At 43.6% G+C, this 230,686-nt stretch carries 219 protein-coding genes, 4 tRNA genes, 7 pseudogenes and 1 CRISPR repeat array (2 of these 231 only partly in view); of the genes and pseudogenes, 182 read left to right on the plus strand and 48 right to left on the minus strand.

Features of this window, described 5'->3' with window-relative positions:
• Nucleotides 1–89 carry the 5' portion of a response regulator gene (locus tag ABUE30_RS08220; RefSeq protein ID WP_408623262.1) on the minus strand. 1,567 nt of this gene lie to the left of the window's left edge, so the window shows 89 of its 1,656 coding nt (coding positions 1–89); the start codon lies at nt 87–89; the stop codon falls past the left edge of the window.
• Between the two features lie 145 nt (nt 90–234).
• Here ABUE30_RS08220 and ABUE30_RS08225 point away from each other — a divergent pair, with 145 nt between their 5' ends.
• From ABUE30_RS08225 to ABUE30_RS08235, 3 genes are all read left to right on the plus strand, one after another.
• On the plus strand, nt 235–822 hold the full coding sequence (locus ABUE30_RS08225) for a FlgO family outer membrane protein (protein ID WP_408623263.1): 588 nt from the start codon (nt 235–237) through the stop codon (nt 820–822).
• Entirely contained in the window at nt 803–1,315 is a 513-nt protein-coding gene (locus ABUE30_RS08230) for an LPP20 family lipoprotein (protein ID WP_408623265.1), read from the plus strand. Before ABUE30_RS08225 ends, ABUE30_RS08230 begins: the two co-directional genes overlap by 20 nt.
• A gap of 160 nt (nt 1,316–1,475) precedes the next feature.
• Nucleotides 1,476–2,192 (plus strand): FlgO family outer membrane protein, encoded by a 717-nt coding sequence (locus ABUE30_RS08235; protein WP_408623266.1) that lies wholly within the window; start codon nt 1,476–1,478, stop codon nt 2,190–2,192.
• Nucleotides 2,193–2,721: 529 nt separating this feature from the next.
• Here ABUE30_RS08235 and flgN read toward each other — a convergent pair.
• From flgN to flgA, 3 genes are all read right to left on the minus strand, one after another.
• Complete coding sequence (flgN, locus tag ABUE30_RS08240; protein WP_408623267.1) at nt 2,722–3,141, minus strand: flagellar export chaperone FlgN; 420 nt, start codon at nt 3,139–3,141, stop codon at nt 2,722–2,724.
• A 19-nt stretch (nt 3,142–3,160) separates the two neighbouring features.
• Entirely contained in the window at nt 3,161–3,490 is a 330-nt protein-coding gene (gene flgM, locus ABUE30_RS08245) for a flagellar biosynthesis anti-sigma factor FlgM (RefSeq protein ID WP_408623268.1), read from the minus strand.
• 86 nt (nt 3,491–3,576) lie between these two features.
• Nucleotides 3,577–4,257 (minus strand): flagellar basal body P-ring formation chaperone FlgA, encoded by a 681-nt coding sequence (gene flgA / locus ABUE30_RS08250; protein WP_408623269.1) that lies wholly within the window; start codon nt 4,255–4,257, stop codon nt 3,577–3,579.
• Nucleotides 4,258–4,433: 176 nt separating this feature from the next.
• Here flgA and ABUE30_RS08255 point away from each other — a divergent pair, with 176 nt between their 5' ends.
• The 19 genes from ABUE30_RS08255 (at nt 4,434) to ABUE30_RS08345 (ending at nt 24,358) form a co-directional block, all read left to right on the plus strand.
• Nucleotides 4,434–5,348, plus strand: coding sequence for a chemotaxis protein (locus ABUE30_RS08255; RefSeq protein WP_408623270.1), 915 nt, complete (start codon nt 4,434–4,436; stop codon nt 5,346–5,348).
• Nucleotides 5,349–5,366: 18 nt separating this feature from the next.
• A complete protein-coding gene (locus tag ABUE30_RS08260) occupies nt 5,367–6,188 on the plus strand; it encodes a CheR family methyltransferase (RefSeq protein ID WP_408623272.1) in 822 nt (273 codons plus the stop codon).
• 171 nt (nt 6,189–6,359) lie between these two features.
• Nucleotides 6,360–6,755, plus strand: coding sequence for a flagellar basal body rod protein FlgB (flgB, locus tag ABUE30_RS08265; protein ID WP_408623273.1), 396 nt, complete (start codon nt 6,360–6,362; stop codon nt 6,753–6,755).
• A 2-nt stretch (nt 6,756–6,757) separates the two neighbouring features.
• Nucleotides 6,758–7,180, plus strand: coding sequence for a flagellar basal body rod protein FlgC (gene flgC / locus ABUE30_RS08270; RefSeq protein ID WP_408623274.1), 423 nt, complete (start codon nt 6,758–6,760; stop codon nt 7,178–7,180).
• A gap of 15 nt (nt 7,181–7,195) precedes the next feature.
• A complete protein-coding gene (locus ABUE30_RS08275; RefSeq protein WP_408623275.1) occupies nt 7,196–7,915 on the plus strand; it encodes a flagellar hook assembly protein FlgD in 720 nt (239 codons plus the stop codon).
• 29 nt (nt 7,916–7,944) lie between these two features.
• On the plus strand, nt 7,945–9,213 hold the full coding sequence (gene flgE / locus ABUE30_RS08280; RefSeq protein WP_408623276.1) for a flagellar hook protein FlgE: 1,269 nt from the start codon (nt 7,945–7,947) through the stop codon (nt 9,211–9,213).
• Nucleotides 9,214–9,335: 122 nt separating this feature from the next.
• A complete protein-coding gene (flgF, locus tag ABUE30_RS08285; protein ID WP_408623277.1) occupies nt 9,336–10,085 on the plus strand; it encodes a flagellar basal-body rod protein FlgF in 750 nt (249 codons plus the stop codon).
• Between the two features lie 18 nt (nt 10,086–10,103).
• A complete protein-coding gene (gene flgG / locus ABUE30_RS08290) occupies nt 10,104–10,892 on the plus strand; it encodes a flagellar basal-body rod protein FlgG (protein ID WP_408623278.1) in 789 nt (262 codons plus the stop codon).
• Nucleotides 10,893–10,921: 29 nt separating this feature from the next.
• Nucleotides 10,922–12,025, plus strand: a complete 1,104-nt coding sequence (locus ABUE30_RS08295; protein WP_408623567.1) for a flagellar basal body P-ring protein FlgI — start codon at nt 10,922–10,924, stop codon at nt 12,023–12,025.
• A 12-nt stretch (nt 12,026–12,037) separates the two neighbouring features.
• Nucleotides 12,038–13,078, plus strand: a complete 1,041-nt coding sequence (flgJ, locus tag ABUE30_RS08300; protein WP_408623279.1) for a flagellar assembly peptidoglycan hydrolase FlgJ — start codon at nt 12,038–12,040, stop codon at nt 13,076–13,078.
• 18 nt (nt 13,079–13,096) lie between these two features.
• Entirely contained in the window at nt 13,097–15,055 is a 1,959-nt protein-coding gene (gene flgK / locus ABUE30_RS08305; protein ID WP_408623281.1) for a flagellar hook-associated protein FlgK, read from the plus strand.
• Between the two features lie 20 nt (nt 15,056–15,075).
• The gene (gene flgL, locus ABUE30_RS08310) at nt 15,076–16,263 is read left to right on the plus strand and encodes a flagellar hook-associated protein FlgL (protein ID WP_408623568.1); all 1,188 of its coding nucleotides are present in this window, start codon (nt 15,076–15,078) and stop codon (nt 16,261–16,263) included.
• 390 nt (nt 16,264–16,653) lie between these two features.
• A complete protein-coding gene (locus ABUE30_RS08315) occupies nt 16,654–17,484 on the plus strand; it encodes a flagellin N-terminal helical domain-containing protein (RefSeq protein ID WP_408623282.1) in 831 nt (276 codons plus the stop codon).
• Between the two features lie 502 nt (nt 17,485–17,986).
• Nucleotides 17,987–18,814 carry a flagellin N-terminal helical domain-containing protein gene (locus tag ABUE30_RS08320; protein WP_408623283.1) on the plus strand — a complete coding sequence of 276 codons (828 nt, stop codon included), beginning with the start codon at nt 17,987–17,989 and terminating at the stop codon, nt 18,812–18,814.
• A 38-nt stretch (nt 18,815–18,852) separates the two neighbouring features.
• A complete protein-coding gene (locus ABUE30_RS08325) occupies nt 18,853–19,242 on the plus strand; it encodes a flagellar protein FlaG (RefSeq protein ID WP_408623284.1) in 390 nt (129 codons plus the stop codon).
• Nucleotides 19,243–19,260: 18 nt separating this feature from the next.
• Complete coding sequence (gene fliD / locus ABUE30_RS08330) at nt 19,261–20,742, plus strand: flagellar filament capping protein FliD (protein ID WP_408623285.1); 1,482 nt, start codon at nt 19,261–19,263, stop codon at nt 20,740–20,742.
• A gap of 21 nt (nt 20,743–20,763) precedes the next feature.
• Nucleotides 20,764–21,189, plus strand: coding sequence for a flagellar export chaperone FliS (fliS, locus tag ABUE30_RS08335; protein WP_408623287.1), 426 nt, complete (start codon nt 20,764–20,766; stop codon nt 21,187–21,189).
• A 5-nt stretch (nt 21,190–21,194) separates the two neighbouring features.
• The gene (locus ABUE30_RS08340) at nt 21,195–21,506 is read left to right on the plus strand and encodes a hypothetical protein (RefSeq protein WP_408623289.1); all 312 of its coding nucleotides are present in this window, start codon (nt 21,195–21,197) and stop codon (nt 21,504–21,506) included.
• 17 nt (nt 21,507–21,523) lie between these two features.
• Nucleotides 21,524–24,358 carry a motility associated factor glycosyltransferase family protein gene (locus ABUE30_RS08345; protein WP_408623290.1) on the plus strand — a complete coding sequence of 945 codons (2,835 nt, stop codon included), beginning with the start codon at nt 21,524–21,526 and terminating at the stop codon, nt 24,356–24,358.
• Between the two features lie 220 nt (nt 24,359–24,578).
• On the opposite strand, the gene ABUE30_RS08350 is transcribed toward ABUE30_RS08345, so the two are convergent.
• From ABUE30_RS08350 to pseB, 3 genes are read right to left on the minus strand one after another with little or no spacing between them, the layout of a single operon-like run.
• A complete protein-coding gene (locus ABUE30_RS08350; protein WP_408623292.1) occupies nt 24,579–24,974 on the minus strand; it encodes a hypothetical protein in 396 nt (131 codons plus the stop codon).
• An 11-nt stretch (nt 24,975–24,985) separates the two neighbouring features.
• Nucleotides 24,986–26,164, minus strand: a complete 1,179-nt coding sequence (gene pseC / locus ABUE30_RS08355) for a UDP-4-amino-4,6-dideoxy-N-acetyl-beta-L-altrosamine transaminase (RefSeq protein WP_408623293.1) — start codon at nt 26,162–26,164, stop codon at nt 24,986–24,988.
• Nucleotides 26,165–26,166: 2 nt separating this feature from the next.
• Entirely contained in the window at nt 26,167–27,150 is a 984-nt protein-coding gene (pseB, locus tag ABUE30_RS08360) for a UDP-N-acetylglucosamine 4,6-dehydratase (inverting) (protein ID WP_408623294.1), read from the minus strand.
• A 528-nt stretch (nt 27,151–27,678) separates the two neighbouring features.
• Here pseB and ABUE30_RS08365 point away from each other — a divergent pair.
• The 4 genes from ABUE30_RS08365 to pseI all read left to right on the plus strand — a co-directional run bounded on the left by ABUE30_RS08365 (nt 27,679) and on the right by pseI (nt 32,816).
• A complete protein-coding gene (locus ABUE30_RS08365; RefSeq protein WP_408623295.1) occupies nt 27,679–29,127 on the plus strand; it encodes a sigma-54 dependent transcriptional regulator in 1,449 nt (482 codons plus the stop codon).
• Nucleotides 29,128–29,235: 108 nt separating this feature from the next.
• Complete coding sequence (locus ABUE30_RS08370) at nt 29,236–30,270, plus strand: sensor histidine kinase (protein WP_408623296.1); 1,035 nt, start codon at nt 29,236–29,238, stop codon at nt 30,268–30,270.
• Between the two features lie 4 nt (nt 30,271–30,274).
• Nucleotides 30,275–31,624, plus strand: a complete 1,350-nt coding sequence (locus ABUE30_RS08375; RefSeq protein WP_408623297.1) for a sigma-54-dependent transcriptional regulator — start codon at nt 30,275–30,277, stop codon at nt 31,622–31,624.
• Between the two features lie 154 nt (nt 31,625–31,778).
• Nucleotides 31,779–32,816, plus strand: a complete 1,038-nt coding sequence (gene pseI / locus ABUE30_RS08380) for a pseudaminic acid synthase (RefSeq protein WP_408623298.1) — start codon at nt 31,779–31,781, stop codon at nt 32,814–32,816.
• Between the two features lie 67 nt (nt 32,817–32,883).
• On the opposite strand, the gene yfbR is transcribed toward pseI, so the two are convergent.
• Both yfbR and ABUE30_RS08390 read right to left on the minus strand, forming a co-directional pair.
• Entirely contained in the window at nt 32,884–33,480 is a 597-nt protein-coding gene (yfbR, locus tag ABUE30_RS08385) for a 5'-deoxynucleotidase (protein WP_408623299.1), read from the minus strand.
• A gap of 5 nt (nt 33,481–33,485) precedes the next feature.
• Nucleotides 33,486–34,703 carry a pyridoxal phosphate-dependent aminotransferase gene (locus tag ABUE30_RS08390; RefSeq protein ID WP_408623300.1) on the minus strand — a complete coding sequence of 406 codons (1,218 nt, stop codon included), beginning with the start codon at nt 34,701–34,703 and terminating at the stop codon, nt 33,486–33,488.
• 174 nt (nt 34,704–34,877) lie between these two features.
• Between ABUE30_RS08390 and ABUE30_RS08395 the strand changes: the two genes are divergently transcribed.
• Nucleotides 34,878–35,825, plus strand: coding sequence for a LysR family transcriptional regulator (locus ABUE30_RS08395; RefSeq protein ID WP_408623301.1), 948 nt, complete (start codon nt 34,878–34,880; stop codon nt 35,823–35,825).
• On the opposite strand, the gene ABUE30_RS08400 is transcribed toward ABUE30_RS08395, so the two are convergent.
• The gene (locus tag ABUE30_RS08400) at nt 35,819–36,175 is read right to left on the minus strand and encodes a DUF3802 family protein (protein ID WP_408623302.1); all 357 of its coding nucleotides are present in this window, start codon (nt 36,173–36,175) and stop codon (nt 35,819–35,821) included. The two genes, ABUE30_RS08395 and ABUE30_RS08400, sit on opposite strands and share 7 nt — an antisense overlap.
• A gap of 519 nt (nt 36,176–36,694) precedes the next feature.
• On the opposite strand from ABUE30_RS08400, the gene ABUE30_RS08405 reads away from it, so the two are divergent.
• Complete coding sequence (locus ABUE30_RS08405) at nt 36,695–38,230, plus strand: methyl-accepting chemotaxis protein (RefSeq protein ID WP_408623303.1); 1,536 nt, start codon at nt 36,695–36,697, stop codon at nt 38,228–38,230.
• Nucleotides 38,231–38,263: 33 nt separating this feature from the next.
• On the opposite strand, the gene yfaE is transcribed toward ABUE30_RS08405, so the two are convergent.
• The 4 genes from yfaE to ubiG all read right to left on the minus strand — a co-directional run bounded on the left by yfaE (nt 38,264) and on the right by ubiG (nt 43,029).
• Complete coding sequence (yfaE, locus tag ABUE30_RS08410) at nt 38,264–38,539, minus strand: class I ribonucleotide reductase maintenance protein YfaE (protein WP_408623304.1); 276 nt, start codon at nt 38,537–38,539, stop codon at nt 38,264–38,266.
• Nucleotides 38,539–39,669, minus strand: coding sequence for a class Ia ribonucleoside-diphosphate reductase subunit beta (gene nrdB / locus ABUE30_RS08415; RefSeq protein WP_408623305.1), 1,131 nt, complete (start codon nt 39,667–39,669; stop codon nt 38,539–38,541). The genes yfaE and nrdB overlap by 1 nt, the downstream gene beginning before the upstream one ends.
• Nucleotides 39,670–39,685: 16 nt before the next feature.
• Nucleotides 39,686–41,959 carry a class 1a ribonucleoside-diphosphate reductase subunit alpha gene (gene nrdA, locus ABUE30_RS08420; RefSeq protein WP_408623306.1) on the minus strand — a complete coding sequence of 758 codons (2,274 nt, stop codon included), beginning with the start codon at nt 41,957–41,959 and terminating at the stop codon, nt 39,686–39,688.
• A 356-nt stretch (nt 41,960–42,315) separates the two neighbouring features.
• Entirely contained in the window at nt 42,316–43,029 is a 714-nt protein-coding gene (gene ubiG / locus ABUE30_RS08425) for a bifunctional 2-polyprenyl-6-hydroxyphenol methylase/3-demethylubiquinol 3-O-methyltransferase UbiG (RefSeq protein WP_408623307.1), read from the minus strand.
• Between the two features lie 243 nt (nt 43,030–43,272).
• On the opposite strand from ubiG, the gene gyrA reads away from it, so the two are divergent.
• From gyrA to ABUE30_RS08595, 34 genes are all read left to right on the plus strand, one after another.
• Nucleotides 43,273–46,002: a DNA topoisomerase (ATP-hydrolyzing) subunit A gene (gene gyrA / locus ABUE30_RS08430; RefSeq protein WP_408623308.1), complete on the plus strand. Its 2,730-nt coding sequence runs from the start codon at nt 43,273–43,275 to the stop codon at nt 46,000–46,002.
• A gap of 196 nt (nt 46,003–46,198) precedes the next feature.
• On the plus strand, nt 46,199–47,284 hold the full coding sequence (gene serC / locus ABUE30_RS08435) for a 3-phosphoserine/phosphohydroxythreonine transaminase (RefSeq protein ID WP_408623309.1): 1,086 nt from the start codon (nt 46,199–46,201) through the stop codon (nt 47,282–47,284).
• A 57-nt stretch (nt 47,285–47,341) separates the two neighbouring features.
• Nucleotides 47,342–48,631 (plus strand): 3-phosphoshikimate 1-carboxyvinyltransferase, encoded by a 1,290-nt coding sequence (gene aroA, locus ABUE30_RS08440; protein ID WP_408623310.1) that lies wholly within the window; start codon nt 47,342–47,344, stop codon nt 48,629–48,631.
• Nucleotides 48,632–48,803: 172 nt separating this feature from the next.
• Nucleotides 48,804–50,972 carry an EAL domain-containing protein gene (locus tag ABUE30_RS08445; protein ID WP_408623311.1) on the plus strand — a complete coding sequence of 723 codons (2,169 nt, stop codon included), beginning with the start codon at nt 48,804–48,806 and terminating at the stop codon, nt 50,970–50,972.
• Nucleotides 50,973–51,066: 94 nt separating this feature from the next.
• Nucleotides 51,067–51,564 (plus strand): cupin domain-containing protein, encoded by a 498-nt coding sequence (locus ABUE30_RS08450; protein WP_408623312.1) that lies wholly within the window; start codon nt 51,067–51,069, stop codon nt 51,562–51,564.
• 178 nt (nt 51,565–51,742) lie between these two features.
• Nucleotides 51,743–52,108 (plus strand): flagellar hook-basal body complex protein FliE, encoded by a 366-nt coding sequence (gene fliE / locus ABUE30_RS08455; protein WP_408623313.1) that lies wholly within the window; start codon nt 51,743–51,745, stop codon nt 52,106–52,108.
• Between the two features lie 46 nt (nt 52,109–52,154).
• The gene (gene fliF, locus ABUE30_RS08460; RefSeq protein WP_408623569.1) at nt 52,155–53,870 is read left to right on the plus strand and encodes a flagellar basal-body MS-ring/collar protein FliF; all 1,716 of its coding nucleotides are present in this window, start codon (nt 52,155–52,157) and stop codon (nt 53,868–53,870) included.
• Nucleotides 53,860–54,888 (plus strand): flagellar motor switch protein FliG, encoded by a 1,029-nt coding sequence (fliG, locus tag ABUE30_RS08465; protein WP_408623314.1) that lies wholly within the window; start codon nt 53,860–53,862, stop codon nt 54,886–54,888. Before fliF ends, fliG begins: the two co-directional genes overlap by 11 nt.
• 3 nt (nt 54,889–54,891) lie before the next feature.
• The gene (gene fliH, locus ABUE30_RS08470; RefSeq protein ID WP_408623315.1) at nt 54,892–55,878 is read left to right on the plus strand and encodes a flagellar assembly protein FliH; all 987 of its coding nucleotides are present in this window, start codon (nt 54,892–54,894) and stop codon (nt 55,876–55,878) included.
• Complete coding sequence (fliI, locus tag ABUE30_RS08475) at nt 55,853–57,187, plus strand: flagellar protein export ATPase FliI (protein ID WP_408623316.1); 1,335 nt, start codon at nt 55,853–55,855, stop codon at nt 57,185–57,187. The genes fliH and fliI overlap by 26 nt, the downstream gene beginning before the upstream one ends.
• Nucleotides 57,188–57,204: 17 nt before the next feature.
• Nucleotides 57,205–57,651, plus strand: a complete 447-nt coding sequence (fliJ, locus tag ABUE30_RS08480) for a flagellar export protein FliJ (protein WP_408623317.1) — start codon at nt 57,205–57,207, stop codon at nt 57,649–57,651.
• A 202-nt stretch (nt 57,652–57,853) separates the two neighbouring features.
• The gene (locus ABUE30_RS08485; protein WP_408623318.1) at nt 57,854–60,436 is read left to right on the plus strand and encodes a flagellar hook-length control protein FliK; all 2,583 of its coding nucleotides are present in this window, start codon (nt 57,854–57,856) and stop codon (nt 60,434–60,436) included.
• Between the two features lie 115 nt (nt 60,437–60,551).
• Nucleotides 60,552–61,064 carry a flagellar basal body-associated protein FliL gene (fliL, locus tag ABUE30_RS08490; protein WP_408623319.1) on the plus strand — a complete coding sequence of 171 codons (513 nt, stop codon included), beginning with the start codon at nt 60,552–60,554 and terminating at the stop codon, nt 61,062–61,064.
• 13 nt (nt 61,065–61,077) lie between these two features.
• Nucleotides 61,078–62,115, plus strand: a complete 1,038-nt coding sequence (gene fliM / locus ABUE30_RS08495) for a flagellar motor switch protein FliM (RefSeq protein ID WP_408623320.1) — start codon at nt 61,078–61,080, stop codon at nt 62,113–62,115.
• Nucleotides 62,116–62,128: 13 nt separating this feature from the next.
• Nucleotides 62,129–62,530, plus strand: a complete 402-nt coding sequence (gene fliN, locus ABUE30_RS08500) for a flagellar motor switch protein FliN (RefSeq protein ID WP_408623321.1) — start codon at nt 62,129–62,131, stop codon at nt 62,528–62,530.
• Entirely contained in the window at nt 62,527–62,928 is a 402-nt protein-coding gene (gene fliO, locus ABUE30_RS08505; RefSeq protein ID WP_408623322.1) for a flagellar biosynthetic protein FliO, read from the plus strand. Before fliN ends, fliO begins: the two co-directional genes overlap by 4 nt.
• Complete coding sequence (gene fliP / locus ABUE30_RS08510) at nt 62,918–63,661, plus strand: flagellar type III secretion system pore protein FliP (RefSeq protein WP_408623323.1); 744 nt, start codon at nt 62,918–62,920, stop codon at nt 63,659–63,661. The genes fliO and fliP overlap by 11 nt, the downstream gene beginning before the upstream one ends.
• Nucleotides 63,662–63,670: 9 nt before the next feature.
• Nucleotides 63,671–63,940: a flagellar biosynthesis protein FliQ gene (gene fliQ / locus ABUE30_RS08515; protein ID WP_408623324.1), complete on the plus strand. Its 270-nt coding sequence runs from the start codon at nt 63,671–63,673 to the stop codon at nt 63,938–63,940.
• Nucleotides 63,940–64,719 (plus strand): flagellar biosynthetic protein FliR, encoded by a 780-nt coding sequence (gene fliR / locus ABUE30_RS08520; protein ID WP_408623325.1) that lies wholly within the window; start codon nt 63,940–63,942, stop codon nt 64,717–64,719. The genes fliQ and fliR overlap by 1 nt, the downstream gene beginning before the upstream one ends.
• Nucleotides 64,720–64,740: 21 nt before the next feature.
• Nucleotides 64,741–65,865 (plus strand): flagellar biosynthesis protein FlhB, encoded by a 1,125-nt coding sequence (flhB, locus tag ABUE30_RS08525; protein WP_408623326.1) that lies wholly within the window; start codon nt 64,741–64,743, stop codon nt 65,863–65,865.
• 114 nt (nt 65,866–65,979) lie between these two features.
• The gene (gene flhA / locus ABUE30_RS08530; RefSeq protein ID WP_408623327.1) at nt 65,980–68,091 is read left to right on the plus strand and encodes a flagellar biosynthesis protein FlhA; all 2,112 of its coding nucleotides are present in this window, start codon (nt 65,980–65,982) and stop codon (nt 68,089–68,091) included.
• 16 nt (nt 68,092–68,107) lie between these two features.
• Complete coding sequence (gene flhF, locus ABUE30_RS08535) at nt 68,108–69,526, plus strand: flagellar biosynthesis protein FlhF (RefSeq protein ID WP_408623328.1); 1,419 nt, start codon at nt 68,108–68,110, stop codon at nt 69,524–69,526.
• A gap of 12 nt (nt 69,527–69,538) precedes the next feature.
• Nucleotides 69,539–70,411 carry a MinD/ParA family ATP-binding protein gene (locus ABUE30_RS08540; protein WP_408623329.1) on the plus strand — a complete coding sequence of 291 codons (873 nt, stop codon included), beginning with the start codon at nt 69,539–69,541 and terminating at the stop codon, nt 70,409–70,411.
• A 10-nt stretch (nt 70,412–70,421) separates the two neighbouring features.
• Nucleotides 70,422–71,153, plus strand: a complete 732-nt coding sequence (locus ABUE30_RS08545; RefSeq protein WP_408623330.1) for an RNA polymerase sigma factor FliA — start codon at nt 70,422–70,424, stop codon at nt 71,151–71,153.
• A gap of 126 nt (nt 71,154–71,279) precedes the next feature.
• Nucleotides 71,280–71,663: a chemotaxis response regulator CheY gene (gene cheY, locus ABUE30_RS08550; protein WP_408623331.1), complete on the plus strand. Its 384-nt coding sequence runs from the start codon at nt 71,280–71,282 to the stop codon at nt 71,661–71,663.
• 12 nt (nt 71,664–71,675) lie between these two features.
• The gene (locus ABUE30_RS08555) at nt 71,676–72,410 is read left to right on the plus strand and encodes a protein phosphatase CheZ (protein WP_408623570.1); all 735 of its coding nucleotides are present in this window, start codon (nt 71,676–71,678) and stop codon (nt 72,408–72,410) included.
• Between the two features lie 11 nt (nt 72,411–72,421).
• Entirely contained in the window at nt 72,422–74,590 is a 2,169-nt protein-coding gene (locus ABUE30_RS08560; protein ID WP_408623332.1) for a chemotaxis protein CheA, read from the plus strand.
• 23 nt (nt 74,591–74,613) lie between these two features.
• Nucleotides 74,614–75,762, plus strand: a complete 1,149-nt coding sequence (locus ABUE30_RS08565; protein WP_408623333.1) for a protein-glutamate methylesterase/protein-glutamine glutaminase — start codon at nt 74,614–74,616, stop codon at nt 75,760–75,762.
• Nucleotides 75,755–76,501: a flagellar motor protein gene (locus ABUE30_RS08570; protein ID WP_408623334.1), complete on the plus strand. Its 747-nt coding sequence runs from the start codon at nt 75,755–75,757 to the stop codon at nt 76,499–76,501. Before ABUE30_RS08565 ends, ABUE30_RS08570 begins: the two co-directional genes overlap by 8 nt.
• A gap of 2 nt (nt 76,502–76,503) precedes the next feature.
• Nucleotides 76,504–77,484 carry an OmpA family protein gene (locus tag ABUE30_RS08575; protein ID WP_408623335.1) on the plus strand — a complete coding sequence of 327 codons (981 nt, stop codon included), beginning with the start codon at nt 76,504–76,506 and terminating at the stop codon, nt 77,482–77,484.
• Nucleotides 77,481–78,263, plus strand: a complete 783-nt coding sequence (locus tag ABUE30_RS08580) for a ParA family protein (RefSeq protein ID WP_408623336.1) — start codon at nt 77,481–77,483, stop codon at nt 78,261–78,263. The genes ABUE30_RS08575 and ABUE30_RS08580 overlap by 4 nt, the downstream gene beginning before the upstream one ends.
• Nucleotides 78,260–79,180, plus strand: a complete 921-nt coding sequence (locus ABUE30_RS08585; protein ID WP_408623337.1) for a chemotaxis protein CheW — start codon at nt 78,260–78,262, stop codon at nt 79,178–79,180. The genes ABUE30_RS08580 and ABUE30_RS08585 overlap by 4 nt, the downstream gene beginning before the upstream one ends.
• Before the next feature lie 104 nt (nt 79,181–79,284).
• Nucleotides 79,285–79,773 (plus strand): chemotaxis protein CheW, encoded by a 489-nt coding sequence (locus tag ABUE30_RS08590; protein ID WP_408623338.1) that lies wholly within the window; start codon nt 79,285–79,287, stop codon nt 79,771–79,773.
• A 4-nt stretch (nt 79,774–79,777) separates the two neighbouring features.
• Nucleotides 79,778–80,200, plus strand: a complete 423-nt coding sequence (locus tag ABUE30_RS08595) for a DUF2802 domain-containing protein (protein ID WP_408623339.1) — start codon at nt 79,778–79,780, stop codon at nt 80,198–80,200.
• Between the two features lie 63 nt (nt 80,201–80,263).
• Here the strand turns inward: ABUE30_RS08595 and ABUE30_RS08600 are convergent, their stop codons facing one another.
• Nucleotides 80,264–80,569 carry an EscU/YscU/HrcU family type III secretion system export apparatus switch protein gene (locus ABUE30_RS08600; protein ID WP_408623340.1) on the minus strand — a complete coding sequence of 102 codons (306 nt, stop codon included), beginning with the start codon at nt 80,567–80,569 and terminating at the stop codon, nt 80,264–80,266.
• The gene (locus ABUE30_RS08605; RefSeq protein WP_408623341.1) at nt 80,566–81,486 is read right to left on the minus strand and encodes a hypothetical protein; all 921 of its coding nucleotides are present in this window, start codon (nt 81,484–81,486) and stop codon (nt 80,566–80,568) included. The genes ABUE30_RS08600 and ABUE30_RS08605 overlap by 4 nt, the downstream gene beginning before the upstream one ends.
• 349 nt (nt 81,487–81,835) lie before the next feature.
• Here ABUE30_RS08605 and ABUE30_RS08610 point away from each other — a divergent pair, with 349 nt between their 5' ends.
• From ABUE30_RS08610 to ABUE30_RS08645, 8 genes are all read left to right on the plus strand, one after another.
• On the plus strand, nt 81,836–82,621 hold the full coding sequence (locus ABUE30_RS08610; RefSeq protein ID WP_408623342.1) for an MlaA family lipoprotein: 786 nt from the start codon (nt 81,836–81,838) through the stop codon (nt 82,619–82,621).
• Between the two features lie 68 nt (nt 82,622–82,689).
• Nucleotides 82,690–83,670: a hypothetical protein gene (locus tag ABUE30_RS08615; RefSeq protein WP_408623344.1), complete on the plus strand. Its 981-nt coding sequence runs from the start codon at nt 82,690–82,692 to the stop codon at nt 83,668–83,670.
• 135 nt (nt 83,671–83,805) lie between these two features.
• Nucleotides 83,806–84,321: a transcription/translation regulatory transformer protein RfaH gene (gene rfaH, locus ABUE30_RS08620; RefSeq protein ID WP_408623345.1), complete on the plus strand. Its 516-nt coding sequence runs from the start codon at nt 83,806–83,808 to the stop codon at nt 84,319–84,321.
• 394 nt (nt 84,322–84,715) lie between these two features.
• Nucleotides 84,716–85,636 (plus strand): sulfate adenylyltransferase subunit CysD, encoded by a 921-nt coding sequence (cysD, locus tag ABUE30_RS08625; RefSeq protein WP_408623346.1) that lies wholly within the window; start codon nt 84,716–84,718, stop codon nt 85,634–85,636.
• A 54-nt stretch (nt 85,637–85,690) separates the two neighbouring features.
• The gene (gene cysN, locus ABUE30_RS08630) at nt 85,691–87,109 is read left to right on the plus strand and encodes a sulfate adenylyltransferase subunit CysN (protein ID WP_408623347.1); all 1,419 of its coding nucleotides are present in this window, start codon (nt 85,691–85,693) and stop codon (nt 87,107–87,109) included.
• Nucleotides 87,109–88,839, plus strand: coding sequence for an SLC13 family permease (locus tag ABUE30_RS08635; RefSeq protein WP_408623348.1), 1,731 nt, complete (start codon nt 87,109–87,111; stop codon nt 88,837–88,839). The genes cysN and ABUE30_RS08635 overlap by 1 nt, the downstream gene beginning before the upstream one ends.
• A 13-nt stretch (nt 88,840–88,852) precedes the next feature.
• Nucleotides 88,853–89,473, plus strand: a complete 621-nt coding sequence (cysC, locus tag ABUE30_RS08640; protein ID WP_408623349.1) for an adenylyl-sulfate kinase — start codon at nt 88,853–88,855, stop codon at nt 89,471–89,473.
• Nucleotides 89,470–90,453: a DHH family phosphoesterase gene (locus ABUE30_RS08645; RefSeq protein ID WP_408623350.1), complete on the plus strand. Its 984-nt coding sequence runs from the start codon at nt 89,470–89,472 to the stop codon at nt 90,451–90,453. Before cysC ends, ABUE30_RS08645 begins: the two co-directional genes overlap by 4 nt.
• A gap of 106 nt (nt 90,454–90,559) precedes the next feature.
• Here the strand turns inward: ABUE30_RS08645 and ABUE30_RS08650 are convergent, their stop codons facing one another.
• Nucleotides 90,560–90,835, minus strand: a complete 276-nt coding sequence (locus ABUE30_RS08650) for a ComEA family DNA-binding protein (RefSeq protein ID WP_408623351.1) — start codon at nt 90,833–90,835, stop codon at nt 90,560–90,562.
• Between the two features lie 174 nt (nt 90,836–91,009).
• On the opposite strand from ABUE30_RS08650, the gene ruvA reads away from it, so the two are divergent.
• The 15 genes from ruvA to ABUE30_RS08725 all read left to right on the plus strand — a co-directional run bounded on the left by ruvA (nt 91,010) and on the right by ABUE30_RS08725 (nt 102,427).
• Nucleotides 91,010–91,636, plus strand: coding sequence for a Holliday junction branch migration protein RuvA (ruvA, locus tag ABUE30_RS08655; RefSeq protein WP_408623352.1), 627 nt, complete (start codon nt 91,010–91,012; stop codon nt 91,634–91,636).
• Between the two features lie 15 nt (nt 91,637–91,651).
• Complete coding sequence (gene ruvB, locus ABUE30_RS08660; RefSeq protein WP_408623353.1) at nt 91,652–92,662, plus strand: Holliday junction branch migration DNA helicase RuvB; 1,011 nt, start codon at nt 91,652–91,654, stop codon at nt 92,660–92,662.
• An 83-nt stretch (nt 92,663–92,745) separates the two neighbouring features.
• Nucleotides 92,746–93,144 carry a YbgC/FadM family acyl-CoA thioesterase gene (locus ABUE30_RS08665; RefSeq protein WP_408623355.1) on the plus strand — a complete coding sequence of 133 codons (399 nt, stop codon included), beginning with the start codon at nt 92,746–92,748 and terminating at the stop codon, nt 93,142–93,144.
• Nucleotides 93,134–93,826: a protein TolQ gene (gene tolQ, locus ABUE30_RS08670; RefSeq protein WP_408623356.1), complete on the plus strand. Its 693-nt coding sequence runs from the start codon at nt 93,134–93,136 to the stop codon at nt 93,824–93,826. The genes ABUE30_RS08665 and tolQ overlap by 11 nt, the downstream gene beginning before the upstream one ends.
• Nucleotides 93,823–94,278 (plus strand): protein TolR, encoded by a 456-nt coding sequence (gene tolR, locus ABUE30_RS08675; RefSeq protein ID WP_408623358.1) that lies wholly within the window; start codon nt 93,823–93,825, stop codon nt 94,276–94,278. The genes tolQ and tolR overlap by 4 nt, the downstream gene beginning before the upstream one ends.
• A gap of 13 nt (nt 94,279–94,291) precedes the next feature.
• A complete protein-coding gene (gene tolA, locus ABUE30_RS08680) occupies nt 94,292–95,194 on the plus strand; it encodes a cell envelope integrity protein TolA (protein ID WP_408623359.1) in 903 nt (300 codons plus the stop codon).
• 3 nt (nt 95,195–95,197) lie between these two features.
• Nucleotides 95,198–96,556 carry a Tol-Pal system beta propeller repeat protein TolB gene (gene tolB / locus ABUE30_RS08685; protein WP_408623571.1) on the plus strand — a complete coding sequence of 453 codons (1,359 nt, stop codon included), beginning with the start codon at nt 95,198–95,200 and terminating at the stop codon, nt 96,554–96,556.
• 34 nt (nt 96,557–96,590) lie between these two features.
• Nucleotides 96,591–97,145, plus strand: a complete 555-nt coding sequence (gene pal, locus ABUE30_RS08690; protein ID WP_408623361.1) for a peptidoglycan-associated lipoprotein Pal — start codon at nt 96,591–96,593, stop codon at nt 97,143–97,145.
• 7 nt (nt 97,146–97,152) lie between these two features.
• Entirely contained in the window at nt 97,153–98,007 is an 855-nt protein-coding gene (gene ybgF, locus ABUE30_RS08695; protein WP_408623362.1) for a tol-pal system protein YbgF, read from the plus strand.
• Nucleotides 98,008–98,289: 282 nt separating this feature from the next.
• Nucleotides 98,290–98,365: transfer RNA gene (locus tag ABUE30_RS08700), tRNA-Lys, on the plus strand.
• A 28-nt stretch (nt 98,366–98,393) separates the two neighbouring features.
• A tRNA-Lys gene (locus ABUE30_RS08705) sits at nt 98,394–98,469 on the plus strand.
• A gap of 18 nt (nt 98,470–98,487) precedes the next feature.
• A tRNA-Lys gene (locus ABUE30_RS08710) sits at nt 98,488–98,563 on the plus strand.
• 6 nt (nt 98,564–98,569) lie between these two features.
• Nucleotides 98,570–98,645, plus strand: a tRNA-Lys gene (locus ABUE30_RS08715).
• 503 nt (nt 98,646–99,148) lie between these two features.
• Nucleotides 99,149–100,408: an alpha/beta fold hydrolase gene (locus ABUE30_RS08720; protein ID WP_408623572.1), complete on the plus strand. Its 1,260-nt coding sequence runs from the start codon at nt 99,149–99,151 to the stop codon at nt 100,406–100,408.
• Nucleotides 100,409–100,579: 171 nt separating this feature from the next.
• Nucleotides 100,580–102,427 (plus strand): M3 family metallopeptidase, encoded by a 1,848-nt coding sequence (locus ABUE30_RS08725; RefSeq protein ID WP_408623363.1) that lies wholly within the window; start codon nt 100,580–100,582, stop codon nt 102,425–102,427.
• A 59-nt stretch (nt 102,428–102,486) separates the two neighbouring features.
• Here ABUE30_RS08725 and pdxR read toward each other — a convergent pair whose 3' ends face one another.
• On the minus strand, nt 102,487–103,971 hold the full coding sequence (gene pdxR, locus ABUE30_RS08730; protein WP_408623364.1) for a MocR-like pyridoxine biosynthesis transcription factor PdxR: 1,485 nt from the start codon (nt 103,969–103,971) through the stop codon (nt 102,487–102,489).
• Nucleotides 103,972–104,271: 300 nt separating this feature from the next.
• On the opposite strand from pdxR, the gene ABUE30_RS08735 reads away from it, so the two are divergent.
• From ABUE30_RS08735 to ABUE30_RS08750, 4 genes are all read left to right on the plus strand, one after another.
• Nucleotides 104,272–105,117: a transporter substrate-binding domain-containing protein gene (locus ABUE30_RS08735; RefSeq protein WP_408623573.1), complete on the plus strand. Its 846-nt coding sequence runs from the start codon at nt 104,272–104,274 to the stop codon at nt 105,115–105,117.
• A gap of 75 nt (nt 105,118–105,192) precedes the next feature.
• Entirely contained in the window at nt 105,193–105,834 is a 642-nt protein-coding gene (locus tag ABUE30_RS08740) for an amino acid ABC transporter permease (RefSeq protein WP_408623365.1), read from the plus strand.
• Nucleotides 105,835–105,845: 11 nt separating this feature from the next.
• Nucleotides 105,846–106,511: an amino acid ABC transporter permease gene (locus ABUE30_RS08745; RefSeq protein WP_408623366.1), complete on the plus strand. Its 666-nt coding sequence runs from the start codon at nt 105,846–105,848 to the stop codon at nt 106,509–106,511.
• Nucleotides 106,504–107,268, plus strand: coding sequence for an amino acid ABC transporter ATP-binding protein (locus ABUE30_RS08750; protein WP_408623367.1), 765 nt, complete (start codon nt 106,504–106,506; stop codon nt 107,266–107,268). The genes ABUE30_RS08745 and ABUE30_RS08750 overlap by 8 nt, the downstream gene beginning before the upstream one ends.
• A gap of 66 nt (nt 107,269–107,334) precedes the next feature.
• Here the strand turns inward: ABUE30_RS08750 and ABUE30_RS08755 are convergent, their stop codons facing one another.
• Nucleotides 107,335–108,096: an SDR family NAD(P)-dependent oxidoreductase gene (locus ABUE30_RS08755; protein ID WP_408623368.1), complete on the minus strand. Its 762-nt coding sequence runs from the start codon at nt 108,094–108,096 to the stop codon at nt 107,335–107,337.
• 251 nt (nt 108,097–108,347) lie between these two features.
• Between ABUE30_RS08755 and ABUE30_RS08760 the strand changes: the two genes are divergently transcribed.
• The 13 genes from ABUE30_RS08760 (at nt 108,348) to ABUE30_RS08820 (ending at nt 127,608) form a co-directional block, all read left to right on the plus strand.
• A complete protein-coding gene (locus tag ABUE30_RS08760) occupies nt 108,348–109,676 on the plus strand; it encodes an aspartate aminotransferase family protein (RefSeq protein WP_408623369.1) in 1,329 nt (442 codons plus the stop codon).
• A gap of 138 nt (nt 109,677–109,814) precedes the next feature.
• Nucleotides 109,815–110,381, plus strand: a complete 567-nt coding sequence (locus ABUE30_RS08765; RefSeq protein WP_408623370.1) for a hypothetical protein — start codon at nt 109,815–109,817, stop codon at nt 110,379–110,381.
• Between the two features lie 171 nt (nt 110,382–110,552).
• Nucleotides 110,553–111,518: an SPFH domain-containing protein gene (locus ABUE30_RS08770; RefSeq protein ID WP_408623371.1), complete on the plus strand. Its 966-nt coding sequence runs from the start codon at nt 110,553–110,555 to the stop codon at nt 111,516–111,518.
• Complete coding sequence (locus ABUE30_RS08775) at nt 111,511–111,957, plus strand: NfeD family protein (RefSeq protein ID WP_408623372.1); 447 nt, start codon at nt 111,511–111,513, stop codon at nt 111,955–111,957. The genes ABUE30_RS08770 and ABUE30_RS08775 overlap by 8 nt, the downstream gene beginning before the upstream one ends.
• Before the next feature lie 681 nt (nt 111,958–112,638).
• Complete coding sequence (locus ABUE30_RS08780; RefSeq protein WP_408623373.1) at nt 112,639–113,682, plus strand: GMP reductase; 1,044 nt, start codon at nt 112,639–112,641, stop codon at nt 113,680–113,682.
• Nucleotides 113,683–114,332: 650 nt separating this feature from the next.
• Nucleotides 114,333–115,532 carry an aldose 1-epimerase family protein gene (locus ABUE30_RS08785; RefSeq protein ID WP_408623374.1) on the plus strand — a complete coding sequence of 400 codons (1,200 nt, stop codon included), beginning with the start codon at nt 114,333–114,335 and terminating at the stop codon, nt 115,530–115,532.
• Nucleotides 115,533–115,718: 186 nt separating this feature from the next.
• Complete coding sequence (locus ABUE30_RS08790; protein WP_408623375.1) at nt 115,719–116,927, plus strand: tripartite tricarboxylate transporter permease; 1,209 nt, start codon at nt 115,719–115,721, stop codon at nt 116,925–116,927.
• A gap of 1,344 nt (nt 116,928–118,271) precedes the next feature.
• On the plus strand, nt 118,272–119,861 hold the full coding sequence (locus tag ABUE30_RS08795) for a methyl-accepting chemotaxis protein (RefSeq protein WP_408623376.1): 1,590 nt from the start codon (nt 118,272–118,274) through the stop codon (nt 119,859–119,861).
• Nucleotides 119,862–120,512: 651 nt separating this feature from the next.
• The gene (locus ABUE30_RS08800; protein WP_408623377.1) at nt 120,513–121,001 is read left to right on the plus strand and encodes a GNAT family N-acetyltransferase; all 489 of its coding nucleotides are present in this window, start codon (nt 120,513–120,515) and stop codon (nt 120,999–121,001) included.
• 109 nt (nt 121,002–121,110) lie between these two features.
• On the plus strand, nt 121,111–123,126 hold the full coding sequence (locus ABUE30_RS08805; protein WP_408623378.1) for an AAA family ATPase: 2,016 nt from the start codon (nt 121,111–121,113) through the stop codon (nt 123,124–123,126).
• A 115-nt stretch (nt 123,127–123,241) separates the two neighbouring features.
• A complete protein-coding gene (locus ABUE30_RS08810) occupies nt 123,242–124,636 on the plus strand; it encodes an SIR2 family protein (RefSeq protein ID WP_408623574.1) in 1,395 nt (464 codons plus the stop codon).
• Complete coding sequence (locus ABUE30_RS08815) at nt 124,633–126,708, plus strand: ATP-binding protein (RefSeq protein WP_408623379.1); 2,076 nt, start codon at nt 124,633–124,635, stop codon at nt 126,706–126,708. Before ABUE30_RS08810 ends, ABUE30_RS08815 begins: the two co-directional genes overlap by 4 nt.
• 135 nt (nt 126,709–126,843) lie before the next feature.
• Nucleotides 126,844–127,608: a methyltransferase domain-containing protein gene (locus ABUE30_RS08820; protein ID WP_408623380.1), complete on the plus strand. Its 765-nt coding sequence runs from the start codon at nt 126,844–126,846 to the stop codon at nt 127,606–127,608.
• A 90-nt stretch (nt 127,609–127,698) separates the two neighbouring features.
• Here ABUE30_RS08820 and ABUE30_RS08825 read toward each other — a convergent pair whose 3' ends face one another.
• Complete coding sequence (locus tag ABUE30_RS08825) at nt 127,699–128,655, minus strand: AraC family transcriptional regulator (RefSeq protein WP_408623381.1); 957 nt, start codon at nt 128,653–128,655, stop codon at nt 127,699–127,701.
• A gap of 114 nt (nt 128,656–128,769) precedes the next feature.
• Between ABUE30_RS08825 and ABUE30_RS08830 the strand changes: the two genes are divergently transcribed.
• The 7 genes and pseudogenes from ABUE30_RS08830 (at nt 128,770) to ABUE30_RS08860 (ending at nt 135,019) form a co-directional block, all read left to right on the plus strand.
• Complete coding sequence (locus ABUE30_RS08830) at nt 128,770–129,603, plus strand: oxidoreductase (RefSeq protein WP_408623382.1); 834 nt, start codon at nt 128,770–128,772, stop codon at nt 129,601–129,603.
• Nucleotides 129,604–129,641: 38 nt separating this feature from the next.
• Nucleotides 129,642–129,818: pseudogene (locus ABUE30_RS08835) on the plus strand (SRPBCC family protein); the annotation flags it as partial.
• A gap of 202 nt (nt 129,819–130,020) precedes the next feature.
• On the plus strand, nt 130,021–130,329 hold the full coding sequence (locus tag ABUE30_RS08840; protein WP_408623383.1) for a transposase: 309 nt from the start codon (nt 130,021–130,023) through the stop codon (nt 130,327–130,329).
• 528 nt (nt 130,330–130,857) lie between these two features.
• Nucleotides 130,858–133,224: a DUF748 domain-containing protein gene (locus tag ABUE30_RS08845; protein ID WP_408623384.1), complete on the plus strand. Its 2,367-nt coding sequence runs from the start codon at nt 130,858–130,860 to the stop codon at nt 133,222–133,224.
• 91 nt (nt 133,225–133,315) lie between these two features.
• Nucleotides 133,316–133,630: a GNAT family N-acetyltransferase gene (locus ABUE30_RS08850; RefSeq protein WP_408623385.1), complete on the plus strand. Its 315-nt coding sequence runs from the start codon at nt 133,316–133,318 to the stop codon at nt 133,628–133,630.
• Between the two features lie 188 nt (nt 133,631–133,818).
• The gene (locus tag ABUE30_RS08855) at nt 133,819–134,550 is read left to right on the plus strand and encodes a helix-turn-helix transcriptional regulator (protein ID WP_408623386.1); all 732 of its coding nucleotides are present in this window, start codon (nt 133,819–133,821) and stop codon (nt 134,548–134,550) included.
• Between the two features lie 64 nt (nt 134,551–134,614).
• Nucleotides 134,615–135,019, plus strand: a complete 405-nt coding sequence (locus tag ABUE30_RS08860; protein WP_408623387.1) for a VOC family protein — start codon at nt 134,615–134,617, stop codon at nt 135,017–135,019.
• Nucleotides 135,020–135,097: 78 nt separating this feature from the next.
• On the opposite strand, the gene ABUE30_RS08865 is transcribed toward ABUE30_RS08860, so the two are convergent.
• On the minus strand, nt 135,098–135,253 hold the full coding sequence (locus ABUE30_RS08865) for a transposase (protein ID WP_408623388.1): 156 nt from the start codon (nt 135,251–135,253) through the stop codon (nt 135,098–135,100).
• A 63-nt stretch (nt 135,254–135,316) separates the two neighbouring features.
• Here ABUE30_RS08865 and ABUE30_RS08870 point away from each other — a divergent pair, with 63 nt between their 5' ends.
• The 16 genes and pseudogenes from ABUE30_RS08870 (at nt 135,317) to ABUE30_RS08945 (ending at nt 145,937) form a co-directional block, all read left to right on the plus strand.
• Nucleotides 135,317–135,481, plus strand: coding sequence for a hypothetical protein (locus ABUE30_RS08870; protein ID WP_408623389.1), 165 nt, complete (start codon nt 135,317–135,319; stop codon nt 135,479–135,481).
• 259 nt (nt 135,482–135,740) lie between these two features.
• A complete protein-coding gene (locus ABUE30_RS08875; RefSeq protein ID WP_408623390.1) occupies nt 135,741–136,064 on the plus strand; it encodes a helix-turn-helix transcriptional regulator in 324 nt (107 codons plus the stop codon).
• On the plus strand, nt 136,058–137,374 hold the full coding sequence (locus ABUE30_RS08880) for a type II toxin-antitoxin system HipA family toxin (protein WP_408623391.1): 1,317 nt from the start codon (nt 136,058–136,060) through the stop codon (nt 137,372–137,374). Before ABUE30_RS08875 ends, ABUE30_RS08880 begins: the two co-directional genes overlap by 7 nt.
• A gap of 179 nt (nt 137,375–137,553) precedes the next feature.
• Nucleotides 137,554–137,649 carry a transposase gene (locus ABUE30_RS08885; RefSeq protein ID WP_408623392.1) on the plus strand — a complete coding sequence of 32 codons (96 nt, stop codon included), beginning with the start codon at nt 137,554–137,556 and terminating at the stop codon, nt 137,647–137,649.
• Between the two features lie 176 nt (nt 137,650–137,825).
• Nucleotides 137,826–138,617 (plus strand): YdcF family protein, encoded by a 792-nt coding sequence (locus ABUE30_RS08890; RefSeq protein ID WP_408623393.1) that lies wholly within the window; start codon nt 137,826–137,828, stop codon nt 138,615–138,617.
• A 317-nt stretch (nt 138,618–138,934) separates the two neighbouring features.
• The gene (locus tag ABUE30_RS08895; RefSeq protein WP_408623394.1) at nt 138,935–139,912 is read left to right on the plus strand and encodes an alpha/beta hydrolase family protein; all 978 of its coding nucleotides are present in this window, start codon (nt 138,935–138,937) and stop codon (nt 139,910–139,912) included.
• Nucleotides 139,913–139,927: 15 nt separating this feature from the next.
• Entirely contained in the window at nt 139,928–140,323 is a 396-nt protein-coding gene (locus ABUE30_RS08900; protein WP_408623395.1) for a GNAT family N-acetyltransferase, read from the plus strand.
• 146 nt (nt 140,324–140,469) lie between these two features.
• A complete protein-coding gene (locus tag ABUE30_RS08905) occupies nt 140,470–141,249 on the plus strand; it encodes an alpha/beta fold hydrolase (RefSeq protein WP_408623396.1) in 780 nt (259 codons plus the stop codon).
• A gap of 131 nt (nt 141,250–141,380) precedes the next feature.
• Entirely contained in the window at nt 141,381–142,004 is a 624-nt protein-coding gene (locus ABUE30_RS08910) for an HAD family hydrolase (protein WP_408623397.1), read from the plus strand.
• 220 nt (nt 142,005–142,224) lie between these two features.
• Nucleotides 142,225–142,644, plus strand: coding sequence for a MarR family winged helix-turn-helix transcriptional regulator (locus tag ABUE30_RS08915; RefSeq protein ID WP_408623398.1), 420 nt, complete (start codon nt 142,225–142,227; stop codon nt 142,642–142,644).
• 19 nt (nt 142,645–142,663) lie between these two features.
• Entirely contained in the window at nt 142,664–143,122 is a 459-nt protein-coding gene (locus tag ABUE30_RS08920; protein WP_408623399.1) for an alpha/beta fold hydrolase, read from the plus strand.
• Nucleotides 143,119–143,508 (plus strand): alpha/beta fold hydrolase, encoded by a 390-nt coding sequence (locus tag ABUE30_RS08925; protein WP_408623400.1) that lies wholly within the window; start codon nt 143,119–143,121, stop codon nt 143,506–143,508. The genes ABUE30_RS08920 and ABUE30_RS08925 overlap by 4 nt, the downstream gene beginning before the upstream one ends.
• Nucleotides 143,502–144,305 carry an SDR family oxidoreductase gene (locus tag ABUE30_RS08930; protein ID WP_408623401.1) on the plus strand — a complete coding sequence of 268 codons (804 nt, stop codon included), beginning with the start codon at nt 143,502–143,504 and terminating at the stop codon, nt 144,303–144,305. The genes ABUE30_RS08925 and ABUE30_RS08930 overlap by 7 nt, the downstream gene beginning before the upstream one ends.
• 88 nt (nt 144,306–144,393) lie before the next feature.
• Nucleotides 144,394–144,870 carry a GNAT family N-acetyltransferase gene (locus tag ABUE30_RS08935; protein WP_408623575.1) on the plus strand — a complete coding sequence of 159 codons (477 nt, stop codon included), beginning with the start codon at nt 144,394–144,396 and terminating at the stop codon, nt 144,868–144,870.
• Nucleotides 144,871–144,924: 54 nt separating this feature from the next.
• A complete protein-coding gene (locus tag ABUE30_RS08940) occupies nt 144,925–145,197 on the plus strand; it encodes a DUF3781 domain-containing protein (RefSeq protein ID WP_408623402.1) in 273 nt (90 codons plus the stop codon).
• A 346-nt stretch (nt 145,198–145,543) separates the two neighbouring features.
• A pseudogene (locus tag ABUE30_RS08945) lies at nt 145,544–145,937 on the plus strand (cytidine deaminase).
• Nucleotides 145,938–146,314: 377 nt separating this feature from the next.
• On the opposite strand, the gene ABUE30_RS08950 reads toward ABUE30_RS08945, so the two are convergent.
• Nucleotides 146,315–146,704 carry a nuclear transport factor 2 family protein gene (locus ABUE30_RS08950; protein ID WP_408623403.1) on the minus strand — a complete coding sequence of 130 codons (390 nt, stop codon included), beginning with the start codon at nt 146,702–146,704 and terminating at the stop codon, nt 146,315–146,317.
• 107 nt (nt 146,705–146,811) lie between these two features.
• Between ABUE30_RS08950 and ABUE30_RS08955 the strand changes: the two genes are divergently transcribed.
• The 7 genes and pseudogenes from ABUE30_RS08955 (at nt 146,812) to ABUE30_RS08985 (ending at nt 152,292) form a co-directional block, all read left to right on the plus strand.
• Nucleotides 146,812–147,564, plus strand: coding sequence for an AraC family transcriptional regulator (locus tag ABUE30_RS08955; RefSeq protein WP_408623576.1), 753 nt, complete (start codon nt 146,812–146,814; stop codon nt 147,562–147,564).
• A gap of 450 nt (nt 147,565–148,014) precedes the next feature.
• Nucleotides 148,015–149,001: pseudogene (locus ABUE30_RS08960) on the plus strand (transposase).
• A 265-nt stretch (nt 149,002–149,266) separates the two neighbouring features.
• Complete coding sequence (locus tag ABUE30_RS08965) at nt 149,267–149,773, plus strand: AAA family ATPase (RefSeq protein ID WP_408623404.1); 507 nt, start codon at nt 149,267–149,269, stop codon at nt 149,771–149,773.
• Nucleotides 149,774–149,818: 45 nt separating this feature from the next.
• Nucleotides 149,819–150,322 (plus strand): 2'-5' RNA ligase family protein, encoded by a 504-nt coding sequence (locus ABUE30_RS08970; protein ID WP_408623405.1) that lies wholly within the window; start codon nt 149,819–149,821, stop codon nt 150,320–150,322.
• A 129-nt stretch (nt 150,323–150,451) separates the two neighbouring features.
• Nucleotides 150,452–151,066, plus strand: coding sequence for an RraA family protein (locus tag ABUE30_RS08975; RefSeq protein WP_408623406.1), 615 nt, complete (start codon nt 150,452–150,454; stop codon nt 151,064–151,066).
• Between the two features lie 108 nt (nt 151,067–151,174).
• On the plus strand, nt 151,175–151,762 hold the full coding sequence (locus ABUE30_RS08980; RefSeq protein ID WP_408623407.1) for an HD domain-containing protein: 588 nt from the start codon (nt 151,175–151,177) through the stop codon (nt 151,760–151,762).
• 77 nt (nt 151,763–151,839) lie between these two features.
• Nucleotides 151,840–152,292: a GNAT family N-acetyltransferase gene (locus tag ABUE30_RS08985; protein ID WP_408623409.1), complete on the plus strand. Its 453-nt coding sequence runs from the start codon at nt 151,840–151,842 to the stop codon at nt 152,290–152,292.
• Between the two features lie 476 nt (nt 152,293–152,768).
• Here the strand turns inward: ABUE30_RS08985 and ABUE30_RS08990 are convergent, their stop codons facing one another.
• A complete protein-coding gene (locus ABUE30_RS08990; protein ID WP_408623410.1) occupies nt 152,769–153,044 on the minus strand; it encodes a nitrogenase-stabilizing/protective protein NifW in 276 nt (91 codons plus the stop codon).
• 220 nt (nt 153,045–153,264) lie between these two features.
• On the opposite strand from ABUE30_RS08990, the gene ABUE30_RS08995 reads away from it, so the two are divergent.
• The 11 genes and pseudogenes from ABUE30_RS08995 to ABUE30_RS09045 all read left to right on the plus strand — a co-directional run bounded on the left by ABUE30_RS08995 (nt 153,265) and on the right by ABUE30_RS09045 (nt 161,244).
• Nucleotides 153,265–153,885, plus strand: a complete 621-nt coding sequence (locus ABUE30_RS08995) for a class I SAM-dependent DNA methyltransferase (protein WP_408623411.1) — start codon at nt 153,265–153,267, stop codon at nt 153,883–153,885.
• Nucleotides 153,886–154,750: 865 nt separating this feature from the next.
• On the plus strand, nt 154,751–154,912 hold the full coding sequence (locus tag ABUE30_RS09000; RefSeq protein WP_408623412.1) for a hypothetical protein: 162 nt from the start codon (nt 154,751–154,753) through the stop codon (nt 154,910–154,912).
• Nucleotides 154,912–155,049, plus strand: coding sequence for a hypothetical protein (locus ABUE30_RS09005; protein WP_408623413.1), 138 nt, complete (start codon nt 154,912–154,914; stop codon nt 155,047–155,049). The genes ABUE30_RS09000 and ABUE30_RS09005 overlap by 1 nt, the downstream gene beginning before the upstream one ends.
• Before the next feature lie 127 nt (nt 155,050–155,176).
• Nucleotides 155,177–155,497, plus strand: a complete 321-nt coding sequence (locus ABUE30_RS09010) for a Rha family transcriptional regulator (protein ID WP_408623577.1) — start codon at nt 155,177–155,179, stop codon at nt 155,495–155,497.
• Nucleotides 155,498–155,943: 446 nt separating this feature from the next.
• Nucleotides 155,944–157,017, plus strand: a complete 1,074-nt coding sequence (locus ABUE30_RS09015; protein WP_408623414.1) for a hypothetical protein — start codon at nt 155,944–155,946, stop codon at nt 157,015–157,017.
• 306 nt (nt 157,018–157,323) lie between these two features.
• Nucleotides 157,324–157,770 (plus strand): annotated as a pseudogene (locus tag ABUE30_RS09020) (phage tail protein).
• Between the two features lie 14 nt (nt 157,771–157,784).
• Entirely contained in the window at nt 157,785–158,567 is a 783-nt protein-coding gene (locus ABUE30_RS09025; RefSeq protein WP_408623415.1) for a methyltransferase domain-containing protein, read from the plus strand.
• 275 nt (nt 158,568–158,842) lie between these two features.
• The gene (locus tag ABUE30_RS09030; RefSeq protein WP_408623416.1) at nt 158,843–159,091 is read left to right on the plus strand and encodes a DUF3297 family protein; all 249 of its coding nucleotides are present in this window, start codon (nt 158,843–158,845) and stop codon (nt 159,089–159,091) included.
• A 150-nt stretch (nt 159,092–159,241) separates the two neighbouring features.
• Entirely contained in the window at nt 159,242–159,709 is a 468-nt protein-coding gene (locus ABUE30_RS09035) for a GNAT family N-acetyltransferase (RefSeq protein WP_408623417.1), read from the plus strand.
• 114 nt (nt 159,710–159,823) lie between these two features.
• On the plus strand, nt 159,824–160,315 hold the full coding sequence (locus ABUE30_RS09040; protein ID WP_456298928.1) for a DUF523 domain-containing protein: 492 nt from the start codon (nt 159,824–159,826) through the stop codon (nt 160,313–160,315).
• A 17-nt stretch (nt 160,316–160,332) separates the two neighbouring features.
• Nucleotides 160,333–161,244, plus strand: coding sequence for a PhzF family isomerase (locus ABUE30_RS09045; RefSeq protein ID WP_408623419.1), 912 nt, complete (start codon nt 160,333–160,335; stop codon nt 161,242–161,244).
• A gap of 431 nt (nt 161,245–161,675) precedes the next feature.
• Here the strand turns inward: ABUE30_RS09045 and ABUE30_RS09050 are convergent, their stop codons facing one another.
• The 3 genes from ABUE30_RS09050 to ABUE30_RS09060 all read right to left on the minus strand — a co-directional run bounded on the left by ABUE30_RS09050 (nt 161,676) and on the right by ABUE30_RS09060 (nt 165,145).
• On the minus strand, nt 161,676–163,280 hold the full coding sequence (locus tag ABUE30_RS09050; protein WP_408623420.1) for a bifunctional 3-(3-hydroxy-phenyl)propionate/3-hydroxycinnamic acid hydroxylase: 1,605 nt from the start codon (nt 163,278–163,280) through the stop codon (nt 161,676–161,678).
• Nucleotides 163,281–163,358: 78 nt separating this feature from the next.
• Nucleotides 163,359–164,177 (minus strand): VOC family protein, encoded by an 819-nt coding sequence (locus ABUE30_RS09055; protein WP_408623421.1) that lies wholly within the window; start codon nt 164,175–164,177, stop codon nt 163,359–163,361.
• Nucleotides 164,178–164,293: 116 nt separating this feature from the next.
• Nucleotides 164,294–165,145: a fumarylacetoacetate hydrolase family protein gene (locus tag ABUE30_RS09060; protein ID WP_408623422.1), complete on the minus strand. Its 852-nt coding sequence runs from the start codon at nt 165,143–165,145 to the stop codon at nt 164,294–164,296.
• A gap of 272 nt (nt 165,146–165,417) precedes the next feature.
• Between ABUE30_RS09060 and ABUE30_RS09065 the strand changes: the two genes are divergently transcribed.
• Nucleotides 165,418–166,224: an IclR family transcriptional regulator gene (locus tag ABUE30_RS09065; protein WP_408623423.1), complete on the plus strand. Its 807-nt coding sequence runs from the start codon at nt 165,418–165,420 to the stop codon at nt 166,222–166,224.
• 186 nt (nt 166,225–166,410) lie between these two features.
• On the opposite strand, the gene ABUE30_RS09070 is transcribed toward ABUE30_RS09065, so the two are convergent.
• Nucleotides 166,411–166,989: a TetR/AcrR family transcriptional regulator gene (locus ABUE30_RS09070; protein ID WP_408623424.1), complete on the minus strand. Its 579-nt coding sequence runs from the start codon at nt 166,987–166,989 to the stop codon at nt 166,411–166,413.
• Nucleotides 166,990–167,262: 273 nt separating this feature from the next.
• On the opposite strand from ABUE30_RS09070, the gene ABUE30_RS09075 reads away from it, so the two are divergent.
• From ABUE30_RS09075 to ABUE30_RS09090, 4 genes are all read left to right on the plus strand, one after another.
• A complete protein-coding gene (locus ABUE30_RS09075; protein ID WP_408623425.1) occupies nt 167,263–168,483 on the plus strand; it encodes an efflux RND transporter periplasmic adaptor subunit in 1,221 nt (406 codons plus the stop codon).
• A gap of 6 nt (nt 168,484–168,489) precedes the next feature.
• The gene (locus tag ABUE30_RS09080) at nt 168,490–171,603 is read left to right on the plus strand and encodes an efflux RND transporter permease subunit (protein ID WP_408623426.1); all 3,114 of its coding nucleotides are present in this window, start codon (nt 168,490–168,492) and stop codon (nt 171,601–171,603) included.
• The gene (locus tag ABUE30_RS09085) at nt 171,600–173,003 is read left to right on the plus strand and encodes an efflux transporter outer membrane subunit (RefSeq protein WP_408623427.1); all 1,404 of its coding nucleotides are present in this window, start codon (nt 171,600–171,602) and stop codon (nt 173,001–173,003) included. The genes ABUE30_RS09080 and ABUE30_RS09085 overlap by 4 nt, the downstream gene beginning before the upstream one ends.
• A gap of 687 nt (nt 173,004–173,690) precedes the next feature.
• Entirely contained in the window at nt 173,691–174,275 is a 585-nt protein-coding gene (locus ABUE30_RS09090; RefSeq protein WP_408623429.1) for a hypothetical protein, read from the plus strand.
• A gap of 324 nt (nt 174,276–174,599) precedes the next feature.
• Here ABUE30_RS09090 and ABUE30_RS09095 read toward each other — a convergent pair whose 3' ends face one another.
• Nucleotides 174,600–175,475 (minus strand): LysR substrate-binding domain-containing protein, encoded by an 876-nt coding sequence (locus ABUE30_RS09095; RefSeq protein ID WP_408623578.1) that lies wholly within the window; start codon nt 175,473–175,475, stop codon nt 174,600–174,602.
• Nucleotides 175,476–175,583: 108 nt separating this feature from the next.
• Here ABUE30_RS09095 and ABUE30_RS09100 point away from each other — a divergent pair, with 108 nt between their 5' ends.
• The 4 genes and pseudogenes from ABUE30_RS09100 to ABUE30_RS09115 form a co-directional block, all read left to right on the plus strand.
• Complete coding sequence (locus ABUE30_RS09100; protein WP_408623431.1) at nt 175,584–175,910, plus strand: carboxymuconolactone decarboxylase family protein; 327 nt, start codon at nt 175,584–175,586, stop codon at nt 175,908–175,910.
• Complete coding sequence (locus tag ABUE30_RS09105; RefSeq protein ID WP_408623432.1) at nt 175,910–176,317, plus strand: tautomerase family protein; 408 nt, start codon at nt 175,910–175,912, stop codon at nt 176,315–176,317. The genes ABUE30_RS09100 and ABUE30_RS09105 overlap by 1 nt, the downstream gene beginning before the upstream one ends.
• Nucleotides 176,314–176,832: a DUF4865 family protein gene (locus tag ABUE30_RS09110; RefSeq protein WP_408623433.1), complete on the plus strand. Its 519-nt coding sequence runs from the start codon at nt 176,314–176,316 to the stop codon at nt 176,830–176,832. Before ABUE30_RS09105 ends, ABUE30_RS09110 begins: the two co-directional genes overlap by 4 nt.
• Nucleotides 176,833–176,840: 8 nt before the next feature.
• Nucleotides 176,841–177,032, plus strand: a pseudogene (locus ABUE30_RS09115) (cysteine hydrolase); the annotation flags it as partial.
• 183 nt (nt 177,033–177,215) lie between these two features.
• On the opposite strand, the gene ABUE30_RS09120 reads toward ABUE30_RS09115, so the two are convergent.
• Nucleotides 177,216–177,911: a hypothetical protein gene (locus ABUE30_RS09120; protein WP_408623434.1), complete on the minus strand. Its 696-nt coding sequence runs from the start codon at nt 177,909–177,911 to the stop codon at nt 177,216–177,218.
• A 577-nt stretch (nt 177,912–178,488) separates the two neighbouring features.
• Here ABUE30_RS09120 and ABUE30_RS09125 point away from each other — a divergent pair.
• From ABUE30_RS09125 to arfA, 13 genes and pseudogenes are all read left to right on the plus strand, one after another.
• Nucleotides 178,489–178,878 carry a VOC family protein gene (locus tag ABUE30_RS09125; protein ID WP_408623435.1) on the plus strand — a complete coding sequence of 130 codons (390 nt, stop codon included), beginning with the start codon at nt 178,489–178,491 and terminating at the stop codon, nt 178,876–178,878.
• A 456-nt stretch (nt 178,879–179,334) separates the two neighbouring features.
• Nucleotides 179,335–180,054 carry an SIMPL domain-containing protein gene (locus ABUE30_RS09130; RefSeq protein ID WP_408623436.1) on the plus strand — a complete coding sequence of 240 codons (720 nt, stop codon included), beginning with the start codon at nt 179,335–179,337 and terminating at the stop codon, nt 180,052–180,054.
• Between the two features lie 559 nt (nt 180,055–180,613).
• Nucleotides 180,614–181,303 carry a VIT1/CCC1 transporter family protein gene (locus ABUE30_RS09135; protein WP_408623437.1) on the plus strand — a complete coding sequence of 230 codons (690 nt, stop codon included), beginning with the start codon at nt 180,614–180,616 and terminating at the stop codon, nt 181,301–181,303.
• Between the two features lie 402 nt (nt 181,304–181,705).
• Nucleotides 181,706–181,993 carry a sll1863 family stress response protein gene (locus ABUE30_RS09140; protein ID WP_408623438.1) on the plus strand — a complete coding sequence of 96 codons (288 nt, stop codon included), beginning with the start codon at nt 181,706–181,708 and terminating at the stop codon, nt 181,991–181,993.
• 98 nt (nt 181,994–182,091) lie between these two features.
• Nucleotides 182,092–182,994, plus strand: a complete 903-nt coding sequence (locus ABUE30_RS09145) for a cation diffusion facilitator family transporter (RefSeq protein WP_408623439.1) — start codon at nt 182,092–182,094, stop codon at nt 182,992–182,994.
• A 394-nt stretch (nt 182,995–183,388) separates the two neighbouring features.
• A complete protein-coding gene (locus ABUE30_RS09150) occupies nt 183,389–184,018 on the plus strand; it encodes a DedA family protein (RefSeq protein WP_408623440.1) in 630 nt (209 codons plus the stop codon).
• A gap of 1,254 nt (nt 184,019–185,272) precedes the next feature.
• Complete coding sequence (locus tag ABUE30_RS09155) at nt 185,273–186,631, plus strand: sugar porter family MFS transporter (protein ID WP_408623441.1); 1,359 nt, start codon at nt 185,273–185,275, stop codon at nt 186,629–186,631.
• A gap of 14 nt (nt 186,632–186,645) precedes the next feature.
• On the plus strand, nt 186,646–187,509 hold the full coding sequence (locus tag ABUE30_RS09160) for a carbohydrate kinase family protein (RefSeq protein WP_408623442.1): 864 nt from the start codon (nt 186,646–186,648) through the stop codon (nt 187,507–187,509).
• Nucleotides 187,510–187,981: 472 nt separating this feature from the next.
• Nucleotides 187,982–189,187: pseudogene (locus tag ABUE30_RS09165) on the plus strand (DEAD/DEAH box helicase); the annotation flags it as partial.
• A gap of 364 nt (nt 189,188–189,551) precedes the next feature.
• Nucleotides 189,552–190,808, plus strand: coding sequence for a cytosine permease (gene codB / locus ABUE30_RS09170; RefSeq protein ID WP_408623443.1), 1,257 nt, complete (start codon nt 189,552–189,554; stop codon nt 190,806–190,808).
• A gap of 3 nt (nt 190,809–190,811) precedes the next feature.
• A complete protein-coding gene (locus tag ABUE30_RS09175; RefSeq protein WP_408623444.1) occupies nt 190,812–191,984 on the plus strand; it encodes a PucR family transcriptional regulator in 1,173 nt (390 codons plus the stop codon).
• Between the two features lie 8 nt (nt 191,985–191,992).
• The gene (gene codA / locus ABUE30_RS09180) at nt 191,993–193,243 is read left to right on the plus strand and encodes a cytosine deaminase (RefSeq protein WP_408623445.1); all 1,251 of its coding nucleotides are present in this window, start codon (nt 191,993–191,995) and stop codon (nt 193,241–193,243) included.
• 455 nt (nt 193,244–193,698) lie between these two features.
• Nucleotides 193,699–195,192, plus strand: coding sequence for an arabinosylfuranosidase ArfA (gene arfA, locus ABUE30_RS09185; protein WP_408623447.1), 1,494 nt, complete (start codon nt 193,699–193,701; stop codon nt 195,190–195,192).
• Between the two features lie 316 nt (nt 195,193–195,508).
• On the opposite strand, the gene ychF is transcribed toward arfA, so the two are convergent.
• The 6 genes from ychF to lolB all read right to left on the minus strand — a co-directional run bounded on the left by ychF (nt 195,509) and on the right by lolB (nt 200,467).
• Nucleotides 195,509–196,600 carry a redox-regulated ATPase YchF gene (gene ychF, locus ABUE30_RS09190; RefSeq protein ID WP_408623448.1) on the minus strand — a complete coding sequence of 364 codons (1,092 nt, stop codon included), beginning with the start codon at nt 196,598–196,600 and terminating at the stop codon, nt 195,509–195,511.
• A gap of 14 nt (nt 196,601–196,614) precedes the next feature.
• Nucleotides 196,615–197,208, minus strand: a complete 594-nt coding sequence (pth, locus tag ABUE30_RS09195; RefSeq protein ID WP_408623449.1) for an aminoacyl-tRNA hydrolase — start codon at nt 197,206–197,208, stop codon at nt 196,615–196,617.
• Nucleotides 197,209–197,210: 2 nt separating this feature from the next.
• A complete protein-coding gene (locus tag ABUE30_RS09200; protein WP_408623450.1) occupies nt 197,211–197,873 on the minus strand; it encodes a 50S ribosomal protein L25/general stress protein Ctc in 663 nt (220 codons plus the stop codon).
• A 155-nt stretch (nt 197,874–198,028) separates the two neighbouring features.
• Complete coding sequence (locus ABUE30_RS09205; RefSeq protein ID WP_408623579.1) at nt 198,029–198,970, minus strand: ribose-phosphate pyrophosphokinase; 942 nt, start codon at nt 198,968–198,970, stop codon at nt 198,029–198,031.
• A gap of 65 nt (nt 198,971–199,035) precedes the next feature.
• Nucleotides 199,036–199,902, minus strand: a complete 867-nt coding sequence (gene ispE, locus ABUE30_RS09210; protein ID WP_408623451.1) for a 4-(cytidine 5'-diphospho)-2-C-methyl-D-erythritol kinase — start codon at nt 199,900–199,902, stop codon at nt 199,036–199,038.
• Entirely contained in the window at nt 199,880–200,467 is a 588-nt protein-coding gene (gene lolB, locus ABUE30_RS09215) for a lipoprotein insertase outer membrane protein LolB (protein WP_408623452.1), read from the minus strand. Before lolB ends, ispE begins: the two co-directional genes overlap by 23 nt.
• A gap of 132 nt (nt 200,468–200,599) precedes the next feature.
• Here lolB and hemA point away from each other — a divergent pair, with 132 nt between their 5' ends.
• From hemA to nlpI, 7 genes are all read left to right on the plus strand, one after another.
• Nucleotides 200,600–201,862: a glutamyl-tRNA reductase gene (gene hemA, locus ABUE30_RS09220; protein ID WP_408623453.1), complete on the plus strand. Its 1,263-nt coding sequence runs from the start codon at nt 200,600–200,602 to the stop codon at nt 201,860–201,862.
• A gap of 60 nt (nt 201,863–201,922) precedes the next feature.
• Nucleotides 201,923–203,011 (plus strand): peptide chain release factor 1, encoded by a 1,089-nt coding sequence (prfA, locus tag ABUE30_RS09225; protein WP_408623454.1) that lies wholly within the window; start codon nt 201,923–201,925, stop codon nt 203,009–203,011.
• Entirely contained in the window at nt 203,004–203,858 is an 855-nt protein-coding gene (prmC, locus tag ABUE30_RS09230; protein ID WP_408623455.1) for a peptide chain release factor N(5)-glutamine methyltransferase, read from the plus strand. Before prfA ends, prmC begins: the two co-directional genes overlap by 8 nt.
• Nucleotides 203,851–204,216, plus strand: coding sequence for a hypothetical protein (locus ABUE30_RS09235; protein WP_408623456.1), 366 nt, complete (start codon nt 203,851–203,853; stop codon nt 204,214–204,216). Before prmC ends, ABUE30_RS09235 begins: the two co-directional genes overlap by 8 nt.
• 15 nt (nt 204,217–204,231) lie before the next feature.
• Nucleotides 204,232–204,993 carry a SirB1 family protein gene (locus ABUE30_RS09240; RefSeq protein ID WP_408623457.1) on the plus strand — a complete coding sequence of 254 codons (762 nt, stop codon included), beginning with the start codon at nt 204,232–204,234 and terminating at the stop codon, nt 204,991–204,993.
• A gap of 66 nt (nt 204,994–205,059) precedes the next feature.
• The gene (gene kdsA / locus ABUE30_RS09245) at nt 205,060–205,917 is read left to right on the plus strand and encodes a 3-deoxy-8-phosphooctulonate synthase (protein ID WP_408623458.1); all 858 of its coding nucleotides are present in this window, start codon (nt 205,060–205,062) and stop codon (nt 205,915–205,917) included.
• A 67-nt stretch (nt 205,918–205,984) separates the two neighbouring features.
• The gene (gene nlpI / locus ABUE30_RS09250; RefSeq protein ID WP_408623459.1) at nt 205,985–206,866 is read left to right on the plus strand and encodes a lipoprotein NlpI; all 882 of its coding nucleotides are present in this window, start codon (nt 205,985–205,987) and stop codon (nt 206,864–206,866) included.
• A 21-nt stretch (nt 206,867–206,887) separates the two neighbouring features.
• Here nlpI and ABUE30_RS09255 read toward each other — a convergent pair whose 3' ends face one another.
• Nucleotides 206,888–207,754 (minus strand): U32 family peptidase, encoded by an 867-nt coding sequence (locus tag ABUE30_RS09255; RefSeq protein ID WP_408623460.1) that lies wholly within the window; start codon nt 207,752–207,754, stop codon nt 206,888–206,890.
• Nucleotides 207,755–207,765: 11 nt separating this feature from the next.
• Nucleotides 207,766–208,758, minus strand: a complete 993-nt coding sequence (gene ubiU, locus ABUE30_RS09260) for a ubiquinone anaerobic biosynthesis protein UbiU (protein ID WP_408623461.1) — start codon at nt 208,756–208,758, stop codon at nt 207,766–207,768.
• 151 nt (nt 208,759–208,909) lie between these two features.
• On the opposite strand from ubiU, the gene ubiT reads away from it, so the two are divergent.
• Nucleotides 208,910–209,410, plus strand: a complete 501-nt coding sequence (gene ubiT, locus ABUE30_RS09265; protein ID WP_408623462.1) for a ubiquinone anaerobic biosynthesis accessory factor UbiT — start codon at nt 208,910–208,912, stop codon at nt 209,408–209,410.
• On the opposite strand, the gene ABUE30_RS09270 is transcribed toward ubiT, so the two are convergent.
• Both ABUE30_RS09270 and ABUE30_RS09275 read right to left on the minus strand, forming a co-directional pair.
• A complete protein-coding gene (locus ABUE30_RS09270; RefSeq protein ID WP_408623463.1) occupies nt 209,407–210,549 on the minus strand; it encodes a YdgA family protein in 1,143 nt (380 codons plus the stop codon). The genes ubiT and ABUE30_RS09270 overlap by 4 nt on opposite strands.
• 27 nt (nt 210,550–210,576) lie before the next feature.
• On the minus strand, nt 210,577–210,837 hold the full coding sequence (locus ABUE30_RS09275; RefSeq protein ID WP_408623464.1) for a YfhL family 4Fe-4S dicluster ferredoxin: 261 nt from the start codon (nt 210,835–210,837) through the stop codon (nt 210,577–210,579).
• A 367-nt stretch (nt 210,838–211,204) separates the two neighbouring features.
• Here ABUE30_RS09275 and ABUE30_RS09280 point away from each other — a divergent pair, with 367 nt between their 5' ends.
• A complete protein-coding gene (locus ABUE30_RS09280; protein ID WP_408623465.1) occupies nt 211,205–211,402 on the plus strand; it encodes a hypothetical protein in 198 nt (65 codons plus the stop codon).
• A 150-nt stretch (nt 211,403–211,552) separates the two neighbouring features.
• Here the strand turns inward: ABUE30_RS09280 and ABUE30_RS09285 are convergent, their stop codons facing one another.
• On the minus strand, nt 211,553–211,915 hold the full coding sequence (locus ABUE30_RS09285; protein WP_408623466.1) for an aegerolysin family protein: 363 nt from the start codon (nt 211,913–211,915) through the stop codon (nt 211,553–211,555).
• A gap of 285 nt (nt 211,916–212,200) precedes the next feature.
• On the opposite strand from ABUE30_RS09285, the gene ABUE30_RS09290 reads away from it, so the two are divergent.
• Nucleotides 212,201–212,494, plus strand: a complete 294-nt coding sequence (locus tag ABUE30_RS09290) for a hypothetical protein (protein ID WP_408623467.1) — start codon at nt 212,201–212,203, stop codon at nt 212,492–212,494.
• A gap of 1,391 nt (nt 212,495–213,885) precedes the next feature.
• Nucleotides 213,886–214,395: direct repeats of the CRISPR family, unit length 30 nt; unit sequence TTTTCTAAGCTGCCTGTGCGGCAGTGAACT.
• Nucleotides 214,396–214,876: 481 nt separating this feature from the next.
• On the opposite strand, the gene ABUE30_RS09295 is transcribed toward ABUE30_RS09290, so the two are convergent.
• Both ABUE30_RS09295 and ABUE30_RS09300 read right to left on the minus strand, forming a co-directional pair.
• Nucleotides 214,877–215,020 carry a hypothetical protein gene (locus ABUE30_RS09295; RefSeq protein WP_408623468.1) on the minus strand — a complete coding sequence of 48 codons (144 nt, stop codon included), beginning with the start codon at nt 215,018–215,020 and terminating at the stop codon, nt 214,877–214,879.
• Nucleotides 215,021–215,158: 138 nt separating this feature from the next.
• On the minus strand, nt 215,159–215,923 hold the full coding sequence (locus ABUE30_RS09300) for a metallophosphoesterase family protein (RefSeq protein ID WP_408623469.1): 765 nt from the start codon (nt 215,921–215,923) through the stop codon (nt 215,159–215,161).
• A gap of 278 nt (nt 215,924–216,201) precedes the next feature.
• Here ABUE30_RS09300 and ABUE30_RS09305 point away from each other — a divergent pair.
• A pseudogene (locus ABUE30_RS09305) lies at nt 216,202–216,403 on the plus strand (IS3 family transposase); the annotation flags it as partial.
• 105 nt (nt 216,404–216,508) lie between these two features.
• Here ABUE30_RS09305 and ABUE30_RS09310 read toward each other — a convergent pair.
• Entirely contained in the window at nt 216,509–217,912 is a 1,404-nt protein-coding gene (locus ABUE30_RS09310) for an HD domain-containing phosphohydrolase (protein ID WP_408623470.1), read from the minus strand.
• Nucleotides 217,913–219,075: 1,163 nt separating this feature from the next.
• On the opposite strand from ABUE30_RS09310, the gene ABUE30_RS09315 reads away from it, so the two are divergent.
• Both ABUE30_RS09315 and ABUE30_RS09320 read left to right on the plus strand, forming a co-directional pair.
• Nucleotides 219,076–219,369 carry a HigA family addiction module antitoxin gene (locus ABUE30_RS09315; RefSeq protein ID WP_408623471.1) on the plus strand — a complete coding sequence of 98 codons (294 nt, stop codon included), beginning with the start codon at nt 219,076–219,078 and terminating at the stop codon, nt 219,367–219,369.
• A gap of 740 nt (nt 219,370–220,109) precedes the next feature.
• Nucleotides 220,110–220,838: a YebC/PmpR family DNA-binding transcriptional regulator gene (locus ABUE30_RS09320; protein ID WP_408623472.1), complete on the plus strand. Its 729-nt coding sequence runs from the start codon at nt 220,110–220,112 to the stop codon at nt 220,836–220,838.
• 51 nt (nt 220,839–220,889) lie between these two features.
• Here ABUE30_RS09320 and glgC read toward each other — a convergent pair whose 3' ends face one another.
• From glgC to ABUE30_RS09340, 4 genes are all read right to left on the minus strand, one after another.
• Nucleotides 220,890–222,107 carry a glucose-1-phosphate adenylyltransferase gene (glgC, locus tag ABUE30_RS09325; protein ID WP_408623473.1) on the minus strand — a complete coding sequence of 406 codons (1,218 nt, stop codon included), beginning with the start codon at nt 222,105–222,107 and terminating at the stop codon, nt 220,890–220,892.
• A 251-nt stretch (nt 222,108–222,358) separates the two neighbouring features.
• On the minus strand, nt 222,359–223,702 hold the full coding sequence (gene trhP / locus ABUE30_RS09330; protein ID WP_408623474.1) for a prephenate-dependent tRNA uridine(34) hydroxylase TrhP: 1,344 nt from the start codon (nt 223,700–223,702) through the stop codon (nt 222,359–222,361).
• Between the two features lie 132 nt (nt 223,703–223,834).
• On the minus strand, nt 223,835–224,746 hold the full coding sequence (rdgC, locus tag ABUE30_RS09335; RefSeq protein ID WP_408623475.1) for a recombination-associated protein RdgC: 912 nt from the start codon (nt 224,744–224,746) through the stop codon (nt 223,835–223,837).
• 70 nt (nt 224,747–224,816) lie between these two features.
• Nucleotides 224,817–226,517, minus strand: a complete 1,701-nt coding sequence (locus tag ABUE30_RS09340; RefSeq protein ID WP_408623476.1) for a sensor domain-containing diguanylate cyclase — start codon at nt 226,515–226,517, stop codon at nt 224,817–224,819.
• Nucleotides 226,518–226,865: 348 nt separating this feature from the next.
• On the opposite strand from ABUE30_RS09340, the gene ABUE30_RS09345 reads away from it, so the two are divergent.
• On the plus strand, nt 226,866–227,816 hold the full coding sequence (locus ABUE30_RS09345) for an aldo/keto reductase (protein ID WP_408623477.1): 951 nt from the start codon (nt 226,866–226,868) through the stop codon (nt 227,814–227,816).
• A gap of 409 nt (nt 227,817–228,225) precedes the next feature.
• On the plus strand, nt 228,226–229,122 hold the full coding sequence (locus tag ABUE30_RS09350) for a cupredoxin domain-containing protein (RefSeq protein ID WP_408623478.1): 897 nt from the start codon (nt 228,226–228,228) through the stop codon (nt 229,120–229,122).
• 65 nt (nt 229,123–229,187) lie between these two features.
• Here the strand turns inward: ABUE30_RS09350 and ABUE30_RS09355 are convergent, their stop codons facing one another.
• The gene (locus ABUE30_RS09355) at nt 229,188–229,739 is read right to left on the minus strand and encodes a flavodoxin family protein (protein ID WP_408623479.1); all 552 of its coding nucleotides are present in this window, start codon (nt 229,737–229,739) and stop codon (nt 229,188–229,190) included.
• 163 nt (nt 229,740–229,902) lie between these two features.
• Between ABUE30_RS09355 and ABUE30_RS09360 the strand changes: the two genes are divergently transcribed.
• Nucleotides 229,903–230,148, plus strand: coding sequence for a winged helix-turn-helix transcriptional regulator (locus tag ABUE30_RS09360; RefSeq protein WP_408623480.1), 246 nt, complete (start codon nt 229,903–229,905; stop codon nt 230,146–230,148).
• Nucleotides 230,149–230,396: 248 nt separating this feature from the next.
• Nucleotides 230,397–230,686, plus strand: partial view of a multidrug efflux MFS transporter gene (locus ABUE30_RS09365; RefSeq protein ID WP_408623481.1) — the start only. It continues 922 nt past the right edge of the window; the window shows 290 of its 1,212 coding nt (coding positions 1–290); the start codon lies at nt 230,397–230,399; the stop codon falls past the right edge of the window.

The following is a 230,686-nucleotide window of genomic DNA, read 5'->3' on the forward strand; positions in this document are numbered from 1 at the left end:
TGTAGCATCGATTTGAGCATGACTTGAAAGGCTCGTTGGTCATCGATGATCAATATTTTTTTTCCAAAATAGCTATAGTCTGCTGTCATATCATCCTGACCCCAAAAGAAAGGTGGGGATATTATCATAAATCATAGTAGTGACGGATAGCACTAAAGCCTTTGGGCCATCTTATTATCCGTAAAGATGGAATAATAATTGCTAGTATTTACGCATTGTAACAAGGAGTCAAAGATGCGTTACTGCTGGGTTGTGTTAATAACTATACTACTTTCTGGCTGCAATATGATTACCGACCATCGTATTGAGTATACTTATGTTCCACCTAAAGAGAGTAAAGATAGCCAATTTTATAGTGTTGTGCTGCGATTAACCGATCGATTGCTAGCCCGCATGCCCAAAGTTAGAGACGACCAAACATTGGCCATTAGCTCGATTGTGAATTTGGACAAATTTGGGAGTACTGATGGGTTTGGTCGGCAATTATCAGAGTCGATGTTTGCTGCTTTTGATGCAAGAGGAGTGCGTTTAGTTGAACCTCGAGTGACCGGGCGATTGGTCACGGTTCCTGAATCGGGTGAATTTGCGCTTAGTCGAAATGCCAAAACGTTGGCGAAAAAGATAAATATTACTTATATGTTGGTGGGTAGCTATCAGCCTAGTCATTCAGGCCTGAATGTGAATGTTCGCATTATCCGTCTGTCTGATCGAGTCGTTGTCAGTGCTGTGTATGAGTTTTTCCCTGCTGATGTAACCCCAGTGGTGCCATCTGTGCGATCCGTAAACGGAGGATTTGTTCGCAATGATATTCAGCCGCAATAAGTGGTGTCTCGTCTTAATCGTTCTACTGTTGTCGGGGTGTAGTTCACTTAGAGGTCTGAAACTGCCAACCCTGCATAAAGAAGATGTGTATCGCAAGACGCCACCGCAGTCATTTGCTGTCATTCGAGCGGTTGGATATGCGCCGATTGACGAGCAGATGGGTAAAACCGACACGATGCGTCAGTTACAAGCGATGCGCGCTTCTAAACTGGATGCTTATCGTGAATTATCTGAGCGAGTGTATGGTCAAAAAGTCGCCAGTAATGTCACTGTTCAGGATATGGTGCTGGGAAATCAGTCATTGGAAGCCTCGGTATATGGTGTCATTCGTGGCGCTAGAGTATTAAAATCATATCGAGTTAAAGATACTTATGTTACTGAATTAGAACTTGATTTTCGTGAAGTGTATCGAGTAGCTATGTCGATGCAGCCAACTCTCGACTCAGATATGTTCAATTCCAATAATGATTATTTGGGTTCGCCAAATCCTTAACTGCGAGTGACGTATTTGGGATGAAAGCTTTTTAAAGTTCAGTGATGTTTGGCCGATAGAGCTTAGAGATTCATATTATTTTGATACCGATTGTAGATGACTTATCGGCATTCAAGTTTCGGTCGTTTGATGTGGCTGAATGAAAAAAGGAAACAATGTAATGAAAGCAATTGTGGTAGGGGTCATTGTTGCCGTGTCTTTAACGGGCTGTGCCCAGTCTGGGCCTACGAACCCTGCACCTGTGAAACAGAGTGAAACACGCTATCAGCCTATCGATTTGAATCCTAAACCGAAGGCAAAACCTAGCTTTTGGGATCAGTTGTTTTCTTCTAAAGCACCCAGTAGTGATACACCCGTGACTCAGCCGCCGATCATGCGTCAACCATCATCGACGCTCGCGAATTATGTGGCCCAGATGTCAACCCAGATGTTAAATAGCGCGCGTTATGTGAACCCAACCACACCCATTGGTGTTGCTTCATTTGTTTCCTTAGAACATTTAAACCGTACTAATCCTTTTGGAATGCAGCTTGCTGAAAGCTTTGTGTTTGAAATGCAGCAACATGGCCTCTCTGTCATTGATTATAAAGCCACAGGCTTTATTCGTATTACCCCAACGGGCGACTTTGTCTATAGCCGTAATACGCAAGAGCTGCCAAAAGTGCAACCGATTGAATATCTATTAATCGGCACCTATTCACGCACGATGCAAGGGATCATGGTAAATGCCCGCATTGTTGGGGCTAAATCAAAAGTTGTGGTTGCCTCTGCCCAGCAGTTGATTCCAAAAGCCGTGTATAACAATGTGATGGATATTGATCCCAACAGTTACAAACCGAAGATGCAAGATGGTGTACTGCTGATTGAGTCGCCATAATGACACTCCCTTAATGAAGCCGAGCAATGCTCGGCTTTTTTTGTCACTCAGAGTATCCTCGATAATTCGATCAACCAAGTGATATCCCCTCCCAAAAACCCAATAATTATTGACTGCATCAATAAATCAGAGCGCTAGCCAAACTGGGCGTCACTAGGCTCTCGTTTAATCATAAAATTAGAAGGTGGAAAAGTATGGCTTTGTATGCTGATGTCACGACCACATTGGCGGTTGGCATTGCACTAGAGTGTTGACGTTTCAGGAGGATTTTTGCAGCGTTTGGCGAGTGTTTATGCAAGGTAGAGCCAAAATAGCCGATTGATAATAAAAGATCTAAGTGTTTCTCGAAGGGGCCTTAACCAAGCTCTCATTGTGCTACTGTTCACATATTTAGAATGACTCAGCGTCGTAGCGCATCTTGCGAGCAAAAATTACTCAAAGCTAACAAAAGCTAATTTTGTAACGTCAACACGGCCTAGCTCGATTGGATTATTTTTTAGAATGATTGTCATGATGGGTGGAAAACGGATTATGCTTTAAAACTTTTACCATGGCGACTAGCGGTATGTTGGCGGCCGGCCTTGTCATAAGTCATTGAGTTTTTTTGTAAGAGTTGGTTCATTTGATGAGCGAGGCGTTCAATTTCGTCACTGCTCGCTTTGATGATATGGCCATTGAGCGTATTGGCTTGCTGACATTGTACTAACAACGCTTGTAGATGTTGACGTTGTTTGATTAATACCGGCGTGGTTTTGAGCTTGTCTCGGTCTGGATGCTCAGCGATGATAAGGTCATTTTCATTGATCTGTTTTAATAGCACATTTTTTTGTTGGGCTATCTGATTAATCGCATCGATATCACGAGCCGCAAGAATCTGGTTTTCTTGTTCAAGCGCGCTCATCAGCTGTTCAAGAAGCAGCCGCTGATGGGTTAAGAGAGCGTCTAACATATTATTCAACTATATCAACCTAGCGATAAAGTGAGTTGACTTGTTCTTCCATTGTCCCCATTTTCTGGGCAACTCGCGGCGCATTTACTTGGTAGCTGCCATCAGCAACGGCCTGTTTGAGCGCTGCAACTTTTTTGCTGTTGTCATAATCTTGACCATCTCCTTGTTTGAGACCTTTCTCTATCTGATTCAATTGACGAGCTTTGTCGGTTAACACAACAGAATCCTGTGGTGCCGAGGTTTTGGTTGTGCTCGGATCGCTCTGAGTTGTTCGCTGAGTATCCGGTTTACGGTTACTATCTACCGCATTGTTCCGGTTACCGTTTATATTATTGATATTCATAGCCATGTGAGCCATCCCGTAATTATTGGTTCAACTTAATGTATTAAAGTTATAGATACTATCGGCAAGTCGACATGAAACTTTAACTTGATTTACATGCGAATCATTACTTGACCGACCGATTTAATCAGCGCCGTGATGACACGCTGGGATTGGTTATTCCTTACCCTAATCGTATCACCAACGAGACCATCCGCCAATGCTGTTCCACCGGCGCTAATATAGAAACCTTTGCCTGAAGCGACAATTTTTACTGTATCGCCTCGACAAACTATGCAAATATCATACCCAGTTAATGGACTATTTCGATTGACTCGTCTTTTTAGTTTCGCTCCAAGCAGCGAATTAATATCACTATAGTAAGAACCAAAGATCTGAGTTTGATCGATGTAGCTAACCGTGAGATCACTACTATCGAGCATATCTCCAGAGTTAGCCGTGTTTTTCATCGTGACGACCGGAATCAGCGTTTTGACTTTAACCGGAACATAGAGCCGAAAATTGTTACTCTCATCACAAGTGACACGTACCGTGTTGTCTTTTCGGATCTCATTGTTGGTCAAGTAGTAATGAAAGGTTTTGCATTGCTGAAAATTTGTCCTAGGGTCGATATTAGCCGCAACCACTTGTGCGCGTTGAAATGGCTTCAGTGAAACCTGATTTTTTACGAAAGCAGTTGCTTGCTGGCGGATTGTCGCCGCTGTTTTATTGGCTGCTAATGTGTTAAAACTTAAGCATAATAGTATAATTGGGCATAAAATATGTTTAATCATTTTAAATTTCAGTCGATATATCACGGAGAATGTTTAAGCTTTTGTCTATGCTTTAATAGATGTTCACTTTTCGGCAACGGTATAGCTGTCAATATTATGACTTTTTTGCGTTGCATCTGACGTTTTAATGATAGCACGCAAAAGTTGTGCCTTTTGTTCAAGGAGAGATAAATAGCATGGCGGGAATTCTTGATTCGGTAAACCAACGGACTCAGTTGGTCGGACAAAACCGGTTAGAGTTATTATTGTTTCGCTTAAATGGCTCCCAGCGTTACGGTATTAATGTGTTTAAAGTCAAAGAAGTGTTGCAATGTCCGCCGTTAACGGTGTTGCCGAAGTTAAACTCGGTCGTTCGGGGCGTGGCACATATTCGAGGGCAAACGATTTCAATTATTGATTTGAGCCGAGCAACTGGAGGTGCGGCTATTCAAGACTTGACTAAGGCTTTTGTTATTATTGCTGAATATAATCGCTCTGTGCAGGGGTTCTTGGTCGGTTCGGTTGAACGAATCATCAATATGAACTGGGAGAATATTTTACCGCCACCTAAAGGGGCAGGTAAATTCAACTATTTGACTGCTGTCACTGAGGTTGAAAAAGAGTTGGTTTCCATTCTTGATGTAGAGAAAATCTTAGATGAAATTTCTCCATTTCCAACGGATGTAAGTGCCAGTATTATTGATGCGGCGCCAGCATCTATCCATGATAAAAAAATCTTGGTTGCTGATGATTCCTCGGTAGCACGTAATCAGGTCAAGCGTGCTGTGACTTCGTTGGGCATTGAAGTGGATCTTTGTAAAGATGGTAAGGAAGCGTTGAACTTACTTAAAGAGACGGTTAAAACCCGGCCCATTGAGGAGGTTTATTCATTGGTTATCTCTGATATTGAGATGCCTGAGATGGATGGCTACACATTGACGGCTGCAATTCGTTCTGATCCTGCACTGCGGGGATTAAAAGTGATTTTGCATACATCCTTAAGTGGGGTCTTTAACCAAGCGATGGTTGATAAAGTGGGAGCAAATGCTTTTATTGCCAAGTTTAACCCTGATGAATTAGCTTCGGCTGTTCGTGAATCCATTGAAAATTAGAGAGTAGGTATTTAGCGAGTGAAAGAGCTTTCGGACGAATTGTATCTTCAATTTAGCAGCTTCTTAGAGCAGCAATGCGGTATCGTCTTAGGAAATAACAAACAATATTTGGTCAAAAGTCGCCTCTCGCCATTGGTTTCGAAATTCCAATCTGGCAGTTTGAGTGAATTGATCAAGCAAGCCATGAGTTTGCGCGAGCGTAATATTCGCGCCGAGGTCGTGGATGCGATGACCACCAATGAAACGCTCTGGTTTCGTGATAGTTATCCGTTTCAGTTGCTTGGTGATCGTTTGTTGCCTGAGTTGGTCGAGGCGCGCCGGGGAATTAAGATCTGGTCTGCGGCTTGTTCTTCGGGCCAAGAGCCATATTCTATTTCGATGATCGTGCAAGAGTTCCAACGTCGTCGTCCTGGTGCGCTCAGTAGTGTTCAGATTACGGGGACTGATATTTCACCATCGATGCTTGAACATTGTAAAAAAGGTGAGTATGACGCTCTCGCCTTAGCGCGGGGCTTATCACCTGAGCGCAAACGGCAATTTTTTGAGGATGTTGGACATGGGCGTTTTCGTATCAATGAGCAGGTGCGTCGCTGTGTGAATTTTCGACCACTTAATTTGTTGGATAGCTACGCATCATTAGGTAAATTTGACATTATATTTTGCCGAAATGTGCTGATCTATTTTTCAGCAGAGCTGAAATCGAAAATTCTTAACCAGTTTGCAGGGGCGTTGAATCCGAAAGGCTACTTGCTTTTGGGGGCCTCTGAATCACTCACTGGATTAACCGACCGATTTGAAATGGTACGTTGTAATCCAGGGATTATTTATCGACTGAAATAAATTCATTGTTGTTGGCGGATGTGGCAAGGCGGAAAGTTTTGCCGCTTTGCTGTCCCTTTTTTGCCGCTTCCTCTATACCCAATCATATTCAAGATGTTTTCCCCCTAACGTCAACTTTTTGTAATGGCATGTTAGTTGCATTTTCCTTCCCGACATCTCTGGAGGATATTTATGGGTATATCATTTGACAAAGCGTTTGGGGTTCACCAGTACACACTGGGGGTGAGAGAGCGTCGCGCTGAAGTTTTAGCCAGTAATATTGCCAATGCTGATACGCCAAATTACAAGGCTCGAGACATTAATTTTAAAAAAGCTTTGGAAAATGCGATGAGTGGGCACGATTTTCGCTTGTCTAGAACAAACGAACGGCATATTGCCGGTGTCGGGAGTCTAGATCCAACACTTGAGTATCGGATCCCTGACCAACCAGACACAGGTGATGGCAATACGGTTGACATGCAGACGGAAAAAGCGATGTATATGGAAAACGGTATACGTTATGAGGCCAGCTTAAATTTCTTAAACAGTAAAATAAGCAGTCTTAAGAAAGTAATTACAGGACAATAATCATGGGTTTATTTAATGTATTTGACGTTTCCGCTTCTGGCTTAAAAGCACAGTCAATCCGCCTGAATACGACCGCGAGTAACTTGGCAAATGCCGATAGTGTCAGTTCAAATTTTAATGATACTTATCGGGCACGTAAGCCAGTTTTTGCCGCAGCATTAGATCAGGCAATGGGCAGTCAAAACCCGTCTGCTGTGAAAGTAGAAGTCCGAGGGATTGTGGAAAGTAATGCGCCATTACGGCGAGAATACGCACCCAACAATCCAATGGCTGATAAAGATGGGTATGTTTACAAGCCGAATGTGAATGTGATGGAAGAGATGGCAGATATGATCAGTGCTTCTCGTTCTTATCAAACGAATGTTCAGGTTGCTGATGCCGCCAAACAAATGCTGAATTCGACATTAAATTTGGGTAAAGGCTAGTCGGAGATTGGGTAAATGGCACAAATAAAAGGGCTAGATAGCAATGTCTATTGGCCGGATAAATCAAAACAGCAACAGGCAAAAAAGCTTGATAAGCCTGAACAATCGGCTGTGTCGGCTCCGGCTGATAATAAAAAGCTGGATCAGAAGGATTTCTTTTCACTTCTAACGCAGCAATTGGCCTATCAGGATCCGTCTAAGCCCGTTGATAACGCCCATATGATCTCACAGATGTCTTCATTTCAGACATCGGATGGGATCGCCAAACTCACTGAAGAGTTTAAGGGCCTAAATAATATCATGAACTCATCTAAGGCATTGCAAGCGTCAACGCTGGTGGGCCGCTCTGTATTAGTTCCCCTCAATCATGGCATGAATGAAGGCAAGGGTTTTTCCGGTGTCGCCATGGCGGGTAAAGGAGCTAGTGATGTGAAAGTGCATATCGAAAATTCCGCGGGTGAATTGGTGAAGAGCATCGATTTAGGGAATGGTGATGGCAATATGCAATTCACCTGGGATGGGACAGATAAAACTGGGGTAAAAGCGCCAGCAGGTAAATACAAAGTTGAAATTGTAGGTAAGCAAGGTGCAAAAAATGTTGAGTTATCTGCCGCGACTTTTGGTCATGTCAGCAGCGTTAGCTTATCGCATAAAGGTGCAAAAGAGATCAAATTAAATCTAGCTGGATTAGGTGGATTTGATATGAAAGACGTGCTCGAAGTCGGTGAAGGCTAGTACGTTTAAGTGATATAGGAGATTGAGAGATGTCATTTGGTATCGCCCTAAGCGGGATTAACGCTTCACAAAAGGATTTGGATACAACGTCCAACAACATTGCTAACGTCGATACAACGGGGTTTAAAAAATCTCGTGCCGAGTTTGCGGATGTGTATGCCAATTCACTGTTTTCTAACGCCAAAACATCTACTGGTAATGGTGCTAAGACAACACAAGTTGCCCAGCAATTCCAGCAGGGTTCACTTAAATTTACTCAAAACTCACTTGATTTAGCTGTGACCGGGGAGGGCTTTTTTGTCACCTCTGAAAGTAAAACGGGGTTAAATCATCAATATACTCGAGCGGGGGCGTTTAAGCTCGACGCCAATAACTATATTGTGAATTCTCAAGGTGATTATCTGCAAGGGTATCAAGTGAATTCAGATGGGACACCTTCCGCTGTGAGTATGGCTTCTACATCACCTGTTCAGCTTAACAGTGAAGTTGGTTCACCGACGATGTCCTCTAATGTTGATATGTCATTCAATTTACCTAACTCAGCGCCTAGTAAAGATCCAGCGTTGTTTAACCCCAATGATAGTTCGACCTACACGTCCTCAACATCTGCTACTGTGTATGACTCTCTAGGTGGGTCTCATGTGGCACAATCTTACTTTTTGAAAGTACAAGGGCAACCCAATACCTGGCAACAACGGATCTATGTGGATGGCAAAGAGCTTGGTACCCCACAAACGTTGAAATTTGATAATACTGGGTCATTGGTGACACCCGCAGCACCGGCTGAGTTTACTTCGCCGCAGCTAAGCACACTTGGTGGCGTATGGGATCCAACCAATGGTTCGGTGGATCCGACTCAAACCTTGACCTTTAAAATTGGTGGATCAACCCAGTTCTCTTCTCCGTTTGAAGTCAACGCACTCAAACAAGATGGTTCGACAGTCGGTAAACTGACCGGAATCGATATTGGTGCCGACGGTTTGGTGAAAGCATCTTATAGTAATGGGGTGACGCGGTTTGTTTCCAAAGTGGCATTAGCGAAGTTCAATAATGCGCAAGGCTTGAGTCAAATCGGTGATACTTCATGGCAGCAAACTCAAGCATCAGGGGAAGCTATTGCAGGGGAACCCAATAAAGGAACCTTTGGTAAAATCAATTCGTCAGCGTTGGAGCAGTCGAACGTTAACTTGACCAATCAGCTGGTCAATCTGATTTCGGCACAGCGTAACTTCCAAGCTAACTCACGGGCATTAGAAGTCGATAGTTCCTTGCAGCAAACCATTATCCAAATTCGTTAATATCCTCCTCTTAAAAAGCCTGCATTAGCAGGCTTTTTTGATCATAAACTATTTTTCTCAGGTTATGGCATCCCTTTTGCAAACAGTCTTATCGAGTCGGCCATTTGACGTAGGATAAGGCAATGGATAAATTTCTTTACATCTCGATGACTGGGGCCGCCCAGGGTATGGATGCATTGGCTGTACGCGCCAATAACCTTGCCAATGCGAATACCACAGGATTTAAAAGCGATTTTGAACAAGCGCGGGCTATGCAAGCTTACGGCGAAGGATTTCCCAGCCGAGTGTTTGCTATGCGTGAAAATCCAGGGCAAAACTTTGACCCAGGACCACTTAAAACGACTGGACGTGATTTAGATATTGCAGTGGCTAATCAAGGCTGGATTTCTATTCAAGACAATCAAGGCAAAGAAGCGTTGACGCGTGACGGAAATCTGACAGTTTCAGCGACAGGGGTGTTACAAACAATGACAGGACACCCTGTCTTGGGCAATAACAATCAGCCGATTATCTTGCCGTTACCCGTGTCAAAAATCAATATCAATCGAGATGGTACTATCGAGGTTCGCCCACAAGGTGCCCCGCCTGATGGGCTTGAAGAGATCAACCGAATTAAACTTGCTAATCCGGCAACCAAATCGCTACGTAAAGGGACCGACGGGTTATTTCGTCTGGCTGGTAATCAGCCGATTCAAGCTGATGCGAATGTTCGGGTGATTAAAGACGCGTTGGAAGGAAGTAATGTCAATCCGATTGAGGAGATGACACAGTTAATAAACATACAACACAACTATGACATGCAGGTCAAAATGATGCGAACCGCTGAAGATGATGATCGCTCAGTGACCCGCCTGCTGAATTTACATGGCTAATGAGGGAGATGACATACAATGAACCCAGCATTATGGATTAGTAAAACCGGGCTCGATGCGCAACAAACAAACGTTTCGGTGATCTCTAACAACTTAGCTAACGCCAGTACGGTTGGTTTTAAAAAAGGGCGAGGTGTGTTTGAAGATTTACTCTATCAAACGGTGAATCAGCCTGGTGGACGGTCATCACAAAATACCCTCACACCCACCGGTTTGATGCTGGGCGCTGGGGCAAAAGTGGTCGCTACGCAAAAAGACTTCTCACAAGGGAATGTAAAAACGACCAATAATTCCTTTGATATGATGATTAACGGTAAAGGTTTCTTTGAAGTTCAAATGCCAGATGGGACCACTGCCTACACGCGAAATGGTCAGTTTTCCTTAAACCAAAACGGGGTGTTAGTCACACCTGGTGCTGGTTACCCGATTCAACCACAAATCCAAATTCCAGCTAATGCACAAAGTATGACGGTTTCTGAAGATGGGCAGGTCAGTGTGGTGTTACCCGGTCAGCAACAACCGCAAGTGGTTGGGCAGATTACCTTAGCTGATTTTGTCAATCCATCAGGTTTAGAACCTAAAGGGCAAAATCTCTATGCGGCCACTGCCGCAAGTGGCAATGCACAAGAAGGGGTCGCTACCCAAGATGGGTTGGGTTCGATTCAGCAAGGCGCACTGGAAACCTCAAATGTGAACGTTACCTCTGAGTTAGTGGACTTGATTGAAGCGCAGCGGGTTTATGAGATGAACTCGAAAGTAATTTCTAGTGTCGATCAGATGCTCAACTATGCGACGCAGCAGCTTTAGTGTGCGTTGAGGATAATAAAGTCATGGCTATGATCAACAAACTATTCCAGTTGTTAGCTGCATCGTGCTTTTTAGTTGGGATGGGCTGTGCCCAAGCGACTCGAATTAAAGATGTCGCAGACATTGCGGGCGTGCGTAATAACCAATTAATTGGTTATGGCTTGGTGGTGGGGTTGCCTGGAACAGGAGAGTCCGGTAACTCGTTCGCCGATCAATCTTTTTCGACGATGATGCGCAATTTTGGGATTAAGATCCCTTCCAATACGACTTTGAAGATTAAAAATACGGCGGCAGTTATCGTGCAAGCCACGTTGCCGCCATTTGCTAAACCTGGACAATCAATTGATGTGACCGTTTCTGCAATTGGCCAAGCGAAAAGTCTACGAGGCGGAAGTTTAGTACAGACCTTTTTGAAAGGGGCGAATGGTAAAGTGTATGCACTTGCTCAAGGAAGCCTCATTGTGGGTGGTTTTGGGGCACAAGGTGCCGATGGCTCAAAAATCATCGCCAACACGCCAACGGTAGGGCGTATCCCCAATGGGGCGATTGTTGAACAATCCATCAAGTCGCCTTTTGATCAAGGTGACTTCATTACCTTTAACTTAAAACAACCTGATTTTACCTCGGCCAAGCGATTAGCTGATGCGATTAATAAAATGGTCGGGCCGCACACGGCTGAACCTATCGATGCAACGTCAGTTAAAGTCTATGCTCCGCGTGATCCAGCGCAGCGCGTTGATTACCTTTCGACCTTAGAAAATATTGAATTTAAACCAGCGAGTGAGTCAGCCAAAATTATTGTGAATTCACGCACGGGTACGATAGTTATCGGTAAAGATGTGAAATTGCTTCCAGCTGCCATCACCTCCGGCGGGTTAACCGTTAAAATTACTGAAAATCCACAAGTTTCTCAGCCTAATGCGCTTGCTGGCGGTAACACTCAGGTAACGCAAAATTCTAATATTCAGGTGAATAAAGGTGACGGACGGATGTTTAAGTTCCAGTCAGGCGCTTCATTGGATGATTTGGTACAGGCGGTGAATCGGGTAGGGGTTGCGCCAGGGGATCTTGTTTCAATTCTTGAAGCGCTCAAGCAAGCCGGTGCCATTCAAGGCGATCTCATTATTATTTAAGGGAATTTTCAGATGGAATTACAAAATCCACTGTTGATGCAAAATGCGATCAGCCAACAGCAAAGCTATAATGATCTCAATCAGCTTGATACTTTGCGCCGCGAAGCGAAAACCCATCCACATAAAGCATTGGAAGCGGTTGCTCATCAGTTTGAAGCGCTGTTTATGCAACGATTGTTAGAAGAGATGCGTAAATCTAATAGTCAATTTTCCAGCTCAGACTCCATCAATAACAATCGCTATGTGAAAAACTATCAGCAGATGTATGACAAGCAACTATCGCTGGATTTATCACAAAATGGCTCGTTAGGTTTGGCACAATTAATCGTTCAACAATTAGATCCCGATAGTGCGCATATTGTACCGGCCAATCAGCTGCGAGCCGCCGGTTCAATAGAAGACAAAATAAAAATGGGCCACATGGTTCAGTTAAATAAATTGGCAGATAAGTCAGTACCCGCAGAAGTTGGCAAGAAAGTTGCTCATAAACCTATAATGTCGATGCAAGCACGGCGGTTCTATGGTGAGAATCCCGTTCAACAACCCGCAACGAAAGTGCAAGCGGCAACCGAACGGCAGCAGTTTGCCTCTGAACATGAGTTTGTGCAATCAGTATTGCCTTTGGCGCGCCAGATTGCAGGGCCTGCAGGGATTTCGCCGTTAGCTGTGGTGGCTCAAGCCGCATTAGAAACAGGCTGGGGCAAACGCGTAATGACTAGTGAAAAAGGCTCAAGTAGTCATAATTTATTTGGTATTAAGGCGGGTAAAAGTTGGCAAGGTTCCAAAGTTCGGGTCAACACGTTGGAATTTCAACATGGTGTCGCCGAGCCCAAACGGGCAAACTTTAGAGCCTATTCGTCCTTTGCCGACAGTGTTAAAGATTATGTGTCGCTGCTACAAAAGCCACGTTATCAACAAGCGTTGGCGCATGGGGATAATCCTGCACAGTTTGCAGAGCAATTGCAGCAAGCAGGTTATGCAACTGACCCAAATTATGCAGTGAAAATGAAAAAGATACTCGATAGCGAGGTGCTAGCGCAGTATCAACCGTGATAATGGAGATAGAATTGTATGCCGGATTTATTAAATATTGCAGGCTCTGGCGTGTTGGCTCATCAGCGTTTGCTGGTGACAACAGGCAATAATATCTCCAATGTCAATACGCCAGGTTATTCGGTGCAACGCACAGAATTTCAGCCTGAATCAACCGGTGGTGTGGGTCGTGGTTATACCAATCGTGTTGTTAATCAGTTTGCCCAGCATGCGGTATGGCGAAATACGGCTGAACACTCACAAAAACAAGCCTATCTGGATAAACTGACTGAAATCGATAAGGTTTTAAGTGATGACTCACTCTCTTTAAATCCAACCTTAGATAAAACTTTTTCGCACATTCACGCGATGAACGATACCCCGTTATCGACATCGACACGCTCGCTGACCTTAGATGGGTTTAATGGCTTGCTGCGTCGCTTTCGCTTGCTGAATGGGCAATTTGCCAACCAACAAAAACATATCAATGGTGAATTGAAAGAAAAAGTTTCTACAGCGAATAAACTGATCAAAAGTTTGCAGGATATGAATGTTCAGATCATGAGCTATAGTGGCTCATCTGAACAGAGTGGGCTAAGTACGCTAGAAGACAAACGAGATAAAGCGGTTCATGACCTCTCCAAAATCTTAAAAATTCATACGGTCGCACAATCCAACGGTGCACTACTGGTGTTCATGGGTAATGGGAATTCGTTGGTGACTGAAAAAAACCACGCAGAATTAGATTTACGTCCAGGGAATCCCGATCCGACCCAAGATGACTTGTATCTGAATTGGACAAGGACAGAAGCGAAGATGACCCCCTCTCATGTGGGTGGAGCATTGGGTGGGCTGCTGGTCTATCGGGATGCTGTGTTTAATCCAAGTCGCAATAAACTGGGTCAAGTTGCCATCTCATTGGCGGATGCATTTAACCGACAAAACCGCTTAGGTATGGATCAAGAAGGCAAACTGGGTGGTGATATATTTTCTTTGCCCAAGTTTGATGGGCTGGCATTTAAAGGGAATACTGGTAATGGCAAAATCGCCGCTCATATCATCCCAGGGAAAGCCAGTGATACCACTCCTTATGACTATTTAGTGAAATTTCAAAGTGGCAGTAATTTTACTATTCAGCGAATGGATGGAAGTAAACCCATTGGGGGTGCTGTGCCAGGCAGTACATCAGCTGATTACCAAATTGATGGCTTGAGTCTTGATTTTTCTTCAGGCGGTTTTGCTAGTGGCGACAGCTTTATGATGCGTCCTACCTTGGAAGGGGCTCAACAAGTGCAGCTAACAATGACTCAGCCTGAAAAACTGGCACTTGCCGCGCCAGTTCGAGTCGATCAAGAGTTGGATAATTTAAGTAATGCTAAAATTTCGTTATCCAGTGTCAGCAATACCGGTGCTGGTTCGGGATTTACTTCCCCCAGTGGTTTAGATATCCACGCACCGCAGAAAATTGAGGTGAATCAAAGTGGGGGCTATGACATCTTTGATGGTGACGGCCACAAACTGGCTTCCTTACCACCTAGTACTAATGGTCGCAATATCTTAAGCCAAGCCAAATTGTCTCCTGGTTATGATGTGTCAATTAGTGGTCAGGCTAAACCGGGCGATGTGTTTACGATCAAGTACAACACGGAAGGGTATGCAGATAACTTTAATGGCTTGAAAATGGCTGACTTGCAGCAAAAAGCGACGGTTCGAAAAGGGCTCACTAATCAGGCCGATAGCGATAAGATGACGTTTAATGATGCATACTCTGCGGCGGTTAGCTTTGTTGGTGGAAATGCTTCAGAAGCTCGGCTTGATCTAGCGGCTTCGAAGTCACTTTTGACGCAGAGTGAAAATTGGCAACAATCAGTGTCGGGGGTCAATATGGATGAAGAGGCATCAAATATGGTGCGCTTCCAGCAAGCCTATGCGGCTTCAGCACAAGTCATCGGGACTGCTCAAAAAACCTTTGAATCGATTCTTAATGCCTTGAGGTAGTTACAATGCGTGTTGCAACCATGAATCTTTATAACACCTCATTAAATGGGATTTTACAAGCTCAGCAGCAGGTGGAAAAATCGAATCATCAATTAGTGACCAATAAACGTTTGTTGGAATCTGCAGATGGTCCAGCTGATATGTCGCAAAAGATGGCTATTGATACTGATATTAATCAGAATTCTCAATATAAGAAAAATGGCATTTCGCTAGCTAACTCCTTAAGCTTTCAAGAGAACATTTTAAATAGTATGCATGATTCAGCGCTGCGCGCTCGCGTACTTGGGGTGCAATCGGGTGATGGCTTAAATGGTATGACTGAGCGGCGTTCGATGGCGAATGAATTAACTCAGATCCGTAACCAAATGGCCGATCTTGTCAATACGAGAGATGCCAACGGGAACTATGTGTTTGCTGGGTTTCAATCACAAATTCAGCCGTATGTTTTTGATGGACAGCGTTATCACTATGTGGGTGATAATGGCAAGACAAGTTTGAAAGTAGGTGCATCTGTTTATATTCAAAGCAATACAACGGGTCAAGAAGCATTTGAAGATGTTCCATTAAGACGTCATGTTAAAGGTAACTCAAGTGGTATTTATGTTGATGTCGATGAACAAAAAACATTCGATACATTTTATAAAAATACTTATAACGATCTTAATCCACAGGATAATACATATACTGTATCAACTTCTGCAGGAACACCGAATCATTACACAATTTTAAATAATAATGGTGATCAGTTAGCCAGTGGTAACTATGAAAAAGGGAAACCTTTTTTGTTTCAAGGTCTAAAAATAAAACTAGATTCAGCACCAGGGACAACCGAATCATTCTCTTTAAAGAAACCGCAAAAAGGTAATATTCTAAATATACTTGGGCAATTTATTGATCAACTTAAAGATCCTAATGTGATTGGTAATGATTATGATCAGGCGCAAGAAGATTTCTTAGTCGGGATCGATCATTCTACCGAAAAGCTGAATTTGACCATGGGCTCACTAGGGGCCAGAGAAAATGGTTTAGATTCGCTGGAAAATGCACAGTCGGCCATTGATATAATTAATAAAAAATCAAGGGCATCACTTGGAGAAGTTGACTTTTCTAAAGCGGTGACTAATCTATCCAAGGCTGAATTGGCGTTGAATACTTCATATTCAGCCTATAGTAAAATTAGTAAAATGACGCTGTTTAACTATATTTAAAGCTTTATTGTGAAATATCTGAAAGAGGGCTTATGATAGCCCTTTTCTTTTTCCTCTGATTTAATCAGAGGCATCTGTCTCTTGCTGTTAATTATTTGTTAGCCTTTCTTGATGATATTCTCTTTTATTCCTTTTGCCATCATCTCTCATCTCTTCCTGTATTTATTTTGCTAAAACAGAGAAAAAAACTTAATGTTTTAAGCCTCACGCCGATAGTTTAACTATCTCTGATATAGAGGTATTTGCTGAGTTGTTCGGTTTCTGTAAAAGGCAAAAAAGTCCTAAAGGAATCGATATCTCAGCCGTTAAATAAGGTAAGTCAGCGAGATATAAGCTGTCCCCCATAAAAGCCGATAAAAGCGGATCAGATTGTAGATAGGAGATATAACTATGGCACTTTATGTCAACACGAACGTATCATCGTTAGATGCACAGCGGCAATTAAGTCGTTCTAGTTCGGCGCTGAATACCTCGTTTGAACGTTTAAGCTCAGGTAAGCGTATTAATTCGGCTAAAGACGATGCAGCCGGTTTACAGATTTCAAACCGAATGACTTCACAAATTCAAGGTCTCAACCGAGCAACTTTGAATGCGCAAGATGGGATTTCAATCTCGCAAACTGCTGAAGGTGCGATGGATGAAATCACCAGTTCCTTGCAACGTATTCGAACACTTGCAATTCAATCTCAAGATGGTGTGAATACCAGTGATGATCGCAATGCATTGCAAAGTGAAGTATCACAGCTAAAAACTGAGATGAGTCGTGTGGCACAAACCACACAGTTTGGTGGTGTGAATATTCTTGATGGTAAGTTCTCAGCGAAGTTTTTAGTTGGGGCCAATGCTGGTGAGCAACAAAACATCAGCGTCAATATTCAAAATTCAGGTGGTTGGGGAACAAGTGGTTTAAGTTTAGGAGCACTCAGTGTTAATAGCGTGCCATTAGCTTCTGCTGCTGTAGCGCAAGTTGATGAAGCGATTAAAAAAGTGGATTCACAGCGTGCGAAGTTAGGTGCGGTGCAGAATAGGTTTCAATCGACTATTCGTAACTTGTCAAATATTTCAACGAATGTGACAGAAGCTCGTTCTCGAATTCGGGATACAGACTATGCGAAAGAGACCGCTAATCTGACCAAAAATAAAATTATTCAGCAAACTGCGACCACTATTTTGGCTCAAGCCAATCAGCGTCCACAAGCTGCACTGTCTCTACTAGGATAAAAAAAAGGACGGTGGGGTTCAATCCACCGTCCATAGGAGGTTTTACTGCGCAGTAAGACTCTTAGGAGGCTCAATTCCTAGAATTATATATCGGCGCATTTTTGTTTCGCTCTCAATCTCCTATCGTATCGAGCGATTAGGCCAGGTGTTCACCCTGGCCTTTTTTTTTGCAGCTGTTCAGACTGCAATAAATTTAAAGCATCTATTGTGCCAACTTGTTAAATCAAAAGATTGACGCCTCTTATACTTATTAAAGTAGTCTATCCTCTTAGTGTCATGATCAATTTCACAGTTAGGCGGCAAATTAATTCCTCTTTTTAACCAAATAACTCTAAAGTTTGCCGCAACGGTGCCGTTATCCTTAACGAAGAGTAAATCTTCAGCGAAGGAATGGTTGGCTAATCAGAGCAGTTCACTCAGATTAGAGTTCACCAGCCATTCCAGATTATAGACTGTCTCGACCAGTTCAATCGAGATAGTGATATCTTAGGAGGCTCAAATTATGGCATTAGTAGTCAATACCAACGTGTCATCTCTCGATGCACAACGTTATCTGTCGCGTTCTAGCAGTCAGCTAGATACCGCCTATCAACGCTTGAGCTCAGGGAAACGAATCAACTCGGCCAAAGATGATGCAGCAGGTCTGCAGATTTCAAACCGGATGACATCGCAAATCCAAGGTCTGAATCGTGCCGTGATGAACGGACAAGATGGCATTTCTGTAGCTCAAACAGCAGAAGGTGCAATGGATGAGTTAACCACTATGATGCAACGGATGCGGACATTGGCCGTTCAGTCGCAAGATGGTGTTAACAACTCCGATGACCGAAACGCTTTGCAAGCTGAAGTTTCATCGTTGAAATCTGAAATGAGCCGTGTTTCTCAAACGACTCAGTTTGGGGGAGTTAACGTATTAAATGGTTCATTCTCTGCTAAGTTCCTTGTTGGGGCGAATGCGGGTGCTAACCAGAATATCAGCGTCAATATTAGCCGGAGTAATGGTTGGGGCGCTAAAGGATTGGGATTAACTAGTTTATCGGTTCAAACGGTCGGTCAATCCAGTGCTGCTATCGCAAGTTTGGATACAGCAATTAAATCAGTAGATAGCCAACGCGCTAAACTTGGTGCGATTCAAAACCGATTTGATTCAACAATTCGAAACTTAACTAACGTATCTGAAAACGTCACATCTGCCCGTTCTCGAATTCGCGATACTGACTTTGCAAAAGAGACTGCTCGATTAACGCAATCGAAAATTCTACAACAAACCAGTACTTCGATTTTGGCTCAAGCGAATCAACGTCCACAGGCTGCGCTAGCTCTGATCTAAGCGTGTTCTGGTGTTTTGCCAGTTCAGGAGGCTGACATATGTCAAATGATATTGACTCAGTCATGACAAGTAGCAGACCTTCACCAGCGCAGCAACGCTCGGTGGAACCTAGCAAAATCGCGAAACACCAAGATAGTTCGGCGCGGAATTTGCAAGGTCCATCGAGTCAGGCGCCGAAGGAAATGTCAGCGGAGGAGGTTGGCCAAGTTGTTGACGCCGTCAACCAAGTCCTCCAGACTCAATCAACTGCGGTGCGTTTTAAAGTGGATAAAAAAGATGGGCAGTTAGTAACGTCCATCTATAATACCGATACCCATGAAGTGATCCGTGAGATCCCTTCACGGGAACTTCGGGAAATATCCGCTAGACTTAAAGAGTATCAAAGTGCAACTGATCAGGCTGGACTACTTGTTGATCAGTTAGTTTAACGAAAGGTAGGAGCAATTATGGCTGGAATGACAGCTGCAGGTATTGGTAGCGGACTCGATCTGGAGTCACTCATGAAGGCTTCCATTAATGCTGAACGCCAGCCACAAGAGCAAAGACTACAACAGCGTAGACAGACGCTCGATGTAACTTTGTCTGCTGTTGGTAGTGTCAAATCAGCGTTGAGTGGTTTTCGCAATATCTTAGATAAAGCGCTAGATCCTCAGCGTTTTCTTCCTCGTCAAGCGTTGATCGACGGTCAGAAAGTCGGCGGTTCAGTAACACCCAGTAAAGATAGTTCGGCATCGGATAAAAGTACCGCCACAACGACGCCAGTGGATAACTTAGCACAACCTTATTCAGTTTCACTGTCGCAAAAAGCTGTTAATGGTACTTATGATATTGAAGTCCTTCAGTTGGCCAAAGGATCGCGGCTAACGTCCAATGCTGTTTACAAATCTGGTAAAGAAGTTATTACCAAACAGGCAGGGCAAATTACCCTAGAAGCTGGAAAGGGAAAAGATAAAAAATCGTTTAACGTCGATATTTCTGCCGGAATGACTATTGATCAGCTACGAAAAGCAATCAATGAGAATAGTAACAATTTTGGGGTAACGGCGAATTTAATTAACTCAGAAAGTGGCACCCATTTGGTTCTGGATAGTTCCAAATCAGGTCTAGATGATGATGGGGATCCTTCTAATGGTAACCCCAATGACTTGATTGTTACTACTGAAAATAAGCAGCTAAGCGGATTTGTGTCTCATCTACAAGACACTAAAACTGCTGCTGGGGCAAAAGTTCGAATTAATGGACTTGAAGCAACCAGTGAGACCAATCAATTTAAGGATTTGATCTCAGGGGTGAATTTAACCGTCAATCACCTCACATCTTCAGCCAGCCACCTAAAAGTGGAACCTGACATAGATGGAGCAGTGAAGAACGTCCATCAGTTTGTCGATGCTTACAATAAAGTGATCACGCAAATTGATAAATACAGTAAATCAGAGAAGGTGCAAAAAGGCGGCGATAATAGTAATCGTAAGCCGTTAAGTGGGGATGCGATGTTGCGAACCATGCGTTTTGCTCTGGGTAAAATTTCGAGTAGTGGGTTTAGAGATCCTGAGCAAACCAATCGGGTTCAAACGCTCTATGGTGTCGGTATCAAAATGGATCGTGATGGTAAATTATCCGTTGATGACGATAAACTTAAAGAGCAATTGCAGGGTGATATGAACCAAGTTGGCCGATTTTTTGCATCTAAATCCGGTGTGGCCGATCGATTTTCCCGATTTGTCAAAAGCTATGAACAAGTGGGCGGTATTTTATCTCACCGTGAACAAACGGTTCAGACTCAGCTAAAAGGCGTTCGTGAAGGACAAACTCAGTTGGATGATCGGATGGCTCAGTATGAAAAAACGTTACGAGAGAAATATACGTCATTTGATCAGTCAATGGCTGGATTGAAAGAACAGATGAATTATGTTCAAAGTCACCTTTAATTACAGTTGAGAGATGTCGTTATGTATAAGAAAGGGATTAACCAATATCGCCAAGTGGGCATCAAAGACCAAGTGGCCACAGCTGATCCTCATAAGATCACTCAGTTATTGATGCAGTCTGCATTAGAAAATTTGGCGATTGCGAAAGGTTGTATGACTCGCAAAGATCTGGCCAATAAGGCCAAACCTATTGCTAAGGCGACGGCGATTATTACTTCTTTACGTAATACGTTGAATTATGAAGCGGGTGGTGAAATTTCAGAGAGCTTAAGTGATCTGTATATATTTATGCTGGAGAAACTGTCCGAGGCCTCGATTACTAACAATCCTCAGCAGATCGCAGATGTTATTGAGATCATGCTACCGATTAAATCAGCTTGGGATCAGATACCAGAGTCGGCCAAGCAAGAAGCATATCAGCAGCAACGTAGTGTCAATGCTGTGTAGTCCTAATGACTAAGTCTGAGAGCCTTTTAGAGCAATTAGAGCAGCGCTCTGATGAACTACTGGCATTGATTGTCACTCAGTTAAACCATAGCGACGAAGCTGAGCGATTGACTCAATTATTAGATGATCATCAACTCATTTTGGAACAAATTGTTGAGGTTGGTGGTCACGACCATCGTTCCGTTTTAGCTGAACGTCTTACCCGATTACAGCAGGTGTTCGATGAGTTTGCCAAGGGTCAACAATTGATTGAACAACAGCTTGGCGCGCTAAGACAGACTAAACGCTTGGCTAAGACCTATAATCCGCAACGTTAAATCATAATAAGCAACCTATGCTGAATGCTATCGATTATCAACTCTGTTCTGATGAAGCCCGCCAACAGGCTAATGAAGCACAACTTGCCCCTGTGTTATTAAAGCGCCAGCAGCTCAATCTTGCGGCTCTTGCTCAAGTGGATGAGGCGTTGGCGGAAAAAATTAAGCAGCACCTTGCCGTGGCATTCGCGCCATTTGTGACACGTAAGAAGTATATTAACGTAATGCATGTTAGCCGAGCTCGGGCGTTATACCCTGTTGTCCCTCCTGAGTACGTTGCTCGTCAAGTCGCTGATTTTTGCCGCCATGCACTATGTATTGATAAACGCCAAGATTATAGCCAGATTACACCGCAGCGTGAAAATGCTCAGAACGTGCGTGACATATTCCCAGGTATTGAACAGCGTTATGTGTCCTTAGATGTAACACCCGGAGAGGCTCTGGTGGTGCTTGGTTGTGGGTTGGGTCATCACTTATTGGCACTGGCTCAGAGTAGCCAATGGCAATCGATAGTGATCGTGGAGCCACAGTTTGATTTATTAAAAGCATCAATGATAAGTGGGCCATGGCATACATTTTTACACTACTGCCAGTTTCATCATATTGATTTGACGATTATTGCCGGTCACGAAGGTAGCGATAATTTGCCTCAGTTACAGCAGTGGTTGATAGACCAACCTGCGCAGAGTTTTCACGTATTTCGTCACTATCAATACCCACTGTTTTGTCGGATTGAGATGGATTTGGCCTTGGGGCGAGTCCATTGGCAAAAATTGACCTCGTTAGCATCACGGGATTCGAAGCAGGATCGTTATTATGAGTTTTCATTTTCACTCAACCATTATTTAGATGTCACTAGAGCGCCTTGTAATAGTGGCTATTTTGATGCGAATTGTCGCGCTTTCCGGCAATTTTTACCGGAGATTGCCGATTCGTTTGCCTCCTATCAAGCTAAACGCTGGGTATTATTTCAAAGTGGAGAAACCAGCTGGAATGTGATTGATATAGAGCAGGGGAATAGTTTATTTTTAGATGATGCTGAGCAGGAGAGTTTGGAGTATTTACGTCATTATGGAAAACATCCAAGATTAGATGCACTGGATGCTCGAAATGGCGCGCGTAAAAGTAGCCCTTATTTGCACTATGACTATTCAGACAAGCTCAAAGCGCTGGTGCAAGAACTCCCCCAGGAAAGTTTTCAGCAACTGCCGCGCAAGCTTCCATCATTTTTGATGTATGGCTGTGCGTTAGGGTATCAACTACAAGCGCTTGTAAACGACCATGAAGTAGATAATTTAATTATCTACGAACCCAATAGTGATTATTTTTACGCGAGTTTGATACTCATCGATTGGCAACGTATTCTCACATCACTTGATGAACGCCAAGCTAATCTTTATCTGAATATTGGTGATAATGGCGAGAATATGGTGGATGATATTTTAACTCGTCTGAGCTATAGCGGTATCCATATTCTCTCGTATACATTTTTTTATGTTAGCTACTATCAAAGCGAGTTTGATCAGCATATTCGCCAGACTCGAGAGCACTTTAAAATTCTGCTCAATATTAGCGAATATTATGATCATGCTTTTTATAATTTAACCCATACACGTGAATCTTTTGCGCAAAATCGCCCTTATTTACGTACCCAACGAGATCATAGGTTTCAGCAAGAACTTGCACAGATACCTGTTTTCATTGTCGGTAATGGTCCATCTTTAGATGGTGCGGTTGAGGCATTGCGAGAATATCAAGATCGCGCCATTATTATCTCGTGTGGTACTAGTTTAAAAGCGCTGTACCAGTATGGTATTCGCCCGGATTTTCACGCTGAGGTTGAGCAAACCCGCTCTACCTATCATTGGATCTGCCAAGTGCCCGATAAGCAGTGGCTGAAACAGATTGATTTGTTAACCGTTAATGGTGTCCATCCTGATGTTTCAGACTTGTTCCGCCAGACATTATTGTGCTTTAAGCGTGGTGAAGCTGCAACGCTCGCACATCTGTTAGCTAATAGTGAAGGGAGCAGTTATCAGGATATTCTCTATTCTTATCCAACCGTCTCTAATTGTGCAGTTGCTTATACGTTAGCGCTAGGTTTTAAGCAGATTTATCTGTTCGGTGTTGATTTAGGTTTTAAAGATCCTCGCTATCACCATAGCCAACAGTCTGCTTATTTTAAAGAGCAAGATGGCTCAGAGATCTATGACTATGCGCAGCATGGCGTTGGTCTGCGAGTTCCTGGCAACTTTGATGATTATGTGTTTACTAAGTATGAATTTAGGTATTCAGCCGAAATCATCGAAAAAACGTTGGCAGAATATGTGGGGGTAGATTGTTATAACACCAGTGATGGTTCATTGATTCAGGGCACTACACCGCTACGGCTTGACCAGTTATTAATTCTCAATGAGCCTTTAGACAAGGCCCATTTTCGCCAGCAACTGTTAGCGACAGCGTATGATACCCAAACTAACCAGATCGCGACTTGTCTGAATGACTGGTTTAGTGACAGTCAGTTTGACTCATACATTGATAGCCTATTGGATATACTTGAGCAACCTTGTGCTAGCTGGCAAGCTGTGTTAGCTCAGCTTACTCAGCAGATGGCGGTATTAGGTTCAGCGGCTAGTAACTACCATTCACTATTTTTTGTACTGATGCGCGGTTCAATGAATTCTTGCTTAACTTATCTTACCCGCTTGGCTTTCTCAGGTGAAGACCAACAGTTATGCATGCATCGCTATGAGCAAGGCAAAGTTATCTGGCAAGATTATTTGCGGGCAATTCGCCAGCACTATACTGTGCATCAAGGCTCGTTTGACCAAACACCTGGGCTTGATTTTTAAGCATGCAGCGTAAATGTAAGTTCTGCATTTATGCAATGTAGGCGGCGTATTTCAGGACGCTTTAATGCGCTAATGACATTTCAGTGCAAAGGTAAAATGGCTCAGAGCGTATGGTTAGTGATGAAAAATAAGGCAGTGACATATTTTAAGATAACGATGCGACTTGCCATGAACAGGCATGGCAAGGATGACGAATGCTTAAAAAAGGATCTTATATTGCTTAACTATATTGCTGATGGATCTTCTGAAAATAGTCGACCAGTGAATATTGTTCGTTATTGATCAAATACTGATAGACAATTCCCGGAAAGGCATAGCTGTATGGATCACGGATCACAAAGGTTTGCGGTGGTTCACCGCCTTGCTCTTCTTGATGAAACCAGTGCCCACCATAATTTTGGATAAATATTTCTCCCATATAAGCACCGAACATATATGACAATGTAAACAACATTTTGTCATTGATAGAGTCGGATCGAAGGGGTATGAGTAACAACTCCACGTCAGCAAGACTTGAGATGCTATAGTCAAGCGTCGTGATCTGTTGTTCCTCGGCAAAGTGAACAGCATCTGCAGCAGATGCCCGCATTAATTCGGAAATATTGGCAGGATCCATAGTGTCCTCAATTAGTTGGTCAGTTGCAGATGGGTATCAAGCACCATACAAACTATAGTTATGATACGTTGCTGGTCGGCAGTACTCAAGGTTGGATAAATCGGTAATGACAGAGCATGTAGATAATGCTCTTCCGCGCCAGGATAATCAGCGTAATTGTTTGCATTGAGTGCTTGATAATAGGGCTGTCGATAGATAGGGATATAGTGAAATTGACAAAATATGTGTTGTGCAGCCAGCGCCTGGTAAATCGCGCTACGCACGTTTGTATTTGGGCAGCGGATCAAAGCTAAATGGTAGGCCGATTGACTGTTTGGAATGAGTGTTTGCATGGGAAGATACGAGCTAAACGCTTGCTGATATCGCGCCGCTATCTGCTGCCGAGCATCAATAAATTGGTTTAAACGCTGAAGTTGTGACAGACCTAAAGCGGCTTGCAAGTCAGATAAACGGTAATTGTAACCAAGTAGTTGTTGTTCATAATACCATGGCGCCGCTGTTTTTTGCTGCCATTGCGTATTATCTTTGGTGATCCCATGGCTTGCGAATAAGCGTATTCTTAACGCTAATTGTTGATCATTGCAGGTGAGCATCCCACCTTCCGCGGTTGTAATTGATTTAACCGGATGGAAGCTAAATACGCAGCAGTCGCTGTATTGACAACTTCCAATGGGTTGACCTTGGTAGGTGCTTCCCAGTGCATGGCAACTATCTTCGATGATGGCTATGTCATGTGGTTGGCATAACCTAGCAACTGTACGCATATCACAGCTATTGCCCCCCAAATGCACGACAATAATCGCTTTTGGGAGTTTTTGCTGTTGCTCAGCTTGAGCCAACATATTGGCAAGTGCTGAGGTAGCAATGTTACCAGTGGCAGGGTCAATATCAATAAACTTTACATCAGCACCGCAGTAGCGAGCACAGTTAGCTGTGGCAACGAAACTCACCGCAGAAACCCACACCGTATCGCCAGCCGTAATACCTAATCCTAAACAAGCTAAATGCAGCGCCGTGGTGCCATTACTGCAAGCAACGGCATATTGGGCTTGAACGCATTGGGCTAAGGCTTTCTCAAAGTTTTCAACCGCGGACCCCTGTGTTAGGCGATCGCTGTGTAAAACATCGCTAACCGCGCTAATATCCTCTGCGGTAATCGTTTGTTTGCCGTAATAAATTGCATGCTTCATGATTAGTAATTATGGATTTCATCAACTGTTAAATAATGCGGATTATCTAACGAATTATAAGAAAAGCCGATATCCACCTGACGGCCTTGTTGCTGACAGGCATTGGTTTCAAAATTATTTTGACGGCTATTAAAAGAGATACTTGGGGCAATCACAAAGTGATCATCAAACTCGTAGCTGTGATATGAATCGTCAGCGGGGACCATCACCTCATGCAGTTTTTCGCCGGGGCGAATGCCAATAATATGAGTGCTCAGTTCAGGCGCTAGGGCTTTAGCCAGATCAATGATACGTACGGAAGGAATTTTGGGCACAAAGATTTCGCCACCATGCATCCGTTTAAAATTATCAACGACAAACTGAACGCCTTGCTCAAGAGTGATCCAAAAGCGTGTCATATCAGCATGGGTGATTGGCAGTGATGTTTCACCTCGTTCGATGAGTTTCTTAAAAAACGGAACAACTGAACCACGAGAACCGACTACATTGCCATAGCGTACCACACTAAAACTCGTTTGAATTGCGCCGACCATATTGTTTGCTGCCACAAATAACTTATCGCTGGCAAGCTTGGTTGCTCCATATAAATTAATCGGATTGGCAGCTTTGTCGGTCGATAACGCGATAACTTTATGAACTTGATTGGCTAACGCGGCATGAATGACATTTTCGGCGCCGTTAATGTTGGTTTTTATGCATTCCATGGGGTTGTATTCAGCGGCAGGAACTTGTTTTAACGCCGCGGCATGGATGACATAATCGATGCCGCGCATTGCCTGTGTTAGACGCTCGCGATCACGTACATCCCCAATAAAATAACGCATGCAACTTTGTCCAAACAGCTGTTGCATCTCATATTGTTTGAGCTCGTCGCGTGAATAGATCACGACACGCTTGGGTTGATAATCGGCTAGCAGCTTCTTAACAAATTTCTGGCCAAATGAACCGGTTCCTCCGGTAATTAAAATCTGTTTTCCATTAAACATGTTAGCTGTCCTAAACTCTATAGATGGCTCGATACAGCAAAATGACAATTCTAGCATTATTTAATGCTGATAGGGGTAGCCGAATGCATCGCAGCGAGTCGTATTTGAATGGATATAATAAGCAGATATTATGCCTATTTTTGTAAATATATTAGATATTGATGTAATAATTAGATAAAAAGTGCCAGAACATCGTTTTGTCTCAGTGTTTTGTGCGTATTTTAACCACTATTTGAAAAGTGATGAGGTAACAGCAAGCAATCTTTAGCATACTTGGGCTTAGTAATCCTACTCGAAGTCCTCGTCTGCCTCTTTCCCCATGCTGCGATCAAATTTTTTGGTGGCATGATAGTTTCGTTAGTTGTGTTATATATTATATTGTTGACTCTTTACTTAATAGTGGGCGGGGTGTCAGTATTTTGTCACCATTGTCTTTAGAGGCTTGCTATATTTTGACGCATGACTAAAATTTGGTGTCCTAAAAGGACTAACAATAATTGATTAGTTATTTTCGATCAGAGGCATGGAATGGATTTAAGTTCGACCATCTTAGTTTGCGATGACAACAAACAACGAGCGGAAGCACTAGTGACTGTGCTCAATTTTATCGGAAAGCAAAGCCGTTGCTGCGAGCAACATGAATTATCTGATATCGTTTTATCGACCACCAATCCGATATTGATAGCTAATGGCCAGCTAAATCTATTAGAGCACATTGCGCAGAATTTTCCATTATTGCCATTAATGACGATTGGACACATTGATCAAGAGAATCCAGGGACTGACTATGGCAATTTTTTAGGTTCGCTCAATGAGCCATTTAGCTATGATCAGTTGACCCAATTATTGCATCGTGCGCAGACCTATTTGAGTCAACTGCATCACGATGCACAGACTATCCCGCGTCTATCAGCAGACTTGATAGGTAAATGTGTAGCGATCCAAGATATCCGTCATTTGATCGATCAGGTTGCACATACTCGTGCTAATGTATTGATCTTAGGTGAATCAGGAACAGGTAAAGAGGTGGTTGCTCGAGCCGTTCATGAACAATCTGATCGCAAAGAAGGGCCCTTTGTGCCGATTAATTGCGGCGCTATTCCCGCTGAGTTATTGGAGAGCGAACTCTTTGGCCATGAAAAGGGAGCATTTACTGGTGCTTTTGCTGCGCGTAAAGGTCGTTTCGAGTTAGCCGAAAGTGGCACCTTATTTTTAGATGAGATCGGTGATATGCCGATGCCGATGCAAGTAAAATTGTTACGGGTGATCCAAGAGCGGGTGTTCGAGCGTGTTGGAGGAAACCGTGTGTTACAGGCCAATGTGCGCATTATTGCTGCAACACATCGCAATTTAGAAACAATGATTGCTGATGGTAAATTTCGAGAAGATTTGTTCTATCGCCTGAATGTTTTTCCTATTGAAGTGCCATCATTGCGCGATCGTAGTGATGATATTCCATTGTTATTGCAAGAGTTGGTGACGCGACATCAGCAACAACATGGCGCAGTAATTCGATTCACTCAGCGTAGTGTGGAATCATTAATGTTGCATCGCTGGCCCGGTAATATTCGCGAACTGTCGAATTTGGTGGAACGATTAATCATTTTGCACCCCAATAAAATTATTGATGTGCGGGATCTTCCACCGAAATATCGACATGTTGAAGGTGATGATTTCATGCCCAACATTCAAGATTGTTTATCCGAGCGGGATGCGTTGTTGGCCATCTTTAACGATGAGATTGACGAAAAAGCTGCAGCAGCTGAGCCGCCAGCAGCAGATGCCAGTAATTTAGCCTCTAAACTACCCGATGACGGACTCAACCTTAAAGAAGTACTCAGCGAAATTGAAGTCGATTTAATTCGTCAGGCATTGGAACAGCAAGATGGCGTGGTAGCTCGCGCAGCGGAGCAACTCCACATGCGGCGAACAACTTTAGTGGAAAAAATGAAAAAGTATCAATTAAGTAAAGATTAATTATTTATTTTTCATTAAGTTATGGTTGTTTGATGGTTACAAGATAACTTGGCACACAATTTGATTGTTCTCTGTCAAAGAACAGATTTTTGACACAGGACAGCCATCGTGACCAGAGCATTGATTCGTCAGTCATTTTCAGAACATCAACTCGCACAAGTGTTTGATGTGTTGCCATCTGGGCTGATTCTGTTAGATCAGCGTGGGTTTATTGCTAAAGCAAATCCTGCTGCTGAAACACTTCTCGGCGGAGAATTAGAAGGCGTGCGTTGGTCAAATATTGCACTGGAGCGGTTTGTCCCTAAGGCCGATGATGGTCATGAGCTTTCTTTGCCTGATGGTCGTTTAGTTCAATTGACGCTAGCGACACTTGTTGAATCGGATCGCCAGTTGATTATGTTGACCGATGTGACAGCAACACGTCAACTTCAAGCCAGCCTAGCACGGCTTGAAAAGTTATCTGCGCTAGGGCGAATGGTCGCCTCATTGGCTCATCAAATTCGTACTCCATTATCTGCAGCAATGCTATATGGGTCTAATCTAGCTAATCAAAATTTACCCATTTCATCACGGCAACGTTTTCAAAGTAAAATGATGGCGCGGCTGGTTGATTTAGAAAACCAAGTCAATGATATGTTGCTATTTGCTCGTAATGGCGAACAACCTCTCGCTGAAAAAGTGTCGGTGGTCGCATTATTGAGCCAAATGCAAAGTGCTATGGATGCCAAAATTTTACAGCGACAGCTGCACTTGGAAATTGACTACTGTGAACCGGATGTCTTGATTATGGCTAATACCAACAGTTTGGTATCAGCATTATCTAACTTGCTGGATAATGCCGTACACGCCAGTTGTAAAGATGCCACTATTGGTTTGTACGCACGAACTGACGGTCAATATGTTCAAATTTCAGTCGTTGATGATGGCCCTGGGCTCGATGATGACGTGCGTGAGCATCTGTTTGAACCGTTTGTCACAACCAAGCAAAATGGCACCGGTCTTGGGCTGGCGGTGGTCAAATCAGTAGTGCAGGCGCATAACGGCTCGATTGCCGTTGATTCTCGGCCGGGACAGGGTTGCTGCTTTACAGTGAGTCTTCCTGTGTATCAAGTATGTACTCAATTTCAAGCAGTAGGAGGCTAAGTTAATGAGTCAATCACGAATTTTAGTAGTCGAAGATGATTCAGGTTTACGCGAGGCTCTCATTGATACATTAATGATGGCCGGTTATCAGTGTGAAGAAGCGCAAAGCGGTGAACAAGCGCTGCTGTTACTCGCTGAGCAAGCCATCGATTTGGTCATCAGTGATGTTCAAATGGATGGTATTAGCGGTCTGGATTTGTTGCAAAGTATTAAGGTGAAGTATCCTAAATTGCCAGTGCTATTAATGACCGCTTATGCGCGAATTGATTCAGCTGTTCAAGCCATGCGTCAAGGCGCTATCGATTATATTGCCAAGCCATTTTCCCCTGAAGTACTGCTCAATCAGGTTGGCCGCTATGCGCCTGCCCAAAAAGTGGAAACTTGCCAGCCAGTCTTTGGCGATCCCAGTACTGAAAAACTATTACGCTTGGCCGATAAAGTCGCACAAACAGAAGCCTCAGTGATGATTTGTGGGCCAAGTGGCGCGGGTAAAGAGGTACTCGCTCGTTATATCCATGATAATTCACCACGTTGTGATGAGCCCTTTGTGGCGATCAATTGTGCGGCCATTCCGGAAAATATGCTTGAAGCGACCTTGTTCGGCTATGAAAAAGGCGCATTTACTGGAGCGGTGCAAGGGTGTCCCGGCAAATTTGAACAAGCCCAAAATGGCACGATTTTACTCGATGAAATCAGTGAAATGGAGCTTGCGCTACAAGCAAAATTATTACGAGTATTGCAAGAGCGGGAAGTGGAGCGCTTGGGTAGTCGTAAAATGATTAAACTCAATGTCCGAGTCTTGGCCACCAGTAACCGCAATTTGAAGCAGTATGTTGCGAATGGTGAGTTTCGTGAAGATCTATATTATCGTTTGAATGTTTTCCCATTGACTTGGAAGCCTCTCACGCAGCGTCCCGGTGATATTTTACCATTAGCCAATCATCTATTGAGCAAACATGGGCAATTAGCCGGGCGAGCCGACGTGAGATTAACGTTGGCTGCGCAGCAAAAGCTATTAAGTTATAGTTGGCCGGGTAATGTGCGAGAGCTCGACAATGTGATCCAACGAGCGATTATTCTTGCCGTTGATGAGGTCGATGATAGTCACCTGTTGATTGAAGGTGAACTGACCAGTTCGTCTATCGACGCTGCGACATCAATAGACGTTGTTGAGTCAACTCCGCCGGTACTCGGCAGCGAACTCAAGCAACAGGAAAATCAGATCATCATTGAAATGCTCAAAAACTGTCGTGGCAAACGTAAGGAAGTCGCTGAGCGACTCGGAATTAGTCCCCGGACTCTGCGCTACAAATTAGCGCGAATGCGCGAAGATGGGATTAAATTACCCGCTTAGGTTTAGCATGCGATCAGACTGCATTGGATCAGTCATCTTTTAAAGACAGCAATGTCTGTTCTGGGACTTGAGCCAAGTTACGTGTTTTTGGGGTTTACGATCGCGTGTCAATTTGTGAGTCAGGTAAAAATAGTGATATGAGATTAGGATGACGATGAACTCACGCAAATGCTCATTTGCACTCGATAGTAAGATGATTGGTCAGGGCCACCCCGTATATATTGTCGCTGAGATGTCGACCAATCATGGGGGGGAACTTAGTCGGGCCAAAGAGATTATTCATGCAGCCGCTGAGGCCGGGGCGGATGCGGTGAAGTTGCAGACCTATACCGCTGATACTCTGACCTTTGATTGCAGCGACGAGCACTTTCAGCTTAAAGATGGGCTGTGGGCTGGACAATCCCTTTATGAATTGTATCAACAGGTTGCCATGCCTTGGCAGTGGCATGAACCGCTATTTGTCGAAGCTCAAAAGGTTGGGATTACCCTATTTTCTTCACCGTTTGATTTAAGCGCCGTTGAGCTTCTTGAATCGCTTGATTATCCAGCTTATAAAATTGCTTCTGCAGAGATCATCGATGTTGCATTACTACACGCGGTGGCTGCAACGGGAAAACCAGTCATTATCTCAACGGGAGGGGCCGCACTAGATGACATTCAGCGGGCCGTCACGATCATGGCCGAGCACCATAACTCCAATCTTTGCTTGCTTAAGTGCACGAGCGCGTATCCGGCTCCTTATGAGTCGATGAATTTAAAAACTATCACACATTTAGCCGACTGGGTGGGCTGTCCCGTTGGGTTGTCTGATCATAGCTTAGGTATCAGTGTTCCGGTTGCGGCAGTCGCACTCGGGGCTTGTTTTATCGAAAAGCACTTTATGTTAGATAAATCACTGCCAACAGCTGATCGCGCTTTTTCGCTGGACCCCAGTGAGTTTACTGCGATGGTTCAAGCGGTTCGTCAAACTGAGCAAGCGTTAGGGCAGGTGAGTTATCCACAGCAAACCCAAGCGCAGCGGGCTCTTTATGCAATCGAAGATTTAGCGCAAGGCACAGTGCTAGAGGCCAAGCACCTACGCAGTGCTCGGCCTGGCGGTGGCATTGCCCCTCGGCATCTACCTCACTTGCTTGGTCGCCCATTACGCAGTGCGCTAAGACGTGCTCACCCCCTCCAATGGTCGATGCTTTAAATCATTGGAAGATGGGGCATACTGACATTCTTTATCTTTTGACAAAGTCTTATCATAATCGTAGCGATTAGCTAAGCTCGTCTAGAGAGAGTCGCATGCTGTGTAAGAAGGTCTGAATGAAGTAATTTAACGGTGCGCGCGCTCGCTCTTGAAGCGTTTGTTCGAGTTTCGCTTTGGCCTGTATAAACTCTTGATTTCCTGCAGATAACTCTTCTAAGCATTTTATATAAGCGCACAACACATCAGCATCTTTGACAATATGTTCATAATGCGCATCTTTTTTATGGCTCAGTAGAAATGCATCAAAGTCAACTTGCAACGCTTTTGGCAACAGAGCCAGTAGCCGCTGCTCGGCTTGCGCTTCGAGATCCTTATAGGCATCACGCAGCGCAGTACTTGCATATTTGACTGGGGTTGGCAGATCGCCTGTAAACACCTCGCTGCTGTCGTGATAGAGAGCCATCAAGACAGCATGACCGCTATCGAGTGAGCCATGGAAAAGCCGATTTTCAATAGAAACCAATAAATGCGTTACCATGGCGACCATCAAGCTGTGTTCTGCAACATTTTCACGAAACTGACTGCGCATTAATGGCCAACGTTCAATCAGCTTCATGCGTGCTAGCTGAGCTAAAAAGTGGCTATTTAAAGGCAAGTCAGTCATTGTTTTTAGGCCTGACGATAGCTTGATAAAAAGTGCTCTAAGCGGTCAATCGCATCTTTTAAATCGCGTTGACGCGGCAAAAAGACGACACGGAAGTGATCCGGTTGCGGCCAGTTAAATCCAGTACCTTGGACAATTAATATTTTTTCTTTCATCAACAGATCTAAGGCAAATTGTTGATCGTCATGAATGTTGAATTTTTTTACATCTAATTTAGGGAAGAGGTACATCGCCCCTTGAGGTTTGACACAACTGACACCGGGAATATCGTTGAGCATCTGATAAGCCAGTTCTCGTTGTTCATACAAACGCCCGCCAGGAGCAACTAGATCGTCAATGGTTTGATATCCCCCAAGTGCGGTTTGAATCGCATGTTGCACCGGAACATTGGCGCATAAGCGCATGGATGCCAAAATATCTAAACCAGCAATGAAATCTTTGGCGGCTTGTTTGGCACCACTGACCATCATCCAGCCCGAGCGAAAACCACAGATCCGATAGGCTTTCGATAACCCATTGAATGTCAGTGTTAATAGATCGTCACTTAAGGTCGCCAGTGGAACATGATTCACTTCGTCATAGATGATTTTTGAGTAAATTTCATCAGCAAAAATCACCAAGTTATGTTGGCGAGCGACTTCGACGATTTGCATCAATAACTCGCGGCTGTAAACTGCCCCAGTTGGATTATTGGGGTTAATCACCACAATTCCTTTCGTGCGGGAGGATACTTTCGCTTTGATATCATCAATATCAGGAAACCAACCCGCTTGTTCGTCACAAGTATAATGCACAGCTTTGCCACCGGCTAACGTGACTGCTGCGGTCCAAAGTGGATAATCAGGAGCCGGAACCAGCATTTCATCGCCATTATTGAGGAGCCCTTGGACTGACATCACAATCATTTCACTGACGCCATTGCCAAGATAGATGTCATCGACAGTGACACTGCGTAATCCCATGGCTTGATAATGCTGCATCACTGCTTTTCGAGCTGAATACAGACCCTTTGAATCACTATAGCCTTGTGCTGTCGGAAGATTACGGATCACATCGATGAGGATCTCTTCGGGTGCTTCAAACCCAAATGGGGCTGGATTACCGATGTTTAATTTGAGGATCCGTTGCCCTTCATCTTCTAACCGCTTGGCTTGTTCAAGGACTGGACCGCGGATATCGTAGCAGACGGAATCTAGTTTTGTTGATTTTTCAATTAGCTGCATGATTGTTTCAAATGGTAATATAACTAAACAGGTGAACCCTATTAAGGCGCGATTTAAGGATGCTTGCAAGTCCTTGTCTGAGCTTTAGTAGGAAATCCTAAGTTTGCAGCATAGTTATATAATTATTCGATATATTTAGCATAAAATAATGTATCCATAAGGATTTTTGATTCAATGATAGAACTTAAGCATTTAAAGACGTTACGTTATTTAAGAGAATCTGAAACCTTAGTTGATGCTGCTACGCGGTTATGTTTAACCCAATCGGCCTTGTCTCATCAGCTGAAATCATTAGAGCAGCAGATCGGGGCTCAGCTATTTATTCGTAAAAGCAAGCCGCTGCGTTTTACGATTGCAGGCTTGCGGTTGTTGGAGCTAGCGGATTGCGTATTGCCTGAATTTGAACACGCTGAACGCGATTTAACTCGGTTGGTTTCAGGGCAATCTGGGCGGTTACATTTAGCGATTGAATGCCATAGCTGTTTTAATTGGTTGATGCCGGCAATTGATATCTATCGAGGCTTGTGGCCTGATGTGGCGCTTGATTTTTCATCGGGATTTAGTTTTGAGCCACTGCCTGAACTTGCCCAAGGAAAGCTTGATTTGGTGGTGACCTCAGATCCGCTACCTGAAGTTGGAATTTGTTATCAAGCATTGTTCGCTTATCAGCCGATGCTGGCTGTGGCACCAGAACATCCATTGGCAAGCAAAGATAAAATTGAGCCTGAAGATTTTGCGACGCAAACGCTCATAAGCTATCCGGTTGAAAGTCAGCGGTTGGATCTATTTAATTTGTTTTTGCAACCGGCAGGTGTTCAACCTAGAGCGATTCGACAGGTGGATATGACCATGATGATGATGCAACTGGTCGCGAGTGGTTTAGGTGTGGCTGTGCTGCCAAACTGGGCACTGCATGAATATGTACAAAAAGGTTATGTTGTCGCACGGCATCTTGGGGATGGTCTATTGTGGCAAAATCTTTATTTAGCCATGCGTGAAGAAGAGCAAAACGCCAGCCATTTGCGGGCGTTTATGCAAATTGCTCAGCAAAGCTGTTTTGAGTCTTTAACGGGTATCAAAGCCCCTGAGACTCAGTCCGATATTTTTCCTATGCGTCAATGATTGGCGGCGTTGATGGTATAAATCGCAGAGTCGAAGAGGTTTTTAATCAAGCTGATAAATTCATCTAAAAACTCACACTGCTGCAAAGAGGGGTGTGTGTTCCAAACGCTTGATAAGACCTCTTGTAGATCATTGACGACTGAGTCGCTTTCTCGGATGATGCAAAAGCGAGATTCACTGCTTAATTGCGGATGTTGCTGACAAACCGCCATGACGCTTTGGGCGACTTTATCGGTTGTGTATTCACCAGTAGAAATTTCAACATGGGCAGGACCAGCTTGTTCAAATACTGACAGATTTTCTGTTAGGTATTGAATAAGTTGATTATATCCTTCGCCGTTGGTAACCATGCTCATGCTCCTCATTAATGTCTTTGAGCGCTTTGTCGTTCATTATACTGAAGTAACCTTAATTTACATAATGGCCTATTGTACATCCATCGATGAAACATGATAGCCGTGTTGCAGCTAAGCGATAGTTTACGATCCCTATTCGATTCTCAGTGCTTACCACAATCATGTGTCAGTAGATTGCCCAACCCTTAATGACTAGTCTAATGGATATAGAGTGATCTACAGAACCTTTTTTATGACAAATAGTTGCTATATTTTCAAATAGATCCCTGACGTATCTTCGATCGTTTTTAGGGTCTTTGTGCGTAGTTTGGATTTCAACGCAGTGGGCTAGGCTTAATGAGATGAGTCGCAATTGTGTGAGTACGGCGTCATATGCTCTAATGATTATTAATTTAAACAAAAGCAGACGATTAGAGAATAACTGTCTAAACTCTTAACTAGAAAAAATTGTAACTAGAAAAAATTGGTCGCAGTTACTTTAATGATGGATGAACATAAGTGAGGCGGGTAGATATGGGACGTACAAGTCAAACCGTTATCGATGAAGAAGTTAGTTTCAGTGACGATGAGGAACTAGTTTCAACGACAGATTTGCGTGGTGTAATTACCTATGCCAATGACGCATTTTGCCGAGTAGCCGGTTATAGTTATGAAGAATTGGTTGGTAAAAACCATAATCTTGTTCGCCATCCAGATATGCCTAAAGCGGCATTTAAAGATCTATGGGAAAAGTTAAAAGATGGGCGGCATTGGCGAGGCGCTGTAAAAAATCGTTGCAAAGACGGTCGTTACTACTGGGTGGATGCATTTGTCACACCGATCTACGAAAATAAGCAGCTGGTGGGTTATCAGTCTGTTCGCACGCAGTTACTTCCCGAATATCGTCACCAAGCTGAAACTGTCTACGATAAACTCAATCATAATCGTTCTATTGAAAAGTGGTATGAAGGTGCAATTTTTCGACATATTCTATTTGTTTTATTCTCCATTGGTTTTCTAGTTGCCGCTGCTGAGCATTATTTATTTGCGATCGGTGAGATTGTTTTACCATTTGTAGTTTATTTCCCAGAATTGGTCACTTTACCTCGATATTTTCGTGGATTGCGAGAACGTTATGATAGCCCATCACGCTGGGTTTATTGTGGTAACACGGTTCAAAGTATTAGTGAATTTCATACGTTGATTTATAAAGGAAGATTGCGTACGGCTATTGGCCGCGTGTTAGACAGTGCTCGGCCACTTCATCAAGCAAGTCAAACTTTACTTAGAACGGTTGGGCAGGCTCGAGAGGCTGTTTCTGATCAAAATCAAGAAATGCATCAAGTGTCCACTGCAATGGAAGAGATGGTACAAACCATCCATGATATTGCTGACAATACGCAAAATACCACCGTACAGGTCGATCTCGTCAATCAATTATGTACCGATGCAAGCGAAGGGATGAGCAAAGCTTCAACGCAGATCCAAGCGTTAGCTGATGAGGTATCACGATCGGCTGAAGCGGCCGATGAACTCACCCGTGAGACAGAAAGTATCAGTCATATCATGCAAGAGATCCAAGGCATTGCTGATCAGACGAACTTGCTAGCCTTAAATGCAGCCATTGAGGCGGCGCGTGCCGGTGATCAAGGGCGTGGCTTTGCTGTGGTGGCTGATGAGGTCAGAGCGCTATCGCAACGAACCCACAAAGCCACCGAGCAAATTGAAGTGTCAATTCAGCAGATGAAACACATGGTGCAATCATGGACGCAAAAGATGCGCCAGAGTCAGTCATCGGCAACTGGTTGTGTCAGTTACACACAAGATACCGATGAAGCTGTGCGCGTTGTGGCGGAGCGAGTCCGTCAAATCTCGGATTTGGCGGCGCAAATATCGACCGCTGCAGAGCAACAAAATGTCGTTGCCAAAGAGGTGAATCGTAACATTTCCAATATTAACCAATCTGCTGAGATCAATTTGGCGCAAATTGAGCGTGTGGATCAGATTAGTAATGATGTAGATGAACGTTCTGATAAATTAGCGGCTTTAGCGATGACCTTTGGTGATTAGCGATCAAACTGGGAGGTGAAATACGGTATTGGCTTAAGGCAACTTTTCTGTCTGCTCAATTAAGCTGATGCTTGCTTCGTCGTGTTCATCAAGATAGGCACAGCATAGCAGCACTTCATTTTCATCACAGTATGCGAGTGGTGGCGTAGGGTAGTTAACTTTGCCACTCGTCAGGCGCTTGCGACAAGCGCCGCAAAAGCCGTTTCGACATTGATATTCCACATTGATTCCAACCTGTTCCGCTGCTTCCAACAATGATTGGCCGCAGCGCACAGCGATTGTTCGTTGATTAATTTTTAAAGTAGCCATTAAAGCTCGAAGTCACCTAAATCATCATTGTCGAGCGATGAGTCAATTTGACCGACTAAATAAGAGCTAATTTCGGCCTCTTGTGGAGCAACTTGCACATTATCGGAGACCAGCCAAGTATTAATCCATGGAATAGGGTTCGATTTGGTTGAAAAGATGTTTGGTAAACCTAATGCTTGCATCCGAATATTACTGATGTATTCCACATACTGACAGAGAATATCTTTGTTAAGACCGATCATCGACCCATCTTGGAATAGATATTCTGCCCAAGCTTTCTCTTGTTCCGCTGCTTTTTTAAACAGGGCAAATGAGTCATCCTGACACTCTTTGGCAATCTCTGCCATTTCGGGGTCATCTTTGCCGTCACGCATTAAATTGAGCATGTGCTGCGTACCGGTCAAATGGAGCGCTTCATCCCGCGCAATTAAGCGGATGATTTTAGCATTACCTTCCATTAATTCGCGTTCGGCAAAGGCAAAAGAGCAAGCAAAACTGACATAAAAGCGGATCGCTTCCAGCGCATTGACAGCCATTAGGCAAAGATAGAGTTTTTTCTTCAAAGCCCGTAGGCTCACAGTAACCGACTTTCCTTGCAGCACATGGGTGCCTTCACCATAGAGATTATAGCGTTGGGTGCTTTCAATCAGGTCATCATAGTAACAAGCAATGTCTTCAGCACGCTCTAAGATCCGCCTATTCACCATAATGTCATCGAAAACAACGCCCGGATCTTTAACCACATTGCGAATAATATGGGTATAAGAGCGCGAATGAATGGTTTCACTGAACGACCATGTTTCGATCCATGTTTCTAATTCTGGAATCGAGACCAGTGGTAACAAGGCTACGTTGGGTGAGCGGCCTTGGATACTATCTAGTAGCGTTTGATACTTCAGGTTGCTTAGAAAAATATGCTGTTCGTGAGCTGGCAATTTTTGAAAATCGATGCGATCTCGCGAGACATCCACCTCTTCAGGGCGCCAGAAAAATGAGAGTTGCTTCTCTATCAAACGCTCAAAAATAGGGTGACGCTGTTGATCGTAGCGAGCCACGTTGACGGGCTCGCCAAAAAACATATTTTGTTTAGTCGCATCTAACTGATGCTGTGGAAAAATAGAATAGCTCATTGGGTGTTATCCTAGCTTAAATCTTACATGCCCCACCGGCACAATCATCGTCGCTGATATCTTGTTGTTCATCGGCTGCGCCGTCACGAGTGTTGTGATAGTAAAGCGTTTTGACACCGAATTTGTATGCGGTGAGCAAGTCTTTTAATAAAACTTTCATAGGAACTCGGTTCCCCTCAAAGCGAGACGGGTCATAGTTGGTATTAGCCGAAATAGATTGATCGATAAATTTCTGCATAATGCCCACCAAATGTAAGTAACCGTCATTTGATGGGAGATCCCATAGTAACTCATACTGCCCTTTGAGATTGATTAAATCCGGAACAACTTGTTTAAGGATCCCATCTTTACTGGCTTTAACACTGACATAGCCTCGGGGGGGTTCAATGCCGTTGGTGGCATTGGAGATTTGGCTTGATGTTTCTGATGGCATCAATGCTGATAATGTTGAGTTACGAAGACCATGCGTTTTGATCTCTTCACGTAGTGTTTCCCAATCGTAGTGCAGCTGTTCTTGGCAAATGCTGTCTAAATCACGCTTATAGGTATCAATGGGTAAAATCCCTTGGGCGTAAGTGGTCTCACTAAATGCTGGGCACGCACCGCGTTCTTTCGCTAGATTAAGCGATGCTTTGAGTAACCAATATTGCATGGCTTCAAAGGTTTTGTGAGTTAATGTATTGGCACTGCCATCTGAGTAGCGGACCCCATGTTTGGCCAGGTAGTAGGCGTAGTTAATCACGCCGATGCCTAACGTACGACGATTCATACTGCCTTTTTTCGCTGCCGGTAGCGGGTAGTCTTGATAATCAAGTAAGCTATCGAGAGCTCGCACTGCCAAATCAGCTAATTCTTCAAACTCATCGAGATTTTCAATGGCCCCTAAGTTAAAAGCGGATAGCGTACACAGAGCAATCTCACCATCATCATCATTAACATGCCGCATTGGTTTGGTCGGCAGGGCAATTTCTAAACACAGGTTTGATTGACGAACCGGTGCTTGTTTGGGATCAAATGGGCTGTGTGTATTACAATGATCGACATTTTGAATATAGATCCGCCCTGTTGATGCGCGCTCTTGCATTAGCAATGAAAATAGCTCAGAGGCCTTGATCGTTTTACGACGAATCGATGTATCTTGCTCATATTGAGTATACAAACGCTCAAATTGTTCTTGATCGGCGAAAAACGCATCATACAGTCCAGGGACATCGCTCGGTGAAAACAGCGATAAGTTTTCACCTTTAATCAAACGCTGGTACATCAACTTATTGATTTGCACCCCATAGTCAATATGGCGAACACGGTTTTCTTCGACCCCTCGGTTATTTTTGAGGACCAATAATGACTCGACTTCAAGATGCCAAAATGGGTAGAACAACGTCGCCGCGCCGCCGCGCACACCGCCCTGAGAGCAACATTTGACGGCGGTTTGGAAATGTTTATAAAAAGGAATACATCCCGTATGGAATGCTTCACCATTTCGAATGGTGCTGCCCAACGCCCGAATTCGACCTGCATTGATGCCGATTCCTGCACGTTGTGATACATAGGTGACAATGCTTGATGCGGTGGCATTGATTGACTCGAGGCTATCATCACACTCAATTAATACGCATGAGCTAAACTGGCGCGTAGGCGTACGCACCCCTGACATGATAGGCGTTGGTAATGAAATTTTGAATGTCGATATCGCATCATAGAAACGTTTGATGTAACTCATCCGCTGTGTTTTGTCATAGTGCGAGAACAAGCTGGCTGCGACCAGAATATATAAAAATTGCGCACTTTCGAAAATTTCACCCGTCACTCGGTTTTGTACTAAATACTTGCCTTCTAGCTGTTTGACCGCGGCATAGGAAAAATTCATATCACGCCAGTGGTCAATTATCTCATCCATCTGTGCAAATTCTTCGGCGCTATAGTCACTCAGCAAATGGCTATCATAGTGGCCTAATTCACATTGTTTTTTCACATGATCATATAGTTTGGGTGGCTCAAACTGACCATATGCTTGTTTGCGCAGATGAAAAATAGCTAATCGTGCGGCCAGATATTGGTAGTCAGGGCTCTCTGTGCTAATTAAATCAGCTGCGGCTTTGATGATCGTTTCGTGGATATCATCAGTACGAATGCCATCATAAAACTGGATGTGTGAACGCAGCTCAACCTGTGACACCGACACGTTATCAAGGCCTTCAGCAGCCCAGGTAATAACACGATGTATTTTATCGAGGTTAATAGGCTCCTTAATACCGCTGCGTTTGGTTACCAGAAGATTGGTATTCATAGTTGTAAACCACCTTGTTGGGAATAAGAAAACGGAATGCTTGCACAAGCAATGAACACTATATGTAGTGTTCATTGATGGAAGTAATACAAGATAGTGAGTTTCTTTCAAATATGCAAGGTATGGAGTAGGGGATAGACTGTGGATAAAAGATGTGTGTTAGTGGTTACTGACTTAGTCTCCCTTGTGTGACGTTATCTCTTTTTGCAAACAGCCGTACAAGAAAAAAAATGAAAGAAATTTGTTGCCAAATTGCAATCATTTTGGATCGTTTGAGCTTTATACAAGTTCAGCAGAAATTAACCTATATTAGCTGCGCGCACGTCTCGGCCAGCATCGATATCAATGACATCAATCTATGCGATGAGCGGCTTGGTCAGATGAACCATATAGTTGACGGACACATCTGGGCTGAGGGTATAACTATCAATAAACGGCCAGACTTTTACACCGACTAGATGCTGTGTTTGTAAACCGATAACATCGCACCACCCCAGTAGTTCTGATGGTTTAATAAACTTCTCATGTTGATGGGTGCCGTTGGGTAATAATCGCAGTAACTTCTCGGCCGCGATAATCATCAGTGCATATGATTTAACCGTGCGATTAACTGTGGATAAAAATAGTTGGCCGCCTGGTTTGAGCATATGATAAAGGGCATTTAGTACTTGAGCTGGCTCAGGAACATGTTCGAGCATCTCCATACAAGTAATAACATCGAATGATTGGGCATGGTTCTGTGCAAACGATTCAGCCGACGCGACTTGATAGTTGATAGATAGTTGTGATTCAAGCGCATGTAATTTAGCAACATCAATCTGTGCTTGACCCATATCAAGCCCGGTAACCGTCGCTCCGCGCAGCGCCATACTCTCAGATAAAATCCCGCCCCCACAGCCGACATCTAATACTTGTTTTTCAAATAGCCCTTGGCTGTGGCTTTCAATAAACTCTAATCGAAGAGGGTTGATCTGATGTAATGTCTTGAAATCACCATCTTTATCCCACCACTGGGGAGCCTGAGCGGCAAATTTTTCGATTTCGCGGTGGTCAACATTCTCTTGAGTCATGATATCTCTTATGCGATGAGGAATAGCTCTAGTATAAAGTTCCATGAAACCGTTGACGAATTTTTTCTTACAATTACATCTTCGTAACAAGGTTGGTTAAATTTTATCCAGGTTAAGCTGGATTCTCGCCTTGGTGTAACAATATGCCGTGTTTTGTTTTCCGGCAGTATCGAGTTTGTGGTAAAATTCGCTCTTCGCTGCAGTGTTGCAGATAAGCGTTAAAAAATAGGGATTCTTTCTTCTATGAGCGATCTTGCCAAAGAGATTACGCCGGTAAATATCGAAGATGAGCTAAAAACCTCTTATCTCGATTATGCCATGAGCGTAATTGTCGGCCGGGCATTACCAGATGTCCGTGACGGCTTGAAGCCAGTACATCGACGCGTATTGTTCGCGATGAGCGTACTGGGTAACGATTGGAATAAATCATATAAAAAATCGGCCCGTGTCGTTGGTGATGTGATTGGTAAATATCATCCTCATGGGGACACGGCTGTATACGACACCATTGTTCGAATGGCTCAGCCTTTTTCATTGCGCTATACCTTGGTGGATGGTCAGGGGAACTTCGGATCAGTCGATGGCGACTCCGCTGCGGCGATGCGTTATACCGAGATCCGAATGGCGAAAATTGCTCATTCATTATTAGCTGATCTTGATAAAGAAACGGTCGACTTTGTTCCTAACTACGATGATACCGAGCAGATCCCTGAAGTTCTGCCGACTCGTATCCCAAACTTATTAGTCAATGGATCTTCCGGTATTGCTGTTGGGATGGCAACGAACATCCCACCACACAATTTAACTGAGGTCGTCAACGGCTGCTTGGCGATGATTGACAATCCTGATATTGATGTCGATCAGTTAATGGAGTATATCCCTGGCCCTGATTTTCCGACCTCGGGGATTATTAATGGTCGCGCGGGAATTATTCAGGCTTATCGCACCGGTCGAGGGAAGGTCTCTATCCGTGCTCGCGCGGATATTGATGTTGACTCGCATGGCCGTGAAACCATTATTGTCCATGAGATTCCCTATCAGGTGAATAAAGCGCGCTTGATTGAAAAGATCGCTGAATTAGTTAAAGACAAAAAACTTGAAGGTATTTCCGCATTACGTGATGAATCCGATAAAGATGGAATGCGCATTGTTATCGAGCTCAAACGGGATGCCGTTGGTGAAGTAGTTTTAAACAACCTGTATTCTTTGACACAGATGCAAGTGTCGTTCGGTATGAATATGGTGGCGCTGGATCATTGTCAGCCGCGTCTGTTTAACTTACGGGATATGATCGACTGTTTTATTCGTCATCGCCGTGAAGTGGTGACTCGCAGAACTGTCTATGAACTTCGTAAAGCACGTGACCGGGCCCATGTATTGGAAGGGCTGGCTATTGCGCTTGCTAATATTGACGAAATTATCACCTTGATTCGTCAGTCACCAACTGCCGCGGAAGCGAAAGCTGCATTGATTGCACAGGGTTGGGAACTTGGGGTTGTTGCCGCGATGCTTGAACGTGCCGGTGACGACGGAGCTGCGCGTCCTGAAGGGCTAGATGTTCAGTTTGGTGTGTGTGATGGACTATATCATTTAACGGATGTTCAGGCACAAGCGATTTTGGACTTGCGTCTGCATCGTTTAACGGGCCTTGAACATGACAAGATCTTAGAAGAGTACAAAAATCTGCTCGATCAGATTGCAGAATTGTTATTTATTTTAAGTAATCCAACACGGTTGATGGAAGTTATTCGTGATGAGTTTATTGAAATTCGTGAACAATTTGGGGATGAACGGAAAACTCAAATAAATGCGAATAGTGCTGATTTGAGCATCGAAGATCTGATTAATGAAGAAGATGTGGTTGTCACTTTATCCAATAGTGGTTATGTGAAATATCAACCGCTGACCGACTATGAAGCGCAGCACCGTGGTGGTAAAGGTAAAGCGGCCACGCGGATGAAAGATGAAGATTTCATTGACCAATTATTGATTGCTAATACCCATGATACAGTGTTGTGTTTCTCGAGTGTAGGCAAGGTCTATTGGCTCAAAGTTTACCAACTCCCTCAGGCGAGTCGACAAGCTCGTGGTAAACCGATTGTTAACCTGTTGCCATTGGATGGCAATGAGCGTGTAACGGCTATTTTGCCAGTGCGTGAATATGAAGAAGACAAGTTTATCTTCTTTGCTACCGCGGCAGGGACAGTGAAGAAAACGGCGCTGTCAGCCTTTAAACGCCCTCTATCTAGCGGGATTAAAGCGATCAATCTGAATGATGATGATGCCCTGATTGGTGTCGCATTAACAGATGGTAGCAACGAGATCATGCTCTTTTCTGACGCGGGTAAAGTTGTTCGCTTTAAAGAAGCTGAAGAGTTCCCAGTATTAGATGAGGATGGTCAGCCAGTATTAGATGAGGATGGCCAGGCGCAAGTGACATTCAAAGGCGTTCGCTCGATGGGACGTACCGCGGCAGGTGTGCGAGGGATTAATTTAGAGCACGGACAAAAAGTTGTCTCATTGATTATTCCTCAGGAAAATGCCGATATCTTAACGGCAACCGCGAATGGTTATGGTAAACGCACAGCTCAAAGCGAATATCCAACTAAAGGTCGCGCAACCAAAGGGGTTGTTTCGATAAAAGTCAACGAGCGAAACGGTGCAGTGGTTGGTGCAGTTCAAGTGAAAGTGGATAGCGATCAAAGTGATCCTGAAACTGGCAAACAACTGGTGGCTAAAGGTGATCAGGTGATGCTGATTACCAATGGCGGAACATTGGTGCGCATTCGCGCGAGTGATGTCTCTCGGGTGGGTCGTAATACGCAAGGCGTTCGCTTGATTCGAACCGCTGATGGTGAACAAGTTGTTGCACTACAGCGTATTGACGAAGTCGAAGAAGATGAGCAAGATAGTCCTCTAGATGACGCGATTGTTGTTCCACCTCCGGCAGATGAGCTGCCAGACGGTGAATAAACGATAAAATCGAGCGGCTTCGCGCCGCTCGATTTATTTGTAGCGCTAAGCGAACATACTCTGCAAGAGTCGCGACATTTTCTCGATTGACCATTTCTTAGGGCAAACCATTTGATGAATGGTCCTAACCGCTTCGGTGCGGTAAAGATATCTTCAATTCTAATAAGAACTTATGCGGTTAACGAAGGAACAAGACATGAAGCAAGTTTATAATTTTTGTTCAGGTCCGGCGATGCTACCAGCCGAAGTCATGGCAAAAGCACAACAGGAGTTTACTAATTGGCATGGCCTTGGTGTTTCAGTGATGGAGATTAGTCATCGTAGCAGTGACTATGTTGCAATGGCTAAAGAAGCTGAACAGGATCTTCGGGACTTACTCACTATTCCCGATAATTACAAAGTCCTGTTTTGTCATGGTGGCGGTCGGGGTCAGTTTGCTGGTGTTCCGATGAATTTACTGGGCGATAAAAAACTGGCCAGTTATGTTACCACTGGGCACTGGTCACGTTCAGCGGTAACTGAAGGTGAAAAATTTGCTTCAGCTGACATTTTTGATGCGTTACTGCGTGATGATGACGGCAACGTGTCAGTGCGCCCAGTGAATGAATGGCGTTACAGTCAAGATTCTGCTTATTTGCATTATTGTCCGAATGAAACAATTGAAGGCATTGCCGTCCATCAAATTCCGCATGTGGATATCCCTTTAGTCGGTGATTTTTCTTCGACTATTTTGTCAGAGCCTCTCGATGTAAATCGTTTTGGTGTTATTTATGCTGGGGCACAGAAAAATATTGGGCCATCTGGGTTAACGTTAGTGATCGTGCGTGATGATTTGCTCGACCGAGCTATGGCTCACACCCCGAGTATCCTCAATTATGCTGTGACGGCGAAGCATGATTCAATGTTTAATACACCGCCGACCTATGCTTGGTACCTCTCTGGTTTAGTTTTCAAATGGGCCAAAGCGCAAGGCGGGTTAAGTGCCCTGGCTAAATTAAATAGTGATAAAGCTAAATTACTTTATGAGTGTATCGACAATAGTGATTTTTATAAAAATCAAGTGGATATAGCATATCGCTCCAAAATGAATGTCCCGTTTTTCTTAGCAGATGAGACCTTAAATGAAGTCTTTTTATCTGAGGCTGCAGAACATGGCCTGATGACGCTGAAAGGGCATCGAGTGATGGGGGGAATGCGTGCCAGCATTTACAATGCGATGCCAATGAGCGGCGTGCAAACTCTTGTTGAATTTATGCGTGAATTTGAAAAACATCACGGTTAAAAATAGAGGGCTCACATCTGTGAGCCTTATCCAATTAGATAAGATGTTGAGGATTGAATGAGCGAGCAATTGACCTTGCAGCCGATTGACTCTGTAACAGGTGTTGTGCATCTACCAGGGTCAAAGAGTATTTCCAACCGTGCGTTGCTACTCGCCGCAATGGCGAAAGGGACCACGACCCTGACGAACCTACTCGACAGTGATGATATTCGGCATATGCTAGCGGCACTCCAGCAGGTAGGGGTGAGTGTGCGCTTGAGTGCGGATAAAACCTGCTGTGATATTGATGGCTTAGCTGGGCCACTTCGAGGTGGATCTGAGTGCGTGAAGTTATTTTTAGGTAACGCAGGCACCGCGATGCGACCACTATGCGCGGCGTTAACCTTAACACAAGGCATGTATCAACTGACTGGTGAACCGCGGATGGAAGAGCGTCCAATCGGTCCATTAGTGGATGCGTTGCGCCAGAGTGGCGCGCAGATTGACTACCTTAAAAATGACGGCTACCCGCCTGTTAAAATCATTGGCAGTGGTTTAAGCGGCGGCACGGTAACCATCGATGGCTCTGTATCCAGTCAATTTTTAACCGCATTTTTAATGGCCGCCCCGTTAGCCGCCCGGCCTACAACTATCGAGATCAACGGTGAGCTTGTTTCTAAGCCTTATATTGATATAACGCTTAAAATGATGGCACGTTTCGGGGTTGACGTTGAGAATCATGACTATCAACGTTTTGTTGTTCCCACGGGTATAGGATATCAAAGCCCAGGACAATTTTTGGTTGAAGGTGATGCCTCTTCAGCGTCCTATTTTTTAGCGGCTGGCGCGATGAAAGGTGATGTGACGGTGCAAGGTGTTGGTCGGTTATCGATGCAAGGTGATGTTGTCTTTGCTGATGTATTAGCCCAAATGGGAGCTGATATTGAATGGGGCGATGACTATATTCGAGCTCGTCACGTGAAACCTTTGCAAGCGGTTGATTTGGATTTGAATGCCATTCCTGATGCCGCAATGACACTTGCTACGGTAGCCTTAGTGGCTCAAGGTACAACAGCTATTCGCAATGTCTATAATTGGCGCGTCAAGGAGACTGATCGACTCGCAGCGATGGCCTGCGAACTACGTAAATTAGGGGCAGTTGTTGAAGAAGGACAGGATTATCTGCTAGTTACCCCTGTTACGAAACTACAACATGCGGCAATCAATACATATAATGATCATCGTATTGCGATGTGTTTTTCATTGGTTGCTTTAACTGGCACGGCTGTGACGATTAACGATCCTGGCTGCACTTCGAAGACTTTCCCTGACTATTTTCAGCAGTTCGCTAGAATTACTAACGATTAAATCCTATTGATAAGAATATAAATCCACTCAACTTGTATTACTTAGTGGATTTATTATTAATTTAACATTATCACAGTATGATTAACCTTGAAATTAATTGAATTATCGACTACTTAACAGAATGCTTTTTTGGTAGGATACGATCAATTCATCCAAGTAGAAATGGAATCTTTTGAATCGTTTTCGCGCGATATATTTGGCTACTTTAGGTATTATTGTGTTTGCCTTGGTCAAACCAGCATTCTCACGAGATGCTGTGACGTTGAGTCATCCTTCTGTGCGCATTGGTTTTTTAAGTAATGATCCACCAATGAGCTATCGTGACGGCCAGCAAGCGCAAGGATTTTTGATCCAACATATCAAACAAGCCCTGCAACAGAATTTTTCCCTCACTTGGATACCATTTACCTCTCGAAAACAGGGGCGGAAGGCGCTAACCAATCAGAAAATTGATTTGTGGCTTACCAACCAGACACATAAAGATTGGCAAGTGACTCGAGGGTTGTATCAAGAACGTTGGATGCTCGCTTCTGTTCCCGGACATCTTTCCAATAGCCGCGTGGTGAACGCTGGAAATTTAACGTTGGCAGCTCGGCAATTGCCACAAATTTATCGGCAATCTTCTCAACTACGCCAGCATATTGTTCCAGTCAACTCGTGGCTAAAAGCGATGAGTCTGTTGCAATCTAATCAGGTTGATGGATTATTGCTAACCAATCATCAAATCTATCAATTGCCAGAGCAAGGTGCGTCGCTAGAACTGCGGCCATTGACATTGTGGCAACGTTATTATTTGGCAGCGCGAGTGGCTTCGCCAGCGGCAAGCTTACTTCCGCTCATTAATCAGCAAATCAATAACAGCTTTCAAGAAAACTCTTTGGTGAATCAGTCTGCAGCACAAGGGCACTCATCTGTATGGCATTGGGAAATATTAACACCAGCCTTTTTATCATTAGTTCTCGCTGGCGCATTGGTGCTATTACTCACGCGCTATTATCGTTTGCGGCTGCGATTTGAACACTATCGACAATATCGGAATAGCAGTATTACTGGATTGCCTCAGGATCTTGAATTGCGTCAACAACTTGATGAATGGTTAACAAGTTTGGATCCTTTTGGGGTGTTCATGTTCGATTTTTCAAGACAATCAGAGATTTATGAAAGCTTTGGACTTGCGGTCGGCAATCATATGCGCCGTGCGTTTGCGCAGCGTTGCCGCAAAAAATTGTTAGAGGCTTTTCCAAAAGGTGAGTTGTACCATTGGCGTGATCACTATTTTGTGTTGCTATATCCTATGTTAACGCCACCGCTTCAAGGCAGTGATATCGCTCAGCGTATTGCTGCGCTTTGTCGTGGTTGGTTGAAGCTTGACGGCTTAAAAATTCGTTTGCGCAGCCATGTTGGATGGACAAATGTCCAAGAAAAAGTGGATTTACTCTATGGTGAAGCGCTACTCAGTCAAGCCTATTTAGCACTTAATCATGCGATCGATAAGCAACATCGTGTTTGCCAATATCTACCTAATCAACAAGCGGATTCAAAAGCACGTCTAAGTCTTGAAGCTCGTTTGCGCCGGGCCATTGATAGCGAACAGTTGTTCTTGTATTTTCAGCCGCAGTTTACTTTAGCCGATAGACGCTTAGTGGGCGCTGAAGTGCTGGTGCGCTGGCGTGATCAAGATGGCAATATGATTTCACCTGGTGAATTTATTCCTCTGGCTGAACAAACGGGATTAATAGCACGCCTTGATCATTGGGTCTTTGAACGAGCGATTGAAATGCTTGCAGGGTGGCAGTCGCATTTACCCAAAGATTTTCGTTTGTCCGTGAATTTTTCAGCTGTCTCTGTTTCTCGTGGTCTCTGCGAGCTGTGGGTTATGGAGTTAACAGAAAAATGGAAAGTTGATCCGCACTATATTTGTTTGGAGATCACCGAGTCTTCTATTATGAGTTCTCCAGAGCAAGCCAAACAGAGCATTGAGCGACTTCGTAGCTGTGGATTTGATATTGCTATTGATGACTTTGGTACGGGTTATAGCTCGATGGCCTATTTAAAACATCTACCCGTCACTCATATTAAAATTGATCAAGCATTTACCGCAGGATTAGAACATGGAAAGGCTGATCAACAAATTGTTCGGGCTATTGTGACCATCGGTAAGAGCTTTGGTCATCGAATATTGATTGAAGGGGTGGAAGGTGCAGGTCAAGCTAAGCTTGCTGAGGAGCTCGGGTGTCAGTATGTGCAAGGTTATCATTTTGCCAAGCCGATGGGTGGTGCTGATTTTATCGAGCAATATCTTAAGCCGGCAGCCAATGAACTGATTTACCAGCTAGCTTGATACGCGTTTAAAATTAACCTAAAACTGAATGAGATTCAGTTGATTTGCATTATCAATAAGATAATCCATGGTGACGACTCAGGGAGCGAATAGTATGGCTGATAGCAACGTTGAACAGTTGTTTGTCATCAACAATTTCAATGACATTGAACTCGATCATGTGCAGCGTGCAGCGCTTTATGAGTCAATGGGCGCATCACTAACCAGAGCAACTCAGGCTGACAAACTAGGGGCTTCGGTTGATTGTATTCCGCCTGGGAAACGAGCTGTCCCTTATCATTTTCATCATGCGCAAGAAGAGATGTTTATTATTCTAAATGGTAGCGGAACTCTGCGTATTGCAGATCAGATGCGTCCGATAAAAGAAGGCGATGTGATTTGTATTCCCGCTGGTGGGCAGTATCCCCATCAGATCATTAACACCTCTGATCAGTTACTTCGTTACATTTCCATTAGTACCACGGATAGTCCGGAAATCTGTGAGTATCCCGATTCAAATAAATATCTTGCTAAATCAACCCATAACGGCAGTTCATTTCGCGCTATCAATAGTCTGATTGAGAATGTCGATTATTGGGACAACGAACCTTAAAGACGACTAACCAACTGGTTTTTAAAACAATAAGAGCAATTCAATATCTGGAATATTCAATTTCATATAGTAACCATTTGATTATAAATGAATTTATAAATCTTAAAAGATGGCCCAACTATTGCTTTATTCTTCTTAAGAATGAAATTGTCAGGATTTTGGCAGGAAGGATAAAATGATGAAATTGGATGCAGCTCCCCTTATTCAACAAATGAATTCAATGTCTCAACAAGCCAGCGGTTTATCGCCGCAACAAGCGATTCAGGCCGATAAAATTGGCATTTCTCCCGCTCAAGGAGCGAGTCAAGGTAACGCTGCAAGTGGTAATTTCGGGCAGCTGTTATCTGATGCGATTAACCATGTGAATTCGCTACAAGGTCAGACCAATGATTTACGGACTCAATTTGATCTAGGAGATAAAAATGTCAGTTTGTCGGATGTGATGATCGCTGCTCAAAAATCCTCGATTGCATTGGATGCCACGATTGAAGTGCGCAATAAAGTGGTCGAAGCCTATAAACAGGTTATGGCAATGCCGATCTAATTGATGAGAGGAAACGTTTGTGGCTGGCGAAGGAACAGATATCCCAATGAATGATGACACCGCTCTGTTGACAGGGCCAGATAATGCATCGGTTGATCTTGATGAGAATGAACAGCAAAGCAGTTCACGATTAGGATTTTTACAAAATGGCGATGTTCTACGTCAGATTATTATGATCTTGGCGCTAGCAATCTGTTTGGCGTTAGCTGTCTTTTTGCTGGTTTGGGCTAAGCAACCAGAGATGCGGCCGATTGGGACATACACTGCACCACAGCTAGTCAAGACATTAGATTTCTTTGATCAAAATAGCATTGTTTACAAAGTTGAAGATAAAACGGTGTTTGTGCGCGCTGACCAATATCAAGCGATTCGCTTAAAAATGTTACGCGGTGGCGTCAGTCCAACAACAGCACAATCCGATGGCGATGATATCTTGCTTAAAGATATGAGCTTTGGTGTTAGCCAGAGATTAGAACAAGAACGTTTAAAATTGAGTCGGGAAAGGCAATTAGAGAGCGCTATTGAACAAATTCAAGCTATTTCTAGTGCTAAGGTATTGCTTGCCATTCCGCGTTATAGTGTGTTTGCCAGAGACTCGCAAAAACCTTCAGCAACGGTTGTCATCACCCTTAAAAATGTGAATTTGGGACTTCGACAAAACGAGGTTGATTCGATTGTTGATATGGTTGCCTCTGCCGTGCAAAATTTGACACCTTCACGAGTCACTGTAACCGATCAAAATGGTCAATTGCTGAATTCTGGCAGCGCAAGCCCTGCAGCATTGCAAAGCCGCTATGAGTTTCAGGTTGAACGAAACCGTGAACAACAATATAAAAATAAAATTGATTCGATTTTAATTCCTGTTCTTGGCGTGGGCAATTATACCGCGCAAGTCGATGTTACCATGGATTTTACCGCTGTTGAGCAAACGCAAAAAAGTTATAACCCAGATTTGCCAGCGATTCGTAGCGAAATGACTGTCCAAGATAATAGTTCAGGCCAAAATCCATTGGGTATTCCTGGGGCTTTGTCTAATCAACCGCCGGCCAAATCGAATATCCCTGAGACGGCCAAAGACGCGCAAGCAAGCCAAACTACAGTCAATGGTCGTAGCCATAAAGAAGAAACCCGTAACTATGAACTAGATACAACGGTTAGTCATACCCGTCAACAAGTTGGCGTTGTGCGACGTTTGAGTGTGTCAGTGGCAGTTGACTATACCTCCAAGACTGGCGCTGATGGCAAGGTAACTCGTGTGGCGCGCAGTCCTCAGGAAATAGCCGATATCCGTCAGTTATTACAAGGGGGAATTGGTTTTGATGTCAGTCGCGGGGATAATTTAGATGTAGTGAGTATGCCGTTTACTCGCCCAGCCGTTGTCAGTGATCAATCTCTCCCAATTTGGGAGCAAGATTGGTTTTGGCGGGCGATGCGAATTGCTGGTGCGGTGTTGGTTTTGGTCGTATTAATTCTGGCAGTCGTGCGTCCTATGCTGAATCGCCTACTTAGTAATAGTGATCAAGAGCATACTGATGATACAGATCTGGAAACAGCCATGTCGGCATACGATACAAGTGATGATGCTGAATTACTTTCTTCAGATATTAACGGTGCTGATTTCGGTATTCATAATGGTCGTCTAACATTACCAGATATGCATCGCGATGAAGATATTCTTAAAGCTGTTCGGGCGTTAGTTTCAAATGAGCCCGACTTGGCTGCGATGGTCATTAAAGATTGGGTGATTAACGATGGCAGATGAAGACAAAAAATTCGATCTGAGTAATACGAGTGGCACCGATATGGCCGCTATTTTAATGTTGAGTCTTAATGAAGAAGATGCGGCGACAATTTTCCGCCACCTTGAGCCCAAACAGGTGCAGCGATTAGGGATGGCGATGGCTTCGATGGAAGATTTTAGCCATGACCGTGTGGTCGCCGTGCATCAGCGTTTTATCGAAGATATTCAAAAATATACGAATATTGGGATTGGTAGCCAAGACTTTGTCCGTAATGCGTTAAATGCTGCATTAGGAGAAGATAAAGCGGCGAATTTGGTCGATCAGATCATTATGGGCAGTGGTTCTAAAGGACTAGACTCGCTCAAATGGATGGATGCACGTCAAGTCGCTAATATTATTCAAAACGAACATCCTCAAATTCAAACCATTGTATTGTCATACCTGGAGTCCGAGCAATCAGCGGAAATTTTATCTCAGTTTCCTGAGCGAGTGCGTTTAGACTTGATGATGCGTATTGCTAATCTGGAAGAGGTGCAACCAGCGGCATTAACTGAGCTCAATGAGATCATGGAAAAACAGTTTGCCGGTCAAGCGGGTGCTCAAGCAGCCAAGATGGGCGGCTTAAAAGCAGCGGCCAATATTATGAACTATCTGGATACCAATATGGAAGGTATGTTGATGGACTCCATTCGCGAAAGCGACGAAGAGATGGCGCAGCAGATCCAAGATTTAATGTTTGTCTTCGAAAACCTCATCGATGTCGACGACCGGGGTATTCAAACATTGCTGCGTGATATTCAGCAAGATGTTCTGCTCAAAGCAATGAAAGGAACCGACGACCAGCTTAAAGAGAAATTGCTGCGTAACATGTCCAAACGTGCCGCTGAAATGCTTCAAGACGATCTTGAAGCGATGGGGCCTGTACGGGTGAGTGAAGTTGAAGCGGCGCAAAAAGAGATTTTATCAACTGCACGGCGACTTTCTGATGCGGGTGAGTTGATGCTCAGTGGTGCTGGTGGCGGTGAGGAGTTCTTATAAGCGATGGTTGATCACATTAAAGATGACGATATTGCCAAACTGCGTGATGTGTCCGCTGAAGACTATGATCTTCCTGACTTTGGTAAGCCTATCCATAAAGCTGCAACCAATGCCTTAAATCGTCCATTTGATTGGTATCAAGATGAGAGTGAGCCACAAAATCGGATGAAAGAGGAAGAGGTTAGGCCTTTGACCATTGACGATATTGAATCTATTCGTCAGGTCGCTTATGACGAAGGTGTAACTGAAGGCCGAGCTGTGGGAACAGCCCAAGGGATTGAAGAAGGTCGAGAAAAAGGGCAGGCAGAAGGCTATGAACACGGCTTTCAGCAAGGTTTAAAAGAGGGATTATCACAAGGTCAGCAGCAGATTGACACCTTAAGTGGTTATTGGCTCAAATTACTCGATGAGCTGGTTGTCCCTGTCCAACAGGTGACCGCTCAAGTTCAATTACAGCTTGTTGATCTGATTTGTGATGTCGCCAGAGCGGTTATTCAAAGTGAATTAACCACTAATAAGCAGGTGATTATACATACCGTTAAAGAAGCGGTGCAGGCTATGCCTGTAACAAACCAAACACTATTGATCCACTTGCATCCTGATGACCTGATGATCATTGAAAGTGTTTATCCCAAACAAACCCAACAGAAAAAAAACTGGCAGTTGCTTGAAGATGGCAGTCTCCCGCGGGGAGATTGCATGATTGAAGCTGAAAACTCGACCATTGACTATTCGATGCAGAACGTGATTGAGCAAGCTCTGAAACGTTTTAAAGCCGAGAATAATGAACATGCCCGCCAAGTTGCGCCAACCGAGTTGCCTGAATTTGAATCATCAACGTCAACGTCGCAGCAAAGTGAGTCTGACAGTGTAGCAGATGACGCGGTTGAACGTGTCGAACCTAACGCCGATGAGCATGATGATGCGTCTCATCTTAATCAACAACATAACATCGGAGATGACGATGGAGTTGAGTCAGACCCTCAGTAAGTTCATTCTACCTCCTTTGCGTCTTGCGCCTACTGTTGCTGGAAAACTAACTCGAGTTGTAGGATTAACATTAGAAGCGGTCGGGTGCCGGGCTTCTGTCGGTTCGCTTTGCCGAGTGGAGACGCTGACCGGTGATTTAGAAGCTGAAGTGGTGGGCTTTTCCGGTGATAAACTATTTTTAATGCCTAGTGAACAATTGACGGGCGTGCTTCCGGGTGCGCGCGTAACGCCACTCAATGAGGAACATGGAATCCCTGTTGGGCCTGAGCTGTTGGGACGAGTGATTGATGGCTTGGGACAACCTTTGGACGGCTTAGGTGATATTATGACCCGTCACAGCGCCCAGCTTAGCAGCGAGCGCATTAATCCGATGTTGCGCCAAACCATTCGCGATCCTCTTGATGTGGGAGTGCGAGCTATCAACAGCGTACTTACGGTCGGACAAGGTCAACGTATGGGATTATTTGCCGGCTCTGGGGTGGGTAAAAGTGTGCTGATGGGAATGATGACTCGAGGCACAAGTGCTGACGTGGTCGTCGTTGGACTGATTGGGGAACGTGGCCGAGAAGTAAAAGAATTTATTGACGATATTTTAGGCGAGAAAGGCCGTGCCAGATCGGTGGTGGTGGCTGCGCCAGCCGATGCATCCCCATTGATGCGAATGAAGGGGTGTGACACGACGTTAACGATCGCTGAATATTTTCGCGATCAAGGGTTTAATGTATTGCTGTTGATGGATTCATTGACTCGTTATGCGCAAGCGCAGCGTGAGATTGCACTGGCAATCGGTGAACCACCTGCAACAAAAGGGTATCCGCCATCAGTCTTTGCCAAACTGCCACGGTTAGTGGAGCGAGCAGGTAATGGCCAAGCGGGGCAAGGGTCGATTACTGCATTTTTTACGGTATTGACTGAAGGCGACGATCTTCAGGATCCGATCGCTGATGCGGCTCGAGCAATTCTTGATGGTCATATTGTGTTATCACGAGATTTAGCTGATAGTGGTCATTATCCAGCCATTGATATTGAAAAGTCGATTAGCCGAGTAATGCCAGCAGTGACAAGCGATGAACATCAGCAATTGGCGCGGGGCATAAAAATGCTCTATGCCCAATATCAGCAAAATCGCGATTTGATTAATTTAGGGGCTTACCAGCGAGGTTCGGATCCGCGTATTGATTTGGCGATTAATTTAAAACCTAATATGGATCAATTTTTGCAACAAACAATGAAAGAGATCGTGAGCTTTGACGAAAGTTTGGCGCAATTGCAGCGATTGATGCAGATGGCCCAGTTAAATCAGTATTAACGGAGTAAATTGTCGCTATGGCAAGTCAAGCGTTAACCATATTACGTGATCAATTACATCGAAAAGAGCAACAAGCCGTCGCTGAATTTACCCAAGCGCGTCAGCAACTGCTCTCTTTTGAGCATCAACTTACGCAATTAGAGACCTATCGTCGTAGTTATATGGAGCAATCTCTCGCTCGCGGCGCAGACGGTATCCTTGCGTCTGGGTTTCATCAGTATCAGGCTTTTATACAAACCATTGAAAAGGCCGAATCTGATCAACAGCAAAGTGTTGGACGGTTGCGAACGAATGTACAACAAAAACGCCAACAGTGGCTCGAGTTACAAACTCGGCGTAAAGCAATAGAACAATTGCAACAGCGCCAGTTGCAAAAGGTGGCGCATAAGATGGCTCGAGATGAGCAAAAGCTCCTCGATGAGTACGCGACCTTACGGTTTGCTCGTCAGCATAACCCCTTATAATCTGCATAGATAATCCATTGTTTGATCGGCTATGAATGACTTCTTGGATGTTGTTATGGCGCGATTTATGGCGCTGATATCGTTTACTTGATGTGCTTTGATTTAATTGGTTTAGATCTTGCTTAACTATTCTTGAATGTTGCTGTTTGCCGTGTGGCACAGCGTAGGAATAAAGTCTTGTTAGGCAAGGAATGGATCGTCTATGGCAACGGTGAACATCGCAAATATCAGCCAGCTAGCTCCCTCAAGAAATGAAACTACTTCAGTGGGGGTCGTAACTCAGCCTTCTCATGCGCATTCCTTTAATGATGCATTCGGTCAAGCTCGTCAACAACAACATTGGCCAACGCGAAAAAGCGGCAATATTCTGCCGAGTCATGCCTCGCGAGTGAACTCGTCTCGCGCTGAGTCGACTCAAGATCGGATCTCACAGCAAACAATGAACTCAGCACCCTTGTCGCGCACAGATGCTCGTTCATCATCGTCAACTGCTCAGCAAAATGCTCGACCGACTAAGCATTCAGTGACCAAATTGGATACTGATTATGATGAAAAAAAACCAGTGAAAGATGCGCAGCAGTTACTCAACCAAGTGCAGCAGGCACAATCGGTAAGTACGCAAGTTAAGGACGGTGATCCTAAGCTATCTGCCAATATGAAACTAGCGCAACAAGTTCTTGCAACAGCGCAAAAACTGGTGGCTTCGAATAAAGATCAATCAAATTCTGAGGGACTAGATGTTACGCCACTTGAGTTGGCATTACTTGCTTTACAAAAAGTGCAGCATGACGCAGGTGTGACGGATACACAAAGTACGGATCCAACAGATGAACTACATGCAGCACTTGAGGCGCTACAACAGTTGAGTGGCAAGCTATCGCTTGCAAGCCCACCGACTGATGTCAACACGCAAATCGCAGTAGCGATTAAAGCGTTGCAAAAGAACTTAAATTCTGATGATCAAGTCGGAGGTGGCAAAGCCGCCACGGAAGTCAAAAATCTAAGCGACAAGCTTGCCGCAGTGCTTAACACATTGCAACAGAGCCAAAATTCAAAGAATCAGATGGGTGGTAAAGAGGCGGGTACGGTCAGCTTTGATGCTCATAACTTGAGTGAAAAACTGGCCGCAGCGCTTAAGGCGTTGCAACAAAGTCAAAGTTCAAGCGATCAGATGGATGGTAAAGAGGCGAGTACGGTCAGTTTTGATGCTCATAACTTGAGCGAAAAACTTGCCGCAGCGCTTAAGGCGTTGCAACAAAGCCAAAGTTCAAGCGATCAGATGGATGGTAAAGAGGCGAGTACGGTCAGTTTTGATGCTCATAACTTGAGCGAAAAACTTGCTGCAGCGCTTAACACATTGCAACAAAGCCAAAATGCAAGCGATCAGAGCAATGGTGACGAGACTGGTCGAGCAAGTTCTGAGGCTAAAAACTTGATCGATAAGCTCACCGCTGCCCTTAAAGCACTGCATCAAGATAAAGTTCACGCAGGTGATCACGAAGAGCAAGTTAGCGTAGATTCACTGGATCTGACAACTGCCGCGTTATTGGTGATGGCTCAGTTAAAACTGGATCAATCTGTTGATAAATCGCAGGCCGCTTCTGGATCAGAAACTGCCATGGCTCCATCGGCGTCAAAAATTATGCTGAGTTCTCAGATGCAAGCGGCGCTCAAACAAGTGATGCAGTCCAAGGAACAAACTGAACATGCAAAGGGTGATGCCAAAGAGGCTGCAGGAACATCGAATAATGCCAGTACCTTGCTACAACAACTACAATCTGGACATAAATTAGCGGCCTCACAGTTACCATCAAGTGATCCTCAAGATAAATCATCGCTTAGTGCCAGTCATGAAAGCGTGAAGGGCGCAACGGGTGAAGTGGCTCAAGGTACGGATGGCACGCAGGGTAAAAAGCTTACCGACCAAGGAAAAATGTTGCCGACTCAGTTAGCGCAGTCCACCTTGCAGAGCGGACAAAATGTGCAATCGAGCAAGCCACTGGATGTGACACAGGCTATGCAATCAGCTAATGACACAGCAGCGAGCAGTCAGTCTGTAAACACTGCGGCTAATTCTAGCCATTCAGCTTTACAGGCTGCCGTCCATCAAGCCGTTAAAGCAGGCTCTGCCTCTCAGCATGAGGAACCATCCCCATCGAGTGCGACAGTGACCAATCTGGCTGCTCAAGCTCATCATGCGTTGTCCAATGATGCCTCTGGTCTGGGGGGGCAAGGTCAACAGCAAGGTAGCGGACAATCAAATATGATGAATCATTCGGCTGCATCAGCGAATCAAAAAGCGGATAGCTCATTTGCCAGCCAACTGTCGATGAACAATAACACTCATCTGTCTAGTGAATTGAATGAACGCGTCAATTATATGGTTTCGAATAAATTGCAAACTGCAGAAATTCGCTTAGATCCCGGTCATCTTGGTTCAATGAATATTCGCTTGAGCTTACACCACGATCAAGCACAAGTGCAGATCCAAGTGCATAATCCACAAGCGCGCGACATGTTAGAGCAAACAATGCCTAAGCTTAAAGAGATGTTAGCTCAGCAGGGGATCCAATTGGGGCAGAGCCAAATTAGCCAACAAAACTCAGGCGGTCAAGGCCAAGCTCAGCAGCAAGCATTTGCTCAAACGGGCGGTGATGGTCGAGGTCATTTACCCGCTGGAATGCGCTCATCAACACTGGGGGGGGATTCTGAATTCGACGAAATCGCAGCGCCTGTGCGCCATCAGCGACCTTCGGCAAAAGATGGCATTGACTATTATGCGTAGTCGAATGCGGCATGCGGTAAGATGGTCAATGAGATGGGTAAATTGAATTGTCATAAGTTCGTTGAAATGTGCCATAATTGCGCGTAAACCAAAGGATTTTATTTGAGGTAGTAAAATGGCAGATGAGGGCGAATTAAAAGTTGAAGAATCCGGTGGTGGCAAGAAAAAACTAATTATTATCATTGTGATTGCATTAGTCGTGCTAGTGGGCGGTGGCGCTGCTGCTTACTTTTTGTTTATTAAAGGCGATAATGCGAAAACGGCTGATAACCCAAAGCAAGTCCAAATTGCACCGGCTCCAGCGAAAGAGCCTGCCTTGTATGTTGGGATGCCACGACCCTTTGTATTTAACGTCAACGGCAATAATCGTGACCGTCTGGTACAGATCAAAGTGCAATTGATGGTACGTGGTAGTGCGAATGAAGATCTCGCCAAGAAAAATATTCCGTTGATTGAAGGAACATTATTAAATATCTTTTCAGCGGCAACGGTTGATACACTTTCAACACCTCAGGGAAAAGAACAGTTGCGTATCTTAGCATTGAATGCAACGCGTAAAGCGCTCAAGGACTTAACGGGTAAATCGGTCGTTGAGAAGGTACTGTTTACTGGATTTGTCATGCAATAAGTAAAGAGAGATTGTGACTGATTTATTAAGCCAAGATGAGATCGACGCGCTCCTACATGGTGTCGATGACGTTGAAGATGATGATTCGCCCATTGCCGAAAGTGGTGAGGTGGTTGAGTTTGATTTTTCTTCGCAAGACCGCATTGTTCGTGGCCGAATGCCGACATTGGAGCTGGTTAATGAACGTTTTGCTCGGCATCTGCGGATCAGCTTGTTCAATATGATGCGCCGTACTGCAGAGGTGTCCATTAATGGCGTACAGATGCTTAAGTTTGGTGAGTATGTACATACTCTATTTGTCCCAACCAGCTTAAACATGGTGCGGTTTCGTCCGCTTAAGGGAACGGCGCTGATTACCATGGAAGCCCGCTTGGTGTTTATTTTGGTCGAAAACTTTTTTGGTGGAGATGGTCGTTATCACGCTAAAATTGAAGGCCGAGAATTTACCCCAACTGAACGCCGCATTATTCAAATGTTGCTTAAAATTGTTTTCGAAGATTATCGAGAGGCGTGGGCACCCGTGATGGATGTCGAGTTTGAGTATCTCGATTCTGAAGTAAACCCCGCAATGGCCAACATTGTCAGTCCCAGTGAAGTGATTGTGGTGAGTTCTTTTCATATTGAGCTCGATGGCGGCGGCGGTGATTTTCATATTTCCATGCCGTACTCGATGGTAGAGCCTATTCGTGAGCTGCTTGATGCTGGCGTACAAAGCGATAATGAGGACACTGATCAGCGTTGGAGTAGTGCGCTGCGTGAAGAGATTATGGACGTGCCGGTTGGGATATCTGCTCGATTGCTACAAGTTGAGGTGTCTTTGCGCGCATTGCTCAATATGCAAGTTGGTGATGTGATCCCTATTGACATGCCAGAGAATGCGCTGGTTTTTGTTGAGGATTTACCGAGTTATCATGCCAAGTTAGGGCGTCGAGGCGAGAATTTAGCGTTAAAAATTAGTGACAAGTTGAAACGTCCAGATTCTGTAAAAAGCGATATTGAAATGGTGGTGGCACGCAATCGGCGTCGCACCGATGAAGAAATGGGATATTAATAAGGTCAGAATTATGAGTGACGAATCACAAGATCAAAATGATATGGCTGATGAATGGGCCGCCGCGATGGCTGAGTCGATGGGGGCAGAAAAGGTTGAATTAGAAGATTTTGCTGATGATCCTAAAGCTGGTTCACCTCTCTCTGATGAGGAACAGCAAAAATTAGACGCAATTTTAGATATTCCAGTGACTATTTCAATGGAAGTCGGTCGTACCAGTATTAATATTCGCAACTTACTGCAACTTAATCAAGGCTCGGTCGTGGAGCTTGATCGCGTTGCAGGTGAACCACTTGATGTAATGGTTAATGGTACTTTGGTGGCTCATGGAGAAGTTGTCGTGGTCAACGATAAGTTTGGGATACGCCTTACTGACGTCATTAGTCAGACAGAACGAATTAAGAAACTCAAATGAAGCAGTTAGTTGTCATTATTTTGACTTTTTGGCCCGTTTTAGCGCAGGCCAAAGAGACAGTTGGTGTGACCAATCAACCTCTCGATACCGGCGATTGGCTCTCTTGGTCATTGTCGATGATTTTGGTTTTGATGGCGATTGGGATCTGTGCGTGGCTTGCTAAGAAGTCTCGTTTTAGTGGGTTTGGCCATGGTCAGATGCGTGTTGTCGCCAGCCTAACGTTAGGAACACGTGAACGTATTCTTGTTGTACAAGTGGGGTCGCAGCAGTATTTACTGGGGGTGACTCACCAACACATTGAACTTCTCGATAAACTGGCAGAACCTTTGCAAGGGACTCCCCAGACGTCAAATTTTTCCCAGCAACTGAATCGGATTCTCAAAGGAAATGCTCGTTAATCGTAAATGGTTACTGCTGATATTGTTGTTGATTGCAATACCAGTCAGTGCGAAGGATAACTTTTTACCCGCCCTTACTGTAACCACTAATCCTGACGGTAGTCAGGAGTATTCAGTGACCCTACAAATCTTGGCGATGATGACAGCACTGAGCTTTCTGCCAGCTGTGTTGATTATGATGACATCGTTTACACGAATTGTGGTGGTACTGGCGATTTTGCGCCAAGCGTTAGGGTTACAGCAAACACCATCAAATCAGGTCATTGTTGGGATTGCATTGTTTTTGACCTTTTTTATTATGTCGCCAGTATTAAATAAAATTAATGATACGGCGCTACAACCCTATATTAATAATAAATTGACGTCGATCCAGGCTTTTCATGAAGCGGAAAAGCCCATGCGTAAATTTATGTTGGGACAAACGCGTTTGACTGATCTGCAGACCTTTGTCGAGATTGCTCACCTTAAAATTAAAGATCCTCAGCAAGTTCCGATGCAGGTGTTAATTCCCTCATTTATTACATCAGAGCTCAAAACAGCCTTCCAAATCGGGTTTATGTTGTTTATTCCGTTTTTGGTGATCGATTTGGTCGTTGCATCTATTTTGATGGCAATGGGGATGATGATGTTGTCACCGATGATTGTTTCACTACCATTTAAACTGATGCTATTTGTGCTCGTTGATGGTTGGGGATTAGTGATGGGAACATTAGCTAAAAGTTTCGGTTTATAGGAGGCCATTATGCAACCTGAAGTTTTTGTGGATGTTTTCCGTCATGCACTGAGTCAGGTGGTGATTTTGGTCTCTGTGGCAATTATACCGAGTTTGATTGTGGGGTTGATTGTTTCGGTGTTTCAGGCCGCAACCTCCATTAATGAACAAACCTTAAGCTTTCTACCTCGATTGATTGTGACACTATTGGTATTGATGGCATTCGGTCATTGGTTTACTCGTATGCTGATGGATCTATTTATTAGCATGGTGAATATGATTCCACAGGTAATTAGCTGATGCAGTTTCCTGCCGATATTGTACTGAACTGGCTAAGCCTATACCTGTGGTCGTTCATGCGTATTGGGGGCTTACTGATGGTTATGATCCCTTTTGGGGGGCGAGCGGTTCCGGCGAGGGTGCGGTTATTACTGGCGTTCGCTATTTCGTTCACGGTAGTGCCGCTGCTTCCTCCAGTGCATGGCATTGAACTATTTTCATTGCGCTCTTTTTTAGTCGTTATTCAACAATTACTGATAGGGTTTGCGATTGGATTTATCACACATTTAGTGATGCAAACATTTGTGCTAGCCGGTCAAGTGATTGCGATGCAGACCAGCTTAGGGTTTGCTTCAATGGTCGATCCGACTAATGGCCAGAATAGTCCAGTGATTGGTCAGTTTTATTTATTGCTGGGGACACTGGTTTTTTTGTCATTGGATGGTCATTTACAGTTAATTCGACTGATTACCATGAGTTTTCAGACGTTACCTATCGGTGAATCGGGTTTATCTAGCCTCGACTTTGAACAAATTGCTGCTTGGTATTCACAGTTATTTTACGCGGCCTTGGCGATGACTATCTCAGCAATTGTATCCATGTTACTGATTAATATTGCCTTTGGTGTAATGACACGCGCAGCCCCACAGCTGAATATTTTTTCCATTGGATTTGCGGTGAGCATGTTATTTGGATTGTTTATTTTATGGTTGACCATCGGGAACTTTTTAACTCACTTTGAACATCAATGGTGGTCGGCTCGCTCCCTTGCCTGCGGACTGTTGAAGATCAATTGTTAGTGCTATCAGCGAGGGCCTCGCATGGCTGAGACAGATCAAGAACGCACCGAAGAACCCACAGCCAAACGGCTTAGTGATGCACGAGCGAAGGGACAGATTGCCCGTTCCAAAGAGCTCGCAACCGCATTGGTACTCATAGGATCTGCTGTAGCGCTAATGTTAGTTGGTAAGCAGTTAGGCATGGCTATTGCGACCATCATGAAAAATGCATTTTCATTGCAACGGGAACAGGTGTTTGATCCACATCTGATGTTTCATAGTATTGGCAGTATGCTGGTGGTGTTAGTCAAACCGATGGCATGGCTGATGGTTATTATTGTGGTTGCTGGGGTGCTTGGCAATACGCTGCTTGGAGGCATCGCCTTTAGTTGGGAAGCGGCCGCTCCAAAATGGAGTCGGATGTCGCCACTGGCTGGAATGAAACGGATGTTTGGCATTCAAGCGTTGGTGGAATTGGTCAAAGGCATTGCTAAAGTGACTGTGATTGGGCTAGTTGTATGGTGGCTGTTTAGTTGGAAGTTCGACGAGATGCTATCACTGTCAATGCAAACACTTCCTCAAGCCATTGCTAGCGCGTTGAGTATGTTGCAATGGTTATTTTTATTGATGACTTTAAGCCTGTTATTAATCGCCGCCATTGATGTGCCATTTCAGCGTTGGAATCATACTAAGCAGCTGAAGATGACGAAACAGGAAGTCAAAGATGAGCATAAAAATTCAGAAGGTAATCCTGAGATTAAGAGCCGTATTCGCCGTCTGCAAATGGAGATGACCAATCGACGAATGATGGCCGATGTCCCGCAAGCCGATGTAGTGATTACCAACCCAACACATTACTCGGTGGCGCTCAAATATGATACTGATAAATCTGGCGCACCGATTGTATTAGCGAAGGGGGTTGATGAAATTGCTTTCAAGATCCGCGAAATTGCCCAGTACTATGATATTCCTGTGTTAGAGTCACCAGCCGTTACGCGTTCGTTATACCATACCACCAAAATTGGCCAACAAATTCCCGATGGACTCTTTATCGCAGTTGCACAAATTCTTGCCTATGTATTTCAATTGGAACAGTTCCGTAAAGGCCGAGCCCGTCGTCCCCACCAACCAAATAATATTGATGTTCCAGATGAACTGAAATACTAATCGTTACTTTTATTGCTGTTTGCCTGCGTTTTACTCAATCGACTTGTTTATTCGGCATGGTTTTTGCGAGCATAAAGTTATCTACCCGTAGTTATGTCGGAAAACCGCCGCCTTATGGAATTGCTTAACTCAATACAACGTTTTCGCTTGCAAGATTTAAAAAAACTGCGCGCTAAAACTTTCCAAGGAATTGGCACCCCTTTACTGGTGCTTTCGGCATTGGCCATGGTGGTGTTGCCTATACCCCCCGTCCTGCTGGATATGCTGTTTTCATTTAATATCGCCTTGTCGATGGTGGTCTTGCTGGTATCCGTGTACACCAAGCGTCCCCTTGATTTTGCTGCTTTTCCAACGGTATTGCTGATAGCGACATTGCTACGCCTTGCTTTAAACGTGGCTTCGACTCGCGTCGTTTTATTGGAAGGGCATAATGGTCCTGGTGCCGCTGGACACGTTATTGAAGCATTTGGATCAGTTGTGATCGGTGGTAACTATGCGGTTGGTTTAGTGGTCTTTATGATTTTGATGATCATCAACTTTGTGGTGGTTACCAAAGGGGCTGGTCGTATCTCAGAGGTAAGCGCTCGTTTTACTTTGGATGCGATGCCCGGTAAACAGATGGCTATTGATGCTGATTTAAATGCAGGTTTAATTGACCAAGAACAAGCCAAAATACGTCGTCAGGACGTGACCTCAGAAGCTGACTTTTACGGTTCAATGGATGGTGCGAGTAAGTTTGTGAAAGGGGATGCAGTAGCCGGGATTTTGATTTTGATGATCAATGTCATCGGTGGTTTTATCATTGGCGTCGCGCAGCATAATCTGTCATTTTCTGAAGCGGCTCAAGTCTATACGTTGTTGACCATCGGGGATGGATTAGTCGCACAAATACCATCGTTGTTATTGTCAATTGCCGCTGCAATCATTGTGACTCGGCAAAATACAGAACAAGATATGGGTGAAGCGGTACAAACACAGATGCTGCAAAACCCACGTGTGTTGGTTATTGCTGCGGCTATTATGTTAATCATGGGTATTGTTCCTGGGATGCCTCACATCGCCTTTTTAAGCTTTGCTCTGTTGTGTGCTGGTGGTGGATATTGGCGCTATGGTGTCATCCGCAAGCAGGTTCAGGATGAGGATAAAGCGACCCGTGATAGTGAAAATAGACCATCAACTGAACCCAAAGAGTTAGGCTGGGATGATGTTCAACCTGTTGATGTGATTGGCTTAGAAGTCGGTTACCGGTTGATCCCTTTGGTGGATAAAAGCCAAGGGGGCGAACTATTGTCACGAATTAAAGGGGTGCGTAAAAAACTTTCGCAAGAGCTGGGCTTTTTAGTTCCTGCGGTGCATATTCGTGACAACCTTGATTTGGGCCCCAATCAGTATCGCATTTCTTTGATGGGAATTACCTTTGGCGAAGCTGAAGTGTTTCATGATAAGGAAATGGCAATCAATCCCGGCCAAGTATTTGGCGATGTAGAGGGAATACCGACCCAAGATCCGGCCTTTGGCTTGGAAGCTAAGTGGATCTCTAATGATCTTAGAGAGCATGCGCAAACGCTGGGTTATACCGTTGTCGATTCAGCGACGGTTGTTGCCACACATCTAAGTCAGCTGTTGACGAATCAATCATCGCAACTATTGGGTCATGAAGAGGTGCAAAATTTACTGGATATGTTAGCTAAATCATATCCTAAATTAGTTGAAGGGTTAATTCCTGACACCTTGACGCTTTCAGTGGTGGTCAAAGTGATGCAAAACTTACTGCAAGAAGGTGTTCCTGTGCGTGATATTCGTACGGTTATTCAGACATTAGTGGAGTATGGATCACGCAGCCAAGATCCCGAAGTACTAACTGCAGCGTGCCGTATCGCGCTTAAACGTATGATCGTTCAAGAATTGATCGGTCCTGAACAAGAGTTACCGGTAATTACCCTGTCTCCAGATTTGGAACAGATATTGCATCAGTCTATGCAGGCAGCTGGCAACGAAGGTGCTGGGATTGAACCAGGACTTGCAGAAAAACTGCAAGGGTCACTATCGGAAGCCGCTCAAAATCAGGAATTAGTCGGTCAGCCAGCTATATTACTGACATCTGGTATTTTAAGAGCTAGCTTGTCACGGTTTGTAAAAAATGCGATCCCTGGGTTGCGGGTACTTTCTTATCAGGAAGTACCTGAAGAGAAACAAATACGGATCGTCAGCTCGGTTGGGCAATAGGCGGGAGAATTAGTCAGTGAAAATGAAGCGATTTTTTGCCAAAGATATGCGCAGCGCGCTGCTTGAAGTTAAAGAGGCATTGGGCAGTGACGCGGTGATCATGTCAAATAAAAAGGTAACTGGAGGCATTGAAATCGTTGCAGCGGTTGATTATGGAACCGATAACGAATCACTTGCTAATGCTCGCGAACTAGCTGAAGATAGTGTCAATATTTCGTCTGCAGTGTCTAAGAAAGCAGCGCCACAACCTAAGGTTAAAGCTCAGAAAAATGACGTTTTACGGAATTTTGACGATTCAGCCAGTTTAAAAGATAATTTGGCTGATTTTCTCCGTCGTCAACAACGCAATTTGCAAGATGTTGGGGCTAAATCACTACCACCGACTAGCGCTTCATCACAAGGTCATCTAAATAGTACTCGGCCCAAGACAATCGCCGAACAACAGCAGTGGAAAGCTAGTCGAGCTCAAGAAAAAAAATCTGCACCATTGCGTCGTCAGCCGACGAATAACAAAGATGAACAAACACAGGCCATTGATTCGCTTCGCTCTGAAATGGCTGAGATGCGTAAGTTGCTAGAACACCAAGTTTCAGGGTTGATGTTTCAAGAAGTCGAGCGAGAAGAACCCGTTCGCGCCATGATGATTAAGGAATTACAGCGGCTAGGCTTTGCCGATATTTTGGCCGATCAGCTCGCGAGTCTAGTCCCTGAAAGTTGTTCATCGAGTGAAGCGTGGCAGCATGTCCATGAGCTGCTAGCCGCTCAATTAGAAACTGGGGACGATGATGTCCTCCTTGATGGCGGAGCTATTGCGTTATTGGGCCCAACGGGCGTTGGCAAGACCACGACGATTGCTAAACTTGCAGCCCGCTTTGCCAAACGTTATGGGGCAGAACAGGTGGCGATGATTACTACGGATACCTATCGCATTGGCGCACACGAACAGTTATCGACTTATGGTAAGATCATGGGGTGTCCGGTTCGAGTGGCCAAAGATGAGAATGAACTTTCTGAGTTACTCTACCAATTCCGTGAAAAACGATTGGTACTTATTGACACTGCGGGGATGAGCCAGCGTGATCTGCGTTTAAACGAACAACTTGATGCACTGGTTAAAAATAGCCGTGTAAATATTCGTAGTTATTTGGTGATGTCAGCGAATGCACAGCGACGAGTAATCGAGGAAACTGTTCAGCATTTCAGTCGGATCCCATTAGCAGGGGCCATTTTAACTAAGCTGGATGAGAGTTTGTCTTTGGCAGAAGTCTTAAATGTAGCATTAACCAATGCACTGCCTATTAGTTATATCACCAATGGGCAACGAGTACCGGAAGATATTGCGGTTGCCGATCCTTACGAATTAGTCGCGCAGGCGTTAGCGTCGGGACAAGATAATAGTTCCTATTATTGGCCTCTTGATAATCGGCAAGGATAGAGGACTAACAATATGCAAGGTAATAATTTAACTCAGTTTAATCAGGCTAGTGGCTTAAGAATGATGCAAAAGAACAGAAAAGTAAAAGTCATAGCGGTCACGGGTGGTAAAGGAGGCGTTGGTAAAACGAATGTCACCTTGAACCTCGCTGTCGCTATGGCGGCACAAGGTAAGCGTGTTTTAGTTCTCGATGCAGACTTAGGACTGGCTAATGTCGACATCATGTTAGGTCTGCGTGTAACCCGTAATTTATCGCATGTGTTAAGTGGTGAATGTTCGCTCGAGGATATTCTTGTTGAAGGGCCTAATGGAATTTTGATTGCACCTGCGACTTCAGGGACACAGTCGATGGTTGAATTGTCACCGGTTGAACATGCTGGACTGATTCGAGCATTTAGTGAGCTTCGAACCCCAATCGATGTGTTATTAGTTGATACCGCAGCCGGTATTTCTGATATGGTGCTAAGCTTCTCTCGTGCAGCGCAAGATATTTTGATGGTAGTGTGTGATGAACCTACATCGATTACTGATGCTTATGCATTAATAAAAATCCTTTCAACTGAGCATGGATGTTATAAATTTAAGATAGTCGCCAATATGGTGAGGAGTCTTCGAGAAGGGCAAGATCTCTATACTAAATTGACGCGTGTCACTGATCGTTTCTTGGATGCTACGTTAGAATTGGTTGCGTGTATCCCATATGACAATAATGTGCGCCAATCTGTACGTAAACAGAAAGTGATTGTGGAAGGTTTTCCGAAGTCCCCTGCAGCATTGGCCTTTCGTGCTTTGGCGAGTAAAGCTGTGACCTGGCCTATTCCTGAACAGGCTGGAGGACACTTGGAATTTTTCATTGAAAGCCTGCTGAATTCGAAAAGTAGTTAGAGAGGGTGCCGTGAACAAAGCATATGCCTATCGCAGTATGAGTATGGCCGCAGATGATACGGAAACACTGGTTACGCGCCATAGTTTATTAGTCAAGCGAATTGCCTACCATTTGATGGCTCGCCTGCCTGCCAGTGTGATCGCCGAAGATCTCATTCAGTCTGGTATGATAGGTCTTATTGAAGCTGCGCGAAACTTTGATGGTAGTAAAGGGGCGAGCTTTGAGACATATGCTGGCATTCGGATCCGTGGGGCGATGCTTGATGAAATTCGCCGGGGTGATTGGGTTCCTCGTTCAGTCCATAAAAATAGTCGCTTGATTAACGAAGCAATTACTGCTGTTGAGAAAAAATATGGCCGAGATGCCAAAGATAGCGAAGTCGCAGTATACTTAAACGTATCAATTGATGAATATCATGCCATGCTTAGTGATGTCAGCTGTGGCAAAATTATTGGAATGGATGATTTAGGGGTGAGTGAAGATGCCTTAAGCAATGAAGAATCTCGCTCTAAAAACCGTCCCTATGAAGGGTTTGCTAATGAGCGTTTTCAACAAGCTTTAAGCGAATGCATCAGCCATCTCCCTGAGAGAGAGGCTTTGGTATTGTCACTTTACTATGATGAAGAACTCAACCTTAAAGAGATTGGTGAAGTTTTGGGCGTTTCTGAGTCACGCGTGAGTCAAATTCATAGCCAAGCCTTAGCACGACTAAAAGTTCGTATGCAAGATTGGACACAATAGTGAGTTATAAGCTAATAATTATGGGTTAGGTCTACTAAGATAGTGTTGGGTAGGGCATAATTAACCCCATAGTATCAGTTCGTTAGCATCAAATGATGCCTTGTATGTCCTTGTGGGAGGGATACTTTGGATAAAAACATGAAAATTCTCATTGTTGATGATTTTTCAACGATGAGAAGGATTATCAAAAACTTGCTTCGAGACCTCGGGTTTAATAACACGCATGAAGCAGATGATGGGAATACCGCGCTACCTTTACTGAAAGGTGGCGATTTCGAATTTGTCGTCACTGACTGGAATATGCCTGGTATGCAGGGAATTGATCTACTTAGAAATATTCGAGCTGATGAAGGACTTAAGCATTTACCTGTCCTGATGGTAACAGCCGAAGCTAAGCGCGAGCAGATTATGGAAGCCGCTCATGCCGGTGTGAATGGTTATATCGTGAAGCCGTTTACTGCTGCAACTTTAAAAGAGAAACTCGACAAAATATTCGAGCGTCTCCAGTAACAGGGAAGGGTTATTGTGACGACTGAATTACCTCTTATTTCCCTTGATGAGGCTAAGCTGCTAGTTGCTTGCTTAGAGCAAGGAGATACTGCGCACGCTAATGAAATTATCACCAGAACTTGTGCGGCAAATTCAGATTTGCTGTTCAAACGGATTGGGGAGTTAACTCGGGAACTTCATGACTCACTCAACGAGTTTAAATTTAATATCCGAATCAACGAAATTGCCAGCCATGAAATCCCTGATGCTCGTGACCGGCTCAACTATGTCATTGAAATGACTGATAATGCAGCCAATAAAACGATGGATGCAGTTGAAGCTAGCCTCCCACTTGCGGACCATCTGAATGACCAAATTTCAAATGTGATGCCATCTTGGCGCAATTTGATGGAACGTAATCTAAGCTTAGGGGAGTTCAAAAAACTTTGCCATCAGATAGATGCGTTCCTCTATAGCTCTGCAGTTGATGCTGATAAGCTTAGAGAGATGCTAACAGAAATATTAATGGCGCAGGATTTTCAAGATTTGACTGGACAGATGATACGTAAAGTTATTGTTTTGGTACAGGAAGTTGAAGATCGGCTAGTGGAAATGCTAACCCTATTTGGGGATACATTTAAAGATCCTGCTAAACCAAAAAAATCGGGTATTGAAGCAGAAGGTCCGATTCATAATAAGGATGTGCGAGACGATGTGGTTCAATCCCAAGATGATGTGGATGACTTATTGTCTAGCTTAGGATTTTAACGGAGTGGTTCATGAGCTTTGAAGTCGATGAAGAGATTTTGCAGGACTTTCTGATTGAAGCATCGGAAATTCTCGAGCAATTGTCTGAGCAATTGGTTCAATTAGAAAATTCGCCAGATGATCGCGATTTGTTGAATGCAATATTCCGAGGCTTTCACACGGTTAAAGGTGGTGCAGGGTTCTTAGCACTCCATGAATTAGTCGATGCTTGTCATGGGGCTGAGAATGTTTTTGATAATTTGCGAAATGGCGGACGAGCGGTTTCTTCTGAATTAATGGATGTGATCCTGGAAGCGCTTGATGCGATTAACGCAATGTTTGCAGCTGTGCAAGCGCGTGAGCAACCGCAACCCGCTACCCCAGAGTTATTGGAACGTTTGCATAAGCTGAGTGAACCGGCTGGCGCTGAGCCTGAAGTTGACGAAGATGAACCTGTCACGCAGCAAGACGAAGAGTTTGAATCTGAGTCACTTGTTGATGAGCCTGTCGCTCATTCAAACGGGAATATTGATGATATTACCGATGATGAATTTGAACAGCTCTTGAACGAACTACATGGTGGGGCCGAGAATAGTCTGGAGTCGAAGGCGGCAACCGAGCCACCTAAAGTAACTATTCCAGCCAATAATGGTGCCAGTGGTGATGAAATTACTGATGACGAGTTTGAACGTTTGCTTGACGAGCTTCATGGTAATAAAGGATCCTCACAAAGTAAGCCATCAACATCGGCCAACGCTCCGATTGAGCCCAAGACTTCGCCGTCTTCGAGCCAATCAGGTGCAGCAGATGAAATTGGTGATGATGAGTTTGAAAAGTTACTTGATGAGCTTCATGGTGCTGGCAAAGCACCCACGTTGACAGCACCTCCTGCCGCTCCGAGTCCTGCCAAGCCTGCAGCAAAAGCTCCAGTGGCAAAAGCAGCTGCGAGCGTAAAACCCGAAGTTAAACCCGCACCAGCACATGTTGAGCCTGCTGAAGTCAAAGAGCATCAAAAAGCTGCTGTGGCTCAGGGTGAGACAACCGTTCGTGTAGATACCCGCACCCTTGATGAGATCATGAATATGGTCGGTGAGTTGGTATTAGTCCGGAATCGGTTGGTAAGCTTAGGGCTTAATAGTAATGATGAGGCAGTCTCTAAAGCAACTGCAAATTTAGATGTTGTCACGGCCGACATACAAGGCGCGGTGATGAAAACACGAATGCAGCCAATTAAAAAAGTGTTCGGTCGATTCCCTCGCGTTGTTCGCGATTTGGCGCGCAGCCTCAAAAAAGACATCAAGTTAGAAATGATCGGTGAAGAAACTGATTTGGATAAAAACTTGGTTGAAGCGTTAGCCGATCCGCTGGTTCATTTGGTTCGAAATTCTGTTGACCATGGTATCGAAATGCCAGATGTGCGTGAAGCTGCGGGTAAGCCTCGCACCGGCGCTATTACCTTATCTGCTTCCCAAGAAGGTGACCATATTCTTTTACAGATCGCAGATGATGGCGCAGGGATGGATCCTGAGAAGTTAAAGTTAATTGCGATTGATCGTGGGGTTATGGATACCGATGCGGCAGCCCGAATGAGCGATAAGGAAGCCTATAATCTGATTTTTGCTCCTGGGTTCTCCACCAAAAAAGTGATTTCTGATATCTCTGGTCGCGGTGTGGGTATGGATGTAGTGAAGACCAGTATCACCAAACTCAACGGTCAAGTTGATATTGATTCTAAACAAGGAGTTGGAACGACTTTACGAATTAAGGTTCCCTTAACCTTGGCTATTTTACCGACGTTGATGGTTTCTGTGGGCAATCAAATTTTTGCGTTCCCATTAACAAGTGTGAATGAGATTTTCCACCTAGATTTAACAAAAACCAATGTGGTTGATGGTCAAGAAACTGTAATTGTACGCAATAAGCCGATTCCCTTGTTTTATCTGCAAAATTGGTTGATCCGTAATCATCCCCAAGGTAGTCGTTCCAAAGATGGCCATGTGGTTGTCGTTCAAGTGAATACGAAGCAGGTCGGCTTTGTCGTTGATAGCCTCATTGGTCAAGAAGAAGTGGTGATCAAAGCGTTAGATCAAATGTTACATGGAACACCAGGCATGGCTGGTGCGACGATTACCAGTGATGGTCGTATTGCTTTGATTTTAGATATTCCAAGTTTATTAAAGCATTATGCTCGGCGAAGTTAATATAAACAGATAAGTGAGATTGAATGTCAGTTAAGGTTTTAGTTGTTGATGATTCGAGTTTTTTCCGGCGACGGGTTAGCGAAATTTTAAATGCTGAACCTTCGCTTGAGGTGATTGGAGCGGCGAAGGATGGCCAAGAGGCCATTGATATGGTCATTCAACTGAAACCGGATGTCGTCACGATGGATGTTGAAATGCCGGTGCTAGATGGTATTTCAGCAGTGCGTGAAATCATGCGACAGTCCCCCACGCCTATTTTAATGTTTTCTTCATTAACTCATGAAGGTGCTAAGGCGACTTTAGATGCGCTAGATGCAGGAGCGCTTGATTTTATCCCTAAGAATTTTGAGGATATTGCGCGCAATCGCGAAGAAGCGATCTCGCTATTGCAACAGCGGGTCAAAGCGATTGCTCGACATCGGTTCTTGATGCGTCGTCCTAGTAGCAGTGCTAGTTCGCCTTTTTCGAGTCGGATCTCGACAGCGCCTTCTACTCATACACATCGTACTGAATCAACGGTGCATCGTCCGCCTTCTCGTGAACCTGTCGTTGCTGAGCGTAGCATAACACCTGTTGTGGTAAAACGTTCAGGTAAAGCCTATCGGATTGTTGCAATTGGAACCTCAACAGGTGGACCCGTTGCGCTGCAAAAAATATTAACCGCACTACCGGAAAATTTCCCTCACCCGATATTATTGGTGCAGCACATGCCCTCTACGTTCACAGCAGCCTTCGCTGCCCGACTTAACTCACTTTGTCAGATTAGTGTAAAAGAAGCTGCTGATGGTGATGTTCTTAAACCCGGGTGTGCCTATCTAGCGCCAGGTGGCAAGCAGATGTTGGTCGATAGTCATGGTGGTGGGCGAATCAAAATCGTTGAATCTGATGATCCTAAGATCAACTACAAACCTTGTGTCGACATTACCTTTGCATCTGTTGCTAAGGCTTACCATGATAAGGTCTTGGCTATTGTGTTGACAGGGATGGGAGCGGATGGCCGCGATGGTGCCCGAATGCTCAGTGCACAAGGCGCGACTATATGGGCTCAAGATGAACAAAGCTGTGTTGTGTACGGCATGCCCCAGGCTATTGCTAAAGCAGGACTCGCTAAAATTCAGCTGCCTATTGAGCGATTCGCCCAAGCGATTGTCACGGAAGCTGGTAATGGATAAGCTGGCTATATCAGGCCTGCTAATTACATTTGGTTCTCTGATTATTGGGCAGTGGTTAGGTGGAGGGAGTTTAACTTTATTACTCAATGCCCATGCTCTGTTGATTGTCCTAGGGGGAACACTTGGCGCTGTGATGTTGCAGACCCCATGGCCGATTTTTAGGGGAGCGTTTCAGCATCTGCATTGGGTCTTTGTCCCTCCGCGTTATGATTATCGGTTGCTTGCTCAAAAGCTTTATCAGCTGGGAAATTTGGTTCGTAAAGAAGGTTTTTTGAGTTTAGAAGCACAAAGTAGTGATGAAGAAGACCGCTTATGTCGTCAAGGGTTGACGTTATTAATTGACGGCATTGAGCCGCAGATTCTGCGAGAAGTACTAGAACAACAAATGGATATGGAACAGGAGCAGTTAGAACGTTATGCCAGTATCTACGAGTCTATGGGCGGCTACAGCCCGACAATTGGGATTTTGGGTGCAGTACTTGGCTTGATACAAGCAATGTCTTTTTTGGCAACCCCTGATCAATTGGGCAATGGCATTGCGGTAGCATTTGTAGCGACCATCTATGGGGTGGGATTTGCGAACCTTATTTTTTTACCAATAGCCAATCGGTTACGGCAGTTGTTCTATCAATATTCAATATATCAGGAGATGATTATTGTCGGTTTGGCATCCATTGCAATCGGCGAAAGTAGTCTGACTCTTGCACGACGTCTGAATATTTTCATCCCGGAGAGTTAGTCATGCGTCGAAGACGTCGAATACGTGTCGAAAATCATAATGATACTCACCGTTGGTTGGTTTCATATGCCGATTACATGACGCTAATGTTTGCATTCTTTGTGCTGTTGTACGCTATGGCGGTGGCTAATAAATCGCACTATCCCATTTTTATAGACCGATTAAATCAGGCGGTTGAGCACCTTACCCAAAAATCACAACATATAAAAGACGATGCATTGTTGCAATACCCACGATCGAGTTTGATATCGAGTGGTTTAGGTCCAAATGCCATTGGTAAGTTGCCGCATGCTGATGGTGCGATTGTGGCACCGATGCTTCAATCACCGCCTGAGCGGGATGCTTCTGAATTGAGTGATGTTGCCAAGCGCACGTCAGGGCAGTCATTAGTTCAGATCAAAACACAACTAGATGAAGCATTACAAAGCCTTGAGCATCACAATATGGTTGAGATCGATCTGAATGACCAATGGCTAACGATTACACTGAATAATCAAATGCTGTTTGCTAGCGGCAGCGCAACATTGTTAGACCCTGCTAAACAGGTTTTAACTCGCCTTAGTCGCATATTAGACAAGTTTAATAACTACATTCGAGTTCGAGGTTATACTGATGATGAGATGGTTCGAAGTGAGCTGTTTCGTTCAAACTGGGAGTTGTCAGCGATCCGAGCGACTAATGTATTGCATCAATTGGTTGCTTTAGGTGTGGCACCGCAGCGGTTGGCTGTTGAAGGGTTTGGTCAATACTCGCCAAAGGTGGCTAATAATAATTCAGCGAATCGTCGTGAAAATCGCCGAGTTGTGATTGCATTGTCACGCTTTGCATGGCAACCGCCAGCGGCGGTGGGTTCAACTGACAAAGAGTCTCAACCAATTAAAAATACTCAAGAAAATCATCCTAAGGGCGATAGCAAGAATATATTAACGGTGCCTTTGCCTGGCGGCGGGGTACGTTTTACCACAAGGCAGGATAACCAGTGATTGTTTGGACTGTTGCAAATCAAAAAGGTGGCGTAGGGAAAACGACGACAGTCGTTACGCTTGCTGGTCTTTTAGCACAAAGTGGCAAACGAGTACTGCTGATTGATACTGATCCGCATGCGTCATTGACTAGCTATTTGGACTATGATTCTGATACTCAAGCTCTTAGCTTGTATGAACTATTTCGTAGCCGTGAGGGACGTAGCCGTGAGCAGGTAAAACAAGCGATTATTCATACTCAATTTGAACACTTAGATCTGATTAGCGCCAGTATGGCGTTAGCAACATTGGATAAAACCTTAGGGCAAAGTGAGGGAATGGGGTTGATCTTGCGGCGTATCCTTAACCAAGTTGAAGAGTTTTATGATTATGCATTGATCGATTGTCCCCCCGTACTTGGAGTGATGATGGTCAATGCATTAGCTGCTAGCGATCGAGTGTTAGTGCCAGTGCAAACTGAATTTTTAGCGTTAAAAGGCTTGGAGCGCATGATTCGTACATTCGATTTGATGCAACGCTCTTGTCCAAATCCCATCCAATATACCATAGTACCGACTATGTATGATAAACGGACTCGTGCATCATTGTCAGCTTTAAAAGAATTACAAGAAAATTACCCTAACCACGTGTGGAATTCTGTGATTCCTATTGATACAAAGTTTAGAGATGCAAGTGTTCGACGGATGCCACCTTCGTACTATATGAAAAAATGTCGTGGCGTATTTGCCTATGAAACATTACTTCGCTATCTAGTTCGATTAGCGAAGGGGGCTGTATGAGTCAATGGATAGAAAAAGCGCTTAATGACTATTTTTCATCGTTGTTAATTGATATACCGGAAGACGGTAATGATACGTTAATAATTAAAGAAAATGAATCGCCCGCCTTATCGCTGCAATCCCTGGCAAAAGCGCAAGCACCTGTCCCGCTACAATTTTCAGCTTCTAAAGTGTTGCCCGATTTATCGCGTCGGGCCAAGCCAATTGCTAAGCTGCTTGAACAGGCTAAGATTGAACATAAACCTTTCGCAGAGCCAGACTTATCCGATGTATTGCCGATATTGCCCCAGGTCATTACGCCACCACTAGAGGTATTTAGTGAGCCGGACGTTGTCGAAACGCCAATTGCATCAGAACCTGAACTCGTTGATGCGCCAGAAGAACAGGTCGATGAACTAAGTAGTACTGAAATTGAAACGGCCTCAGAGGCTGAATTGCAGGTTGAACCTGAGCATGATGAACCACAATGGCGTAATATTGAGGTAGCCGCATCGTTTCAAGCTCTTTTTTTTGAGGTGGCTGGGATCACTTATGCTGTGCCCCTAAGCGAACTCGGTGGTATTCATCAAATCACGGAGATTAATTCATTATTTGGTAAACCAAAGTGGTTTGCAGGGATGATGATGCAGCGTGAAAATAAATTTAATGCCGTCGATATGGCCAAATGGGTGATGCCAGATAAGGCTATCGAGGTAAACTATCGATACTTGGTCATTCTTGAAGATAGTGTATGGGGATTGTGCTGCGAGCGTTTAATAGGGACTGAATGGCTCAGTGAAGAGGATGTTAAATGGCGGCAGTCTCCAGGTAAACGGCCTTGGTTGGCAGGGATGATCAAAAAACGCATGTGTGCGTTGTTACATGTTGATGAATTACTCGAATTATTAAATCGAGGCGTTGATGTTGATGGTCGTTAATAAAATTATTTAAACGGATCACTGGGAATATTATCGAATTCGTTTTATAACTTATTTAATGGCATTATTTTGTATCTTAAGGCGTAGAGAAAAGGATTGAACCGATGAGCGAACAAAGAAACGTCGCTGAAACCATTGCGGGTGATGAAGTCTTACAGTGGGTTACATTTCAATTGGAAAATGAAACCTACGGTATCAACGTAATGCAAGTGCAGGAGGTACTTCGTTATAATGACATAGCACCTGTTCCTGGTGCTCCAGATTATGTCCTCGGAATTATCAATTTGCGGGGGAATGTCGTTACTGTGATCGATACGCGTTCTCGTTTCGGTTTAGCATCAGCTGAAGTAACCGATAACACGCGGATTGTGATTATTGAGGCAGAAAAGCAAGTGATTGGCATTCTCGTTGATAGCGTGGCCGAGGTGGTTTATCTGCGTGGTAGTGAGATAGATACGGCACCCAATGTCGGTACAGAAGAAAGTGCAAAATTCATCCAAGGTGTCAGTAATCGTGATGGACAGTTGTTAATTTTGGTAGATCTCAATAAACTGCTCTCAGATGATGAGTGGGATGAACTGAGTTCACTGTAACTGAATGAATTGGATTGAATGGATTGCACCAGCAGTAGCCATAATCTGCGTAGTTGCACTGTTGGTGTTGATACGCAGACATCGGCGTGGATTTGTCGAGCAGCAGCAAAAGCTAACTAGCTTTGAGTTGTTGATTAAGCAAACTGTTAAAGGGCATAAGCGTATACAAAAGCAGTTGGTAGAAATCCATGCTGCTAACCATGCTATGGTGACACGAATTGCTGAATTAGAACATTTAGTTGAGCAAACGGCGATTCGGCAAAATGAGATTGTGACTCAGGATCCCGATAGTAAGCTCTATTCGCGTGCGGTGAAAATGGTCGAACTGGGTGCGGATATTGATGAAGTGATGCGAGAGTGTGAGTTGCCTCGTGCCGAAGCTGAGTTGCTTTATACTTTGCATGGTAAGCCGATGGCGAGTCACTAAAGTGAACTAATTAGTCATTTTAGATGGTATGCTGATTTATTTTTACACGCAGTTTTCTTTAAGTTATACGTTATCATCGATTCGCTGATGGTGGTTGTCCCAGTGTTCAGGGAATTTTCCTTGTAATAGATAGGAAAAGCTGATTAATTCAGCGATGATAACGTAGAGTACTTCGGGGATTTGTTCATCTAGACTCAACTGTTCAAGTATGGCTAACAGCTGCTGATCTTCATAAATCATGATCCCAGCCTCTTTAGCCGCCGCAATGATTTCATCGGCGAGCTCATTATATCCTTTACTAACCACTTTAGGAGCATCTTTACCGTCATAACGTAGTGCAACAGCGGCTTTGCCTTTGTTCTCTTTCATACTTTGATATCCAATTGCCCTTTGTGCTTAGGTAATAAGGTCGTAGGAATGTGTCCCAATTGGCTATTTAATTGCAGTGGTGGGATCCCCAACTCGGCTAGACGCTGTTGTAGCGCTTGTGTGTGGTGTTGGACTTGGCTCAACCAGTAGTGGTCTGGGCAGTAGAACTGAATTTGTGCGGGTTGCTCAAATTCTAGTCGAATATCCGCTAAAACATGTGTGTTTTCACCAACAGGTAGTAGCATTTTTAAATGCCAACAATCACGCGATGTTTCATTATGATGAGATTCTTTACTGATGCGTGCTTCAACCCGACGTAGTTGTTGATCGATGGGTATGGGCAGATGAATAAATAGAGGCACGTTAAGCTGCTGTTTGCCATCGTGTGAGGCCAGTTGTGCGGCGAGGGTCTGACCATTGAGGTGTTTGAGAAGTTCACCGACTGCTTTGTGTTGAACAGAACCTGGTGCCAACTCTTTGATAAGTGCATCTTGCAGTTTAAACTGCGCTTTGAGCTGCTCGGCGGCTTTAGGGGAGAGCCTAGCGGCTATGAAAGCGCTCAATAGTTGGTTTAAAGGTGTGGCTAGGGGTGTTGGTTGTGTTTGATCAAGCGGTTTAAATTGCAGAAATTGATTTAGTAGCGTTTTAATTTGTGGTGCTGAGAGTTGTTTTTCCCATGTTTTAAACAAATTAAGCAATTGCTGTACGATCCCTGCGCTAAGCGGGGCTTGTTGTGTGTTAGATAGTGTCGTTAGTGAAATGGATTGATCTAAAAACGTGCTGAGTAGTGATATTATTGAGAGTGAGTTGTTTTGGCTCGATGGATTGGCTACATCAGGTAGTGTGCCCGCTTTAGTCATCGGTGGAACCGTTGCAATGGGCGGTGCTGGTGGCGTCACTGCTGGTGTGATTTTCATCCGTTAGCTCCCAAATGATGACAAGTTGCGGCTTTAATACTGTTATCCTCATTGTAGGAAGATTGTTTCAACATCTATGTTAAATAGCAAGCGTGTTGATACGATGTGTTTTGTTTCGAAGGGGTCGCTATAGGTTAGCAAAATCATATATAATGTACCCTTTGTATATATATGATTAGAGCGCGGCATATTGCTTTGACGCTATCTATTTCTCATAACATTAACAGGCAATGAGGGCGCAAGTGGTTATGGCTTAGGCGGCCAGTCGCTGCGTAGTATCTTTTTGCGAATAAGGGTAGTAATGGTGACAAGGAAAATAGAAATATATTTAGGGCTAATGATTTGCTTGGTGTTAGCTTTATCAGGTTGTGCCAGCCATTCCTCACAGATGCCTGACACAAAATCCCAGCCGGCCCCTAAGTTGACGCAGCAAACTAATCAACAACCTCAAAATAACATCGAGCCAGAATCAAAAGGCGATCCGCTTGAGTCCTTTAACCGAGCTATGTGGAATTTTGATTATAATTATCTGGATAAACCGATTTATCGTCCCATTGTGCACCGTTATGTTAAATCAATCCCTTCGGGCGGTCGCCACAGTATTAATAACTTTATGCGCAATTTAGAAGAACCTGCCAGTATGTTTGATAATTTATTGCAGTTTAAATTTCAAGCGGCTGTTCATAATTTAACGCGATTTATATTCAATACAACACTTGGGATGTTTGGTTTTATCGATGTGATGGGACGTGCTGGTGTTGATCGTAATCTCAGCGATTTTAGTGATGTCTTGGGTCACTATGGGGTGGGCGATGGACCATTTTTGATGTTGCCAGTGGCAGGACCCTCAACGCCTCGACAACTTACCGGTGATGTTGTGGACCAATTCTATTTTCCTATGGCACAAATGAATTTGATTGAAAAAGCAGTGCGTTGGACCTTAGATGGTGTTAATCGCCGAGCTTCTGTAGTTGATCAAGAAGGGTTAGTTGATAGTGCATTAGACCCCTATACTTTTGTTAAAAATGCTTATTTGCAGTATCGACGCTATCGCTATTATGATGGCCATCCGCCTGCGCAAAAAAGTCAAAATATAGACATGAGTAAGTATCTTAATGAAATTGAGCCAAATTAAGCGTTTGTTCGTGATCACTTGAGAGTATCCATTATGGCGACAGTTAAAATTAACTATGATAATGATCGATGTTAGATAGTGTTCGTGTCTTAGTCATTGATAGTGATAATGTTTTTGGACGACAGTTAGAAACATTTCTATCGCGCCAAAGTGCGTCTGTATTGTTAATAACAGACGGATATCAAGTTGATAATGCGTGTATACATTTTCACCCAGACGTCGTTTTTGCTGCGATTGGTGCAAATGGTGATGGCCTTGATATGTTAATCCGATTGGGGCAAGGGCCATGGGCTTGTATTGCCTTAGTGCCTTATGGCTCTATGGATATTATTCGCCAAGCGCTACGTTTAGGCGCCAGTGATTGCATTATTAAGACTGGCTGTGAGTTCAATTCTTTTATTGATATTATACTAAGTAATATCCAGCAGCAACCTCTTATTGAAGAGGATTGCCAGCGCGCTGAATTACGCCAGCATTTTGAATTTCTGCGCGAAAATGACATTGCAGCCAGCCAACTAATGGCTCAGATGCTTCCCGATTCTGGTACTTTGGTTGGCAATTATCTTTATATCTATCAGCTCACCGGTAAGACTATTTTGCCAATGGTGAGCGCACTCGATGATGAACATATTGCAGTTGCTGTCATTGATTTTGGTCTATTGGGGCGCGAGATATCAATTGCTGCAGTCATCTTACATTCATTGTTGCAAGAGGCTTGGCGTAGTTATACACAAGATGGAGACTCGCTATCCATAGACCCAGAACAATTGGTGGCACAGCTTAACCAAATGATTATCGATGCAGGGTTGAAGTTCCCTATTGGTATGTTTTACGGCATATTGGGCCAGCAAACCGTGCATGTGGTGAATGCAGGCTTACTGAATATTGGAGAGCCGTTTAACGATGTGGGGATTGGTTTGGGCGTGTTGACTGGAGCGGGCTACTCGCAGCGTATTTTACCATTAGAACCTCAAGGTCTTTATTTGTCCTTTTCGAATCCAACCGGCGATCGTTTGAGCTTAAAACTCCTGCCTTTGATGGTCCCATAAATATCCATTCTCTATGATAAATGACAATAAACTCATCAATTTGGTGTCGATTGCTCTATCATAAAGCAGGCGGGTGTTGACTTTGTACAGTTGGTTCTCTATAAAAGGGCGATAAGTTTTTTTTACAGGGTTATTATGAGTCAGTCTTCTCCTTGGCATCTGGTTTATTGTAAAGCGAGAAATGAGCAGCGAGCATTAACTCATTTAGCCAATCAAAATGTTGTGAGTTTTTTCCCGCTTTTTTCATATGAGAAAATAGTGCGAGGTAAACGTACTATTCTGACAGAGCCTGTTTTCCCCAATTATTTGTTTGTCGAAAAAAAGTCTCATGTGAGCTATACCACTATCCGCTCAACTCGTGGGATATCTGATTTTGTGCGGATGGGAAATCAGCCTGTTCAAGTGCCCAAAGAATTGGTCTTTGAATTAATGGCGCTCTCGGATACGCCTGAACTGAATCAGTTTGCTAGCGAAAAGGTTTGTCATCTCCCTCTTTGTGGCGATAAAGTCGCGATCACAGAAGGGCCCTATCAAGGGCTTGAAGCTATCTATCAAAAAGCGGATGGGTTAGAGCGTTCGATGTTGCTGATTACATTGATTCAAAAAGAGCCTATTGCTGTCTCTTTTGCTAATAAAGCATTCCAGTTCTGAATGTCTGTGTGCTCTTCAATATTGTTAGTAAACACCAATTAGTTGCCAGCCGAATAGGCCTTATCTGGCTACTCCTGCTTGACTTTCTTTTATCATCTTTGGATTTTGGCTCATAAGCTATTCATAGATGTCTAGTTTTCAAATATCCCTACTAAATGCTATAAAAATTCTTTTACTAAAATATGCCTAATTGTTCTAAGCATAGGCAATTAGCTAGCCGCATAGGAATAACGATTCCTGTATACTTTTTTCACACAGAGCATTAATAGGGCGATGTTGATGGTTCGTTCTCGTTGATAGAGAACGCTATCTAAGTTGTCCAATAATGAGCATATAATTATTGTATGCCGAAAACGGATGAGCATGATCCGTTGCAGGAGTGAGAGGAGCGAATATGGGCAGTCCCTTGGTGCCAGATGAACATCTGACACACTTAAAAACATTAGAAGCTGAAAGCATTCACATTATTCGAGAAGTTGCGGCTGAGTTTGATAATCCGGTTATGCTCTATTCCATTGGCAAAGATTCAGCGGTGATGTTGCATCTTGCGCGTAAAGCTTTTTATCCTGGGAAAATCCCATTTCCGTTGTTGCATGTCGATACCAACTGGAAGTTTAAAGAGATGATTGAATTTCGCGACCGGATGGCGAAAGAGCTCGGATTTAAGTTGCTGGTGTATAAAAATCCTGAAGGCATAGCAATGGGAATGAATCCCTTTACCTTTGGCAGTGCAAAGCATACAGATGTTATGAAGACACAAGCTCTTAAACAGGCACTAGATAAATATCAATTTGACGCCGCATTTGGTGGAGCTCGTCGCGATGAGGAAAAATCACGGGCCAAGGAACGCGTTTATTCATTTCGGGATAAGAATCATCGCTGGGATCCCAAAAATCAGCGTCCAGAACTTTGGAATACCTACAATGCTCGCGTTAATCGCGGCGAAAGCATTCGAGTTTTCCCATTATCTAACTGGACTGAGCTCGATATCTGGCAATACATCTATTTAGAAAATATTGAGATTGTTCCCTTATACAAAGCTGCTGTACGCCCTGTTGTCGAACGTGATGGCTCTCTTATTATGGTTGATGATGACCGAATGCCAGTTGAGCCTGATGAAATCCAATATAAGATGGTACGTTTTCGAACCCTTGGTTGTTACCCGTTAACGGGGGCTGTTGAATCATCCGCCATAACGCTACCTGACATAATTCAAGAGATGCTACTCACTAAAACATCCGAGCGTCAAGGACGAGTCATTGATCGCGATAGCACAGGTTCCATGGAAAAAAAGAAGATGGAAGGCTATTTCTAATATCTTAAATTTTGAAATCTGTGTAGTGAATGGTTTTTACAAGAGGGGATGATTATGGTGCATCAATCGGCATTGATCGACGATGATATTGAAAGCTATTTAAAACAACATGAACAAAAACAGTTATTGCGTTTTTTAACCTGTGGCAGTGTTGATGATGGTAAAAGTACCTTAATTGGTCGTCTGTTACATGATTCTAAGATGATTTTTGAGGATCAACTTGCTGCAATTAAGCAGGATTCAAAACGATTTAATACCACTGATGGCGAATTTGATTTAGCCCTATTAGTTGATGGACTACAGTCAGAGCGCGAACAGGGAATTACTATTGATGTTGCATATCGCTATTTTTCTACCGATAAGCGTAAATTTATCATTGCCGATACCCCAGGACATGAACAATATACGCGCAATATGGCAACCGGCGCTTCTAACTGTGAGCTTGCTGTAGTTATGATTGATGCCCGCTATGGGGTGCAAGTACAAACGCGTCGTCATAGTTTTATTGTCTCGGAGTTAGGCATTAAGCAAGTGATTGTCGCAGTGAACAAAATGGATCTTGTTGGCTTTGATAAGCTTCGTTATCAGGATATTGAAGCAAATTACCGCGAATTTGCCAAAAAACTAAAAATTGAAACGATTCAATTTGTGCCAATTTCAGCGTTAAATGGCGATAATGTGGTGAATGTTAGTGAGCGGATGCCTTGGTATCAAGGCCAAACGTTAATGACACTGTTAGAAAGTACGCCCATTGCAGCAACTAATGCTCGAGCTGATTTTCGCTTTCCGGTGCAATATGTGAATCGTCCTAATCTAGATTTCCGTGGATTTTCTGGCACGATTACCAGTGGTCGGATTGCGATAGGTGATCCGATTTGCGTGTTACCTTCAGGACAACAGGCAACGGTGAAGCAAATTGTAACATTTGATGGCGATCTGGCTGTCGCTTTTGCCCCGATGGCTGTGACCCTAACGCTTGATAAAGAGATTGATGTTAGTCGCGGTGATATGCTTGTGCATCCTGATGCGCTAGCTGAGATTGGTGATAGCATCGTGGCTCATGTTGTCTGGATGGATGAAACAGCGCTAGTTGCAGGAAAAGTCTACGATTTTAAACTCGCAAGCAAGACAACATCGGGACGCATCAGTGAGATTGTATCGCGTATCGATGTCAACACGCTTGAACAGCAATCTGCTGACAAGTTAGCGCTCAATGAAATAGGTCAGGTGAGTGTTCAATTTGATCAGAGCGTGGTGTTTGACCATTATGATATAGCTCGTGATACTGGCTCGTTTATTATCATTGATCGATTGAGTAATGCCACCGTTGGTGCTGGCATGATCCAAGGGAAAGGGTTATCGAAGCAACAAACATCTACAGGAGAGTTTAGTGCCTTTGAAATAGAGCTCAATGCGCTTATTCGTAAACATTTTCCGCATTGGCAAGCGGTTGACCTGTCGAGTCTAAAATAATGCACCTTTCATGGGCGGCGATAACGGTACTCGTGATTTTTGCTACTACCTTGACTGCACTTATTTGCTACCAACGCCGTCCTGCCGCTGTTTTTGCTGTTGTTCTATTAGTTCTATATGCGGCTAATTTAGTCAGCACGCAACAGTTATTGGCGAGTCTAAGTAATCCTGGTCTTATCACCTTGATGCTATTGGTATTGTGCTCATTGGCATTAGAAAAAACACGATTGCTTAGAGTCTTGGCGACGTTTATTCTACGACCTTCGTTTGGGACCAGCAGTTTCCGTCTGTATGTCCTCGTGGCCAGCGCTTCAGCATTTTTAAATAACACAGCTGTGGTTGCATCACTTTTAGCTCCTGTGCGTAACAACCCCTACCATGCGCCAAGTAAGCTACTGCTACCTTTGTCATATGCCGCCATATTAGGTGGAACCTTAACATTAGTGGGCACCTCGACCAATCTTATTGTCAGTAGTATGTATCGCAGTGTGGGCGGGGCAGGTTTACATTTTTTTGATTTCACCTTGATAGGAACGGTTTTAGTTTTCACTTGTGGTGTCACACTCTGGTTGTCGATGCGCTGGTTACCCGCGCGCGCCAGTGAGCCTGAATTGTATAAGCATTATTTAATTGATACGCAAGTCGAAACACATTCACCTTTGGTTGGTAAAACGATTGAAGCCAATGGCTTGCGACACTTAGAGTCGCTTTTTGTTGCAGAATTGGTGCGTGAGAAACGCTTGGTGAGCCCCGTGCACCCCAGTCAAATTATTGAGGCGGGTGATCGCTTAATTTTCAGTGGTGATGTGGCCAAAGTTAGCCAGCTCCAACAGTTCTCAGGGCTGAATACCTTTGCTGATAGCAATGGTTTGTTAGGTTCAAATTTGACTGAGGTAGTCATCCGCCCAGACAGTATTCTGATTGGTAAAACACTGAAATCAATTCAATTTCGTTCTCGATTTGATGCCGCTGTAGTAGCTATTCGCCGCGATGGGGCGCCTGTTTCAGGAAAACTTGGAGATGTCATTTTACAAAGCGGCGATTTTTTGGTTCTGGCTGTTGGTCCTGATTTTGCGTTGCGTGATAATCTAGCAAAAAATTTTATTCATCTCAGTGGGGTGGCTATTTCACGCCATCTCAGTGGTCGGCGCGAATGGTTAGCCGTTGGTGGTTTTGTATTAGCAATTGCGCTATCCGCGACAGGCGTATTGCCTTTATTAAAAGGGATGTTATTGCTACTGGGGTTATTAGTTTTTAGTGGCTGTTTGACCGTTAATGAATTGATTCGGCGTTTTCCACGAGAATTATGGTTGATTGTTGCCGCCGCTTTATTGTTATCGCAAGCGCTAGAAAATAGTGGATTAGCGACCCAATTGATCCATCTACTCATTCCCTTGGCAAAAGGAGGATATGGAATTTTTTTGATCGCAATGTTGTATGGTATTACGTGGCTTCTCACTGAATTAGTCACCAATAATGCTGCCGCGGCGCTAGTTTTTCCGCTGGCTTGGGGCGTCGCCCAAGCGGCTGGTGTCAATCCAATCGGGCCACTTATGGTGGTCGCTTATGCCGCTAGTGCTAGCTTTATCAGCCCCTATGGTTATCAAACTAATTTAATGGTCTACAATGCTGGGCAATATCGGTTGTCTGATTTTATGAAGGTGGGAGGGCCGTTGGCAGTTGTTTATGCTACGGTGGTGATTACGTTAGTTCCAGTGGTATTTCAGTAAAGGGGTTAGCAAGGTGCAACAAGTCAGTCAAGATGTAGTTTGGCATCAGTGCGCAGTGAGTCAACCGGAGCGTAATGAATTAAATGGCCATCAAAGCGTATTGCTCTGGTATACCGGGTTAAGCGGTTCTGGCAAATCAACTATTGCCAATGCCGTTGATCGCAAGCTTTATGAGCTTGGCATACACAGCTATGTGCTAGATGGTGATAATGTGCGCCATGGTTTAAACGGTGATCTAGAATTTAGCGATCAAGATCGCGTTGAAAATATTCGCCGGATCAGCGAAGTTGCAAAACTGATGGTTGATGCTGGGCTTGTGGTTAGCACCGCGTTTATAAGTCCTTTTATGACTGACAGGGCACAGGCCAAACAGCTGGTTGGTGAAACGCGATTTATTGAAATTTTCATCGATACGCCATTAGCTGTGTGTGAGGCTCGCGATCCAAAGGGATTATATCGTAAGGCACGGGCCGGTGAAATTAAGCATTTCACCGGGATTGATTCAACGTACCAAGCGCCAATTGATGCCGATATCCACCTAGCGACAGAGCAATTATCAGTAGAACAATGTACTAATCAAGTCATTCAGACATTGTTTAAGCGAAAAATCATAACGTCTATGAGCTGCTTATGAGGAATATTGATGTCTTCAATGGGGATGCTGATGGGATCATTGCCTTATTACAACTTCGCTTAGCTAAGCCTTGTGACAGTCAGTTAATCACTGGCGTCAAACGAGACATTCAATTGCTGGAACGAGTTTTGGTAAAGCCGGGCGATCGAGTGACAGTATTAGATATCTCGCTCCAGCGTAATCATGACGCTTTAGTTCGGATGCTTGAGCAAGGTGCCAGCGTTTTTTATGTTGATCATCACCAAAGCGGCTCAATCCCGCAACATCCTAACTTGGTGACTCGTATCGATCAAGTTGCAACGCAATGCACTAGTACGCTAATGGACAGCTATCTTGAAGGTGCTTTTCGCACTTGGGCGATTGCGGCTGCCTTTGGTGACAATCTTACTGAAACTGCATTGCAATTAGCCAGTCAGCAAGGCCTGAGTGATGCGCAAATAGGGCAGCTGCGTGAACTGGGTATTTTACTCAATTACAACGGTTATGGTCAGCATCTTGATGATCTGCATATTCATCCGGCGCTCTTATTTCGTCAGCTGCTCAATTTTCGTGATCCATTTGAGCTAATGATGCGATCAGAATCGATATTCACTCAACTGCAGCGAACTTATCATGAAGATATGAATAAAACGCAGATGATTCAGCCGCATTATCAAAGTGAATATGCGGCATTATATCAACTTCCTGCGGAGCGTTGGAGTCGGCGAGTGAGTGGTGTCTATAGTAATGAGCTGGCAAATAGCGTAGTTGGTCGGGCGCATGCGGTAGTCACTGATAATGGTGATGGTACTTGTACGATTAGCGTGCGAGCACCGGTCAATAATCGCCAAGGGGCTGATGTGATCTGTAGTCAATTCCCGAACGGAGGGGGACGTTCAGCAGCAGCTGGTATCAATCAATTGCCACTTGCCGATATTGGTCAGTTTTGGCAAAAATTGAATCAATTTTATCAATCAATGGCCCAATCACAAACTCACTAAGCGTTGAGAATGACATGAGTGACAGCTTGCAGTTACCTTAAGGTTATGAGTAAGTTGCCACTCATACTTCACTGAATCTATTTTAAAAATCTAAGTCTAGATTAAGCTATTTGACCCGAATCTGATCTTGATCATGTTCAATTAGTTTCGGTCCAATGCCTTTAACTTGAGTTAATTCAGCAACGTTTTTAAATGCGCCATGTGATTTCCGATAAGCAATAATCGCTTTCGCTTTAGCCGGGCCAACGCCTGAAAGCTGAGTCAGTTCAGTCGCATTCGCTTGGTTAATATTGATTGGCGTTGCTGCTTGTGCCGGTATTACATTTAAGCTGAATGCTAGAGCGATAGCACTAAATGTGTTAAGAATAGTTTTAAGTTTCATAACTACGAGTCCTTGTGGATAGATGTGAATAAATCGTCTTAATTTTTATTAATAAATCTATCATTAATAAAAGGCGATGACAACTTCCAAAGAGAAAGCTCTGCGAATTACTGGATATTAATCCAGTGTCCGTTTAAGCTACTCACTTCAGTTGAGTTAGAACGAGTCAAGAACGTGATAGGAAGACTGCGCGGCATCTTAGAAGAAAAACAACCTCCTTTTGTATTGGTTGATGTAGCCGGGGTGGGGTATGAACTCCAGTTACCAATGAGCTGCTTTTATCAATTGCCTGAAATTGGTCAAACAGTCACTTTGATCACCCATTTTGTGGTGCGAGAAGATGCCCAATTACTGTATGGTTTTCATGATGATGCATCGCGTCGCTTGTTTCGTGAACTGATCAAAGTGAATGGGATTGGCCCAAAAGTCGCTTTGGCAATTCTTTCTGGACTAAATACCCATGAATTTATTCAAGCGATCACTCAAGACGATATTTCACGGTTAACCAAAGTGCCGGGTGTTGGCAAAAAAACGGCAGAGCGGCTTTTGGTCGAGATGAAAGACCGACTTAAGGCATGGACGGTGAATGAACCGAACCATTTGCTTACTGAATCAGCATTACTCAATCCCGATTATGGGCAAATCCCTGAGACAACTGATCCTAAAGAAGAAGCCATTGCGGCGTTAGTTTCTCTTGGTTATAAACAGTTAATGGCTGAGAAAATCATCAGTAAACTAGCAACCGATGGCCAAAGCAGCGAAGCACTTATTCGAGCTGCGCTTAAAAGTATGGTTGCTTAAAAGGAGCGCCTGAGGATGATTGAATCAGACCGACTGATTAGTGCGACGGCCCAAAATGAAGATGAGCAAGTCGACCGAGCGATGCGCCCCAAAACACTTGCAGATTACACTGGGCAACAGGTTGTCTGCGAACAGTTGGAAATTTTTATTGAGGCAGCTCGCCGGCGCAGTGATGCACTGGATCATCTGCTGATATTTGGCCCTCCAGGACTAGGTAAAACCACGCTGGCGAATATTGTGGCCAACGAAATGGGCGTGAACATTAAAACCACTTCAGGGCCAGTGCTTGAAAAGGCAGGGGATTTGGCTGCGCTATTGACCAATCTCGAACCCGGTGATGTATTGTTTATCGATGAAATTCATCGTTTAAGTGCCGTTGTAGAAGAGATCTTGTATCCAGCGATGGAAGATTATCAGTTGGATATCATGATCGGTGAGGGGCCGGCTGCGCGTTCGATTAAACTTGATTTACCTCCCTTTACTTTGATTGGCGCAACGACCCGAGCAGGCATGTTAACATCACCGCTTCGCGATCGATTTGGTATTGTTCAGCGACTCGAATTTTATAATACCGAGGACTTAACCCAAATCGTGACACGTAGTGCTTATTATTTAAATATGTCGATGAGTGATGATGGTGCTCATGAGATCGCGCGCCGTTCGCGAGGTACACCAAGGATTGCCAATCGTTTGCTGCGCCGAGTCCGGGATTTTGCCGATGTCCGATCGGATGGCCACGTGAATAGTGACATTGCGTCGCAAGCATTAGCGATGTTAAATGTTGATGAAGCGGGGTTTGACTATATGGACAGCAAGCTGTTAATTGCTATGATAGAGCGGTTTGACGGTGGGCCGGTTGGGTTAGATAACTTAGCGGCAGCAATTGGTGAAGATAAAGAGACGATTGAGGATGTGCTTGAGCCTTTTTTGATCCAACAAGGATACTTACAACGCACCCCGCGAGGACGAATGGCGACAGATCGTGCATTTATGCATTTTGGCAAAGTGAAACCTGATTTAAAATAAGTACTTTCCCTATCCTTACAAAAAACACTGATTCAGTTATAGTATGGCCTTATGTTTGTCGTGAAAGGTATTTGTGTAATCAGATGGCACAGATTAAGGTAAGAATCTACTACGAAGATACAGATGCTGGTGGCATTGTCTACCATACTAACCATTTGAAATATATGGAGCGTGGTCGCAGCGAACTGCTCAGAGACTATGGTTTTGAACAAGATGAATTGATGCTGCAAGGGGTGTCGTTCGTCGCATCTGAGTTGACGATTAAGTATCATCACCCAGCGCGTTTTAATGAAATCTTGACGGTTACTACTGAGATTGAGTCGTTGCGACGAGTAGGATTTTCTTTTGATCAAAAAATTCATAATCAAAATGGGTGCCTCATTGCCAGTGCCCATGTCATGATTGCAGCCATTGATCCAACCACCATGAAACCTAAAGCCATTCCTAATTCAATCAAAGAGGTTTTCCAGCGTGCACTCTGAAATTTCAATCATCGCTTTATTCGTACAAGCCAGCATTTTGGTTAAGCTTGTGATGCTGATATTGTTGTCAATGTCGGTGATGTCATGGGCAATGATGCTCAATCGCAGAAAAGTGCTCAACAATTCGCAGGCATCCGCTAAACGTTTCGAAAATCGCTTTTGGTCAGGCGGTGATCTGAATAAACTCTATCAGGAATGTGGCGCGCGCTCTGAATCACTAGTGGGCATGGAACTTATTTTTCATAGCGGTTTTAAGGAATATGTGCGCATGCTGAAAGGCAATCAGCGTACTCCTGACGCCGTGATGGAGAGCACCTATCGGTCAATGCGTGTGACACTATCACGAGAGCTTGAGGTGCTTGAAAATCAATTACCCATGCTTGCGACCATTGGATCAATTAGCCCTTATATTGGATTGTTCGGTACAGTGTGGGGGATTATGAGTGCTTTTGTCGCACTAGGTGATGTACAGCAAGCCACTCTTTCGATGGTGGCTCCTGGGATCGCTGAGGCTCTTATTGCGACAGCGATGGGGTTGTTTGCCGCTATTCCCGCAGTGATTGCTTACAACCGGTTTAGTACTAAGATCACTAAGTTAGAAAACCTTTACGCTAATTTCATGGATGAGTTTTACGGCATTTTACATCGTCAAGTGTATAACCAAACTCGGAGTGAATCGTGAGAACAGCCATCCCCGATCATCGTCGTCCACGGCGCAAGCTTGTCGCTGAAATTAACGTCGTGCCCTACATTGATGTAATGCTTGTGTTACTCATCATCTTCATGGTGACAGCGCCTCTCATTACCCAAGGTGTGAAGGTTGATCTACCCCAGGCTTCATCACAACCACTACCTAAAGATAGTCTCCCGCCTTTAGTGGCGACGGTTAATGCCCAAGGACAATACTTTTTGGATGATGGTTCGGGTAACGCGAACTCGCATAGTGAGCTAAGCGCGCAGCAAATGGTTGTGCGAATTCGAGCCGAATTACAGTTGAATAAAAATCGACCTGTTGTAGTGCGTGGTGATAAACACGTCCAATACAACCAAGTAATTGCTTTGCTTCAACTTTTGAGTAAGCAAGCAGGCGTTCCATCTGTAGGGTTGATGACTCAGCCCTCTGAGAATCAGTAACAGGATCAGCAGTTTGAAATCGTCAAATCGGTTATACATTATTGTGTCGATTATTTTACATGCGCTACTTATTGCTGCGCTATCGTTGTCATTTTCATTCCAACACACGCCGCAACAAGCGGCATCTGAGCAACCAGTGATTCAAGCCCAAGCGGTTTCCGCCGAGCAAGTTGAACAGCAAGTTGCCCAGATAAAGGAACAGCGGCGCAAAACACAGCAAGCGCAAGAGCAACGTTTGGCAGCGATAAAGCAGCAACAAGAGCAAGCTCGCAGAGCACAGCTAGCGGAACAAAAACGCTTGAAGCAACTCGAGCTAAAACGTCAGCAAGAGGAAGCGGCCAACAAAAAAGCGCAGTTAGAGCGTAAATTGGCGCAAGAGCAGGCTAAAGCTGCTGAAAAAGCACGACAAAAAGCGCAAGCCGAACAAAAGGCAGCGCAAGAAGCTGCCCAAAAAGCCGAAAAACAGCGTCAGGTTCAGGAAGCTGCTACCCGCAAGGCACAAGCGGAACGAAAAGCGCAACAAGAAGCGGCGCGAAAAGCGCAGGAAAAAGCCGCTGCGCTTAAGCGTAAGCAACAAGCCGAACAGCAACTGCTCAATGATATGGAAGCAGAACAAAGTGCGCGTCGGAAAAAAGAAATTATGTCTGAGATCCAAAAATATCAAGCGATGATCACCTCAGCAATTCAGCAAAATGTGATCACAGATAGCTCGTTAAAAGGGAAAACTTGTAATTTGACCGTGACGTTGGCCAGTAATGGCTTTATTGTAAATGTCAGTCATGTTAGCGGGGCTCCTGATGCGTGTCGAGCAGCAAAATCGGCTGTGTATAAAACGCAGCAGGTCCCTGTTTCGGCGGAGCCTGATGTATTTGCCAAAATGAAAGTTTTAAATATTACTCTTAAACCCGGTGGTTAAATGATGAAATTAAGATCGTTACTGGTGTTAGGTTTATGGCTACTGATGAGTAGTCGTAGCTTCGCTGCCCTAGATATTTTGATTACTCAGGGCGTTGATTCGGCTCGCCCAGTTGCGGTGGTCCCTTTTCAATGGAAAGGGCCTGGCAAATTACCAACCGATGTTAGTCAAGTCATTGCTGATGATTTACGTCGTAGTGGTAAATTCAATCCCATCAAAGTAGCGAGTATGCCGCAAACGCCTTATCAAGCTAGTCAAGTTAAATACGAAGCTTGGGCTGCAATGGGGGTTGAAGGAGTGCTGGTGGGATCGATTAGTGAATCATCGCCAGGTCAATATCAAATTAACTATCAGTTGGTTGATGTTCTTCAAGGGAAAATGGGTGAGTCAACAACATTACAAAATGGCCAACTGGTTCAAAATGATCAACACTTACTGTTAAGTCGCACTGGGACTGTGACTACCCAACAACTGCGTCAATATGCGCATCTGATCTCTGATCATGTTTATAAAGCATTGACGGGGGAACGTGGCGCATTTTTAACACGTATTGCTTATGTCGTCTATAATCCGAAAGCGAAGTACCCTTTCCAGTTGCGTATTGCTGACTACGATGGCTTTAATGAACGTGTTCTGCTGCGCTCGCATGAGCCTATTCTATCACCGACGTGGTCGCCAGATGGTAAACAGCTTGCCTATGTCAGTATGGAAAACCGTACACCGAATATTTATATTCAGGATCTTTATTCACATAATGGTCTGCCACCGAAACGAACGCATTTGCCACATTATCCGGGACTTAATAGTGCACCATCGTGGTCACCTGATGGCAAGAACATGGCGTTAGTGCTCTCCAAAGACGGTCAACCAGAAATCTATATTGAAAATATTGCCTCAGGTCATCTGACCCGTGTCACGCATAGCCCACGCATCGATACGGAACCCACATGGTCACACGATGGTAAATATATATATTTTAGCTCTGAGCGAGGTGGTAATCCGCAGATCTATCGTTATGATTTAGCAAGCAAGCAAGTCACGCGGATTACTTGGGAAGGGGATATGAATCTCAGTGCTGAAGTGACCCCTGATGATCAATCAATTGTGCTGGTCAACCGTACCAACGGGCAGTATCGTATTGCACGACAGGATCTCAAAACTGGGTATATGCAGATTTTGACTGACACCTCGTTAGATAAGTCTCCCAGTATTGCACCTAATGGCAGTATGATCATTTACAGTACAGTGGTTCATAATCGTCAGGTATTAGCACTGGTATCGATGGATGGCCGCTTTAAAGCTACGTTACCCGCGAAAGATGGCGATGTTCGCTCACCTGCGTGGTCACCTTTTTTAAATTAATCATTAATAATATGAATCATAAAAGGAAATCTCAATGCAACTAAATACTTACTGTAAAGCTATCGTGATCGCGCTTACCTTAGGAGCGTTGACTGCATGTAGCGCCAATCATAGTGGCACATCAGCAAGTGGGAGCCAAACAGCCGGTACGGCTAACGGTGTGAATGGACAAAATGGTGATGGGCAGACTGGCGTTCAAGTGGGCGCTGCTGATCAAGTGTTGACCCCTCAGGAGCAACAACAAAAACAGTTGGCTGAGCTTCGACAGAATCAAACCATCTACTTTGATTTTGATAAAACGACCATTAAAAGTCAGTTTATTAAGTTACTCGAAGAGCATGCTGCATTTTTGCGTAACCATCCGTCAATACATGTGTTAATTGAAGGGAATACTGATGAACGTGGTACCCCAGCATACAATATTGCTTTGGGTGAGCGCCGTGCTAAAGCAGTTGCGCAGTACTTAGAAAGTTTAGGCGTGTCATCTGATCAGATTTCAACCATCAGCTATGGTGAAGAAAAACCAGTTGATAATACACATACTGCAGCGGGTATGGCTAAAAATCGCCGTGCTGTATTAGTTTATTGAGAGCATGATGAAACCGATTAAACTATCAGCGGCTGCAATTGTAGCCGCATTATTGCCGAACCTGAGCTATGCAGATGTCCCAGTGACCAATTTAAGTACTCAATCAACGGTCACCAGTATTACCGCACCCTCATCTGCAGATAATTCTTCAGCTTCTCAAGCGAAGTCGGATGCTTTGACGGTTGCAAGTTTTGAAACCAATAGTAATTTGACCCCAGAGCAACGAGTCAAACGCTTGGAACAGATGTTTATTGCTCGCGGGCAATCGCAGATCAAACTGCGTCAACAGGTCAATCAGTTGTCTGACCAGGTTGCACAACTGAATGGTACGATTGAACAGCAACAACATCAGATTGATCAAATGACCCAGCGTGAGCGCGATATTTATCAAGAGATGGACAGACGATTTGCTCAGTTAAAAGCGTCGCAAGCGAGTGATAGTAGCCAAGCGAGTAATGCTAACAGTGGGCCAGTGACAAGTGGTAAAGGGGAAGCCGATTATGAGAAAGCTGTGCAATTAGTTTTGCAAGATCGAAAATTTGATCAAGCGATTAGTGCATTTGGGCTATTTCTCAAGCAGTATCCTCAATCACCGTATGTACCTAATGCACATTATTGGTTAGGTCAGTTGCAATATACACAAGGGCAACAAGATCAAGCCATTCAAGAATTTTCAGTGGTCGTTAATCAGTACCCTAAATCGAATAAAGTGCCTGAATCATTGTTGAAATTGGGACAAATTGCATTACAGAAAAATCAAAATGCTAAAGCGACGGACTATTTTAATCAGGTGGTTAAAAATTATCCACAAAGCAGTGCGGCCGATTTAGCTAAAGCGCAACTGAAAACAGTGAAAAAATAGTTTGATAGGCCTCAATGGTGATCAGAAAGTATATTTTTCAATCAAGTTCTAAATCAAATAAATTTTAATTTTTAAAGTCTTATTTGATGTTATCTTGTTTACACTGATCACTGTTGAGGTTCTTGATTTTAGCTAATTAAGATAATAGATGGCTTATTGTGACTAAAATGTAGCCAGAAGCTAATCACTTGCTTATTTGCTAAGCAAACAATCGAAAATATTTAAATTTTTATTGCACATCATCGTGAAATCCGTATTATAGGCCGCCGTTGAGACATGAACGGGTCGTTAGCTCAGTTGGTAGAGCAGTTGACTTTTAATCAATTGGTCGCAGGTTCGAATCCCGCACGACCCACCATTGCTTAACTATCGGTTGATCCCTATGAGGGTCGTTAGCTCAGTTGGTAGAGCAGTTGACTTTTAATCAATTGGTCGCAGGTTCGAATCCCGCACGACCCACCATTACCGATATCTTAGTTAGGGCTGTTAGCTCAGTTGGTAGAGCAGTTGACTTTTAATCAATTGGTCGCAGGTTCGAATCCCGCACAGCCCACCACGACTAGGGTCGTTAGCTCAGTTGGTAGAGCAGTTGACTTTTAATCAATTGGTCGCAGGTTCGAATCCCGCACGACCCACCATTTTCTCACACGACCCACCATTTTCTCATTAGCAAGTTGCGTTTCCCAAACTTTTAGCTAAGTGAGCTCGGCTAGTTATACCTTCCTTTTTAATTTCAAAAAACTACCCGTTATTTTAGCCTAATTCTTGCTTCTCATCTCTGCTCCGAAGTTTTTATTGTATGTCTTGATGGCCTCGAATGCTTTACGCCATTGCGCTCTGTTGCTGATGCATAAGCTAGATGATCTCAGAACGTCCTTTAAGTCACAGTCCTCGAAACATGATCACGAAATAGCCGTTGAGTCACCTGATGATCAGTATTTGGCTTGTTCATCGTTTCAATTACCTACGCAGCACCTATTCACACAATGACCTTTCTTTTTGTGTATTTTTCTACGCCCACGACATCACAAGCTTATGATATAGGTGATCCTCGAAGCCACGAAAATATGCTATGTTGCCTGTTCGATGAACTTCATCTTGCTATAGGGGCCAAGCTGTGCAGCAATATACATTACAGGGAATGCAGATAAGTGACTATTACTTAGATGTACCATTAGATTGGCAACATCCTGAATTTAGCGCTCCAATCCAAGTGTTTATCCGTGAAGTGGTCGATGCCAATCGGGCCAATGAATCCCTTCCGCTACTGTTATTCTTACAGGGCGGGCCCGGTGGTAAATCGCCAAGACCGCAGCTCGGTTCTCCTTGCTGGCTTGCACAAGCGCTAAAAACACATCGGGTGATCCTACTGGATCAACGCGGTACCGGACGGAGTAGCCGAATTGATGCTAATCTGATGCGACAAATGAGTGCTGAGCAAGGGTGTGCGTATCTGTTAGAATTTCGCGCTGATAGTATCGTGGCAGATTGCGAGTGGCTACGCACCACGCGGTTCGCCGGACAGAAATTTGAAACGCTTGGACAAAGTTATGGTGGTTTTATCACCTTGACCTATTTGTCACAGGCCCCGCAAGGTTTGGCTGCTTGTTATGTCACAGGCGGTTTGGCCGGGATAAGCGCCAGTATTGATGAGATCTATACGCAGACCTATCAGAGTGTGGCCGATAAAACGCAGCAATATTATCAGCGTTATCCTGATGATATGGTGCAAATGGCACGCATTGCTGACCGACTGCAGGCTGAACCCGTTTACCTTCCGGATGGTGATACGCTCACCATCGAGCGTTTTCAATCACTCGGGATCTTATTCGGTATGGGGTCGGGGTTTGAACAACTGCATTGGTTAGTCGAAGAGGCTTTTGCAAGCAGTGATCGTGAACAGTTAAGCGATACTTTTTTGTTGCAGGTGATGATGCTTACCGGATTTTATGGCAATCCTCTGTATGCAGCGTTGCATGAAAGTATTTATGGGCAAGGGGCGAACGCTACCAATTGGGCTGCGCAGCGCGTTCGTGATGGTTTGAGGGGATTTGATAGCCATATCCGGCCGCTACCCGTGACGGGTGAGATGATCTACCCTTGGATGTTTGACGAGATCTGCTCGCTGAGAGCATTTGCACCTGCGGCACGTGCCATAGCCGCATATGGCCAGTATCGGCCTTTATATGATGTTGAGCGTTTAGCTTGCAATGAAGTACCTGTGGTGGCGGCGGTGTATGCCAATGATATGTATGTTCCTCGAGCCTTGTCTTTGCAAACGGCTCAGCAGGTGGGGCATCTTAAAACGTGGGTCACTGATGAGTTTGAACATGATGGTGTGCGCCAATCACCCGAAGTGTTTATTCACTTACAACAAATGCTAGCTGATAAAAACGAATGAGTATTCATATGATAGGGTTTTTATAGACACGGCATTAACTGGACAGTGATTGACAAGTTGTTTACGGATGCAAACTTGCTTGCCTTGTCATTTTACATTGGCGAGAATTTATTCGCATTTTAGAATGGGCATGTATAATGGTTTGTCTTATCGATATAAAAAGGACGTGACATGACTGCGACCGAGTACTTGAATGAGTTGAATCAACGTTATTTAGCGATTCACCGAACCAAAGAAGATCTGTTCTGGGAGACCTACATGGGAACCAGTGATGATCATCAAGGTGCTTCTCAAGCCTTGTCCGATTGGACATCGTTTCTCAGTGATATGACTCATTTGACTGAGGTGAAAATCCAACTTGAAGCGGCTCAATCGATTGTTGATGAAACTGAACGACAAGCCACTTGCCAAGGGTTAGTGGGCTGGCAGGCCATGTTTGAAGCCCATGCGATAGAGTCACATCGGGCCAAAACACTCAAAGATGAGCTGATTCAATTTGAAGCGCAGTTATTTGAGAAAAAACAGAACCACATCATGACCTATACTGATGCCGAAGGGCAAGCGGTTGAGGCTTCTTTGCCGCTGCTACGTAGCGTGATGAACACTAATGAAAATGAAGCGGTGCGCCAAAGTGCCCATCAGGCTTTATTAGATCTCGAGCAATGGCTCTTACACAATGGCTTTTTAGAGCTGGTTAAACATCGCAACACCTTTGCTCAGTCACTCGGATATGCGAATTATTTTGACTATTCGGTAGAGAAAACCGAACACATGAGTAGCGAGCAGCTCTTTACTATTTTAGATGATTTTCAGATACGTACCCGTCAAGCTAACCAGAGCAGCTTAGATGCATTAGCGCAACACAAAGGCTCTCAAGCATTGCTTGCGCATAACTTCATCTATTCGTATGCTGGCGATGTGATGAGTGATTTGGACCCGTATGTACCATTTTCTAAATCGTTGCGTCGCTGGGTTGAGTCGTTTGGTCGGTTAGGGATTGATTATAGCCAAGCACAATTGACCCTTGATTTGCTCGATCGAAAAGGAAAATATCAAAATGGCTTCTGCCATGGACCTGTTCCATCTTTTTATGACCAAGGCCAATGGATTGCTGGGCAAGTCAATTTCACTAGTAACGCCAAACCGGATCAAGTAGGGAGTGGCTATTCAGGGATCAATACTCTGTTTCATGAAGGCGGGCATGCCGCGCATTTCGCCAATGTTAAAATGAATGCTCCTTGTTTTTCCCAAGAATTTGCACCGACCTCGATGGCTTATGCCGAAACACAATCCATGTTTTGTGATAGCTTATTGAGTGATGCTGATTGGTTAACGTTGTATGCCAAAGATGCGCAAGGCAATGCAGTGCCTGAGCACTTGATCCAAGCAATGACCCAAGCAGTTCAACCATTTAAAGCTTATGAAGAGCGCAGTATTTTGGTGGTGCCCTATTTTGAGCGTGCCTTATACTCACTCAGTGATGACCAGCTCGTGCCTGAGCAGGTCAGTCAGTTAGCGCGTGATACCGAACAACAGATTTTAGGCCTTTCATGTAGTCCAAGACCGTTGCTGGCGATCCCTCATTTGCTTTCTGATGAGTCAGCGTGCTCCTACCAAGGGTACTTGCTAGCACATATGGCTGTTTACCAAACGCGCGATTATTTTACTCGCCGATTTGGCTATTTAACCGATAATCCTAAAATTGGCCCACTGTTAGCTAAACACTATTGGCATGCGGGCAATAGTGTCTCGTTAACGGATTGTATTCAAAGTCTATGTGGTGAAGGATTTAATGCAAAATACTTGGCCGATACGTGTAATCTTTCAGCTGAGCAAGCTTGGGAAATTGAGCTACAAAAAATCGCAGCATTGAGCTCGCGTGAGCAAGTCTCTCCGGCACCTTTAAATGCGCAAATTCGCATTGTCGATGGCTTCCGAGAGCTAGCGACTAATGATGAATCAAATGAGCAGATGTGCGCGCAGTTTGAAGCCTATATTAGTGATACTTACGGGTGTTAATCCAAATGCTAACAAGGAGACGTAATGTCTCCTTGTTGGTCACCTATCTGAACATACCCTCATTTTTTCTGATTATTGAGCACATCGTTAAATATTTTCGATAGTTTTTGGATCCCCGGTTCAATAGCCTCGGGCGCAATGGCATGAAAGCCTAAACGAAAGTAGCACTTAGGCTGATGTGTGCCAATAAAGTAGTTCGAGCCAGGTTCAATCAAAATACTATTATGGGCAGCGCGCCAAGCTAACAGCTCGGTATTGATCTGTTCTGGGGCTTGTAGCCAGAATGCCGTAGCTTTGGTGTTTGCATAGCGACATTGCGGTAGATAGCGATCGAGAGCCCCTTTGAGAAGGCTCCAGCGGTAGGCTGAATTTTCTCGATAGTGGCGTAAAAATGTTTCGTAGTAGCCTTGTGATAAAAAATAAGCCATCTGATATTGAATATACGATGGTGGATGGCGATATGTGATTCTTCGCAGTGAGCGTAACTCGTCAATGAGTTCTGTTGAAGCCACGATATAACCTAACCGAAGACCCGGCGCGAGTGCTTTAGATAAGCTACTCATGTAAATCACACGACCACAGTTATCATGTGCTTTGAGTGCTGGGCGTGGCCGCTGTTCAATATTGGTGTCTGAATCAAAGTCATCTTCTAGGATGATTTGATTATGATCAATTGCTTGCTGAAGTAGCGCTTTGCGCCGTGCATTGCTCATACTCACGCCCGTTGGCGCTTGATGACTAGGCGTCACATAAAAAAAGTCGCAATCTGCCGACGGTTCGTTAAGAATAATTCCTTGTTCATCCACCTCATGCGGAATAATCCGCTGCGTACGTAAGCGAAAAGTATTGACTGCCTCTAAATAAACGGGGGACTCAACACCCACGGTTGTTTGCTGATCAAATAAAAGTTGCGACACCAGACTTAACGCATTTTGGGTGCCGAGAGTGATTAGTATTTCACTGTCTTGCGCAATAATTCCCCGTTTAGGGAGAACATGATGGCGTAGCTGTGTTAATAGCGAGGCGGCGTCTTGGTCGACTAAATCATGTACCCAATCATGGGCATGCATATTCCCGGTAATTTTTCGTGCTGCTTCTCGCCATTTCTCCATCGGAAACAAATTGGCGTCAGGTTGACCATACAAAAATGGATATTCGAACTTGGCCCAATTGGACGGTTTATGAATGGTTGGGTATTGACTTGGACTATTTTTGAACAAATTGTCCCAATTAGGTGCATGGGCAATATCTTGGGTGAGTTCTACGGGGGCCTCTTGACTAAGGTAATCGGGGTCATATTGCGGCGCGATGTAGTACCCGCTACGCGGGCGACTGATCAGATACCCATCATCGCATAAGCTTTCATACACCAAGGATACGGTGTTGCGAGAGATCTTTAATTGCTCACTCAAAGCGCGGCATGAGGGCAATGACTCATCACGAATGAATCGTCCGGCTAAGATGGATGTGACCAACACCTCGCGCAGTTGTTCTTGTAATCCGCGGTCTTTGGCAAAACTAATTTGTAAGCAACATTCGATCATCCATTATCCCTCCGCACTCACTGATGATTAGACTAAGCAACCTTTGTGCCTAATTGCACTAGCTGGCTGTTATGTCGATCTAGTCATTTCGATTACCGAGTGTTTGGGGTGTCGTATTAGGAGCGAGCGGTGGCATCTGACTCATATTTTCACTGACGTTGGCCCTATCTAACATTGGATGAACACGTTATTAGTGAAAAGAGAGCTTATTGCGATGAGCTTAAAAATATCGTGATGAGTGAATTTGATGGACGACATACTACAGTGGAGAGGTAATAAATGGAGCTTAATATTTCACGAATGCTTAAAGGATTAACGGCAGCAACACTGTTAACTATGGGATTGAATAGTTTAAGTCAGGCCGCTGATCTTCCCGCCATTGAGAAAAGTGGGGTGCTCAAAGTTGTGACAGAAGATAACTATGCACCATTTAATTTTATCACAAATGGTAAACCCGATGGCTTTAATAAAGATGTGCTCGTTGAGCTAAAAAAATATACCCATAAATTTAAAATTAAACAAAGTATCTTACCTTGGACTGGATTATTAGCTGCTGTTTCGTCAGGACAATATGATGTTGCCATTACCGGCGCACTCATTACTGATGATCGTCTGAAGGCATTAAATTTTGTTGCACCGCTTGCCTCAGCACAAGATTTTTATGTTAAGCGAGCTGGGGATAATCGCATCAAGAGTGTTGCGGATTTAAGTGGTAAAACATTAGGGGTGCAAGCGGGTAGTGCCTTATTAGCACGCCTTCCAGAGCTTGTAGTCATGCTAGCTAAAACCGGAGGCAAGCTTGGTAAAGTCGTTCAATATCAATCGTATCCTGAAGCGTATGCAGACTTGGCCAACGGTCGACTGGACTATGTAATCAATGCAGTGATTTCAGTGAACGATGTGGTGAAAAAACATCCAAATATCTTTGCCAAAGGGCAGGCTGTCTCAGGGCACGGATTTGTGGCTTGGCCGGTTCCTAAAAGTAGTCCGAAATTACTCGCTTTTCTGGACGGATTCGTCAAACATTTAAAAGACACCGGCAAGCTAAAAGAGCTGCAACTTAAGTGGTTTGGCCAAGCGTTTGATAATTTACCTGATCAACCTATTACCAATGTTGAAGAGTTTCATCGACTAGCTGGTATTTAAATCATCATGTTAAAGGGCTAGTACAGCGTTCTAGCTAGTCCTTTATTTTGTGTGTGGTTATGTTGGGGGCACTGCATGGATCTGAATGCTTGGATTTTATTATTAGAAGGGGCTTGGACCACCCTTTGGATCTCCGGGGTGGCGATTATTATTGGTGTCAGTGCAGGGCTTCTTATTGCTCTGATTCGCCAGAAAAAAATCCCCATTATTGAGCAATTATTAACGCTATACATTAGCTTAGTTCGCTCAACTCCACTGATTACCTTAGTGTTGTTTTTATTTTTATCCCTACCTGCGCTTGGGATCCATTTAGAAAAACATATTGCGGCGATTTTATCATTAGCGATTAACACAGCAGCGTTTAACGCTGAAATATGGCGTTCAGCGATTAGAAATTTTTCCAAAGACCAACATGAAGCAGCAATGTCGGTGGGGATGACGCATTGGGTTTTCTTTCGACACATTATGCTGCCGCAAATGATTGCGGTGAGTTTACCGCCGCTAGTCAATGAGATGTCGTTTTTAATTAAAGGCAGCCCTGCGATTGCCATTATTGGTATTGTTGACTTAACCCGAGTAACTAACCGTATCTCGGCGGTGACTTATCAGCCGCTTTATCCCATTTTAGGCGCAGGATTGATCTACATGATCATTGTAGGTGTATTGGTCAAATTGCAATATGTTGCTGAGAAGAAAGCACATCGACTTGCCATGTAGGAGGATAGACTATGCAGCAGTGGTCAGCCATTTGGGGCGCGAGAGACATCTACATCGATGGTTTTTTTACCACGGTTTATTTGTTTGTTACCTCCTCAATATTAGCTTTTTTATTAGGGTGCGTGTTTTTGTATATTCATGAGGGCGGAAAACACTTAACCAATCGTTTATTGATGAGTTTTGTGAGTGTTATGCGCACATTGCCATTTTTGATTTTAGCTTATTTGATGTACTACGGTCTCCCTCAAGTAGGGATCCGCTTTGAGGCAGGAACGGCCGGATTATTGGCCTTATGGATCTACCATGGAGCCTATTTTTTCGAAATTTTTCGGGGACAACGCATTGTCATGCCCAAGGGGCTGATTGAAGCGGCCGTCGCCCATGGTTTTCGCCGGCATCAAGTTTTTATTCATATTGTATTGCCATACGTCACGATGAGTTCTCTGCCATTATTGGGTAATCAGCTGATTATCTGTCTTAAAGACACCGCCTTTTTATGCATCATTACGGTGCAAGAGATCACAGCCGCTGCTAACAGTGTGCAGGCAACCTACTTTATTCCGATGAAAGCGTTTGTCGTGGCGATTGCATTGTATTGGATCGTTGGGTTGGGATTGGAATTTGGGATCCGCAAAATGCAGTTGTTTAGCCGAAAAAGAGGATTTATGCATGTCTGATGATGCCGCAATTAGAGTTGTCAAATTATCCAAGCAGTTTGATGGTGTTGAAGTATTACGAGATATCAATTTAACGGTTGAAAAAGGTGAGGTCGTCAGCATTTTAGGTTCTTCTGGATCAGGCAAATCAACCTTGTTGCGCTGCATGAACTGGCTAGAACAACCTGAGCGAGGAAAAATTTTCTTAGGTCATGAACGTATTGGGGTAGATGAGCACACGCAACATCCCATGACCAATAAGCAATTGTCGAGGATCCGTGAACGAGTTGGCATGGTGTTTCAAAGCTTTAACTTATGGCCGCACTTGAATGTGCTACAAAATGTAATTGTGTCACTCGTATACGTAAAAAAAATGGCTAAATCTGACGCTCATCAGCTCGCTTTGCGTCAGCTCGAAAAAGTGGGCATGTTGGATAAAAAAGATAACTACCCGATCACTTTATCTGGTGGGCAAAAGCAGCGTGTGGCCATCGCTCGCTCCTTAGCGATGAGTCCAGAAGTATTACTTTTTGATGAGCCAACGTCGGCCCTCGATCCAGAACGAGTCGGTGAAGTTTTAGCGGTGATGAAGCAACTTTCCCTAGAAGGCTACACGATGGTTGTGGTGACCCATGAAATGGAATTTGCGAGGATGGTGTCAGATAAAGTGGTGTTTCTAGAGCAAGGCAAGTTGATTGAACAATCAGATCCTGAGTCGTTCTTTAATCATCCCAAATCGGAACGTGTGCAACAATTTTTGAAAACATTGGGCAGTTAAGCAATAAAATAGTGCCTATTGGGTTTCAATAGGCACTATTTTTACGATTTATTGCGCTTACAGGATTTAAGCATCTCGATCAATAGCGAATGCTGACCAGGCTTGGCGAGTCGGCATCACCTCGACCCGGTTGATACAAATATGTGCGGGGAGTGTTGCAATATAAAACATCTGCTCGGCAATATCATCCGCGCTAAGTGCCGTTGTGCCTTGGTACAACTTGTCAGAAGCGGCTTGATCGCCTTTGGTGCGCACCAACGTGAATTCCGTTTCAGCGATGCCTGGCGCAAGATCGGTGACACGAATTCCTGTCCCTAACAAATCACATCGCAAGTTATAACTAAACTGCTTCACAAAAGCTTTAGATGCACCATAGACATGGCTACCTGGGTAGGGCCACTGGCCCGCGATTGAGCCAACATTAATAATTGATGCCCCTTTATCCGCTTTCAGTAATTGCGGTAATACGTAATGGGTCACATTGACTAAACCGGTCACATTGGTATCAATCATAGTGTGCCAGTCCTCAAGGGCGACATCTTGAGCAGAAAGTGGGCTTAATGCCAGCCCTGCGTTATTGATGAGCGAGTGGATCGGTTGAAATGCTTCAGGAAGCGATTCAATGGCCTTTGCGACGGCTGTCGCATCGCGCACATCCAATTGAACGTAATGCACAGGTCCGAACTCACCGAGCTCTTGAGCAAGCTTTTGTAGCCGTTCTAAGCGCCGTCCGGTAATAATGACAGACCAACCAGCTTTGGCAAATCGATAGGCCGCCGCTTGTCCGAACCCTGATGTTGCCCCTGTGATCAATACCACATTTGTCATGTTGCGACTCCTATTAAGTAAGACTTGAAATTTGAAAAATATGCTGTGGATAATCGAGAAACTCTATGTAATCAAGTTCTACGGCGGTAGGGCCAGATAATACTGGCGTATAGGACACGTTATCTGACTCATCGCGCTCTAATGACTGGCTCTATTAGCATCATTAATTTGTTTCTACTCTGGGATCATCTGCCGCGATAGGGCAATGCATTCGATGATGAAGTTCACCTACATCGTTATATGTCATCGAGATGAATCATCAGGGGAACAAGGAGAGAATAGTGACAAATGACGAAGTCTACCAAATGGATCGTGATCATGTATTTCATTCATGGTCGGTTCAGGGGCAGCTCAACCCACTTGTAATTGAAGGTGCCAAGGGATGTAAGCTTTGGGATTATCAAGGCAAAGAATATCTCGATTTTTCCAGTCAACTGGTGAATATCAACATTGGTTATCAGCATCCCAAAGTGGTTGCCGCTATTCATCAGCAAGTGGATAAGCTGGCAATGATTGCCCCATCTACAGCTAATTTAGCCCGTGGTGAAGCAGCTCAGCGTATATTGGCGCATGCGCCAGATGTGTTCAAAAAAGTATTTTTCACGAATGCGGGTGCTGACGCTAATGAGAATGCGATGCGCTTAGCGCGTCTTTTTACCGGGCGAACAAAAATTCTTTCAGGTTACCGCTCATACCATGGCAATACGGGCAGCGCAATTGTTGCCACGGGCGATCCGCGCCGAATTCCTAACGAATACGCGCAGGGGCATGCCCATTTTTTTCAACCGTATCTGTATCGCAGTGAATTTTTTGCAGACGATGAGTCGCAAGAGTGTCAGCGTGCGCTAACCCATTTACGTCATCTGATCAGTGCTGAAGGGCCTCAGTCGATTGCGGCTATTTTGTTAGAAACCATTCCTGGAACGGCTGGTATTTTGGTGCCACCAGAGGGTTATCTGCAAGGGGTTCGACAGTTATGTGATGAATTTGGCATTGTGCTGATTTTAGATGAAGTGATGGCAGGGTTTGGTCGTACAGGGAGCTGGTTCGCGTTTGAACAATTTGGCATTGTGCCTGATTTAGTGACTTTTGCTAAAGGTGTGAACTCTGGTTATGTCCCGGCAGGCGGTGTATTGATTAGCGAAGCTATCGCTGCATACTTTAATGATCATTATTTCCCTGGTGGGTTGACCTATTCGGGGCATCCCTTAGCCATGGCGGCGATTGTGGCAACGCTCGATGCGATGGATGAAGAAAAGGTTGTTGAACATGCAGCTATGATCGGTCGCGAAATTCTAGCGCCGCAGCTTCACCAATTAGCCACTCGTCATGAGATGATTGGGGATGTTCGTGGCTGTGGTGTTTTCTGGGCTATTGAACTGGTCAGTGATAAGAACCTGCGTACTCCGTTGGCCGATGATCAGATGGCGGCGATCAAAGCGGATTTACTCAGTGCTGGCCTATTGCCATTTATAGCTGGAAACCGTATTCACATTGTGCCACCTTGTGTCATTACCCCAGATGAGGTCGAGGCTGGTTTGAGTATTCTGGATGCGGTACTCACCAAACATGCTCTTTAATCGGTTAAAGTGCTAAGTTGTCGCGTTAAAGTGGTCCGTTACACTCACCGCTCTTTAAGAGCGGGGAGTGTAACGGCTTGCATCTTTTGTGGATAAACGTAATGATCCAACGTTTAAGACAGTCACAAATGGAAGACAATGGCCACACCAACGCGGAAAAATCTATTTAAACTCATTGAACAGCGTGTCATCGCAGGCGAACGAAAAGCGGATATTTATGCTCCGTATGCAAAGCTTTCTGAAGCCAAACGTGTTGCGCGGGTCCTAGCGCAAGTACCCACGCCGCATCGGCGAGCTCAATTTAAGCGATTAAATCAATTACTGATGATGGTGGTAGCGCTGCTTGCTCTAATCAAAGCACTTAGCGTGCTTCTTATCGTGCGTAAAGCGGCGATCGCTGATGGCGCGCTATTGATTTTACTTGCCCCCGTACTGAATATCATTTTAATTTGGGTCATCGGCCAGTTTCGTGGTGTGGGTTATACGTTAACAGTGGTTCTTGGCTTCACTGCTTTATCTCACATCATGCAAGGGTTTACTCAAGGGGCCAATGGCTACATGCTCAGTATGAATGTGATCAATCTATTTGGTGTGTTGAGCTCAATGGTTTTAGCATTTATTTTGCTGAAAAATTTATTGCCATATACGAGCTTTTTTCTATCACCCAAAAAGGGCCCATCTGGTGAGCCGATTTTTGAGGATTAACTGATACGCTAAGCGCATGCTTAGTGTTAAGCTGGACCCGAGCAAGTATCAACGGATCACGATAAGCACTGTCTTTAATTGAGAGGTGTTAAAATTGATTGCAGTGATGCGAAATAGCTTTTAATATCAATAATATTATTGATATTTTTCTTAACATAAGAGTCTAACGTCATGTTTATCGATAGCACCTCGATTATTACCATCGTCATTGCTCTGCTGGTGGTCGTTACCGCTGCTAAAGCGGTGCGAATTGTTCCTCAAGCGCAATTGTGTGTGATTGAGCGACTAGGCCGTTTCCATATGGTTTTACACGGCGGACTTCACTTTATTGTCCCTTTTGTTGATCGCGTCCGGGTGACCTTTACTACCCAAGAGCAATTAATTAATCTGCGACCACAGAGCGTGATCACTAGAGATAACGTGAGTATTACTATTGATGGGCTGGTTTATCTTCGCGTGAGTGACGGAGAAAAGGCAGCCTACGAGATCACCGATATACGTGATGCGATAGCCCAACTTGCACAAACAACCTTGCGTTCTGAAATTGGTAAAATGGAGCTTGATGAAACTCTTTCTAGTCGCGAAGAGATGAATCAAGCATTGCAGATTGCCTTAGATGCTGCATCTGCGGGGTGGGGCGCGAAGGTGACCCGTGTTGAAATCAGTGATATTTCGGTACCCGACGATGTGCAATCGGCGATGGAGCTGCAACTACGAGCATCTCGTGAACGGCGAGCGATTGAAACGCAAGCAGCGGCCAATAAAAATCGCGTGATTGCAGAAGCAGAAGGCGCACGCCAACGTGCATACCTTGAGGCTGAGGCAAAAGAACGAATGGCCGAAGCAGATAAAAAAACTCAGATTTTGTTAGCTGAAGCTGAAAGTCAGCAGCGAATCCTTTCCGCTGAAGGACAACGACAGGGGATTGAATTGATTGCTCAGGCGCTAAAAGAGAATAAGTTTGCTGGTGAATACATCTTGGCACAAGAGCGTATTAAGGCATGGAATGGTATTGCGGCCAGTGATTCGAGTAATAAAATTGTGGTGCCATATGAAGCGAGTGAGCTTATTGGTAGTTTGTCGGTTCTTTCTAATATTTTAAAAAGTCCTGTGTCGACTGAGTTAAAAAATGACTAGCCTCGGGTGGTGGTTACTAGTGGTTATCGGTGTATTACTGATGATCTCTGAAGTTCTCATTACAGCTTTTGTTTTTTTGTGGTTTGGAATAGGGTTTGTAGTCGCAGGTATAGTGACCTACTTTATTCCATCGCTGAATTGGGGTGTTCAGTTACTCATTGCGGCGTTGGTTGGTTGCATCACCCTTTTTATCGGCCGGCGCTATTGTACGCAATCTGATAATGCTGAAAAGGTAACGCTTTATACCTTTGATGGTGGAGTGGGCCAGCTTGTGATCCGTGATGACCATGGAACATCCATGGTGAGTGTCTTGTGCCATGGAACCTATTGGTCTGTCGCCAATCCGCAGGTGATGGTTGAGTTTCCTCAACTGGTCAATGGAAGTTCGGTGCGGGTTAAGCAAGTGATCGACAACAAAGTGGAGATTGAACCACTGTAGTTCCTTTGCTAACAATATAGCGATGATGTTGCTCTGGTAATAGAGTAACGTCATTAAGGCATGATGATAATTTATCTGCGTTTAGTTATTCTTATTTCTTTCTGATTCATTTATATATTTAATTCTTGTGACTTTGATTTTATCAAATATGGATGACATCCATCAGAATTCAGTGTGCCAATGCGTTCAAAAGCGTTAGCCTGATTATATCTACTTAATAAAGTTAAAGTTACTAATAATGGCACTATTGGAATTCTTAATTAATCGAATGTTCCATATCGGCTCATTTTAATCGATAGTCGTGTATCATACGATGCATCGGTGCTGCCTGGTGACAGTGTTTGCCTTCAGTTGACTAATAGTAGGAAATGCGAATTATGAATCGTAATAGTGAGTTTTGCTTAGAGTCAGTTCATTCAAGCGGGCTTGCTTAATTCAATAGACATGAATAGCAAAGGTTAAAAAATTAGTAATTAAACAGGAACTATTAATCACTGATCAACAAAGGTGTATGTACTGATACAAATATATATTGTAGCCGTGGTTAATATCAGCGAAGCGTATCAAATATCATAGGATACATATCCTGATCTACAAACTTGCGACAAATGACTATCCGATTAGAAATAAATGCGATAGGATTGCAAGGTTTGTGTGTTCAAAATAGCTAAGAGGTAATATATGCGAATAGAATCAGACTTGAAATTGGGATTCAAAGACGTATTGATTCGACCAAAACGTTCAACATTAAAGAGTCGATCTCAGGTTGAAGTTATTAGAAATTATACGTTTAAGCATTCACAATGTCAATGGTCTGGCGTGCCAATTGTAGCCGCTAATATGGATACGGTTGGAACATTCAGTCTTGCCAAGGTGCTGGCGACTCATCAGATGATGACCGCAGTGCATAAGCATTACGATATCAAACAATGGCAGCAGTTTTTAAATCAATTACCGAAAGACCAACACCGATTTTTAATGGTTAGCACTGGGACCGGTGAGCAAGATTTTGTTAAAACGCGGCAAATTATGCAACTTAGCGACCAATTAAATTTTATTTGTATTGATGTTGCTAATGGCTATGCTGAGCATTTTGTTGATTATGTTGCCAAAGTTCGAGAAGAATTTCCCAATAAAGTTATTGTTGCTGGCAATGTAGTAACTGGCGAAATGGTCGAGGAACTGATTATCAGTGGCGCAGATATTATTAAAGTGGGGATCGGCCCAGGAAGCGTATGTACCACGCGGGTAAAAACTGGGGTGGGGTATCCGCAACTTTCAGCGATTATTGAATGTGCTGATGCGGCCCATGGTTTAAGCGGGCATATTATTGCCGATGGTGGGTGTACCTGCCCAGGCGATGTTGCGAAAGCATTTGGCGGTGGTGCCGATTTTGTAATGCTTGGAGGGATGCTTGCGGCCCATAATGAATGCGGGGGAGACATTATTGAACGTGATGGACAACAATATATGCGCTTTTATGGCATGAGTTCTCAGAGAGCCATGGATAAACACGCTGGTGGTGTTGCTGAATATCGCGCAGCAGAAGGAAAAACCGTCGAACTGCCGCTGCGAGGAAGTGTCGAGAATACCGTTCAAGATATTTTAGGTGGCGTGCGTTCGGCTTGCACGTATGTTGGTGCTAGTAAACTCAAAGAGCTGAGTAAACGAACCACATTTGTGCGGGTACTCGAGCAAGAAAACAACACCTATGGTAAAGAATAATCCATTAGGTGGCGACGGAATATGTAAATCCGTCTGTACATAGATTTGTAGCATTAAGTTGATATTGCCTCTTTGCCTATCCTAATTTTTGTCAGTGTACGACATAGGTGAAAGAGGCAATCATAAAAGGTTAGAATTAGAACTTATTTTTTATCTTATTGATTTAATTAATTTTATGTAATCTGAAGCTTTATAAGCGTCTAACCTAAAAATTAAATCAATACAGATTCATCATCTCATTTCAAATAACTCAGCCAAAATGTCCACACATTTTGATTAAGTGGAAGGCTGTCTACCCGTGAAATACTGTAAACGGTAGTGCAGAAAAGATATTTTATCCAGATAAATATGTTAAATTCCTTGATGTCCTAGAAGCATAAAATTTATTTTTATGTAAATAAATTGAGTTATACCTTGTCAGAAAACGTGAGTGACATCTCTTTAAAATATCACTATTAATAATAAATTTATAATTATAGGCAGTGATCACATTCTTTACCCCGTTCATCAACTAGTTTAATCAGGTAGTTGTTAATTCATTCGTATATTATTTTTTGTAACGATGTTTATTGAGAGTAATCAAGGATATTTTTTAACCTTTTTGCTGAATCGTTTCAGCAAAAAAATAGATAATAAATAGGGAGAATTTCATGAGAAAAATTCAATTAACGGTACTTGCTGCGGCAGTTGGGTTGCTGTGTACATCGGTAGGTGTGAATGCTAAAAGTTATAACATTACAAATAAAGGTCAATGGCTGCTCACAAATGCCGATTTACATATCAAAACACCATTTAAAATAAAACAGGTGGTTTTGCATGGTGGTAAACAGGATGGTACAAAATTACTGACCATCGATAATGGTGTCATGAGAATAACTCTTATCCCTACACGTGGTATGGATATCTATAAAGTCAAAACATCCCAAGTAACTTTGGGGTGGAATTCACCTGTCAAGCAGATTGTTAATCCTAAATTCATCAACTTACAAAGCCGAAATGGATTAGGCTGGCTTGAAGGATTTAATGAAATGATGGTGCGCTGTGGATATGAATGGACAGGCCATCCTGGTGTTGATAAAGGCGAGTTACTTAGTCTACATGGTAGAGCGGGAAATACCCCAGCCACTGAAGTTCTTGTTTCAGTAGATGAAAAAGCGCCGTATGCTATCCATATTCGTGGTGAATTATTAGAGCAGTTATTTAAACAAGTTAATTTTAAAACTTGGACTGAGATGACCATTATTCCAGGTCAAAAATCATTTTCTATTCATGATAAGTTAACTAACCAAGGCGATTATCCGCACGAATATCAAATTATCTATCATAGTAATTTTGCTCAACCATTGCTTGAAAAAGGTTCGAAAGTTGCGGTTCCTGTTAAACAAATTTCACCATTTAATGAGTACGCCAAAAAAGGTCTAAAAAACTGGGACACATATTTAGGGCCAACTAAAGACTATGATGAAACTGTCTATAACATCTATCCATATGCAGATAGCCAAGGTAAAACTTTAGCGGTATTACATAATGCTAAAGCAACTTTAGGGGTTGCGATCCACTATAACGTTCATCAACTACCTGTATTTGGTTTGTGGAAAAATACCGATACCTTAAAACAAGGCTATGTAACGGGGTTAGAACCGGGCACTAGTTTCTCTTTCAATCGAAAATTTCAACGTAAATTAGGATTAGTTCCCACGATTAATCCTGGTGAGACGAAGCATTTTGATGTGACTTATCAGATCTTAGACAATCATAAAGCCGTAGAAAAACAGCTAGATCAAGTGAAATCGATTCAAGGTGATCACCCAATTGACTATCGGGAAGATCCCTTAGTTGTAGGGGGGTAACCACTCGATAAGTCATTAACTAATAAAAACATGGTGATCAACTGCCAACATGATCACCATGTGATTAATGTGGTATGGTTGGTAGTGTTGTTTAAAACATTTTTTCCTATTATTTATTTTTTAGGATAGGTGTTTAATTTATTGATTCATCCATCCATATTTTTCTAGTCTTAGGCCAAGTTTCTTATGGCGTTTCTTGCTGAGCATTTTTGTGTGGCCAAAGAGATAGGTGGTCTGATTGGTGCTCTGATCCTAATGTTAGCCGCGCCAATGTTAGCTAGGTTTGCCTTGAATTTTAGTTCTTATGAATATATGTGGTTGTCGTTACTCGGGTTGACTTGTGCTACTTTGGTGTTCGGTAACCAACCGCTAAAAGGCATGGTGACTTTGTGTTTAGGTTTACTGATGTCATGTGTCGGCTATGATCAGTTCAGTGGCGTGCCACGATTTACTTTTGGCCAAGTCAGTATGTTGCAGGGAATTAACTTTATTCCTGCCATGATCGGGCTATTTGCAATATCGGGCGCGATTGAATATTACGCAGGGAAAGTCACATCGCAAAAACAAGATGTCATACCTACTCAATCCAATTTCAACTTGTTTAAGGGTCTGTCACGCACATTGTGGCGTTACAAATTTAATATTTGCCGCAGTAGTATTTTGGGGACATTAATTGGTGCTTTACCGGGTGCAGGTGCTGATATTGCGGCTTGGATTGCTTATGCAATATCACAGAAGTTTTCAAAACATCCTGAAGGTTATGGTAAAGGATCCGAAGAGGCTATTATCGATTCATCGTCGAGTAACAATGCCAGTTTAGCGGGTAGTTGGATTCCATCACTCGTGTTTGGTATTCCAGGCGATTCAGCATCAGCCATTATTATTGGTGTGTTGTATATGAAAGATATGAACCCTGGGCCGACTTTATTCCTCTTTCACCCAGACAAATTGTATGCGGTATTTATTTTGTTCTTTATTGCCAACTTGATGTTGCTTCCTTTAGCAACGTTGGTGGTCAACTTTATCAAGCGGGTCATTTTCATTGATAAAGCTATATTGTATCCAATAATTATATTATTCAGTGCGGTAGGGTCGTTTGCTATTAATAACTCATTATCATCGATCGTAGTCATGTTGGGAATGGGGGTAATCGGATACTTACTGCAGCGGGGTAACTATCCGATATCTCCAATTATTTTGGGGATGATTTTAGGGCCAATGTTGGAAAAAAATCTGCTGTCGTCATTGATTATGGCCAATGGCCATGCATTAGCATTTTTTGTTCGACCAGTCTCTATGGTGCTAGCATCCTTTTTTGCCATCGTTGTATTGTTACAAATACGGACAATTATACGGTCCTTTACAAGTAATAAAGATATAAAATTGCCACATTAATATTTTTAATGAAAAGTAAAAAACAGCGAAGATTAGAGAATAACGGGTTTGGACACCCCATCATTGCTAAGTGAAACGAAGGTCCTAGTTTATGTCTAGGATCTTTCATTTACTGGGTGATAACCATCATTATTTTGAAATTTAATGGTTGGTTACTGAACTCACATTAGTTCGAGAGGAAAGAACAGTATTACTATAAAAATGGTAGTAATTTCAGATAATCGTTGCATACTTTATTTTTAATTGGACTCGCCAACTATATCATTGATGTTATTTAATGCCATTCCTACTATAAATGTTTGTGTTTCATTTTTTAATGCAAGAATCCATTAAGTATATGCACCAGCATAATTGAATGCATTGTGAATATCGGAATACTGTCAGGTAAATGAATAGGCACTTGTCACTGCCTTGGCTTGCATCTAAAGATGTCCATGCTGGGCACCCTCACCAACGGTGTGATTGGTAAGTGTCTTTCGAGCACTTTCATACCCTTATAGACATCTATAAAATATTCTTATCTATCATTGAATTCCATTTTTCTGAGTATCTTGCTGCCTTGCGCTTGAATGGGCTCAATAAGTCGCTTTGACAGAAATATGGCAAATAGGGAAGATGAAAACATCAAAATTGCAGACGATGAGTGTTTGCATCGTAGATGAATAGGGTATTCTCTCTAATTTAGACACCTCGTCTGAGGCCGCTTAACTCACCAATTCAACAGGCTATTCACGTGTTGTGTTCTTTAAATCAAGTCGTTAGCAAGTAAGTTTAATCGCGTTAGGAGCTTTGAAGCGTAAGAGTGTTGATCATTTGTCAATGTCTTTTAGAAGGTGAATGCTAGTGAATTTTTTGCCAATTTATTTCATTTATTTAAGAAAGGTACGCACAAGCTCCTAGTTTAGATGTGGATAACTGAAAAGCGTGCGGGAAACTCAAGGTATCGTAAAAAGGTTAAAACGGATCTTGGAATGTGATGCGCAAGAGCCAGAACAAAAATTAACCGTGATTCTGGCGTAAATGAGCAGAGTAAAACGTGTGTTACTAACCGATTTTACTTTGAATTATTCTATCAGATGTTTTAAAGCATGAGCTATTCGATAGAAACCATATCAATTAATTGATAACATTATTCTTTTCATTGTGTTAAAGAATTAAAAAAAATAAATTTATCTGTTAAATAAATGATTCATTCGATATTGAAAAGTGAAAATTTTGCATAAGTTTATGCGGTTCTTCACACATTACGAATATTAACGAAAAAATTATAGCCTTTTGTTATAGGGTTTTGAACATCGGGCGATATGTATACAGAGACAACGAATTGGTTTAGGGATTAGTTAAATGAAATTATCGAAACAACTGATATTACTAGTTGTTATTGTAATATTGGGACTGACATCACTGGGTTTTTACGGTTTACACTCATTAAGAAATAGCCTGATTGATGGCCGCAAACATGAGCTTCAAACAGTATTGACTTTTGCTAAAAAGCAGGTTGTTAGTGTCATCCAAGAAGAAGATCAAGGGAAGATTGATCACGCTACTGCTGAAAAGAAAGCCATTGCAATTCTATCACAATTTCGTCAAGGGTCATCGTATATTTGGTCAAATGACAACCATGGCATAGCTCGAGTACATATTAAAAAGGAAAAGATAGGGCAATTTCAATCTTCTTATGCTGGAGATATCAAAGATCTTGCTAACAAAGACTTCATTTTTCATGTGCAACAAAATTTTAAACCCGGCTCTACCACGTCAGTGATGAAAGTCAATGCAGTGACTAAAATTCCACAGTGGAATTGGGTCATGGGAATAGGCGTTTACATGGACGACGTGGATGCAACATACTGGAATTTTGCGTTGCGTTTTGCCTTGATTGCAGGCTTGATTACTCTTGTGATTGGTGTATCAGTATTGTATATCAGCCGCTCAATATTGCGTAAACTTGGTGGCGATCCTGATTATGCCGTTGCGTTAACTAAGCGAATTGCTGCTGGGCACTTAAATGAAGAAATAGATAGTACCATTGCTGAAGAAAGCCTGTTGGGTGCAATCAGAAAAATGCAATATTCACTTAAGCAAATGGTTGAAAATATTCAGAAAGCAGCGCTGCGGCTGTCTGATTCGACGGTGAATTTAACATCAGAGTTTTCGGCAATTAGTCATTCATCAAAAAGTTCATCGGATGCTTCCATTTCTACATCTGCTGCGATTCAAGAGTTATCTCATTGCATTCAAGAGATCTCTGCTAGCGCTAAGTCGACAGAAGAAAGTTCCCGCCAATCTCATCAAATTAGTGAGACAGGAGGCGATTTAGTGAGTCAGTCGAATGTGATCATTGGTCAAATGTCGAGTAAAGTCGAGTCATCAGTTAACAACTTTAAATCGCTACAAGAAAAAACCAGTCGAATTGGCAATATTGTGAAAGTCATTAGTGATATTGCTGAACAAACTAACTTGTTGGCTTTAAATGCTGCCATTGAAGCTGCCCGTGCTGGTGAGCAGGGAAGAGGGTTTGCTGTGGTCGCCGATGAAGTGCGCACTTTAGCATCTAGAACAGCCACTGCGACAGCTGAAATTACTGATACTATCTTAATTATTCAAAAAGATACCGACAGTGTCGCTGAAGACATTTCTTCATTCCTACCCATTGTGGAAGAAAATGTGAAAATTTCTCAATCGGTTAGTGAAGTCTTTAGCCAAATTAGTGTCGGATCAAATAATACTTTGAGTATGATTGGCGAAGTCTCGCATTCAACCCACGAACAAGAGCAGGCTTCTAATGAGTTAGCACAACACGTAGAGTTAATATCACAAATGGTTAGAGAGACGGCTAATTCGGTTGTTGAATGTAATCAAACGGTGAGTGAGCTCGATATGTTGGCCAAAGATCTCAAAGAAAGTGTAAGCTTTTTCAGTACAGAGAGTTAATATATTACTTAATAGGGGGACTACTCAGCTGTTTCCCCCATAGATTATACAGTATGACTGATTCCATATGTAAATTGAGCCGTTGCTAAAATCTCGCAGCTATGGGGAATATCTATCAGTTCATGATAAGAATCGTCCTTTGGTTTGATATTTTAGCATCGAGCGGCAGCGATGCAATGATATGAGAAGCAGCTGTAAACGCTGTGCGAATACGAACTGTACAATATACAGATTGTACCAGTGGCGGTAGCGTGGCCTGAACCCACTGAATAAGCAATTTGAGTTAAGTCTTTTATACCTCGTTAGCCTTATTATCGTGGTGCAGAGGGCGAGTTGTTTATTCACTTAAAACTGTATAAATACACAGTATTATCTATTTTTGAGTAGCTGTTTGCGCATGTTCGTTATCGTGAGTGCCCATATTTTTCAGATTCTTATTTTTAAAATAGATATAAATCAATATATTAAACATTCGAGAAAGTGGGATATTGCGCAAGATAGAGTGAGAAAATGCGCATGCGCATTTATCGCGCTAACATATTTTGCCAAACAAGACTTAACTGCATGATAGTCAGGTAAAAACAGCTTGCTCACTTTGCCCCAAAAGGGGGAGAATTTGAGCATGCTCAATATAAAAATGTTAAGGAAATCATGAGCATTACATTAGTGCCAGCTGAAAGTTTTGAGTATGTACAAAATCTTTTTCAGTACTACATATACGATATGTCTGAATACACTGGTTGGCCACCTTATGGCGATGGAACATTTGAGGTACATGATTCAGTAACTGGCTTAAGTGATTATTGGACTAAACCAAATCACTTTCCTTATTTGATTAAAGTGGATGGTGAAATTGCAGGTTTTTCCTTGGTTAGAAAATACCCGGAAGACGATGAGTGCTTCGATATGGGACAATTCTTTGTGCTACGAAAGTACAAACGTAAAGGTATTGGAGAACAGGCTTTCAAACTATCTGTATCGAAGCACCCAGGAAAGTGGATTACTAGAGTGCTTCCAAGCAACACCGGTGCTAAAGAGTTTTGGTTAAAAGCTATCAAAGCTATCGCCAGTACAAAAATAGTTATCGAAACTGAACTATATAAAAATACGGAAATGGAATTTATTCGTTATGGCGTCTGAATTCCTTAACAAACGCAGGCAGTTGACGCGAAAAAGCCCGCGCAACTGCTGCAAACGTTATGTGTCCAAATAAGCCGTTGAACCAGTTAGCCAGAATAAGGAATTATCTATGAGACTTATCAAAGCAAGGGTGGCAAATTATCGCAGTATTATTGATTCTGGCGAGTTTGATATCGAGCGATTAAAAACAATCCTAGTTGGCCCGAATGAGGCCGGTAAGACGGTATTACTTAGAGCGCTTCAACAGTTGAATAAACCAGAAGACGTTGAGGGGTTTGATGCTCTTAGAGACTATCCAAGGTCTAAATATAATGAAATTACAACAGGCCAAGTAGATCCGGATAAAGTCAAAGTAGTTACAGGCTGCTTTGAATTAGAGGAAAGTGATAAAGCACTGGTTCCCTCTGAGTATCATGAGTGTCAATATCAATTTACTCGAATGTTAAACAACTCGGCGTCTCACACATTAATTAATGCACCCGATAAGAAAAAATTAGGTGATATTCGTAAGAGCCTAGCTAGAATGGCTGCGCATATGGACAAGCAGCACGCAAAATTATCAGACTCAGAGCCCGACACTTCCCCCTCTAAAAAACTTAATGGGGTTATGTCTAGTTGGCATGACGGTAGTTACATTTCAGACGAAATGGCAAACTTACTAAAAAAATGGCTCGACAATTTTTATGAATTTGTCGAGGAGAACAATGAACAAGAAGAAAAAAGACACGCAGATCTACTTGAAATAATTAAATTTAATAAAAGCAGGGACGACGTGCTAGCAGTCCTCTGTAAAAGAATCCCCGTATTTATTCTTTTTAATAATTATTTCAATGTAAAACCGTCAATCCATTTGGATCATTTAGCGCAAAGGGTTGATGGAAACCTCTTAGATGATAAATATTATGATTATGGTAATCTTTGTTTGTTGAAGTTACTAGGGTTCACCGCCAGAGAACTAGCCACTCTAGGAGCAACACCAAGTCCAAATATTAATGATCCAGCCGCTCTTAAATCTTATCGAGACAAGCTTGATACCAGGTCATATCAGCTTAATGCGGCAAGTGTAAGATTAACTAAAGAGATTAGATCTGTATGGATGCCAAATCCAGAGAGGCCTGAAGCAGATAAGCTAAAAGTCACTGCTGATGGGCAATATCTAAAAGTGGTAGTTGAGGATGATCTTGGCGTTGACGTAGAACTTGATCAAAGGTCAGAAGGATTTCAATGGCTTGTATCTTTTTTTGTCGTGTTTTTCTCCGAAGCTATGGATAAACACAAAAATGCGATTTTGTTACTAGATGAGCCGGGAATGAGTTTGCATGCTCTGAAACAGCGGGACTTTAGAGAAACTATATCTCGACTTTCTGAGGGAAACCAAACGTTGTTTTCAACTCATTCGCCTTTTCTTGTTGGTCCCGATGAGCTCGATATAGTTCGGGTTGTAGAAATGAAAAGTAGAGAGCAGGGGACAGTTGTTCACACCACGTTATCTTCAGAGGATCCTGCTGGAATGCTGCCTCTTCAAGAGGCGCTTGGTTACGATCTTGCCAGTAGTTTATTTTCTCAGCAAAGAAACTTGATTCTAGAGGGGATAACTGACTATTGGTATATCGAAGCAACCGCTGGACTGTTAAAAGAGTCTGGGAAAATAGCGATAAACGATAAGATTGCACTCGTATTTGCAAATACAGCTGGGAAAGTTGTGTACTACGCAACGATCCTACATGCCCATAAACTTAAAGTGGCCGCCTTGTTAGATTCCGACAGCGCAGGTGATCAAGCGGCACAACAGGAAAACCTTGTACATGCCGTAGGCAATAAAAATATCCTGAGAACAAAAGATTATTGTGATGTTGGTAAGGCAGAGATAGAAGATTTGTTAAGGAGTACATTGGTAAGCATCGTTAAGTCTGAATACGGAGTTGATTTATTAGAAAAATCGGAGCATCAGGCAGAAAGGCCTATTGTAGAGCTTTTCTCAAAAGAGGTTGATGGATTTTCTAAATATAAACTGGCGAAGGCATATATACGATGGACGAGAAATCACACATTAGAGGATCTTAATGCCAATGAGATTTCTCAGTGGGAAAAACTTATTGAAGCTATTAATAAGTCTTTAAAGTAATACTCCCAATGAAAGCACATAACAAAAACAGTCAAGGCGACGCCAAAAAGCGGCGCGCTTGCTGTTGGCATTAGCTTTAATTCAGGTGTCACCATTTAATAAGGATGTATATAACTTGACTCAATATCTAAAATTAGGCGATGACCAATCTCCAGTACAATTGGACGCGCATGGTGATAATGGAGCTTTTAAAGTTGTTGGCGACTGTGTTTGGGCAAAATCTGAAGATGAAATTACCCCAGATTTTTTACGCTCAAGAATAGAGCCTTGGCTAACTGCACTCTTTCAATCAGAGCACCTTAATTTGCTTGTCGGTGCAGGACTTAGTACTGCTGTTCAACAATCTGCAATAGGGGAAATTCCGCAAGGTATGGGTTGGATAGAAGACCTAAAAGTTTGTAAATTAGAAATAGATGCTTATGTAGACAAAACAGCAAAAGCGGCAGGTAGAAGCAAGGGGAATATTGAAGACCAGATTCGTTCAATTAATGAACTAATCAAGGGTTTAGAAATACTTGTCGCGTTAAATCCAGCTCCAATTGTTCCACCTCCACCACCAAACCCACCTTATAGATATTTTCCGACAGAGTTGAATCAGCTAAGAGAAGAACTTTCACGGTGTTTAAAATTGTTTGCTCAATCTGTTAGCAATGGCGAAAAATCAATCCGCGATGCAGTGCCCGAACAAAAAACTGAAACATTTAATTATTTAGTTAATTTCTTGATGAGTTTTTCAAGCCGAACGGCTACACGTGATAGGTTGCATATATTCACTACTAATTATGATCGGATAATTGAAACGGGTGCTGAATTAGCAGGTCTTAGATTAGTCGATCGATTTGTCGGTAGTATTGCGCCAATCTTCAGATCATCACGCTTAGAGGTTGATTATCATTACAATCCACCTGGTATACGTGGCGAACCAAGATATTTAGAAGGTGTAGCTCGTTTTACTAAACTTCACGGTTCATTAGACTGGTATGCAAACGAGGGGGCTATAAGGCGGTTTGGACTACCTTTTGGTGCGGCTTCTGTCGAGCCATTTTTACAAGTCGAAGGTTCTGGTACTGCTAACTACCAACAGTTGATGATTTATCCAAATTCAGTTAAAGATCGTGAAACATCAGAATACCCCTATGTAGAATTGTTTAGAGATTTAGCATCTGCAACATGCCGTCCGAATAGCACACTTGTAACCTATGGCTATAGTTTCGGTGATGAACATATAAATCGAGTTCTTACGGATATGCTAACAATACCCTCGACGCATATCGTGATTATTGCCTATGGAGATCCACTTGAAAGAATCATGAGTTTTATAAAGGATAGTGGGCGTCAGGCTCAAATATCATTATTACTTGGTGATCATTTCGGAGACCTAAAAATACTAGTCGATTATTACCTTCCTAAAGCTGCAATAGATCGAACGTCAATTCGTATGGCTGAGCTTTTGAAGTCAAGAGGCTTATATCCAGCAGCAATTCAAAGCATAATTGGTGGTGAAGAATGAGTTCGCTACCTGTTGAGCAAGGAGAGCAGTTAAGAGTTGGTACTGTAGATTTCGTGTCGCCAAATGAAATTAGAGCAGTGCTTGATATTGATTCACCCGATTCTGTTGCCTTGAATGCTGGAACACCAAGAAATTTCCCAAGAGTAAATAGTTATGTCTTGGTCGCTTGTGATAATGGTTATTTGGTTGGGCAAATTGAATGGCTTGCTGTTGAGCGTTCGCCTTATCCTAAACAAAGAGATATCCAAGACTTTGGTTTAGTTAATCTACCTTTTCCACAGAAAAAAATTAGTTTAAACCCAGTCGGGACTCTCAATCGATTCTCAAAAAAGGGTGTTGATTCTTTCAAGTTTCAACGAGGCTCAGAATCATTTCCTTCAATTGGTTCTGCTATCTTGTTGCCGACAGATTTACAGCTTAGATCTATTGTTGAATCTGGCAATAATCGTAGAGTTATCATTGGACAAAGTCCGCTTGCCAATAACGCAAACGTCGCAGTAGATCCAGATCGATTATTTGGTAGACATATTGCAGTACTTGGCAATACGGGTAGTGGTAAATCCTGTTCAGTTGCAGGGCTTATTCAATGGTCGTTAGAAGCAGCAATGGCGTCAGAAACTAGACCAAATGCTAGATTTATTGTACTTGATCCAAATGGTGAATATACACGTGCATTAGGGCCAGAGACTAAATTCAAAGGTCGAGTATTTAAAGTGGAAGCAGGGCAAGGTGAAAACCAACTACAAGTACCTTCTTGGTTTTGGAACAGTGCTGAATGGGCATCTTTCACGCAAGCAAGTCCTAAAGCACAACTACCATTGCTAAAGCGTGCTTTAAGAGCAATGCGAAATGAAGACTTTAAACTTGAAACAGATTCAAATATTGAGATAAAACGATTTCTAGGTAATGTATTAGTAACTTTAAAACATGATAAAAGCTCAGGGAAACCATTTGGTGGATATGGCCCTGCTATTGGATTTTGGGAGCTACTAAAAAAGTGGAAAGCAAGCTTAGAGCATTATCGCGACCTTACTGGTGCTACACAATTAAGTAATCCAATATTAAATATGCAGTCATATATAGATGAGAGGACTAAGACTGAGACCAAAAAAAATGTGACCATGCAAGCCAGTGTTCCAGAAATTGATTTATTAATTCAATCTATTAAATTGGCTTTCGAATTTTTCGGAGGAAATGCAGCTGATTTATTTCCCAAAAGCGAAGATATACCAGTTCCCTTTGAAGGTGAGAATTTAGTTTCCTATTTAGAAGCATTGGCGCAAGAAAATGGAAGTGAGCAATATGTTGAGTATTTGGTAGCTCGAATACGTACAATGCTATCTGATACAAGAATGAAGCCTATCACTAATGATGGAGAGCTGAGAGTCGATTTAGCTGAGTGGTTAGAAAATTATATAGGTAAGGATGGAACCGGTGAAAACTATAGTTGTGTTTCAATTATTGATCTTTCTCTAGTGCCAAATGAAATTACCCACCTTGTAACTGCTGTGATTTCAAGGATTATATTTGAATCATTACAGCGCTATAGACGACTAAATAATAAGTCCTTACCGACAGTTCTTGTGGCTGAAGAAGCACATACGTTTATTAAGCGTTATCGTGATGATTCAGAAAATCAGGATGTTGCTGCTGTTTGTTGCCAAGTATTTGAGAAGATCGCACGTGAAGGTCGAAAGTTTGGTCTTGGTATGGTGATTTCATCGCAACGTCCATCGGAGTTATCGCCCACAGTTTTATCCCAATGTAATACTTTTTTACTACATAGAATTAGTAACGATAAAGACCAAGAACAAGTCCATAAAATGGTGCCAGACAACTTACGTGGAGTACTCCGAGAGTTGCCCTCTTTGCCATCTCAACATGCAATACTCATGGGCTGGGCATCTGAGCTTCCTGTTTTGGTTAAAATGAAGAGTTTAACAAAAGAGCAGCAACCACATTCAGACGATCCTGACTTCTGGGATGTTTGGACAAGAAAAGATGAAGATGGGAAGGCAGTTGAGCGAAATTCTGATTGGGATGAAGTTGTTAAGAAGTGGCAGCAGAGCTAACAAAGCGCTGCACGCCGACGCCCAAAGTGAAGCTGTTTTTGTGTGTTTCGCTGCGCTTCACTTTAACACAAAAACAGCTTCACTTTGGGCGCGGGTGAGCCCGGCGTTAGATTAGAAAATTACACGGAGACGTTGGTGAACCTTTTTCAGGAATATGAAAAACAACAGAAATGGAGAGAATGGGAACGTTATCTTCAGGTTATACCGATGAATCAGAATGACTCGGTTGTTGAACTTGGCTGCTCAGTTGGTAATGTGTCCCGACTTTTTTCGCTCCGTGTTAAAGACGTCTTAGGATTAGATACCAATCAGGAATTCATTGATTTCTGTGAGTCGAACAAAAGTTGCAATGAAACGTTCATATGCACTGATTTTCTAAATCTTAGCAGCCTGCCAGTGAAATCGGTAAATGGAATTTGGAGTAGTTTTTCTCTTTCATATCTTCGCAACCCACTCGATTTTTTAATCACTGCAAGTTCGTTGATGGATCAAGCTGGTTGGATTGCATTGCTTGATGTTTCCTGCTTTATCTCCGGAAATCTTGAAAAGAATAGTAAGTACTACGAAAGAGTAAGGCGCTTTGAACTTGAATCATATAAATCGGGCATTTATGACTTCAATTTTGGTGCAAAAATGCCAGGCTTGTTGCAAAGTGCTGGATTCGAAATAGTCCATGTAGATAATGATGTTACTGACCCTGAGCTAAATTTTTCTGGCGCAGCACCTAAGGAAATTATCGAAGGTTGGTCGGCAAGACTCAGCAGAATGCAAAGATTAAAAGAAGAGTTAGGAGCAGAATACGCTGAATTTTGCCAAGAGCTACTTTCTGACCTTGGCTCTGAGCAACACGAAAAGCGAGGGAATGTAAGATTCGTCGTAGCTAAAAAATCTAACAAATAAATTCAGCCGACCGCTAACGCGTCGGCTGATTGAAGCGTTAAGAGGCCAGGCTGCATAAGCTAAGTGGTGCGCCTAAACTCAGATCACAGTTCAATGTGACGAGACGTAATCCGACTTGGCAAAAGCTGGCGGTAAAGCGAAATTCTCCCGCATCCGCTTCGTTTCGGAAGCTGGCGTCAAGCCGAAAAGCCGTTTGAATTCCCGATTGAATTGCGAAGGACTTTGGTATCCTACAGCATGGCAGGCGGCCTCTGTCGTCATGCCCTGACGAGCCATCAGCAGTCGCGCTTGATGCAGTCGCGTGGATTTAACGTACTGCATTGGTGAGGTGTGCGTAATGGCTTTGAAGTGATTAAGGAACGTCGGAACGCTCATGCCGGCCTCGCTGGCCAGTTGCGATAGGTTAAGGGGTTGAGCATAGGTCGCGTGGATGTGTCGTAAAGCCTTACTGATTTTCCCGAACTGCCCCTGCATTGCCAGCGCTGCACGCATGGCATTACCCTGCGCACCTGTCAGCACGCGAAAGTACAGTTCTCTAACCAACGCAGGGCCTAGAATCTCCGCCTCAAGCGGCTGACTCATTGCTTCGAGAAAACGTGTCACGGACACCCGAAAAGTAGCATCCATAGGGCTGGACATTAGACTCTGAGCCGCACTTTTCTGGGCAGGAAACTGATGGTGGTCGATTTGGATCATCAGTTCCGCGGCGAGCTGAAAATTCAGATGCAAGTAAATGGCTAAAAGTGGGTGTTGTGGCGTCGCCTCGGTTTCCATCGTGAAGGGCACCGGTACCGCGACTGCCAAATAGTGCTGCTCATCGTAAAGATAAACCTGATCGCCGAAATAACCCCGCTTTCGCCCCTGGCAAACTATCACGATACCGGGGTCGTATAGAACTGGGGTACGCGACAAGGGACGATCCGAACGCAGAATGCGTACGTCAGGCAGAGCCGTGAGGTTGTATCCTTCTTCCGGCGCCAGCACCTGGAGCAACGTCACCATGTCCCGCTGTTTAGCAGTCTGCGAAGAGGGAAAAGCCTTTTCCATGCGATACCAACTGAAATTATTAGAATAGGCAATAATATAAGAATATTGCGCCTAAAATAAGGCAGTACAACAGCGTAATGTGCATTTTCTACTAATACACAGGAGCTATATGTAATGTCTAACAACAAACTCTTACTTATCACCGGCGTGAGCAGCGGATTTGGCCGTGTGCTGGCTCACGAAGCAATTGCTAGCGGCTATCACGTGGTCGGCACGGTCCGCAGCGAACGGGCTAGGCAAGCGTTCGAAGAACTTGATCCCGCGAAGGCAGTGGGACGTTTACTTGATGTGACCGACTTTGATGCCATTGATGGTGTCGTAGCCGAAATTGAGGCGAACATTGGAGCGATCGACGTTCTCGTTAACAATGCTGGTTACGGCCACGAAGGTATTATTGAAGAATCCCCGCTAGCCGAGATGCGTCGTCAGTTCGATGTGAATGTATTCGGCGCGGTCGCCGTGACGAAAGCTGTGTTGCCATATATGCGCACACGTCGGAGTGGCCACATCCTTAACATCACGTCGATGGGTGGTTTCATCACGATGCCGGGCATTGCCTATTACTGTGGCAGTAAATTTGCGCTGGAAGGTATTTCAGAGGTGCTTGGCAAAGAAGTTAAACCCTTCAACGTTTACGTCACCGCGGTAGCGCCCGGCTCGTTTCGCACTGACTGGGCTGGCCGTTCGATGGCCCGAACGCCACGCTCAATCTCTGACTACGACGCGCAGTTCGATCCAATCCGCAACGCCCGCGAGGAGAAAAGCGGTCAGCAATTGGGTGATCCTCAAAAAGCCGCACGCGCGATGCTGGCTGCAATAGCCAGCGACACGCCACCGGAGCATCTGTTGCTGGGAAGTGATGCGCTGGAGTTGGTGCGCAGAAAATTGTCGGCGCTTACCGACGAAATCAGTGAATGGGAAGCGCTAACACGCTCAACCGATGGCTGAAGGTTCAGCACAAATGTGCTCCCCGCACATAGACTCGCATGGATCGTGATGTTGAACTTGATTCAGGCTTGGTAGTTCACAACCCGATGCGGGTCGTACTGAACGGTGATGGAGGCTAATTCATATTCACTTTATTACGGCAACCTGGGATGTCCGAAGATCAATTCGCGGACGATGAGCAAGCCGTTAACAAAGACCTCCGAACGTTAAAATAGCTTCTAGAAGGAGAAGTTCCTGAATGAAGCTCAGTGCTTTACTCAAAGAGCTCCTAACAATGCCAAGCAAGGCGACAGATTTTTCGTTGTGGCTTCGCCTTCACTACAAAGCTGCGCGTGTTGGCGGTGTTATGCAACCGAGTTGCCCACGAACAGTAGACACCGTCTATGTTAGGGAATCCCCTAGCATGGAGGTGCTCGGATGAGTCGCAAGAAGACCCAGGTGTATACCGAAGAGTTTCGTCGGGAAGCCGTCCACAGAGCCGATGAACCTGGTAATACAGCCGCGTCTGTTGCCCTTGAGCTGGGCATACATCCCGGCCAGATTTATAGCTGGCGTCGTCAGTTTACTCGCCTCTCTGACAAGCAGTTCAATAGCGTTGATGGCGTCGATTACTCCAAGGCTGGGTGCGAAGCCATGCGCAAGCTCAAGCGAGAGATGGAGACCTTGAAGAAAGAGAACGAGTTCCTTAAAAAGGTGTCTGTGTACTTCGCGAAGTTCCAAGCGTGAAGTCCGTGCTGATGGGTGCGTTTCGTCAGTCGTATGCCGTTCGGTTGATGTGTCGGGTGCTAGAGGTTTCCGCCAGTGGTTACTACCGCTGGAGGCAGCGCCCAGTCAGTCCGAGAGCGCAGAGCGGTCACGGAAGCGGCCGGGGGAAGACCTAGGCCAGTTTTAAAGCTCACTATGGCGCTCTCCAGATAGCCCAGAAGCTGAGCGCAACCGGTGTTCGATGCTCCGTGAACTATGTGGCCGGGATCATGCGGGAGAAGGCTACTCAAGCCCGCAACGGCAAGGCCTTTAAATACAGTCGCACTTCAGCGACGGTATAGCCTTGCTTCAGTACTTGCTGAACCGCTTCGTCTTTGAATTCTGCTGGATAATGTTGGCTGCTCATGACAATTCCTCCTATGCTCTAATCCTAAGCTAAGATTGTCTATTTCACCGGGGTAAGTTTAATGCGCATAACCGAGTGTCTATTTTTCGTGTGTAGGGCTAGAGAACAATATGTTAGCTTGGTCCGGGTCATGTTGCCTCGCCATGAGTAGACGATTCCTGTCGCGCCTGTGGGGGGGCCTGCGCCACCGTTGGATCAACGTGCACCATGTTCGTTTCTGGGTGCTGGTGGCCGTCGCGTTCTACACGCTCGCGGGTTTTTTCCTGGTGCCGTGGCTCGCCGGTTGGATCGCGGAAGACAAGGTGCGAGAGGATCTTGGTCGCGAGCTTCGCATCGGCGATATCGATTTCAATCCCTACACGTTCACCCTTCAGGTGACCGATTTCGCCCTCGTGGATCCCGACGGCCACGAGCTCGCCGCTTTCGACCGGCTATCCGTCAACTTTGCGCTGCTCAGCGTTATCAACCAGGCGTGGACCTTCCAGCAGGTACGCCTCGAAGGCCCAGTGGTTCAGGAGGAACGCTTCGCCTCGGGCGAGACGCGCTTCGCCCGGCTGAAGGATGACGCCGCAGGCGAGCCGGAAGCGACTGGCGAAGGCGGGATGCCGGCGATGGTGATCCGTCATCTGGATGTTGTGGGAGGAACGATCCGCTTCACGAATCACCTGACCACCGCGTCCGCCCCGTCAGGCACGACCGCCACTGTCGTGGTGCAAGAATTTTCCCTGTCGCTGGATGATGCCGCCCTGCACGAGAACACCTGGTTTCCAGTCCAATTCGCTGGGCAGCTCAAGGCGGGCGGTGCCTTCTCGTTCGATGGCGAAATGCGGGTGTCGCCGGCATTCGAGATCAACGGTAGACTGCGCGCGGAGGCGCTGGCCCTGAGTCCGGCCGAGCCTTACCTGCAACAACTCGCGAGGCTGGCGATCGAGGGCGGGAACCTGAGCCTCAACGGACGACTGTCCGTCAGCGACGATGAGCCCCTGGCCTATCGCGGCAGTGCCGGCGTGGACGGGCTCAGTCTCGCGCTCCTGGTCCCCGGCGACACCGAGCCGGTGGTGGGCTGGCAAGCCATGGCGATCGAGCAGCTCGACCTGAGCCTGGCGCAGCGTAGCATTGAAGCCTCTCGCGTGTCCATCGAGGGCGGCTCCGGCCGGGTCATCATCCACGAGGATAGGACCACGAATTTCAATCGCCTGCTCGTGGCGCACGCTGAGGGAGATGACCCCGCTCCCGAAGGGGACGACGGCGAAGACGCCGCCCCATTTCGCGTCAGCATCGCCGGCATCATCCTGGCCGACAGTCGTCTCCACTTCACGGATCAGTCGTTGCCGCTGCCCTTCTCGACGCGCATCCGCAAGCTGAACGGCGAGGTCTCCACACTGGCGTCGGACACAGAGACTCCGGCCGACGTACAGCTCGAAGGTCAGGTGGGTGAGAATGGCATGGCGCGCATCGAGGGCTCGATTCACGCCTGGCAGCCGACACGTGACACGAACGTCACGCTGACGTTCCGTAACCTGATGGTGCCGGACTACTCGCCGTACACAGTCGCCTTCGCCGGTCGCCGGATCGCGGAAGGCCGTATGGACCTCGATCTCGGCTATCGCCTTGCGGACGGCAAGCTCAAGGGCAGTAATGCGATAGTGTTGCACGATCTGGAACTGGGTGAGAGGGTCGAGAGCCCGGGCGCGATGGACCTGCCGCTCAGCCTCGCCGTCGCGCTGCTGAAGGACAGAGAAGGCGTGATCCAGATGGATATCCCGGTCACGGGAGATCTCGGCGATCCGCACTTCGAGCTAGGCGGCGCGGTTCGCAGCGCCATCGGTGACGCGATCAGCAACATCGTCACCGCGCCGTTCCGCTTCCTGGCGGGGCTGATCGGGGCTGGCGATGAGGACCTGCAACGGATCGCGTACCCGGCGGGCCGCAGCGACCTGACACCGCCGCAGCGCCAGCGCGTCGGGCTGCTCCGCAAGGCTCTCGTAAAGCGTCCGGAACTGACGCTGGAGCTCGCCGGTCCCTTCGATCCGGATGTGGACGGCCCGGCACTGAAGCGCCAACGCGCCGTCGAGCTGCTCGCCGAGTGGTTGCGCGAGCAGGGACGCAAGGTTTCGTCCCCGGACCTGACCGCGGAATCGACGCAAGACGCGATGGAGGCGATTTTCTCAAGCGCCTACCCGGAAACCAGCCTGGACGAGGTCCGTGCGCGGTTTACGCGCAAGCCGGATGAGAACCCGGAGGGCCGCTCGGCGTTCGACGCTGTCGCCTACCGAGCCCATCTCGCCGAGGCGGTGATCGCGGCGCAACCCGTCGCCGATGCCGATCTCGTGGCACTCGGCCAGGCACGGGCTGCCGCCGTGCGGGAGCGCCTGCTGGCGGATTCATCCGACGGCCCGGAAGAAGGCGGCGCGGTCGAGCCCGAGCAGGTTATCCTGGCGGAGCCCAGGAAAGTCCAGTCCGAGAACCATGAGCAGGTCGTGATGGAAGTCGGTCTAGCCGTGGACTAAAAAATACTGCGTATTGATCCTGGTTTTCAGCCGTCTTGTTTGGCGGCTGAACAAATAAGGTCAAACTGATGATTTCCAAGAAAGTCTGCATTTGCATGAGTGGAGAAAGATTCTTCCCAATGTAGTTGAATACATGGGTAGTCGAGTGGGTTTCTTTTCAATTGAGCAAGAGGATGAAAAGCACTTTTTTAGACGATTCTTCGTCTCAAGTGAATATCGTAATTTAGGAATAGGAAGTGCCGTCATTTGTAAACTAATCAAAGGATATCAGAGTGTTAATAAGCAACTTTGGTTATCGGTATTTATAGGAAACCCGGCTAAGAATCTTTATCTCAGACACGGATTCGAAGTTATGCGAACTACAGAACAATATGAATATATGCGTTGGTCGCCAGAACATATGTAACAAGGTAATGTTTGGGAAGTCCAGTTGGCCTGTCCCTGCAACCGCTTTGCGGCGGGCCATAGACTCGCTTACGCTTGTCCCAAATTGTGGTGTTATATTCAGCAATTGGTGTGGTAATTGGTGTTATTTTTGACATATCACCCTTCAGTTTAACTTTATTAATGTATCAAGCTTAAAATGGCAAAAATATGAATGGTAACAATATAGCTCGCCTTTCAAGGTTGACGGCTATTATCACACTGCTACAGACAAAACGGATTCTCACAGCGACAAACCTTGCAGAGAAATTTAACGTAAGTATCAGAACAATTTACCGAGATATTAAATCCTTGGAACAATCAGGAATTCCACTTTTCACCGAAGAGGGGAAGGGTTACTCCTTAGTTGAGGGATACACAGTGCCTCCGGTCATGTTTACCGAACATGAGGCAAATGCCTTGATCACCGTGGAACAATTGATGTTAAAGAGTCAGGACTCTTCATTAAGTAGAGAGTTCGTATCAGCTATAAACAAAGTAAAAGCGGTTTTACAATGTTCAGCAAAAAATAGAGCAGAGTTGTTATCTAAACGTATTGCCATGAGCCCAATGATCCGGACTTCAAATCCAAGTGAATCGCTCATGGTAATCCAGAGTGCTCTTATTTCTTTCCATGTTTTAGAAATAGTTTATCGCTCGCAGAGCGGTGATGAAGAAACCATGAGACAAGTTGAACCATTTGCCTTGTATTACAGCCATGAGGAAAACTGGTTGCTGATCGCATACTGTCGATTAAGAAAAGATTTTAGGATGTTCAGACTCGATAGAATCCTAACAATTAAATTACTCCAACTCAGTTTTGCACCGCACGATCTTAATCTTACAAGTTATTTAGCAAGTAAAGAAAAAAACTTCACTACCCCTGACATACCCTTGTCCTAGGCTTCTTATATATTCATAGCAGATAAGAGGTTTCACATAAAAAGCTAAAATTTAAGGGGATACTATGAATCTAATCTCAATCAGGTTTATTACAGATGATGTGCAAAAACTGACCGAATTTTATGAAAAAGTTATCGGAATAAAAGCGACATTTTATACTAAAGACTTTGCTGAATTGAAATTTGAAACAGCAACTTTAGCGATTGGTAGCTCAAGAACATTAGCATTTTTTGGCGGTAATGAAATACTAACAGCGGCTCAAAACCGTTCAGCTATTATCGAATTTCAAGTGGCTGATGTTGACAAAAGTTACGCAGATCTGGCTGTTTTTTTGAAAGAAATCATCATACAGAAGCCAACGACTATGCCATGGGGGAACCGTTCACTTTTGTTTTGTGACCCTGATGGTAATTTAATTAATTTTTTCACACCTGTAACGTCAGAGGCAATGCAAAAATTTGCGAGGTAAAATAATAAAAAAACCGAAGTTAAAAAGTACTTCTGTCATAACTATCAGCATCATTATAAAAATGGCTGTTTATTTAAGTCACATCATCATTTTAGCTTCTTTTATCCAACGACTAAGGATCTGAGCACTCACTTCTAAGTTTCTAGCCGATTCAGAAATGCTGTAATTCTGATCTCTTACTAGTGCAATGGCATCAGGTTTGAATTCTTTTGAATAGATTTTACGTTTTGTCATTTCAATCTCCAGTTAAATCAATTATGTCTTAACTGGGTTAGTGGAATCAATTAGACCACGTCAATGGACACACTTTGGTTATCCAATGTCCTTAGCAATAAACAACGTGTCGATGGTAACTACGCTTGGCAACAGTGCATTATTAAGCTTGCTCATCGCATTATTGATATTGAAGTTCGAGTAGGGAAATTGGCACAAACTAAAGGTAAGGATGCTGAAGTCGAGTAGGCTGTTCCTGCAACAGATGAAGAAATGACTGAAGAAGACTCAGACAATCCCGCCAACTAGCCGAATTGGCTCCCATCCCTCAGCCTCTATCAAGGGGGGTATAATATCCTTATTTAGTTACTTTAAAGCCATTAAAGCAGTTTAATGTAACTATTTTAGCATATTAATAGCATTAATTGACAAATTACCTATAAGGTTCTAAATTAAGGATATTAAGCCATTAAATTGGCTTTAGTGTAACTGTTTTAGGACTTTAAAAATGAAAAGAATGACCTCCACAGCATTAGCAGAAGAGATCGGTGAGAGATTGAAGCAAGCTCGCCTGAATCGGGACTTCACTCAATCAGAAGTTGCAGCACTTGCTGGCGTAGCACGTAAAACGGTTCTAAATGCTGAAAAAGGCAAAGTGCAACTCGATATAATGATCGCAATTATGATGGCATTAGACTTAACAGAACAGCTAGACCTATTTCTTCCTAAACAAGAAATTTCTCCGTTACAACTGGCGAAATTGCAAGGTAAGAAAAGGCAGAGAGCCTCAGGCCAACGCAGCGACAAAAATGAGGAAACCCCCGAATGGTAATGGAAGTCATTAAAATCGTTTATCAAGGCGATGAGGTTGGTGCAGTTAGCTTTGACACAGAAAAAGGCATAGGCGCATTTGAGTATGACCCTAGCTTCGTAAAAAAGGGTGTCGAACTGTCTCCAATCAAAATGCCACTATCTCAGCGGATTTATAGCTTTCCTGAACTAGATTTCAATACGTTCAAGGGGCTACCTGGATTAATTGCAGATTCATTGCCTGATGATTTTGGTAATGCTGTTCTCAATGCATGGGTTGCAGGACAGGGGCGCTCACCGAATGACATCACACCACTCCAACGTCTTCAATATACGGGAAAACGAGGCATGGGAGCACTGGAATATGCGCCAGCAACACAATTACGAAGCCTAAATGCTTCACAACAAGTAGAAATCCAGTCGCTAGTTTCAATCGCGCAAGAAATACTAGACTCACGAGGTCATTTTGAAGTTGAATTAAAACAAAATGGTCAAGAAGACCGACAAGCAATGATGTCTTTATTGTCTGTAGGTATGAGCGCTGGAGGAGCAAGACCTAAAGCTGTCTTAGCATTCAATGGGGATTTTACCCAAGTTCGTTCTGGCCAAGCCACCGTTCCTACAGGTTTTACTCATTACCTGATGAAATTTGATGGCGTAAGTGAATATAACAAAAACCAAGAGACCTTTGGTGATCCTCTTGGCTATGGCGCTATGGAGTTTGTCTATCACCTGATAGCTAAAAAGTGCGATGTCGATATGATGCCCAGTCGTTTACTTCAAGAAGGCAATCGAAGACACTTTATAACCAAGCGATTTGACCGGATAAAAAACAAAAAGGTACACGTACAAACGCTTAATGGTCTAGCACACGTTGACTATAAAAAGCCTGGTTCATTCTCTTATGCCGAATTATTTGGCATAGCCAGAGAGTTGAAGCTTTCAGCGCTTGAAGCTGAACAGCTTCTCAAACGCATGACATTCAACATTATTGCGCGAAATCATGACGACCATTCAAAGAACTTTGCCTTTATCCTGAAGAATGACAAATGGTCTCTCGCTCCGGCTTATGATTTAGCCTACAGCTACAAGCCAGGCAGTAAATGGGTTAATAGTCATTGGATGAGTCTAAACGGTAAAAGAGACAATTTTACGCGTAATGATTTCTATAGCTTAGAAAAACTAAGTCCGATCTTTAGCAAAAGAAAGATTGACGACATCATTGATGAAACAATCGAGCATGTATCCAGCTGGCGTCAACTTGCAGAAGAATGGGATGTGCCAAAAACACTAATAGATGAAATACACGCAAATTTATGTCTCAATATTTGATTTATCATTTCAATATTTCAACACAATCGCTAAGCAGATGGCCTTACGCATCAAAGCCATCTGAAATGGTAAGTACAAATAAGATTATTTAACCTGAATTTTGTTTAACTTGTTCCAAGATCTGATCTTCCTCTAAATCAGTAGACACTTTTTACTTAGAAACCGAAGTAAGGTAAAACGTGCTAAGGATAAAAAAATATCCCGAAGAATTTAAACAAGAAGCCATTCGTCAAGTGGCTGAAAAAGGTTACTCAGTACCTGATGTGTCTAAGTGATTGGGTATCTCGGATTATTGGGTAAGCAAAGCTAACGTGCCCACTAGTCAATCGGCAGCACAAGACGAAATCCGCCAAATTAAGGCTGAAGTTAAATGCCTGTTCGAAGAGCGAACCCTTCTAAAGGTTTGTTGGCCGGATTCGCCGCATATTTATGATAAGAAAAGGAGAACACTGTGGACCAAAAGGTAGCTGAATATATAAATATATTAGGTAATTATCTTGGAAAAAGAGATATAAAAGAGATTACGAGTGCCGCAATTACAAAAAAAATTGGAATAGAGAAAGCTGATATAATGGTTTTATTTGGAGGTTCAATACTTGCAGGTGGTGATGTTCTTGCTGAAGGAATGAAAAATAAAGTTGCAAAAAAATATATTATAGTTGGCGGAGCCGGACATACAACAGAGACACTTCGTCAAAAAATGAAAATTGAGTTCCCTGATATGGAAACAGATGAAAAATCGGAAGCTGAATTATTTTCAAAATATATAGAAAAGAAATATAGGTTACAACCTGATTATATAGAGAAAGAATCAACGAATTGTGGAAATAACATTACGTATATGTTGAATCTAATTAGAAAGAATAGAATAGATTCGAACACTATGATATTTACACAGGATGCCACAATGCAACGAAGAATGGAGGCTACAATAAATAAAGAATCACCAGATAAGAAGATAATAAATTATGCCTCTTACCATGCGACTGTTGTTGTAAATAATGGTAAGTTGGAATATAAAGATGTTATCTCAGGAATGTGGACTATGGAAAGATACATTACACTGCTTATGGGAGAAATACCTCGCTTGACAGATAATAAAGATGGTTATGGACCAAATGGGAAGAATTATCTGCCTCATATAGATATTCCAGAAAATGTAATGAAAGCATTTGACGAAATGAAAAAGAAATATGGTTCATTGATTCGTGTAGCAAATCCTTTGTATGCATCGAAAAAATAGAAGACAACCAACAAAAGTTAAACGCCGATAACTTTTTCGTCACACTTTCTGCTAGTCGCTGTGCTTCTTACATAGAAAATTCGCCAATCGGCTGTGCCGGATAGCATTGTAGTTTAACTTAATGTTGTATTAAGGGATAAAAATGTTACAAAATGGAGAAGATGGCTCACATGCAGAACTTTCAAAAAAATCCTGACTATTTAATACGTTTGTATATTCCTGGACTAGAAGCTTTAATTGAAAGAACAATATAATTGAAAAGCGTTAATGTATTTGAAAATATAAAAATATTTGGAGAGGAATATTAGGGTTGCAAAATGAATATTCGAGTTATATCTGTATTTCTGCTTTTTTTAACACTTACAGTGAATGCGAGAAGTGTGAGTACGCATACTACGAGAAGGGCCGATGGTTCTGATATATCTTATTACCTTTTCCCCCAATTGCGTCACTCTCTAAATGATACGTTATTGCTGATCCTTCAAGGCTCTGATTGCAACAGTGTTTTACAAATAGCATCAATATTTACCGATTATAAAAATATCTGGCCGGAAGCCGATATCCTTCTAGTTGAAAAATACGGTATTGACAAAAGACTAAGTTTTAGTCCAGATGTAGAACGTGTAGACTGCCCCATTCAATATCTTCAAAATGATAGCCCTGAGCAGCGTGTAGCTGATATTCAAGCTGTTCTTGATATTTTAAGAAAAGACGATAAATACCAAAAATTTATAATACTTGGCGGAAGTGAGGGTGCTGTTATCGCTAACTTAGTTACAGAAAAAGTTGACTATAAAAATGCGACTATTTCGTTCAATGGTGGTGGACGCAAGTTCATTGATGATGTTTTACATAGTATTGTGTCAGGCTATGCAAATAGCGATGAAGCAGAAGAAAGCGTTAAGAGCTTTAGAAGTTTTTCAAATCATATTCTTAATAGTAAACCAGCTGAGTTTAAAGTAAGCGGGCATGGTTACAATTGGTGGCATCAAATGCTATCTATTGATCAACTTGAAGTCCTTAAAAAAATTAATACGCCTTTGCTTATTATACAGGGAGGCAGAGATTTATTTGTATCGCCTCAAAAAGTAGATGAAATGGTGCTGGCTCTTAAGAGATCTGGAAAAGAAAATATTGAATATCGACGATACAAAGAACTTGATCATAGGCTGAATAATATAGAGGGAGAAAGTAAGCGTAAAGAGGTCGTCAGTGATATAAACGGATGGCTAAAGTCGAAGCTTGGTAACCCTAACAAATCAATGCAGCCCACTGCTGATGGGGCGGCTGATTGAGGTAAGGACTCAATTATGCGAATTGATTATCTTGAAGATGTTCCGAAGTTTATCCCGTTACTTGCGCGTGAAATGGCGGAGCACTGGAGAAGTATCATTCCTGGAGAAAGCTATGGGCCGCGGTATGAGAAGCTAATTTCTCACCAGAATCGCGATCAGCTTTCACTCGCATGGGTAGCGCATGAAAATGGCGTTCCGGTGGGTACGAGTGCTTTGCGAGTTTGTGATTTGGAGGGGCGAGATGACTTACCCCCTTGGCTTGCAGAAATTTTTGTCATGCCCGATTACACAGAGCGTGGAATCGCAGCTAGGCTTTGCGAAGTGGCAGAAAGGAAGGCATGGGAATGGGAAATCACGAGTTTATATTTGCACACTCTTGATCAGCAAGGGCTCTATCGAAAACTGGAGTAGCATAGTTTAGAGCTTGAAAATTGAAATGGTGTTCAGACAGAAATTATGTTCAAAGACCGCGAAGCCTAGCAAGTCGAATCAGTTTGTGGCCTTCGGCTACTCGCGCCGCTTAACTCTGTGTTAGCCCTTTTATTAGGAAATTCTCAATGAAATATTTTCAAAAAGGTAGTGGGGAATATTTAGTATTAGTGCATGGAGCCCTAACTGACTGTTCTATGTGGTTCCCTCATCTAAAGCAACTAGAAGTGTATTTTGACGTAATCGCTGTCACCTTAAGTCACTTTGAAAAAACTGAAGATTGTAATTTTGGTTTAAATTCCCATGCCGAAGAACTAGCTGAACTTGTGAAAAAGTTAGGTTCGGATAAACCTATGAATATTGTTGGTTGGTCTTACGGTGCTGATGTGGTGCTCAACATGCTGGCAAAAGAAGCGCTATCTGTATCCAACGTTTTTCTTTATGAGCCTGGATATCCGGGTTGTATCCAAGAGAAGGACATGAATGCTTGGGTTGCTGATGCAAAATCGATGTTTGGACAAGTAGTTGAGCATGTAAAACAGGGAAATTTAGACTTAGCGGTTGAGTCGCTGATTGACGGTTCTGGAAACAGTCAGGGCTATTTTGAAACGCAGAGAGAAGAGGTTAGACGCTTGCAGTTAGCAAAAGCGTACACATTACCTTTACAACTGAATCAGCAAGAACATCCGTCGATTAATGCTCTCAACGTATCAAAGATCAAAGCGCCGCTAGTTTTTGGGTACGGTGAAAAATCCAGAGACTTGTTTAGGTTGGCAACGTTGAGTGGAGCTGGTTCATCAAAGCTTTCGACTTTGATTACTGTTGAAAATGAAACGCATATGCTCCCTCAAGAGAATCCAGAGAAATTTGGCGGGCTTATCATTGATTTGTTTGGCCAAAAGGGCTAACACAAATACTTCAAAAGGGATTGTCAACACGTGGTACTTTCAGTTCAAATAGATAGACTACGACTGTTGTGCTTGAGTTCAGTGGTTTACATTGTCTGTCCTTTAAGCGGGTGTTATGTGATAGGGATACTATGAAGCTAGTCATTTTCGATTGTGACGGGACGCTAGTAGATAGCGAGTTTTTATGTAATTTAGCGCTGGAACACCAACTTGCTGAACTCGGTGTCAAATGTGATGCAAAAGAGCTGCTTTCAAAATATCGAGGTGGGAAGTTAACTACAATAATTGCGAGCCTAGAAACTGATTATTCAATTTCTTTACCTGAGTCGTTTGAATCTGAATACCGCCTTAAGGTGGACAACTTGTTTGATGAACATCTTGAGGCAATCGATGGCGTAAAGGAAGTATTGGAGTCATTAACTATTCGGTTTTGTATCGCTTCATCTGCTCCTAGGTCAAAAATTGAACGTGCATTGAATATTACTGGCTTGGCTAAATTCTTCGATAATAATATTTTCAGTTCATATGAGGTTGGTTCTTGGAAACCTGAACCTGAGTTATTTCTACATGCGGCGAAGACCATGAATGTGGAACCTCGAAATTGTTATGTTGTGGAAGACAGCTTGCTTGGATTGCAGGCTGCGAATTGCGCTCAAATGAAAAGTATCTACTATGCGCCAGGAGTGAGTGAACGGAATCATCTTGGCTCCGTTCAAATCGAGCATATGTCAGAGTTGGTCGAATTTATCACATAGCAAACATTCAAGAGGAGCTGCCAACGCGTGGCGGTTTTTGTTCAAATCAGCATTTGTGATGACGGTCATTATATTCGAGTTCAGTGGTTTTGCGTTGTCAGCCCCTTAACCGAGCGTCTAGGCAAGTAGCCTTTCACTTCAAATGATTGAGATATAGTTGACATCACAACTATGTTGATTATATATTTGTTAGCTCAAATACTTCGCAAATGAATCAAACATGTCAAAAAATATAGAAAGTGGGTTAGTGGTCAATGTCATCAGTATCCATAACAAAATCCAGAAACGGATTGGTGGTGCACTATCTGCACATGGGATTGGTTTAACTGAATATCTCGTTCTAAATCAATTATATGCTACCCCAACGCAGAAAATGCGTCGCAGCGATCTTGCCGAGCGGATCGGCTTGAGTCCGTCAGGCGTAACCCGTCTTATAAACCCTATGGAAAAAATTGGTCTAGTCGCAAAGGAAGATAATCCACGCGACGCCAGAGTCAGTCTGGTGACGCTTTCTGCTGCCGGCAAGCAGGTTTATGAAGAAGCGAAGGTTACATTTGCGCATGCTTCAGTAGCACTATTTGAACCCTTTGAGACTAACCAGCTAAGCGTATTTTCTGAATTGTTAAAAATCGTTTCGTAAACTTTCTAGAGAAATAAACATGAACACCTATAGAGAAGCTCTAATAGAAAGTACCAAGGTTCCTGTCACACAATCCAATGTATTGGTCGACTCAATTAATACAGCTTACTTATCTGCCGGCTCTGGTTATCCTGTAGTTATTCTACATGGGGGTGGAGCAGGTGCTGTTACATGGTATCCATCCATTGGTCCACTAGCAAAAAAATTCCACGTTATAGCTCCAGATATTGTCGGTTATGGGGAGTCTGATAAACCTGATGCCGCATATGATAAAAATTACTTCGTTGCCTGGCTTAAAAAGTTTTTACTGAAGCTGGAAATTTCTAAAGTACATATTCTTGGATTATCTCAAGGCGGAGCAATAGCTCTTCAATTCACCCTTGATTATCCAAAAATGGTAGACAAATTCGTCCTTGTCGATTCAGGAGGGCTGGGTTCAACGTCCCCTTGTTATCCATTATCGGAATGGTTTGGTTGAATCTCTTCCCATCGGCTCTGGCGAATAGATTTTTTTCTAATTATTTATTGTTCAAACCTCAAAACAGGGATCCCAATCACGGCTTATATTCCATTGAGGTGCTGAAGCGCAAAGGCGGAAGAAATGCGTTTATGCGAGGTCAGGGTTCAGTTGTTTCAGCTGTACCTGAATCTGCGCTTCGCAAAATATCAAATAAGACATTGGTCATTTGGGGAGAAAACGATCGATTATTCCCGGTTGCATATGGCGTCAATGCAGCTGCAATAATCCCCAACGCTGTATTATGTAAAATTAAAGACGCGGGGCATCTACCATTAATGGATCAGCCGGAAATTTTCAATAAGGCTGTTATCGATTTTCTTAATGATATTGAGGTTGTATGTTAAGGCTTAAAAATAAAACTGTATTAATAACCGGTGCAGCTAGAGGGATAGGGGAAGCCATTGCCAAACTATTTTCTGAAGAAGGTGCGAATGTTGTCGTTACTGATATCAACGATGAATCAGGTAAAGAAGTGGCTGTTGGAATGGGTGAACCATCTTGTTACCTTCACCTTGATGTGAGAAAAGAGGGCGATTGGATCGCAGCGAGCAAGTTTGTTAAAAAGAAATATGGCGGCCTGGATATTGTGGTGAATAATGCGGGGATAGCTGGTATTCTTGAAACGTCTGGCCCACATGACCCTGAAAATCTGGACATTGAAAGTTGGCACAAAGTTCATGAGACGAATCTTGATGGTGTTGCTCTTGGATGTAAATACGGTATTCAGCTTATAAAGGACTCTTTGTCCGGAAGTATTGTAAACATATCTTCAAGATCAGGAATTATTGGAATTCCTTTTGCTGCTGCATACGCTTCTAGCAAAGCAGCTGTTCGCAATCATACGAAATCCGTTGCTCTTTACTGTGCTGAAAAGAAATACCCCATTAGATGCAACTCTATTCACCCAGGTGCCATATACACACCTATATGGGATGTGATGCTTGGAGAAGGAGATCAAAGAGATAATGCGATTAAAGCAATCTCTTCTGATATTCCTCTTGGAGTTATGGGGGAGCCTAAAGACGTTGCATATGCCGCTTTATTCCTTGCATCTGATGAGTCTAAATATATAACGGGCATTGAGATTAATGTTGATGGCGGAATTCTAGCTGGTAGTACCGCATCACCACCAAGCAAATAATTATTAACAAGTGCAGGCAGGGCGTTGCTCCTTCGTCACAATGCCAAAACTGCGCCTGCTGCGGGCGTTATAACCTTTGGAGGAAAATATGGGGCTTCGAGCATTTGAAAAGTCAGACTATGGGACACTGATTCATTGGATTGACTCGGATAAATTGAATTATCAATGGGGTGGTCCTAACTTTGAGTTCCCTTTAGATTGTACTCAAATCAGTAAGCATTGTGCTCAATCAGAGGTATTTCCCTTCATTTTTGTCATCAATGAGGAAAACGCGGGATACGTGGAATTGTTTAAAGTATCTGAGTCGCATTTCCGTATTTGCCGTGTTTTTGTATCAAACGATTTTCGTGGCAAGGGTGTTGCCAAGCAAATGTTAAACCAATTAATCGAGTTATCAGAAACACAATTCAATGTTCGTGAGCTGTCTTTAGCTGTTTTTGAACGAAATAAAATTGCAAAAAACTGCTATGAATCGCTAGGTTTTGTTGTAACAGCGTTTGAACAGGGTACACGGTCGTTTGACGATGCCGCATGGGACCTTTTGCGTATGGAAAAACGGTTATAACAAGCTGTTAACAGGGTGTTATATATCCGTAATGCGCAGCCAGGGAAAGCGAAAATGAATGAAAATATAAAATCGAATATAGTTAACCAATTTAAGACTACAGAACTGGGATTTTTACGAATAAATAAAAATCTTAATATTGTTGATTTTTCAGATAAAGAGACGGAAGAGTATTTAAGGAAAATTCTACTTAGCACACCACTAGAAAATATAGAAACTAGAGGAAAAAACCATTATTTTGAATGTTTCGAATACAATGCAATATTGACTGTAAATATATACTCATTAACTGTAATTACAGCAAAATTAATAAATAATTGGCGCTAGTAAAATGTATTTCATAATAATGTGTTGCACTTAGATTCGATACGGTTTCCGAGGTTTTTCCTAAAATAAAAAACAGTAGCCACATATTTACTGGTAAATATAGCGCGGGTATGATCCCCTTCGTCAAACAGAAATTAATAACCCCAGCCTAACTATTTAAACCTGTTTTTACGCTTCTTTCTCAAGTAAATTGAGTTAATGTAATAGATAAAGCAAGTCAATTTTTTGGTTGTCATACTGATATCTGTGGACCGCTTATAGTGGCTAATTTTTATTGACAAATACACCGAGTGTTATACTAATGATTGAATGGACAATAGAGCGTTAAAAAAATGGAATCAGTGGAATGAAAAAAGTTGAGCAAGGTCTTTATGACGCAGTAATTCAACTTATTGAAACGCGTTATCCAGCTGGTTGGGGTGGTGTTGCAGTCAGAGCGGTTTTCGGAAAAATTTTAACGAGTGTTGCCCCATACGTAAAAAATGATGCATTATCACTATGTATGGAAGTTGGGACATATTTGTAGGCACACAAATTATATGACATCGTTATGCACTCATTGTGCCTCTGCCGAAAAGGTGAAAATAGTGAATTTTTGATTTTATCACCGTGTAATAGTTGCTAAGAGCGTTTAGTTCACTGGGGCGGCCTCAAAGCAGCGATAACAACTAAATGAATTAGTTTTTAAAACTAGAGCTGATACCCATCATTGGTCTTTGGAAAATGGAGACGCGCTATAACAAAAAGCCCAATTGGGACAGCTAGTGAGTCAGTAATTATTCACGTCGCCTGGCATCAGGCAGCCGTTTAACGCGAATGATGCTATCACTAAAGATCGGATACTGCCATCCCGCACGTTTTGATCTGTGTGGGTCTAAGTCATGGGGAACTTTAGAATGCTTAAAGTGGGTGTCTAGTTAAGGCTCATCTGGTCGCCTTGTTTTTATAGCGGTGACTTTCATTATTACTACTAAGTTGATATATGAAAACATGCCTCCTGTATGGTTTATATAACAGTGAGATGCTCAACTTATCAACGATGACTCAAATTGACAGACTTTATGGAAGCGATGTGAGCAGCTTAAGCTGAGTTTATACTTGAGCTGCACACATAACATTAGTGCCGATGACCAAGATCTTGATCGCTATCGGTGCCTTGTATCACACGCGTCAATTCCTCACAGCGAACTATCTTACTATTCGATACGGTAAAATTGGCAAGCACTTCAAATAAGGTTAACTCGCCATCTTCTTTCTCTACCACCACGTTGTGATGGGTAAAAACCGTATCGCCTTCGGCCGCCGAAGCAATCACAGTAAGTGTCATATTTTTAGTTTCTGTTTTTAGTCGTTCTACATGCTTTATAAATCCATCGAAATCCAGCAGGTTCCCATTCACGACCTGTTTATAATCTGAAGAAAAATAATGCGTTAGCTTATTTTTATCATATAAAGGACTTTCTATTATTTCTTTAAATGCATTGAGAACGAGTGTGTTTGTATTCATCTGTCTTCACCTTTTCAATAATCGATAGTGAGAATATACACAAACATATCTGAGTAGTATTATTGATATTTGGACTGTTAATACGGTTAATCGGCCATTTTATGTATATGGAAACCTTGGACCATGATTCCAACCATGAAACACCTTGGCATGTTCACCTATCAGGCCAGTTATATTGGTTGAAGCGCGGGATAATTTTAATTGAAACCGAAAATGCCCAGTGGCCGATAACTCCTGGTTCTGTCGGATGGATTCCAGCGAAACTGGCTCACAAGGCGAAAGTTTTAGCGGCAGTACACGGACATATCCTTCATTTTGACAGCTCTGATAATATGGTCTTGCCAGAAGCGCCGAAAATTTTCCGGATGGATTCTTTGGTGCAATCCCTTTTACAAAGAGCCACTTGCTTAGATGGTAACCATTACCCTGCCAGTTATGTCACACAATTGATCGGGATACTGGGTTATGAAATACAAAGCATGGAAGAATTGCCTGTTAGTTTGCCTTTACCTGTTGATAGACGCGCCCGTCACATCGCGGATGAATTGCTCAGATGCCCTTCAACGGGGATGACTCAGGCGCAATTAGCAAATCGTTGGGGAGTTAGTGTGCGAACTCTGAGCCGAATTTTTATCAATCAGACGGGCCTAACCTTTAGTCAATGGCGACAACAGTCTAAAATTCTTATCTCGCTCCAGTGGGTTTTAGATGGATTCACGATCAGCGAAGTTGCTGAGCGGAGTGGTTACAGTAATGTTAGTGCCTACATTGAGGCTTTTCGTCAGCGTTTTGGTGAATCCCCGGGTAAATTTCAAGCTAAAATGAGTGGAATAGACAGAACGCATAATAGTCAAGAATGAGTATAGCGAGAGCTGATCATAGGATATTCTGTCTAAAATCGATTTTCGCTTCATCTCAATCTTTCCTTTTTAAGCAGGAAAAACGCTAATTACATTTTATCGGCAGTATTCATTGGAGATGATTTGGGAGAAGTTGTGAGATGGTATTAATTGCTTAATAAATGAATAAAATTTGCATTTTTATTCATTTATTAAGCAATTAGGTGATTATCATTCTTGGAATGCTACTCTGTTAGTTAGTATACGTGGCTATTGAAAATTACGGGTGAATCTTGTTGTGAGTTACAAAGTAGCGTGGCTAACTGAACTAATGGCTTATGAATTTGGACAAGTCGAAGGGGACATCGATAAATTAGATGAACGCGCGTTAGGGACAGCCATTCTAAAGGTTGACTGACCTGAAAATTACTGGTTGAATAACCAGTGAATATTCAGACAAGGTTCTTACTCATTCCTAAGCTAAGGAATGCTCAGGTCTCCATAGCCGCAACCCCTTATTATCACTGTGTTTCGCGCTGTGTGCGACGCGCTTTTTATGCGGAAAAGATGCGCAAATCGGCATCGATTACGAGCATCGGCGAGGTTGGATCGAAAAACGCATTCTCAAACTCGGGCAAGTCTTCTGTATTGACGTGTGTGCATACGCGGTTATGTCCAATCATTATCATATTGTTTTGCACCTGAATGTTTTAGAACAAAAATCACTTTCCATGAATGAAGTCCTTACCCGTTGGCAGTCGCTATATGGCGGTAATCAGCTCGTTACTCGGCATTTACGTGAAGAACCGATGTGTGATGCCGAGTTGTAAACCGTTAAAGAAATGAGCGACCAATGGCGGGAACGATTAGCCGATTTAAGTTGGTTTATGCGTGCATTAAATGAAAGTATTGCGCGTGAAGCGAATTTTGAAGACCGCTGTACAGGCCGATTCTGGGAAGAAAGGTTCAAGTCGCAAGCCTTGCTTGATGAACAAGCACTAGCCGACTGTATGGCTTATGTTGACCTAAATCCTATCCGAGCCAGCATGGCCCAAACCCCGGAACAGTCAGAGCATACATCCGCTAAAAAACGGATAAAGGATGTTCAGAAAACACCAACTGAATCCACAACACCTTACCAACCAACAACACTATTCCCATTTGTTGGTAACCCTCGTGAACCCATGCCACAAGGCTTACCTTTTAAACTCAGTGATTATTTGGAGTTGCTCGACTGGACAGGGCGAATCATTCGCATTGATAATGCGTGAATCGCTACCTGACAACACACCTAAAATACTAAGCTGCCTGAATATCGAAACTAAGAACTGGCTTCACAGCGCTCAACACTTCGAGCGTTCCTTTAAACAATTTGCTGGAAAAATAGATTCCGTCAAAACAGCCTGCCAAAACTTAGGCTACCAACGGATTCCGAACGTCGGCGCACTTCTTACTTAAATTACTTCCAAAAAGCAAAAATTGACCATTCAGCAAGACTGAAAAAACGTCGTGTAATGATAAGCAAAATCATCGAGTTAAAGACGATTTTAGTTCTGCCAGCGAATAATTGAGAGAGAATAGTGACATTCAAACTCGGTATTGTTTAGTTTTGTCAGGTTCACTAAACTGGGTGTCTAATTAATCCGTCATCTCGCACGTTTTGATCTGTGTGGGTTTAAGTCATGGGGAACTTTAGCGCGATTATGCAAGGGACGGAGGTCAATTGAGTATTCCTACTTTATACATATTTTCAGGTTTACCTGCATCTGGAAAATCAACACTGGCTAAGCTACTTGCACTTCAAACTGGCTCAATATATGTCCGAATCGACACGGTAGAGCAGGGACTTCGAGACCTATGCAACTTTAAAGTTGAAAGTGAAGGGTACAGGTTAAGCTATCGGATTATACGAGATAATTTAGCACTTGGTGTGAGCTCAATTTCTGATTCTTGTAATCCAATCAAGCTTACACGACACGAATGGCAGGAAGTTGCTGAAAGTGTCGGTGCCAAATTCGTAAATATTGAGGTCAGGTGCTCAGATTGTAAAGAATATGAATACAGGGTTAATCGCCGAGAGTGTGACGTGTTAAATTTAGACCTCCCTAATTGGCAACAGGTGCAGAATCGCCACTATGAACCGTGGGAATCCGATGTCATTGAAATCGACACAGCGGGTCAAACTATTGAAGCATCATTTGCAGAATTAGTAGAAAAGCTCGGTGTGTAAAATTGCACATAGCAATCGACTGCAACCAACTGTTAAGGATTTTGTATGAAAATATATATCGCCTTTCTAGTCGAAGGGTTAACTGAAATTGAAGCTGCTAGAAGAAAGTACGATTACTTAAGTGGTAAAGTCCCCCTTCATCTAACTCTCGTATTCCCTCTTGATGTTGATAACTACGAAGAAGATGCTTTGACCGAGTTTTTTTCTAGGTATACAGCCGAAAAGGTATCACTTTCGGGCGTGACGGGTTCTTTAGATAATCTAGTGTTTTTAACGTTAACTCGCGGAAATGACTTTGTCATTGAAATCCACAATAGGCTTTATAATGAATTTTTCAGCCGTTCATTTGATACGAGTCACACCTTCTTTCCACATCTTACGGTCGGTCGGTGTAATAATAGGCGTGAGATGTTAGACGCAATTAACGATATCGGCCAAATAACTTTAGACTCAATTAATCTTAATACTCTGGCTGTTATTCAAATTTGCGAAGGTGGTGAAAGGAAAATCCTAAGTAAATTTAAACTATGTACAGTAGCCAATGCTTAATCAGCCCGTATTGGTTATACCCGCATACGATAGTGCGGCGGCTATTGGACGCGTTTTCTCTGGTGCTCATTCATTCTGAACCAGACGGATTCGGTTTGATATGGGTTCGACGTGATTGAGGGAGTGAATATGAAGTACGATTTTTCCGAATTGGCGACAACTGACTATGGTAATGTATTAGGCCGCGAACAGTTCTTTGATCTTTCAATTAATGCACTCTGGCACAAAACACCACAGATTTCTGGTCCTGCATATACGGTTCAATTAGCATCAGGGGACAACTTGATGCTGCACTCGGCAATCTACAATGCACCACAAGGCTCTATTGTGGTCGTGGATGGTGTTGATTGTGATTATGCGGTTGCTGGCGGTAATGTCTGTGCGGTTGCTAAAAAACACGGTATTAAAGGCTTTATTATTGATGGAGTCATTCGTGATTTAGGTGAAATAATCGACATGAACTTCCCCGTTTATGCAAAGGGTGTATTCCCTGTTCCTGGTCAGAAGAAGCAATTTTTTGAATTAGGCACGCCGATAGTTTGTGGTGGCGTACATGTTTGTACAGGTGACATTATAGTTGCTGATAGGGAAGGGATCGTTTCAATTCCTCAAGCCACGGCTGTGGATGTGTATCAAAAGGCGAAAGCGAGGTGGCAAGACGAAAGCGAGATGCAGTTATCTGACTGGGAAGCGAATCATCAAATGAAAATTCGTCATGCCATTGACGCGGCTAAAAAATCTTAACAAAACACCCAGTAAGATAGTCAAAGCTGCACACTTTATGCGGTGGATTCGCCATGATAGCGCAACGCTGCCGTACGTTATTTGGCCATTAGTTCGATGGAGAATTGAGTGGAAGAAATCGAAAAAGTCCTCAGTTTCATTATTGAGATAGAGAAGCTCAAAGATGTTCACCGCAAGACAAAGCCTGTTGGTTTGGAACGCTTTGAAAATTCGGCGGAACATAGTTGGCATGTGTGTCTGTCTGCAATGATGTTAAAAGACTTTGCCAACGAACCGATAAACATTGATCGTGTTATCAAAATGCTGTTAATTCATGATCTTGGCGAAATTGACGTTGGAGATACAATTATATACGCGAGTGAAACCGAGCAACTGAAATCAGCAGAGGCTGAAGGGATCGCGCGCATCCTTTCTATTCTACCTTCCGGAAAAAGTGATGAGTTTGTGGAACTTTGGTGTGAATTTGAAGCGGGTGAAACGTCGGATGCACGTTATGCCAAGGCTATAGACCGTGTCCCACCGCTACTTCACAATTTACATGGTAATGGCCACAGTTGGCGTACTCATGGTGTCACTCAGGAACAAGTATTGGGCCTTAATTCTCGGATTGAGCAGGGAAGTAGCGAGCTATGGCAAGTCATCCGAAAACAACTGGAAGCTGCATTCGAACAAGGTATTCTCAACAAAGATCTTTAATAAAAGCGCCAATCACAACTGTTGACAGTTTACGCTCCAAACCAGTTTATTATGTGGGCTATAATTTTGAGGACTAGATGGAATTTCGAGACGCAAATCAAGCAGATATAGAACAATTATCAACGTTGTTTCATTCTTATAGACAGCTTTCGGTGAGCTTAGATAATTCAGCGCCAGAAAGCGATTCAGTGAAGTGGATAAAGTCTAGATTAGCCGATGGGAGCGCTGTATTTTTAGTTGCACATAAAAATGGGAAACTGTTTGGGTTTGTCACGTTGTATCAAGGTTTTAGTTCTGTGTCTTTGAGTAAGTATTGGGTTCTTAACGATTTATATGTTACACATGAAGCCCGCGGTCTAGGGGTTGGTCGCTCTTTGATGGAACAAGCAGAGCTTTACGCTAAAGCATCCAAATCAAAAGGAATCGAACTAGAAACGTCATTGGATAACCATGTTGCACAATCTTTGTATGAGGATCTAGGTTACGTAGAGAATACGCAATATAAGCATTACTTCAAAAAAATCATATAGCTATCAAAAATAGATCAATTGGACAGTCAACGCTGTTCGATTTATGCACGGGTTACGTCATTTTTACGTAATGCTCGCACTTTGTCTGCCTATTCGCTTTATGCGCACGATATGATCGATACCACGGTATGGCAAATACTAAATGGGCATATCGAGCTGATGACAAATTAGCGAGCCATGAAAGGGTGTTGATGCTCTGTTAGAGGATGAACCTGTGGCAACATGTCTGCGAATGGTGCTTTCATCATTTCTGGTATCTGGGCCTAGAATCGCCGATATGTGGAACAACATATGAACGACGCGGCGAGGGGCAGAGCGCATGTTATTTACGAGTTTCATGCGTGCTAACACTCTGCTACAACTGATTGTTATTTGGCGTGGCCGAAAGAATATTCTGTGCCTTTTCTCATTGCTTTGTCAGCGTTAAGGAGGACGACTGCGGTTGAGCAAGGGGCATTATAGGGCGATTCAGAGCCCTAGCGACGCTGACAAGTTGTACATCCACGGCACGCCTGCCTAGTTTTTTGGGTCAATCGTGAACGTTGCACTCTACAGTATGCATTTTTTAGAGCTTTACGTGCACAGAACCAGTCGTCCGGTTTTTCTAAAATTAGGTAGCCGTTAAACCGCTTAACTAGTTCAAGGCGATACTCTTGGATAAACTGATTGTCATAATCAATTTCAAAGAAATCAAGAGCTTGTTCAATTGATGTGAAGCTATCGATTATTTCGCTAATTGTCGGTTTACTCATTTGATATTATGGATAAGCATTGAATTTATGTAAGCTAACATAAACGTTTGAAGTGAAGTTTGATGTGCGTTCAAAAGTAGTTCTAATATAAATATTTATACCAAAACGCGAGTTTGGGGCAGCCAGCTTGGATATATGCGCTAGCTTTGCCAGAGTGGCGTAACATTGGCACTCCATGTTATGTTTGCCAGCAAATGCAAATATATGCAAGGGAAAGGTTATGAGTAGTTATTTTGATAGAATGGCTAATGATTGGGATAAAAATAGACTAAAAGTTGAACGCGCCAAGATAACAGCCCATAAAATCAAAGAAATTGATTTTAATTCATACAACAGTTGTATTGATTTTGGTAGTGGCACGGGTTTACTTGGTGTCCAGCTAAAAGATACTTTTACAAAAATTCACCTTGCTGATTCATCAACTGAAATGCTCAATGTGGCTCGTCGCAAATTAGCTGAGTCTAAGATAGCGAACGTTGAAACTCATCACGTGAATCGGCTCTCTGATCTAACTTCGAAGCACTCAGCGATCGTTACCCTTATGGCACTGCATCATATTGACAATGTGAAAGACTTTTTTGTTGAAGCGTATGGTCTATTGGAGCAAAAAGGGACTTTGATCATCGCTGACTTATATGAAGAAGATGGGTCTTTTCATAAACATGATCTTTCATTCAAAGGTCACAATGGCTTTGATGTACAGGTATTATCGAATGTCGCTGAAAGTGCGGGGTTTAAGGTGGAAAAATTAGAGCAATATTATGAAATATGGAAGGAAAACTTTGATGGTAAAAAAGTGTCTTATCCATTATTTATGTTTGTAGCAAAACGGTTTGAATAAACACGTCACTAAACACGAAAAGCCGCCCTATTCGCCCTCATACAGTCACTCATTGACGCAGAGATCGCTTGATATGCGGATAGACAGATAAACAGATATATCGATCACTTCTTTGCCTCGAGTCACTGTTGATATGCATTGAATTGACGATGCAACATTACTCGGACTTTATTTAAGCCGCCCCAGATAGAAGCCTGATGGCTCAGCCGCGTTACGAGAAATTTGGTTTTGTCGTTGTTGAACGGCACTATTTCGCGCGTCTCGGAGTTATTATTCCAAACGCTCTTATGAGGCGCATTGAGCCTGATACCTAACCTGTCGCCTGACGCTTGATACATGAAGCTGTTTTTCAAAACCACGCCAGTTGGTTTGCCAGTGGTTAGCTGCTTATTGGATCTACTTTTGAGCTGTCATTAAAAGCGGGGGATATTGCTGTCATGCCACCCCCGCAGCTTGCATTCACTATAAAATGTCACAAATTTCGTGGGTCATTTCATACCGTCATCATACCAGTGAACGTTGTTTGGTATTCTTGTTGTCACTTAGCTTCAATAAAATAATATTATCTTTGACTTCAACCTTACTTGAGGTTTTAGGCTTTACTTTAACTGAGGATAAGTAGAGTTGATTATGCAAAATAATTATGTCAGAGAACTATCGATCAAAAGCTATCAAGAAGAACCGACAAAAAATGTTAACCGCCCGAAGAGAAGGGTGTTTCACCTACCTAGTTTTATAGTCGGTATAGTGCTGTCGGTGGCACTAATGAGCCTTTTTTAAGTAGACTGATTTATTGCTGAGCCGCGAAAAGCAATGATGCGGATAAATCGCATAAAAATATAGTGCCTTGAAGGAGACGTAAATTATGTTCATAGCTGTATATGAATTTGAAATTAAAGAGGGAACAGAAATGGTGTTTCGTGAGGCTTGGTTAAACGTTATAAAAGCGATTTATCAGTTTTGTGGCAGTTTTGGTTCTCGTCTTCATGTTTCTGACAAACCCACTATCTGGGTTGGATATGCATAATGGCCAAGCCGTGGGCAGTGGGAAAAGACCACGAACTAACCGATACTTTGTATCTCGTTTCTCGTTTGATGCTGGCGATCGTTGAGCGGGCAAGCCCTGTGACTGGTATGCCAACCTGTATGGCTTGCCCACCTTAATTGGCATTGAGGTGGTCTTAATAAGGCAAATCACAGGAGGCCAAACACGGATACGGACATTATCTCAAGCAATGACGCACCCGTTGTACAAATCATCAATGACCAAATCAGCACCACTTCGATTGATATTACCAAGAGCTTTGGTAAGCATCATAGAAACGTTTTACGCAAAATAGAAAGCCTTGAATGCAGTGCAGAATTCCATGCGCTCAATTTTGAGGTTATGGAGAATGAAGTAGAAATAGGGTTAGGCAAAACACGTCAAGAAAAAGCGTATCGCATCATCCGCGACGGCTTCGTCTTCTTGGCCATGGGCTTCACCGACACCAAAGCCGCCCAATTCAAAGAAGCCTACATCAACGCGTTTAACCAGATGGAAAAGCAACTCAACGAGCAAAAACAACTTATCGGCACCTCGATACTGGAAATCGAGAGCTATTCCCTTTAAGGAAAGTAGCTGATCAACAGCATCGTCACCTCCATGAAACTCACCAGCAACCCCGTCGTCCTCCCCGCCAGCGACCTAAACGACATGGTACAAGCCATCCGCACTTTCCCAGAAAAATAAGCAAACCCAAATCGCACAGCTACGCACACCGGACTGGGTAAACGACAACGGCGACCACATCAAGGAATACGCCAACCGCACCTTCCTAGACGACTGGCCAATGCCCAAGCATAAGTCACAAAAATAAAAAGCCCACCGAGCGTGGGCTTTCGTTGTTACATCGAAATCTTCCTGAAAAATGCCGAAAAAGTCACAATTTATACCTAGTCGTATCAAGTAAGAATGACTACTATCAAAATTAACGATATAAAACTGGCCAACCCCACAGTGAACGAAACAGCGCTAACCTGAATTGTGACTCTTTAACGGCATAAAAGGATTGAGTTATGTATGAACAAGTTGAGAAACCGAAAGAGAATAAAAGTAGCGCTGTTGCAAATTCTGTTGCCCAGAAAAAGGGTAGTGTGAAGCAAGGTTTTGGGCTTGTGGATAATCGGCCTGAATCCGTTATTCAAAGAAGAGTGCAGACACTTGCAATCGACTCTATCTCTCAATCCTTTCAGAAAAGGGTAAATAATGAAGCTTTGGATTCATCTACAACCGAAAAAGAGGTGTTTCAAAGGAAGGTTATAGTAAATGATACTGAAAAAGATATAGATGCGATCCTTGATGATGTGGTGGCGAAGACCCAAGGACGCATACAAGGATGGCTGGTGAGTTATATGACTGCTGTTAAGGCGACCAAGTATCTAAATGATAACCTTCGCGGTCATATATCTTCTTTACTTGTGAAATACGATACTGAAAACAGATCTTTCGAAGATGGTAGTCATCTTGATTCTCAGGTGATTCAGGATGTTAAATTGGTGATTTTAAGGTTGGATAACATAGTTGGGATAGATCATCACGACGGTCAATTTTCTCGGACAAATACAAGTGGCGGTGGAAAGGCCTTAAGAATCTATCGAACCACAACACGAACCGATTGGAACACGTACTTGCAGACTGGTAGCGTTGCGGGGCTCCTTCACGGGCATGGAGGGGCATTGGGGCAAGCACTTGATTATTTCTATAAGTCTAAGAATAAGGGTGTTAATGGCCCCTTATATGATAACGTGATCTTTGAAATTAAATTTACAAAGCAAGCTTTGAATGCAATTGATTATAATGAAATCTCTTCAGGTGGTGAGGGTGGAGGGCCAAAAGGAGGGAAGTTAACGGGCAAAAGAGAGCAGAACGATATCCTTGGAGAGGAAAATAGTTTTAGTGTGAATTTAAGAGCATGTAGTGATCTTATTATGTCAATGAATCCGACAATTAGACGGGTTGATGAAATGAAAGGTGAGGATTCTCAGTATAGTAAACGTTTGTTGGAGCTTGCACTGAAGCATGGTGAATACCCTCCTCAGAGCCTCACTGATGAAGAACGTGTTGAATTGGAAGGGTTAAGAGATCTTTAAGTAAAAAAACAGCAGCTGAGACTAAGCTTAGATAAGATTATTGAAATCCCATAACAAAACCTAAAAGCCATTGAAAACGTCTTTTAGCCCGATTGTTATAGGCAATGAAGAAGGCCTATAACAATCGCTAAAGTCCAAAATTAAATGAATTTGGGGTCAGATAAAAAAACACCGATAAAAAACACCGATAAAAAACACCCCTTAACCTCGTTAATCCCAAACCAACACCCCCAAGCCCATCCTTCCGATGGGCTTTTTCGTTTCTGTTTTTCCATTTTTATCTAAGGAGTAATCATGCGTCAGATGATGTCGCTCGGTGGTTTTGTGTTTTCGCTGAGCGAAGGCACGCCATACGAGGGTTTGCAGCGCACTAGCGACGGCGGTTGGGTCGCGGTGGCGCGATACGGTCAAAAGCCGATGAGCCAAAACACCGGCCAACAGTTGGAAAACATCACCGTCACAGGCACGTGGTTTTAAGGCGATAGCATGGCGAATCTCAACGCCTTACGCGCCTTACAAAACCAGCGAGCGCCGTTGGTGCTGGCCGATGGCTACGGCAATAACTTAGGCCAATGGACGATCAAACGCTTGCAAGAGAAGCAAGACAAGATCATCGACAAAGGCCAGTTCAAAATCACCCGTATCGTCCCGAAATTGTTTCCGCCCAGCGTCACCATCGTTGCCACCGCCGCGCCGTTTCAGGTAGAATACGAGGCGCTGGTGTTACGTCGACCCAAAGTCAAAACAGTCTAATAAGGTGTTAATTTGTGGATGATTTTTACTTAGAACAAAAAATGTTAGCTGCTTACTTTGAAATGCAATGGCTCGATAAGTTGCGTGATGATGGCATAGATGAACGGCTAAAAAGCGAATCCAAGTTTGTTCCTGACTCATTTATCACATCTGATTATCCTCAGAATATCGCTGAGTTTATTAAGCGCGCCGCTGCGGATGGGTCTATTGCACCGCGCACTGTTCTTGAAGTGGGCGCAGCCCTTGGCAGAAATTGCTATGAGTTAGCTAAAAATTTCTCAGCGATAGAAGCGATAACGGTGGTTGAACCATCACATCGATTATTGTCAAATTTTAAGCGCATCCTTATTGATGGTAAGGATTGTGAATTCCCCTATATTAAGGGCCTCACAGAGCGAGAGAGTTTTCATTTTCAAACGGCGGCTATCACACAAGTATGTAGTCATATTAATTTTTCGTTGATCGAAGCGCCTTTTGTGCAAGGTGTTGTCGATGGGCAATTTGATCTATCGATTTGCCTAAATGTGTTAGATCAATGTGATTCGCCTCAGGCTATCGTTGATGCGCTCAAAGCGGCAACGGCTCTCAATGGTATTTTGGTTTTATCCTGCTCCTATCAGTGGCAAAAAAAGCATCTTAAAAATATGGATGAAGCGGTCGACGATATCAATACGTATTTTGGTGATGGTTGGCTGGCACTTGCTGAGGATGACCATGAATATAAAATCAGAATGAATGAAAGATTTAGTTTGATGTTTCTCACGCATGTGGTTGCCTATAAAAAGGTTGCGATATAATTTTAGCCTTGCGGTGTATCATAAAACGCTTAATTGGGGGAGCCAAAGCTGCGGGGGCATTACGCTGGTTTCGCGCAGTATAGCGCGATGTGACCTCACTTTGCCTGACCATTGGCCCCGTGTTATATGTAAAGTCAGCTTTGTGTCTAAAATTGACGACTGGACGACTGGACGACTGGACGACTGATTGTGCTTATAACTCTTATTACAGTTCTTGAGCGTAAAGTTCGCATTGTCTACAATGGCTTACTTTTTATATACATCAGGTCATAAATATGAGCGACATTAACTCAAAGCCAACTTTACCCGATCATCTTTCGGGTAATCCCCGTAACCCTCATCATGTGGCAGAATGTTTTGAACACGAAATTGGCATTCGACTTAATGGCAAAGAGCGTACTGATGTTGAGGAATATTGCATTAGTGAAGGTTGGGTCAAAATCCCATCACCTAAAGCGTTAGACCGTCGTGGTCAGCCTATTTTGATTAAGCTAAAAGGCACTGTTGAGGCCTACTATATCTAAGCCCATTTTTATCAACACATAGAGCCATATAGACTTTATGTGTTGTGTGCAGCGTATTTATTCACTGATATACAAACGCAGCAAAAGCCATGCGGGTCTTTCGCACGATTTATGTGGGTACATGTTCTAAGTGGAACGAGGAAGTTGCAATTGGATTTTATTTTTCTTGCAGATAAACAAGAAATGAAGCCTGTCGTGGCAAAGTGGTATTTCGACAAGTGGGGCCATCTGAATGAAGGTGCTTCGGTTGCCTCATTTGATAATAAGTTAAATGATTATCTTAACCGAGATAGTCTTCCACTCATGATTATGGCAGTGGAGGATGATTATATCTTGGGCGTTGCGCAGTTACGCTATCACGAGATGTCGATCTATCCTGAAAAAGAACATTGGCTGGGAGGCGTTTACGTTGATGCGAAGCACCGTGGTAAACATGTTGCCTCTGCAATCGTTAACAAAATTGAGCAGATCGCCCTTACTTTAGGGGTAAGTGAGATACACTTGCAGACAGAAAGCTTGAATGGTGGGTTATATGCGCGTTTAGGTTGGCAGCCTGTAGAGCAAGTTAACTATCATGGTGTTGACGTTCAGGTAATGTCTAAAATCATAACGGCATGACGAAGCTATCCAAACGATGCCACGACGGCCTATTTTGGGTGAAAGCATCTGCAAAACGGAGTATCTAGCTCTGTAATTGATGATGGCGTTATATATTTTGGGACATGAATGGTTGTGGAAAAAGTTCTTATAAGTGCCTGCCTGTTAGGTAAACAAGTTCGATATGACGGTAATGCGCTATCTGTATCGACAAATATTCTTGATCAGTGGATAGCTTCAGGGCGAGTTATTTCAATTTGCCCCGAAGTTGATGTAGGGATGCGTATACCTAGGCCACCTGCAGAAATTTCACAAGGAGACGGTTATGGTGTTTGGGCGGGTACTGCGTCAGTTGTTGAGAGTGCTGGTTTGGATGTGACTGCATATTTCAAAAACGGCGCCCGTATGGCTTTGGCATTATGCAGAAAGTACGCTATTAATGTGGCGGTATTGACCGATTATAGTCCTTCATGCGCAAGTTCCGCGATATACGATGGCAGTTTTACGGGCAGCAAAATTGATGGGGTTGGAGTGACGGCGGCGCTACTTAAAAAGAGTGGTGTCGAAGTTTTTAACCAGCACAACATTGAAGAGGCTAACCAAGTATTGCAACGGATGAGTCGTTAGATGTTGCAGGAGACTATATGAAACGAGTGGTCTATCAGATTGATGCATTCACAAGCACTCGGTTTACCGGAAACCCAGCAGGTGTGGTTATAAACGCGGAAGCGCTGTCAAAGCATCAGATGCAAGCTTTGGCCAGAGAACTTAATAATTCAGAAACAGCTTTTATCAGTCGGGCCCAAAGTTTAGACCATGATGTTTGGATCCGTTACTTTACACCCACGGCAGAAGTTCCAGTCTGTGGCCACGCGACGATTGCTTCTGGATACGCAATATGGCGAGAACAATTGAATTACCCGAACCCGCTGCGAATAAAAACAGGGGCCGGTATTTTGTCTTTGTCTTTAGAAGTAGATGAGAAATCTGACTCCTGTAAAGTCAGTATGATCCAGGGAAAAATTCAGATTAGTGCCCCCGTTAGTGTTGATCTTCGAACTCAGATACTTGAAGCTCTAGGCATTGCTAATTGCGACCTAGAAGAAAGCTGCCCCATTGAGATGGCATCAACAGGTCACTCAAAAATTATGATAGGGATTCATTCAAAATCAAAACTTGATTCACTGGCACCCAATATGGATTTACTCAGATCCATAAGCAAAAAAATCGAATGTAACGGATTTTATGTGTTTACGTTTGATTCTGGTGAAAGTGGTGTACTTGTGTCCGGTCGAATGTTTGCGCCGGCGATAGGGATAAATGAAGATCCGGTGACCGGGAATGCGAATGGCCCTTTAGGTGCTTACCTCATATCAAATCGAATTTTTGCGGCCTCTGAAAATGGGACATTCAGTTTTGTAGGCAAGCAGGGAGAGGCTATAGGGCGAACAGGGTATGTTGGTGTTGTCGTTGATACCGACGAGAATGGGATGCCTACTGAAGTTACCATTTCCGGTGAGGCAGTGGTGGTATTTCGCTGCGAAATTGATATATAAATTAATTGCCAGCTAAGAATATGTGACGCAAATTATGGCTAAACTTGGCGTGATGTATTGGGTCGATTTAGGGCGTAAATTGAATCAATTAACTGAGAAATTTATAGCATGTCTTTGCTGTAGTGAGATGATGAACGTTCTAATTGATCCGGTTGACTTGGAACAGTCGTGTTCAGGTCAACCCAAATGGGATACTTTCATTTGAGAATTTTCAGATTCTGTTGATGACTGGTCACAATTGGTAGCATGAAGCCACTCTAAGTTGTATCAGTCGTATTAGTTCAGTCTCAAAAAAGAGAATTTTTTCATTTCAATTACCTTTTTTGTTATTATAAATTTTGGATGTATATCTAAAACTAACTGTAGTATTTCTACTAATGAGAAAATTTAACTAGTACTCATCTGGTTATTTTAGAAACAATCTATAAGATTTAAGAAGGAACATAGCTCGGTAGTGTTTCCGCCATATAAGCTAAATTTTTTGGTGTTATCTCCGCGACAATATATCGATCAGGTCTTAACAAAAATATAGACGATGATGAGCGATTAAAAATCCATTTTTGCGCTTCGTCTTTGTAATCTCGAACAACCGTTGTATCTTGAGCTGCTACAGGGTTCCATGTTCGAGGTGTAATACAGACGCGATGAATTTTGTTGTTATAAATCGCACTATAAGGTTTAAGCATCTCGAATGCGGATCCCGGACAATCTGAATAGGCAAGCAAACAAAACCCTCGCTGCAGAACATCATCTAATAATACGTGCTCTCGCTCATGCGTTTCTAAACAGGGTTGTGCAACCATCAAACCAGCAGGTGAGTTTTTATCAGATGCATCTTTAACAAACCAACCACTTGGAAAGCGAGGTTTCGGTTTGTAGCGCATTTGAGTCACATAATCACGGGCAGGTTTATAAAGACTAAGTAAACGAAGAAAACCTTGAATCAAGGTTGCTCTAAGCATCGTTTTAGGCATCATTATCCGACCGAGCATTTCTGCCATTTCGATCAACTGCCAAGAGTGGGGCATACGCTCTTCTTGATAAGTATCTAAAATGTGTTTTGGCATACCGTGTTTAATCACCCATGCGAGTTTCCAAGCTAAATTGGCCGAGTCCCGCAATCCACTATTCATACCTTGACCAGCAAAAGGTGGTGTTAAATGCGCAGCGTCACCTAATAAGAAGATGCGTCCTACTTTCCATTGCACAGATTTACGGGCATGAAATGCATAGACCTGTTTTCTAACAATAAAAGCATCTCGGTCTGGACCATATTGACCCATTAGTTCTCTAACAAATTGTTCTTCTACAACCTTCTCATCGGTTTCACCAGGCAGAAGCATAAATTCAAATCGACGAGTGCCATTTGGACCCGGCAAATTAATACCTGGCCTTTTGGTATTGCAATACACTCGAGTTTGGCGGAACGTGTCTTTCGTATCTTTAATATCAATTATTAGCCACTTTTGAGAATAAGTTAAACCCTCCAAAGGAATCTTTAACGATGTTCTCGTGAAGCTTCTTCCGCCATCGGCAGCCGCAAGATAATCAGCCCTAACTTCATAAATTTTCCCTTCAGCCAGAACGGTAATAAACACTTCATTGTCGTCTTGTGTAAAATGAGTAACGGCATGACCAAAACGAACATCAACATGTGCATATCTCGTTGCTCCTTTTCGCAGAGTTGCCTCTAAATCAGGTTGGGAAAAGGCATTACGACGAGGGTAACCATACTCGCTTGCATTAGGTTCAATTTTAGCAAAAGGCTTCGAATCCACACCGTAATAAACAGACCCATAGTCCAATGCACAGAAAGAAACAACCTCTTTATGCAGTCCAATAGCCTGCATCGTTCTTAATGATTCATCATCAATTGATACTGCTCTTGGTTCCAATACTGTGTGTTTATTTTGCTCAAGAACAAGCGTTTTAATACCATATTTCCCAAGTAGATTAGCAAGCGTCATCCCACTAGGCCCACCGCCAATCACAATGACTTCAAACTTTTCGCTTGAGACCTTTTCACTTATATTCATTCATTGCTCCAGCCGCACGACTAAATTTCCATCATGCCTATTATTATTTTATTGATATGCCAGATTAAAAAACCGCTTTTAATTTCTTAAAAACGCTTGTCCCCAATAATTCAAAGTTTTAGATTCGTGAATCCATTCTCCTGTTGGAGCATCAGCTGAAATAGTTTGTAGTTCTGCTGATATTTCTAACCAATTACCATCAGGATCATGAATAAAAATAAACAAGTTATTACCTGGACCATGACGCCCAGGCCCCCATTGAAGTGGAATATCAAAAGTTGACAAATGGTCAGCCCAATCGCGAATCGCATTCCAGTTAGATGACTCATAACAATGATGGTCAAACCATTTTTCTTTGGCTTGAAAGATGGCTAACGCGTGATGTTCGTGATCACTTCTCAAGAACGTGGTTGTTAATTTTTGATGTTCATCAAATACATTATCACTGACCAAATAACCAATCGTGTTTTGATAGAAATCAAGCATTCTCTCAATGTTGGTTGTGGCAAAGGCACAGTGTTGTATACGAGCAGGCAGATCAGTTTGAGGATTATTTTTTTCTTCAACACCAAATGTTAACCAGTTACCATCGGGGTCTTGAAGCGCAAATGCTTTATCATCAAAAAGAGGGGATGGAGAAGGACTTAATGGAATGTGTTTTATCAACAAGGCTTCTCGCAAAGCGTCTAGATCTTTCTGCGACATTCCCATGGCAAAATATTTCAGCTCTTTCGCACCACCAGAAGTGAATAACAGTTTTCTGCCCGGCCCAGAAGAAATGAAACCTTGATCAATTTCTTCAGTGGTATTTCCCATGGTATTTTCGTAAAACGTTGCCATTGCTAATGGGGCAGGACTGCCAAGCGCCAAATGGCTTAAATGGGCATTAAGTGTCATATCAACTCTCCTTTTGAAAAGTGAGAATAAAAACGCTTTATTATTGTTAAGGAGCCAAAGTGACCTTCTGATCGTTCTTTAATGCAAATCAGAAAGATCAATAAAAAGGCACAAGGCTATTTTTGTTCTTCGTCTGCAATGGTATTTCTTAGGACGCCTATTTCAGAGATTTCCACTTCAACCACATCGCCTGGTTTCATCCAAACAGGTGGCTGACGAAATGCCCCAACACCACCAGTTGTACCCGAAACAATCACATCGCCAGGAGCGAGTTCGGTAAAGGTAGAGCAGTATTCAATCAACTTCTCAACAGAAAAAATCATGTCGTCTGTATCGGTATCCTGCATAACCTCACCATTTAAACGAGTCGTTAGATGAAGTTTCTGTGGATCAGCAATGTCAGTAACAAGGAAAGGTCCAAAACCGCCGGTGCTAGGAAAGTTTTTCCCCGGAATAAACTGAATGGTATGTTTTTGCCAATCACGAACACTGCCATCGTTATAGCAAGAGTAACCAGCCACATAATTTAGGGCGTCTTTCGCCTCGACATGACGCGCTGTTTTACCGATAACCACAGCAAGCTCACCTTCAAAATCTAGCTTGTGAGAGACGTGTGGTCGGATGATGGCTTGCTCATGTGCCACTTGTGTATCTGCAAAACGTGTAAAAATCATCGGATATACAGGTATATCACGACCCGTCTCTTTGACATGAGTGGCGTAGTTAATGCCAATACAAAGTGTTTTGCTTGGGTTGGCAATAACAGGTAAATAACGAATGTTATCCAATGCAATTTCCGGCATCTTCGATAAATCGAGTTGCTCTATTTTTGTCAAATTACCATTTTGCAAAACCTGCTGAAGATCCTCCCCTAACTGAGACTTCATTGACTCGAGGTCTTTCACTTTGTGATCGACAACCACACCATAAGAACTACGATTCTGGAACTCAAAAGACACTAATTTCATTTTTCCTCCTCAGGACACCCTCACGACGGTGCGGTATGCCAGATATTTCTGACTGTCAGCTGTTTGTGATGATTAAACTATAATTTCAAATTAAAGAAAAATCAACAAATCCTATAATATGAGATTATTTAATTATTTTAAAAAGAGTAAGGATCGACTACATTACTCAGAAGAGGGCAAATCCTAGAAGGCTGATTTCATTGCAGTACAATTCAGCTAGAAATGGATGCACCAAGGTATTGCACTTAGCGGGTGGATCAGTATCGTTAAATATGACTAAATTAAATGGGTTTACAAAATTGGAAGATACGAAAGCAGAAAATCATAATAAAGAAGTAAAACGTAGTAGTTTGGAGCGTATGCTGCGCATTTTAGACTTGTTTACCCAAGAAAAACCGAATTGGTCTGTGGATGATATCTGTACTGAATTTGACTACACTCGCTCTACCGGATACCGATACACCAAAGAACTAGCGGATGCCGGATTGCTATTCCAAACAGGAAAAAGCAATTACAGTCTTGGCTCGCGCATTATTCAATGGGATCGTCAGTTACGTTTATCGGATCCTCTCGTGAAATTGTCTAAAGAAATTGAAGAGCTGCCGTACGAGCTGGAAGGTAAACAAGCTTGGTTGGTTTGCCGGCTATTTAAAGATCAGGTCGTCTGTGTTTATCATTTTGGAAATCTAGAAACCAGCCTGAGTTATTCACGAGGTATCCCAAGACCCTTGTTTAGTGGAGCAACGTCTAAAGCCATTTTAGCGTTTTTGCCAAATACTCAACATATGCGTCTATTTGTTGAAAATCCGAATGAAATAGAAAAATCCCATTTAGGTACAAACTGGAAAGATTTTAGAGCGAATCTGCAAAAGATCAGGAATGATGGCTATGCGTTATCGATATCAGAAGTAGACAAAACAGTATTCGGTTTAGCTGTGCCTATTTTCAGCCAAGATGGAAAAATTCAAGCAAGCATAAGTTGTGTACGTTCTGTCAAAAACTACGAACCAAACAAAATCGAGGCCGATGTTAATCTGTTAAAAAGACATGCCATGAAACTGAGCAATGGCCTGATTTAATCATAAAATATGGGTTTCATTCTGAAGAATGATGACGCTTATCACCCGTTACCAGCTGATATCTCATCTCGATGTATCCATGCATACTTAAGACCTTTGCTCGCGACATCGTGCAAAGGCCTCTACCTAAAAAATCATAGCCACTGAAGCATACAAACAGCTAATAGCCGTATGACCAAAGACAGATTAAGACATAAAGACCTTAGTCACATCACCTAAAGCCGACCACGACTTTTCAAAAGCTAACTCCAGCTCAACCGATTCATTCAGCCAAAGCAAAACGCTAGTCCACGAACTATAGAGCAGAATTTCCGCCAAAATATTCAAGGCCAAAGGCGAACTGTCTGGATACTTCTGAGCTAGTACCTGACCAAGCTCTTCACGCATTTTGGCCATCCCTACTAGCTGTAATTGACTTACTTTTGGGTGATCATTAATGATCTCCTGCATCGTCAATAGCACCGTACGATGAGGTTCAATATCCAAGGTGTTTTCAAGCATGAGTTGTTTCAAACTTTGATTTGATTGATCTGAGTTGGCTAAAAAACGTGCTATTGCTTCTTCCGGAATTTTAGGTCCCAGGCCAATTAATGCCGATTCTTTATTTGCATAATAGTTAAAGAAGGTCCTATGGCTAATCCCCAAATGGCGGCTAATTGCTCCTGTTGTCACTTGATCAAATCCATGTTTTTGGATTAATTCTATGGTTGTCTGCTGAATTTCTCGAGCTGTTTCAAGACGTCTTCGCTCTCTAAGATTAGACACACTACCCTCTCTTTTAATAGATGTAATTTTTAAAAAGCGTTCACAATAAATTATTTTTGTCAATAGTAAATATGCTCATTTTCAAAGATAACAATCTAAGAAAAGGAATAAATCTAAATTTTATAATATTTGTATTTTTTACAATATGTTACATAATATGTAAAAATTGCACATTGTGCAATCTTGTTTACTTGAGTACTATCATCAAAATTCAAGACGACATTTTTAATCTAGAATTTAAACAATTACAGCTGCGTTAACAAAGGAAAGTTTATGAAACCGATTATACGTCTATGGATTTGGATAAGCGTATCGGCACTATTAGCCCTTACATCAAATGTTATGGCTCAAGATGCCCCCCTCAAAAATAAACCACCTAGTCAAAGGGTGGGTGTTGTCACCATGAAGCTCCAGAGCGTTCCAATTACAGCCGAGTTACCTGGCAGAGCAGTTGCCTATGAGAAAGCCGATATTCGACCTCGAGTAAACGGCATTATTATGGAAAAACTATATCAAGCGGGTGCAGAACTGAAAAAAGGCGACCCTCTGTTTAGATTGGATGATTCAAGTTATCAGGCAACAGTGGCATCTGATGAGGCGACATTAGTAGAGGCTCAAGCTAATCTACCCGTTAAACAGTCTGCTTATAATCGAGCAAAAAAACTCGAGGGCTCAGGTTATACCACTGCCGATGTCGATTCGGCAAAATATAATCTAGCTTCAGCAAAAGCCACGCTACTTTCAGCCGAAGCGGCTTTAAAATATGCAAAAATTCAATTGGGCTGGACGACGATTGTGTCGCCAATTGAGGGAGTTGCTGATGTTTCCAGTGTCTCTATTGGCGATCTAGTTTCTTCAGGGCAGAGTGATTCCCTGACCACCGTCACAACGCTAGATCCTATTTTTATTGATATGGTCGCTCCAATAGAAGATATGCTGAACTTTCGTAACCAAATAAAACAAGGTTCTATTCAACCGGGCAAAAAAGTTTCCGCTCAACTGCAGCTTGATGATGGAGATACATTCGAAGGCTCTGGGGCGCTTGTTACCTATTCCCCAACTGTTTCCACTTCTACTGGATCGGTAACTGTTCGTTTTAAATTTGATAATCCAGACCACATCATTTTACCTGGGATGTTTGTGCGCGGTACGCTAATGCTCGGTAGCCAACAAGCCTTTCTTATCCCACAGCGAGCAGGCTCTCATGAAGCGGATGGCTCCTTATCGATTTTCGTTATCGGCAGTGACGGTAAATCCAAAAAAGTGAGTCTAAAAACCTATGGTAGTTATCAGAACAACTGGATTGTACGTTCAGGAGTTTCTGCTAATGAACAGGTAATTGTAGATGGGCAAAAAAACTTATCAGAAGGTGTTCCAGTAACCCCTGTAGAAGTGACCATTAATAGCAATGGGACAACTCAAGATACTGCGCCATCGCAGCCGAACGGCATGACAAAAATCTCTAACGATCCACAAACTTCCCTGTCGGAGTAATACCCTATGACACAGTTTTTTATACATCGTCCGGTGTTTGCTTGGGTGCTTGCGATTGCTCTGATGATTGGCGGTGCTTATGGTCTAAAAAGCTTGGCAATTTCGCAGTACCCTGAAATTGCCCCTACTACGATTCGTATTAGTGCTACATACACAGGCGCATCAGCACAAATTGTTGCCAATTCTGTTACGTCCGTTATTGAAGATGGCATGACCGATTTGGACGGATTTCTTTATATGACGTCCACATCAAGTGAAGGTAGCTCTAGTATCTCCCTTACTTTTGACAGCAGTATTGATCCGAATACAGCTCAAGTACAGGTACAAAACAAACTAAAAGTCGTAGAAAGTTCTTTGCCTTCCGTTGTTACTCAAACAGGCGTCACCGTCTCCCGCTCTACCAGCTCAATCCTATTAGTCGGTAGCTTAGTCTCTGAAAATGGAAAGTATTCAGGCGTCGAATTAGGCGATTTATTTTCTCAGCAAATGAAAAAGAAACTTCAACGCATCGATGGCGTTGGCCAAATCAATATGTTTGGCTCAGAATACGCGATGCGCATTTGGCTTGACCCTAAAAAACTCTATAAATACTCATTAACACCCAGTGATGTAACAAGTGCAATCTCTGCACAAAACACCAATGTCACCGTTGGATCACTCGGTGCAGTTCCAAATGCAAAGGGTCAACAAATAAAAATTCTTCTAAAGGCACAGTCGCAGCTTGCTTCCGTTGACGATTTTCGCAAGATAGTGATCTCCACCAATAGCGATGGTTCATCTGTGTTTCTTGCAGATGTCGCGCGCATAGAGTTAAACAGTGACGACTACTCAGTATTCTCAAAGTATAATGGAAAAAATGCAGTTGGCTTTAGTGTTAACCTAGCCACTGGTGCCAATGCCATACAAACATCCACTCTAATCCATGCCGCCCTTGACGCTCAGGCTAAATTACTTCCAAAAGGGGTAAAAGTTGTCTATCCCTATGACACGACGCCCTTTATTCAGGAGTCGATAACACAAATTTTCCACACGTTACTTGAAGCCATTGCGCTGGTTTTTATTGTTATATTGGTCTTTCTACAAAGCTGGCGAGCTACTCTTATACCAACGATCGTCGTACCTATTGTACTTCTTGGTACCTTTGGCGTTTTAGCCATAACGGGGTTTTCATTAAACACACTCACCATGTTTGCCTTAGTCCTTGCCATTGGTTTACTCGTGGACGATGCAATTGTCGTTGTTGAGAACGTAGAAAGGGTCATGGAAGAAGAAGGCCTCAGCCCAATGGAAGCCACAGAGAAAAGCATGAAGGAAATATCTTCTGCTTTGATTGGTATTGTCGTTGTCTTGACATCCGTTTTCTTACCCATGGCATTCATGAGCGGTTCAACTGGGATCATCTATAGGCAGTTCTCCATCACGATTGTTTCTGCGATGGTATTGTCCCTTTTTGTTGCCTTGATATTAACCCCCGCCATGTGTGCGTCACTATTGAAACCCTCCAAAGGTCAATCCAATGCTTGGCCTGCTCGCAAGTTTAACGAAGGCTTGGATAAGTTAAACTCGGGCTACATTGGCACAGTTAGCAGGCTGGTACGTCGGCCTTTTCGAATGATTATCGTGGTCGTGGCGGTTTGTGTCGCTATTGTCTTTGTATATGAACGCCTCCCTTCGAGCTTTGTACCAACAGAAGATCAAGGCATATTAATGGCATCGATTTCTCTTCCTGATAATGCTACACGCGTTCAGACAGAAAAATCCGTCACCGCAATAGATAATTATCTGCTTAAAGACCAAGGCAAGTATGTTAACAGTGCCTTTGCTGCTATTGGCTATGGTTTTGGCGGATCAGGCCAAAATACGGCCATGATGTTTATCAGTTTAAAAAACCTAGCCGAACGAAAAGGGGTGTCTGCAGAACAGATTGCAACCCAAGCCAGTATGCACTTCTTCGGCGGGCGATATGGTCAGATATTCTTCCTACAGCCCCCTGCTATACAAGGTTTGGGGACATCGAACGGCTTTGATATGTATTTAACAGATTCTAGTGGGAAGGGACTCTCCGAGCTACAAAAGCAAGCTCAAAAACTGGCCATGTCCGCCCAACAGACTGGCAAGGTTACCTCCGTTCGGGGTTATGAAGCCAATACCCAAACTCAGCTTTCTATCAATATCGACTCACAAAAAGCGCAGGCAACCGGACTCACGTTATCAGACATTAACAGTAATCTATCGACCATCTTCGCAGGTGACTATGTCAATGATTTCATACTGAATGGTAAATTACATGACGTTCGCGTAATGGGCGACGAGCCTTATCGTATGCAACCATCAGATATTAACGATTGGTACATGCGCAATAACAAAGGTGACATGGTGCCGATGGCCGCATTTAGCACACAAGTATGGGAGAAAGCATTCACCTCTATTACCCATTATGACGGTGAAAATGCCATTGAGCTACAAGGCGCTGCAGCAGAAGGTGTAAGCTCAGGGGATGCCATGAGTGTGATGGAAAACCAAGTTAAATCACTTGGCGGAAATTACGGTCTCGCTTGGACAGGACTTTCCTACCAGGAAAAGCTTTCTGGAAACCAAGAGCTGATGATGTATCTCCTATCTGCCGTTGTGGTCTTCCTTGCACTTGCCGCACTTTATGAGAGCTGGACTGTGCCCTTTGCCGTTATGCTAGCGGTCCCCATTAGTTTACTCGGTGCGCTGTTAACTGCATGGGTATTCGGCCAATCAAATGATGTGTATTTTAAAGTCGGCATGCTAACGACCATTGGTCTTGCCGCTCGAAACGCCATACTGATTGTAGAATTTGCAGAAAGCTTAAGAAAGCAAGGAAAAGACCTGATCGAATCAGTTGTTGCTGCAGCCAAAATGCGTCTTCGCCCTATTCTGATGACAACCTTTGCCTTTGCGTTAGGTGTGCTGCCATTAGCCATAGCCAGTGGAACCGGCGCTAATGCGCAAAACTCGATCGGCACAGGCATGCTTGGCGGTATCGCTTTCTCAGCTATATTTGGAATATTAATGGTACCGGTTTTATATGTTGCTGTATTAAAAGCTGTTCAGCTGATTAAAAAACTGAGCCGCAAGGAGATCTCTGAATGATAAAATTATTAAAGATGGTACCTTTTTTATTATTAACAGGGTGCGCAGCCGTAGGACCTGATTGGAAAGCTCCAACGACGCCTCTTTCGGTTAAATTTACGGATGGCGGTTCTACTAGCATTAACAATGTCGCTTATCGAGCTTGGTGGCGAGACTTTAACGACCCTCTTTTAACTAAACTCGTGGAACAAGGCTTTGATCAAAGTCTCGACATTCTTAAAGCAAAAGAACAAATTCGGGAAGCCGAGGCAAAGCTTAGACAAACAGGTGTTAACTCTGCATTAAGTGGCTCAGCGAGTTTTGACCGACTACGTTCTGGCACTGAAGGACAAGGCGTGTCCATGAGTTCAGAAAGCAGCTTGAACGCGAATTTCGTTATTGATTTATTCGGTGGCATTCGACGCGAACGTGAGGCGGCCGCTTCATACCTTGCAGCTGCGCAAGCGAACGTTGGAACAGAACGGCTAGCCTGGCTCGCGGAATTAATTGCAGACTACTCTAATGCTCGTTATTACCAACAAGCCTTAGCGTTAACCCGCAATACCATTGCAACACGTAAAGAAACACTTGCCATTACCCAAAGGGAACTGGCTGTGGGCTCCGCTACCCAGTATGAGTTAGCGGAAGCGGAAGCGGCATTACAATCAGCACAGGCTGAGCTACCAAGCTATTTGGCTCAATTCAGAGCTTCTGTCTTCTCTATTGCCACTTTAATTGATAAACCAGCCGGTCCATTAATGGTTGAAATGCAGCAAACTTCCAATCAATTACTTATTCCTAACAGCTTTAATACTGGTTTACCTGCCGATTTGTTACGAAACCGTCCTGATATTCGTTATTATGAAGCCATTCTCCATCAACAGGTTGCGACTGTAGGCGAAGATGAATCTTCACTTTACCCATCAATCACCCTTACCGGTTCCATTTCAAACACCGACTCAGTCAACAGCTGGAGTTTTGGCCCATCAATCTCCTTAGGGATATTTAATCGCGGCGCACTTCATGCAAAACGGGATGCTCAAATATCGGCAGCGAAGCAAGCTGAAATAGACTGGCGTTCTACCGTTAAAAGCGCGGTTGAGGATGTGCAAGTTGCTCAGTCAAATTTATCTTTATATCAAGAACAGGCTAAGCTACTAAACAAAGCTGCGGCTTCTTACGGGAAGGCCTTAAAGCTGGGTCGTAATAACTACCGTAACGGCGCCATGACACTTCTCGACTTGCTAGACACGGTGCGCTCGGAAGCGTCAGCACAAATCAGTGCCGCATCAGCTCATAATTCAGAGGTTAAAGAATGGGCTACTCTACAAATTTCCATTGGGGCGGGTGCGGGTTATTCGGATACAAAAGCATCTGAAAACGCCGACCAAAAAGAGTACAAAACAGTCTCAATGGAATAATGTGCTCAGAATAGAAGCGGCTGTCTTGCTCTAAAAATACCTGATCGGCGCATAAGAAAATGAACTAAATGCTCAAGTCGCGATCTGATCGTTTGACTAAAACCATCAATCGTATAATGGCTTGGGCATGAATAACTTAGACGCTGTTTTCGTGGAGCGACTTGTGTCAGGCTTTCCTGTCTGAATGGGAAAAGCATCACCTTGGTATTAGCTCATGGATATAGGTAGGTCGATGAATGAGTTGAATGAACCTATTCCCGACAAGTGGTTTATGTTGATCTAATTACAGTATAATGTGAGAGGGCGAACGTGGAGGGATAGATATCTCGTTGTTGACGATATTGTAATCATGAACTGCCACATACTGCATACAGTGATTTTACATTTACACCAATCAGCTATAAAAATTGCAAAGTCAGGTGTCTGGTTGTGCTGACCCAAGTACTGTTTGAAGGTATTGGTAAACCAGTGTTATAAAGGAGACTTAGCAGGCCTCTGGTTTTGTCGTAGCAGTCATTTTATCAATACGATAGAGATCCTACTGTTACGACATTGCGTATTGGTATCATGACTCACTAAGCCGCCGTAAGTGACTATTAACGTGTGTGAGCTGCACAGCCCTTTGTTGTGTGGGTCCCCCAGATTTTTTGTTGCTGCAGGTGGGCGTTCCTAAGGAGGCGTCTATACATGGATTTAGTATTACAAATTTGGGGTGGTTTATTTTACCTTACCAATAAAATATTGTTTGCACTTGCCGAGGGAAAACCCAAACAGACAAAAAAGCATATTAAAATTAAGGGTTGGGTTATCTATATCCTAGGTGTGCCGGCATGGGTCGTAATATTAATTAGCCATCAGGATTGGATTGCAGCGTCCGTTGAAGCCGGTGGCATTCCAGCAATGTTATTAGGGCTATACAATACGTATCATGAGCATCAAAAAGATAATAAGTGGTTTAACAAGATTGTTGCCTTGTGCACTTATTCATCGCTGATAGTTGGACTTCTATATAGCGTGATCGAACACCGCGGCATTGTCTCTATATCGCAAGTCTTAGAAATAGGCGTGATGTTAGGATTTTTATTAGGTAGTTATGCCATTGCTAAAAATAACCCCGCCGGTTGGTTCTTTTTCATGCTCATGAATTTGAGTATGGCGGCATTGATGCTGTTGCAAGATAAGTTAGTGCTTATGACACAGCAATTCGTTTCACTATATTTTGTCGTCTACGGACTCAGAAGATCTCGGACTCCTTCATGTCAAGAGCCTTAACAAGTGAGTTTATTACAAAGATAACGGCGGCACTGAGACCCTGTTTTGTCACAGATATCGCTTTAGAGAGTCTCTGTAATCGGTTAGATGTCATCGCGTCGGGTATACGGGGATCAGGCGTCAATGCTTTATGCGGACAACCATACAGCAAGATGGAACTGAGTCATTCAACGGAGGCTGCAAGATGTTTCCAATTGTGCTTTTTGCCGTTTGCAGGGGCCTGTTACGCAATGCTTCGGACAGATTAGCAGCGCCCGATTGCACGGTGATTGAGGTACGCTAAATTAAGCTACTTTGTTAGATATGATTAGCTATTGCGCAAATTTAAGTTAAATAAGCAAGGTGCTGCAAAAGTTGCTGTTTTAACATATCGTATAGCGGCTGCTGTACTTCGTTTAGCGCATATTGACTGCGGTTCAGGCACACTCTTAGGCGACCGAGTTTTGGCAACTCAGTCAGTGAAGTAACGCTACTCGGTTGACCAAAAGAAGAGCGAACCGTAACACCTAAACCCGCTTCAACCGCTCGCCATAAGCTACTAAGGCTGCGCCCTACAAAGCTGATTTTCCAAGGAATACCTGCGCGATCTAATGCTTCAGTGGCTTGCTGGCGAATTAAGCAAGTACTATCGAACATGACTAAAGGTAAAGGATAAGCACGCAGAATGGCTTCTCTCAGATGTGTATCAGTAGGGGCATACCAATGAAGAGGTAATTCAGCCAAAGATTCACTATAACTTGCTGCTTCTGGCCCTTCCCACCCAAGAGAGAAATCCAACTCGGCAGATTGAATGCCATTGAACAGTTCCTTATGACGGCCAACCAGTGATTGTAATTGCAGTTGTGGATGGGCGCGGGAAAACATTCCCAAAATATGCGGTAGTAACACCTCACTAAAATCTTCCTGTAAACCGAACGCCACTTGTCCCGATAGCGTATTGTTCGTCAATGTTAACTGAGCTTCATCATTTAATTGCAGCATGCGACGGGCGTAGCCAAGCACGATTTCTCCCGCATCAGTCGCTTGTAGATGTCTTCCTACCTTGGTAACGAGTGGCGTTTGACACTGCTGTTCGAGCTTCTTTAACTGCGCACTAGCGGCAGAGGGCGATCGGTTAAGCCGTTCGGCGGCAAGGGCAAAACTGCCTAGTTCAATACCTAAGACAAAACATCGTAACGCATCTAGGTCGAAGCTTCTCATCATTATTAATCCTGAAAATCAAAACTATTCATTCCAATAGTTTTGATTTTTTTAACTAAAAGATCAACCTATCATCATGATGTAAGTTAAATGATCGAAGGAAGAACCATGACCCCTCAAGAAGAAAACCTATTAGCCTTGCTTGCCAACATCGCGCCGCATTTTCATCAATTAACCCAAGAGGTGCTGTTTGGACAAGTGTGGACTGAACAAAGTTTAAGCCCACGAGATCGCAGTTTAATTACCGTGGCCACCCTTATTGCCTTAAATCGTATGGAACAATTGCCAGGACATTTAGAACGCGCCTTCGATAACGGCCTAAGTGTAGAAGAGCTGAGTGCAGTCATGACGCACCTTGCATTTTATTCGGGCTGGCCAACCACCGCATCGGCATTAGAGCGCTTGGATGATGTAAACAAAAGGAGGAACTGCTAATGCCGTTTACTCGAATATCCATCTCTCGTGAATCTTTTGATGATCAACGACAGGCCGTTTCCGAGATTTTACAGCAATGTTTGGAAACACATTTTGACGTTCCACCCGGAGATTGTTTCCAAATGTTTGAGGCCTATAGCCCACAACAAAAAGTATTTGATAACGACTACCCCAACCTGAGTAAAGCGCGTAGCAATGCAGGCTTACTGTTCCATATTTTCGCGGGAAAACCACGTAACCACAGCCAAAAACGGGCATTTTTTCAGGCACTTTGCCAGAATCTGGAGCAGAAAATCGCCGTTCGCCCAGAAGATGTCATGGTGATTATTCAATTTAACGACGCAGAAGATTGGTCTTTTTCCTCTGGCCTTTCTATGAAAGATATGATGATAGGAGATATGCAATGATTGCGATGCAATATTCTTTTGAGTTTCCAGCCGACTACGATATGGACATTATTCGCCGTCGAATTAGTGACAATGGGCATTTGTTGAATGGCTTCCCAGACTTATTAGCCAAGCTGTATTTATTTGCTAGGCGTGATGACCCTGAGTGTCAAAGCGCCAAAAACATCTATGCTCCCTTTTATATTTGGCGACAAACCCAAGGCATGCAAGACTTTCTAGCGAGTAAGGGTTTTGAAGCGTTGTGTGAACATTTCGGTCGACCACACGTGAACTTGTGGTTACCGAACAATACGGTGAATCTTGAGTTATTGACACAACAAAAAACACTGAGCATCAGCCAACAAACTCTACATCATGGTTTGCCTACTCAAGTATCCAGTGATGAAATATTGCTGAGTGGTTATTCACCATTTGCTGGCGAAAACTGGGAGACTTTGAAAATTAGTGCTCATAAAAAAACGGACATGATGTGGCAAAATTATAGAGTGGGTTACGTCGCAACGAATGAAAAATAAACCAGAGTGTTGATACCACGATTAGACAGGCTGCGGGGTTAGGATATTCAGTAGACCTTGTGGCCGATACGCACACCACTCACGATAAACTGCATCTATCAGGTGAACAAATTCGAGCACACCATAATGCGACATTACCCAATATCTCAAGTTTTGGCGTAAAAATAACGTCTGTTTCTACGCAAGCATTAATCTCATAGAGCTAATTTTTGCCAGCAATGGGCACAATTTCACATCAACCTAATGGTAGGGGCGTTGTATTCGATTCGATCAGTACCGTATAAAGTAAGTGAGAAATAGGGTGGTGGCTGCGACCACTGAATACACAAACTCAAGAACTCACGTATTGATAATCGCTCTTGAATGATTAATGGTCGATGAAATTAATGGGGGACTGAACATTGAGCGAGCGCCTTAGTGACTGCTAAATTTTGATACCAATTATTAAATACCAGCTCAAAACTATGGAACTCAATGTGGCCAAAATCGTAGTCTCGATATTGTTGGCAAAGTGCGAGAAGCTGATGGCGGTTTTGTAACGGTGAACTGAAACGAATGACCGAACTATGCGCTGTCACCAACTTATAACGAGCATCGATACTTGATTGAAGCCCGGAGCGTTTAAAGCGATGCCTTAAGTTATTACGGAGCCTCTCCAAATTTGAATCGATAGGAAAACCTTGAATCACAATGCAATTGGGTGAGGCTGTCACACCGCGATAGTGAATAGTTATGGGGTCACTCTCAGCCATCACTTGATTAAAAATATCAATGTATTGACCTATATTAATATCCGTTAGTTTAAACCCATCAAAACAGGAAATAATTGACAATACAGTCAAGTGAAGTTCATCAGCTGGATGGTAATACTGGTGGGGCTCGAGATGGCGGACGTGTTTTTGAAAACATGAAATTTCATGGCAAACTTTTTGATTATTGAGACCTAGGTATGCCAAAGCGGTTATCCCGCGACGATCATCATTATTGCCATCAAGAAGATAGGGATCAAGTGCATATTGATTTTGAGTCATCGCAACACTGAATTTGTCCCACATTTCATCATAAATACTTTGAATCATTTTACCTCCAAGTTAGAGCACCTCACCCAACGGACACATTGAGCTCCCGCATTACTAGTTTCTGATATATAGCTTTATTGTTATACCTTATTTGATTAGAGATGCGATATTGTTCGTATTTTTACTCGGTTCGTGACGACAGAGGTGAAAACATCTGTGGCTATTCATAAGCTTGTTCCCATGAAAACTATGAATGTCACCTAGATTATGCAACGCTATGCCGATTGTCTATAACTTGAAGCATTCTTCCATGATCTAGCGATCATGGTATCGTCTACAGTACACTCGCATGCGCTTAACGAAGTCATTGTATTTGTTTTTTTATCGTGATGGTTGCGGAAGTATTCATAGAGTTCACAGAGTTATGGCTAACCAAGTTCGTGGTTTGCTCACGACAGGTGAACATGATTAGAACCGCGCTCTCTAAATTTGGTTGTGGGATAGGAAACCATCGAAGAGAACAACAATAGGTGTGAATACCAATGCCTGACATATTATTTAGCCGTCGCTAAATGATGAGGTTTACACAGTTCAGTTCATCAACAATGTTTTACCAAAAGATAAGGGAGTTTAGGTTATGCCTCAATTATTAAAAATTGATCATGTTCATATTTATGCTCCAAATCGCTTGGTCGCGGAGCAGTGGTACAAAAAAGTATTGGGTTTTAAACGTGTTAAGACACTCGAGTGTTGGTTCGATGTCGGCGGCCCATTAACCATTGAAAATGGGGGTGTTCACATCGCGTTATTTGAGTCGAATGAATTGACAAGTACAACGGTTGCTTTTGCAGTAGATGCTTCAAACTACATAGATTGGAAGGCACATTTGAGCACCTTTGGTGTTATCTTTAGCGAGAGCGATCATGAGCTGTCGTGGTCAATCTACTTTCGAGATCCATATGGTAATCCTTTTGAGATCACCAGTTATGATTATGAACTCATTAAGCAATCTCAACCTCTGGCATAACGGAGTGTGAGGCTGCTTTAAAGTATTTCATTTCACATTTGTTTCTAGCAAGGCGTGAACGGGCTCGATGCGAATAAGAAGAGATGATGGACAATGAGATAGGTTATGCAATTGTTGGATTGCTTGCGTTCTCGGCTATGTTACTTGGAAAATAAAGTGGAACTGCTAAGCGGTGAAACCTGAGCGAGTTGATGACAAGCGTGCGTAAGCTAAATCGTTCCTATTTGTTGTTATCAGCCGCACAGAACCTTAACGCTGAAAATAAAATCGAAAAGCGCCCATTGCCAGCTTTATTTCTTCGTCTAATTAACATGGTGGGTATGGTTGTTATAACAGCTTAAGATGTCTTCGGCTAAGCTATACAAATAGCTTTGATACGACGATTTTGGGCAACAGGACAGCCCAAAGTGCACGGTTCACAATGTAGTTCATTGGGTCACTCTAAAGGAGAAAGATATGGCGACCATTGACAAAAGTAGTTCAATTATTCTGGGTGTTTGTTTGATTATTGGACTGTCATCCCTTGGCTATCTGCTTGGCAATGCAGCGCTTAAGTATAAGGCATTTGAGCGTACAGTGACGGTAAAAGGGCTTTCTGAACGCGAGTTCAAGGCAGATATCGTGATCTGGCCGATTCAATTCAGTGTTGCTAGTAATGATCTGACCCAAATGTATCAATCCATGGATCGTAGTACTCAGAAAATTAAGTCGTTTCTTGAACATGCGGGAATTGGGGCTGATGAAATATCGTACTCATCACCTGCTATTACGGATAAATCAGCACAACAATATGGCAATCAAGCCAAACCTGAATTTCGCTATACCGCTTCGCAAACTGTCACCGTGTATTCTAAAAAAATTCAAGTCGTACGCAATGCGATGGGAAACCTGTCCGAGCTAGGAAAACAAGGGATTGTTTTTACGGGCAACAATTATCAATCACAAACGGACTATATTTTTACTCGTCTTAATGAGGTCAAACCTGGAATGATTGAGGAGGCAACTCGGCAAGCTCGCGAAGTTGCTGAAAAGTTTGCATCTGATTCAAAGAGCTTATTAGGAAAGATAAAAACAGCGTCGCAAGGACAATTTAGTATCCGAGAAAGGGATAAAAACCATCCATATATCAAGAAAGTGAGAGTGGTTTCAACGGTGACTTATTATCTTTCAGACTAATAAGAGATTCCACAAAAGCCCCGACAAGAGGCTTGAACAAGGGTGTGTTGACGTGCGCCTTAGCTGAATGGTAATGGATAGACCAAAATATTGGTTGCCATGGAACATTGTGGAGAGTGACTCTTCTTTTGTGCTGGGCGTAATGTCTAACGGTGATCCTGATATATTTGTGGGTGTGGCCCTGCTTTATTTGAACAACCTGCCTGTGAAGTACAGCTATTGGGGGTTCGTGAGAAATCAAATACGTTGCGAACGCTAAAACTTTGTATGTTTGAATTAGGGTATGTGATTGTTGCAACTGGGTCAAAGTTTAAGGATTTGTGAGTTTCCCGAAATAAGCTGGGTAAGGGATAGCGCGTTGCAGGTTCAATATATACACTCAAGCAATCCTGTGCAGGGGCAGGGGTATCCCATCATGTATATCGTGATGCTAAATCCAAGTTTATAGTGTATGTTTTTCAACAGGAATAACGCATGTAAGCAGCCATATTATTGTCTGTTGCTGCTCAAATTGCTTACTGCTTTGGATGCGATAGCAGTAAGCCTATCGAGGTAATATATGTCTCACCATGAGATACATCGATCACATCGCGTAGGTTGGCTGCGTGCCGCTGTTTTAGGCGCAAATGATGGGATTGTGTCTACAGCCAGTCTTATTATCGGGGTTGCGGCTGCAAGTACCACATCGGCGAACATTTTTCTTGCTGGCAGTGCGGGGTTGGTCGCTGGGGCAATGTCTATGGCAGCGGGTGAGTATGTATCTGTCAGTTCTCAGTCTGATACAGAGAATGCGGATATTGCGCTTGAAAAAATATCGTTAGAAAACGACATAGAATTTGAAAAAGATGAGCTCGCCAAAATATATCAAGATAGGGGGCTGGATCCTAGTTTAGCCTTGCAAGTTGCTGAGCAACTTATGGCTCATGACGCGTTAGGGGCGCATGCTCGCGATGAAATCGGTATATCAGAGAGTGGTAATGCACGGCCAGTTCAAGCGGCTTTTTCTTCAAGCGTTACATTTACAATCGGTGCTGCACTTCCTTTAATCGTGGCATGGCTGACACCATATAATTATTTAATGCCAGCAGTCGCTATTTCGTCGCTACTATTTTTGGCGTTACTAGGAGGGGTTGCTGCACATGCTGGTGGCGCATCAAGAATGATAGGTGCGCTGAGAGTGACGTTTTGGGGAGCGCTGGCTATGGGGTTAACTGCCGTTGTTGGGCATCTATTTGGGGTCGCCGCATGATGCTATCCTTGTTCATCATGTAAAAGTATTAATTTACTAACAAACTAAAATCAGTCGATATACAAAGACTTTTGGCTGATTTGCAAGGTTGATGACCTTTTTAAGTACGCTGTATCAGGCTTTTACTTTTCACTCTTTTGGATATCTGTTACGGCGTATAAGCGTTATTTTGTTAATTCTTTTGTATCACGAAAAGTTGTTCCCTCGCTGGGCTATTTAAAAGTCCAAATGTGGCAAAGTCAATTCCACTGATTTGTGAGGTATTCATGGACTTTGGTAACCTAACTATACTTGTTGTGAAAACAACTGTATTAATGCGCGGCTTTGACCCAGCAGGGCGAAATTGTCCATTTTCGTCGACGCGGCGGTGCACAATCAAAATTTTATCAAAAGGCGCAGGTTATGAATGATAAAGAACTATACCAGCAGAAGAAGCTGGCTCTGTTGAATCAGTGGCAGGCAGAGGTGGATAAACTCAAAGCGCAAGCTTCAAGGAAGAGTGCCGATACCCAACTGGAAATGAATAAGCAAATCAAAATGATGGAAAGTGAGATCGAAGTCGGCAAGGCGAAGCTATCGCAGCTTGCTGAGGCGGGTGAAGATACTTGGGCATTGAGTCAGGACCACATTGAGTCTACTTGGAATTCTTTAAAATCGCAGGTTAGCGATGCGGTCGCAAAATACAAATAATGGCGAAGCCTTAGTAATCGATAAACTGGGTGGATCACCGCGGATGAGAATGCGTGAGTCTATGCATGCAATGGCCTGCGACACTATAAGGAAAAGAGATGAGTCACAACCACAGCCATGAGATAACAAGTCATAATCGTTCTTTTGCTATTGGTATTGCACTCAATGTTATTTTCGTTGTTATTGAATTTGGCTATGGGATATTGGCTGACTCACTCGCGCTCATGGCCGATGCTGGGCATAATTTAAGTGATGTGGTCGGTTTATTGCTGGCTTGGGGGGCTGCGGTGCTTGCCACAAAAGCGGCGACAGAAAAACGAACCTATGGTTTTCGAAAAGCGACTATCATCGCTTCTTTAGCAAGTGCAATACTGTTATTTGTTGCACTTGGCGGCATTGCATGGGAAGCCATCGGGCGTTTTGCTCATCCCAAACCTGTTGAAGGAATGACGGTTATTGTCGTTGCGGCTATTGGCGTTGTGATTAATACCCTGACGGCATTGCTATTTGCTAAAGGACAAAAAGATGATTTAAATATTCGAGGGGCTTTCTTGCATATGAGCGCTGATGCAGGCATCTCTTTAGGTGTGGTTGTCGCTGGTATATTGATGATGGTTAATGGTTGGTTATGGATTGATCCGATTGTCAGTCTGGCTATTGTTGCTATTATTTTTATTGGGACATGGGGGTTACTCCAGGATTCCTTTAATTATGCCATTGATGCTGTCCCTAAGCGCATCGATATTGGTGAAATCAGCCAATACATGCTGAGCTTTGATTGTGTGGATCACATTCATGATTTGCATGTATGGCCGTTGAGCACAACCGAAGTCGCACTGACGGTTCATTTAGTCGTGAATAGCCATTCGTTAGACAACCGTTTTCTTTGGACACTTCAACACCATTTACACGATCAGTTTGGGATAGAACATGCGACCATTCAGGTAGAAAATTCAATGGGTGAGAACAACTGTATGCTCGACCAATATAAATGCAGTTAAAATAGGTTTCTCCGATTAGGTATTGAATCATGGCGATTCGGTTATCAAAAGTTATTAAATAGGGAATAATTAGAGACACCTACCTAGTTAATCGCTACAGAAGACTTGTTTGACATTCCGTCTGTTTATTATTGATATGAGTATCTTATTTGTTTTTGCTGGCGGTTATTTGCTCTGTAACGGGGGATCGTTTTAAAATTGGTAGCGAGACGTCGTGGCCTTGTTATGTCCTTAGTGCTGGGATATTGGATGGGAACAGAAGAACTATTTAATGCGCATGATTAAAAAGGATCCGCATCGTATGACAATTTTTCCACTCGCGCTGCGCTTTAATCAATGCATCATCCCTGACTCGATTAGGGTTCATTTACTGCTGTATTGAGAATTCATTGTCATGCATTTCGCTGAGCTAATTCATTGGTTAACCCATCCTGATGGTTTATATACGCTTCTTGAACAAAACTGGTTGTTAGGATTGGCAATTGTCGCTGTTATTTTGTTTTTTGAAACAGGTGTTGTCATTTTTCCATTTCTACCGGGTGATTCACTACTATTTGCTACGGGGGCTTTTTTTGGCGCGTCAGGGCATAGTATTGTTCTGGCTATTAGCTTTGCCACTGCCGGGGCATTTTTGGGCGATATGGCGAATTATTCGATTGGCCGCTCACGCATAGGTCAAAGCTTGTTGCATTCGCGATGGGTGAAGCCACACCATATTCAGCTTACGCATGAGTGGTTTGCTAGATATGGCGGAATGACTATTGTGATTGGGCGGTTTATCCCGATTGTTCGTACCTTTGCACCTTTTGTTGCGGGGATGTCCGAGATGAATAAACGTCGATTTGTGGCATTTAATCTGCTAGGGGCCGTGCTATGGAGCAGCCTGATATTGATGGTTGGATATTTATTGGGAGCGAACACCTGGGTGAAAGGGCATTTTGAGTGGGTTTCGCTGATTATTATTGTGATCTCTTTAATTCCAGTGATAGCGAATCTACCCAAGTTATGGTGTAAGCGTCCTTAAGTCGACTTATCTGCATCATATAACTATAGGGTTATATAACATCGAACATGTTTGGTTTTTTTGATCAATCAATCAGGGCTTTGTTCTGTCGCCGTGTTTCCCTTGATATGGGAAATGCGAACAGAATCATCAAGGCATTTCTTATCATTAAATAACTGATGGTAATCCGCGATGTATTTATTGGTGCATACATGCTAGAAAGTCAATTTGGTAAACAATGGTTAGTTGAATGCCACTTATTATGCAATGGTAGCTCCTAATTTTGGAAAATTTGTGCGTGTGATGCTATTCATGCTCAGTTGGTCTTCATCGGTTGATCATTCAATTATTATTTATAGATGCATCCAAAGTAGGGTAATTACACGCATGTTCATTTTTTGAGCGTAATCTTTGGTTTACTAGGAGCAACAATTCAGATCGCCTAGAGATGATTGCTTTTACGTCAACCGATATTTGCCTAATGCGCATAAATTGATTGAAAAATGTTCATATATTTTTTGGCGTCCAAAGGCTTTATCCGTTCAAATGCTCTAAGGTTTCTTGCTCAATGTTGTGCTCTAGGTCGTTTTAAAGCGATCCCCCTTATTATTACACGTTATTAGTCAGGTAAGATTTCATCTTTATTAGTGAACAATGGGGCCCTTTAATAAGCAAGGTGGCTTGTTTACTGCTGACGGTCTAATTGGGCACGTAAGCATAATAGGTACGTGTTTATTCGTACAAAAGTTAATCACTCTCGGGCTCATATATTCTATTTAGCACCATTCTAAAATTACTTCGAATGATATAAATGTATAGATTACAATTAACAATGATTGCTGTCAGATGGGTAGATTTACGGCAGATTTATAAATAGAGAGTCAATTGACTGGCTGGTGAATCATTGCCGACAAAAATATTAACTGTCAATTGCGGCTTGATTTATCAATCTAATATGGATGCTGTATTCGTTTTGGTTTGAAAATTTGCGCTTTACCCGGCTAGCTATTGAACAGTCGTATTGACTGGCTAATGACGCTAGCTGGTTTTTGTACTTAACATGAATATGATGGCTATATAAATTAATTTTATTATTATTTTCAATGAGTTATATAATTTTTATGAATACTGTGAATGAACGTATATCTTTTTCGCAATTTACCGAATAGTCTTTTTTAATTGACTCAATATACGATTACTGTTTTATTGTCTGCCTTTCTTCATGCTGCGCGGACTTGCAGCAATGAAGTATAAGTAACCTAATAAGTAGCTCTGATGAATAATAATCAATTTTCACAACAAAAATATCTCTGGTGGATCACATTTGTCGCAATTAATGGTGGTTTACTTTTTGGGCTGAATATGGCGGGAATCTCTGGTGCTGTTGAGATGCTTAAAAGTGAATTTTCACTGACAGATAGTGGATTGGGCACCGTTGCTGCATTATTGACTTTTGGCTGCTTACTGGGTGCTTGGTTTACGGGCGGTTTGACTGAAAAATATGGCCGTAAAAAAGTCATGTTAATGACAGCATTATTGTATGTCGTCTCGTCATTAGGGTGTGCTTTTTCTCATAATGAAGACGTTTTGATCCTTTTTCGCGTGATGTCTGGTCTTGCCGTGGGAACCACTTCGGTGATAGGCCCCATGTATGTCTCTGAAATTTCTCCTGCACACAACCGTGGCCGTTTGGTCTCTATGAATCAATTTGCGATCACTATTGGCATTGTTTTGGCTTATATCTTCGATTATTTTCTGATCGACTTGGGGAGTGACAGTTGGCGGTATATGTTGGCTGTGCCAGCTATATTTGGCGCTTTGTATTTTCTATTTTTAATGAGTGGCTTCCCAGAGAGCCCTCGCTGGTTATTGGCTAATGGGCGCCGTGAGGAGGCGATGGCTGTGATGTTGAAAATCGGTGGCCATCAATTAGTCGATAGTGAGTTACCACAAATGGAGAAATTAATCTCTGTTGAAGAAAATCGCGATAAAGTAGCATTTGCTGAATTATTTCAAGGCGTTAATAAAAAGATTGTCATGATCGGTACGACGATTGCCATTTTGCAGCAAATTACGGGTATCAATGCAGTGATTATGTTTGCGCCTGATATATTTCAAGCAGCTGGGTCTGCGAAGAGCGATGCGATGCTACTGTCCATGATTGTCGGCTTGGTAAACTTTTTGATGACAATAGTTGCTTTATGGTTAGTTGACAAAAAAGGCCGTAAAACATTATTGCTGTGGGGCTCGGTAGGGATGTCCATAGGGCTTGCTTATTTAACTTGGGCTTATGCACAACCGGTTCAAAATGGATTAGGGGTTCTGATTGCACTGCTGGTGTATATTTCCTTTTTTGCAGCCTCTTTCGCGCCCGTCATGTGGGTGATTATCTCTGAAATATATCCTAACCATATCAAAGGTATGGCGATGTCATTTTCTACCGCCGTGAGTTGGTTGTTTACTTTTATTACTATTTATTTCTCCCCTATCATCAAGGGTTCTCTAGGACTTAGCTATCTGTTCGCTATCTTTGGCTTCTTCTCTGTCGTAGCATTTGTATTTGTGAAGACATGTATTCCAGAAACCAAAGGCAAATCTCTGGAACAAATTGAACGAGAAATGGGACTGCGTTAAGGGGTATTGAGGTAATGAAAACGAAAGCATTAGTGATTGGTATCGGTGAAGTGTTATGGGATGTCTTTGCTGACCATAAATCGATGGGTGGCGCGCCGGTCAATTTCGCCTATCATGTGGCTCGATTAGGTGTGGACAGCTTAGCTATTAGTGCTGTCGGTCATGATCCCTTAGGTGATGAGCTGTGTCAGATCCTCGAAGAACGAGGCCTTGATTTTGAACTGCAACGTGTTGATGAACCGACCGGTACAGTTGAAGTTAGTCTTAATGGCGAAGGGGTTCCTCAATATCTTTTCTCTCAGCCTGTCGCTTGGGATCGGTTAGTCATGAAAGACAGTTATCGTGATATAGCGCGGCATGCAAAGGCGGTAAGTTTTGGCTCGCTAGCACAACGTGACCTGATTACGCACGATACTATTCATACCTTTTTGTCGTTAGTCCCCGATAGTGCTTATAAGCTATTTGATGTGAATCTTCGACAAGATTTCTATACGAAAACTATTATTGAATCCTCGCTAGAGCGTTGTAATCTTCTCAAGATTAATGATGAAGAAATTGTGGTTGTGGCTGACATGTTTGGCCTTGATGGTTCTGATGTTGAGAACTGTCAGAGACTAATGGAGCGCTTTGATCTTAGCTTAGTGGCACTTACCTGTGGGACGGAGGGCAGTTATTTGATTACTGCCGATGATGTTAACTTTATGGCTACCCCGAAGGTTGTTGTAGCCGATACAGTGGGTGCTGGTGATTCGTTTTCAGCGGCAATGCTGGTGGGGTTACTGGAAGGGAAAGCACTTCAAGAGATCCATCATGATGCGGTGACATTATCAGCCTTTGTTTGTACGCAACAAGGCGCTATGCCCGCTGCTCTGAACTAACGCACAGAACAGTGAGTCGCCATAGAATTTGATCATATAATCTGCTGTAAATCGATATGTAGCCAGAAGATTGACGACAATGACTCGTTTATTGATGGCTACATGGTTGCTCTAATTTAAGTTTTTTCTCTTTATTGCTATTGCTACTGCTACTGCCAGTATGATGGTGCCACTTTGGCAGATTCGTATTCCTTCATGTGTTTTCTAAGTTGCCTCTGATATAAGGTGACCCTCAATCAGATTGAGATGATAATGGCCTTCAAAAGCGTTTTTGTATGAATAGAAAGTCTTTTTCCTTTTGTTTAAAATAGTTTGAATCGATGCGTTCTATGCTATGTTTTTGCTAGATGGTTTGCTTGCCAAATAGGGCAGTTATTAGTTGCTATGCCATGATGAAAGCCGCAAAATATCGCCCTTTCGCTGACAAAGTGTTTAGCGAATCATTTATATCAATATTGATTGAGAGTCCACTATGGGTTTTACCTCGTTAGGCCTTAGCGCGCCAATTCTTAAAGCGATCCAAGAGAAGGGGTATAAAGAGCCTTCGGCGATTCAGTTGCAGGCGATCCCCGCGGTACTCGCTGGGCGCGATGTCATGGCTGCTGCGCAAACGGGAACAGGTAAAACCGCCAGCTTTGCCTTACCTATTTTAGAGCGACTTATTCATGGGCCCCGCGTGCAAGCGAATCAAGTTCGCGCTTTGATCTTAACGCCAACGCGTGAGTTAGCCGCTCAGATCCAAGAAAACATCGTCACATATGGCCGTTATCTGCCGTTAAGAAGCGCGGTGGTTTTCGGTGGGGTAAAAATTAATCCGCAGATGCTTAACATGCGCAAAGGTGCGGATATTTTAGTCGCGACTCCAGGGCGGGTACTCGACCTTTATCGACAAAATGCGCTTCGATTTAATCAGTTGGAAATATTGGTATTCGATGAAGCGGATCGTATGCTGGATATGGGCTTTATCGATGAAATTCGCCACATTCTTAATCGCTTGCCCGTTAAACGTCAAAACTTGCTATTTTCAGCCACGTTTTCTGATGAGATCCGTGCACTGGCACAAACGATCGTAAGCAATCCGGTTGAAATATCGGTGAGTCCAGCTAATTCGGCTGCAATCACCATTGAACAGTGTATTTATCCGGCGGATGTCAAACAGAAAGCGCCGATGCTGGTTAAGCTCATCAATGATGGGAATTGGCAGCAGGTGCTGGTTTTTACGCGCACTAAGCAAAGTGCCAATCGGTTAGTAACCTATCTCACTCAGCAAGGTTTCAGTGCAAGTGCAATTCATGGTGATAAAAGCCAAGGGGCTCGCACTCAAGCTTTAGCCGATTTTAAATCTGGGACGGTTCGGCTGTTAGTGGCCACTGATCTGGCCGCGCGGGGCTTGGATATTCCTCAATTGCCGCAAGTGGTGAACTTTGAGCTACCTAAAGTCGCGCAAGATTATATTCACCGCATTGGTCGAACAGGGCGCGCAGGGGAGGCAGGACATGCAATTTCATTAGTCAGTGCCATCGAAGCGCCAGAGCTGTTTGCCATTGAACGTTTGATTCAACAATTGCTACCTCGTTTACAGCTCCCCAGTTACCTGCCCACCAATGAATTAGCAGAATCGAAGCTTGATACGCGTCCGATTAAACCGAAAAAGCCAAAAAAGCCCAAAAAAGCTAAGGTGCCAAACAGCTCACCACTTTGCTGAATCATTGCTCACATCAAATATCGCGAGGGTGTCCATTTAACGGATGGGTATCCACTCGTGGCATTTATACCACCCGTTACACATTGTAGACAATCCGGCTCGTTCATAACATATCGTTAATGGACTGTTCTGTCTGTTTAACCGTTAGTCGTTTGCGTTATTTTAGGGCGATAAATCACTTTATTCGTGCAACTTGTTTGTTATGCATTCAAAGTGGTAGGCATTATGTATATATGTAAATTTAGTCTGTGTACCAAATGGTACATATGGTTGATACGGTCTGTTGGCACAATACTTGTTTAATCATTGCTTAACTCATCTTCAAAGGAATGGCGCGATGCAAGAAAACAATGATTATCCATTAAGCGAAGTACCCCCCAATAGCCGCAAAGGCTTCATTTCGATGGTAGCGGTTTTACTGGGATTTACCTTCTTTACCTCAACCATGTGGGCTGGTGGGCAATTAGGAAGCGCCTTCGCGATCGATCAATTGCTGACGGTTCTTTTCGTCGGAAATCTCATTTTAGGCGTGTACGCGGCTGCATTGGCTTATATTGCCTACAAAACTGGGCTCAATACGGTATTACTAGGGCGTTACTGTTTTGGTGAATATGGCAGTAAGTTATCTGATTTTGTTTTAGGGTTCACCCAGATTGGTTGGTATGCCTGGGGCGTGGCGACCATTGCCATCGTCTTGATCAAACTGTGTCATATCAGTGAAGCGTGGCAAGTCCCGCTGGTGATTATTTTTGGTTTTGGTTTTTGTATCTCGGCATCGATTGGTTATCGCGCTATGGAGCTTCTATCTAAAATATCGGTCCCCGCGATGTTGGTTTTTATTGGGATCTGTTTTTATCAAGGATTGGTTCATATTGGTGGTGTAACAGAGCTATTGCATATCGAACCTAAGCAAACGATGGGGTTTAGTGCGGCCATTACGGTAGTGATTGGGACATTTATTAGTGGGGGAACTCAGGCAACGAACTGGAGCCGTTTTTCAAAAACGGGCAAGATTGCAGTCATTTCGACATTGTTGGCATTTTTTATCGGCAATGGCTTAATGGTTTTTGTGGGGGCTTTCGGGGCGATGATCTATCAACAGGCTGATATTGTTGATGTACTGGCCGCACAAGGGTTCATCTTGCTTGCCGTATTGATGCTGTTCGCAAATATTTGGACCACGCAAGATAACACGATTTATAACTTTGCTGCAGCTGGTTGTAACTTATTTCGTACTGATAAACGCCGCACAATTACAGTGATTGGTGCGGCAATTGGAACAGTTCTAGCGCTATTTGGCATGTATAACTACTTGATCCCGTTCTTGGTTTTATTAGGCACCTTTATCCCGCCCATTGGCGCTATTATTATGGCGAACTTTTGGGTGATCCACCGTGCTAATCCCCCCCAATTATCGGATATTGAGCTGCCAGATTTTGATTTTCAAGGATTGGCAGCCTATGGCCTTGGTTCACTTGCTGCTTACTTATCGCCTTGGATGCCACCTGTCGTGGGCATGCTGGTCGCGAGTATTAGTTATGTCCTGCTGGTCATGCTTTTCTCGCTGCGCCAACGCGTTGTCAAAATAGGGTAATCGATGCTGACTGTGCGAGATATTCCCAGCATTCAAGGGTTGCAATCCATTCAAATCCGAGCTGGTATGGTAGGAATCGATAAGGCCATTCGTTGGCCTTATATTGCAGAAGATCATGAATTAGCCCCATGGCTGGTCGGTGGCGAAGTGATCTTTATTACCGGCATCAATCGTAGCTGGTCCAATAGTAGTTTTCAGCGGTTGCTTCAAGTCACCCAAGCGAAGAATGTTGCAGCCATTGTGGTTTTAACCGGCTCTCGTCATATTCCAAGCTTAAGCCCTGAGTGGATGGCGTTGGCCAATCAATTTCAAATCCCATTGTTGGAGCAGCCTTACTCTTTGGCGATGGTAACCGTCACTGAACGATTATCCAATGCCATTGTTCAAGAGTCATTTGCTCAGCGTTCCAAGCAATGGTTTTTGTTGCAGCTTATCGAAAATCCATCTCTGCCAGAAGCGATAACCTTAGAACAAGCTAAAGGAATTGGCTTGCCAATCAACAGTTTGTTGAGTGTAGCGATGGTCTTACCAAATGCGAGTGTAAGCGATCATATTGATTTTTGGTCATTTACCTTGCGTGAATTTTTAGTCGCCGAACATAGCCCATTTCCATTAATTGAATATCGAACCGGCTGGCTCCTTATCTTGCCTCTAGTTGATGAGTGCCATACGCAAGATGTGATGCCGATTTGGCAACAACTCCATCACACGCTAAAGAGGCGACAGCTTCCCTCAACGATTGGAGTCAGCCATGGTCAATCGCTAAAACAGCTGAATTTACTGATCCGACAAGCGAGGCAGTGTAGTGAATTTATTTATCGCCACCATCGTGGCCAGCTTTTTCATCACAAGACATTTGCGTTGCAGCAACTCTTTACTGCCGTTGATGATGTACCACTTTTGCAGCATTTCTGTCGTCGTATGCTCGGAGCGCTTTATCAGACAAGTGATCGCGAGCTATTATTCATCAAACAGACACTTGCTAACTATTTTGCCTCTTTATGTTCAGTGCGACGTACGGCTCAGCAGATGGGCATTCATCGCAATACCGTTAGCGCCAGATTACAAAAATTTGAACAATTGACTCATCTTTCTTTAGCCGATGCGGGCCATCGCCTCGCGGTGCAAAATGCACTGCAAATCGACGCCTTTATTTTGCCGCCCGATGAATCTTAGGGACTTTTATGAAAATTATTAATGCTCGATTACGCCATCAAGACGCTCTTTTTAGTATTGATTGCCAAAATGGCCGTTTCAGTGAGATCACCGCGCAAGCAGGGCTGATTGATGCACCTTGTGATATCAATGCTAACGCGCAGCTTCTCTGTGCGCCTTTTGTTGAACCGCATATTCATCTCGATGCTGTGCTGACCGCTGGTGAGCCACATTGGAATAACAGCGGAACATTATTTGAGGGTATTGAGTGCTGGGCAAAGCGCAAAGAACTGCTCACTCTCAGCGATGTTCAAAAGCGGGTATATAAAACAGCTGAGTTGTTAATCAGCCACGGAGTGCAATATATCCGTACCCATATTGATGTTACCGATCCAGCGCTGACGGCGCTTCAAGCGATTATTCCCTTAAAAGAAAAACTTGCGCCGTATCTTGATCTGCAAATTGTTGCTTTCCCTCAAGAAGGGATCTTGTCGTTTCCCAACGGTAAGGCGTTGATGACAAAGGCATTAGAGTTAGGGGCCGATGTGGTCGGTGGTATTCCGCATTTTGAATTTACCCGAGAATATGGGGTTGAGTCGATGCGTTGGGTGATCGATTTAGCCAAACAACATAACGCCTTAGTCGACGTTCATTGCGATGAGATTGACGATGAAAATTCACGTTTCTTAGAAGTGCTGGCAACGGCAGCCCTAGAAAGTGGTATGGCGGATAGGGTGACGGCAAGCCACACCGTTGCGATGCACTCGTACAATAATGCCTACTGCTCAAAATTGTTCCGATTATTGAAAAAGTCTGGGATCAATTTTGTTTCCTGCCCCACCGAAAATACCCATCTGCAGGGGCGCTTTGATACTTTCCCTAAACGTCGCGGGATCACGCGGGTCAAAGAGCTGCGTGACGCCGGAATGACCGTCGCCCTTGCGCAAGATTCGATTCAAGATCCTTGGTACAGCTTAGGCAATGGTAAGTTACTGCGACAGGTTGATTTTGCGCTGCATGCTTGTCATATGATGGGATATGACGACTTTAAAAATGCCCTCGATTTTATTACCGATAATGGCGCTAAAGTGATGCATATTGGTGATCGCTACGGGATTGAAGTTGGCAAACCCGCCAATTTTATTATTCTTGAAGGTTGTGATGATGTGTCGGTGATCCGTCAACAAGGCGATGTTTTGTGGTCTGTTCGAGAGTCGAAGGTATTGGTGGAGCGCCAACCCTCAGTATTAAAACAGTCCCCGGCATTGCTGCGCGAATAAACGGGTCAATCACTTTTATCCGTTGCATGACAGGTCACTGCGAGGCTTGTTATGCATTGATTAAAAACTATATCAGACAATATAGGGTAATTTATTTTTACAGATATGCTCTAACCTGTTCATTGTTGGTTTGTCCATCCATCAGTAATTTCAACCCACATTATTTCGGACACCGTCTAAATTTGATGATTCGCCATCCTAGCGTGTGCCATTTGGCGATAAAACATCGTAATAACCGATTGCGAGCACAAATTTTAGATCATGCACTGATTATGCAGCTGATTAGCGTTTCTCTACATAGCGATGTTATTTCTCGGTTCTTTATAATGCTTGTCTAAGCAATGGCCCATCCTAGTTGGTCTATGGGGGATCGGATTCATTTGATATTTCACCTCTCATATTTCATTTCAAGATGAAGCCAACGGGTTGATGCGTTTTCTAAAAGGGGCCGATAGATGAAACAAGCCAAATGTATTGTGAATAAGCATTTTAAAATTGCCGATATTGATCGCCGAATTTATGGTTCGTTTATCGAGCATATGGGGCGAGCTGTTTATACTGGAATTTATGAACCTGAGCATGCAATGGCTGATGAACAGGGGTTTCGTCAGGATGTGCTCAAGGCGGTCAGGGATTTAAACGTTCCCATCGTTCGCTATCCTGGCGGAAATTTTGTGTCCGGTTATGATTGGAAAGATGGCATTGGCCCTAAGACTGACAGACCTAAGCGACTTGATTATGCGTGGCTTGCGATAGAAACCAATCAGTTTGGTATCAATGAGTTTGCTGATTGGGTAAAAAAAGCTCATAGCGAAGGGATGATTGCCGTTAATCTTGGCACTGGGACACCTCAAGAAGCGGGCTACCTTGCGGAATATTGCAATGTTCCAAGTGGGACATACTGGAGTGATAAACGTCGTGAACATGGCTATGAACAACCGCATTGTTTTCAAGTTTGGTGCTTGGGTAATGAGATGGATGGGTCATGGCAAACGGGGGGCTTGTCAGCCGAAGATTACGCGAAAAAGGCACGAGAAACAGCGAAGATCTTAAAATGGGTTGATCCCAGTGTTGAACTGGTGGCATGCGGTAGTTCCTCGAAAGAGATGGCTACATTTCCTGATTGGGATCGCACCGTGTTAGAAACTTGCTACCCTTATATCGATTATATATCGCTGCATCGCTATTACGAATATGAAGGGAATACAGCTAATTTTTTAGCGGCATTTTATGATTTAGACAATTTGATCCATACCCTTAAAGCGACCGCAGATTATGTCAAAGCAAAGCATCGTAGTGACAAGGTGATGATGTTAAGCCTTGATGAGTGGAATGTTTGGTATATCAAGCACATGGATATAAAGCGTTGGCAATGGGCCCCAGCGATTGCTGAAGATGTCTATTCGCTGATGGATGCGCTGGTTGTTGGCGGATTGCTGACCACGATTGTTAATAATGCAGATCGAGTAAAAATGGCCTGTCTAGCACAATTAGTCAATGCACTTGCCCCCATTCATACGGCAGTAGATGGCGGTGTATTAAAACATACAACCTATTATCCGTTTCAGCAGGTCAGTCGTTATGCGCGAGGCGGTGTGTTTAAAAGCATGTTGCTGTGTGATGACATTGATACGCCAAAATACGGTCGCGTTCCAGGATTAGCCACACTTAGCACGTTTGATGAAGTGAATCGGACGTTCGCTTTTTTTGTTCTGAATACGAATTTAGATGATGAAGTAGAACTTGTATTGCAACTTGAGCAGTTTGGCGATTTACAGATGTTAGAGCAGCAAGTGCTGATGGGGGATGAGTTGTTGGCGGTGAATAGCTTCGACGCTCCTGAACAAGTGATACCAAGGGCTAAAATGGTTAGTGGGGAAATCGGGCAGGAGTTTACCATCACTTTAGCAAAAGCCTCGTGGACGATGATTCGTTTTGAGCAAGTATAGCGGCGACATCGATTCGGATCTTTGTTGATTAGGTGTGCTCAAGTCTAAAGAAGTTTCTGTTTAGTCGTGAAATGGTGGTGCCCAGAATTATATGTGATTGGCTAAGCGGCTCGTTGATAATACAAGGTGGGAGGCATGGCGGCGCAATAAGGCTAACAAACAAACCTAGTTGAATGTTTCAATCAATGACGCGGTGGAGCATTTTAGCCCAATGGGTTAATTTTGCCTGCGACGATGATGAGTGTCTAACGTTGCCGAGGTAGATGATAAAAAACCGCCACAACTGGCGGTTTAGATGCATTATTAATCGTCAATATTACACGTTGAATAGGAAATGGACGACATCTCCGTCGACAACTTTGTAAGTCTTGCCTTCTTGGCGCCATTTACCTGCTTCTTTAGCACCGTTCTCACCATTATATTGAATAAAATCATCATAGGCGATCACTTCAGCGCGAATAAAGCCTCGTTCAAAGTCGGTATGGATCACCGCTGCGGCTTGCGGCGCAGTGGCGCCAACGCGAACGGTCCAAGCCCGCACTTCTTTTACCCCAGCAGTAAAGTAAGTTTGCAGGTTAAGCAATTTGTAGCCAGCTCGAATAACGCGGTTTAAGCCTGGCTCTGTCAGACCCATTTCAGCCATGAATTCAGCTTTTTCATCAGCTTCTAACTCGGCAATTTCACTTTCAATTTCGGCGCAAACGGGTACAACTACAGCATTTTCTTTTTCGGCGATTGCGCGCACGATATTCAAATACGCATTATCTTCAAAACCGTCGTCATTGACATTAGCGATGTACATCGTTGGCTTAAGTGTTAAAAAGTTCATGTAACCAATCGCTTTAAGCTCATCGTCATCCAGACCAAGGCTGCGGATCATCTCGCCTTCTTCAAGATGAGCTAAGGCTTTTTGTAACACGGGCAGTTCAAATTTTGCGTCTTTATCACCGCCTTTGGCCTTTTTAGTAACTCGGAAAATAGCTTTTTCACAGCTTTCTAAGTCGGACAGCGCCAATTCAGTATTAATGGTGTCGATATCGGCAGCGGGGTCGACTTTTCCTGAGACATGGATAATGTTGTCATTTTCAAAACAACGTACAACATGACCAATCGCATCTGTTTCGCGAATGTTGGCTAGGAATTTATTGCCGAGACCTTCCCCTTTAGATGCTCCCGCAACAAGACCCGCAATATCAACAAACTCCATTGTTGTTGGCAAGATACGTTGTGGGTTGACAATTTTAGCCAACGCATCTAAACGTGGGTCCGGCATAGGAACCACACCGGTATTGGGTTCAATGGTACAAAATGGAAAGTTAGCCGCTTCAATACCGGCTTGAGTCAACGCATTGAATAGTGTCGATTTGCCCACATTAGGTAAGCCGACAATCCCACATTTAAATCCCATGACAATAATACCTTTTATGGATTTGCTTGGAAATTGTGTAGGCGATTTTGCGCCTTAACCAAGCCATCTTTAAATAAAATGTCCAGACAGCGCACTGCTTCATCAATGGCATCTTCGATTTGCTGTTGTTGTGTTTTGGGCGGTTTGCCTAAAACGTAACCTGTTACTTGAGATTTGTCACCTGGATGACCAATCCCGATACGCAAACGATAGAAATCACGATTATTCCCCAATTTAGCTATCGTGTCTTTGAGGCCATTATGCCCGCCATGACCACCGCCTTTTTTTAACCGAGCAACACCAGGGCTAAGATCCATTTCATCGTGAGCAACGAGTATTTGCTCAGGCTCAATGCGATAAAAATTAGCGATAGCAGCAATGGCTTGACCACTGAGGTTCATAAAGGTGGTGGGAACGATTAGCCTGACGTCCTCATTGACAATGTTCAGCCGAGTTGAGTAGCCAAAAAATTTGGGCGTTGCTTGTAGCGTAGCTTGGTAATGTCGAGTTAGTTCATCGATGAACCAAACGCCGGCATTGTGTCGTGTCTGGGTATATTCGGGGCCTGGATTTCCCAGGCCCACGATTAAGCGAATAGAATTCGCCATAATTACTCTGCTTTTGGTGTTTCTGCGCTGTCATCGCTTGCAGCAGCTGCTGCCGCTGCATCTGCAGCTTCATCATCAGCAATTAAGCTACCGCGTTCTGTCGCAGCAGATACCAAGACGAGGTCATGGTCAGTCCCTTTATGGGAACCTGACGCAGTAACCCCTGCAGGTAATGCAACTTCAGACAAGTGAATAGAAGCGCCGTTTTCCAATTTCGCCACGTCAACTTCGATGTGTGAAGGCAAATCTTTTGGTAAACAAGTGATTTCAATTTCGTTGGCATGATGGTGGATAATCGCACCTTCAGAAACCGCAACACTGTTTTCTTCGTTGATATAGTGAACTGGTACAGTCGTTGTAACTGTTTCAGTTGCGCTAACACGCAGAAAGTCAACATGGTTGATTTTTGGTTTGAATGGGTGGCGCTGCATGTCTTTTACCAAAACATCAACACTTTCGTTGCCGATTTTCAGCTCTAAAACTTGTGAATAGAAGCTTTCTACTTGTTGTGCACGTAATAGTTTGTCATGAACTAAAGCGATTGATACGGCTTCTTTGTTGGCACCATAAACAATGGCAGGGACTTTGTCTTCACGGCGTAGGCGGCGGCTCGCACCTTTCCCCAGATCACTGCGAAGTTCTGCATTCAGTACAATTTTAGACATTGATAGTTTCTCCAAAAATTAAATGTGGCACCCGTTCGCGACCAAACGATCTGCCCGTACCCTACATAAAAGGGCGCGCTATGTTACCACTGGCATGATTATATTGCTAATAAAAAACGCCCCAATTGGGGCGTTTTTTATCAGACAACGACGCACTAGAACATGGCTGAAATTGATTCTTCATTACTGACACGGCGAATTGCCTCAGCCAATAATGGTGCTAAAGAAAGCTGGCGAACTTTCCCAAGTTTTTTAATTTCAGGACTCAATGGGATAGAGTCGGTGATGACAAATTCATCGATGACTGAGTTAGCAATATTTTCAGCAGCTTTGCCTGAAAAGACTGGGTGAGTGGCATAGGCGAAAACACGCTTAGCCCCTTTTTCTTTAAGCGCTAACGCACCTTGGCATAATGTGCCACCCGTATCGATCATATCATCGACTAAAATACAGTCACGACCATTAACATCTCCAATGATGTTCATCACCTGCGCCACATTGGCGCGAGGACGACGTTTATCGATAATGGCTAAATCGGCGTCATTCACCATTTTAGCAATTGCCCGAGCTCGAACAACACCACCAATATCAGGTGATACAACCACAGGTTGTTGAAGTTTACGTTCAAGGATATCGTCCAACAGGACTGGGCTACCAAAGACGTTATCGACCGGAACGTCAAAGAAGCCTTGGATCTGTTCAGCATGTAGATCGACTGTTAAAACACGGTCAACGCCAACACTGGATAGAAAGTCTGCAACAACTTTGGCCGTAATAGGTACGCGTGCGCTGCGCGGTCGGCGGTCTTGTCTTGCATAGCCAAAGTAAGGCATCACGGCTGTAATTCGGCCCGCAGATGCACGGCGCATGGCATCAACCATGACGATTAATTCCATCAAATTGTCATTGGTTGGGGCGCAAGTTGATTGAATGATGAAAATATCCCCGCCACGTACGTTTTCTTTGATCTCCACGCTAATCTCACCATCGCTAAAGCGACCTACTGAGACATCTCCAGGTTTAGTGTAAAGACGATCAGCGATACTGTGAGCAAGTTCAGGAATGGCGTTACCTGCAAAAATTTTCATATCGGGCACGGTAAAAATACCTCGGTTGTGTTGCCGTTGATGGGTTGAAGGGTCGATATTGCTTGAATGATAAATCATATTCCAAGCCTTGCGATCTGTTCGTGCAGTGGTGATTGGTTGAGTCCACGGCAGACGAGCGGCGCAAATTCTGGTGGGCAGCGCATAGCGACAGTGCGCGCTTGGCGTTCAGTTGTAAATGGTGCAAAGACACAGCTACCGGTCCCAGTCATTCTTGCTGGCGCGTATTCTACCAACCAGTCTAAAGCCTGTGCAACCTCGGGATAGTGTTGTGTCACAATTGTTTGGCAATCATTGCGTGTTTTTTTAAAGTTGTATTGCGCTGGCGCAAATTTTGGTGTGTTTCTTGGCAGGTCGGGTGAGGCGAAAATACGCGCCGTTGACACACTCACTGGTGGCGTTAGTAATACATACCAGCAGCACTCGGGCTCAGCAGGAGTGAACTGTTCACCTATGCCTTCAGCAAAGGCTGCATGGCCGTGGGTAAAAATAGGGACATCGGCCCCTAACGCGCATCCTAGCGTTGCCAGTTCAGTGGTTGTTAGGTGGAGCTGCCATAAGCGGTTCAGAACCACCAGAGTAGTGGCTGCATCCGATGAGCCCCCGCCAATTCCAGCTCCCATAGGCAGGCGCTTATTTAATTCAATGATAGCCCCTTGCTTGGTTTGGCCATGTGCTTGGAGTAATTTGGCTGCGCGAACAATGAGATTATCTTCGCTGTTGACACCTGCAAGGACCGCTCGCAATTCAATCTGAGGTTCTTTGGTGGGCAAAATAGTAAGTTCATCGGCTAAGTCGATAAATTGAAACAGAGTTTGTAGTTCATGATAGCCGTCATCACGGCGGCCATTAATGTGTAAAAAAAGGTTTAATTTTGCTGGCGCTAAGTAGCGGATATCGTTATTCATGAGGGGGATCCACATGCCATTGGTCAATAATAATTTTTATTCGGGCCGTACCATGTTTAGCTTCTAACTGCTGAGGTAGTACGTATTGACCAACTTGTTGATAATTTTTATAGGTGATCTGCCAGCCATCGAGACTTTTAATTGATCCAATACGCTGGTGTGTATTTAGTTGGTAAGGTGCGCCATCTGCGAGCCCAACCAACCAAAAGGGTAGGCGATTCAGAGGAAGATGCCATCCTGTCAGCTGCGAAATTAATTGGTTTGAATCAGGGCCTTGATATGTTTTGTCATTAACGACGACGACTGTTCGCTGCGGCGTAATCGTCGCGCTGAGCAGTTGCTTACCAAATGGACCATTCAACAATAGGTTATCACTGCTGCGCTGGTGTTGCCAATAGAGGCTAGCACTATGGCGCTCTTTAGGCGTTATCAGCGCTATTTGCCCGTTGATTTGCCAACTCTTTATTTTGGCCAATTGTGCTTGTTGCGTTTGCCAAGGCACTTGAGCCTTTGGCGGCTGAACGCTCGCGCAACCTGCTAGAACTATCAGTGCAGCAGCAATGAATAGATATCGAAACAAAGTAACCTCTATTGGGCGAATGGATTGTTGGCGATCACGGATGACCGAGCGTCTTCCTTTCTTTTAGTCAGGCTTTCCCGTACAATCTAAGCTCCATATCATATCGTGTGTTAGAGCTAGAAACCATAGTCAATGAGCTTGTTGGCATTAGGAATGAATCATAAGACAGCTTCCGTTGAGTTTCGCGAGAAAGCTGCGATTAGTGCTGAGCATATAAGCCGAGCGCTGACTGAGTTACAAGACAATTGCCAGAGTCATTCAGTGATTGTATCAACCTGCAATCGAACTGAGTTGTACGTTAGTTCAAATGACGAGAATCCTGAACCGATCATCCAGTGGTTGGCCAAGTTTCAGCATCTGGACGAACAGCAATTGCGTGATTCGCTGTATATTCATCGTGGGCCTGAAGCGATCCGGCATTTAATTCGGGTCTCTGCGGGACTCGATTCCATGATTTTAGGCGAACCTCAAATTCTTGGTCAGGTTAAGCAAGCCTATGCTGAGGCCCGTGAAGTCGGGGTTATCGGTCCAATATTAGAGCGTTGTTTTCAACGAGGCTTTGCTGCGGCCAAACAAGTGCGAACGCAAACTGAAATCGGTCAAAATGCGGTTTCGGTAGCATTTGCCGCAGTCAGTTTAGCAAAACGCATTTTTGCTGATATAAGTCGTGCTCAGGTGATGCTGATCGGTGCCGGTGAAACGATAGAGTTAGTTGCCAAACATTTGCTCGACCAAGGTGTCGCAAATATTATGGTTGCTAACCGTACTGTTGCGCGCGCGCAAAATCTAGCTGGGCAATTTAACGGTAAAGCGATTACCCTCAATGAGCTGCCTGATTATCTTCCCATGGCGGATATTGTCATCGGTTCTACTGCTAGTCCTTTACCGATTATTGGCAAAGGAATGATGGAAGAGGTCATGCGCAAGCGCCGTCATCAGCCTGTGTTTATGGTTGATATTGCAGTGCCTCGTGACATTGAAGCGCAAGTGGGCGATCTGCGTGATGTCTATCTATATAGCGTTGATGATCTGCAAGGAATTATCGAACAGAACATGGCCCATCGACGTGAAGCCGCCACCGTTGCCGAAGATATTATCGATGAGCAAGTCGATGAGTTTATGGCTTGGTTGCGCTCGCTGGAAACGGTCGATAGTATTCGACATTTTCGCCAGCACTGTTTTCATATGCGAGATGAGCAAGTTCACAAAGCGCTTGAAGCGCTCGAGCATGGCGAATCAGCGGAAGATGTTCTCAGTGAACTTGCATTTAAATTAACCAATAAATTAATCCATGCCCCGACACAAGCCTTGAATAAGGCTGGTCGAGAAGGGCGATTTGATCAGTTGGAAGTGATTCGCCAAGCACTAGGTTGCCCAGCTAAATCGCGTTTTTAGCAAGCAAAGTTGAGCCCTGTGTAATGGGTTATCCCAATTGAGCATTGTTTAGAGAACTACATGAAACCATCGATATTGTCGAAATTAGAAACGCTTAAAGAGCGTTATGAAGAAGTGCAAGCGCTCTTAGGTGAGCCGGATGTGATTAGTGATCAGGATCGCTTTCGGGGACTGACCAAAGAATATTCACAACTGGAAGGTGTGGTGCAATGTTTTGATCGATATCAGCAAGCTGAAGCCGATTTAGCTGCTGGTGAAGAGATGCAGAATGACAGCGACCCGATGATGCGGGAGATGGCGGCCGAAGAGATTACCGACGCTAAGCACACCCTCGAGCACCTTGAAAGTGAATTACAGATTTTATTACTGCCTAAAGACCCCAACGATGAGCGTAATGTCTTTTTAGAAATACGCGCTGGCGCTGGTGGTGATGAAGCCGCGATTTTTGCGGGCGATCTGTTTCGTATGTACAGCCGCTATTCAGAAAATCGTGGATGGAAAGTTGAAGTTATTTCATGTAATGACGGGGAACATGGTGGTTATAAAGAGCTTATCGCTAAAATTAGTGGTGACCATGTCTATGGCGTGATGAAATTTGAATCAGGGGGGCATCGTGTTCAGCGCGTCCCTGAAACTGAATCGCAAGGGCGTATTCATACCTCTGCGTGTACAGTTGTGATTATGCCAGAAGTCCCAGAAGCTGAAGCGGTTTCAATTAACTCGGCCGATTTGCGCGTCGATACCTTCCGCGCGTCAGGGGCAGGGGGGCAGCATATTAACAAAACCGATTCGGCGGTACGTATCACCCATATCCCAACGGGTGTGGTTGTTGAATGTCAAGATGAGCGTTCGCAGCATAAAAACCGAGCTAAAGCCATGTCTGTTTTGGCAGCACGCTTGCAAGCTGCTGAAGATGAAAAACACCGTGCTCAAGAAACGAGTATGCGCCGCGAGCTGGTTGCCAGTGGTGATCGTAGTGAACGGATCCGCACCTATAATTATCCGCAAGGGCGAGTGAGCGATCATCGTATCAACTTGACTTTGTATCGTCTGAATGAAGTGATTGCAGGGGATTTGGCAGCATTGATTGACCCCATCATGCAAGAGTATCACGCCGATCAACTGGCTGCATTGGCTGACAATGACTGAGCCACTGCCATCGATAGCCCAAGCACTTACGCAAGGCTATCAGCAGTTAACAATGAGCGATTCAGCCAAATTGGACGCTCGAGTATTGCTCAGTTTCGCCTTGGGTCAGTCTCTCACTTATTTATTGACTTGGCCGCAGCGACGACTCAATGCTGAGCAGTTTGACTGCTATGCCCAGTTATTGGCACGGCGCGTTCAAGGTGAGCCGGTTGCTTATTTGGTTGGTGAGCGAGAGTTTTGGTCGTTACCGTTTAAGGTATCGGCATCGACTTTAATCCCCCGTCCGGATACCGAAGTATTAGTCGAGCACGCATTAACGCACTTAAGCGACAATGCGTCGCTGCTTGATTTAGGTACCGGCACTGGGGCAATTGCTATTGCGATCGCTCATGAACGGCCTTCTGTTAACGTGAGCGCGGTTGATATTCGTGAAGATGCGCTGCAATTAGCCAAGCATAATGCTGAGTTGAATCAGGTGAACGTTAACTTTCGTTTGTCATCATGGTTTAATGAGCTCGCTGGCGAAAAATTTGATGTGATTGTTAGTAATCCGCCATACATTGATGCTGAGGACCCTCATCTTCAGCAAGGTGATGTTCGCTTTGAGCCTAGTTCTGCTTTGATCGCCGAGCAGCATGGTTTAGCTGATATCATTGAAATTATTAAAAATGCTCCCCAATATTTACATGCTCAGGGTTGGTTACTTATAGAACATGGTTACCAGCAAGGAGATGCGCTCGCCCGGTTATTGCACGAGGCAGGCTTTAGTCAGATCGCTACGCATTGTGATTACGGCGGTCAGCCGCGGGTGACGCAGGGACAATATCGGAGTCATGATCATGACTAATTTATTGAACGGTTTGCAGGTTGCCTGTTTGGTGCTATTGATGGCGCAGTGGTGGCTGAGGATCCTCAAGCCTACCTTGACGCTGCCTTTTGCAAGCTGGAAGAAAATTGAAGCGGCGTTTATTTTAGCCATTATTATCTTTAGTGCTTGGAGCGCGTTGTTAGCGGGTATGCGCCCTTGGTTCGAATTGTGGTACGCTGAGCAAATAGCCTCGGTGATGGTGGGTGCTGCATTAATTCGGATCTGTTTTGAACATTTTCGCCGCATGTTATTGCGGATTGTTATAGGGTTGGGTATCTGTGGTTGGCTCGCAATGGCGGCCCAAGCAGGTATTCATCATCAGCCTATTTGGTTTTAATCAGGAGAATCTACGTTGTTATTTGAAGCCCTTGCGTTAAATGAAGAGTTATCTGGCCGTGAGTCTCAACGTAGCCGTCATCAATTATTTAATTGGTGGCGTAATTGGTTGTTGCAGCACACCCCCGCGACTGATGCGAACGAGCGATTACTGCAGCTTATCGATCTGGTTTATCACGAGTTAGCTTTTTCTGGCAATTGGAAAGATTTTTTTAACAGCCAGAATGTTTATCTTGATACGATGATTGAACAGCGCTTAGGCACGTCGGCATCGCTGGCATTATTGGTGAGCTATTTTGCTCATAAGCTGGATCTACCGTGTGACGTGATTAATCTCCCCGGTTGCTTTGTACTGCGTTTTATTCTAGATGATGATTGTTACTTTGACCCGTTTACTGGCGAGCAATTGACGCTGCGTGAAGTTGAACTCAAACTCCGTGGTTATAAAGGCGATTTAGCGCGCTTAACTGGGGACCACTTACGTGCACTGGAACAACCAGAGGTAATGGTTCGTTGGTTGTCTGCTTTGAAAAGTGCGTTGATCCGCGAAGATCAATTTGAAGGCGCGCTGCGAGTATCTGAGACATTATTACAGTTTAATCCCGATGACCCACATGAGATGCGTGATCGTGGTTTTTTGTTTCAGCAACTTGATTGTGCCAATGTTGCCATCCATGATTATGAGTATTTTATTGAAAAATGCCCGCGTGATCCGGTGGCCGATCTATTAAAAATTCAGATCCGTAGCCTAGAACAAGAGCCATCGACGCTCCACTAGCTGATCCTAAGATCATGCAAAAAATAGTTACGGTTGCATTTTATTTAATTATTTAGAGTAGTGTTTATGACATCACAACATGTAGAAGTAGCTGGATTAACGATTGCCAATGATCGCCCTTTTACCTTATTGGCTGGAATGAACGTATTAGAGTCACGGGACATGGCATTGCGTGTTGCCGAACACTATGTCACCGTCACTGAGAAATTGGGTATCCCATACGTATTTAAAGCCTCATTTGATAAAGCTAATCGTTCATCGATTCATTCATATCGAGGCCCCGGTTTAGAAGAGGGGCTGAAAATATTTGAAGCAATTAAAGCACAGTTCAACGTTCCGGTGATCACCGATGTCCATGAAATACATCAAGCCGCTCCGGTTGCCGAAGTGGTTGATATCTTGCAATTGCCAGCATTTTTAGCTCGACAAACTGACTTAGTTGAAGCGATGGCACGAACTGGTGCGGCCATTAATATTAAAAAGCCACAATTTTTAAGCCCTTCACAAATGAAAAATGTAGTCGATAAATTTGTTGAGTGCGGTAACGAGCGGCTGATTTTATGTGATCGAGGGACTAATTTTGGCTACGATAACTTGGTTGTCGATATGTTGGGCTTTGGGGTGATGAAACAAAGCTGCCATGAACGTCCGGTGATTTTTGATGTAACACATGCATTGCAATGCCGTAGTGCCTTTGGTGAAGCATCTGGTGGGCGCCGTGAACAGGTGCTTGAATTGGCTCGCGCGGGGATGGCAACCGGTATCGCAGGACTCTTTTTAGAAGCGCATCCCGATCCTGAACATGCACCTTGTGATGGCCCAAGTGCCTTACCACTGACGAAATTAGAACCCTTTTTGGCGCAGATTAAGGCGCTTGACGATTTAGTTAAATCATTTGCACCAGTGGATACATCGCGTGCGTAGTTGCTATCCTGATAAAGACTTGCGTGCGAATAGCTGGAACTGATGGAAGACAACCGAAAGGATTTTTATGACTAAACCATTATGGTTGGTGCTTGTCACAGCATTGTTATTGGGAGGCTGTGCTAATCATAAGGATACCCAGCCTCTGTCGATGGTGTTAGCTCAGCCATTGCAAGTTGATTATCTCAGCGAGGCACAGTTCGTGCGCTTGGGACAGCTGATTGATTCAGGTAAATTCCAAGATGATAAACTCTCTCAATTATATTACGAGCGAGGCTTGGTATTAAGCAAAATGGGTTTAGGTGCGATGGCTCGGCTCGATTTTAGTCGTGCCATTCACGTTACTCCTGATTATGCGCCTGCTTATAACTTCCTTGGGTTATATTATCTGCAAAATCAAGATTTAGATAATGCCTATGAAGCGTTTGATTCGGTTATTGAACTGGACCCTAATTATGACTATGCTTATTTTTCGCGAGCATTAGCGCTTTATTATGGGCATAAGTATCAACTTTCTGAGAAAGATATTCAGCGCTATCAAATACAAACCCCTAATGACCCTTATCGAGTACTGTGGCAATATTTAATAAGCGTTAAAATTAACCCTAAAGCGGCGCACACAGCCTTGATCAAAGCATACCATCGCTCACAGAATAGTTATGAATGGGGGTGGCAGTTAGTTGCGCTATTCGCTGATGAATTAACGCCTTCGCAGTTGCTCGCAAAAGTGCAACCTACTCAAGATAATAAGTTGAAGGCTGAACAGTTATGTGAAGCTTATTTCTATTTGGGTAAGCAGGCGCAGTTAACCCATCAATCAGAGCTGGCACAAAATGATTTTAAACTATCATTGGCTAACAACGTTTATGATTATGTTGAACATGGTTTAGCACTGTTAGAGCTTAAAATTTATCGTCAGAAACTACATATGCAAGAGCGTGAGCTGTAAGTTCACGCTCTAAAGCCTGAGTTAGTTAACGACTTCAAGCCCAGCTAACTGGTGCCAATATCCGTTCACATCCTCTCCAAGCGGTTGGCGTTGTCCTAGCGCCGCTTGGTTAAATTGCTCCAGCACCGCATTGGTGCGTTGATAACTAGGGCTGATGCGCAGAATGTCGACTAACCCTGTCATACTTTCTTGATCATTACATAAGTTATAGCATTGCCCCGATTGAGTTTGGATGCCGTTTAATACAAAAACAGACTGGCCTTCTTGGCTAAAAACTTTTCGACCACTAGGGTAATCTTGGCAACACTCTTGACAGTCATCTTTACTGCGATTGAGCGAGCGTGCGGTAAAGCAGCGCGCCGAGTAGGCCAGTGGCAAATGCCCATAGCCAAAGACTTCTACTTCAAATTGACTGCGACTATCACTTGGTAGTTCAGCTAACAATTGACTTAACCAATCACGAGAGAGTTCAACAGGCATCACCCAGCGCACCATACCTTGACGCAGTAGCAGCTTCAAAGATGCAGCATTATAGATATTAATGGCACTGCCACAGACGAATGGAAGCTTGCGTTCATGTAAAAGATCAATCGCGCCAATGTCATTTGCTTCGACTAAAAACTCGCCATTGTCGCAATATTGCTTAAGCACTTTAATTTCCGATGGCGCTTGCAATAGTGCTTGTGTTGACAACACCACTTGTTTACCGCAAGCGGCTAACGTTTGGGCAATATCAAGCCAGTCATTTGGTTTCATATCACGGCGCTTGTTGCAGACCGTTTCACCCAAATAGACAATGGGGGCGGAGCTTTGTTGGATCTGCTGATAAAACTGCTCTAGTTCAGTTTTTGGCCAATAGTAGAGGACAGGGCCAATCGCATATTGCATTATAGTTATCCTTACTGCCAAGCGCGATGATAAGCGCCAAGGGTTGTTTGACGACCTTCACTTAAATGATTGAGCACGGCCTCACCAGCGGGTTGATAGCGGGAAGGATCGGCTAAATAGCTGTCGATGGCTTGTCGCCAAACCCGAGTAACTTGCTCCACATAGGCTGGACTGCGTTGACGACCTTCAATTTTAACCGATGCAATGCCGGCATCGAAAAGCTCTGGCAACACGGAAAGAGTATTGAGACTAGTTGGCTCTTCTAATACGTGGTAGCAGTGTTCATCAACGTTAAAGCGGCCTTTACAAAGCGTTGGATATCCAGCTGATTCGCCTTCTTTATAGTTGTCGATCAGAACTTCGTTGAGTCTTGATTCCAGCCCGTTGTCGGTTTGCTGCCAGCGTACATAATTAGCTGGTGAACAGGCGCCCACTGTATTTGGGGACTCACCCGTTAGGTAGGACGAGAGGTAACAGCGTCCCTCAGCCATAATACATAGACTACCGAATGCGAATACTTCAAATTCAACTTCAGGGCGCAGTTTTGCTAACTGTTTAACTTGATGAATAGACAATACTCGCGGTAAAACGACACGCTGAATTGCAAAATTCTTTTTATAAAAATCGATAGCGGCCGTATTGGTTGCCGAAGCTTGGACCGAAAGATGGATCTCTAAATTAGGATGGCGGTTGGCTGTGTATTCGAGTAGGCCAATATCTGCCATGATCACTGCATCTGCGCCAAGCTCAGCGGCTTGGTCGATCGCTTTTTCCCACACCTGTTGTTGGCCCGGATGAGCGAAGGTATTAATCGCAATATGCAGTTTGCGGTGATGGTCTTTAATGTATTGAACGGCTTGTTCGAGCCGCTTTCCGGAAAAGTTAAGCCCTGCAAAATGGCGGGCATTGGTTGCATCTTTAAAACCAATATAGACGGCATCCGCCCCTTCATTAATCGCTGCTTTTACGGCGGGTAGACTCCCAGCCGGACAAAGTAGTTCCATAGTTGATTTTATCCTTATAAATAATAGATGTAGTTTACCCAAGGATATTTATCGAGGTTTTGACTCAGCACAGTTTTTTGCCAAGCGTGCCACGCTAGACTAGTACCGAGATCTATTTAGCCAAATTAGAGCGTTATCAAAGGAGAGTACAGTGGCTTTGCTTCAAACACTGAAACACCATGTTGTTAGTCAAGGTCCGCGGCTGGCGAGTATTCCAATTAAGTGGGTGCCGTTTGTACTGCAACGACCAGTGTTAGAATTAGCGCTGAATCAATTATTTAGTGAAGCGATACACGAAGGTGAACTCGACTTTTTGCAGGAGCGCAGGGTCACTCTACAAGTGCAAGATATTGCCGGGAACTGGATGATTACCTATCGAAATGGCAAGCTGTGTGTCGCTGAAAAAGGCCAAGCGAGCGATGTATGTTTTTCGGGTCACTTGAACGACTTTATTGTGATGATGGGGCGGCGTGAAGACCCAGATACCTTATTTTTTCAGCGGCGCTTGGTGATTGAAGGCGATACCCAACTCGGATTAGAAATAAAAAATCTGTTGGATAATATCGATTATGATGAACTGCCCAAACCTGTCCATCAACTGATAGCGCTAGCATCGGGTTGGGTGATGCAGCAGCAAGCAGCGCTTATCTAACTTGGGTTTGGATCCGGTTTTTGTTTTAACTCGCCGCGTTGATAGATCCAGTTCGCTGTCAATATATTGCCTTGTTGTTTAATTAAGCCATTGGCAATAGCTCGCTCGGTAAATGCCAACCAAGCGTCGGGGAGTAGATTATCAATAAACTGCGTGTTAGTTTTGGCATGCAGTTCAAGACTGGCGTTTTGTAATAAGAGTGAGCCATCTAGTGACGAATGGCTGAGCGTCGTCGGGGCAATGGCTAACGATGCAGTCAGTTCCATTTTTCCTTGGTGGCTATGCATGACCAGGGGATTAAAGCGAATATGCAACCCATTGGCTATTAATGGCGCTAGCTGTTCTTGCCAACGAGTGCTCAGTTGCAAGGTGTTGAGGTTTGCAATCGCTTGCCTAGACGCTTGCATCGTAATCTGTGTGTTCACGTGTTCCAAATCAATGGGTAGCGCGCCTCTGCGCCAATGCAACAGGGCAAATTGTAAGTCGCTTTTATAATGACTAAGCGGATTAGCTGGGTCAATTTGGGTTTGCATCTGCAATCCCTTGAGTTGAAACTGCAACGCTTGAGAGTCAATCGATAAATTGTCAAGTTTCAGCTGGTAGTGCCATGTTGTGTGTTGTGCTGATAAGATCTTAAAGCGAGGATAACTTGCTTGCGTGTCGAATTGAAATTGTGAGACTTTCAATGCACCATCTTGTTGAGCAAAGTGCTGTTGATAATGTGCAAGCCTGACTTTATGGGTTAGTCGAGTCGGCGAGATTTGAGTTGTTATCGTCAATTGGCGAAATAGAGGATTGCTCCCCACATAGTGATGTTGCCCTGTGATTGACAACGAACCAAGATGCCAGCGCCATTGACTGGTCAATAATTCACGCTGATTGATAAAGATCACCGCTTTAGGGCCCAATCCCCAATACTGACAGTTGATCCGTACCTGTTCACGGTGGTGGTTATTGGCTAGCTGATATGTTTCTTGCCCGGTTAAATAGCCCCAGCGATATTGATGGCTTAGAACCTTCATCCCTAATTGGGGGACTAATTGTGTGGCAAGTCGGTGGGCAACCCAACCGTTAACTAATGGCATGCTGGCAACAAAGACCAGCGCAACGGCCAAAGGCCAAATAAGACGTCGTAACATAGACCTATTTCCCTACGGTCAGCTGCTTTATTGGGACAGAATGTCCCCATGCAATATGACAAATTTTTCTAGTAATTGTTCTTCACTTTCTTGATGATCAGGATCGATGATAATGCAATCAATTGGACACACTTTCATACAAGTTGGCTCGGGGTAATGCCCCTGACATTCGGTGCAGCGGTTTGGATCAATGCGTGTTTTACCGCTTGTATAGCTAATTGCCTGGTTAGGGCATTCGGGTTCACACATGTCGCAGTCGATGCAGTTATCTTTAATAAGTAGTGCCATATCAATTAGCTATCTCAAATAACTTATAAAATTCAATAAATTATAAAATTCCTTTTGATTACCTTCTATTCTTTTAGATCGTCAAAATAACCAGAAATTTCGTCTATTTTCGCGTATTCATACCACAACCCCAAAGTTGTGGTACTGTTGCTAAAGTTGCTCTCGATCATACAGGGCAACGTCGCTTAGAGAAATATGAAACAAGTAGTTTTTTGTGAATAGTTTTTAGCCCCACTGGATTAATCATCTTCTATATCCGTCACTGTGTATGCACCATCGAAGCAAAGACCGCGATCCAATGTTCAAACACTTAATTTTTATGATGGGATCACAGATGAAAGGAGAGAACTGAAACGCACCGCGTTTGATGCGTATTGCCAATGAACAAGCGAAATACGGCCAGTTTGTGACTGATTTGCTTTATCAGCAATTGGATGATGATATGGACGCTGCGTTCTACGAACTTAACCCACAAATTCGTGTGGCCATCTTTCCCCAATCAATGACCGTCACATTACCCGATGTGGCCAGTGTGCAGAAACAGACTACGGTGACGAGGAATTGATATAAGTATAATACTAAATTGACTACTGTCTAACTGAGGGCAAAAATAGCCCTCAGTTAGCTAATGATTAATTTAGAATAGAACATCGATATTTCATCAGTATTAGATTAAATTCTATTATTGATTGGAGTCTAATTGTTATTTTTGAACCTAATTTCCGCCATTAGTTAGGGTGAATGTGACCGTCGCATTATCACCGCCACCTGTACCTGATTCTTGATGGATAGTATAGGTATTATCTGAACTAGAACATGAATATGAGTTATCACCAACAAATGGATTGTCCCAATTTATTGTAATAGTAATATTCGACTCGTTATAACTGGCTGTTCCTTCAGTACCTGTCATAAACCCATCTGATTCAGATTCCCACGTTACAGTTGAATTTGCTTCCACGGTCTCAGGAGGGTACATATTGCTTGACCATACTCCATGAGGTAACTCTGCATTTGACCGTGTGAGAGTTAAGTCAGTCTCATTTTGAAATTTAACAACAGTGCTTCGAGATGCCATTTTAGCTTCCTTATTACAATTTAAAAATTAGCGGTACTATCGATACATTACATATTAAATGTATATCAAAAAAAAATATTTTCAATAAATATTATCATTTTGATATTTTAATTTAACATAAAAAATATTATTGATATTTATAGTAATAATAAATAATTAGTCATTTAATATAAATTCAATTGAATCAATAATGTAGATTTAAATTTTATTAAATATGGTTTTTATATTAAATAATATTTCTCTTTGTCTACCAAAATATAGCTTTTTCATTTCTGAGATCCCACCATGTTGTTCAAACTAACCGGAAAAAATGCCGATCTAATGATGGATCGGCTTCAGTCGTGGCACCTAAAAGATGGCAACGGCACCGAGGGCGATTCGCTCTCACTCACGATTGGCTCATCGGATATCGATGGTATTCCACCGAAAGGCGAGCAATACACCGTGTATCTGGATGATATCAAGCGCGATGTCTTTCAAATCACCCAATGCACGGCAACCACGCAGCCGCGAACCGTACAATTGGTGTTAACGGTCGCGCCGTTCCTTGCTGACCAAAGCGAGTTTTTAAAGCGATAATCGGCCAGCTGCTTCCCTGGCACAGATATTCTCGGACGTTGTCACCCCGTTTGGCTACGATATTTTTGTCCATCTTCGATTACAAAAAATTGAAATCGAGCACGATAATCGCACCGATGAAAGCGCGCCGGCTTTTCTCAAGCGGCTCGCCAAGCAGTTCGATGCGGTGGCCAAACCTGCCGAGCGGTTATACATCTTTGTGCCCATTGGCGAGTCACAAAGTGCCAGCGGCAAACAGATTGAAACCATTACGCTTACCAAACCCGCAATCAATCGCTGTTTAAACAGTTGGGCAAAGATAAAGTGACAGTGAAGCGAAACAAGCGGTTGCCACAGAACTGCGTCGGCTAAAACGTCAAGGGTGAAAGGTGACGATCGAAGCCATCTAAAAGTTAGGCGAGTAATCTGATGCGTCAGTTATATGAAAAAAGATACCTAAATAGGATTGGCAATTGTCGAGGATGTGGGGGAATTGAATACGATTACTATTCGTCTATTTCTAGTCAATGACAAAAGCATAGATTATTAAAATCTACCTCAAATGGGTGATTGATTACTAATGATATAACTATTAATATAGCTCCTGCTTGTTACACTTTTGCTTGTCGTCTGATGATGACCCACCCGGTATCTTTACCGGGTTTTTTTTGCGTTTAGATTTTAACTAATTGATAAAAATACATAAATTTTGAATGAATGCTTATCTGGTACGGGTCCTTCTGAGGCCTAAAAAACGTCATACGCGGCATCCATGGAGCGGCTCACATCGGTCATCCATGACCTCATTTCCTCAGCCTGCGAAACGATGTTTCGGTCCGTCGTCACCTAAGCTGCCTGCTGTAGCCCGGTAGTAGCGTAGCGGATGCCGGGAGATGAAATAAGTATGTGCTAACAATCCTTCCCTGGAGCGGCTCACATCGGTCATCCATGACCTCATTTCCTCAGCCTGCGAAACCATGTTTCGGTCCTTCGTCACCTAAGCTGCCTGTTGTAGCCCGGTAGTAGCGCAGCGAATGCCGGGAGATAAAATAAGTGTGTGCTAACAATCCGTCCATGGAGCGGCTCACATCGGTCATCCATGACCTCACTTCCTCAGCCTGCGAAACGATGTTTCGGTCCTTCGTCACCTAAGCTGCCTGTGCGGCAGTGAACGGTGGTTTAGTGAAGTGTGTGCTAACAATCCATCCATGGAGCGGCTCACATCGGTCATCCATGACCTCACTTCCTCAGCCTGCGAAACGATGTTTCGGTCCTTCGTCACCTAAGCTGCCTGTGCGGCAGTGAACGGTGGTTTAGTGAAGTGTGTGCTAACAATCCATCCATGGAGCGGCTCACATCGGTCATCCATGACCTCACTTCCTCAGCCTGCGAAACGATGTTTCGGTCCTTCGTCACCTAAGCTGCCTGTGCGGCAGTGAACATTTGGGCTGAACTCGGCGTGGATTACATCGTTTTCTAAGCTGCCTGTGCGGCAGTGAACTAGCCTGCATCACCGCGTGATCTGGCGTGTTCTTTCTAAGCTGCCTGTGCGGCAGTGAACTGAACTGATGATCCGAATTAAAGATACTTATCTTTCTAAGCTGCCTGTGCGGCAGTGAACCAGCTACAATCTCAGTATCCACGCCTAATGTTTTTCTAAGCTGCCTGTGCGGCAGTGAACTTAACATTCGCAGATAAGAAAGGTGATCAAATTTTCTAAGCTGCCTGTGCGGCAGTGAACTGAAGGAAATGAAGACTAAATATGTTGCCGTTTTTCTAAGCTGCCTGTGCGGCAGTGAACTTTTTGATGGAATGGACGTTTCAAAAGGTCTATTTCTAAGCTGCCTGTGCGGCAGTGAACTTACTTATCATTTATTTTAGATTAAATTGATATTTCTAAGCTGCCTGTGCGGCAGTGAACAAGATTATATTAGCGGTAATTCCTTGTCTATGAAAGGAATTCGGGCAAATTTCTTAAAATACCCTTTATTTTTCGTCTTATTTTTTACATATAAAAATCAATATGTTATAAATCATAGAAAAAAAAGGGTATAAAAGGGTATAAAGGTTAATGAATCCGCATGACCTATTGAAAATCACTGACCTGATTAGAATCTTCAAGCAATCGTTGATTCCGGATCATCAATCAGCTACCGTTTTCAGTAACGCGGCGTAGAAACTTCCCCAAAGCGGCTTACACAACCAGTCCCGTCAGTGTTGGCTTTTTTGTGCCTATTTTTTGTGATCGAGTTGTTTGATCACACCCGATTTATGTTGGGAGGGCGACGAATACAATACCTATATGGGGAATAAGTCCGCGGTCTTGTTTGTACAGTTTCGCACTTATGGCCTATCGCTAGCACTTAGAAATGAAAGAGCAGAAACTAGAGAACCTGGCCAAACTTACCCGAGACTACACCCGTCAAGCCCTGCATTACCCCGGCCGGCACTAAACCGGCCGTAGAACGCGTTGTATCCATCCCAGAGTGGCCGCCAGTTAGCGTAGTCTTGGCGAGTAATGGAGCAGATATTGAACGATGGTTTCATGACGTACTGGTTCCCAATGGTCTATGTCTTGCTCACCGGCGAGTAAGTTGGTGCCTTTCTGCTACTTTGCTTTTAGTAAAAACCAAGATAATTGTATTGAATCCAAGTGCAAGGTAGTGTTCAAATGAATACCTTTTATCAGGCTTCTAATACGGTTTGATTTCGCTCCATTTGGCTGAATACTTCAAGGGCTTCTTCTTCAGAAGGGGTATTTAATACATTATTCATAACAAATTCTTCTGCTTGAGGGTAGTTGGTTTTTCGGATCAGCTCAGCAGCTTTGCTTATGTCATAATCTGTATGCATAAAATGTATTTCATCATCGAGAAGTAACCACTCGGCGCCTGTTCGACTATATGGCATGCCCACACTGCCGGCATTTATTATGCTAATACTTCCAGATGTTATCTTAAATTGCATATGAGTGTGTCCACATACAACCATTGACGTCGATATATGACCAAATATAGAAGCCAATTTTTTTCCCGGCGTTAGGCGAGTGAATATTTCAGTATTACTACGGGGGGATCCATGGCAAAAAAGCACTTGGCCCCACGTATCGGTCTGAATTTCTAATGTAGGTATCCAGCTGGATAGAAACTGTTTGTGTTCGGTTGTCATCTGTTTTGCTAGCCAATGAGTCACTTCATCAGCTGTTTCGGTGAGCTCCTCGACGTCTTTTCCCGCAATGTGTTTTAATAGCTCGGATTCAGCATTACCAAGAATAAAATCTATCGGAATGGTTATATTTCGCAAAAGCGTTAATGTTTCTAATGGTGAAGGGCCCGCGACAACATCGCCACCCACAACGATTCGATCTACCTTGCGTTTTTTAATCTCATCAATGACGGCTTCAAGAGCTGTTGAATTTGCATGAATGTCATAAATAGCGGCAATCCGCATAATGCAATCTCCATTCGGAATTTTATTTTCACCAAGCTAATGTTAGTTAGACTATCTCAAATCTCGACCAATATTATTATTGGACCCAAACTCAGGGCGAGAGCTTGAACGTTTTTTGAATAGTCAAATTTGATATTATTGATCAAAAAATAGACAAGAAGATGAGTTTTTAACTGATACAGAATAGGTGTATTCAGACTTGAGATGTAATTTTCGTCATAAAACATCTAGTTAGATTAAAATTCAAGCAGTATAGCTGGTTATAAAGTATTCACGCTCTTGCCCTGGACCCAAACTATTCCGTAGTGCAAGCTGTTCAGACGATGAATGTGGGCAAGTCACTATGAACAAGTGGTGGCGACAATTAAAAGAGGAACGTCAAGGTAACACGCTGCCCCTATGATGGCTGAGAAAATTGAAATTCGTGAATTGAAAAGGAAACTAGTTCACCTTGAATCGTACAACGAAATCCTCAAAAGGCCAACAGCGCTGTTGATTTCAGATTCACTGGCCAATCTTCGAACAATGAGAAACTCTTAGCCGCGCTATAGCTCGAAATCTTGCATGGTGTGTTGAGGTGCAAGGTTACAAATCTGGATGTAAATTTCTTATCGAGACAAATTCATCGATATTGTCTAGAAATAACGTCACTAAAGTAGGGTCAAATTGTGTGCCTTTATTTTTTTGAAAATACTCTATGACTTTGTCGAGAGGCCAAGCTTCTTTATAACAGCGCTTACTTTTCAAGGCATCGAACACATCAGTAACGGTGGTAATGCGAGCATAAATGTGGATATTTTCACCCATTTTTTTATATGGATAACCTTGCCCATTCCAATATTCATGATGTTCTAGAGCGACAATGCCGGCTAAGGCGATCATGTCGCCATCATCGTTATGGAGTAACTGGTGGCCTATTTGTGTATGGGTTTCCATTAATTCTCTTTCGGCATCAGTCAGTCGCCCAGGTTTATTTAAAATGGCTTCTGGAATACCGATTTTCCCTACATCATGCATCGGACTGATAATTTCTAGAACTTCACACTCTCTGGCGGATAGTCCAGCTAGTTTTCCCAAATAGGCCGAAAGTTGAGCGACTCGCTTCACATGGTTTCCGGTTTCGCCTGAGCGGGTTTCAATCGAGTTACCCAGTACATGGATGAGTTTCTTTTGGATCTGTAGGGTTTGACTTTGTAAGCTAACAATTTTCTTGTCTTTCTCACTCATTTCTTGTTTTCGTTTTAACCGATAAAATTGGAAAACAATGATGATGATAAGCATAGAAATGATACTACCAAAGATGGACAACAGCAGATAATGGTTCGCCAAGAATGAGACGGGTTGACCCATTATTACGGCGTTTGCTGGTAACAACGATTCATCAATATGGTATTTTTTTAAGCTATGGTATTGAAAAACAGGTTCGCGAAAGGGTTTTACTTCAAGATTAATTTGCACAGGGTCAGAGAGTTGGCGGCCTAAAAGATCGACCATCTGTACGCCTTGTCGATAAGAGCCATTAACATAGCCACCCAGCACATCGCCTTTTAGATAAAAATTCCAAAGTACAACTATGGGGGCTTTGCTTACTGTCGATAGATCAATCGCAGTTTTGCTATAGCCATAATAGATATTCTGGTTCACCTCAGTATTAAAGTGGGTTAATAACACGGCGTCATCGGAAGATATATGGGCTAAGATCTGGCGGGTTTGTTGAAGGGTTTTATGCCTAATTTCTACCAGTTTTATGTTGGGGTAGTTTTTCATGGCGGCTAAGATCTGGGGTCTTAATAGTTCCGAGGAAATTCCAGTATCCGAAAGGTAATAAAGTTGTTTTAAGTGCGGCCTTATTTTTTTTATTAGATCTAAATTTTCTTTGATGCTATCAATCTCAAAAAGGATGATCCCTTTGTTGGTTATAGGTCTTAGCGTCGCATTTAAATCACTGATACCTGCGGCAACTGTGGGGAGATTTTGTAAATTGGGCATATCTAAGCGCTTGAAAAAGCGTAGCGCATTATCATCGGTGAGAAGAACGCCATCGAAGTGGTAATTTCGGTACTTTATTGCCAGATATTCTTTGAGTTTTTGATAATACTCTGGCGTGTTGTATAGGCGTTTACTGTCAATATACTCGATTGACAACTTAATGGGGTGTGACGCTGAGTCGGTAGCGTCTCTGATACCTTTTTGAAATTCTCGGGTCCATTCATAATCTGGGTCATATGAATGCAATACTAAAACGTTTTGCTGCCCATCTGCGGCACAGCAGATTTGGCTGGTTAGAGCGATGAAAAATAGTAAGTAGTAGCGCAGAAGTCCTTTCACTTAACTTTTCCTTATTGCCTCATGCTTCAAATGAAAGACGCAATAACTCCTTATACAAGATCGATATTCGTTACACTTTACTTTCCTAACGCTCGAACGTCATCAAAATAAGGAGGTTAACCGTTCACAAACATCGCTGACAAAGCTACTTTATAATGTCACTCGAATAAGTGTCCTGAGTTCTCTTTGAATATGATTGAAAGTCGACAAAAGATCAACTCTCTGTTGGTTAGGACAACCGCATGGATGCCTAAATTTCAATCGCGTCGTTAAAAACTGCCGATAATACACTCACTAACACGAATGCATAGATAAGTACTTTAGTGTTCCAATACTGCTTATTGTTCGTCAACTCCGAGCTTACCATGCTTCATCCCATATGATACAAACAAGAAAATGCTCGTCCCATGAACAGATGTCTTTGTTCATCCTGATATTCGGCCTTCAGTACAGATTGTAAGCCACTGTTTTCGTAGCGCAGCAGGCGCTTAGGCAACGTTTGGAACTTAAGGCTTACTGATGCTCTTTCGAGCGAACTCATCCAGACCTTTCTTTCGAAAGGACGTTGCCATCTAACGCCTTGTCGCGAGTATTCACATTATCTAGATTCGATATGACCTTAGCTTTTAAATATCATCTTTGCAGTCGCGCTCGCTTGCTGGCCGCTGATGTTATTATTTGTCCAAGAGCGTATTGCGAAATATGTCATCACGCACTATGCTCGATAATGATTGTATATCCATGATTCAGACAGTGTGCTGAGTCTGTTGGGTTTTGTCTGTTTTTGGCAAAGCGTTTATTTCTTATAATGAGATCCAGCACAAATGACAATGAGCAATCCACCTCATCCTGGAGAGTTTATCGAGTCGGTGTATATGACTCCCCATAATATTAGCTGCCGAATGTTAGCTACTCATTTGGGTGTGTCGCCATCAACATTGAACCGAGTGATCAATGGCAAAAGTGGTATTTCTCCAAGAATGGCGTTACGACTATCCAAAACGTTAGGTCGCAGCCCTGAAAGTTGGATGACAATACAAGATAATTATGACCTTTGGTGTGCCAAACAAGCTTTGAATTTAAATCACGTGCAACCCATTGCATTAGACTTAGTATAATGAAAGTGGTCCATAAAAAGAGCGTAGCGACCATCAATTAAGCATTCTGCCTAGGCCTGTTTGTATCTGTGTGCCATGAACTAAGGGTTAAAAAAAGGTGCGAACAATTCGTCCTTTCATCAATCAATGAAGTGTTTTACATCAGTCGTCCATGACCTGATTTTCTCAAACTTCAGATTTTAAGTGAGTTGGATGAGGTAGCTTTCCCAGATTCCACGTTCGTTACATCCGAGGGACGGCTGGTTTCATTTCAACCTAAAACGCCTAATGTAGCCCGACAGTAGCGCAGCGAGTGCCGTGGAATGTAGGCCGTTCATCCGCAATGGCACAGATTTCCAGAGATTTTATGAGGTGGTGGATCTCCCCGATTTCACGTTTGCTACGGCTGGTTTCAATTTCAACCTAAAGCACCTGATGTCGCTCGGCAGCAGCACAGCGGATGCCGGGAATGGTTTCATTTAAATCTAAGATTTTAGGTGGGAGTTTAACGTATTGTTTTATAGCTATTTTTTAAAAGAGCGAAATCAAAATCTCCTATCAAAGGGGAATTGAGTATTTTGGCGCTCGAATGTGGATTGTTCCTTATCCGACGTCCAAGTCAATATATCGGTCTGTAAGTATACTATCGGATAGTGGCATGAATACCGATCAATGAACAAGCCTTTGATCGGGGTACTAGTGCAAATGAGAAGCTGTGGTAAAATCCCCTCACGATTAATGTTTGTTTAGAGTTAGAATCAATGGGAAGAGCCTACGAAGTCCGTAAAATGTCGATGGCTAAAACTGCGGGCGCTAAAACAAAAGTATATTCAAAATATGGCAAAGAGATCTATGTGAGCGCTAAAAAAGGCGGCGCTGATCCAGATACTAATTTGTCATTGCGGCGGTTGCTGGAAAAAGCTAAAAAAGATCAGGTGCCATCGCATGTGCTTGATCGCGCAATAGAGCGAGCCACTGGTGGTGCGACTGAAGATTATGAAGCAACCCGATATGAAGGCTTCGGTCCTGGTGGTTGCATGGTTATCGTCGATTGTTTGACCGATAACAATAGCCGAACTTTCGCAGCTGTTCGCCAAGCTTTTATCAAAAACGATGCGAAAATTGGTAGTCCAGGTGCAGTTGGGCATATGTTTGAGCATCAGGCGATTTTTGGTTTTGCCCATGATGATGAAGATGTCATTTTAGAACTTTTGATGGAAGCTGATGTTGATGTCAGTGAGATTGAAAGTGATGAGGGGATGATCACAGTATTTGCCCCTTATACTGAATATGACAAAGCGCGTAGTGCATTGTTAGCCGCGATGCCTGATGTGAACTTTGATGTTGAAGAGATCTCATTTGTGCCGCAAACCAGCACTGAACTTGGTGGTGATGATGTCGCTACATTCCAGCGTTTCTTAGATGTGTTGAATGATGATGATGACGTTCAAAACGTTTATCACAATGCGATATTGCCTGATGAAGGTTAGCTCTGCGAGGCGCCGATTGGCGCCTTATCATGTGCTTTTTTAGTCAGGTGATTAAAATTGGTATCCTTTGGGGACCACAACAATGCCATTGTCAGAGAGGGTAAAACGCTGTTGGTCAAGGTGCCGGTTTAGGCCAATCTCTGTATTGGGCGGTAGTTTGACGCCTTTATCGATAATGCAATGGTGTAGTTGGCAACGCGGACCGACTTCGACATCATCAAATAAAATACTACTTTCGACCACAGCTTCATCAAGGACATGGACGTTTTGAAAGAGAATGGAGTTTTGTACACACCCGCCTGAAACAATGGTCCCGCCACTGACAATTGAGTTAATAGCAATTCCCTCTGTTCCTGAAGCCCCTGAAACCATTTTAGCGGGCGCGACTTGTTTTTGGTAACTGCGAATAGACCAGTCTTGTTGATACAAGTTAATCGGCGGCATGGGTTGGAGCAGATCCATATTAGCTTGATAATAGGAATCTAACGTGCCGACATCGCGCCAGTATTGGTCGCGACTCACGCGGCCACTTGCCCCGCCAAATAAGTAGGCGAAAACCTTAGCGGACGGGATCAATTGTGGAATGATATCACCACCAAAATCATGTCCTGTGTCAGTCATATTATGGTTTTCACTCAAGCCTTGTCCCAGATAATCCACTGAGAAAATATAGACTCCCATTGAGGCGAGTGCGCGACCGGGTTGTTCGGGGAGTGTTTGCGGATGGGTCGGTTTTTCTTCAAAGCCAGTGACTTGCAGTTCGTTGTCAATGCTGACAATGCCAAATTGATCAGATTGTCGGGCATCAATTTCCATGCAAGCTATAGTGAGCCCCGCGCCCTTTTCAATATGTTGGCGGAGCATGGGTTCATAGTCCATTCGGTAAATATGGTCACCCGAAAGTACCACCACGTATTTCGCTTGACTACGCTCGATCAGATGTAAATTTTGATACACCGCATTGGCCGTCCCTTGATAGCCACCGATCTCTTGAGTCATTTGTGGCGGAATCGCAGTGATAAATTCGCCTAATTCTGGATTGAATATTGACCATCCATCACGCAGATGCTTATGCAATGAATGGGATTGGTATTGGGTCAGTACGAGTATTTGCCGAAGACCTGAATGTAAGCAGTTGGCGAGGGTAAAATCGATAATTCGATATTTGCCTCCAAAGGGAACAGCTGGCTTAGCGCGATCGATGGTTAGAGGATGTAGTCGAGAGCCTTTGCCTCCGGCTAAAATCACCGTGATTGCTTGCTCTAACATAGTTTAACTCCTTATGGCATTTAGATCGGCGAATATATTGGTAAGGATTGCGAACTGATCATACTGACCTTGACATTCTAGTGGATACTACAAATTGTATGCCAATAATCGCTATTGATTTATCCAGTCTGTGGTTTTTTCATAAAACTGCGTGAAGAGGATATTATCAATTACAGATTTGTCGATTTTATCTAAGAAAGGCTGTGTATCGAGCAGGCTTACCTAGTCAGGCAAGCCTGGGTTTATGTTGATTAAGCGCTTTTTTGGTGCGGATTGCGGGTATCGGTGCCCTGTTTTAAGTTGCGCATAATGAGTGCATGCTCAAGAGCAATATTGTCAGGTACTGGCAGATAAACTGTATGACCACTGCCAAGTGCCGCTTCAAGTGCTTCGCCTTTAGCGTTTTCGAGTTGCTCAAGGGTGAAGGTGATATTTCCTTGCGGGGTCATCAGTTCCAGTGAATCACCGAGTAAAAATTTATTTTTAACGGCAACTTCAGCCAGACCATTACTGGCGCGGCCGGTGATTTCGCCGACAAATTGCTGGCTGTCACTGACTGAGTAACCATACTCATAATTTTGGTGCTCATCGTGAGTATGACGACGCAAAAAACCTTCGGTATAACCGCGATGAGCAAGACCTTCTAAAGTCGATAGTAGACTTGGATCAAATGGACGGCCTGCCGCCGCATCATCAATCGCTTTGCGATAAACTTGAGCAGTGCGTGCACAATAATAGAACGATTTGGTACGTCCTTCGATTTTCAGTGAATGCACACCTATTTTAGTTAAGCGTTCAACATGCTGGACAGCGCGCAGATCTTTAGAATTCATGATATATGTCCCATGCTCATCTTCAAAAGCGGGCATATACTCGTTGGGGCGGCCTTTTTCCTGTAACAGCACGACGTCGTCAATCGGTTGGCCAATACCAAGCGCTGGCTCAACGGCAACTACTTCGCCTGTTTCGTTTTCTTTGGCTTGGTGAACATTGTACTGCCAGCGGCAGGAATTGGTGCAAGTGCCCTGATTCGGATCGCGTTTGTTAATATAGCCGGACAGCAGACAACGGCCTGAGTAAGCCATACATAAGGCGCCGTGAACAAATACTTCAAGTTCGATATCCGGCACGCGAAATCGGATCTCTTCAATCTCATCAAGTGATAGTTCGCGAGATAAAATGACGCGTTCAACCCCTTGTTGATGCCAAAATTTAACCGTTGCCCAGTTGATGGCATTGGCTTGTACTGATAGATGAATGGTCTGCTCTGGGAAGGCTTCTCGTACCATCATGATTAATCCTGGATCTGACATAATCAGAGCATCCGGATTCATATCAATGACAGGTTTAATATCATCAATATAGGACTTTAATTTGCCATTATGGGGCGAGATGTTGGACACCACGTAGATTTTTTTGTCTTGCGCATGCGCTTCGTCGATGCCGATTTTAAGGTTTTCTAAATTAAATTCGTTATTGCGCACTCGCAATGAATAACGAGGTTGACCAGCATAAACTGCATCAGCGCCATAGGCGAATGCATAGCGCATATTTTTGAGCGTCCCTGCGGGGGACAATAACTCAGGTGTAAACATATCTGACTCCTACCTAGAGAGTACCAATTTGGTCGCGAATATTACCCGCTGTTGAGATATGTTGCAATTGTTAACAGCTCATCAAGTGGGAGGCGTGCGGTAGTGCACAGAGTACCACCGCAGTGAACAGGGTTATTCGGTGACTTGCTCACCGCCCAATGCTTCGATAAGGGCTGGGATAAATTGGCGTAATTCTGCGCATAACAGCGTAAAGTCAGCGTCAAAGCGCGCCAGTGGATCATCACTGGTGATATCATCATTTTCTTCGAGTAATTCATCGGCAAATTTGAGGCGCTTGAGAGCGAGATCATCCCCTAGGACGAAGGATAGGTTATCTGCATAATTTAGGGCTAGTTTAGTCACCATTTTGTCGGCGGCAAGATGGGCGGCAATTTCGTCGCTGAGTAAGTCTTGTTCTTTACAACGAATAATCCCCCCATGTTCTAGCGCACTTCGCAGCTCGGCTTCATCGCCTAATTCAAACCCTTTAGGAAGATCGCCTTGGTTTAACCAGTCGGTCATGGTGACATCAGCTGGGGTACTTAAGTTTAATGGGACAACGGGCAGTGACCCTAACGATTTGCGCAGTAGTCCTAATAGTTCTTCAGCTTTACGGCTACTGGCCGCATCCACTGCGATAAAATTGCCATCAGGGCTGACCCAAGCGAAGGTAAATGCGTGACGAGTAAAGGCGCGGGGCAGCAGTTGTTGCACGATATCGTCTTTGAGCGCTTGTTTTTCCGCTTTTTTTAATGCCCGTTGTTGTTCGCTTTCTTGATGTTCAACTTTTTCTTGCAAAGCGTCACGAACAACCGTTGCTGGGAGAATTTTTTCCTCTTTTTTTACACAGATCAACAGCTCGTTGTTCGCACTATGTGATAGGGTCTGCCCTTGCTTGCCCAATGGTGAAACCCAACCTAGTTGACTTAAATCTTGGCTACCACAAGGTTTAAAGGAAAAAGCTTGTAGAGCATTTTCAAGTTGCTCTTGAGTATGAGAGAAAGGCTTGGTGAGTCGATAGACCAAAAGGTTTTTAAACCACATGAAGGATCCTATGATGCGTTTAAACGAAAAAAGCATTCTACCAGAGCCATCCAATGCGGCGATAGCCTATTTAGGATGATTTATAGTTTGCCTGTTTCTCCAGTTTATTCTGAACAAAGGGGGTTGAGCAAATTTCCAAGCGGTTACGACCTTGCTGCTTGGCGTGATATAAGGCCTGATCAGCACCACTTAAACAGGCATCAACTAACGCGCCTCCACCATCTACAGAACACATACCTATGCTACAGGTGATCGCAATCGATAGCCCTTGATAACTAATGGGTGTGCTGGTAGTGCTGCTTCTAATTCGTTCACAGATAGCCTTTAGCTCATCGTAGTCAGAGGCCTCAGCAATAACAACAAATTCATCACCGCCATAGCGATACAGGCGGTCATGATGACGTAAGCAATTTTGAATCCTGCGGGTAAATGATTGCAGAATGACGTCACCGGCTCGATGACCATACTGATCATTGATCGACTTAAAATGGTCAACATCGATCATTGCTATGGCAAATGGCTGCCCCTGATTGAGGCCAAATCCACGCAAGGTTTGTAGTTCTTGCTCTAATGCTCGACGATTATGAGCGTGCGTCAATGAGTCTATATTGATGTCGCGATTGAGCCGCTGAATGTGGTCAATGAGTCGCTGAGCATCTAATACCAGAGCACCATAAACCCATTGTTGATTGAATGTGTGTCGGGTGACCGAGACTAACACCGCCAGCTCATCACCATTTTCACATTTGGCAAATAACCATAGCGATGAGTTATCTCGGTCCGGTGTTTCATGGCGACGAAAATGAACAATGGCTCTTAAAACGGTCCACTTAAAGCGATTGGGAATTAACTCCCAAACCGTCATCTTTTCCAATTCCGACTGGCTCCATCCAAGTATATTCGATGCGCCTCGGGTCACCGACAGTATTCGTCCAAAGTCAGAAAACAGAATGAGGGCTCCAGCCGCAGAGTCAAGAAATACGGTTAACTTGAGTTGTTTTTGTAAATTATCTTCACTGATGGCATTTAGATCAGCGAATAATTTATTGTAACGAAATGCATTGTAAATAAGAGCTGCGAGGTTAATCGCAATAAAACTGGCCGCAAATAAGGCTAATGCAAAATCAACCTGTAAGATGTTTCCAACCACGAGCGATTTATAGATTAAGCCAATGAGTAATGGCAGGGCAAAAGTTGGTATGAGCAACCTGCGAAACTGCCTTGAGCCGGGCATTTGGGAGAAGAGTAAATAATTGATGCGGCTGCGTCGATTCGCAATGGGTAGAGTGATAAAAAACAATATAAACCCTAATGAAGTATGCAGTGCCATTGAAGAAAAAACAGGAACTTTGAATATTCCAACAGGGTTATAAATATACCCGAGTAATCCGACCAAAGGGCAGAGCAGCCCCACAATTCCTAATATATCTAGACGAGTCGGATGGTTCAACCACGGCCTGTAGAGTAAGAGCAATAAGCCTGCGACAATAAAGCAAAATGTTGTCACAATGGAAGGACGACCAGGATACGTACTGCTCCATGGGTCCTTAAAGAGCCACTCATCAATTTTAAACTGACTATCGAGCCAGTATTCAAGTAACGTTAAGGTGAAAAATATAACTAATATGAAGCCGAAGAACATCATCATCTTGTGATGCGAATGCTTGGAGATGGGGAGCAATGCTAACCCACAGATTAAAAATCCCAATGCAGTGTTTGGTTTCATGGAAGGAAATGAAATGGAGAGTTGTGTCAATGCTTGATTCTGCATTGTCCATCCCCATAAAACAGTGAGACCTCCTAAGATCAATACCATTGAGGTAAGTAAAGTGATCGATCTGCGTATTGATTCTGGAATCGTGGCCTTATTATCCATCTTTTGTTCTACCAGCCTTGTTAACCCGAAAGTTATCTAATGTTTTGTTTAAATATAGTGGCTAATACATTGTCATGATGTTTTTTCGTAACAGATTATGCTGTTAATTTAGCCAACAATTGACTTTTCGCCTTATTAGCGGTTGCATGGTGGTGGTGTACATGCCTAGGGTTTTTGAAAAACTATCGATTCACCATTAGGTTAGGTTCATTATTCATTCTATTAAGCAAAGGAGTTAGGGTTATGCAATGTATTCCGTTAGGTCAGAGTGGGTTGTCTATTCCACCGATTGTTTTTGGAGGGAATGTGTTTGGGTGGACACTAGACAAAGCGCAATCGTTTCGCATGTTAGATCAACTTTATGAGGCGGGACTGCGCAGCATTGATACTGCTGACGTTTACTCTAGCTGGGTAGATGGCAATCAAGGCGGCGAGTCAGAAACAATTATAGGGGAATGGCTGCATGCTCGCCCTGGTTATCGTGATAATATCGTGTTGATGACCAAAGTGGGCGCCGACTTAGGCAATGACCACGGTGGGTTGAGTGAGCAATGGGTGTCGCAGGCATTAGAGGATTCGTTAAAGCGGCTGCAAACGGATTATATTGACTTATATCAATCGCATTGGCCTGATGAACATACACCACATGAAGAAACTTTGGGGACGTATCAGCGGCTGCTTGATGCTGGTAAAATTCGTGCAATTGGTGCCTCAAATTACAATTTATCGCAAATGGAACAAGCAGCTAGTGCTGCAAAAAATCACGGATTAACAGCGTATCAAAGTTTACAGCCTGAGTTTAATCTTTATGATCGTGAGGGCTTTGCTAAGCCATTGCAACAGTGGGTGCAAGCGCATTCAGTGGGAGTGATCCCCTATTTTAGTTTGGCCAGTGGATTTTTATCGGGTAAATACCGCAATCGAGCTGATTTGGAAGGACAGCCTCGGGCTAATAGGGTGGAAAAATATGCGAATGAAAAAGGCTTTAAGCTGATTGGTCAACTCATTCATATGGCCCAAGATTATCAAGCCGAGCCTGCTGAAGTGGCACTCGCGTGGTTGATTGCTCACCCCGCTGTCACTGCTCCGATCGCTAGTGCGACCAAATCAAGTCATATTAATAGCCTATTAAAGGCGATGGAACTTACATTATCTGATAGTGATTGGCAGCAGCTTGATCACATGATGGACTAACTGATTGCAGCGCTACGTTGAAGGGCGTCGTTAATATAGCGGCCGAGCTAGGTTTGACTAACTACGTGGCTTATCTTTGCCTGCTGTTGATGCATTGTTTTTAAAGCGTTGATGGATGATTTGATTGATATCAATCACTGATTTTTTGGGTGTTTTGGCTGATTTTTAAATGGGCCTAGGATGATTCAAACATTCTGTCTGAGCAAGTAAGAGGTGGGCGAACCTCTACAAATGCATTAGGTCTGCTTGATGACACGCGTATCGAGGCCTGTGTGATTCAGACCTCTTTATTCGTTGATAGCAAACCAGCTTTCAGTTTCTGTTTCAGCTAATGTAGTCATGTCGTGATATGCTAAGAGGTAATAAAGAGTTTTATTCCGCCATACCATGGTATCGATGAGGTATATGTATGGATCGTTGCAACTGGCTGTGCGCTGCGGCTATTTCTTTTTTAATTGCGCCATTAGGGCACGCCGGAGAAGTGCTGCCTCAGGTAAATGTTACGTTGACTCAGCATTGTTTGTTGCAAGCATTACAAACGTCTGCTGGCAAAGTGCAATTTGTCATCACTAATCAAAGTCATCATCCCATGGGATGGGCAATTTTTGATAATAAGCAACTTGTTGATCTGCAAGATGATATTGCAAGTGGTCAAACTCAGAGCATGATTGTCGATTTAGAGCCTGGGCATTATACTACCCGCTGCCTGCTTCCCACTGAAAAACAGGGACAACTGACCGCGCAAGCTGTTGCTAAAGTGACGCAATATCAGTTGAGTGTTCATGACATTGAAAAAATGGTAACAGATTATCAAGCCTATTTGGTTTCTCAGGGGCAACAAGCGGAACAGCTTGCTAGCCAATGGCAAGGCGGTGATGTGGCGCTTAACTTTGCTGTTAGTTATTACTCGCTATTGCCTTTTGCCACAGCATTTAACGCATTGCCAAGTGAGGATCGGTTAGGCGGCAAAGCGGATGATATTGGTGCACTACGTGCCCAGATCAACCAGTTCAAAACGGTGACGACGACGCAACAACTCCCTTTATCGGTGTTGATTATGCAGTTACAGAAAAATTTAACGCAGCCCGCACAAGGTGGCGCTCGTTGGTTGGGATTGATGCAAGACACACGCAAATTAGTCGATATTGTCACCCCTGTTGTTGCAAAGCTTAGTCAAAGCACAGTGGCGGCTGCAGAGTCAAATTTAGCGACTTGGAAAAAAGGTGACAATCCCGATATTCGCCAACAAATTCGCGCCGATCTCGCGCACATTGCTAATCAACTGAAGTTGGCTGATACCAATTAGCTTGATAGTCGCTCTAAGCGTTGAGACAAAATATCAGGGGGCATCCCCCCTGATATGTTTCGTTGTTAGGCCCATTTAGCGGCCAATTCATTGATACGCTTACCAAAGGCTTCGGCCGTTTTTAGATCGCCTGTTGGAATAGCCTCCGCATCTGCATCGCTAGGTGCTTGAACCAATAAACCCGCTGATCCCCCTAGATTGTTCAGGTCATCACGGGTAGCAGCTAGTGTGTTTGCAGGGAGAATATCGAGACTTATCCATAACCCGCCGTGTTGCGCAGCCAAGGTTTGTAGGTAAGATAATGTCATTTGTTTGTCACCGTTAAGGCTGCCACTGACACTAAATCCGGCAAATAATTTGTTTGACCATCCACGGTTAAACCAAACTTTAGATGAGGTATCCGCAAATTTTTTGAACTGCCAGCTTGGCCCACCCATGTAAGTTGGTGTACCAAAGACAATGGCGTCAGACTCAGCTAAGGTTTGCCAATCAGTATCGCTGATATCGCCTTCGCTGTTAATTTCAATTAATTTTGCGTGTGCACTTTGAGCAACAATTTCTGCAATCTTTTTGGTATGACCATAGCCTGAATGAAAAATGACACTTACTTGACTCATTATTTAGTCCTTTTCTCGTCAATTAATAAATTTAAATGCGATATTGAGCTGATGGCATATTACTATCCATTGACTCAATTATAGAGTACAGATGATAAGTTATTTTTGATAGTACCCACCAAAAGGTGAGTGTCTATGGTAAGCGGTGAGTTGCCCAATACGTATGACGAAGGGCGGCGTTTCATCAAGCTTGCTTCTTTCCGACGGTGCCAAGCCTGTCACCAAAGTTACGCAGCGTTGGCCGATAGTTTTAGCACAAAAGCACTACCGTTTTAACAAATTGCGGCGTAAAATAATCGGTATTAGTAAAAAGATGTTGCCTCAAACGCTCAAAACGCTTGGGCACAAGATGGTTTCGTTCAATACTTCGTTCAGTCTGCTAGACCTTATTATGTTGACTATAGCTTGACACCACTCGATCGTTAGATTGAGCTGCAGTTGTTGCCTTAGCCCTATGGATTGAAGACCACTTTGCAATGAAGTCACCACACGAATGATCATCATTAACTTTGCTATTGCCCAAAGTACGTGTTATCGCGCCAACTACTTATTTTAGTGCAAAACTATACCTGAGGACTGCCATCTGCTGGAGGTCTTCATTCGTCTCAATTCTGTAAGCTGGCTTATAGTTGGCTATCAGTTGTTATAGGTTACTCAATGGACCGTTCTTGGAAACTTAATCTATTGGCTTTATGGCTAGGCTGCTTTTTAGTCGGGCTGGGCATGAGCCAAATTTTGCCATTTTTACCCCTTTATCTGCAACAACTTGGGGTCACAGGGCAGGCTGATTTGAGTTTATGGTCGGGGTTGGTTTTTAGTGGTTCATTTATTGTATCTGCTATGGTTTCACCGTTCTGGGGAAAACTTGCCGACCAACGAGGCCGCAAACTGATGCTGCTGCGGGCCTCATTGGGAATGGCTATTTTGATGGCGGCCCAAGGGTTTGT

This window comes from Celerinatantimonas yamalensis (assembly GCF_046054155.1).
Lineage (GTDB): Bacteria > Pseudomonadota > Gammaproteobacteria > Enterobacterales > Celerinatantimonadaceae > Celerinatantimonas > Celerinatantimonas yamalensis.

What these genes read in the sequence shown, in the direction of transcription:
- ABUE30_RS08225 (WP_408623263.1), top strand. Translation starts at nt 235, where the DNA reads ATGCGTTACTGCTGGGTTGTGTTAATAACTATACTACTTTCTGGCTGC.
- ABUE30_RS08230 (WP_408623265.1), top strand. Translation starts at nt 803, where the DNA reads ATGATATTCAGCCGCAATAAGTGGTGTCTCGTCTTAATCGTTCTACTG.
- ABUE30_RS08235 (WP_408623266.1), top strand. Translation starts at nt 1,476, where the DNA reads ATGAAAGCAATTGTGGTAGGGGTCATTGTTGCCGTGTCTTTAACGGGC.
- flgN (WP_408623267.1), bottom strand. Translation starts at nt 3,141, where the DNA reads ATGTTAGACGCTCTCTTAACCCATCAGCGGCTGCTTCTTGAACAGCTG.
- flgM (WP_408623268.1), bottom strand. Translation starts at nt 3,490, where the DNA reads ATGGCTATGAATATCAATAATATAAACGGTAACCGGAACAATGCGGTA.
- flgA (WP_408623269.1), bottom strand. Translation starts at nt 4,257, where the DNA reads ATGATTAAACATATTTTATGCCCAATTATACTATTATGCTTAAGTTTT.
- ABUE30_RS08255 (WP_408623270.1), top strand. Translation starts at nt 4,434, where the DNA reads ATGGCGGGAATTCTTGATTCGGTAAACCAACGGACTCAGTTGGTCGGA.
- flgB (WP_408623273.1), top strand. Translation starts at nt 6,360, where the DNA reads ATGGGTATATCATTTGACAAAGCGTTTGGGGTTCACCAGTACACACTG.
- flgC (WP_408623274.1), top strand. Translation starts at nt 6,758, where the DNA reads ATGGGTTTATTTAATGTATTTGACGTTTCCGCTTCTGGCTTAAAAGCA.
- ABUE30_RS08275 (WP_408623275.1), top strand. Translation starts at nt 7,196, where the DNA reads ATGGCACAAATAAAAGGGCTAGATAGCAATGTCTATTGGCCGGATAAA.
- flgE (WP_408623276.1), top strand. Translation starts at nt 7,945, where the DNA reads ATGTCATTTGGTATCGCCCTAAGCGGGATTAACGCTTCACAAAAGGAT.
- flgF (WP_408623277.1), top strand. Translation starts at nt 9,336, where the DNA reads ATGGATAAATTTCTTTACATCTCGATGACTGGGGCCGCCCAGGGTATG.
- flgG (WP_408623278.1), top strand. Translation starts at nt 10,104, where the DNA reads ATGAACCCAGCATTATGGATTAGTAAAACCGGGCTCGATGCGCAACAA.
- ABUE30_RS08295 (WP_408623567.1), top strand. Translation starts at nt 10,922, where the DNA reads ATGATCAACAAACTATTCCAGTTGTTAGCTGCATCGTGCTTTTTAGTT.
- flgJ (WP_408623279.1), top strand. Translation starts at nt 12,038, where the DNA reads ATGGAATTACAAAATCCACTGTTGATGCAAAATGCGATCAGCCAACAG.
- flgK (WP_408623281.1), top strand. Translation starts at nt 13,097, where the DNA reads ATGCCGGATTTATTAAATATTGCAGGCTCTGGCGTGTTGGCTCATCAG.
- flgL (WP_408623568.1), top strand. Translation starts at nt 15,076, where the DNA reads ATGAATCTTTATAACACCTCATTAAATGGGATTTTACAAGCTCAGCAG.
- ABUE30_RS08315 (WP_408623282.1), top strand. Translation starts at nt 16,654, where the DNA reads ATGGCACTTTATGTCAACACGAACGTATCATCGTTAGATGCACAGCGG.
- ABUE30_RS08320 (WP_408623283.1), top strand. Translation starts at nt 17,987, where the DNA reads ATGGCATTAGTAGTCAATACCAACGTGTCATCTCTCGATGCACAACGT.
- ABUE30_RS08325 (WP_408623284.1), top strand. Translation starts at nt 18,853, where the DNA reads ATGTCAAATGATATTGACTCAGTCATGACAAGTAGCAGACCTTCACCA.
- fliD (WP_408623285.1), top strand. Translation starts at nt 19,261, where the DNA reads ATGGCTGGAATGACAGCTGCAGGTATTGGTAGCGGACTCGATCTGGAG.
- fliS (WP_408623287.1), top strand. Translation starts at nt 20,764, where the DNA reads ATGTATAAGAAAGGGATTAACCAATATCGCCAAGTGGGCATCAAAGAC.
- ABUE30_RS08340 (WP_408623289.1), top strand. Translation starts at nt 21,195, where the DNA reads ATGACTAAGTCTGAGAGCCTTTTAGAGCAATTAGAGCAGCGCTCTGAT.
- ABUE30_RS08345 (WP_408623290.1), top strand. Translation starts at nt 21,524, where the DNA reads ATGCTGAATGCTATCGATTATCAACTCTGTTCTGATGAAGCCCGCCAA.
- ABUE30_RS08350 (WP_408623292.1), bottom strand. Translation starts at nt 24,974, where the DNA reads ATGGATCCTGCCAATATTTCCGAATTAATGCGGGCATCTGCTGCAGAT.
- pseC (WP_408623293.1), bottom strand. Translation starts at nt 26,164, where the DNA reads ATGAAGCATGCAATTTATTACGGCAAACAAACGATTACCGCAGAGGAT.
- pseB (WP_408623294.1), bottom strand. Translation starts at nt 27,150, where the DNA reads ATGTTTAATGGAAAACAGATTTTAATTACCGGAGGAACCGGTTCATTT.
- ABUE30_RS08365 (WP_408623295.1), top strand. Translation starts at nt 27,679, where the DNA reads ATGGATTTAAGTTCGACCATCTTAGTTTGCGATGACAACAAACAACGA.
- ABUE30_RS08375 (WP_408623297.1), top strand. Translation starts at nt 30,275, where the DNA reads ATGAGTCAATCACGAATTTTAGTAGTCGAAGATGATTCAGGTTTACGC.
- pseI (WP_408623298.1), top strand. Translation starts at nt 31,779, where the DNA reads ATGAACTCACGCAAATGCTCATTTGCACTCGATAGTAAGATGATTGGT.
- yfbR (WP_408623299.1), bottom strand. Translation starts at nt 33,480, where the DNA reads ATGACTGACTTGCCTTTAAATAGCCACTTTTTAGCTCAGCTAGCACGC.
- ABUE30_RS08390 (WP_408623300.1), bottom strand. Translation starts at nt 34,703, where the DNA reads ATGCAGCTAATTGAAAAATCAACAAAACTAGATTCCGTCTGCTACGAT.
- ABUE30_RS08395 (WP_408623301.1), top strand. Translation starts at nt 34,878, where the DNA reads ATGATAGAACTTAAGCATTTAAAGACGTTACGTTATTTAAGAGAATCT.
- ABUE30_RS08400 (WP_408623302.1), bottom strand. Translation starts at nt 36,175, where the DNA reads ATGGTTACCAACGGCGAAGGATATAATCAACTTATTCAATACCTAACA.
- ABUE30_RS08405 (WP_408623303.1), top strand. Translation starts at nt 36,695, where the DNA reads ATGGGACGTACAAGTCAAACCGTTATCGATGAAGAAGTTAGTTTCAGT.
- yfaE (WP_408623304.1), bottom strand. Translation starts at nt 38,539, where the DNA reads ATGGCTACTTTAAAAATTAATCAACGAACAATCGCTGTGCGCTGCGGC.
- nrdB (WP_408623305.1), bottom strand. Translation starts at nt 39,669, where the DNA reads ATGAGCTATTCTATTTTTCCACAGCATCAGTTAGATGCGACTAAACAA.
- nrdA (WP_408623306.1), bottom strand. Translation starts at nt 41,959, where the DNA reads ATGAATACCAATCTTCTGGTAACCAAACGCAGCGGTATTAAGGAGCCT.
- ubiG (WP_408623307.1), bottom strand. Translation starts at nt 43,029, where the DNA reads ATGACTCAAGAGAATGTTGACCACCGCGAAATCGAAAAATTTGCCGCT.
- gyrA (WP_408623308.1), top strand. Translation starts at nt 43,273, where the DNA reads ATGAGCGATCTTGCCAAAGAGATTACGCCGGTAAATATCGAAGATGAG.
- serC (WP_408623309.1), top strand. Translation starts at nt 46,199, where the DNA reads ATGAAGCAAGTTTATAATTTTTGTTCAGGTCCGGCGATGCTACCAGCC.
- aroA (WP_408623310.1), top strand. Translation starts at nt 47,342, where the DNA reads ATGAGCGAGCAATTGACCTTGCAGCCGATTGACTCTGTAACAGGTGTT.
- ABUE30_RS08450 (WP_408623312.1), top strand. Translation starts at nt 51,067, where the DNA reads ATGGCTGATAGCAACGTTGAACAGTTGTTTGTCATCAACAATTTCAAT.
- fliE (WP_408623313.1), top strand. Translation starts at nt 51,743, where the DNA reads ATGAAATTGGATGCAGCTCCCCTTATTCAACAAATGAATTCAATGTCT.
- fliF (WP_408623569.1), top strand. Translation starts at nt 52,155, where the DNA reads ATGAATGATGACACCGCTCTGTTGACAGGGCCAGATAATGCATCGGTT.
- fliG (WP_408623314.1), top strand. Translation starts at nt 53,860, where the DNA reads ATGGCAGATGAAGACAAAAAATTCGATCTGAGTAATACGAGTGGCACC.
- fliH (WP_408623315.1), top strand. Translation starts at nt 54,892, where the DNA reads ATGGTTGATCACATTAAAGATGACGATATTGCCAAACTGCGTGATGTG.
- fliI (WP_408623316.1), top strand. Translation starts at nt 55,853, where the DNA reads ATGGAGTTGAGTCAGACCCTCAGTAAGTTCATTCTACCTCCTTTGCGT.
- fliJ (WP_408623317.1), top strand. Translation starts at nt 57,205, where the DNA reads ATGGCAAGTCAAGCGTTAACCATATTACGTGATCAATTACATCGAAAA.
- ABUE30_RS08485 (WP_408623318.1), top strand. Translation starts at nt 57,854, where the DNA reads ATGGCAACGGTGAACATCGCAAATATCAGCCAGCTAGCTCCCTCAAGA.
- fliL (WP_408623319.1), top strand. Translation starts at nt 60,552, where the DNA reads ATGGCAGATGAGGGCGAATTAAAAGTTGAAGAATCCGGTGGTGGCAAG.
- fliN (WP_408623321.1), top strand. Translation starts at nt 62,129, where the DNA reads ATGAGTGACGAATCACAAGATCAAAATGATATGGCTGATGAATGGGCC.
- fliO (WP_408623322.1), top strand. Translation starts at nt 62,527, where the DNA reads ATGAAGCAGTTAGTTGTCATTATTTTGACTTTTTGGCCCGTTTTAGCG.
- fliP (WP_408623323.1), top strand. Translation starts at nt 62,918, where the DNA reads ATGCTCGTTAATCGTAAATGGTTACTGCTGATATTGTTGTTGATTGCA.
- fliQ (WP_408623324.1), top strand. Translation starts at nt 63,671, where the DNA reads ATGCAACCTGAAGTTTTTGTGGATGTTTTCCGTCATGCACTGAGTCAG.
- fliR (WP_408623325.1), top strand. Translation starts at nt 63,940, where the DNA reads ATGCAGTTTCCTGCCGATATTGTACTGAACTGGCTAAGCCTATACCTG.
- flhB (WP_408623326.1), top strand. Translation starts at nt 64,741, where the DNA reads ATGGCTGAGACAGATCAAGAACGCACCGAAGAACCCACAGCCAAACGG.
- flhA (WP_408623327.1), top strand. Translation starts at nt 65,980, where the DNA reads ATGGAATTGCTTAACTCAATACAACGTTTTCGCTTGCAAGATTTAAAA.
- ABUE30_RS08540 (WP_408623329.1), top strand. Translation starts at nt 69,539, where the DNA reads ATGCAAGGTAATAATTTAACTCAGTTTAATCAGGCTAGTGGCTTAAGA.
- ABUE30_RS08560 (WP_408623332.1), top strand. Translation starts at nt 72,422, where the DNA reads ATGAGCTTTGAAGTCGATGAAGAGATTTTGCAGGACTTTCTGATTGAA.
- ABUE30_RS08565 (WP_408623333.1), top strand. Translation starts at nt 74,614, where the DNA reads ATGTCAGTTAAGGTTTTAGTTGTTGATGATTCGAGTTTTTTCCGGCGA.
- ABUE30_RS08570 (WP_408623334.1), top strand. Translation starts at nt 75,755, where the DNA reads ATGGATAAGCTGGCTATATCAGGCCTGCTAATTACATTTGGTTCTCTG.
- ABUE30_RS08575 (WP_408623335.1), top strand. Translation starts at nt 76,504, where the DNA reads ATGCGTCGAAGACGTCGAATACGTGTCGAAAATCATAATGATACTCAC.
- ABUE30_RS08585 (WP_408623337.1), top strand. Translation starts at nt 78,260, where the DNA reads ATGAGTCAATGGATAGAAAAAGCGCTTAATGACTATTTTTCATCGTTG.
- ABUE30_RS08590 (WP_408623338.1), top strand. Translation starts at nt 79,285, where the DNA reads ATGAGCGAACAAAGAAACGTCGCTGAAACCATTGCGGGTGATGAAGTC.
- ABUE30_RS08595 (WP_408623339.1), top strand. Translation starts at nt 79,778, where the DNA reads ATGAATTGGATTGAATGGATTGCACCAGCAGTAGCCATAATCTGCGTA.
- ABUE30_RS08600 (WP_408623340.1), bottom strand. Translation starts at nt 80,569, where the DNA reads ATGAAAGAGAACAAAGGCAAAGCCGCTGTTGCACTACGTTATGACGGT.
- ABUE30_RS08605 (WP_408623341.1), bottom strand. Translation starts at nt 81,486, where the DNA reads ATGAAAATCACACCAGCAGTGACGCCACCAGCACCGCCCATTGCAACG.
- ABUE30_RS08615 (WP_408623344.1), top strand. Translation starts at nt 82,690, where the DNA reads ATGTTAGATAGTGTTCGTGTCTTAGTCATTGATAGTGATAATGTTTTT.
- rfaH (WP_408623345.1), top strand. Translation starts at nt 83,806, where the DNA reads ATGAGTCAGTCTTCTCCTTGGCATCTGGTTTATTGTAAAGCGAGAAAT.
- cysD (WP_408623346.1), top strand. Translation starts at nt 84,716, where the DNA reads ATGGGCAGTCCCTTGGTGCCAGATGAACATCTGACACACTTAAAAACA.
- cysN (WP_408623347.1), top strand. Translation starts at nt 85,691, where the DNA reads ATGGTGCATCAATCGGCATTGATCGACGATGATATTGAAAGCTATTTA.
- ABUE30_RS08635 (WP_408623348.1), top strand. Translation starts at nt 87,109, where the DNA reads ATGCACCTTTCATGGGCGGCGATAACGGTACTCGTGATTTTTGCTACT.
- ABUE30_RS08645 (WP_408623350.1), top strand. Translation starts at nt 89,470, where the DNA reads ATGAGGAATATTGATGTCTTCAATGGGGATGCTGATGGGATCATTGCC.
- ABUE30_RS08650 (WP_408623351.1), bottom strand. Translation starts at nt 90,835, where the DNA reads ATGAAACTTAAAACTATTCTTAACACATTTAGTGCTATCGCTCTAGCA.
- ruvB (WP_408623353.1), top strand. Translation starts at nt 91,652, where the DNA reads ATGATTGAATCAGACCGACTGATTAGTGCGACGGCCCAAAATGAAGAT.
- ABUE30_RS08665 (WP_408623355.1), top strand. Translation starts at nt 92,746, where the DNA reads ATGGCACAGATTAAGGTAAGAATCTACTACGAAGATACAGATGCTGGT.
- tolB (WP_408623571.1), top strand. Translation starts at nt 95,198, where the DNA reads ATGAAATTAAGATCGTTACTGGTGTTAGGTTTATGGCTACTGATGAGT.
- pal (WP_408623361.1), top strand. Translation starts at nt 96,591, where the DNA reads ATGCAACTAAATACTTACTGTAAAGCTATCGTGATCGCGCTTACCTTA.
- ybgF (WP_408623362.1), top strand. Translation starts at nt 97,153, where the DNA reads ATGAAACCGATTAAACTATCAGCGGCTGCAATTGTAGCCGCATTATTG.
- ABUE30_RS08720 (WP_408623572.1), top strand. Translation starts at nt 99,149, where the DNA reads ATGCAGATAAGTGACTATTACTTAGATGTACCATTAGATTGGCAACAT.
- ABUE30_RS08725 (WP_408623363.1), top strand. Translation starts at nt 100,580, where the DNA reads ATGACTGCGACCGAGTACTTGAATGAGTTGAATCAACGTTATTTAGCG.
- pdxR (WP_408623364.1), bottom strand. Translation starts at nt 103,971, where the DNA reads ATGATCGAATGTTGCTTACAAATTAGTTTTGCCAAAGACCGCGGATTA.
- ABUE30_RS08735 (WP_408623573.1), top strand. Translation starts at nt 104,272, where the DNA reads ATGCTTAAAGGATTAACGGCAGCAACACTGTTAACTATGGGATTGAAT.
- ABUE30_RS08740 (WP_408623365.1), top strand. Translation starts at nt 105,193, where the DNA reads ATGGATCTGAATGCTTGGATTTTATTATTAGAAGGGGCTTGGACCACC.
- ABUE30_RS08745 (WP_408623366.1), top strand. Translation starts at nt 105,846, where the DNA reads ATGCAGCAGTGGTCAGCCATTTGGGGCGCGAGAGACATCTACATCGAT.
- ABUE30_RS08750 (WP_408623367.1), top strand. Translation starts at nt 106,504, where the DNA reads ATGTCTGATGATGCCGCAATTAGAGTTGTCAAATTATCCAAGCAGTTT.
- ABUE30_RS08755 (WP_408623368.1), bottom strand. Translation starts at nt 108,096, where the DNA reads ATGACAAATGTGGTATTGATCACAGGGGCAACATCAGGGTTCGGACAA.
- ABUE30_RS08760 (WP_408623369.1), top strand. Translation starts at nt 108,348, where the DNA reads ATGAATCATCAGGGGAACAAGGAGAGAATAGTGACAAATGACGAAGTC.
- ABUE30_RS08765 (WP_408623370.1), top strand. Translation starts at nt 109,815, where the DNA reads ATGGCCACACCAACGCGGAAAAATCTATTTAAACTCATTGAACAGCGT.
- ABUE30_RS08770 (WP_408623371.1), top strand. Translation starts at nt 110,553, where the DNA reads ATGTTTATCGATAGCACCTCGATTATTACCATCGTCATTGCTCTGCTG.
- ABUE30_RS08775 (WP_408623372.1), top strand. Translation starts at nt 111,511, where the DNA reads ATGACTAGCCTCGGGTGGTGGTTACTAGTGGTTATCGGTGTATTACTG.
- ABUE30_RS08780 (WP_408623373.1), top strand. Translation starts at nt 112,639, where the DNA reads ATGCGAATAGAATCAGACTTGAAATTGGGATTCAAAGACGTATTGATT.
- ABUE30_RS08785 (WP_408623374.1), top strand. Translation starts at nt 114,333, where the DNA reads ATGAGAAAAATTCAATTAACGGTACTTGCTGCGGCAGTTGGGTTGCTG.
- ABUE30_RS08790 (WP_408623375.1), top strand. Translation starts at nt 115,719, where the DNA reads ATGGCGTTTCTTGCTGAGCATTTTTGTGTGGCCAAAGAGATAGGTGGT.
- ABUE30_RS08795 (WP_408623376.1), top strand. Translation starts at nt 118,272, where the DNA reads ATGAAATTATCGAAACAACTGATATTACTAGTTGTTATTGTAATATTG.
- ABUE30_RS08800 (WP_408623377.1), top strand. Translation starts at nt 120,513, where the DNA reads ATGAGCATTACATTAGTGCCAGCTGAAAGTTTTGAGTATGTACAAAAT.
- ABUE30_RS08805 (WP_408623378.1), top strand. Translation starts at nt 121,111, where the DNA reads ATGAGACTTATCAAAGCAAGGGTGGCAAATTATCGCAGTATTATTGAT.
- ABUE30_RS08815 (WP_408623379.1), top strand. Translation starts at nt 124,633, where the DNA reads ATGAGTTCGCTACCTGTTGAGCAAGGAGAGCAGTTAAGAGTTGGTACT.
- ABUE30_RS08825 (WP_408623381.1), bottom strand. Translation starts at nt 128,655, where the DNA reads ATGGAAAAGGCTTTTCCCTCTTCGCAGACTGCTAAACAGCGGGACATG.
- ABUE30_RS08830 (WP_408623382.1), top strand. Translation starts at nt 128,770, where the DNA reads ATGTCTAACAACAAACTCTTACTTATCACCGGCGTGAGCAGCGGATTT.
- ABUE30_RS08840 (WP_408623383.1), top strand. Translation starts at nt 130,021, where the DNA reads ATGAGTCGCAAGAAGACCCAGGTGTATACCGAAGAGTTTCGTCGGGAA.
- ABUE30_RS08845 (WP_408623384.1), top strand. Translation starts at nt 130,858, where the DNA reads ATGAGTAGACGATTCCTGTCGCGCCTGTGGGGGGGCCTGCGCCACCGT.
- ABUE30_RS08855 (WP_408623386.1), top strand. Translation starts at nt 133,819, where the DNA reads ATGAATGGTAACAATATAGCTCGCCTTTCAAGGTTGACGGCTATTATC.
- ABUE30_RS08860 (WP_408623387.1), top strand. Translation starts at nt 134,615, where the DNA reads ATGAATCTAATCTCAATCAGGTTTATTACAGATGATGTGCAAAAACTG.
- ABUE30_RS08865 (WP_408623388.1), bottom strand. Translation starts at nt 135,253, where the DNA reads ATGACAAAACGTAAAATCTATTCAAAAGAATTCAAACCTGATGCCATT.
- ABUE30_RS08870 (WP_408623389.1), top strand. Translation starts at nt 135,317, where the DNA reads ATGGACACACTTTGGTTATCCAATGTCCTTAGCAATAAACAACGTGTC.
- ABUE30_RS08875 (WP_408623390.1), top strand. Translation starts at nt 135,741, where the DNA reads ATGAAAAGAATGACCTCCACAGCATTAGCAGAAGAGATCGGTGAGAGA.
- ABUE30_RS08880 (WP_408623391.1), top strand. Translation starts at nt 136,058, where the DNA reads ATGGTAATGGAAGTCATTAAAATCGTTTATCAAGGCGATGAGGTTGGT.
- ABUE30_RS08895 (WP_408623394.1), top strand. Translation starts at nt 138,935, where the DNA reads ATGAATATTCGAGTTATATCTGTATTTCTGCTTTTTTTAACACTTACA.
- ABUE30_RS08900 (WP_408623395.1), top strand. Translation starts at nt 139,928, where the DNA reads ATGCGAATTGATTATCTTGAAGATGTTCCGAAGTTTATCCCGTTACTT.
- ABUE30_RS08905 (WP_408623396.1), top strand. Translation starts at nt 140,470, where the DNA reads ATGAAATATTTTCAAAAAGGTAGTGGGGAATATTTAGTATTAGTGCAT.
- ABUE30_RS08910 (WP_408623397.1), top strand. Translation starts at nt 141,381, where the DNA reads ATGAAGCTAGTCATTTTCGATTGTGACGGGACGCTAGTAGATAGCGAG.
- ABUE30_RS08915 (WP_408623398.1), top strand. Translation starts at nt 142,225, where the DNA reads ATGTCAAAAAATATAGAAAGTGGGTTAGTGGTCAATGTCATCAGTATC.
- ABUE30_RS08920 (WP_408623399.1), top strand. Translation starts at nt 142,664, where the DNA reads ATGAACACCTATAGAGAAGCTCTAATAGAAAGTACCAAGGTTCCTGTC.
- ABUE30_RS08930 (WP_408623401.1), top strand. Translation starts at nt 143,502, where the DNA reads ATGTTAAGGCTTAAAAATAAAACTGTATTAATAACCGGTGCAGCTAGA.
- ABUE30_RS08935 (WP_408623575.1), top strand. Translation starts at nt 144,394, where the DNA reads ATGGGGCTTCGAGCATTTGAAAAGTCAGACTATGGGACACTGATTCAT.
- ABUE30_RS08940 (WP_408623402.1), top strand. Translation starts at nt 144,925, where the DNA reads ATGAATGAAAATATAAAATCGAATATAGTTAACCAATTTAAGACTACA.
- ABUE30_RS08950 (WP_408623403.1), bottom strand. Translation starts at nt 146,704, where the DNA reads ATGAATACAAACACACTCGTTCTCAATGCATTTAAAGAAATAATAGAA.
- ABUE30_RS08955 (WP_408623576.1), top strand. Translation starts at nt 146,812, where the DNA reads ATGGAAACCTTGGACCATGATTCCAACCATGAAACACCTTGGCATGTT.
- ABUE30_RS08970 (WP_408623405.1), top strand. Translation starts at nt 149,819, where the DNA reads ATGAAAATATATATCGCCTTTCTAGTCGAAGGGTTAACTGAAATTGAA.
- ABUE30_RS08975 (WP_408623406.1), top strand. Translation starts at nt 150,452, where the DNA reads ATGAAGTACGATTTTTCCGAATTGGCGACAACTGACTATGGTAATGTA.
- ABUE30_RS08985 (WP_408623409.1), top strand. Translation starts at nt 151,840, where the DNA reads ATGGAATTTCGAGACGCAAATCAAGCAGATATAGAACAATTATCAACG.
- ABUE30_RS08990 (WP_408623410.1), bottom strand. Translation starts at nt 153,044, where the DNA reads ATGAGTAAACCGACAATTAGCGAAATAATCGATAGCTTCACATCAATT.
- ABUE30_RS08995 (WP_408623411.1), top strand. Translation starts at nt 153,265, where the DNA reads ATGAGTAGTTATTTTGATAGAATGGCTAATGATTGGGATAAAAATAGA.
- ABUE30_RS09000 (WP_408623412.1), top strand. Translation starts at nt 154,751, where the DNA reads ATGTTCATAGCTGTATATGAATTTGAAATTAAAGAGGGAACAGAAATG.
- ABUE30_RS09005 (WP_408623413.1), top strand. Translation starts at nt 154,912, where the DNA reads ATGGCCAAGCCGTGGGCAGTGGGAAAAGACCACGAACTAACCGATACT.
- ABUE30_RS09015 (WP_408623414.1), top strand. Translation starts at nt 155,944, where the DNA reads ATGTATGAACAAGTTGAGAAACCGAAAGAGAATAAAAGTAGCGCTGTT.
- ABUE30_RS09030 (WP_408623416.1), top strand. Translation starts at nt 158,843, where the DNA reads ATGAGCGACATTAACTCAAAGCCAACTTTACCCGATCATCTTTCGGGT.
- ABUE30_RS09045 (WP_408623419.1), top strand. Translation starts at nt 160,333, where the DNA reads ATGAAACGAGTGGTCTATCAGATTGATGCATTCACAAGCACTCGGTTT.
- ABUE30_RS09050 (WP_408623420.1), bottom strand. Translation starts at nt 163,280, where the DNA reads ATGAATATAAGTGAAAAGGTCTCAAGCGAAAAGTTTGAAGTCATTGTG.
- ABUE30_RS09055 (WP_408623421.1), bottom strand. Translation starts at nt 164,177, where the DNA reads ATGACACTTAATGCCCATTTAAGCCATTTGGCGCTTGGCAGTCCTGCC.
- ABUE30_RS09060 (WP_408623422.1), bottom strand. Translation starts at nt 165,145, where the DNA reads ATGAAATTAGTGTCTTTTGAGTTCCAGAATCGTAGTTCTTATGGTGTG.
- ABUE30_RS09065 (WP_408623423.1), top strand. Translation starts at nt 165,418, where the DNA reads ATGACTAAATTAAATGGGTTTACAAAATTGGAAGATACGAAAGCAGAA.
- ABUE30_RS09075 (WP_408623425.1), top strand. Translation starts at nt 167,263, where the DNA reads ATGAAACCGATTATACGTCTATGGATTTGGATAAGCGTATCGGCACTA.
- ABUE30_RS09080 (WP_408623426.1), top strand. Translation starts at nt 168,490, where the DNA reads ATGACACAGTTTTTTATACATCGTCCGGTGTTTGCTTGGGTGCTTGCG.
- ABUE30_RS09085 (WP_408623427.1), top strand. Translation starts at nt 171,600, where the DNA reads ATGATAAAATTATTAAAGATGGTACCTTTTTTATTATTAACAGGGTGC.
- ABUE30_RS09090 (WP_408623429.1), top strand. Translation starts at nt 173,691, where the DNA reads ATGGATTTAGTATTACAAATTTGGGGTGGTTTATTTTACCTTACCAAT.
- ABUE30_RS09095 (WP_408623578.1), bottom strand. Translation starts at nt 175,475, where the DNA reads ATGAGAAGCTTCGACCTAGATGCGTTACGATGTTTTGTCTTAGGTATT.
- ABUE30_RS09100 (WP_408623431.1), top strand. Translation starts at nt 175,584, where the DNA reads ATGACCCCTCAAGAAGAAAACCTATTAGCCTTGCTTGCCAACATCGCG.
- ABUE30_RS09105 (WP_408623432.1), top strand. Translation starts at nt 175,910, where the DNA reads ATGCCGTTTACTCGAATATCCATCTCTCGTGAATCTTTTGATGATCAA.
- ABUE30_RS09110 (WP_408623433.1), top strand. Translation starts at nt 176,314, where the DNA reads ATGATTGCGATGCAATATTCTTTTGAGTTTCCAGCCGACTACGATATG.
- ABUE30_RS09120 (WP_408623434.1), bottom strand. Translation starts at nt 177,911, where the DNA reads ATGATTCAAAGTATTTATGATGAAATGTGGGACAAATTCAGTGTTGCG.
- ABUE30_RS09125 (WP_408623435.1), top strand. Translation starts at nt 178,489, where the DNA reads ATGCCTCAATTATTAAAAATTGATCATGTTCATATTTATGCTCCAAAT.
- ABUE30_RS09130 (WP_408623436.1), top strand. Translation starts at nt 179,335, where the DNA reads ATGGCGACCATTGACAAAAGTAGTTCAATTATTCTGGGTGTTTGTTTG.
- ABUE30_RS09135 (WP_408623437.1), top strand. Translation starts at nt 180,614, where the DNA reads ATGTCTCACCATGAGATACATCGATCACATCGCGTAGGTTGGCTGCGT.
- ABUE30_RS09140 (WP_408623438.1), top strand. Translation starts at nt 181,706, where the DNA reads ATGAATGATAAAGAACTATACCAGCAGAAGAAGCTGGCTCTGTTGAAT.
- ABUE30_RS09145 (WP_408623439.1), top strand. Translation starts at nt 182,092, where the DNA reads ATGAGTCACAACCACAGCCATGAGATAACAAGTCATAATCGTTCTTTT.
- ABUE30_RS09150 (WP_408623440.1), top strand. Translation starts at nt 183,389, where the DNA reads ATGCATTTCGCTGAGCTAATTCATTGGTTAACCCATCCTGATGGTTTA.
- ABUE30_RS09155 (WP_408623441.1), top strand. Translation starts at nt 185,273, where the DNA reads ATGAATAATAATCAATTTTCACAACAAAAATATCTCTGGTGGATCACA.
- ABUE30_RS09160 (WP_408623442.1), top strand. Translation starts at nt 186,646, where the DNA reads ATGAAAACGAAAGCATTAGTGATTGGTATCGGTGAAGTGTTATGGGAT.
- codB (WP_408623443.1), top strand. Translation starts at nt 189,552, where the DNA reads ATGCAAGAAAACAATGATTATCCATTAAGCGAAGTACCCCCCAATAGC.
- ABUE30_RS09175 (WP_408623444.1), top strand. Translation starts at nt 190,812, where the DNA reads ATGCTGACTGTGCGAGATATTCCCAGCATTCAAGGGTTGCAATCCATT.
- codA (WP_408623445.1), top strand. Translation starts at nt 191,993, where the DNA reads ATGAAAATTATTAATGCTCGATTACGCCATCAAGACGCTCTTTTTAGT.
- arfA (WP_408623447.1), top strand. Translation starts at nt 193,699, where the DNA reads ATGAAACAAGCCAAATGTATTGTGAATAAGCATTTTAAAATTGCCGAT.
- ychF (WP_408623448.1), bottom strand. Translation starts at nt 196,600, where the DNA reads ATGGGATTTAAATGTGGGATTGTCGGCTTACCTAATGTGGGCAAATCG.
- pth (WP_408623449.1), bottom strand. Translation starts at nt 197,208, where the DNA reads ATGGCGAATTCTATTCGCTTAATCGTGGGCCTGGGAAATCCAGGCCCC.
- ABUE30_RS09200 (WP_408623450.1), bottom strand. Translation starts at nt 197,873, where the DNA reads ATGTCTAAAATTGTACTGAATGCAGAACTTCGCAGTGATCTGGGGAAA.
- ispE (WP_408623451.1), bottom strand. Translation starts at nt 199,902, where the DNA reads ATGTGGATCCCCCTCATGAATAACGATATCCGCTACTTAGCGCCAGCA.
- hemA (WP_408623453.1), top strand. Translation starts at nt 200,600, where the DNA reads ATGAGCTTGTTGGCATTAGGAATGAATCATAAGACAGCTTCCGTTGAG.
- prfA (WP_408623454.1), top strand. Translation starts at nt 201,923, where the DNA reads ATGAAACCATCGATATTGTCGAAATTAGAAACGCTTAAAGAGCGTTAT.
- prmC (WP_408623455.1), top strand. Translation starts at nt 203,004, where the DNA reads ATGACTGAGCCACTGCCATCGATAGCCCAAGCACTTACGCAAGGCTAT.
- ABUE30_RS09235 (WP_408623456.1), top strand. Translation starts at nt 203,851, where the DNA reads ATGACTAATTTATTGAACGGTTTGCAGGTTGCCTGTTTGGTGCTATTG.
- kdsA (WP_408623458.1), top strand. Translation starts at nt 205,060, where the DNA reads ATGACATCACAACATGTAGAAGTAGCTGGATTAACGATTGCCAATGAT.
- nlpI (WP_408623459.1), top strand. Translation starts at nt 205,985, where the DNA reads ATGACTAAACCATTATGGTTGGTGCTTGTCACAGCATTGTTATTGGGA.
- ABUE30_RS09255 (WP_408623460.1), bottom strand. Translation starts at nt 207,754, where the DNA reads ATGCAATATGCGATTGGCCCTGTCCTCTACTATTGGCCAAAAACTGAA.
- ubiU (WP_408623461.1), bottom strand. Translation starts at nt 208,758, where the DNA reads ATGGAACTACTTTGTCCGGCTGGGAGTCTACCCGCCGTAAAAGCAGCG.
- ABUE30_RS09270 (WP_408623463.1), bottom strand. Translation starts at nt 210,549, where the DNA reads ATGTTACGACGTCTTATTTGGCCTTTGGCCGTTGCGCTGGTCTTTGTT.
- ABUE30_RS09275 (WP_408623464.1), bottom strand. Translation starts at nt 210,837, where the DNA reads ATGGCACTACTTATTAAAGATAACTGCATCGACTGCGACATGTGTGAA.
- ABUE30_RS09280 (WP_408623465.1), top strand. Translation starts at nt 211,205, where the DNA reads ATGCGTATTGCCAATGAACAAGCGAAATACGGCCAGTTTGTGACTGAT.
- ABUE30_RS09285 (WP_408623466.1), bottom strand. Translation starts at nt 211,915, where the DNA reads ATGGCATCTCGAAGCACTGTTGTTAAATTTCAAAATGAGACTGACTTA.
- ABUE30_RS09290 (WP_408623467.1), top strand. Translation starts at nt 212,201, where the DNA reads ATGTTGTTCAAACTAACCGGAAAAAATGCCGATCTAATGATGGATCGG.
- ABUE30_RS09295 (WP_408623468.1), bottom strand. Translation starts at nt 215,020, where the DNA reads ATGAAACCATCGTTCAATATCTGCTCCATTACTCGCCAAGACTACGCT.
- ABUE30_RS09300 (WP_408623469.1), bottom strand. Translation starts at nt 215,923, where the DNA reads ATGCGGATTGCCGCTATTTATGACATTCATGCAAATTCAACAGCTCTT.
- ABUE30_RS09310 (WP_408623470.1), bottom strand. Translation starts at nt 217,912, where the DNA reads ATGCCCAATTTACAAAATCTCCCCACAGTTGCCGCAGGTATCAGTGAT.
- ABUE30_RS09315 (WP_408623471.1), top strand. Translation starts at nt 219,076, where the DNA reads ATGACAATGAGCAATCCACCTCATCCTGGAGAGTTTATCGAGTCGGTG.
- ABUE30_RS09320 (WP_408623472.1), top strand. Translation starts at nt 220,110, where the DNA reads ATGGGAAGAGCCTACGAAGTCCGTAAAATGTCGATGGCTAAAACTGCG.
- glgC (WP_408623473.1), bottom strand. Translation starts at nt 222,107, where the DNA reads ATGTTAGAGCAAGCAATCACGGTGATTTTAGCCGGAGGCAAAGGCTCT.
- trhP (WP_408623474.1), bottom strand. Translation starts at nt 223,702, where the DNA reads ATGTTTACACCTGAGTTATTGTCCCCCGCAGGGACGCTCAAAAATATG.
- rdgC (WP_408623475.1), bottom strand. Translation starts at nt 224,746, where the DNA reads ATGTGGTTTAAAAACCTTTTGGTCTATCGACTCACCAAGCCTTTCTCT.
- ABUE30_RS09340 (WP_408623476.1), bottom strand. Translation starts at nt 226,517, where the DNA reads ATGCAGAATCAAGCATTGACACAACTCTCCATTTCATTTCCTTCCATG.
- ABUE30_RS09345 (WP_408623477.1), top strand. Translation starts at nt 226,866, where the DNA reads ATGCAATGTATTCCGTTAGGTCAGAGTGGGTTGTCTATTCCACCGATT.
- ABUE30_RS09350 (WP_408623478.1), top strand. Translation starts at nt 228,226, where the DNA reads ATGGATCGTTGCAACTGGCTGTGCGCTGCGGCTATTTCTTTTTTAATT.
- ABUE30_RS09355 (WP_408623479.1), bottom strand. Translation starts at nt 229,739, where the DNA reads ATGAGTCAAGTAAGTGTCATTTTTCATTCAGGCTATGGTCATACCAAA.
- ABUE30_RS09360 (WP_408623480.1), top strand. Translation starts at nt 229,903, where the DNA reads ATGACGAAGGGCGGCGTTTCATCAAGCTTGCTTCTTTCCGACGGTGCC.